Origin of the sequence: Streptomyces sp. NPDC048269 (assembly GCF_040652395.1) — a bacterium.
GTDB lineage: Bacteria > Actinomycetota > Actinomycetes > Streptomycetales > Streptomycetaceae > Streptomyces.
Genome location: NZ_JBEZLW010000004.1, coordinates 3,358 through 232,415, shown reverse-complemented (window position 1 = coordinate 232,415; position 229,058 = coordinate 3,358). Strand labels below are relative to the sequence as shown.

Sequence of the window (229,058 nt, the reverse complement as noted above, 5' to 3'; positions counted from 1 at the left end):
GGCGCCTTCATCTTCGGCATGACCAGCAACGGCATCGTCTACGCCCAGTGGAACCCGGACTGGTTCAAGTTCTTCCTCGGCGCGATGCTGCTGCTCGCGACGCTGCTCAACGCATGGGTCCGCAAGCGGGCGGAGGAGAGCAAGTGACCGTGAAGGACGCGACCGCCCTGGTGAAGCTCACCGGGGTCAGCAAGTACTACGGGAACATCCGTGCTCTCCAAGGGGTCTCCCTGGAGGTCGCGGCGGGCGAGATCACCTGTGTCCTCGGCGACAACGGCGCCGGCAAGTCCACCCTCATCAAGATCATCGCCGGGCTTCACCAGCACGACGCCGGCTCCTTCGAGATCGAGGGGGAGGAGACCGTGCTCGCCAACCCGCGCGCGGCCCTCGACCGCGGCATCGCCACCGTCTACCAGGACCTCGCAGTCGTCCCGCTCATGCCGGTCTGGCGGAACTTCTTCCTCGGCTCCGAGCCGACCAGGGGCCGCGGCCCGCTCCGCCGCCTCGACGTGGACCACATGCGCGCGACCACCCGCGCCGAGCTGCTGCGCATGGGCATCGACCTGCGCGACGTCGACCAGCCCATCGGCACCCTGTCCGGCGGCGAGCGGCAATGCGTGGCCATCGCCCGCGCCGTGCACTTCGGCGCGAAGGTCCTCGTACTCGACGAGCCGACCGCCGCCCTCGGCGTCAAGCAGTCCGGCGTGGTCCTCAAGTACGTCGCCGCCGCCCGCGACGCGGGCCTCGGCGTGGTGCTGATCACCCACAACCCGCACCACGCGCACCTGGTCGGCGACCGGTTCGTGCTCCTCAAGCGCGGCACCATGGCGGGCAGCCACACCCGCGACTCGATCACCCTGGACGAGCTCACCCGGCAGATGGCGGGCGGCTCCGAGCTCGACGAACTGAGCCACGAACTGGAGCGAGTGGCAGAATCAGGCTCAGGCGCCGCATCCGGCGCAGCCGATCCGGATTCCGGTTCCACTTCCTCCGACAGGGGCGAGACGACTCGATGAGCACGTACCGGGACTTCACGCTCGCCCACCGCGGGTCGGCGCGAGGCACCGTCCTGCGGACCGTCGGGACCCGTGAGCGCCGGTCGCACCTGACCGCCCCGCGCGTCCCGACCGTCGGCATCGACATCGGCGGCACCAAGGTGATGGCCGGCGTCGTCGACGCCGACGGCGTCATCCTGGAGAAGATCCGCGCCGAGACGCCGGACAAGTCCAAGAGCGCCAAGGTCGTCGAGGACACCATCGTCGAGCTGGTGCTGGACCTCTCCGACCGGCACGACGTGCACGCGGTGGGCATCGGGGCGGCCGGCTGGGTCGACGCCGACCGCTCCCGCGTCCTCTTCGCACCCCACCTGGCCTGGCGCGACGAGCCGCTGCGCGACGCCCTCCAGTCCCGGCTCGCGGTCCCGGTCATGGTCGACAACGATGCCAACACCGCGGCGTGGGCGGAATGGCGCTTCGGCGCGGGGCGCGGCGAGGACCACCTCGTCATGATCACTCTGGGCACCGGCATCGGCGGGGCCATCCTCGAAGGCGGCCAGGTCAAGCGCGGCCGGTACGGGGTCGCCGGCGAGTTCGGCCACATGCAGGTCGTCCCCGGCGGCCACCGCTGCCCCTGCGGCAACCGCGGCTGCTGGGAGCAGTACAGCTCGGGCAACGCCCTGGTCCGCGAGGCCCGCGAGCTCGCCGCGGCCGACTCCCCGGTCGCGTACAACATCATCGCCAGGGTCGGCGGCAACGTCTCGGAGATCACCGGGCCGCTCATCACCGAGCTGGCCCGCGAGGGCGACGCCATGTGCGTCGAGCTGCTCCAGGACATCGGCCAGTGGCTCGGGGTGGGCATCGCCAACCTCGCCGCCGCCCTCGACCCGTCCTGCTTCGTCATCGGCGGCGGCGTCAGCGCCGCCGACGACCTGCTGATCGGACCCGCCCGGGACGCCTTCCGGCGCCACCTCACGGGCCGCGGCTACCGCCCCGAGGCCCGGATCGCCAAGGCCCAGCTCGGCCCCGAGGCGGGTATGGTCGGAGCCGCCGACCTCGCCCGGCTCGTCGCCCGTCGCTTCCGCCGCGCCACGCGCCGCCGGGTCGAGCGCTACGAGCGCTACGCGCAGCTGGGCCGGCGCCTCGCCACCGGCCCCACGGACTCCAAGGACCAGAACGAGCAGTGACCCCGCCCACCCTGCCCCACCAGGCGCCCGCCCCCGACGAGGGAGGCACGCCGCAGCCCGCCGCGGAGGACCGCGGGCACGTCGTCAAGCGCCGCTGGATCACCGCGATCATCATCCTGCTGCTGGTCGGCGTACCCGCGGGTTACCTCGCCGTCTCCACCCAGCAGAGCCGTGAGAGCGGCCGCGACAAAGCCGCCAAGATCGGCGCGTCCAAGGTGCGTCCCGGCTGGCCCTCGAAGGTGCAGCGCAGCATCTACGAGGTCCCCATCCCGCCCAAGGCCTGGCGGGTCGGGTTCCTGGAGACCAACAACTGGCGCACCAGCCGGCTCTTCACGGCGTTCGCGGTCACCCCCGCCGACCTGGACGCCTTCCTGGCCGACGTGGGCACCAGCCGGGATGCGCTGACTCCCGGGGTCGCGATCTCCCCGCACGACTCCGAGGTCGCGGGCTGGAGCTGGAGCCCGGACTCCACCTGGTACGAGATCACCCTGGAGCAGCCGGACCCGCGTCCCACCCGGGACATCACGGTCGACCTCACGAAGCCCGACCACCCCAAGGTCTACGTGGTGTCGACGACGACCCCGTAGCGGTGGGGACAGCCCTTAGCCTGGGATCATGAAGCTCACCAAGCGGCTGCACTCCTGCGTCCAGCTGGAGAAGGACGGGCGCACGCTCGTCATCGACCCGGGCGCCTTCAGCGAACCGGACGCGGGCCTGGGGGCGGACGCCCTGCTGGTCACGCACGAGCACCCCGACCACTTCGAGGAGGGCCGGTTGCGGGCCGCGCTCGACGCCAACCCGGCGGCGGGCCTGTGGACCCTGCGCAGCGTGGCGCGGCAGCTGGCCCCCGCCTATCCGGGCCGGGTGCACACCGTGGGGCACGGCGACACCTTCACCGCCGCCGGTTTCGAGGTCCAGGTGCACGGCGAGCTGCACGCCGTGATCCACCCGGACATCCCGCAGGTCACCAACGTCGGCTACCTCGTGGACGGTTCGCTGTTCCACCCCGGGGACGCGCTGACCGTGCCCGACGCGGCCGTGGAGACGCTGATGCTCCCGGTGCACGCCCCCTGGAACAAGGTCTCCGAGGTGATCGACTACCTCCGTGAGGTCAAGCCGCGGCGGGCCATCGACATCCACGACGCGTACCTGTCCGACATCGCCCGGCCGATCTACGACAGGGCCCTGGACAGCCTGGGCGGCGCGGACCACGGCCGACTCACCGCCGGGGAAGCCGCCGATCTGTGATGTCGGTGCCGGGCGGTAGGTTGGGACGTATGCGTATCGCCACGTTCAACGTCAACTCCATCACCGCCCGGCTTCCGCGCCTGCTGGCCTGGCTGGAGAGCACCGGCACCGATGTCCTGTGCGTCCAGGAGACCAAGTGCTCCGCGGAGCAGTTCCCGCACGCCGAGCTGCGCGAGCTGGGTTACAAGGCGGCCGTCAACGCAACCGGCCGGTGGAACGGTGTCGCCCTGGTCTCCAAGGTCGGCATGGACGACGTGGTCCTGGGGCTGCCCGACGGGCCCGACTACGAGGGGATCCAGGAGCCCCGCGCGATCTCCGCCACCTGCGGCGGCGTGCGCCTCTGGTCGGTCTACGTGCCCAACGGCCGGGAGGTCGCGCACGACCACTACGGCTACAAGCTGAACTGGTTCCGCTCCCTGACCACGGCCATCGCCGAGGACGCGGCCGGCCCCCGCCCCTTCGCGGTGCTCGGCGACTTCAACGTGGCCCCGACCGACGAGGACGTCTACGACCCGGCCGTCTTCGAGGGCCTCACCCACGTCACCCCCGCCGAGCGCGCCGCCCTGGAGGCGCTGCGGGCCGCCGGGCTCTCCGACGTGCTGCCGCGCCCCCTCAAGTACGACCGCCCCTACACGTACTGGGACTACCGCCAGCTCGCCTTCCCCAAGAACAGGGGCATGCGCATCGACCTCGTGTACGGGAACGAGGCCTTCAGCAAGGCCGTCACCGACGCCTACGTCGACCGCGAGGAACGCAAGGGCAAGGGCGCGTCCGACCACGCGCCGGTCGTCGTGGACCTGGATCTCGACCGGTAGGAATCGGTCCGGATCCGGGCCGACGGATCCAGGCCGTTTCCTGCGGATGGCGCGCCGCGCGCCGGCCATGATCCGCACGAGACGGCCTAGCGCGCCCTGTGGCCAGCGGCGGATCGTGGTGCGACGCTGGTCGGTATGAACATCCGCTTCCTGGCCAACTGGCTGAACCGGCACGAAACGGAACGTGGTGCGGGTCTCGCCGCCGCGCTCGCCGATGATCCCGAGGGCGTCGCCGAGTTGTTCTCGGAGTGCGAGATGCTGCGCGTCCAGGCGAGGGCGGCCGGGCTCGAACTCGACGAGAGCCAGGCCTCGTTGGAGGCTCTCGACCAGCTGATGCCCCGCTGGCGGCGGGATCCCGAGGCCGTCCCGTGGCTCGGCAACGACGCGGGCTTCTACCTCGGGACCGTGATCATCCGTACCATCCCCGGAGCCGGCTGGCAGGTGTGGCCCAACGGGCAGCCGGTGATCCGGCTGGCCTCGGGCCGTGAGCTGAACGTGATCGAGTCGGGGGTGTCCTGGGCGATGACGGGATCCCCCGAGCTCAGCCAGGCGTACGCGGAGGCCTCCGAGGGGTGACCGGAGGCGATCTTTATGTCGCCTTTAGGCGTGTCGAAGGGAAGTGCCCTTCCCGGGCTGGTTAGTTTGCCTGGACTCGACACACCGACAAGTGGGCAGGGCAGCACATGGTCGTCGATCCGTTGATCGAGCTGCGGGACGTCAACAAACACTTCGGGCAGTTACACGTCCTCCGGGACATCAACCTCACCGTCGACCGCGGCGAGGTCGTGGTCGTCATCGGCCCCTCCGGCTCCGGGAAGTCGACCCTGTGCCGGGCGATCAACCGGCTGGAGACCATCGAATCCGGCACCATCCTGCTCGACGGGAAGCCACTGCCCGCGGAGGGAAAGGACCTGGCCCAGCTGCGCGCCGAGGTCGGGATGGTCTTCCAGTCCTTCAACCTCTTCGCGCACAAGACGGTACTCGCCAACGTCTCGCTCGCCCAGATCAAGGTCCGCGGCCGCAGGAAGGACGAGGCGGAGAAACGCTCCCGGGAACTCCTGGAGCGCGTCGGCCTCGCCGACCAGGCCCCCAAGTTCCCCGCCCAGCTCTCCGGCGGCCAGCAGCAGCGCGTGGCCATCGCACGCGCCCTCGCCATGAACCCCAAGGCTCTGCTCTTCGACGAGCCCACCTCCGCACTCGACCCGGAGATGATCAACGAGGTGCTGGAGGTCATGCAGCAGCTCGCCCGTGAGGGCATGACCATGGTCGTGGTCACCCACGAGATGGGCTTCGCCCGATCCGCCGCCAACCGCGTCGTGTTCATGGCCGACGGCAGGATCGTCGAGGACCGGACCCCGGAGGAGTTCTTCACCGCCCCCGAGAGCGACCGCGCCAAGGATTTCCTGTCCAAGATCCTCAAGCACTGAGGGGGTCCCCACCGATCCCTCAGCAGGGCCACCCCGCACGGCAGCAGCCGCGGATCACTGCTCGCGCAGCGGCACCGAGACGTAACTGGGATCGGCGCCCGGCGAGGAGAAGGTCAGCTGCGCGCCGGTGGGGTTGTGCTCGATGTAGAGCGGGTCGACGGTGTCGATGACCAGGGCGAGCCGGTGGCCCGCGGGCACGTCGTAGGCGGTGGAGAACAGCTCCAGGTCCACGCCGAAGGCCTGCCCGGGGGTGCGGCCGTGGAAGGTGTAGGGGGCGTTGCTGACGAGCTTGCCGATGCCGAGCGGGCCGACGTCGTAGAGGTAGGCGACGAAGGTGCCGTCGCCCTTGGTGGAGGTGACGGTGGTGTGCACCTCCACCGTGCCGCGGACCCGGCGCGGCTCGTCGTAGCGCCCGGACTGCCACACGGCGGCGAAGGCGCGGGGGAGGAGCGGGACGGAGGCGACCGGGGGCGCCTTGACGAGCTGGTCGAGGATGCTGGAGAGGAAGATCACGCCGCCGTTGGCGCCGGAGTCCACATTGGCGAAGAGGTGCTCGCTGTCGGACAGCGGGAGCTTCTCGGTGCCGGCGGCGCCGACCGACTTCCAGTCGGCGTAGCCCTCGTACCCGCCGTCGCTGCGGGACTTCAGTCGCACGGGCGCCTCGGTGTCGACGCCGTTGCGCTCGCCCTTGAGGTAGCGGTCGAACCAGCGGTGGGCGTCGGTCCAGGTGTCGCCCGGCAGGCCCAGCAGGCCGGTCGCCTCGGCGGTGGCGTGGTCGCCCGGGCGGAACTCCAGCCGCTTGGGGCCGGTCAGTCTCTCGAAGAACTCCGCGTACTGGTTGGGCGGGAAGATGGTGTCGCCCCAGGCGTTGCCCAGCATGATCGCGGCGCCGTTGGCGTTGATCCGGTCCACCTGCTCGGAGGCCGAGCGCTTCTTGCCCCACTCGATCATCTGCTGCTCGCGGTCCAGCCGGGAGCCGAGGAAGTCGCCGAGGACCGACTGGAGTTCGGGGCCGGGGCGGCCGGTGAGGAAGCCGGCGGCGCCGAGCATCCCGGCGGCCTGGACGTGCTGGGTGCGGCCGGAGTAGATGGACTCGATCAGGTTCGCCCAGCCGCTGAGCGCGACCACGGCCTTGACCCGCGGGTCGTGCGCGGACGCGAGCAGGGCGATGCCCGCGCCGTACGAGACCCCGCCGAGGCCGATGTGGTCCGGATCGGCGGCGGTGTGGGCCAGGGCCCAGTCGATGACGGCCGATACGTCGGCGATGTCCGGCGGGCCGGCCACCTCGATCTGGCCGCCGGAGAGCCAGAAGCCGCGGGAGGTGTAGCTGACCACGACGTAGCCGGAGTCGGCGAGCTGCTCGGCCTGGGCGATGTATTCGATCTGCGGCATGCCCCAGCTGGTGGGGAGCACGATCAGCGGGTACTTCCGGCCGGCCTCGGCGCCCGCCGGCGTGAAGACGTTGCCCTTGAGGGTGATGCCGCCGGATCCGGGGATGTCGTGGAAGCGCAGCTCCGACGAGGCGTCGGCGGTGATCGTCGCGGCGGGTGCGGGAGCCGCCCGGGCCTGGTGGGGGGCCAGGCCCAGGGCGGCTGCCGCCAGGAGGGACGCCACGGCTGCTGCGGTGGTGGTGCGTTGCATCAATCGCTCCTCGCGTACGCCGGGTTGCCAAAGTGACCCGACGGTAACGGGGGCGCTTACCGGAGGTAACCCACGAGTGAGTTACGTGGTGGTAACAATTGAACGAGAGTCAGGCGTGAAAGGCCCCGGTCAGCCGTTCTGCGGGGTGCCGGACAGGGCGCTCTTGGCCTTCCACTGGTCCCAGGACAGGTTCCACTCGCCGTAGCCGTTGCCGAGGTCCGCGTTGCCCTTGGAGCCGGAGCCGACCACCTCGAAGGGGTCGCCGACCTGGGACGCCGCGAAGAGGTCCCTGGCGTCCGCGTCGCTCATCCCCACGCAGCCGGAACTGGCGTTGGCGCGGCCGAAGTTGCCGCTGTTCCACGGTGCGGCGTGCGCGTACATGCCGGACCAGGTGAGCCGCATCGAGTAGTCGACCATCTTGTCGTAGGCGTCGTCCAGGCCCACCGTCTGGGAGTCCATCCGGATGGTGCCCTCCTTGGTCATGATCACCATCTTCCCGGACCACGAAGCCTTCTTGCCGCCCGGAGTGCCCGCCGAAATCGGGATCGCCTTGAGCGCCTGGCCGTCCTCGGTCACCGACATCTTCTTGGTGTCGAGACTGACCTCGATCCGGCGGTCCTTGCCGATCTTGAACTCGGTGTTGTAGTCCTTGGCGAAGAGGCCGCTGCCCTTGCCGGAGTCCACGCCGTTCAGGTTCATCTCGACCTTCACGTCCGTGCCGGACTTCCAGTACTCCTTGGGCCGCCAGTCGATACGGTCGTTGCCGGAGTAGTCCTTGATCCAGCCCCAGGAACCCTCGGTGTTGTTCGAGGTGGTGACCTTGAGCTGCTTCTCCACTTCGGCCTTGTTCGCCACCGGGTTGTCGAAGACGATCGAGACCGGCATCGCCACGCCCACCGCGCTGCCCTTGGGTATGTTGATCGAGACCTTGTTCACCTTGTCGGCGGCGCTGGTCTTGAACTGCGCGGTGGCGCTCTGGCTCTCGGTGTTCTGGGCCTCGACCTTGTACTCCGCGCCGGGGGCGGCGTTGCGCTGCGAGGTCCAGGTCCGGCCGTCGTCGGATATCTTCCCCGGCAGCTCCGCGCCCTTGGCGTCGGCCACCTTCACCTGGGCCAGCTTGCCCTCGGCGATGGTCACCGTGACGGGCTCGCCCGCCTTGACCTGATCGCCCGTCAGGTTCACCGAGACCGCCATGTCGGCCTTCGGCTTCATGTCGGCCTTGGCCGTCCCGCCGTCACCCCCGCCCGAACAGGCGGTCAGCGCGGCGGCCAGAAGTGCGGTGCCCGCCATGGCGGTGCGGCGTGTGCGGCTCAACGAAAGCCCCTTTCGGATATCGACGGTGAGGACCGTTCGCACCTGTAGATGCGCCCCGGACGACTCTAGGTTGCACAATCTGCCGAAAAGACCGTCCTTCCGGTTGTGACGTGGACCGCAGCGAAACGGTCATCGTCCGGTCACATTCGCCGCGCACCTCGGTCACGGGCGGCTGTGAGAGTCCTGTGAGCAACTCGCCAGGACGAACAGGAAGGCCGTCAGCCGTGTGTGCACTGCTCGTGACCCCCTCCCGGCAGGACCAGGACCAGGAACTGCAGGTGCGCGCCCTGACTGTCCCCGAATACCGGGCATTTCTTGCCGGGCACGGTGAGGCGAGTTTTCTCCAGTACCCGTCCTGGGGCTGTGTGAAGGACCTTTGGCGCGCGGAAAGGGTCGGATGGCACTACCCGGGCGGTGAGATCGAAGGCGCCGGGCTCGTTCTCTACCGCCAATTCCCCGGCACCCGCAAATACTTCGCGTACCTCCCCGAGGGGCCCGTGGCCGACTGGTCCGACCCGCGCGTCGACCGCTGGCTGACCCCGCTCATGCGCCATCTGCGCGCCTGTGGCGCCTTCGCCGTCCGCATCGGCCCCACCCCCGCCTACCGCCGCTGGGACGCTGCCACCGTCAAGTCCGCCACCGGGCCCGGCCGGCAGATCTCCGACGTGCTCGCCACCGAGGTCGACGCGGTGGGTGCCGCTCTCGCCGACCGGCTGCGCACCCGCGGCTGGAAGCGGTGCGGCGGCGAGGACGACGGCGACGCCCAGCCCCGCCACGTCTTCCGCGTGCCGCTGGCCGCCCGCTCCCGGGACGACCTGTGGTCGGGGCTGAACCAGGAGTGGCGGCGCAACGTGCGCAAGGCCGCGAAGGCCGGCGTCCAGACGGTCGTCGGCACCGCTGACGACCTGCCCGAGTTCTACCGGCTGCTGCGGATCACCGAGGAGCGCGACGGCTTCCGGCTCGGGCGGTCCCTCGCGTACTACGAGCAGCAGTACCGGGTCCTGAACGAGGAGCAGCCCGGCCGGATGCGGCTCTACCTCGGCGTCCACCAGGGCGAGGTCCTCGCCGCCCACACGATGATCGTCGCCGGGAACCGGGTCTGGTACCAGACCGGCGCCTCCGCCGACCACCGGCGCGACGTGCGGCCCAGCAACGCCCTTCAGTGGCGCATGATGTGCGACGCACATGCCCTCGGAGCCGACGAATACGACATGCGGGGGGTACCCTCCACTCTCGACCCCGACGAACGTTCTTTCGGGTTGCTGCGCTGGAAGCTCGGCACCGGCGGGCAGGTCGTCGAGACGCTCGGAGAGTGGGAGATACCGATGGACGGAGTCGCCAACACGGCGCTCTACAAGGCGTTCCAGGCCTACCTGGCCCGCCGGTGACGGCCACCGCCACCAGGCCGGACACTCCGGACGTCGCCGGGGCGTCACCGCGTAGGACCTCCGTGCTGCGCAGCGGCGCGCTCATGGCGGCCGGATCGATCGTCTCCCGCGCCACCGGCTTCATCCGCTCCGCCGTCGTCGTCGCGGCACTGGGCACCGGACTGCTCGGGGACAGCTACGCCGTCGCCAACACGGTTCCGAACATCCTGTACATGCTGCTCGTCGGCGGCGCGCTCAACGCCGTCTTCGTCCCCGAGCTGATACGCGCCGCCAAGGAGCACGAGGACGGCGGGGCCGCGTACACCGACCGGCTGCTGACCGCCTGCACCGTGGCGCTCGTCGCGCTCACCGCCGTCGCGGTCCTCGCCACCCCGCTCATCGTCGGCGTGTACACCCCCTACAGCGGGGCGCAGCAGAGCACCACCGTCGCCCTGGCCCGGTTCTGCCTCCCGCAGATCCTCTTCTACGGCCTGTTCACCCTGCTCGGGCAGGTGCTCAACGCCCGCGGCAGGTTCGGCGCGATGATGTGGACCCCGGTCCTCAACAACATCGTGATCATCGGTGTCTTCGGGCTCTTCCTGTACGTCTCCCACGGCTCGCCGGACGGCCTCACGGCCGCCGAGACCAGGCTCCTCGGGATCGGCACCACCGCGGGCATCGTCATCCAGGCCCTCGCCCTCGTCCCCTCGCTGCGCGCCGCCCGGTTCCGCTGGCGCCCCCGCTTCGACTGGCGCGGCAGCGGCCTCACCCGCCCGCTGCGCAACGCGGGCTGGCTGGTGATGCTCGTCCTCACCAACCAGATCGCCTACTGGGTGGTGACCCGGCTCTCCACCACCACCGGGGACCTCGCGGTCAGGGCGGGCCTCGCGGAGGGCGTCGGCTACACCGCCTACAGCAACGCCTACCAGCTGTGGATCGTCCCGCAGGGCATCATCACCGTCTCCCTCGTGACCGCCCTGATGCCCAGGATGAGCTCGGCCGCGGCCGACGGCGACCTCACCGCCCTCCGCGCCGACGTCTCCTACGCGCTACGCTCCAGCGCCGCCCTCGTCGTCCCCGCCGCCGCGGTCTTCGCCGCCCTCGCCCCCTGGGTCACCGGCAGCGTCTTCGGGTACGGGCGCACCGGCCCCGACGACATCGAGGTCATGGCGGGCATGCTGATGGCCTTCGCGCCCGGCCTGATCGCCTTCTCCGCGCAGTACGTCCTCTCGCGCGGCTTCTACGCCCTCTCCGACACCCGCACTCCCTTCTTCCTCAACCTCTCCATAGCCGCCCTGAACGCCGGGCTGTCGGGCGCCGCCTACCTCCTGCTGTCGCCGCGCTGGGCGGTCACCGGCATGGCCGCGGCCTCCTCCGTCGCCTTCACCGCGGGCGCCGCCCTCACCGCGTACACGCTCGCCCGCAGGCTCGGGCCGCGCACGGGCACCCGTACGGGACGGCGCGCCACCGCCGTACGGACCCACCTGCGGCTGCTGACCGCCTGCGCGCCGGCGGCCGCCGCCGGGTACGCGGCCGCCCGGGCCGCCGAGCGGTTCGGAGACTTCGCGGCGGCCGGGGCGGGAACCATCGCCCTGCTGCTCGTCGTCGTTCTCCTCGCCGGGCCGCTGCGCCTGACGGAGATCACCGACCAGCTGGACTCCCTGCGGCGCAAGATCGGCCGGTAGCGGGAGGAGAAGCCCCGGAACACCTTGGGATACTGACCGGATGCCACGCGTACTGCTGATCGAGGACGATCCTTCCATCCGGGAGGGCGTGGGCCTCGGCCTGCGCCGCCGCGGCCATGAGGTGAGCTCCGCCGAGACGGGCGAGGAAGGCCTCGCGCTGATGGGGGCCTTCCGTCCCGAGCTCGTCCTGCTCGACCTGATGCTGCCCGGGATCAACGGCGTCCAGGTGTGCCACCGCATCCGCGAGACCAGCGAGGTGCCGATCATCATGCTCACCGCGCGCGGCGACGACTTCGACATCGTCATCGGGCTGGAGGCCGGCGCCGACGACTACATCGTCAAACCCGCCCGCACCGAGGTCATCGAGGCCCGCATCAAGGCCGTGCTGCGCCGGCTCATCGACCCGGTGGGCGCGCGCCCCGAGGTCGGGATACACGGGGAGCTGGCCATCGACCGCGCCGGACTCACGGTCGCCAAGAACGGCCTGCGGATCGCCCTCGCCCCCAGCGAGATCAAGCTCCTGCTTCACCTGTCGGCCTCCCCCGAGCAGGTCTTCTCCCGCCAGCAGCTCCTGGAATACGTCTGGGACCACAGCTACCACGCCGACGCCCGGCTGGTGGACGCCTGCGTGCGCCGCCTGCGCCACAAGATCGAGGACCCCGACGCAAGCCCCCGCTACATACAGACCGTGCGCGGCTTCGGCTACCGCTTCGGTCCCCTGTAGGGGCGCGAAGTGCGACGAATAGCCCCGCTCGGGCTGCGCACCCGTCTGATAGCGGCCTTCCTGCTGGTCGCCGCGATCAGCGCGGTGAGCACGGCCGCGCTCACCTACCAGCAGGCGCGCAACGCCATCCTCAAGCAGACCCAGGACACCGCCGTCAACACCCTGCGGGACCAGGTCGAGCAGCAGGAGCTCCGCCTCCCCCTGAACCAGCAGGAGCTCCAGCGCGTCGTCACCGAACTCGGCAAGCGCGGCAAACCCCACCCGTGGATCATCTTCGGCGAGTACGGCAGTCTGCGCACCTCCACCAACCCCGCCACGCCCACCTCCACCGTGATCACCGACAGCCTGCGCGAGAAGGTCCGCAGCAACCAGTACACCGCCTTCCAGCGCGTCGAGGACCAGCGCGGCAATCCGTGGCTCACGATCGGCGTCCCCGCCCTCTTCGAGCACAACGGTTACACCGAACCCACCGGGGCCGTCTTCTTCGCCAGCGTCCCGCTCGCCACCGAGAAGCAGACCGTCGAGGCCATGGTCGACGCCGCCAAGCAGGGCGCCGTCCCCGGCCTGGCCATCGCCATCATCCCCGCGCTGCTGGCCGCCCGCAGCGTGCTGCGGCCGGTCCGGGACATGCGCCGGGCCGCCCAGCGGCTGGGCCGCGGCCGCCTCGACACCCGCATCGAGGTCCGGGGCGCCGACGAACTCGCCGGACTCGCCCGCACGTTCAACGAGACCGCCCGCGCACTGGAACAGTCCGTGCGCGAGCTGCAGGACGCGGAGACCCGCGCCCGCCGCTTCGCCTCCGACGTCTCCCACGAACTGCGCACCCCCCTCGCCGGAATGCTCGCCGTCACCGAGGTCCTCGACGAGGACGCCGAGCAGCTCGACCCCGACACGGCCAAAGCCCTGCGCCTGGTCAGCTCGGAGACCGGAAAACTCGCCGTCCTCGTCGAGGACCTGATGGAGATATCCCGCTTCGACGCCCGGGCCGCCGAGCTCAACCTCGACGACGTGGACATCGCCGAAGCCGTGCGCAAGACCCTCGAACGACGCCACTGGGTCGACGACCGCGTCATCACCGAGCTGCCCGACCGCGTACGCGCCCGGCTCGACCCGCGCCGCTTCGACGTGGTCCTCGCCAACCTCGTCGGCAACGCCCTGCGGCACGGCGGCGCCCCCGTACGCGTCACCGTACGGACCGCACCCGGCGAGGCCGGCGAACGCCTGCTGATCGACGTCGCCGACAGCGGGCCCGGCATCGCCCCCGAGGTGCTGCCGCACATCTTCGACCGCTTCTTCAAGGCGGACGCAGCCCGCACCCGCTCCGCCGGCAGCGGCCTCGGACTCGCCATCACCCTGGAGAACGTCCGCCTGCACGGCGGCACCCTCCGGGCGGGCAACGGGCCATCCGGGGGAGCCCTCTTCACGATCGACATGCCGCTGGAGGCCCGCACATGACAGGGCGGAGGACGAGGTCCCGGGGCACGGCGGCCACGGCGGTCCTGGCGGGCTGCGCCCTGCTGCTCGCCGGATGCGGCATCAAACGCACCGGGGTGATCGACAGCGGCCATCCCGCCACCGTCAAGAGCCCCGGCGGCAAGACCGTCGTCCTCTACTACCTCTCCAAGGAGGGTGACCGGCTCGTCCCGGTCCCGTTCACGGTCGAGGGCGGCTACACCATCGCACCCGGGGCGCTCGTGCGGCTGCTGCTGGACGGCCCCATGGGTCCGGCCCAGGAAGGCGGGCTCACCACGGGCCTGCCCCGGCTGCCCGCCGGGCAGGCTGACGTGGTGGAGGTGAGCGCGTACTCGCCGGGCGCGGGGGTGAGGGTCCGGGTGCCGTTCGCCGTGGGCGATCTGTCGGCACTGGCGCGCAGCCAGCTGGTGTGCACCGTCGGCGTCTCCGCCGTGCCGGACACCCTCAGCCCGGTCACCCTGCAGGGCACCGACACCGCCCTCCCGTCCGCCGAGTGCGATTCGCGGCGCTGACGTGTCGGCCGGCCGCACCCTTGCGGCCGGGCCGCGCACCCGTCACGGTGGCCCCATGGATCACGCCGCGGACGTCCCCGACGTCTTCGACCCCCGCCTCTACGCCGAGGGCATCCCGCACGAGCGCTACCGGCTGTTGCGCGAGAAGCACCCCGTGGCCTGGCAGGAGGAGCCCGAGATCGGCGGCTGGCCCGCCGGCCCCGGCTTCTGGGCCGTCACCCGGCACGCCGACGTCGTCCGCGTGCTGCGCGACCACCGCACGTACTCCTCCTGGCTGGGCGCCACCCAGATCCGCGACCCCGACCCGGCCGACCTGCCGTTCCTGCGCCGCACCATGCTCAACCAGGACCCGGACAAGGCCGCCGGCGACCACGGCAGGCTGCGGCGGCTCGTCTCCCGGGCCTTCACCCCCGCCCGCGTCGACGCCTTCGCGGGCCGGGTGCGCGAGCGGGCCCGCACGCTCCTGGCCGCCGCCCGCGACGGCGCCGAGGACGGAGCCGCCGACCTCGTGCGCACCGTCACCGACGAGTACGCGCTGCTCAACCTCACCGACCTGCTGGGCGTCCCGCCCGCCGACCGGGCCCTGTTGCTGGAGTGGACCGTACGGATCATCGGCTACCAGGATCCCGAGGACGCGCCCGCGCCCCTGCTCGGTCCGGACGGCAAGCCGCTGAACCCGCGCTCCCCGGCGCTGCTCGGCGAGATGTTCGCGTACGCCCGGGAACTGGCCGCCCACAAGCGCGCGCACCCCGGCGACGACGTGATGACGGCCCTCGCCCAGGCCGGACTGGAGGCGGCCGAGCTGGAGATGTTCTTCTTCCTGCTCACCGTCGCGGGCAACGACACCGTGCGCAGCGCGGCCCCCGGCGGCCTGCTCGCACTGGCCCGCGCCCCGGAGGCCTACCGCCCGCTCGCCGAGGGCCGGGCCCCGATGGACCGGGCCGTCGACGAACTCCTGCGCGTCCACCCGCCGGTGCTCAGCTTCCGCCGCACCGCAGCCGTCGACACCGAGCTGGCCGGCCGGCACATCCGGGCCGGGGACAAGGTGGTGGTCTTCCACGCCTCCGCCAACCACGACGAGCGCGTCTTCACCGACCCCGGACGCCTGGACCTCGGCCGGACCCCCAATCCGCACGTCTCCTTCGGGGACGGCCCGCACGTCTGCCTCGGCGCCCACTTCGCCCGGCTCCAGCTGCGCACCTTCTACGAGGAGTGGTGTGCGGCCATGCCCCCGCCCGAACTCGCGGGCCCGCCCCGGCGACTGGTCTCCAACTTCATCAACGAGATCACCCGGCTGCCGCTGCGGGTGTCCGGGCCGGCCCGGTGACGTCCGCCACCAGCTCGGTCACGTCCGGGCCGTACGCGTCGGAGTTGATGACCTTCAGCAGGAGGCAGAAGGACTCGCGGCCGTACTTGCGGGCCAGCCGCACATGGTGCTTGGCCAGGTAGCGGGCGGCGGCCTGGTTGCTGTTGGCGGTCTGTCCGGAGAGCAGGAACACCGGCCGGGAGCCGTGCCGGGTCGTCAGCCGCGCCAGCAGCACGTACTCGACCATCCCCTTCTCCCAGCGGTACCTCTCCTCCCCGATGCGGATCGCCCCGCGGTCCGGGTGACCCGAGGCGAGGCCGACGTCGACTTGCACGCCCGGGAGCATGGACGTCAGGTGCGCCGTCGTACGGGTGTTGGAGGCAGGCCCGCCGACGCAGAACTCGGCCCGTTCGCCGAACCCCTGGCGGGCGCCGTCGTGGGTGACGATCTGGACGTTCGCCCCGCAGTCCTTGATCAGGGCGGATATCTCCAGCAGCGCGAAGGCGTCGTTGCGGTGCAGCGACGAATCCGTGCCGCCCATCTGCCGGTTGACCACGAAGAGGCAGTCGGATCCGGTCGGCAGGCCGAAGAAGGCCTGCTTGCGGCGGAGCGCGCGGCGCCAGAGGTAGGTCCGGGAGAACCAGCCGAACCCACCGCTGATCGCGGTGGCCATCACCCCGAGCACGATGTTGCGCACGTCGTCGTTCATGCGGCGGATGGTAGCCGTCACAAGGCGTTCCTGACGCGGGGGGTGCCGTGAAGTTAGGCTGCGGCGACATGGTCTGACCGGCCGTCGACTGGAGGTACCGGATGCGTGGTCCCGCCGCACGTCAGCTCGCGCTCGTCGCCCTCGCCGGGGCGTTGGTGTCCACCGGGGCCGCGGCGCCACCCTCCGCCGCCGGCGCCGCGGCCACCCCGGCCAAGGTGCCCGTCGCCGTCGGCTACGGCGGGGCCGTCGCCAGCGTCGACGCCGACGCCTCCGCGGCCGGCATCGCCGTACTGCGCTCCGGCGGCAACGCCGTGGACGCGGCCGTGGCCACCGCCGCCGCGCTCGGGGTCACCGAGCCCTACTCGTCCGGCATCGGCGGAGGCGGCTACTTCGTCTACTACGACGCCCGCTCCCGCCGTGTGCACACCATCGACGGCCGCGAGACCGCCCCCGCGACGGCCACCTCCACGCTGTTCCAGGAGAACGGGGTCCCCATCCCCTTCGCCGAGGGCCAGACCAGCGGCCGCGGGGTCGGCGTCCCCGGCACCCCCGCCACCTGGAAGAGCGCCCTCGACTCCTGGGGCAGCCGCCCGCTGGGACAGCTGCTGAAGCCCGCTGAGAAACTGGCCCGCGACGGCTTCACCGTGGACGCCACCTTCCGCGCCCAGACCGAGCTCAACCAGGACCGGTTCAAGGACTTCCCGGACACCGCGAAGCTCTTCCTGCCGGGCGGCGCCCTGCCCGTGGTCGGCTCCACCTTCAAGAACCCGGACCTGGCCGCCACGTACGCGGAACTCGCCCGCAAGGGGACCGGCGCGCTCTACCGCGGCCCGATCGCGGAGGACATCGTCCAGGCCGTCCGCAAGCCCCCGGTGGACCCCGCGGCCACCCGCAACGTCCGGCCCGGCGACCTGACCGCCGGCGACCTGACCGCGTACGGGACCAAGCGGCAGACCCCGACCCAGGTGAGCTACCGGGGCCTGGACGTCTACGGCATCGCCCCCTCGTCCTCCGGCGGCACCACCGTCGGCGAGGCGCTGAACATCCTCGAGCGCACCGACCTCTCGAAGCTTTCCGAGGCGCAGTACCTGCACCGCTTCATCGAGGCCTCGCGGATCTCCTTCGCCGACCGCGGCCGCTGGGTCGGCGACCCGGCCGCCGAGAACGTGCCGACGCGGGAGCTGCTCTCCCAGCGGTACGCCGACTCGCGCGCCTGCCTGATCAAGCCGGACCAGGCGCTGACCAGCCCGCTGGCCCCCGGAGACCCGCGCGACCCGGTGCCCTGCGCCACCACCGGCCAGACGGCGCCGACCACGTACGAGGGGGAGAACACCACCCACCTGACGGTCGCCGACCGCTGGGGCAACGTGGTGTCCTACACCCTGACCATCGAGTCCACCGGCGGCAGCGCGATCACCGTCCCGGGCCGCGGCTTCCTGCTCAACAACGAACTGACCGACTTCTCCTTCGCCCCGGCCGCGCCGGGTGTCCCCGACCCGAACCTGCCCGGTCCCGGCAAGCGGCCGCGCTCGTCGGTGTCGCCGACCATCGTTCTGGAGCACGGGCGGCCGGTGCTCGCGGTGGGCTCCCCGGGCGGCGCCACCATCATCACCACCGTCCTGCAGACCCTGATCGGCCACCTGGACCGGGGCCTGCCGCTGGTCGACGCGATCGCCGCGCCCAGGGCCAGCCAGCGCAACCAGTCCACCACCGAGCTGGAGCCGGGTCTGTGGAACAGCCCGCTGCGCGCCGAACTGGAGGCGATCGGGCAGGGCTTCCGGCAGAACCCGGAGATCGGCGCCGCGACGGGCGTGCAGCGCCTGCCGGACGGGCGCTGGCTGGCGGCGGCCGAGACGAGCCGCCGCGGCGGCGGCTCGGCCATGGTCGTCCACCCGCAGGGGAAGCCGTAGCACCTACACGGCGGTGAGGATCCTGGGGCCGTCGGCGGTGATCGCGACCGTGTGCTCCGCGTGCGCGGCGCGGCTGCCGTCGGCGGTGCGCAGGGTCCAGCCGTCCCCGTCGCAGGTGTAGTCGTCCGTACCCCCCGCGGTCAGCATCGGCTCGATCGCGAGGACCATGCCGGGGCGCAGCTTCATGCCGCGCCCCGGACGGCCCTCGTTGGGCACGCCCGGGTCCTCGTGCATGTGGCGGCCCACGCCGTGGCCGCCGAAGCCGTCGGGGATGCCGTATCCGGCGGCGCGGCAGACCGTACCGACCGCGTGGGCGATGTCGCCGATCCTGTTGCCGGGCACGGCTGCCGCGATGCCCGCGGCGAGGGCCGCCTCGGCCGTCGCGATGAGCCGCAGGTCGGCGGGGCGGGGCCGGCCCACGGTGAAGCTGACCGCCGCGTCCCCGACCCAGCCGCCGAGGCCGGCCCCGCAGTCGACGCTGACCAGGTCGCCGTCGCGCAGCCGGTACCCGCCGGGGATGCCGTGCACGATGGCGTCGTTGACCGACGTGCAGATCACCGCGGGGAAGGGCACGGGCGCGAACTCCGGCCGGTAGCCCAGGAAGGGCGAGGTCGCGCCCGCCTCGCGGAGCACGCCGCGGGCCACCCGGTCCAGATCCAGCAGGCAGACCCCGACCCGCGCGGCTTCCCGCACGGCCGCCAGGGCATGTGCCACGACGCGGCCGGCGGCGCGCATCTCGTCGATCGACTGTTCCGTCTTCAGTTCCACCATGCCAATAACTATACCGGTATAACTTTAACGGGATAGTTATTGGCGGGCGGGGTAGGATGAGGACATGGTCCGTACCCCCCTGACTCCGGAAGAGCGCGAGCGCGGCGAGCGCCTGGGTGCGCTGCTGCGCGAGGCGCGAGGCGCGCGCAGCATGGTCGAGATCGCGGCCGGTGCCGGGCTCTCGGCGGAGACCCTCCGCAAGATCGAGACCGGCCGGGCGCCCACCCCGGCCTTCTTCACCGTGGCCGCCCTCGCCGAGGTGCTCGGGCTCTCCCTGGACGACGTGATGCGGCGCTGCTCCCTCGTGCCCGTCTGAGGTCCGACCGGCGGCCGTACGGCCCAATCCGCGGTGCAATCGCCGGGCCGTGGGGCAAGCGTGAAGGCGTGTCAGCCACGAACGCACCCCAGCGACTCGGTTTCGGACTCCTCGGCGCGCTCCTCGCGGGCGGCCTGCTCCTCGCCGCCTGCGCCGCCCCCGACGGCGGGGCCCCCGCCGAGGACCCGGGAGGCAGGGCCCTCCGCGAAGACGCGCCCGGCGGCGACGGGCGGGCCGTTCGCGGCCCGAAGGACGGTGGGGGCCGGGCGGGACCGTGATGGCAGCACCGTAGGGTCGCGGTATGGATGTCGAAGAGCTGGGCAGGGCGAAGTACGTCAGTCTCACCACCTTCCGCAAGGACGGCACGCCCGTGGCGACGCCGGTGTGGGCGGTGACCGACGGCGGAGAGCTGTACGTGTGGACGCGCAGCGACTCGTGGAAGGTCAAGCGGATCCGCAACGACGGCCGGGTCACCGTCGCCGCCTGTGACGTGCGCGGGCGCACGGAGGAGGGGGCGCCGGTGCGGGAGGGCGAGGCCCGGCTGCTCGACGAGGCGGGGCTGCGGAGGGTGCGGGGGCTCATGTCACGCAAATACACGTGGCAGTTCTGGGCGGTGGACGTGCCCGCGATGATGGTGCGGCGGGGACGGCGGCCGCACACCGCGATCGCCGTCAAGCTTTGAGGTGTCCGTAGTCCGCCCGTAACACAGGTGGGGTCCAATGCGGTCATGGAGACCGCGACTTCGCCGGCGATCGGTCAACTCACCGCATATTTACGTGGGTTGACCCAGAGGCTGGATCCTGGGGCAGGCTGGTACGGGGAATTCCTACGCCGGGATCCGGACGGGCTGCGGGCCTGTCTCGACGGGGCCGCGATACCTCCGTGGGACGTGGTGGAGTCGCTCCTGCGGGACCTGACGGCGACGCGGGGCGAGCAGATCGGGGCGCGGGAGACCGTGTACGCGGCCCGGCTGCGGGCCGCGGCGGTCACCGCGTGGGACAGGCTCCCGGGCGGGACGGAGGAGCTGCGGACCCAGTACGCGGGGGCGGCCGCGCAGCGGGCGGACGCGCGCGCGGCCCTGCGGAGCCTCACGGCCCGGCTCGGTGGCGCCGGCGACCCGGCGGAGGCGGACGCCCTGGCCCGGGAGCTCTCCTGGGCCCAGGACGACGCGGCCCGCGCCGCGGCCCGCCACGAGGACATCTCGGCCCGCCTGGCGGCCCTGCGAGCCGGCCCCGGCGACTCGGTACGGCCCGCCGGCCCGGACACCCCACGGCCCCTCCCCGCCGTACTCCGCCAACGCCCGGCCGGCCTGGCCCCGCCAACCGCTCCGGCGGACCTGCCGTTGGCCCAGGCTGAGGTGCCGGTCGGGCGGGCGGACCTGCCGTTGGCCCAGGCTGAGGTGCCGGTCGGGCGGGCGGACCTGCCGTTGGCTCAGGCTGAGGTGCCGGTCGGGCGGGCGGGGACGCCGGTTGTTCAAGCCGAGGTTCCGGTCGGGCGGCCCGAGGGGCGCTGGCTGCGCGGCGCGCGGCGGGCCGGGGGCGCCCGCTACGCGGGCTCGGCGGCCGCCGAAGCCCCGGCCTTCACGCCACCGCCGGGCCACCCGGACGGTGACACCGCCCCCGGCGAGGGCCGCGCCCCGCGAGGGGCGCGCTTCGGCCGCCCCGAACCCGAACTCCCGGCTCCCCGGGGCGCCCGATTCGGCCGCCCGGCGGGCGCGATGCCAGAGGACACCCCGGCCGCTCGCGAACCGGGCCACCAGCCCACCCCGACACCCGGCGCTCCCCGGCCGGGCGCGGGGGGCGGGGCGCCCCCGGCAGGGCCCGGCAAACCGGGCCCTGAGGCCTGGATCCACACGGCCACCGGTCATGGACCGGGGGAGACGGCATCCGGGGCCGACGGGTTCGCCGCGCCGGGGTACGGGGAGTCCGGCCCGGGGGTCTGGGGCCAGATGGCCGACGGTCCTGAACTGGGGGAGGCGGTGGCGTCCGGATGCGACGAACTCGGCCCGGGGGTCTGGGCCCACACGGCCATCGGTCATGAACCGGGGGAGACGGTATCCGGGGCCGGCGGGTTCGTCGGCTCCCGGTACGGCGAGCTCGGCCCGGGGAACTGGGCCCAAGCGGTCGCGCCGGGGTACCGGGAGTCCGGCTCGGGGGGCCGGGACCGGATCGCCGACGGTCCTGAGCCGGGGGAGGCGTACCCGGTGGGGGCCTGGGGGGTCGAGGGTCTCCCCGGGCCCGGTGAAGCGGCGGCCCGCTCGGCGCCGTCCGCGAGGAGCACGCGGGCCGTCGTCGGCGAGCTGATCGCGCTGCGCGCGCAAGGGCGTGGCGGCGAGGCGCACGCGCTGCTCTGCGAGGCCGCCGCCTGGCGCGCGGACCGGCTGCCCGGCCTCGCCGACCAACTGGCCCGCGCCGGGCTCGCGGCCGACTGGGCCACCCTGCTGTGGGAGGCGGCATCGCTCCCGCCCGAGCGGCTCGCCGCGGCCGCGGCCGCCCTCGGCGGCGCAGGCCGGGAGGCCGACAGCGACGCGCTGCTGCGCCAGGGCGTGGCCCGCCCCACCGCCGAGATCGCCGAGGCGGCCCTCGCCCTCGGCGCGGCGGACCGGACCCGCGAGGCCGACGCCCTGCTCGACGCCTTCGTCCGGGTCCGCACCGCGGAGGAGGCGGCGGCCCTCGCCCGCCGCGATCCGCAGTGGTTCGCCCCGCGCCTGCTCCAGGCCGCCGCGGCGCTGTCCGGAACCCGCCACCGCGATCTGCTCCACGCCTTCCGCGTAGCAGGGATCACCGCGGCGTAAACCGCCCGTCTCCTGACCGCAATCGACCGCGGGGCGACGTAACCTGATCGACTACTCCAACCGCGCACGGCGGTCTTGCCCCACGCTGTGACGAGGCCTACGTTCTACTCCCTACGCACACCGTCTACGTGCGTAGAACTCGGCGTTCCCGTCGCGAGGAGCAGCTCATGGCCCAAGTCGTCCGCGCCGCGCTGGTCCAGGCCACCTGGACCGGAGACACCGAATCGATGATCGCCAAACACGAGGAGCACGCCCGCCGGGCCGCCGCCCAGGGAGCGAAGATCATCGGCTTCCAGGAGGTGTTCAACGCCCCCTACTTCTGCCAGGTCCAGGAGACCGAGCACTACCGCTGGGCCGAGGCCGTCCCCGACGGCCCGACCGTGCGCCGTATGCAGGACCTCGCCCGCGAGACCGGCATGGTGATCGTCGTACCGGTCTTCGAGCTGGAGTCCGAGGGCTTCTACTACAACACCGCCGCCGTCATCGACGCCGACGGCAGCTACCTCGGCAAGTACCGCAAGCACCACATCCCCCAGGTCAAGGGCTTCTGGGAGAAGTACTACTTCCGCCCGGGCAACCTCGGCTGGCCCGTCTTCGACACCGCCGTCGGCCGTGTCGGGGTCTACATCTGCTACGACCGCCACTTCCCCGAGGGCTGGCGCCAACTGGGCCTGGCCGGAGCCCAGCTCGTCTACAACCCGTCCGCCACCCACCGTGGCCTCTCCGCCTACCTCTGGCAGCTGGAACAGCCCGCCGCCGCCGTCGCCAACGAGTACTTCATCGCCGCGATCAACCGCATCGGGCAGGAGGAGTACGGCGACAACGACTTCTACGGCACCAGCTACTTCGTCGACCCGCGCGGCCAGTTCGTCGGCGACGTCGCCAGCGACAAGGAGGAGGAACTCCTCGTCCGCGACCTCGACTTCGACCTGATCAAGGAGGTCCGCGACCAGTGGGCCTTCTACCGCGACCGCCGCCCCGACGCCTACGGAGGGCTCGTACAGCCGTGACCAACCCGATTCCCCTGCACAGTCGCCACCGCACCGTCCTGCCCGACTGGCTCGCGCTCTACTACGCACACCCCATCGAGCTCACCCACGGCGAGGGCCGCCACGTCTGGGACGCCGACGGCAACCGCTACCTCGACTTCTTCGGCGGCATCCTCACCACGATGACCGCCCACGCCCTGCCCGAGGTCACCAAGGCCGTCTCCGAACAGGCCGGGCGGCTCATCCACTCCTCCACCCTCTACCTCAACCGGCCGATGGTGGAGCTGGCCGAGCGGGTCGCCGCCCTGTCCGGCATTCCCGACGCCCGGGTCTTCTTCACCACCTCCGGCACCGAGGCCAACGACACCGCCCTGCTGCTCGCGACGACGTACCGCCGCTCCAACCAGATCCTGGCGATGCGCAACAGCTACCACGGCCGGTCCTTCTCCACCGTCTCCGTCACCGGCAACAGAGGCTGGTCCCCGACCAGCCTCTCCCCGCTCCAGACGTACTACGTCCACGGCGCCGTCCGCACCCGCGGCCCCTTCGCCCACCTCGACGACACCGCCTTCACCGCCGCCGCCGTCGCCGACCTGGAAGACGTACTCGGCCAGGCCCGCGGCGGAGTGGCCGCGCTCATCGCCGAGCCGATCCAGGGCGTCGGTGGATTCACCTCCCCGCCCGACGGCCTGTACGGGGCCTTCCGCGAGGTCCTGGACCGGCACGGCATCCTGTGGATCAGCGACGAGGTGCAGACCGGCTGGGGCCGTACCGGCGAGCACTTCTGGGGCTGGCAGGCCCACGCCCAGAACGGCCCGCCGGACATCCTCACCTTCGCCAAGGGCATCGGCAACGGCATGTCCGTCGGCGGGGTCGTGGCCCGCGCCGAGGTGATGAACTGCCTGGACTCCAACTCCATCTCCACCTTCGGCGGTTCCCCGGTCACCATGGCGGCCGGCGCCGCCAACCTCGCGTACCTGCTGGAGCACGACCTCCAGGGCAACGCCCGCCGCGTCGGCGGCATGCTGCTGGAGCGGCTGCGTGCGATCGCCGCCCACGTGCCCGCCGTACGGGAGGTACGCGGCCGCGGTCTGATGGCCGGCCTGGAGCTGACCAGGCCCGGAACCGACCAGGCCGACCCGGACGCGGCAGCGGCCGTCCTGGAGGCCGCCCGGGCGGGCGGTCTGCTGATCGGCAAGGGCGGCGGCCACAACACGAGCGTGCTGCGCATCGCGCCGCCGCTCTCCCTGACCGTCGCCGAGGCGGAAGAGGGCGCCGAGATCCTCGAACAGGCGCTCCGCAGCATCCAGTAGGGGGATTCCGATGAGCATCCGCACCCTGATCCGCGGCGGCCTGGTCGTGACCGCCGCCGACGAACTGCACGCGGACGTCCTGATCGAGGACGGCCGCGTGGCGGCCCTGGCCGCGCACGGCTCGGCGGCCGCCGGGGCATGGACGGCCGACCGTACGATCGACGCGAGCGGGAAGTACGTCATCCCGGGCGGGGTCGACGCGCACACCCACATGGAGCTCCCCTTCGGCGGCACCGCGGCCTCGGACACCTTCGAGACCGGAACCCGGGCCGCCGCCTGGGGCGGCACCACCACCATCGTCGACTTCGCCGTGCAGAGCGTGGGCCAGTCCCTGCGCGAGGGACTCGACACCTGGTACGACAAGGCCGACGGCAAGTGCTCCGTCGACTACGCCTTCCACATGATCCTCTCGGACGTCAACGAGGGCACCCTCAAGGAGATGGACCTCCTGGTGAGCGAGGGGGTCACCTCCTTCAAGCTGTTCATGGCCTACCCGGGCGTCTTCTACAGCGACGACGGGCGCATCCTGCGCGCCATGCAGCGCGGCGCCGCCAACGGCGGGCTGATCATGATGCACGCCGAGAACGGCATCGCCATCGACGTCCTGGTCGAACAGGCCCTGGCCCGCGGCGAGACCGACCCCCGCCATCACGGCGAGGTCCGCAGGGTGCTCCTCGAAGCCGAGGCCACCCACCGCGCCATCCAGCTCGCGCGGGTGGCGGGCGCCCCCTTGTACGTCGTCCACGTCTCGGCGGAGGAGGCGGTGGCCGAGCTGGCCGCCGCCCGCGACAAGGGTCTGCCCGTCTTCGGAGAGACCTGCCCGCAGTACCTCTTCCTGTCCACCGACAACCTCGCCGAGCCCGACTTCCAGGGCGCCAAGTACGTCTGCTCCACCCCGCTGCGGCCCCGCGAGCACCAGGAGGCGCTGTGGCGGGGGCTGCGGACCAACGACCTGCAGGTGGTCTCCACCGACCACTGCCCGTTCTGCTTCCGCGGCCAGAAGGAGCTGGGCCGCGGCGACTTCTCCAAGATCCCCAACGGGCTGCCGGGGGTGGAGAACCGCATGGACCTCCTCCACCAGGCCGTCGTGGACGGACACATCAGCCGCCGCCGCTGGATCGAGATCGCCTGCGCGACCCCGGCCCGGATGTTCGGCCTCTACCCGCAGAAGGGCACCATCGCGCCGGGTTCCGACGCCGACATCGTCCTCTACGATCCGCACGCCGAGCAGGTCATCTCCGCCGAGACACACCACATGAACGTGGACTACTCGGCGTACGAGGGCAAGCGGATCACCGGCCGCGTCGACACCGTGCTCTCCCGCGGCGAACTCGTCATCGACCGGCGCGAGTACGCGGGCCGGGCCGGCCACGGGGTCTTCGTCCCCCGCTCCACCTGCCAGTACCTGTAAGGAGTGTCCGTCATGGACTTCGGCCTCGTCCTGCAAACCGATCCGCCCGCCTCGCAGGTCATCAGCCTCATGCGCCGTGCCGAGCGCAACGGGTTCCGCTACGGCTGGACCTTCGACTCCGCCGTGCTGTGGCAGGAGCCGTTCGTCATCTACAGCCAGATCCTGGAGCACACCCGAAAACTGCACGTCGGGCCGATGGTCACCAATCCGGGCACCCGCACCTGGGAGGTCACCGCCTCCACCTTCGCCACCCTCAACGACATGTTCGGCAACCGCACCGTGTGCGGGATCGGGCGCGGGGACTCGGCGATGCGGGTCGCCGGACGCGCGCCGAACACGCTGGCCCGGCTCGGCGAGGCCATCGAGGTGATCCGCGACCTCGCCGAGGGCCGGGAGGCGGTCGTCGACGGCAATCCGATCCGGATCCCCTGGATCCGGGACGGGAAGCTCCCGGTGTGGATGGCCGCGTACGGCCCGAAGGCCCTCGCCCTGGCCGGGCAGAAGGCGGACGGGTTCATCCTCCAGCTCGCCGACCCCTACCTCACCGAGTGGATGGTCAAGTCGGTCCGGGACGCCGCCGCGGCGGCCGGCCGCGACCCTGCGTCGATCACCATCTGCGTGGCGGCCCCCGCGTACGTCGGCGAGGACCTCGCCCACGCCCGTGACCAGTGCCGGTGGTTCGGCGGCATGGTCGGCAACCACGTCGCCGACCTGGTCGGCCGCTACGGCGAACACTCCGGGCTGGTCCCGGACGCCCTGACGGAGTACATCAAGGCCCGACAGGGCTACGACTACAGCCACCACGGCCGCGCCGGCAACCCGTCCGCGGACTTCGTCCCCGACGAGATCGTCGACCGCTTCTGCCTGCTGGGCCCGGCCGAGGCCCACATCGAGAAGCTGCGCGCCCTGCGCGACCTCGGCGTCGACCAGTTCGCCCTCTACGACATGCACGACGCGAAGGAGTCCACGATCGACGCCTACGGGCAGCACATCATCCCGGCACTCAGATCCTGACGCCCGGGCCCGGCCCGGGCCCGGATCGCGACCTGAAGGGACGCGCGCTCATGCTGGACCACACGATCGGCGACGACACCCCGGACCGCGTCGAGCTCGCTCCCGGCGAAGTCCCCTCCGACGGCCGTTTCGCCAACCCCGACCTCCTGCCCGTACCGGTCGGGGCCAGGCGCTGGACCACGTACAACTTCACGGCCCTGTGGGTCGGCATGGCGCACAACATCCCCTCGTGGCTGCTCGCCTCCGGGCTGGTGGCCCTGGGAATGGACTGGAAGCAGGCCGTCTTCACCATCGCCCTGGCCAACCTCATCGTGCTGGTGCCGATGCTGCTCACCGGGCACGCCGGCCCCAAGTACGGGATCCCGTTCCCGGTCCTGGCCCGGGCCTCCTTCGGGGTGCGCGGAGCGAATCTGGCGGCGCTGATCCGGGCGGCCGTGGCCTGCGCCTGGTTCGGGATCCAGACCTGGATCGGCGGGTCCGGGATCTTCGTCCTGCTCGGCAAGATCTTCGGCGGCTGGGCGGACGCCGGGGAGATCGCCGGCCAGCCCTGGACCCTCTGGCTGTGCTTCGTCCTCTTCTGGGTCCTCGAACTCGCCATCATCTACCGGGGGATGGAGACGCTTCGGCGCTTCGAGAACTGGGCGGCACCCTTCGTCATCGTCGGCGCCCTGGCGCTCTTCGTGTGGATCGGGCTGAAGGCGGGCGGCTTCGGCGAACTCCTCGACCAGCCGTCCAAGCTCGGCTGGGGCGCGGACTTCTGGCCGGTCTTCTTCCCTTCGCTCATGGGGATGATCGCCTTCTGGTCCACCCTCTCGCTCAACATCCCGGACTTCACCCGATTCGGCGCCGGCCAGCGCTCCCAGATCCTCGGACAGACGCTGGGGCTGCCGACGACGATGACCCTCTTCGCGCTGCTGTCGGTGTTCGTCACCTCCGGCTCCGAGGCGGTGTACGGCACCCCGATCTGGGACCCGGTGGAGCTGGTCTCCAAGACCGACAACGTCTTCGGGCTGCTCTACGCCCTGGTCACAGTGCTCGTCGCGACGATCTCGGTGAACATCGCGGCGAACGTCGTCTCCCCGGCGTACGACCTGGCCAACCTGGCTCCCCGCCGGATCAACTTCCGCAGGGGGGCGCTGATCACGGGGGTGGTCGGCGTCCTGATCATGCCGTGGAAGCTGACCTCCACCCCCGAGCTCTACATCTTCACCTGGCTCGGCCTGGTCGGCGGCCTGCTCGGAACGGTCGCCGGCATCCTCATCGCGGACTACTGGATCGTGCGGCGCACGAGGCTTTCGCTGCCCGACCTGTACCGGGAGGGCGGGCCGTACTGGTACACCGGCGGCTGGAACGTCCGGGCGCTGGCGGCCTTCCTGGTCGGCGGGGTGCTGGCCATCGGCGGCTCGCACTCGGCCCCCGGCCAGGGCCCCTTCCCCGAGGACGGCCTGATCCCCTTCCTGAAGCCGCTGGCGGATTACGGCTGGGCGGTGGGTCTGGCCTCGTCCATGCTGCTGTACACGGCGCTCATGCGCCGGCAGCGTCCCGACGGCTGACCCACCGGCCCGGGCGTCCACCGCCTCGGCGAACCACGGGTCCGTCACGATCTCCTGCACCGTGCAGCAGCCGGCGGCCTGGAGGGCGACCTCAGCGACCCTTCGGGCGCCCGGCCCCGGATCGTAGGCGAAGGTCCCGCGCGCCAGACGCGGCGGGCAGCTCCGCTCGGCCGGTTCACCCGCGGTCCACCCGGAGTCCAGCCCTTCGCAGGGAACCGTCGGTGGGGTTTGTCAGCCGGGCGTGCTTTGCTGGAGGCATGATCGATGAGTTCCTGGCACGAGGCCTGTCCGATGTGGAAGAGGCCGTCCGCAAGGCGGCGGCGGTCGAGATCATGCCGAGATTCCGCCAGCTCGCCGACCACGAGGTCGACGAGAAGACCGGACCGCACGACCTGGTGACGGTCGCCGACCGCAAGGCCGAGGAGCACCTCACGGCCTCCCTGACGCGGCTGCTGCCCGGTTCGGCCGTGGTCGGCGAGGAAGCCGTGCACGCCGACCCGACCGTGTACGCGGCGCTGCGCGCGGACGCCCCGGTATGGATCGTGGACCCCGTCGACGGCACCCGGCAGTTCGTCTCCGGCGACCCCGCCTTCTGCACCCTGGTGGCGCTGGCCCACCACGGGGAGATCCTCGCCTCCTGGACCTTCGCCCCGGCCCTGGACGAGCTGGCGACCGCCGTGCGCGGGCAGGGCGCGTACGTCAACGGCGAGCGGATCCACAGCGGCTCGCCCGAACGGGGCGCCGAGCTGCGGATCGCCATGGCCCACCCCCTGTACACCTCCGAGGAGGACAAGCGGACCCTGGGCCGGCTGGACGTGCCCGGTGTGGCGGCCAGGCCGTGCGGATCGGCGGGCCTGGAGTACCTGAAGGTGGCCCGCGGCGAGATGGACGGCCTGGCCTTCACCTGGCCCTCGGCCTGGGACCACGCGGCCGGGCTGCTGCTGGTCGCCGAGGCCGGCGGGGCGCAGACCACCGTCGCCGGGGTGCCCTTCCGGGTGGACCGGGACAACGCACTGCCCTTCGCTGTCGGCCGGGACGAGGCCACCGCGGTCCGCATCCGCGACCTGCTGCGGGGTTAGGGAACGCGCGGCCGGAATATCCTGGGGAACGCAGGCGCCGCCGGACGAAGGAGTCGCAAGTGCCGTCGATTCTCGATGCGGTCGTGGTGGGGGCGGGGCCCAACGGGCTGACGGCCGCCGTCGAACTGGCCCGGCGCGGCTTCTCGGTGGCCGTGTTCGAAGCCGCCGACGCGGTCGGCGGCGGCGCCCGGACCGAGGAGCTGACCCTCCCCGGCTTCCGGCACGACCCCTGTTCGGCCGTACACCCGCTCGGCATCGGCTCGCCCGTCTTCGCCACGATGCCGCTGAAGCGGTACGGGCTGGAGTGGCTGCACGCCCCGCTGCCCATGGCGCACCCCTTCGACGACGGCACGGCCGCCGTCCTGTCCCGCTCGGTCGCGGAGACGGCGGCGTCCCTCGGGCCGCGGGACGCGGGTGCGTACCGCCGGCTCGTGGGTCCGTACCTCGGCAAATGGGACACGCTGGCCCGGGACTTCATGTCGCTGCCGGGCACCGCCCTGCCCCGCGACCCCGTCACCCTCGCCCGCTTCGGGCTCACCGGGCTGCCCCCCTCGACCTGGCTCCTGCGCCGCTTCCGCGAGGACCGCGCCCGGGCGTTGTTCGCGGGGCTCGTCGCGCACGTCATCGCCCCGCTCGGCGGGATCGCCACCGGCGCCGTGGGCCTGGTCTTCGCCCTGGCCGCGCACGCGAACGGCTGGCCCATGCCGCGCGGCGGCTCGCAGTCGATCTCCGACGCGCTCGCCGGGTACCTGCGGGACCTCGGCGGTACGATCCACACCGGCTTCGAGGTCAAGCGGCTCGACGACCTCCCGCCGGCCCGCGCGTACGTCTTCGACACCTCGCCGACCGCCCTGGCCCGGATCGCGCGCCTGGGCCGGGCCTACGAGGGCTACAGGTACGGCGCCTCCGTGTTCAAGATCGACTACGCGCTGGACGGCCCCGTCCCGTGGACCGCCGAGGAACCCCGCCGGGCCGGCACCGTCCAGGTCGGCCCGCGCACCCGCGACATCGACGCCGCCCTGCAACTCGCCTCGGGCGGCCGCGCCCCGCGCAACCCCTTCCTCATCACGGCGCAGCCCAGCCTCGCCGACCCCGGCCGGGCACCCGCGGGCAAGCACGTGTTCTGGGCGTACGGGCATGTCCCGGCGGGCTGGGGCGGAGACCTCACCGACGCCGTCGAACGCCAACTGGAGCGCTTCGCACCGGGCTTCCGCGACCTGGTCCTGGCCCGCGCCACCGCCGGCCCGCCCGAGCTCGCCGCCCGCAACGCCAACTACGTCGGCGGGGACATCGCCTGCGGCGCCGCCTCGGGGCTCCAGCTCCTGCTGCGCCCCAAGCTCTCCTTCTCTCCGTACACGACCCCCCATCCGGCCGTCTTCATCTGCTCCTCCGCGACCCCGCCCGGCCCGGGCGTGCACGGCATGTCCGGCCACAACGCCGCCAAGGCGGTCTGGCGCCACCTGCGAAAGGACTTCTGATGCCCCGCATCACCCTGGTCCTCGGCGACATCACCACCGAGAAGGCCGACGTGATCGTCAACGCCGCGAACTCCTCGCTGCTCGGCGGCGGCGGGGTCGACGGCGCCATCCACCGGCGCGGCGGCCCGGAGATCCTCGCCGCCTGCGAGGACCTGCGCCGCTCGCACTACGGCAAGGGCCTGCCCACCGGCCGGGCCGTCGCCACCACCGCGGGCCGGCTCCCGGCCGGGCACGTCGTCCACACCGTCGGCCCGGTCTGGTCGCGGGAGGAGGACCGGTCGGCGATGCTGGCCTCCTGCTACCGCGAATCCCTGCGGGTCGCCGACGAGCTGGGGGCCCGCACGGTCGCCTTCCCGGCCATCTCCACAGGGACCTACGGCTGGCCGATGGACGACGGGGCGCGGATCGCCGTGGAGACGGTACGGGAGGCCCGGACCGAGGTGGACGAGGTCCGGTTCGTGCTCTTCGACGCGTCGGCCTACGCGGTCTTCGAAGCGGCGGTCGGGGCCGCCCGGTAGGCGACGCCGCCGACACCGAGGGGTGACCGGCGGGCTTCAGGGGCGTCGCGCGGACCCGCCGGGGGAGGGGCGGGGGTACGTGCGGGACTGCTTGACGCTGCCGAACGCGAAGCTCGACTCGATCGAGGCGATACCGGGAATGGCGTGGATCCGGTGGCGCACCAGGGCTTCGTACGCCTCCAGGTCCTCGATGACCACGCGCAGCAGGTAGTCGCTGCTCCCCGCCATCAGGTAGCAGTCCTGGATGTGCTCGATGACCGCCACGTGCTCCTCGAAGAGCCGGACCGCCTGAGCGGTGTGGCGTTCCAGCCGGATCCGGACGAAGACGGTGACCGGGAGCCCGAAGGCGACCTGGTCGACCATGGCCGTGTAGCCGCGGATCAGACCGGCCTCCTCCAGGCGCCGGACGCGGCGCAGACAGGGCGACGGGGAGAGCCGGACGCGGTCGGCGAGGTCCTGGTTGGTCAGGCGCCCGTCGGCCTGCAATTCCCGGATGATCTGCAGATCGACTGCGTCCACGGCCACTCCTTGGCAGATCCTGCCCCAAACGTATGTCCGAGAGGCAGAACTGGCAATCGGCTGCCCCGGCCGAAGCCCTAGCGTTGCCCTCGAACGGGCCAGACCGGTCCGCTCTCAGAGGCTGGAGCACATTTTCCGTGGTCGCGACGAACATCACCGGGGTGACCGCGCCTCCTGACACAGCGGTCCCGCCGGCCGGAAACCCCGGCCGGCTCGGGCTCTCCCCGCACGCCCAGGGCGTGCTCGCGCTCCTGGTGACCGTGTCGATCTGGGCCGCCTTCGCGCTCAGCGCCCGGGCCCTGAGCGCGTCCACCCTCCTGCCCGCCGACGCGGCCCTGCTGCGCTTCGGCGTCCCGATCGTCGTCCTGCTCCCCGCGCTGTGGCGGCGCCGCCACCGGATCGCGGCGGTCCGGCCGGGCCCCGCGATCAAGATCGTCTGTGGTGCGGGCGTGCCGTTCTTCCTCGCGGCGATGCACGGCGGCGCCCTGACGTCCGCGGCGTTCGTCGGCTCGATCGTTCCCGGAATGGTCCCGTTGTTCGTCTCCGCGCTCATGGCCGCCCGCGGCCACGGCGCGCCCCGCGGAACCCAGGCCGCCGGGCTCGCGCTGATCGCGGTCGGCGTGATCGCCCTCGTCTGGCGCTACGTCGTCCCCGTGGACACGGACGTACTGGCGGGGGCCGGCACCCTCCTGGTCGCCAGCGGACTGTGGGCCCTGTACACGGTCGGCCTGCGGGACGTCGACCTCGATCCGGTCGGCTCGATCGGACTGCTGTGCCTGCCCTCGTTCGCGGTCATCGGGCTCCTGGTCCTCACCGGGGTGCTCCCGACGGGCCTCGCGCACGCGGCGGGCGGCGACATCGCCCTGTTCCTCGTCGTGCAGGGATTCGGGGTCGGCCTGTGCGCCGGCCTGCTGTACGCCTTCGCCATCCGCCGGCTGGGCGCCGAGCGCAGCTCCGTCGTCGGCAGCCTCAGCCCCGTGGCCGTGGTCCTGCTGGCCATCCCCCTCCTCGACGAATCACCCACCCTCGCCGTGCTCGTCGGCGTACCCCTCATCACCGCCGGCGTCGTGCTCGCCAACCGCCGTCCCGGCATCCGTCACGTACCCGAGGTTCCCGAACATGCTTGAGCTCCTCCCGCCGCCGCCCACCGACCCGCTGTGGGAACTGACCGCGGAGTTCGCCGCCGACGAGCGGCCCGAGCGCCTGAACCTCGTCCTCGGCGTCTACCGCGACCACACGGACCGCACGCCCGTCATGGCCGCCGTACGTGAGGCCGAGATCCGTCTGGCGGAGCGCTCCGAGTCCAAGGAGTACCGGGGACTCTCCGGCAACGCCGCATTCAACCGGGTCCTGCCGGCGCTGGTCCTGGGGTCCCAGGTGCCCGCCGACCGCGCCGTGGCCGTCCAGACCGTCGCCGGCTCCGGCGCGCTGCGGCTGCTGGCCGACCTGATCTGCCGGACCCGCCCGGGCACGACGGTCTGGATCAGCGACCCGGCGTACGTGAACCACCGGCCCATCCTTGAGGCCGCCGGGCTGACGGTCCGTACGTACGGCTGGCGCGACGCCCAGGGCGGCTTCGACGCGGAAGGCGTGCTGCGGGAACTGCGCGGCGCGCGGCGCGACGACGTCGTCCTGCTCCAGGGGTGCTGCCACAACCCGACGGGAGCCGATCCCACGCTGGACGCCTGGGAGGCGCTGGCCGAGCTGGCCGTCCGGGGCGGCTGGATGCCGTTCGTCGATCTCGCCTACCACGGGCTCGGGGACGGGCTGGAGGCCGATCTGCTGCCCACGCGCATCCTGGCCGCCCGCGTGCCCGAGATGCTCATCGCCGTCAGCTGTTCGAAGAACTTCGGCCTCTACAGCGACCGCACCGGTTGCGCCATCGTCCTCGGCGCGTCCGGCCGGGCGCTGCGGCACGCCGAGACGGCCTTGCAGAACGCCGCCCGGACGCTGTACTCGATGCCGCCCGAGCACGGCGCCGCCGTCGTCACGACGATCCTGGAGGACGCCGGGCTGCGGGCCGACTGGCAGGCGGAACTGGAGGTCATGCGCGGCCGGATCGAGGCCAACCGGTCGGACCTGACGACGCACCTGAGCGCCCTGGGCTGCGGCCCGCAGGCGCGGGCCCTCGCGCGGCAGAAGGGGATGTTCTCGATGCTGCCGCTCACCGCGGCGCAGATGCTCCGGCTGCGCCGGGAGTTCGCCGTCTACGGCACCACGTCGGGGCGGATCAACATCGCGGGAATCCCGGGCCACCGCATCCCCCGGCTCGCGCAGTCCGTCGCGTCCGTCCTCGGCGGGGCGCCCGCGCCCAGGCTGCTCGAAGGCGCGCTGGGGAACTAGTGCCGATGCGCGCCGGGGAACCGGTGCGACAGCGGGACCCACGCAGGCGGACGAGCGCACTGGGGAACCGCGCGGAACAAGACAGTCCCCGGCAGTCTCGCCGATGCCATGAGCCATCCGCCGTCGCCGATGGCTCCCGTGGTTCGCAAGAGCTGCCGGGGGCCTGGCCAGAGCCTGGACAAGGGTCACGCGAGCCTCTGGACGTCTCCGGAGGGAGGTGCGGCTCTATCCGGTATTCCGGTGTAATGATGAGTTTCCTCCCTATTTCGCCCGAGTCAAGACCTGTGCCCGCTCGACTTCGCAGGCGCCCTACACCCAGTTGACCTCCGCCCGCTCCAGCAGCGGGTCGTCCGTCAGCTGGAACAGCGGCACGGCGAAGTTGCCCGACCTGAACCGCCCGCCGAAGTGCAGGCCGAGCACCCGGTGGTCGGCCAGGTCGAAGACCGGGGAGCCGCTGTTGCCGCCGAGCGTGGAGCAGTCGTGCGTCATCGTGAACCCGGGCCCGTCCGGGACCAGCGCCGTCGCCGTGCCCGGCTGGAGCCGCTTCACGTTGTAGATGTCCATGAAGATGCGGCTCATGGCCTCCGGCTCGTTGCGGCGGCCGTCCGCCGCCGGGTAGCCCACCACGTACACGGGCCGTCCCGGCAGGTCCGGCGGAGCGTCGGCCGCGACCGGCAGCGGCGTCGGCAGCGGCCCGCCGCCGCCGGCCGTCGGGGACACCCGGAGCAGTGCCATGTCGACGTCCTGGTGGATGCCGATGACCTCGGTGACCTTGAACTCGAACGATCCGTCGGTGGCGGGCGTGCCGAGTTCCTCGGCGGTGTCGATGCGCGCACCCATGCCCTGGCGGAAGGTGAACCCGCCTTCGCCGTCCGCACGGCTGAACTCGGCCGCGACATGGCGGTTGGTCATCACGGCGAACGGCGAGACCAGGAAGCCCGTGCCCAGCCAGTCCAGTTCCGCGTGGCCGGAGACCTCCACCCGGCCGACCCGCTCGATCGACTTCCGGATGCCCGGCCGCTGCCCGTCCAGCAGCGCCCAGTCGCCCGGCTGCGAGGCGAAGTCCTGGCCCTGGACCAGGATCGCCGGGCGGCCTTCGAGCAGGACGATCGCCTCCACCCCGAAGTACTCGTCCGCGTCGACGTCCCCGGTGCGGCCCGCCGCCAGCTTCTCCAGCCCGCGCACCCCGGCTTCCAGCACCCTGGCCCGCTCCTCCCGGGCGGCGCGGCCGATCTGCGCGGCCGCCTCGTCCTCGCGGGGAAGCTCCTCGGCGGACTCGAGTATCTCCGTGTCCTTCTCCGCGTCCAGCCCCTTGCGTACGCGTGCGGCCACCTCCAGCAGGTCCTCTCGGAAGACCTGCTCGGGCCCGGTCGACACCGGTGATCCAGCGCGCATCTCACACCTCCTGTGGTCGTGGCCGCCGCGTCAGCGTGACTGGGCCGCGGCGATCTCGTCGTGGATCTGCGGGCTGTGCTCCCGCAGGTGCCGCATGATGGCGCTCAGTTGCGTGCCGACGTTCACGAAGGCCGTGTTCTTGCCCTGGAAGCTGACGTCCGAGACGCGACGCGTGCCGCGGTGCAGGGCCACCACGGTCCAGTCGTCGGTCAGCACCGGCGAGCCGGAGGAGCCGCCCCGGGTGTCGGTGAAGTAGCGCACGTCCCGGTCGTCCGCCTCGAACGCGAGGTTGTTGCGCAGCGCGATCCGCTTCGGCTCCCCACCCGGGTGCTGGATGATGTTGAGCGCCACCGGCGTGTCCTTGGCCACCGCCAGCGGTGCGGTGGCGACGCGGAGGAAGGGCCGGGGCGGCGCGGCGGCCAGGCGCAGCACGGCGTAGTCGAGTTCCTCGTCCCAGGCGACGAGTTCGCTCGCCTGCGCCTCCTCGGTTTCCGAGTCGTCCTCGCTCAGGTAGTCGAACCGGGAGCGTGATCCCTGAGCCTGGAGCCGGAGGTCCGCCGGGTCCGCCACCTGCTGCTGGCCGTCGGTGCGCTTGCGGGCGTTGACCACGTGGTGGTTCGTGACGAGCAGGTCGGGGGCGATCAGCCAGCCCGTGCCGGTGTGGGGCAGCGCCAGCGGCTGGAGCAGGGCGCCCCCCTGGTACGGCAGCACCTTGATGCGGGCGACCGAGGAGCCCGCCAGCGCTCCGCTGCTCAGGAAGTCGAAGGGCACCGTGTCGTCCCGGAAGATGATCTCTTCCTTGGTCTCCCCGGTGGGGACGTCGGGCGCCACGTCGGGCTCACCGGCAGCGTCGCGCGCCACCCGGTCCAGTGCCTTGAGGACCACGTCGCGGGCAGCGGCGTCGGTGAGCTGGTCGGCGGCGTTCCGGAGCCAGACGGCCAGCGGCACGGTGCCGTCGATCAGCCGCTCCACCCGGTTCATCTCGTTGAGGTCCGAGTGGACCTGCTGGCCGGGCGCCGCGAGGAGCGGCAGCGAGCCGCGGTACTTCGGGAGGATGCCCGTGAACAGCAGGCTCCGCAGTGCCGGGTCCGTCAGACCCGTCTCCACCGCGGTGTCCCGCAGCTGTACGACGTCGTCCTGCGAGAGATACGTGTCGCTCATGGTCGATCAGGCCGCTCTGTGGCCGTTCCCTTCGGCTGGCTCTGCTGAGTGGTCCGCCCAGCCCGGCTCCGACGCGACCGGCGGCGCGTCCGTGGGTACGTCCGTGGGTACGTCCGTGGGTGCGTCCGGCCCGGGGGTGGCGGCACCGGCGCCCATCGCCGCCGCTACGCCCGAGACGAGCTCGCCGCTCCGGTCGTCGAGGGCCAGGAGGCGCCTGGCGAGCCGGTCGAGAGTCCCGAGCCGGCGCGCCTCGCGCAGGGTGCCCCGCACCCCCTGGTGGGTGGCCCCGGTCGTGTCCCCCCGGTCGGGCGGCCCGACGGAGTCCTCCAGCAGGCGGCGCAGCGAGTCCCGCAGCTCGGGCCGGCGGGCCACCACGCGGCCGATCGCCTCGCCGAGGACGTCCAGGACCCCGTCCTCGGCCTCGGGCAGGCCCACGACGTCCAGGACGTGCTCCAGGATCCGCGGGTGGTCGCGCGAGACCTCGGCGACCGCGGCACGCACCAGGGCGGGCTGGCGGACGAGCTCCGCGTCGGGCAGCCGCCGCAGCCGCTCGGCGAGCCTGCCCTCGACCTCCTCGTCGTTTTCCTCGACGCCGGACGCCAGCCGTGCACGGGTCAGCAGGGCGCCCAGCGCCTCGAAGTCCTTGCCCAGGCCCGTGGCGATCTCCTCGGCCTCGGCGAGGTCCTCGTCGGCCTCGCCGAGCTCGCCGTCCGCCTCGGCCAGCCGGGCGGAGAGGAGCAGCAGCTCCAGCTGCAGTCCGGGGAAGCCGTCCTCCTCGGCGCGGGTCACGGCCGCGTCGGCGGCCGCCCGGGCGTCGGCACGACGGCCCAGCCGGTCCAGGGTCTCGACCCACAGGGGGTGCAACGGGCTGCCCGAGGTCCACGGGCGCCGCTCCTCGAGCCGGGCCGCGGCCGCGTCGGTGTACCCCTGCGACAGCAGGTCCTCCACCTCGCGGGCGGTGATGCGCTCCCAGTCCTCCTGGTCCGCCTCCGCGAGCACCTCGTCCGGGGCGTGGCCGCCGAAGCGCCCGGCGAGGTACGCGGCGGACCGTCCCGCCATGTCCTCGTCGGCCCCGGTGAGGAACCGCTCGACACCCGGCAGCCAGCGCAGCTCCACCTCGCGCGGGCTCTCGTTCAACCGCAGCCGGTGGTAAATCTCCTCCGCGCGCGGCTCCAGGCCCTCGCGTGCCGCGTAGTACGCGACGGCCCGCTGCCCGACCGCCCGCATCACGTCCGCACGGGCGCGGTCGGCCAGCCGCAGCATGATGGCCCGCAGGTCGGCCCGGTGGCGTACGGTCCCCGGACCGGCGGATTCCACCAGGTCGAGCCGGGAGAGCAGCTCGAAGAGGCGCTCCGCCTCCAGATCGGAGTCCACCGCCAGTCCGCACGGCTCGGCGAGGACTTCCCGGATCAGTCCGGGGGTGATGGTCCGCAGCGCCATCCCGGCCTGGGCCAGGGCACGGACGTCCTCGTCCCCGATGCGCCTCAGGATCCGCTCGTACAGGGTCCCCTGGATGAGCATCTGGTCGACCTTGCGGAAGAAGTGCCGGCGCCGCCGGGGCAGGCTCTCGATGAGTTCGTTCAGCGACTCGGCCCGGTCGCCCTCCTGTTCGGCTGCCCGCGCCGCCAGCTTCAGGCTCAGGGGATTGCCGCCCACGCGCTCGGCGAGCTTCTCGGCGAGCCGTTCGTCGGTCACCCCGCAAGAGACGAGGAGGGCCACGGAGGACTTCGGTCCGAGGTCGTTCAGCTCGATGGCCAGCGGCTCCACCACCCGGGCCGGATGCTGCTTCAGCAGTCGGCCGGCGACGACGGTGCGCAGCCGCGGGTGCACCTTCTGGAGCGCCGACCAGACACCCCACATGCGGCCGAGCTCGGGGGAACCGCGGTACTGGGCCTCCTCGAAGGAGTCGATCACGAGCACCAGGGGCGGCTGCTCCCGCGCGGGCACCCCCACGGCCTGGACGACGAGTGTCGCGAGCTGGGCCGCCAGCATGCCCTCGCGCGCGGCGGCCAGGGCGTGCACGCCCGACTGGGAGAGCCGCGCCATCGTCGCCCGGGTGGTGGCGAGTTCGTAGAGCTCGTCGACCGTGTCCTCTTCGGTCCGGTGGAGGCCGACGGTCTCCTCGCAGGCATGCGCCAGCGCGTCGAAATCGGCGTGGTGGTCCGGGAACTGGACGCGGAGCTGCCGGGCCATCTCCGCGATCAGGGTGGCCGGTTCGCGGACCGAGAGGGTGGGCCGTTCGAAGTCGACGTACGCGAAGGGGAACGCGGTCGGGAAGTCGCGCAGGCTGTCCCGGAGGAACGTCGCGAGCAGGGCGCTCTTGCCGACGCCGCTCGGCCCGTGGACCAGCACCGGCCGCTTCGTGCCGGTGCCGACCGCCCGGGTGAATTCGTCCTGGAACGGCGTGGGCAGTCCGATGTAGGCGCGCAGCCGGGCGAGTTCCTCGGCGCGCCCCTGGAAAGAGCCGCGTGCGAGGCGGTCGAGGGGCTGCATCAGCCGTGCCCGGTCCAGCAGCTGCTGTACTTCCTCGCACTCCGGGATGCCCGTGATGCCCGGGATCTGCGCGAGCCACAGCACCGCCTGCAGGGTGTGCGGCAGCTCGTCCATCTTCTGGTGGCCGAGGTCCGGGGGCGTGCCGTCGAGGTAGGTCAGCGCGGTGCGTTCCGGGCCCGGGCCGGGCTCGATCTGCTCCAGGTTGGCCAGCAGGGCGAGGCGGGCCCGTTCCGGACCGGCGAAGCCGCGCAGTGCCGTGTCGCGGACCTCCGACTTGAGCACCCAGGTGAAGGTGTTGCGCGCGCCGACGGCCCGGCAGTCGGGCAGCAGCTCCACCCCGGCCGCCCCGGAGGGCTCCTCCTCGCCGGGCAGCTTCAGCCGCGCCGGGTCGAACCGGCTCATCAGGGACGCCGCTTCCCGGTAGGCCTTGCGCAGGTCCGATACGTCTGCGGGGCCGGGGGCGGCCGCCATGGCGGTCAGCCGCTCGCTCAGGCACGCGCCGAAGTCCTCGCCGGGGGTGAGCCCGCCGTAGAGGCGGACCGACGCCGCTGCCGCCGCGCAGACCTTGCGCATGTAGCTGTCCGGGCCGGAGGCCTCTCCCGCCCGGAGGACGGCGGGGACGGTCGTTTCCACGAGGCCGGCGATCCGCTGCGCGTCCGGGGGCGTCGAGGCCTCGGTGAAGAACTGCCGGAAGAACTCCCGAAGATCGTCCGGGCCGAACATCCGGGCGGTGTCCCTGACCTCGTTCTTGCGTATTTCGTACGGGAGCTGGCGCATCGTCGGGGAGTATCCGAGCAGTACCAGCCGCGGCGGTACGTCCGGCGGCGCCGGCCTCTGGTTGTAGATGGTCAGGGCCAGCTTGCCGATGCAGTCCCAGACGTCGGAATTGGCGTCGAGCTTGTCGCAGTCGTCGAGCACCAGCCAGTACTGGCCGGTCGCGGTGGTGGCCTGACTGACGACGCGGTGCACGGCCGCATCGATCTCGGGTAGTGGATCGTTCAATTGTGTCGGATTCAAGGGCGAGAGGGCCGTGTTCGCGAGCCCCGGCGGGGTCGCGTCCGACATCGCGGTCGGGTCCGCGACCGACTCGGTGAGCCTGTGGACCAGCTGCTCGGCGGTCGAAGTCCGGTTCAGTGTCACCCGCACGGGTCGGAAATTGCAGTGCTGGCCTATGTGCCGGATCAGTGTGTAGCTGTAGGAGCGCCCGCTGTCCGGCTCTCCGTCCACCACCAGAACGGTCTTGTCGGGATCCTCGAGGAATTCACGGAGCCGCTTCCTGAAGTCGGCCCGGTCGATGAACACCTCGGCGCCGTTGCTGAGCACGGTGCTGAGGAAGAAGTCCTGGGGTGAGACGTGCAGCCGCGCGGCCTCCTCCAGCTCGCACTTGAGACGCTGGGCCTCTTTTCCCTCCGGGACGGAGGTCAGCGAGTCGATCCGCACGAGAGTGCTGAGCAGCTGGAGTTGCGTTTCGATACCGCTGGTCCGCACCGCCTCCACCAGGGCGACGGAATTGTCGCTGCTCACCCAATTCAGTGGTATTTTGCTCACGAACTCGGGTGAGAATCCGAACTGGATCAGCTTGGGCCGGGGTTCGCCGGTTATGAAGAAGTGGTCCCGCACCATTTCGGTGACGAGTCCCCAGTCGGTGTCCTTGGGAGACATACCGCACCTGCCCAGCCGCCGTAGCGGCGCGGAAAGACGGACTGCCTGATACCTGTCATGGTTTCACTCGGCCCGGTCCGTCGCAACGCGGCCGAACAGCGCGCGGACCGCATGCCGGACGGGCGCGCTGCCCAGGTACTCGGCGATGCCGTGGTGATTGCCGCTGTCGTTCCTGACCAGGTGGTCGGTGACGAGACCGGGAGGACCGTACTCGGGCCGCAACCAGTGGTCGAGCGCCACCAGGTCCCGCAGGTCCGAGACGTTGGACCAGGCCGCCACACCCGCCGGGACCGCCGTCGGGAGCGCGAGCCGGTCCTGGACCTCGGTGATGCCGAGAGGAGATCCCGCGCTGACGAACAGGGTGACGTCCCGTCGCTCCTCGCGGAGCACCTCGTAGGCGATGACCGAGCCGAGGCTGTGCCCCAGCACGACGAGCGGCCCGTCGCGCACGCCGGCCAGTTCGCCGCGGACGACCTCGCGCATCGCCTCGCCGACCCCGCCGAAGAAGTACGCGTACACGTCCTCGAAGGTGAGCTTCACGAGCAGCTCGAAGACGGGCGCGCGCATGAAGAGGGGGAGCGGCAGAGCCTCGGTCAGGTAGGAGGAGGCCGGAGCGGGCACCGCGTCCTCGGCCCGGCCGAGGGTCTCCGCCGAGTACGTCATCTTCGCCAGCCAGTCCGCCAGGTCCTCCTCCCCGGCCTGCGCCGACCGCCTGCCGAGCGCCGGACCCGCCTTCCGGCGCGCCTCGCGGAGCGTGTGCTCGATGAACTCCTCCGGGGTCTGCGGCACCCCCGTGTCCGGGAGTTCCCGGACGGGCGGCGGGCCGCCGGACAACGGGTCGGGCTCGTCGTCGGGCAGGGGAGTGCCGTACCGGATCGGTGCCCAGTAGGCCATTCGCGACGCCGCGCCCATGTCCGTGCCGAACAGCGCCCTGTCCCACTGGGACTTGAGCAGTTCCTTGCGGACCTTGTTGCCGTTGCCGTGGACGTAGAGGACCGTGGCGCCGTCCATCTCAGCTGCCCAGGACCACGTCCCCGTAGCTCTTCAGACGTTTCCAGCGCTCCGCGGGGGCGCGGGTGACGGGCATGAGGTCGGCGGCCGGCAGCGGCCCGAAGCCGAGGCCGGTGAGCTCGACGATGTCGGTGACCGGCACCTGGAACGTGCGGAACGGGCCGAGCGGTGGCGGATCGCCGGGCCTGGCGCCCGCCATCGCCCGCTCCCGGCCCCGGCTGAGGTCCGGGCTCTGGTCGAGGATGTACCCGGTCGAGGCCAGTCGGCCGTCCTGCACGAAGGCGGCCACCTTCCAGAAGCGCAGCGGCACCTGGATGCCCCGGTAGGGCGGGTCGGAGTCGTGCAGGACGGGACCGGTGAAGACGGACAGCTTGCGGTCGAACTTCGCCGCGTGGTCGAGCAGATGGTTCTCCAGGCCCTGCCACAGCTCTTTGCCCTGGTTGAAGGAGTCCTGCTGCGGGGCCGCGTTGGTGAAGTGGAAGGTGTCCGTGTTCGCGCGGTCGGCCTCGGCCGCGGCACCCCAGACCGGGTCCAGGCGGCGGACGAGGTGTCCTCGGTCCAGGGAGTTGTCGCGGTAGATGTCGTTGCCGGCCTGCTGGGCCTCGGGTACGCGGGGGTCGAACCCCCAGGCGTCGTCCCGGGGTACGTCCTCCACGAGCCGCTCGCCGTCGATGCAGACGGCGGTGGAGGCGGCCAGCCTGCGGTCGGGGCGCAGGACGACGGTGAAGTGGGTGTAGGGGAGGACCACGGTCTCGACCCCCGCCGCGTCGGGCAGGGGGAGCGGAACGACGGGACCGAGGAAGGACTCGTCGTAGCCGGTGCGATCGGTGAGGGAGTCCGGCCGCGCCTTGGCGCCCGCCGCCCGATCCGGCGGCGTATCAATTGCGTTCATAAGATGGCAATACCGTGTGCAAGTGATCGTTTACGGTCCGGGGCCACGGGCCACCCGAACAGCGGCCATCCCCCGGGCTCCCCCCGGCAGGCCCGATCGGGCGGCGTCCCCCACGCCCCGGTTCAGGCGGCTGCCACCGCGGAACCCATGCTGTCGACCCCCTTCACCCGCCACGCCCCGAGGAGTACCCGTGCCCACTGGCCTGTCCATCCACGTCGGTCTGAACAAGGTCGATCCCGCCGCGTACGACGGCTGGGACGGCAAGCTCCTGGCCTGCGAGAACGACGCCCGCGACATGGCGGCGGTGGCCCGCGCCGGCGGGTTCGGCGACACCGTGATCCTGACCGGCGACGGCACGGTGGAGAACATCACCGGGGAACTGCGCAAGGCGGCCGGACGGCTCAAGAGCGGGGACATCCTGCTCTTCACCTACTCGGGCCACGGCGGCCAGATGGACAACGTCGTCGGATCGGACGACGAGCCCGACCGGCTGGACGAGACGCTGGTGTTCTTCGACCGCCAGTTCCTCGACGACGAGCTGTACCGGGAGTTCCGGCGGTTCGAGGAGGGGGTCAGGATCGTCGCCCTGCTGGACTGCTGCCACAGCGGCAGCGCCATCGAGTCCCTCCAGGGGCTGCTCACCCCGGAGGCGCTGCAGTCGCAGTTCCAGACGCGTGACCCGGGCCAGGTGGAGGCGGCGTCCCGGCTGATGCCGCTGCTCAAGCAGCAGCAGATCTTCGCCCGGGACCGGTCGTTCTACGAGGGCCTCCAGCGCGAGCTCAAGGACGGCAACGGCGGCCGCCCGGCGCCCGGCGCCCTGCTCATCGCCGCTTGCCAGGACAACCAGGTGGCGTCCGACGGAGACGTCAACGGACTGTTCACCGCGAACCTCCTCGAGGTGTGGGGGAAGGGCGCCTTCCAGGGCGACTACCGCACCTTCCACCGCGACATCCAAAAGCGCATGCCCGCCATCCAGAGCCCGAACTTCTACACGACGGGCAGCCCGGCGGACGGCTTCCTCAAGCAGAAGCCGTTCACCATCTGACACCGGCTGCCGTGCGACCGCCCCCGGTGCCTCCGGACGCAGAGCCCCGTGCCGGTGCCTCGGATAGGGTGAATCGGTAGGAATCAGGCCCCCCGGGGTGAGGTCGGTGCGTTGGACACTTACCAGTCGACGAGCGAGGTGCCGGACCCGCCGGTGGCGGCTGTCGGGTACGCGGGCGTGCTCCGCGAGCTGCTGCCGATCGCCCTGTGGCGGGAGGACGCGGACGGACGTGTCGTCGAGTGGTCGCTGGCGGCCCAGGACCTGCTCGGGTACCGCCCCGAGGACATCCGTGGCCGCCTCGGCTCCGAGGTCCTCGTCCCCGACGCCAACCGCGAGCTCGCCGATCAGCTGACCCGCCGGGTCCAGGCGGGCGAGACCGTCGTCGGCACCCTGCCCGTGCGCCACCGGGACGGCCACCGCGTCGTCATGGAGATGTGGATCGTCCCCGCTCCCGACCCCCAAGGGCGTACGGGGGCCATGCTCATCGCCGTGGAGACCTCCGAGGTGCTCCACATGCGCGACTCGCTCGCCGCGCTGCAGAGCCTCTTCACCCAGTCGCCCATCGGCCTCGGCACCCTCGGCCTCGACCTGCGCTTCCTCCGGGTCAACGACGCCCTGGCCCGGATGAACGGGGTCCCGGCCGCCGACCACCTGGGCAAACGGCTCACCGAGGTCGTGCCCGGGGTCAACGCCGCCGCGCTGGAGGCGACCATGCGCCAGGTCCTCGACCGCGGTGCGGCCGTCGTCGACGTGCGCCGCACGGGACGGACCGCGGCCGACCCCGATCACGACCGGACCTGGTCCTGCTCCTACGCCCCGCTGCTCGACGGCTCCGGACGGCCCCTGGGCCTGATCGCCTCCCTCATCGACATCACCGAGAGCCAGTGGGCCCAGGCCGAAGCCGACCGGGCCAGGCACCGGTTCGCCCTGCTCGCGGAGGCGGGCACCCGCATCGGCACCACCCTGGACCTCCACCAGACGGCCCAGGAGATCGTGGACGTCCTCGTACCGCAGCTCGCGGACTCGGCCGACGTACAGCTGCTCGAAGCGGTCCTGGGCCCCGACGAGGCCCCGGTGGCCGCAGCCTCCACCCGTGGGATCCTGCGCCGGCTGGCGGCCACCTTCCCCGACCCGGACGCCCCGACCGCGAGGCTCGTCGCCGGCCAGACCTTCCAGATCCCCGCGGGCACCGTCTACGAACAGGTCGTCGCCGCGGGCCGACCGATGAACCTGTTCGTGTCCGACATCCCGGCGCTCATCACCGACCCGCGCGCCGATGCCCTGCGCTCCTACCTCGCCACCCTCGGCTCCGCCCGGATGATCCCGCTGGTCGCACGCGGCCAGGTGCTCGGCGCGGTCACCGTGACGCGGCTGCGCAGCCGCGAGCCCTTCGACGAGCAGGACTGCGTGCTCATCGACGAGCTGGTCGCCCGCGCCGCCCTCAACATCGACAACGCCCGGATGTACACCCGTCAGCGGCAGGCCGCCCTCACCCTCCGGCGCAGCCTCACCAACAGCGAGCTGCCCGAGGTCCCCGGCCTCGAACTGACCGGGCGCTACCTGCCCGCCAGCGACCACGACGTGGGCGGCGACTGGTTCGACGTCATCCAGCTGCCCGGCGGACGGACCGGGCTGGTCATCGGGGACGTCATGGGCCACGGGATCCACGCGGCGGCCGTGATGGGCCAGCTGCGCACGGCGGTACGGACCCTGGCGCGCCTCGACGCGCCCCCGGCCCGGATGCTCGGCTCGCTCGACGCCGTGGTGGCCGACCTGGGCGAGGACGAGATGGCCACCTGCGTCTACGCCGTCCACGACCCGGCGTCGGGCGGCTGTGTGATCGCGCGTGCCGGCCACCCGCCGCCCGCGGTCGTCGCCGCCGACGGGACCATCACCTTCCTCCACGGCCCGCCCGGCACCCCGCTGGGCACGGGCGGGCAGGACTTCCGCACCGAAGAAGTACAGCTGCCCCCCGGAAGCCTGCTCGTCCTCTATACCGACGGCCTCATCGAGGCCCGGGACCGGGACCTCGACGAGGGGATGGACCAGCTGGCGCGGGCCCTGCGCGGGGTGGAGCAGCCCCTGGAGGAGCTGTGCGACAGGATCCTGGAGCGGCTGCTGCCGGGCGCTCCACAGGACGACGTGGCCGTCCTGCTGGCCCGTACCCGGACGGTGTGAACCGGCAAGGACGGGTAGCCGGGGAGAACCAGGAAGCTGCGGAGAGCCGGGAAACCAGGAAGCGGCGGAGAGCCGGGAAGCCGGAAGCCAGGCAGGCGAGGAAGCACCCGAAGACCGGCGCTGACCGGCCGGCCCTTCCCCTAACGGCCCGCATCACCGGGCCGTCACCAGGCCAGGTCCTCCAGCGAATCCAGGTCCAGCGGGGCCGGCGCCGACGGCTCCGCGCCCCCGGTCAGCGGCAGCTCCGCCCAGATGACCTTGCCGCGATCCGTGTAGCGGGTGCCCCACCGGTCGGCGTACTGCGCCACGAGGAACAGCCCCCGCCCGCCCTCGTCGGTGGTGGCCGCGTACCGCAGGTGCGGGGAGGTGCTGCTGCCGTCGGAGACCTCGCAGATGAGGCTGCGGTCGCACAGCAGCCGGACCCGGACGGGCGCGCTCCCGTACCGGATGGCATTGGTGACCAGCTCGCTGAGGATGAGCTCGGTGGTGAAGGCGATGTCGTCAAGCCCCCACGCGGAGAGCTGCGCCGAGCCGGCGTTGCGCACCCGCGAGACGGCCGACGGCTCGCCCGGCACTTCCCACTCGGCGATCTTGGCGGGCTCCAGCCGCCGGGTGTCGGCGATCAGCAGGGCGATGTCGTCCGTCGGCGTCGGGAACAGCATCGTGGTGAGTACGTCCGCGCAGGCCTGCTCGGGGCTGCGGCCCGTCCCGGACAGCGTCTCGGCCAGCAGGCGCAGGCCGGAGTCGAAGTCCCGGTGGCGGTCCTCCACCAGACCGTCGGTGAACAGCACGAGCCGGCTGCCCTCGGGCAGCTGCAGCTCGACGGACTCGAAGGGCATGCCCCCGACCCCGAGCGGGAGCCCGGCGGGCAGCACGGGGAACTCCACGTGCCCGGCGCTACGGACCAGGGCGGGTCCGGGGTGTCCGGCGCTGGCGATCACACACCGCCCCGAGACCGGGTCGTAGATCGCGTACAGGCAGGTGGCGCCCGTGATCCCGGCCGGCTCGCCCACCCCGTCCCCGCCGCCCCCGGCGTCGTCGCCGCCCGAGGCCTCGTCCTGGTCGATCCGGTTGATCAGCTCGTCGAGGTGCCCGAGCAGCTCGTCGGGCGGCAGGTCCAGGGTGGAGAAGTTGTGCACGGCGGTCCGCAGCCGGCCCATCGTGGCCGCCGCGTGCACCCCGTGCCCGACGACGTCGCCGACGACGAGCGCCACCCGGGCGCCCGGCAGCGGGATCACGTCGAACCAGTCGCCGCTCACCCCCGCCTGCGCGGGCAGGTAGCGGAAGGCGACGTCCACGGCGGTCTGATCGGGCAGCACCCGGGGGAGCAGGCTGCGCTGCAGGGTCACCGCGGTCGCGTGCTCGCGGGTGAAGCGGCGGGCGTTGTCGATGGAGACGGCCGCGCGCGCAGCCAGCTCCATCGCGAAGGTCCGGTCCTCCTCGTCGAATGCCTCCGGGGTGTCGGCGGCCCGCCAGAAGTTGGCCATGCCGAGGACCACGCCCCGGGCCTGGAGGGGTACGGAGATCAGCGAGTGGAGGCCGTAGTCGAGGGCCACCCGGGTCCCGTCGGCGTCCTGCGCCCGCCATCCCATGGCGGCGTGCAGATCGGCCGCGAGCACCGCGTGCCCCGCGTCCAGGGCCGCGGCCATCGGGGCGGTCGGCACGACGAACCGGATGATGTCACCGACCGGCTGCAGCGGCGTGTCGGTGCGGACCCCGCTCATGGCCGCCCGCCGCATCTCCGTGTACACGCCGGAGGCCGCCGCGGGCTCGTCACCGCGCAGCACCGGCTCCAGGAGCTCCACGGTGACGAAGTCCGCGAAGCGCGGGACGGCCACCTCGGACAGCTCCTCGGCGGTCCGCACCACGTCCAGCGTCGTACCGATCCGCACGCCGGCGTCGTAGAGCAGCTGGAGCCGTTCGCGGGCCACCTCGGCCCGGCCGGAGAGCGCGGCGAGCTCGGTGGAGTCGCGCAGGGTCATGACGGTGCCGGAGGGCCGGCCCGCGTACGGCTTGGTGGGCCGTACGTTGACCGCGAGCAGCCGGTCGCCCGCCAGGTGTACCTCGTCCGTAGCGACCCGGCCCGAAACGATCAGTTCGGTGGTGCGCGCGTCGAGGCCGAGGTCGGCGACGTGCTTCTGCTCGGCGTCGGGAGGCAGGTCGAGCAGCCGTCTGGCCTCGTCGTTGGCGAGCACGAGGCGCCGGTCGGCCCCGATGATGAGCACACCCTCGCGGACGGCGTGCAGGACGGCCTCGTGGTGCTCGTTCATCCGGGACATCTCGGCGGCGCCCAGGCCGCGGGTCTGGCGCCGCAGCCGGCGGCTGACCAGGAAGGCGCCGCCCGTGCCGAGCAGCAGGGCGCCCGCCGCGGCGCCGACCAGGAGCGGGATCTGGTCCTCGACGGCGTCGGACACGTTCGCCACTTCGATGCCGGTGCCGACCAGGCCGACGACCGCGCCGCTCGCGTCCCGTACGGGCGCGACGGCCCGGACCGCGTCGCTGGGCTCGCCCACGTACGTCTCGGTGAAGGACCGCCCGGCGAGGGCGCGGGAGAGGTCGCCCGTGGCGCGCTTGCCGATCAGCTCGGGCCGCGAGTCGGTGAACCGGACTCCGTCGGTGTTCATCACCGCGATGAAGTCGATGCCGGTGGCGAGGCGGGCGCCGTCGGCGAGCGGCTGGAGCACGGCGGTCGGGTTCGCTGCCTTCAGTGCCGCCGGGAGGCCGGGGGCGTGCGCGAAGGCCTCGGCGGCCGCGAGCGCGCGGTTGCGGGCGTCGCGCTCGCTGTCGTACCGGGACTGGACCACCAGCGCTACCGCGGCCGCACTGATCAGGAGCAGCACGATCACCGCCTGGAGGGCGAAGACCTGACCGGCGACACTGTGCCCCCACCGGGACAGGCGCGCGAGCAGGCGCTGGCCCCATCCGGTCGGCTGGCGACCATTGCGTCCGGTCATGAGCCCTTTCTAACACTGTCCAAGGGGTTTGGGGGTGGCTGCGCGGTGGCCGCAGCCGCCCGGTACGCGCGGGGGCTGAGGCCGACGTACGAGGTGAAGTGCTGGCGGAAGGTGACCTCGCTGGCGAAACCGGCGCGGCGGGCCACCTCCGGGACCGGGTGGTCGGTGCGTTCCAGCAGCTTGCGGGCGCTGTCCAGGCGGTGGCGCAGCAGCCACCGGTGGGGGGTCGTGCCGGTGGCCGCGGCGAAGTGCCGGGCGAAGGAACGCGGGGACATGCCGGCCCAGCGGGCCAGGGTGGCCACGTCGAGCGGTTCGTGCAGATGGCGCAGGGCGCGTTCGCGTACGGCAGCCAGGGTTTCGGCGGTCCGGTCGGCCGCCGGTGTCGGCCGGTCCAGGTACTGGGCGTGGTCCCCGGTGCGGAAGGGCCCCGTCACCATGGAGCGTGCGATGGCGGCGGCGGCCTCGGCACCGTGCGCCTCCCTGACGAGGTGCAGGCACAGGTCGATCCCGGAGGCCACCCCGGCGGAGGTCCACAGCCCGCCGTCCTCCATGTAGAGCGGGGCGTCTTCGACCAGGATCCCCGGATACCGGTCGGCGAGCCGGGCGGCCAGCGACCAGTGGGTCACCGCCCGCCGGCCCTCCAGCAGCCCGGCCTGCGCGAGGACGAACGCCCCGGCGCACAGTGCGGCGACCGGCACGCCCCGGGCGTGCGCCTCCCGGAGGGCGGCGAGGGCCGGCCCGGGCGTCGGACCGTCCGGTTCGGCCAGCGCCGGTACGACGACCAGGTCGGCCGAGGTCAGCCACTCGAGCCCACGGTCGGGTGCCAGGGTCAGCCCGCCGGGCAGGGCGATCGGGCCGGGCTCCACCGCGCACCGGCGCAGCTCGAAGGGCGGCACCCCGGCGCGGCTGCGGTCGGGGCCCCAGACCTCGGTGATGACGGCGAGGTCGAAGCTGCGGATGCCTGGCTGGACGAGGATCGCGACGCGGTGCACGAGGCCAGTGTGCCATCCTGCCAGGCTGGCAGGATCCCATCGATCGGCGACGGCGGGGCCCCTGTCGGGCACGCTTCGGGGCGACCAGCATGGAGCCATGACGAAGAACGAGAACGAGAACAAGAACGAGAACAAGAACGCGAACGAGAACGAGAACGTGAACGAGGACGCGGTGAACGAGATCGCGATCGCCGCGGACAGTGCGCTGCTGGTCATCGACGTGCAGCAGGGCTTCGACGACGCGTCCTTCTGGGGGCCGCGCAACAATCCGGCCGCCGAGGACAACATCGCCGCCCTGATGGACGCCTGGCAGGCCACCGGGCGGCCGGTGGTACAGGTCCGGCACGCCTCGCTGCGCCCCGGCTCCGTCCTCGCCGCCGACCACCCCGGTCACGCCTTCAAGGACATCGTGGAGAAGCGCCGGTACGAGTCCCTGCTCATCACCAAGCACGTCAACTCGGCGTTTTACGGCACCCCGGACCTGGCCGCCTGGCTGACCGCCCGGGGCATCGGCCAGGTGGTGGTGGCCGGGATCCAGACCAACATGTGCGTCGAGACCACGGCCCGGATGGCCGGGAACCTGGGCTACGACGTCCTCCTCCCGCTCGACGCCACCCACACCTTCGACCTCGCGGGGCCGGCGGGCCTGAGCCTGACCGCCGACGAACTCGCCACCGCGACCGCGGTCAACCTGCAGGGCGGCGGGTTCGCCCGCGTGGTCACGACGGCTCAGCTGCTCTCGGCGTCCGGCGCCCAGCTCACCGCGTAGTACCGCAGCCGCTCGTCCTCGCCGACGAGCCGCATCCCCGCCGCGGCCATGACCCGCTGGGAGGCGAGGTTCTCCCGGTCGGTGTCGCCGTCCACCGCGGTCGCGCCGTGGCCGCGAGCGTGCTCCAGCAGTGCGCGCAGCGCCTCGGCGGCGTAGCCCCGGCCGCGCACGAACGGGACCAGGCCGTAGCCGATGGTCACCCGCCCCCGGCCGTCGGCCGGTCCGTGGAACCCGGCGCCGCCGATCGTCAGACCGTCCGCCCGGCGCCGGATCTCGTACGCGCCGAACGGCAGCGGGTCACCGTGCGCGGCCAGCACCCGCAGGTACCGCTCGGCCCCGGCCCGGTCCCCGTCGTCCGGATAGCCCGGCCCCCACCGTTCGCCCGCCCCGGGCGTGCCCGAGATGAGCCGCCGGGCCCGCCCGGGATCCAGCGGCCGCAGCAACAGCCGCTCGGTGAGCAGGTTTTGGGAGTCGGAGAGGTCCGTCGCGTCGTCCATGACGCATGCCTATCAGCACGGCTGAGGCCAGTAGCCGGGGGCTGGATTCGGCTGGTGCCTTCCGCCCGGCACAACCGGCCCTCGCCGGCGTGTGAGGCGCGGGTCCGGGGCGGAGCCCAGCAGCGGCGCCGCATCCGCAGCACCCGTGCCGGTGCACGGCAGAGGCCCGGCCACCCCCGCTGGAGGAACCGGGCCTCACCAGCCGGTACGGCTCAGAGAACGTCGGCGGCGATGGTGGCCGCGACCCGCTCCAGCAGCGGCCCGGCGTTCGGGATGGACTTCGCCGGATCCGGCTCCAGGTCCGTCAGCGGGTACGCCCGCTGGATCCCGGCCGCCTGGAGGGCCTCCTGGGTCAGCAGGAGACGGCCGCACACCGCCACCACCGGCTTGCCTGCAGCCCGAGCCGCCGCCGCGACACCGGCAGGCGCCTTGCCGTGCAGCGTCTGCTCGTCCAGCGAGCCCTCGCCGGTGATGACCAGCGTGGCCCGCTCCAGCGCCGGCGCGAAGCCCAGTACCTCCAGCATCAGCTCGATGCCGGGCCGGAACGTCGCACCGAGCAGCAGCGCCCCGTAGCCGATGCCGCCCGCGCCACCGGCACCCGGGAGCAGCGCGCACTCCGCGGCCCTCGCGCCGATCGACTTCTCCAGCACCACCGCGAAGTGGGCCAGCGCCGCGTCGAGCGTCGCCACGTCCTCCGGCGAGGCGCCCTTCTGCGGGCCGTAGACGGCCGCGCAGCCCTTCGGGCCGGTCAGCGGGTTGTCCACGTCGCTGGCCAGCACGAAGTCGACCTCCGCGAAGCGCGGGTCGATCCCGGACAGGTCCGCCGACGCCAGGGACGCCAGCGCGCCGCCACCCGGACCGACCGGTTCGCCGTTCGCAGCCAGGAACACCGCGCCCAGCGCCGCCAGCATGCCGGCGCCGCCGTCGGTGGTGGCGCTGCCGCCCACGCCGAACACGATCGAGCGCGCGCCCGCGTCCAGCGCGGCCTTCAGCAGCTCACCCGAGCCGTACGTGGTGGCCGTCAGCGGCGCGAAGGTGCCCGCCGGCAGCAGCTGCAGGCCGGAGGCCTCCGCCATCTCGACCACAGCGGTGCCCTCGCGCAGCGCGAAGGCCGCCGTGACCTGGTCGCCGAGGGGTCCGGTGACCCGTACCTCACGACGTTCGAAACCGGCCGCCACCGCGGCCGCGACCGTGCCGTCGCCGCCGTCCGCGACGGGGAGGGTCTCGATCTCCACGCCCGGTACGGCCTTGCGAAGGCCCGCCGTCACCCGCTCCGCGACCTGAACGGCCGTGAGCGAGCCCTTGAATTTGTCCGCGGCGATGAGCACGCGCGCGGCCTCAGTTACTGCTCCGTCCGTCACCTTGCTATTCCCTTGCTATCGAACAGTGCAGTCGCGCCGCCATGAGCTTATCCGGAGGATCCTCCTATGCCCATGAGTGGCCTGGGCCACACCCCGCACGCCATACCCCTATATAGGGACATATGTCTGCATAGTGCGGCAGCATGAGTGCGGATTCACCGGAACAGCCACGTCCCCCGTCCCGCACCTGCGGCGCGTCGCCGCGTCCAAGGGCCGGGACCGCGAGGACGGGCCCGGCGCCCCTGGGTAGGGTGGCGCGGTGACCACCACGGATGACTACGCCACCTACATCGCGAGCCTGCCCCGGGTGCTGGCGGGCGCGGCCGCCCTCTACCGGGACGCCGAGGGCCGGGTCCTGCTCGTCGAGCCCAACTACCGTGAGGGCTGGGCCCTGCCCGGCGGCACCATCGAGTCGGACCTCGGCGAGTCGCCCCGTACGGCCGCCCGCCGCGAGAGCGCCGAGGAGATCGGCATCGACGTACCGCTCGGCCGGCTCCTCGCAGTCGACTGGAGCCTGGACGCGACCCGTCCGCCGCTGGTCGCGTACCTCTACGACGGCGGGGTGCTGGACGACGCGCAGCTCGCCTCCGTCACCCTCCAGGAGGAGGAACTGCTCTCCTGGCGGCTGGTCGACCCCGCCGAACTCACCGCGTACCTTCCCGGATCGCTCGGCCGGCGCACCGAAGAGGCCTACCGGGTCCTGCTGTCGGGCGAGGGCGCTGTGGAACTGGAGAACGGCCGCCGCCCACGCTTCTCATGAGACCGGCCAGGTAACACCGGGCTTACTCCGAGCAGGACAGAATCAGCTGATGATCACGATGTACGCCTGGCCCAGCACCGCCGACGGGCCCGACGCCCTCCCCATGGTGCACTTCACCACCGACCAGCAGGCCGGCGGAGAGGTGACCCCGGAGGGGACGCCCGTCTGGCTGTTCGACACCGCGATACGCGAGGGCGGCTGGGCCCAGTTCGCCGACTTCGAGGGCTGGTCCGTGCCCGCCGCCCAGTGGCAGGCCTTCTACCGGCGCGAGGACGACCTCCTCGCCGTCAGCGGCCCCGGCTCCTGCGAGGGCTGGTACCAGGGCAACCTCGGCGCCGACGCCGACTGGGTGGCGGCGGCCGCCGCCCAGCAGAGCGTGGTCCTGCTCGCCGCCCCCGTCCAGCACCCGTCGCTGTACGGCTACGCGGTGGAGGCGGGCGCCGCCTTCGCCCTGCTGGTTCCGCTGCTCGTGGTCTAGAGCTGCCGCGCGCCGGCTTCGAAGCCGAGCAGCTGCACCTTGCGCTCGACCCCGCCGCCGTAGCCCGTCATGCTGCCCGAGGCTCCGATCACCCGGTGGCACGGCACGATGATGCCGATGGGGTTCTTCCCGTTGGCCAGGCCCACGGCACGCGAGGCGTTCGGCTTGCCGAGCTCGGAGGCGAGCCGCCCGTACGACCAGGTCTGGCCGTAGGGGATCCGTACCAGCTGGTCCCACACGCTGCGCTGGAAGTCGGTGCCCTCCAGCCGGAGCGGAAGGTCGAAGGCGGTGAGCTCCCCGGCGAAGTACGCGGCCAGCTGCCGCACCACTTCGGGGAACGGCTCCTCGGAGGCGGCGACCCGCTCCCCGAAGGACTCCTCGGCGGGGCGGTGGCGCTGCCCGGTCATGTACAGGCCGCTGAGGACTCCGTTCGTGGCGACCAGGGTGAGCGGGCCGTAGGGGCTGTCGACGACGGCGTGCTGCTTGCTGCTCATGCTCGTGCTCCTCAGGCGGGCAGGTGGTTGATGGGGTGGGAGTCGGTGGCCCACAGGTACTGCACGGCGTACGCGCGCCAGGGCCGCCAGCCCACCGCCCGGGCGGTCAGCGCCGAGGGCGTGGACGGCAGCCCGAGCCCCCGCGCGGCCCGCCGGACGCCCAGGTCGGACGGCAGGAAGGCGTCCGGGTCGCCGAGCGCCCGCATCGCGATGATCTCGGTGGTCCACGGGCCGAAGCCCGGCAGCGCCGACAGGTGGGCCCGCGCCGCCTCCCAGTCGCTGCCGATGCCGAGCGGCAGCGAACCGTCGGCTAGCGCCGAGACCAGGGTGGTGAACGTGGTGCGCCGGCTGCCCGGCATGGCCAGGGACTCCGGGCTCAGTCCGGCCAGGGCCTGCGGGGAGGGGAAGAGATGGGTCAGCCCGCCCAGGGGGTCCTCCACCGGCTCGCCGTACGCGGTGACCAGCCGGGCCGCGTGCGTGCGCGCCGCCGCGGTGGACACCTGCTGGCCGAGGACCGCGCGTACGGCGAACTCCGCCGCGTCGACCGTACGGGGCACTCGGCGCCCGGGAGCCTTGTCCACGAGCGGAGCCAGCAGCGGGTCGGAGCGCAACTGCTCGTCGACCGCCTCCGGGTCGGCGTCGAGGTCGAGCATCCAGCGGCAGCGGCTGATGGCGATGGTCAGGTCGCGCAGATCGGTCAGGGCGAGGCGGCAGCCGATGTGGTCCGGCTGCGGGGTCAGGGCGACGACCCCGGTGCCGTAGGGCAGGCGCAGGGTGCGGCGGTAGGCGCCGTCGCGCCATTCCTCGACGCCGGGCACGGCGGTCGCGGCGAGGTGTCCGAAGAGGTTGTCCGGGTTGAGAGGGGTGCGGAACGGCAGCCGGAGGCTGATCGTCCCGGGGAGGCGGGGCTGGGCGTTCTTGTGGCGGCCGGCCTTCGCCGCACGCTCCCGCAGCTCGCTCGGCGCGAGGGCGAAGACCTCGCGGACGGTGTCGTTGAAGGTGCGGATGGAGGAGAACCCGGCGGCGAAGGCCACGTCGCCCATGGGGAGTTCGGATGTCTCGATGAGCAGCCGGGCGGTCTGGGCGCGCTGTGCCCGTGCCAGGGCGAGCGGACCGGCGCCCAGTTCGGCGTTGAGCTGGCGCTCGACCTGGCGGGCCGAGTACCCCAGGCGGGTGGCGAGGCCGGGGACGCCCTCGCGGTCGACGACCCCGTCCTGGATCAGCCGCATCGCCCTGGCGACGGCGTCCGCCCGCGCGTTCCACTCGGGAGACCCGGGGCTCGTGTCGGGCCGGCACCGCTTGCAGGCCCGGAAACCGGCCTGCTGGCAGGCGGCGGCGCTGGGCAGGAAGGTCATGTTCTCGACCTTGGGGGGCACTGCGGGGCAGCTGGGCCGGCAGTAGATCCGGGTGGTCAGGACGGCGGTGAAGAACCAGCCGTCGAAGCGGGCGTCCTTCGACTGCACGGCTCTGACGCAGCGCTCGGTGTCGGTGTGCATGGCTCCAGGATCCGGGCTGGAACACCCCACGGCTGGCGGTTTTCCGACATCAAGCCTACCGGCCCCCGTGCCGCAGCCGGGGCCGCGCTCGCCCCCCAGGCCTCCGCCCGCCCCGGGGGATCCGCCCCCCGCCCTCGACTCGACCCGCCCTGACCACCGCCGGACGCTGCTGCCGGCCGGGGGCCGGAGGGTGTCGGGCGGCGCCGCCGGTGCGCGCCGCCCCGAACCCCGCGCCTCAATCGCCGGCGGGGCGGGAGGTGCCCGGCGGGCTTCGCCACCCAGCGCTCCTTGGCTGCCGTCGGGAGGTGCTGCCCGGGCAAACTCCAGCCCGCCCGGCGTGTGAGGGCGTACCCGCGCGGAGGCGCCGGGTACGGGGCGCATCCTCCGCTCCGTGGTCGCGCAATGAAAGCCCGCTTTGGCGTCCGGCGGGGCCGGGGCGATCGAGGCGTGGCGCGTAGCGCCGTACGGGGGCCGGGTCGGGCGCAAGGGGCCGAGGGGGCAAAGCCCCCGGGGGAGCGCGGCCGGGCCCCAGGAGAGCGGAGCCGGCGTGGGGAAGGGGTCCAGGGGCTCGGGGAAAGGCAGAGGGCCCCGGATGCCAGTGGCGTCCGGGGCCCTCTCGGGTATTCAGGTGCGGCTAGCGCAGCGTGGCGCGGGCCTCGCGGCGGTTGTGCCGGAAGGTGTTCGCCCTCCGGGTCGTCGCGAACAGCGGAATGGTCGCGGCCAGAGCGATCTGCAGGGCGCAGCCGGTCTGCAGCAGCAGCTGACCGCCCGGGGCGTCGAACGCCCAGGCCGCCAGCAGCCCCATCGCCCCGACGATCCAGCTGAGCATCGCCACCGCGAGGACACCCCGCGGCTTGGGGTACTCGACCCGGCTCACCATCAGCCAGGCCACGCCGACGATCGCCAGCAGGGTCGGGATGAAGGGGAGCTCCAGAAGGACGATGGACACGACCGTCAGCGCCCCGAAGGGGCTCGGCATGCCCTGGAACATGCCGTCCTTCATCGTCACGCAGCTGAATCTCGCGAGTCTGAGCACCACGGCCAGCAGGACCACGATCGCGGCCAGTGCCGACATCTTCTGGTGAGCGTCGTCGGCGACCATGCCGTACACCAGTACGAAGTACGCCGGGGCCAGACCGAAGCTGATCAGGTCGGACAGGTTGTCCAGCTCGGCGCCCATCGGCGAGCTGCGCAGCTTGCGGGCCACGATGCCGTCGAAGAGGTCGAAGACCGCCGCGAGCAGCATCAGTATCACCGCGGTCGCCGCGCTGTGCCGGGCCATGCCCGACTCGCCGCTGCCGGTGAGGTGCGGGATGAGGATCCCGGTGGTGGTGAAGTACACCGCCATGAATCCGCACGTCGCGTTGCCGAGGGTGAGGGTGTCCGCTATCGACAGCCGCAGCGAGAGCGGCATGTCGTCCTCGGCGGACTCCTCCTCGGCGGCTTCGGGAACCCAGCCTGTGGCGGGAGTCTCAGGGTCAGTCACGGTCAATTCGGGTCACCCCCGCGGTGGTGGCCTGACCGACCTCGACCGCGACCTCGACACCCTCGGGGAGGTAGATGTCGACGCGGGAGCCGAAGCGGATCAGACCGATGCGCTCGCCCTGCTCGACCTTGGTGCCGGCAGGCAGGTACGGGACGATGCGGCGGGCCACGGCGCCGGCGATCTGCACCATCTCGATGTCGCCGAGCTCGGTGTCGAAGTGCCAGACAACGCGCTCGTTGTTCTCGCTCTCCTTGTTGAACGCCGGGACGAATCCGCCGGGGATGTGCTCCACGGACGTCACCGTGCCCGCGAGGGGCGCACGGTTGACGTGGACGTTCAGCGGGCTCATGAAGATCGCGACCCGGGTCCGCCCGTCCTTCCACGGCATGATGCTCTGCACCACACCGTCGGCGGGCGAGATGACACGGCCCTGAGCGATCTCACGCTCGGGGTCGCGGAAGAACCACAGCATGCCCGCCGCGAGCGCGGTGGCGGGCACGGCCGCCGCGGCCCAGCGCCCGGACTTGCGAGCCCGGGTGAGGCTGAGCGCCGCGGTGGCGACGGTCGGCAGAAGCCACGGCGATGCTCCGCGCGCGAGGCGTACGCCAAGGAGGCTGTCGCGAGGTGCAGAGGTTTGGCTGTGGGGCATGGATGACCTTCGTAGCGGGTGATTGCCGCGCCGCAAACGGGGGGACGGGACGGCGGCTTTACTGGAATGCTATCGGTTGCGCGCAACAACTGGGCAAGCCAGAAGCCGAGTCGATGGCCGTCGGCCAGTGACTGCCAGTGACACTTCTGCGACGAATCAGTGGATGATCCGCCGCAAAAGGTACTTTCAGCCCTGGAGTCGGTACTCCTCAAGCAGGCGTCGCCCGATGATCATTTTCTGGATCTCGGCGGTACCTTCACCGATCAGCAGCATCGGAGCCTCCCGGTAGAGACGCTCGATCTCGTACTCCTTCGAGAATCCGTACCCGCCGTGGATACGGAAGGCGTCCTCCACCACCTCTTTGCAGTATTCGGAGGCGAGGTACTTCGCCATCCCTGCTTCGAGGTCGTTTCGTTCCCCGGAGTCCTTTTTGCGTGCTGCGTTCACCATCATCGCATGGGCGGCTTCGACCTTGGTAGCCATCTCGGCCAGCTTGAACTGGATCGCCTGGTGCTCGGCGATGGCTTTGCCGAAAGTATGACGTTGCTGGGCATAAGAGACACCAAGCTCGAACGCACGCTGAGCGACGCCGCAGCCACGGGCCGCCACGTTGACGCGGCCGACCTCGACCCCGTCCATCATTTGGTAAAACCCGCGGCCGGTCTGGCCGCCGAGGACCCGATTGGCCGGAATGCGCAGTCCGTCCATGATGAGCTCGGTCGTGTCGACACCCTTGTAGCCCATCTTGTCGATCTTGCCCGGGATGGTGAGGCCCGGACGGACCTCGCCGAAGCCCGGCTCCTTCTCCACGAGGAAGGTCGTCATCGACTTGTGGGGCGCGGTGCCCTCGGGGTGTCCTTCATCACTTCGGACGAGGACGGCCACCAGGGTGGACGAGCCGCCGTTCGTCAGCCACATCTTCTGGCCGTTCAGGACGTACTCGTCGCCGTCCTTCACCGCCTTGGACGTGATGGCCGACACATCGGAGCCCAGGCCCGGCTCGGACATCGAGAACGCGCCGCGGACCTCGCCCAGCGCCATCCGCGGAAGGAAGTAGTCCTTCTGCTCCTGCGTGCCGTGCTGCTTGAGCATGTACGCCACGATGAAGTGCGTGTTGATGATGCCCGAGACGGACATCCAGCCCCGCGCTATCTCCTCGACGCACAGGGCGTAGGTGAGGAGCGACTCACCCAGGCCGCCGTACTCCTCCGGGATCATCAGCCCGAAGAGGCCGAGCTCCTTGAGACCGTCGACGATCTGCTGCGGGTACTCGTCACGGTGCTCCAGCTCGGTCGCGACCGGGATGATCTCCTTGTCGACGAACTCCCGGACGGTCTTGAGGATCTCCCGCTGGACGTCCGTGAGCCCGGCGGTCTGGGCGAGTCGGGCCATGGCTACTTCCCCTGTTCCTTCAGCTGCGGGCGGCCGGGCTGCTCGCCGCCGCGCTCCTTGATGTACGTCTCGGTCGGGACCATCACCTTGCGCCGGAAGACGCAGACGAGGGTGCCGTCCTGCTTGTAGCCCTTGGTCTCCACGTAGACGATGCCGCGGTCGTTCTTCGACTTCGACGGGGTCTTGTCGAGGACCGTGGTCTCGCCGTAGATGGTGTCGCCGTGGAAGGTCGGCGCCACGTGCCGCAGGGACTCGATCTCCAGGTTGGCGATGGCCTTCCCGGAGACGTCCGGGACGGACATGCCCAGCAGCAGCGAGTAGATGTAGTTGCCCACGACCACGTTCTTGCCGAAATCGGTCGTGTTCTCGGCGTAGTTGCTGTCCATGTGGAGCGGGTGGTGGTTCATGGTCAGCAGACAGAAGAGGTGGTCGTCGTACTCCGTGACCGTCTTCCCGGGCCAGTGCTTGTAGACCGCCCCGACCTCGAACTCTTCGTACGTGCGTCCGAACTGCATGGTCCTAGGCCTCCGGGATCTCGAACTTGCTGGTGCGCTGCATGCCGGCGGCCCGGCCCTTGCCCGCGATGACCAGGGCCATCTTGCGGCTGGCCTCGTCGATCATCTCGTCGCCGAGCATCGCCGAGCCCTTCTTGCCGCCCGCCTCGGAGGTGCACCAGTCGTACGCGTCGAGGATCAGCTCGGCGTGGTCGTAGTCCTCCTGCGAGGGGGAGAAGACCTCGTTGGCCGCGTCGACCTGGCCCGGGTGCAGCACCCACTTGCCGTCGAAGCCCAGCGCCGCCGCCCGGCCGGCCACCTCGCGGTACGCGTCCACGTCGCGGATCTGGAGGAAGGGGCCGTCGATCGCCTGGAGGTTGTGCATGCGGGCCGCCATCAGGATCCGCATCAGGATGTAGTGGTAGGCGTCCGCGCCGTAGCCGGGCGGCTGCATGCCCACGACCAGCGACTTCATGTTGATGGAGGCCATGAAGTCGGCCGGGCCGAAGATGATGGTCTCCAGCCGGGGCGAGGCGGCGGCGATCTCGTCGACGTTCACCAGGCCCTTGGCGTTCTCGATCTGCGCCTCGATGCCGATCTTGCCGACCTCGAAGCCCATCGTCTTCTCGATCTGGGTCAGCAGGAGGTCAAGGGCCACGACCTGCTGGGCGTCCTGGACCTTCGGCAGCATGATGCAGTCGAGGTTCTGACCGGCGCCCTCGACGACCGTGATGACATCGCGGTACGTCCAGTGGGTGGTCCAGTCGTTGACCCGCACGACCCGGGTCTTGCCCGTCCAGTCGCCGTTGTTCAGCGCGTCCACGATCGTGTGGCGGGCGCCTTCCTTGGCGAGCGGCGCGCAGGCGTCCTCCAGGTCCAGGAAGACCTGGTCGGCCGGCAGGCCCTGGGCCTTCTCCAGGAAGCGCGGGTTCGAACCCGGGACCGCGAGGCAGGAGCGACGCGGGCGAAGACGGTTGACCGGGTGGACGGGCGTGGTCATGCGGGGACCTCCGTGCTTGCAAGGTTTGCGGTGTTCTGAAGGGGGTCGAGCTTGTTGGCTTTGCGGATCTCGTCGACGATGCGGCCGATGATCTCCGTGATGCCGAAGTCCTTCGGCGTGAAGACGGCGGCCACACCGGCCGCCTTCAGTGTCACGGCATCCGCGTTCGGAATGATGCCTCCGACGATGACGGGAATGTCACCCGCCCCCGCCACGCGCAGGCGTTCGAGGACGTCCGGGACGAGTGCGCTGTGGGATCCGGACAGGATGGACAGTCCCACGCAGTGCACGTCCTCGGCCAGCGCCGCGGAGGAGATCTCCTCGGGCGTCAGCCGGATGCCCTGGTAGACCACCTCGAAGCCGGCGTCGCGGGCCCGGACGGCTATCTGCTCGGCGCCGTTGGAGTGTCCGTCCAGGCCGGGCTTGCCGACCAGCAGGCGCAGCCGTCCCGAGCCGAGCTCGTCGGCCGTACGGGCCACCTTCTCGCGGACCTCGTGCATCGGCGTACCGGGCTCGGCCGTGACCGCGACCGGGGCCGAGGAGACCCCGGTCGGGGCGCGGAACTCGCCGAACACCTCGCGCAGCGCGCTCGACCACTCGCCGGTGGTGACACCCGCACGGGCGCACTCCAGGGTGGCTTCCATCAGGTTCTCGGTCCCCGCCGCGGCCTCCTTGAGGCGGTCCAGGGCCTGCTGGGTGGTGGGGAAGACGAAGGGATCGCCGTTCCCCTGCCGGTCCGAGGACTCCTGCCGCTCGGCCCGCCAGCGGGCGATGCGCTCGACGGTGAGCGCCTCCACTGCCGGGTCGACCGTCATGATGGCGCCGTCCAGGTCGGCGGTGAGCGGGTTCTCCTCGGTCTGCTGGAAGCAGTTGACGCCGACGATCTTGTCCTCGCCGGCCTCGATCCGGGCCCGCCGCTCGGCGTGCGAGGAGACCAGCTGGGACTTCAGGTACCCGGACTCGACGGCCGCCATCGCACCGCCCATCTCCTGGATCCGGTCGATCTCGGCCAGGCAGTCGGCGACCAGGGAGTCGACTTTGGCTTCGATGACGTGGGATCCGGCGAAGATGTCCTCGTACTCCAGCAGGTCGCTCTCGTGCGCCAGGACCTGCTGGATGCGCAGCGACCACTGCTGGTCCCAGGGCCGGGGCAGACCCAGCGCCTCGTTCCAGGCGGGCAGCTGCACCGCGCGGGCGCGGGCGTCCTTGGAGAGGGTGACCGCGAGCATCTCCAGCACGATGCGCTGGACGTTGTTCTCCGGCTGCGCCTCGGTCAGGCCCAGGGAGTTGACCTGGACGCCGTACCGGAAGCGGCGCTGCTTCTCGTTCTCGATGCCGTAGCGCTCGCGGGTGACCTTGTCCCAGATGCGGCCGAAGGCGCGCATCTTGCACATCTCCTCGATGAAGCGGACGCCCGCGTTCACGAAGAAGGAGATCCGGGCGACCACCTCGCCGAAGCGCTCCGGGGGCACCTGGCCCGAGTCGCGCACCGAGTCCAGGACCGCGATCGCGGTGGACATCGCGTACGAGATCTCCTGGACCGGGGTGGCCCCGGCCTCCTGCAGGTGGTAGCTGCAGATGTTGATCGGGTTCCACTTCGGGATGTGGTTGACCGTGTACGCGATCATGTCCGTCGTCAGGCGGAGGGACGGCCCCGGCGGGAAGACGTGCGTCCCGCGGGAGAGGTACTCCTTGACGATGTCGTTCTGGGTGGTGCCCTGGAGCAGGGAGACGTCCGCTCCCTGCTCCTCGGCGGCCACCTGGTAGAGCGCCAGCAGCCACATGGCGGTGGCGTTGATCGTCATCGAGGTGTTCATCTGCTCCAGGGGGATGTCCTGGAACAGCCGCCGCATGTCGCCCAGATGGGAGACCGGGACCCCGACCCGGCCCACTTCGCCGCGGGCGAGGATGTGGTCGGGGTCGTAGCCGGTCTGCGTGGGAAGGTCGAACGCGACCGACAGGCCGGTCTGGCCCTTGGCGAGGTTGCGGCGGTACAGCTCGTTGGACGCCTCGGCCGTGGAGTGGCCGGCGTACGTCCGCATGAGCCACGGACGGTCCTTCTGGCGCTCTGTCATCTCAGGCTGTCCCTTTGGCCCTTAGATGTTGCGGAAGCGGTTGATGGCGTCGAGGTGCGTGGCGCGCAGCTCGTGGTCGCGGACGCCCAGGCCCTCCTCGGGAGCCAGCGCGAGGACGCCGACCTTGCCCTGGTGGAGGTTGCGGTGGACGTCGTAGGCGGCCTGGCCGGTCTCCTCCAGGGAGTAGACCTTCGACAGGGTGGGGTGGATCTTGCCCTTGGCGATCAGGCGGTTGGCTTCCCACGCCTCGCGGTAGTTGGCGAAGTGCGAGCCGATGATCCGCTTGAGCGACATCCACAGGTAGCGGTTGTCGTACTCGTGCATGTAGCCCGAGGTCGAGGCGCAGGTGGTGATGGTGCCGCCCTTGCGGGTGACGTAGACGCTCGCGCCGAAGGTCTCGCGGCCGGGGTGCTCGAAGACGATGTCGATGTCCTCGCCGCCGGTCAGCTCGCGGATGCGCTTGCCGAAGCGCTTCCACTCCTTGGGGTCCTGGGTGTGCTCGTCCTTCCAGAACTTGTAGCCCTCGGCGTTGCGGTCGATGACCGCCGTCGCGCCCATCGCGCGGCAGATGTCCGCCTTCTCGGGGCTGGAGACCACGCAGATGGGGTTGGCGCCGCCGGCCAGAGCGAACTGGGTGGCGTACGAGCCGAGGCCGCCGCTGGCACCCCAGATCAGGACGTTGTCGCCCTGCTTCATGCCGGCGCCGTTGCGCGAGACGAGCTGGCGGTAGGCGGTGGAGTTCACCAGGCCGGGGGAGGCGGCCTCCTCCCAGCTGAGGTGGCCGGGCTTGGGCATCAGCTGGTTGGACTTGACCAGGGCGATCTCGGCGAGGCCGCCGAAGTTGGTCTCGAAGCCCCAGATGCGCTGCTCGGGGTCGAGCATCGTGTCGTTGTGGCCGTCCGAGGACTCCAGCTCGACGGAGAGGCAGTGCGCGACGACCTCGTCGCCGGGGTTCCAGGCGTTGACGCCGGGGCCGGTGCGCAGCACGACGCCCGCGAGGTCGGAGCCGATGACGTGGTACGGCAGGTCGTGGCGCTTGGTGAGCTCCGACAGGCGCCCGTAGCGCTCCAGGAAGCTGAAGGTGGACACAGGCTCGAAGATCGAGGTCCACACGGAGTTGTAGTTGACCGAGGAGGCCATGACGGCCACCAGGGCTTCGCCCGGGCCGAGCTCCGGCACCGGGACCTGGTCCAGGTGCAGGGACTTGCGCGGGTCCTTCTCGCGGGTGGTGAGCCCGGCGAACATCTCCGCCTCGTCCTTGTGCACGGTGATCGCGCGGTACGAGTCGGGGAGCGGCAGGGCGGCGAAGTCGGCGGCCGTCGCGGCCTGCGACTGGATCGCGTCCAGGATGTCCTTCACGGTAGAGCCTCCGGCTTAGCGCTGATGAGGGTGCGCTGGGGGATACGCGTTGCGTGCGTGGGAGTGTGTGGGGTGGTGCTGTGAGGTGCCGTCGGTCCGGCTGGTGCGGTGGTGCTGGCGACGCCTGTGGTGCGGCGTGCGATGCCTGGTGACGCAGGCAATCCGGGGCGCGTTCCGTGCCGAGTGGGCGTGGGCCGCGGGGACATCCGGACGAGATTCAACGTATGGCACGCGGTGTCACTCAGCAAGGCACCGCGTGCCAAAACTTTCTCTCATTTGCCGATTGACCTGCATGTTTGAGCGATGATCGATCAGAGTTACCGCCGAGTAGGGGCAAGCTGGACAAACGGAAGCGGCCGCCCCCGGAACGGGAGCGGCCGCTGTGACGCATGTCGCGCAGGTGTCGCGTGAGGTGTCGCCTGGTGTCGCTACTTGTTGCGCAGTGCCTCTTCGATGGTCCGCATGACCTCGTCCAGCGGGGCGTCCGTCCGGGCCACCGCCACGAGCACCTCGCCCTGCGTACGGACCTCCGCCGCCGGGGCCGGCGCCGTGCTCAGGGTGCGGCCCGCGCCGATCCCCGTGCCGAAGGTCTTGCGCACGATCGAGAAGGCGTGGTCCAGCTGCGCCTCCACGTCCCCCTGGCCGCCCGCCCGCAGCCAGCGCCGCAGCACGTGGTTGTGGGCGGTCACCACCGCGGACGCGGCCACCTCGGCCAGCAGCGGGTCGTCGTTGCCGTCGTGGTGGTCCTGCTCGTCGAAGTGGGCCAGCAGGTAGCGGGTGAACAGCCGCTCGTACCGGGCCACCGAAGCGATCTCCCGTTCCCGCAGCGCCGGCACCTCGCGGGTCAGCCGGTAGCGCTCCACCGACACCGCGGGCGAGGCGGCGTACATCTTCATGACTTCCTTGATCCCGCGGCACACCGTGTCGAGCGGGTGCTCGTGCGCCGGGGCCACGTCCAGGACGGCTTCGGCGCGGGTCAGGGTGTCGTCGTGGTCCGGGAAGATCGCCTCTTCCTTGGACCGGAAGTGCCGGAAGAAGGTCCTGCGCGCCACCCCGGCGGTCGCGGCGATCTCGTCGACCGTCGTCGCCTCGTACCCCTTGGTCGCGAACAGCTCCATCGCGGCCGCGGCGAGCTCGCGGCGCATCTTGAGCCGCTGCGCGGCCGCCTTGGTGCCGGCCGTGCTCTCTTGGGTGTCGGAGGCCGTGGCGGCGCGGGGCGAGGTCTTGGCGGGCTGGGACATAGAGCGAACGTACTTCATTTGCGCAGAAGAGCGCGCCTGAGGGGGGTGGGACTGGGGTGGATGCGGGGGAGGGCAGGCACTGGGCACACAGTGCTCGCCGGGAGGGTTTGCCCGCCGTGAGGGTCCGGCGGGCCCGAGGAGCCCTCCCCACGCATCCGGCTCGTGGCCCGGCCGAGGGTTACCGGCGGGCGTACTCACGGAATCCGCGGCCGGTCTTCCGGCCCAGACAGCCCGCCGCCACCAGGTGCTCCAGCAGCGGGGACGGGGCCAGGCCCGGGTCGCGGAACTCCTTGTGGAGGACCTTCTCGATCGCCAGCGAGACGTCCAGGCCGACCACGTCGAGGAGCTCGAAGGGCCCCATCGGGTAGCCGCCGCCCAGCTTCATCGCCGCGTCGATCTCGTCGATGCCGGCGTAGTGCTGCTCGACCATCTTGATCGCGTTGTTGAGGTACGGGAACAGCAGCGCGTTCACGATGAAACCGGCCCGGTCCCCGCAGTCCACCGGGTGCTTGCGGACCTTGAGGCAGACCTCGCGGACCGTGGCGTGCACGTCGTCGGCGGTCAGGACCGTGCGGACGACCTCGACCAGCTTCATCGCCGGGGCCGGGTTGAAGAAGTGCATGCCGATCACGTCCTGCGGGCGCGAGGTCACGCGCGCCACCGCGATCACCGGCAGCGAGGAGGTGGTCGTCGCCAGCACGGCACCCGGCTTGCAGACCTTGTCCAGGGCCGCAAACAGCTCCTGCTTGACCGCCAGGTCCTCGGCCACCGCCTCCACGGCCAGGTCCACCTCGGCGAAGGCGTCCAGCGAGCCGGCCGCGGTGATGCGGTCCAGGGTCTGTGTGGCGGCCTCGTCCGTCAGCCGGCCCTTGGCCACCGCGCGGCCCAGGGACTTGCCGATCGCTGCCTTCGCCGCGTCGGCCTTCTGCTGGCTGCGGGCGGCCAGGACCACGTCGTACCCGGCCTGCGCGAAGACCTGCGCGATCCCGCTCGCCATGGTGCCCGAGCCGGCCACGCCGACCGAGGAGACCGGGCGGCCCGTACCGAGCAGGGACCCGTCCGGCGGGGTCTGCAGGTCGCGGACGATCACCGAACTGCCCGGCGCCTCGTACGTGTAGAAGCCGCGCCCGGACTTCTGCCCGGTCAGGCCCGCCTCGGCGAGCTGGCCCAGGATCGGGGCCGGTGCGTGCAGCCGGTCGCCGGAGGAGGTGTACATGGCCTCCAGGACGGTGCGGGCGGTGTCCACGCCGATCAGGTCGAGCAGCGCGAGCGGGCCCATGGGCAGGCCGCAGCCGAGCCGCATCGCCGCGTCGATGTCCTCGCGGGAGGCGTACTTCGCCTCGTACATGGCGGCGGCCTGGTTGAGGTAGCCGAACAGCAGGCCGTCGGCGACGAAACCGGGGCGGTCGCCGACCGGGACGGGCTCCTTGCCGAGCTCGCGGGCCAGCTCGGTGACGGCCTCGACGGCCGGCGGGGCGGTCAGGACGCAGGAGACGATCTCGACCAGCTTCATCGCCGGAGCCGGGTTGAAGAAGTGCAGGCCCAGCACGCGCTCGGGGCGCAGGGACTCGGCGGCCATGCGGGTCACCGACAGGGCGTTGGTGCCCGTGGCCAGGATCGTGTCGGGCCGGACGATGGCGTCGAGCTCGCGGAACACCTGCTGCTTGAGCTCGTACGACTCCGGCACGACCTCGATGACGAGGTCCGCCTCGGCGGCGGCGCCCAGGTCCGAGTAGGTGCGGAACCGGGCGAGCACGTCCGCCCGCTCCTGCTCCGTGAGGAGCTCCCTGCTGACGGAGCGCGCCGTGGCCGCCGCGAGGGCGGCCGCGGCCCGGCGGGCGGCGGCTTCGCTGATGTCGATGCCGATGACCTCGCGGCCGGCGCGGGCGAGGACCTCGGCGATGCCGGTGCCCATCGTGCCGAGGCCGACGACGGCGATGGTCTGGAGGGTGGGGTGACTGGACGGACGGTCCATCGAGGGACTCCAGTGGAAGAGGGTGACGACTGAGGGAGCGCGCGGCGCACGGCGCGCGCGGATGCCGTACGGAGAACCGTGCGGAAGAGAGCCCAGGGGAAGGTGCCCGGAGGGTGGAAGCGGCGGACCCTGTCCCGGGGTCACGCCGTGGGTGGTGCGGTGAGTCGTACAGAACCGACTGGCACGAGGCGGCTGCGTCACCAGGCCGTCCTCGTACGTGTTGATGCGACAGTAACCCGTCGGTAACTGGTCCGCCAGAGCGGGGAGATGTGACCTGTACCGCCCAAATGTACCGATCATCGATCATCGATCATCAATCACTGCGAACGGGCCGTGGCGGCGGCCCCGCCCGCCTAGGGTGGCCGGGTGAACGACGTGCTGGAGCGCCTGCGGGCGGAGGCCGGACAGTCGCCGGAGTACGAGGCGCTCCTCGCGGCCGGCCCCGATGCCCTGGCGGCCTCGCTGACCTCGGCCGGGCTGCCGCTGTGGGCCCGCGAACTCGCCGCCTACCGGCTGGGGCTGGCGGGGGACCGCCGCGCCTTCGAGTCGCTGGTGCTGCTGCTCAACCACCGGGACCCGCCGCGCTGTGCGGCGGCGGCCGAGGCGCTGGCCGTCCTGGGCGACCCGCGCACCGCCCGCGCGGCTGCCGCCCTCGCCACCAACGGCCTGCGCACCGCCTACGCCCTCCAGCCGGTCCGGCTGCTCACCGCCCTGCGCGCCCCGGAGTCGGCCCCCGCCCTGATGGCGACCCTGTCCCGGCTGCTGTCCCCGCACGACCCGTACTGGCGGATCGCCCTGGCCTGCGTCGAAGGCCTCGGCGCTCTCGCCGACCCCCGCGCCCGCGAACTCCTGACCCGCGCCCAGTCCCACCCCCGCCTGGCGGTGGCGGCGACGGCCGCGCTGCGCGGTCTGCCTCCCGGCTAGACCCCGTCGGCCGGGACGATCGCGAAGGCCTCCACCTCCAGCAGGAGTTCGGGCCGGAACAGGGCCGAGACCTGGACCGCCGTGGAAGCGGGCAGGCGGTCCGCGGGGATGACGGCGGCCCGGGCGTCCCGGACCGCCGGGAGGTGGGCCATGTCCGTGACGAAGTACGTCAGCTTCACCACGTCCCCGAAGCCGGCCCCCGCCGCCGCCAGGCACCGGCGCAGGTTCTCGAACACCTGCCGGGCCTGGGCGGCGGCGTCGCCGGTGCCGACCACCTCACCCTTCTCGTCGAGGGAGCACTGCCCCGAGATCGCGATGAACCTCCCGGTACCCCAGACGACGTGGCTGTACTGGGGGCTCGGGCTGATGCCCTCGGGAGCGGGGATACGGGTGAGGTGACTGGAGTCGGTAGTGGTCATGGGCGGAATCCTGCCCGGTGAAGATCAGCCCCGGAAGCCCAGCAGGCCGTGCAGGGCCGCGCCGCCCGCCGAGGGCGGGACCGCGCGGGTCGCCGCGGCCGGCTTCGGAGCCTCCTGGGCGGGGCAGGTGGCGTCCGCGGCCTTGCCCGTCCTCAGGTACGCCGCGACCTTCTCGTCCAGGCACTTGTTGCCGCTCAGCGCGATGCCGTGGTTGCCGCCGCCCTCCTCGACGACCAGGGCCGAGCCCTTCAGCTTCTCGCGCATGCTGAGCGCGCCCCCGAACGGGGTCGCCGCGTCCTCCGTCGCCTGGAGCAGCAGGGCCGGCGGGAGGTCGGCGTTGGTCACGTCCGGGGCCTGGAGCGGCTCCGTCGGCCAGAACGCGCACGGGGCGTTGTACCAGGCGTTGTTCCAGGTCATGAACGGCGCCTCGGCGTGCGTGCGCCACATGTCCGTGCGCCAGTGGTTCCAGTCCTTCGGCCAGGCCGAGTCCCGGCACTGCACCGCCGTGTAGACGCTGTACCCGTTGCCCGCGGACGGCTCCACCGCGCCGAACCGCTCGTACGCCGCCACCAGCGGCTTCGGGTCCTTCTGCACCGCGTACGCCGCGAAGGCCGCGGCCAGGGCCGGCCAGTAGCCGTTGTAGTAGCCGCCCGGCATGAAGGTGTCCTCCAGCTCGGACGGGCCCACCTTGCCGCCCGCCGGCGTCTCGCGCAGCTCCTCGCGCACGGCGTACCAGCGCTCCTCGACCTCCGAGGGGTCGGTGCCGAGCCGGTACGTGGCGTCGTACTTCGCCACCCAGGCCAGGAACGCCTTGTGGCGCGAGTCGAACGCCCTGTCCTGGGCGAGGTTGTCCTCGTACCAGACCCCGCCCGGATCGACCACGGAGTCCAGGACGAGCCGGTCCACCCGGTCCGGGTGGAGCTTGGCGTAGACCGCGCCCAGGTAGGTTCCGTACGAGTAGCCGAAGTAGCTGATCCGCCGTGCGCCCAGGGCCGTGCGCAGCACCTCGATGTCGCGGGCGGCGGAGACCGTGCCGACGTGCGGCAGTACATCCGCGTGCTTGGCCTGGCAGGACTCGGCGAAGGAGCGCACCCGGTCCAGGTTGGCCTGCTCGCCGGACGCGTCGCGCGGTACGGAGTCCGGCCGGACCGGGGCGAAGTGGCCGGTCGCGCAGTCGAGGGCGGGTTCGCTCTTGCCGACGCCCCGCGGGTCGAAGCCGATCACGTCGTACCGGGCGGCCACGTCCTTGGGCAGGGCGGAGGCGACGAAGCCGGCCAGGCCGCGGCCGCTGCCGCCCGGGCCGCCGGGGTTGACCAGCAGCGGGCCGGCGGAGGTGGCGGCGGTGTGGGGGACCCGGGTCAGGGCGAGGGAGATCTGGCGCCCGGTGGGCCGGTCGTGGTCGAGGGGGACGTTGAGGGAGGCGCACTGGAGCGTCGGGTAGCGGGGGGTCACGCAGTCGGTCCAGCGCAGCGGCGCCTGCTTCGGCGCGGGAGCGGCCGGGGCGGCCGTGACCGGGCCCGCGAGGACGGCGGCGACGGTGGAGATCGACAGCAGGACAGCGGCGCGCTTCTTCAAGGGGTGCAGCATGGGGCCTCCCAGCCAAGGGTTCTGGGCGGAATCGTCCCGGAAACCGCGACCGGAAGGCGGGATTGGGCCGCCCATTGGCCCGATGTGATGACCCTTCGGGGGCGCCCGGTTGTCAGAGGAGGGTGAGCTGTGTCGGTTCGGCGGGCGCCGGCCGCTCGGGAACGGTGATCCGGCGGGCCGCTCCGCGATCGTTCGGTCCGATGCCGAATTCCGCCGCCAGCTCGTGGACTTGGCGGGTGATCTGGCGCTGGTACCAGGTGGGCGCGTACGAGCCGCCCGCGTACATCCGCTCGTACCGCTCCACGAGGTGCGGATGGTGCTCGCCCAGCCAGGCCGTGAACCATTCGCGGGCCCCGGGCCGCAGATGGAGTACCAGGGGTGTCACGGAGGTGGCTCCGGACCGGGCGATGGCACGGACGGTGTCCCGCAGCTGCTCCGGGGCGTCGCCGAGGAAGGGGATGACGGGGGCCATCAGCACCCCGCACTCGATGCCGGCGTCGGTCAGGGTCCGTACGGCGTGCAGCCGCGCGGCGGGGGAGGGCGTGCCGGGCTCCACGGTCCGCCACAGGCCGGAGTCGGTGAAGCCGACGGAGACGGAGATTCCGACGTCGGTGACCCGGGCGGCCTCCTGGAGGAGGGGGAGGTCGCGCAGGATCAGCGTGCCCTTGGTGAGGATCGAGAAGGGGTTCGCGTGGTCGCGCAGCGCCTCGATGATCCCGGGCATCAGCCGGTAGCGGCCCTCGGCCCGCTGGTAGCAGTCGACATTGGTGCCCATGGCGATGTGCGCGCCGGTCCAGTGGCGCGCGCCGAGCTCGCGGCGCAGCAGCTCGGGGGCGTTGGTCTTCACGACGATCTGCGAGTCGAAGCCGAGGCCGGTGTCGAGGTCGAGATAGCTGTGGGTCTTGCGGGCGAAGCAGTACACGCACGCGTGGCTGCAGCCGCGGTAGGGGTTGACCGTCCATTCGAACGGCATGCGCGAGGCGCCGGGCACCCGGTTGACGATCGACCGGGCCCGGACCTCGTGGAAGGTGATCCCCCGGAACTCGGGGGTGTCGACGGTCCGGGTGACGACGGCGTCGGCGCCGAAGAGCGCGGCCGGGCCCGTGGGGCCCTCGGTCAGGTTGTCCCAGCGCATGAGCGCCTCCCTCGGTAGCTCTGGCCCGAGAATAGAACAAATGTTCCCATGATCGTGCGGGGTGGACTCTCCCTTCCCGCGGACACGCCTCCGCGTACCTCCTCCGCCGTCATGTCCGACCCGGATTTGGGCGCCCGCCCCGGAGGTGGTTGGCTTCGGCGTGACGAGCGATCACAACTGCTGGAGGAACAGCTATGGCGCAGGTCGAGGCCACCACGGAGCGGATCATCACGGCCGACGCGGAGACCGTGTTCGACGCGCTGGCGGACTACACCGGGACCCGGGGGAAGCTGCTGCCCGAACACTTCAGCGAGTACGAGGTGCGCGAGGGCGGCGACGGCGAGGGCACCCTCGTCCACTGGAAGCTCCAGGCCACCAGCAAGCGCGTACGCGACTGCCTGCTGGAGGTCAGCGAGCCCACCGACGGCCAGCTCGTGGAGAAGGACCGCAACTCCTCCATGGTCACCACCTGGATCGTCACCCCGGCCGGTGAGGGCAAGTCCAAGGCCGTCGTCACCACCGTGTGGAACGGCGCCGGCGGCATCGGCGGCTTCTTCGAGCGCACCTTCGCCCCCAAGGGCCTCGGCCGCATCTACGACACCGTGCTGGCCAACCTGGCCGCCGAAGTCGAGGCCTGAGCCCGGACGTTGCGGGGCTCCGAGCGGCTCACCGGATCGGGTGGATTTCCCGGGCCGAGGTGAGCCGCCGGAAGCGGCGTGGTCCCGGGCCGGCCACAGGCCGGACGGTTAGGCTGGGTCCCTGCGCGTGCCGCCCGCGTCGCGCGTGACCGAGCGCGTGCCACCGCCCGCGCGCGACCGACCGCCCGGGGGCCCGATGAAGATCCTCATCTCCGCCGACATGGAAGGTGCCACCGGCGTCACCTGGCCCGCGGACGTGCTGCCCGGGACCCCGCAGTGGGAACGCTGCCGGTCGATGTTCACCTCCGACGTCAACGCGGCCGTCCTCGGCTTCTACGACGGGGGCGCCGACCAGGTCCTCATCAACGAGGCCCACTGGACCATGCGCAACCTGCTGCTGGAGCGCCTCGACGCCCGCGCCGAGATGCTCACCGGCCGCCACAAGTCGCTCTCCATGGTCGAGGGCGTCCAGCACGGAGACGTCGACGGGATCGCCTTCGTCGGCTACCACACGGGAGCGGGCTCCGAAGGGGTCCTCGCCCACACCTACCTCGCCAACTCCATCACCGGCGTCTGGCTCAACGGGATCCGCGCGAGCGAGGGACTGCTCAACGCCCACGTCGTCGCCGAGTACGGAGTCCCGGTCATCCTGGTCACCGGCGACGACCTGACCTGCGTCGACGCCGCCGGATACGCCCCGGACGCGGTGACCGTCGCGGTGAAGGACCACGTCTCGCGCTACGCCGCCGTGTGCCGGACCCCCGCCCGGACCGCCGCCGACATCCGTGCCGCGGCCAAGGAGGCCACGTCCCTCGCCGCCCGGCGCGATCCCGTACCCGGCGGTCCGTACACCGTGGAGCTGGAGTTCGACGCCGAGCACCTGGCGATGGCCGCCACCGTGGTCCCGGGCGCGCAGCGGTGCGGGGAGCGCAGGATTTCGTACACCAGCGAGACGATGTACGAGGGGATCCGGACCTTCAAGGCGGTCACGACGGTCGTCTCGGCAGCCGTGGAGGAGCAGTATGGCTGACATGCCCGCAATCACCACGCAGGTTCCGGCCCAGGACCAGGACCACGCCCGGGTCGAAGCCGTGGACGAGGCCGCCCTCGACGAGGTGGTCGAGTTCACCTCGGGCCTCATCCGGATCGACACCACCAACCGGGGCGGCGGCGACTGCCGTGAGCGCCCCGCCGCCGAGTACGCCGCCGAGCGGCTCGCCGCCGCCGGACTGGAGCCGGTCCTCCTGGAGCGCACGCCCGGCCGCACCAACGTCGTGGCACGGATCGCGGGCACCGATCGCGGCGCCGAGGCACTCCTGGTCCACGGCCATCTCGACGTGGTCCCGGCGGAGGCCGCCGACTGGAGCGTGGACCCCTTCTCGGGGGAGATCCTCGACGGAGTGGTCTGGGGCCGCGGGGCGGTCGACATGAAGAACATGGACGCGATGGTGCTGGCCGTCGTACGGGCCTGGGCGCGGGCCGGGGTGAAGCCGCGCCGCGACATCGTGATCGCCTTCACCGCCGACGAGGAGGACAGCGCGGTCGACGGCTCCGGCTTCCTCGCCGACCAGCACCCGCACCTCTTCGAGGGCTGTACGGAGGGCATCAGCGAGTCCGGGGCCTTCACCGTCCACCCCGGCCCGGGACAGCCGGCCCTCTACCCGATCGCGGCCGGTGAACGCGGCACCGCCTGGCTGAAGTTGACGGCCACGGGAACAGCCGGGCACGGCTCCAAGCCGAACAGGGCCAACGCGGTGAGCCGTCTCGCCGCCGCCGTCGCCCGGATCGGCGAGTACGACTGGCCGGTCCGCCTCACCGACACCGTCGTCGCCTGCATCACCGAACTCGCCGCCCTGCAGGGCCTGTCGGTGGATCCCAGGGCCCCCGGCTTCGACCTCGACCAGGTCCTCGGCCGTCTCGGCCCGGCCGCCGTCCTGCTGGAGGCGACCGTACGCAACAGCGCCAACCCGACCATGCTCAGCGCCGGTTACAAGCTGAACGTGATTCCGGGCCAGGCCACCGCCTATGTGGACGGCCGGATGGTGCCGGGCGGCGAGGCCGAGTTCATCGCCACCCTCGACGCGCTCACCGGCCCGGACGTCCGCTGGGAGTTCCACCACCGCGAGGTGGCACTCGAAGCCCCCGTGGACGGGCGGACGTACGGGATCCTGCGGGAATCCGTCGAACGGTTCGACCCCGACGGGCACGTGGTGCCGTTCTGCATGGCGGGTGGCACCGACGCCAAACAGTTCTCCCGCCTGGGCATCACCGGCTACGGCTTCTCCCCGCTGAAGCTGCCGCCCGGCTTCGACTACTGGTCCCTCTTCCACGGCGTGGACGAGCGGGTCCCCGTCGAAGCCCTCCACTTCGGGGTCCGTGTCCTCGACCACGCGCTGCGGACTCTGTGAGGGGGACCCTGTGATGGCGGTGGTGCCGACCCGGCCCTACGGAAGCTGGCCCTCACCCATCGACGCGGAACTCGCCGCCTCGCTCGACGGGCGGCCCGAGTACGTGGGCACGGTCGGTTCCGAAGTGTGGTGGACCGAGCCCCGGCCGCAGGAGGACGGCCGCCGCGCCCTCGTCCGCCGCCCCGCTGACGGCGGACCCGCGGTCACGTCGCTGCCCGCGCCGTGGAACGTGCGCAGCAGGGTCACCGAGTACGGCGGCCACCCTTGGGCGGGCGTCGAACGGGCCGAAGGCGGGCCGCTGCTGGTCTTCGCCGATTTCGCCGACCAGCGGCTCCACGCCTACGAGCCGGACGCGCCCGGTGGCGGCGGACCGCGGCCCCTCACCCCCGTCTCCGGCGTCGGCGGCGGGCTGCGCTGGGCCGACCCGGTACTGCGCGGCGCCGAGGTCTGGTGCGTGCTGGAGGAGTTCACCGGTCCCGCGCCGACCGACGTGCGCCGGGTACTGGCCGCCGTACCGCTGGACGGATCGGCGGCGGAAGACCGGTCGGCCGTACGGGAGCTGACGGACGACCGGTACCGGTTCAGCACCGGGCCCAGGCTCTCGCCGGACGGGCGGCACGCGGCCTGGCTGGTGTGGGACCACCCGCGGATGCCCTGGGACGGCACCGAGCTGCGGCTCGCCGAGGTCACCGCGGACGGGACCCTCGCCGGGCCCCGGACCGTGCTCGGCGGCCCCGAGGAGTCCGTCGCCCAGGTCGAGTGGGCGGCCGACGGAACCCTCCTCGCGGTGAGCGACCGCGGCGGCTGGTGGAACCCGTACCGCGTGGACCCGGGGACGGGCTCGGCGGTCAACCTGTGCCCCCGGGAAGAGGAGTTCGGCGGCGCGCTGTGGAAGCCGGGCCTGCGCTGGCTCGCCCCGCTTCCCGACCGGCTCGTCGCCGTCCTGCACGGCCAGGGCGCCCCGGTGCTCGGCGTCCTGGACCCCGAGAGCGGGGACCTGGTGGACGCGGCCGGACCGTGGACGGCCTGGCAGCCGACCCTCGCCGTGAGCGGCACGCGCGTCTACGGGGTCGCCGCGAGTCCGCGCAGCCCGTACGAGGTGGTGGAGCTGGACACCGCCACCGGGCATGCCCGGGTGATCGGCGGTGGAGCCCGGACCGGGCTGGACCGGGTCGACCCGGCCTACTACCCGGAGCCACAGAGCCGGACCTTCCTCGGCCCCGACGACCGGGAGATCCACGCGCACGTCTACCCGCCGCACCACCCGGCCGTGCGCGCCCCGGCCGACGAACTGCCCCCGTACGTGGTGTGGGCGCACGGCGGCCCCACGGACCACGTGCCGCCCGTACTCGACCTGCACATCGCCTACTTCACCTCGCGCGGCATCGGCGTGGTCGAGGTGAATTACGGCGGCTCCACCGGCTACGGGCGCGCCTACCGGGAACGGCTGCGCGAGCAGTGGGGCGTGGTGGACGTGGAGGACTGTGCGGCGGTGGCCCGGGCGCTGGCCGCCGAGGGCACCGCCGACCCGGACCGGCTCGCCGTCCGCGGCGGCAGCGCGGGCGGCTGGACGGCGGCGGCCTCGCTCGCCGCGACCGACGTGTACGCCTGCGCGGCGATCATCTACCCGGTGCTGGACCTGCTGGGCTTCGCCGAGGAGACCCACGATCTGGAGTCCCGCTACATCGACAGCCTGGCCGGACCGCCGCAGACCCTCGCCGTACGGTGCCGCGAGCGCTCGCCGGTGGCCCGCGCCGACCGGATCACGGCCCCGTTCGTCCTGCTCCAGGGCCTGGACGACCCGGTCTGCCCGCCGGCCCAGGCGGAGCGGTTCCTCGCCGCCATGCGGGGGCGGTCGGTGCCGCACGCGTACGTGACGTTCGAGGGCGAGGGGCACGGCTTCCGGCGGGCGGACACGATGGTCCGCGCCCTGGAAGCCGAACTGTCGCTGTACGCACAGGTCTTCGGCATCGACCGGCCCGACATCCCCTTGCTGCGGCTGGAGTCCTAGGGACGCGGCGGTTCCGCTCGCTCAGGCCGTGTGCAGCCAGACGCGGAGCGGGCCGAGCGGGGTGAAGCCGGCGCGCACGGCGGCGGCGAGGTCGTCGCCCGCCTCGTAACCGACGACCGGCAGGCCCGGCCAGCGGGTGGCGATCGCGGTGAGGGCGCCCGCCCAGGCGGCGTCGGTGTCGGAGCCGTCGTGGGCGAAGAGGTTGGACAGGCCCACCACCGGGTCGCCTCCGCGGTTCGCGACGGCCCCCGCCACGATCCGGCCGTCGGCGCGGCCCGCCAGGAAGACGATGCCGTGGCGCAGGAGGGCCGGGTGGAACAGCCCGGTGGACCGCTCGCCGCCCCAGGCGGCCTCCCAGGCCTCCAGTTCGTCGGCGGTGGTCACCTCGGACCACTCCAGCCGGGAGCCTGAGGCCGCCGGGGCTCCGGCCGGGCGGTGGATCCACCGGGCCTCGAACAGCACCTCGAAGCCGTCCCCGGTCAGGTCCAGGTCGGCGAAGCTGTCCTTCACCGAGCAGCCGGGGCCGTCGGTGTCGATCGCGGCGACCAGCCCGGCCGCCGAGGCGCCCGGGGCGAGGGACACGGCATCGGGATAGAGCAGCGGGGTCCGGCGCGCGCTCGTCCAGGCGTCCGGCGTGAACTCGCCGGCCGCCCCGTGGCCGCGTACGACCGCGTCGCACCACTCGGCGTTGTTGCGCGCCGCCGCGAGCAGGAGTTCCCCGGGGTCCCGAATGATGATCACCGGGGGATCCTGCCACACCGCGTAGCCTGGGGCGATGAGCATGTCCCCGTACCTCCGCGAGGGCGACCGGGTGGGCCTGCGGCCCTTCCGGCTCGCCGACGGGCCCGAGTTCACCGATCGCGTGCGCGAGAGCCGGGACCTGCACCGGCCGTGGCTGTTCCCGCCCGCCACCATCGAGGAGTACGAGCCCTACGCGGCCGGGCTGATCGACGGCGAGGGCCGCGCCGGATTCCTCGTCTGCGAGCGGGGGACCGGAGCCGTTGCCGGCTTCGTCAACATCAACAACATCGTGCACGGCGCCTTCCGCTGCGGGGCCCTCGGCTACGGAGCCTTCGCGCACGCCGCCGGCCGCGGCCTGTTCCACGAGGCCCTGCGCCTGGTCCTCGCGCACGCCTTCGCCCCGGCCGGGCAGGGCCTCGGCCTGCACCGCCTGGAGGCCAACATCCAGCCCGGCAACACGGCCTCGATCGCGCTGGTCCGTGGCGCGGGCTTCCGGCTGGAGGGGCTCTCCCCGGACTTCCTCCACGTCGACGGTGCCTGGCGCGACCACGAACGCTGGGCCGTGACCGCCGGAATGCCGCTTCCGTAGGAGTCTTTCCGGCCCGGCATCGCCCAGGATGGGTCCATGCGATCCCTCGTGCTCCTCGATGCCCCGTCCAACCTCGGCCTGCGCCCGCCCGCGCCCGGCGCCGTACCCGGCGTCTACAAACTGGCCGGGGCCCTGCGCGAACAGGGCCTGCTGGCCCGGCTCGGCGCACGCGAGGGCGGGGTGGTGGTCCCGCCGCGCTACGACCGGGGCGACTGGAAGGAGGGCGACGGCGTGTTCCACGCCGACGCCCTCGCCGCGTACACCGTCACCCTTGCCGACCGCATCGAACGGCACCTGCGGGCAGGGGAGTTCCCCGTCGTGCTCGGCGGGGACTGCTCGATCCAGCTCGGCGCCTCGCTCGCCATGCGCAGACTCGGCCGCTACGGCCTGGCCGCGATCGACGGCTCCGCCGACTTCCGTCACCCCGGCAACGAGGCCGTGAACGGGCCGGTCGGCGCGGCGGGCGGGGAGGAGCTCGCCCTCGCCACCGGGCGCGGGCAGGCCGGCCTCGCCGACCTGGAGGGGCGCTCGCCGTACCTGCGGGACGAGGACGTGCGGATCTTCGGGATCCGCGACGGGGACGCGGACCTCCCCGAGCTGCGCGCGGCCGGGATCCGCACCGCCACCGTCGGGGAGATCCGCGACCGCGGCGCCGGACCGGTGGCCCGGGCGGCGCTGGACGGGCTGCACCCGCCGGCCACCGACGGCTTCTGGGTGCACCTGGACGCGGACGTGCTGGACCCGAGCGTCATGCCGGCCGTGGACGGTCCCGACCCGGGCGGCCTGCTCCCCGACGAACTCGCCGAGCTACTGGGTGTATTGGTCAGTTCCCCGCGCTGCGTCGGGATCAACGTCACGATCTACGACCCGGACCTGGATCCGGAGGGCCGTGCCGGTGCGCTGCTCGCCGACCTGGTCGCGGGTGCCTTCGCGTAGACCGTCGCGCGTGTCTTCGCCAGGCCGTCGCGTAGCCCTGTGCACGGTCTTCGCGCAGACGTCGGCGCCGGCCTTCGCGCACGCCCCGGGTACGCCTTTGCGTAATCCTGACCGGTGGTGATCCGCGGAACCCCTGTGCACCGGCCGCCGTGGCGTGTTCCATTTCCTCATGGCCACCACCGTCCGCCGCGCCGTACTGACCCTTCCCGCAGCCCCGTTGGGCTCCGACAACCCACTGCCCGCCCTGCGCGCGCCCGACGGGGTGCACGTACTGGACGAGCGTGCGCGCGACGGGCTGCCGCGCGACATGGCGCGGCAGATCGGGTACGAACCGCTGCGCTCGCTGCTGCCCGTCCGGATCCGGGACGGCTACCGGCGCGAACGCTCGGAGCGGGAGTTCGAGACGATCGTCATCGAGAACGCACACCTGCGGGTGACCGTGCTCCCGGGACTCGGCGGACGCGTCCACTCCCTCGTGCACCTGCCCACCGGACGTGAACTTCTCTACCGTAACCCGGTGTTCCAACCGGCCAACTTCGCCCTCAACGGAGCCTGGTTCTCCGGCGGCATCGAGTGGAACACCGGCGCCACCGGGCACACCACCCTCTCCTGCGAGCCGGTGCACGCCGCGCTCGTCCCGGCCCCGGACGGCGGTGTGATGGTCCGGCTGTGGGAGTGGGAGCGGCTGCGCGACCTGCCCTTCCAGGTGGACCTGTGGCTGCCGGAGGATTCGGAGTTCCTCTACGTCGGCGTGCGCGTGCGCAATCCGCACGAGCGGCCCGCGCCCGTGTACTGGTGGTCCAACATCGCCGTCCCCGAGGAAGCGGGCACCCGCGTCCTCGCCCCCGCCGACGAGGCGTGGCACTTCGGCTACGAGCGCTCGCTGCGCCGTGTCCCGGTGCCCGGGTGGGAGGGCGCGGACCGCACGTACCCGCTCCGCAGCGAGTACCCGGCCGACTTCTTCTACGAGGTCCAGGACGGGGCCCGGCCCTGGATCGCCTCCCTGGACGCCGAAGGACGGGGGCTCGCGCAGACCTCCACCGGGCGGCTCTGCGGGCGCAAGCTCTTCGTGTGGGGCGCGGGCGGCGGCGGCCGCCGCTGGCAGGAATGGCTGACCGAGCCGGGCACCGGCGGCTACGCGGAGATCCAGGCGGGGCTGGCCCGCACCCAGCTGGAGCACGTACGGCTGGAGGGCGGGGCGGAGTTCAGCTGGCTGGAGGCGTACGGGCCGCTGGCCGCGGAGCCGGCCGCGGTGCACGGGACCGACTGGGCGGAGGCCCGCGGGGCGGCCCAGGACGCGCTGGACGCCGTACTGCCCCGGGAGCGGGTGGACGCGGCCTACGAGGCGTGGCGCGGGCGCGCCGACAGCGAGCCGGGGGAGCGGCTGGCGACGGGCTCGGGGTGGGGCGCGCTGGAGGTGCTGTGCGGCGGCTTCAAACTGCCGGGCACTCCCTTCGAGGAGTCCACGCTCGGGGAGGCCCAGGAGCCGTGGCTGGAGCTGTGGCGCACGGGAGTTTTCCCGGCCCCGCGCCGGGTGGCTCCGCCGGGGCCGAGCCTGGTCGCCGCGCACTGGCGGGACATGCTGGAGACGGCCCCGGCGGAGCCGCTGACCGAGTACCACCTGGGCGTGGCGCAGTGGCATGCCGGAGACGTGGCCCAGGCGGTACGGAGCTGGGAGCGCGGGCTGGCGCTGGCGCCGTCGCGGTGGCCTCTGCTGCGCTGCCTGGCGGTGGCGGACGCGCTGGCCGGCGACCGGGCGAGGGCGGCCGACGCGTACGCGGAGGCCTTCGACGACCTGGCCGGGGAGAGCCGGGGCGGCGAGCCGTGGACGGCCGCGGAGGCCGCGCTGGGGCGAGAGGCGATGGGGGCCCTGCTGGCCGCGGGGCGCCTGCCCGAAGCCCGGCGGGTCTGGGACCGGCTGCGGCCCGCCCTGCGTGAGGGGGGCCGCTTCCGGCTGCTCGGCGCGCGGCTCCTGGCGGCGGAGGGCCATGTGGGCGCGGCCCGGCGCGTCTTCGAAGACGGCTTCGAGCTTCCGGACCTCCGGGAGGGTGAGGAAATCCTGTCCGAGGCCTGGTCGGCGCTGACCGACCGGCCGCTGCCGGCCCGCTACGACTTCCGGATGCGGCCACCGGCCGGGGCCTAGGTGCGCTGTCCCCGGGACCCCACACCTAGCGGGGTCCCGCCGGGGATTCGGGCCGGGAACGGATCTCCAGGGCGGGCTCGGGGTCGTCCGCGGAGATTTCGGGCTCCAGGCCCTCGGTGACCGCTGTCCGCCGCAGGCCGGTGTCGGCCCGCCAGGCCTCGAAGACCAGGGTCGTCGCGGTGACCACGGCGATGCCGAGCAGCCAGCCCCCGACGACGTCGCTCACCCAGTGCACGCCCAGGGCGACCCGTGTGTAGCCGACGCCCAGCACGGCCGTCACCGCGAGCGCCCAGGGCAGCGCGCGCCAGCCCCGGGGCACCAGCGGGAGCAGGACCAGGAGGAGGACGGCGCAGGAGGTGGTGGCCGTCATGGCGTGGCCGGACGGGAAGGAGAATCCGGGCGCGTGGGCGACCGGATCCGGCAGGTGCGGACGTACCCGCTCCACGGCGTTCTTGACGAGGAGTCCGATCAGTCCGCCGGCCGTCGCCGTGACGCCGGCCCAAGCCGCCAGCCGCCAGGCCCGCCGCACCATGAGCCAGATCACCAGGGCCGCCACCAGCAGGCGCATGGTCACCGGGTCCCACAGCACGCCGGTGAGGAAGTCCAGGAAGCGCACCCAGGCGGGATGTTCCAGGGCGGTGCGGTGCAGCCGCTGCGCGGTCGTCCGGTCGAGCCGGTGCAGCGGCGGCCACTCGGATTCGACGAGGACGAGGGCGAGGGCGAAGGGCACCGCCACCGTGGCCGTCGCCGTCACCGTCAGCACCAGTCTCCTGCCGAACGCGGCGTCGGGCCCGGAGTGCCGGGAGAGGAGGGCTCGGACGGTGCCGAGTCGGGTTCGGGCGGTGCGCTGTGCCATGGGGGCGCAGCCTCCCTTCAGCGGGTAGCGGTGGCGGACGGCGGGGGAGCCGGAGGATCAGACGCCCGGATCCCGCGTGACGGGTTCCTTCGTTCCGGCGCGTACGGCTTCCAACTGGGCCGCGAAGGACAGGCCGAGGAACAGGGCCAGCGAAGTGAGATAGGACCAGAGCAGCAGCGACATGACCGCGCTGAGGGGGCCGTACACGCTGGTGAAGGAGCTGCTAGCACCGACGTAGAGGCTCAGCGCCCCGGTCGCGCCGATCCACAGCACCAGGTACACGACGGCGCCGAAGGCGAGCCAGGTGTAGCCGGGCTGGTGCCGGCGCGGCGAGAGGCGGAATATCGCGCTGGTGGCCAGCACGGCCAGCAGGATGCCGACCGGCCAGCGCAGGACGTCCCAGGCCCGGGTGGTGGCCGGGCTGAAGTGGTAGACCTCGCCGATCGCGTGGGTCAGGTCGGAGCCGAGGACGGTGAGGATGAAGCTCAGCCCCAGCGGGAGCCCCGCCAGTGCCGCCATGACGAGGCCGCGGGAGTACTTGAGCAGGAAGGGCCGGTCGCGTTCGTTCCCGTAGATGCGGTTGGCGCCCCGCTCGACCTGGCACAGGCTCGTGGTGACGTTGACGAGGGAGAACAGCAGGCCCAGCCAGAGCGCGGCCTGGCCGCCGTCACCCGCGTGCCGGCGGCTCTCGCGCAGCGCCTCGTCGACCATCTCCTGGCTGGGGCCGCTGGTGATCCGGCTGATCGTGAGCTCGGCCACGCGGCCGATGCCCTCGGTGTGCAGCGCGCTGGACAGGCCTATCGCGGCGATGGCCAGCGGCACGATCGACAGGACGGTCTGGAGGGCGAGCGCGCGGGAGTGGCTGAAGCCGTCCGCGTAGCGGAAGCGCACGAAGGAGTCTCGGGCCAGACTCCAGCTCCCGTAGCGGCGCAGGGCGGCCCAGGCCTCGTCGCCGGACAGCTCCTCGCCCCGCACGTCACGTTTCTGCGGTACCCGGGTGGCGGTTCCCATTGTCTTCCTGACTGTGTGTGCTCCGGCGCGCCCTGCGCCGGGGCGGGCTCAGTGCTGCGCGGTGTGAGGGGCGTGGGGGGTGTGGGGGGTATGGGCAATGGCCGGTGCGTCGTCCGGCTCGTCGTGCACGTCCCGCCCGTTGTGTCCCCCGCGGGCGTGCGGGAGCGCGGGAGCGGGGGCTCCCGGAGCCCGGGGCAGCCGGATCCGCAGGGCACCCGGTTCCGTCTCGGCCGTCAGCCGGGAACCTTCGGTCATGGTGTCCCCGTCGACCTCGCGGGGCTGGATCCGCGCGAAGCGGATGTCGATCCGGGCGGCGCTGAAGTACTCCAGCGAACCCCCGGCGACCGGCCCGGCGACCGGCCCGGCGTCCGCCGTGCCGCGCGGTGAGTCCGGGCCGGGGGCGCGGCGCCGTGCGACCCGGGCGGCCAGGTGCACGGCGGCGGCGAGCCAGCCGGCCGCGCCCCGCGGGTCGAACAGCACGACCTCCAGCCGTCCGCTGTCCAGCCGCGCCCGCGGCAGCAGTTCCAGGCCCCCCTGGAGCGCGCCGACGTTGCCGATGACGACCATCCGGGCCCGGCGCCGGAGCCGGCGGCCGCCGTCCAGACGGATGGTCAGCCGCATGCGGGGGTCCCCCAGATGCCGGGCGGCCGAGAGCACGTAGGCGGCCCATCCCAGTCGGGCCTTGAGCGCGGGAGAGGCGTCGCGGACCATGGCCGCGTCGAATCCCGCGCCCGTCATGACCGTGAACCGGGTCGGGGGGAGGTCGTCGCCCGCGACCCGTCCGACGTCGATCCCGAACTCGCCGCCGACCAGGGCCTCGTCGAGGGCCGTCGCCGGATCCGGGGGGAGTTCCAGGTTGCGGGCGAGGAGGTTCCCGGTGCCGCAGGGGACGAGCGCCAACGGGATGCCGGCGCCGGCCACCACGTCGGCGCAGGCGCGTACGGTGCCGTCGCCCCCGCAGGCCACCACCAGGTCGACGCCGCCCGCGGCGCACTCCTCGGCGAGGCCGCCGCAGGGTTGCTCGACGGTGGTCGGCGTCCATCGCTGGTCGGTGTAACCGTGCCGGTGCAGGAGGCTGCGCACCTTGTCGGCCAGTTCGTCGGCGCAGCCGTGGGGGTGACGGACGACGACGACCCGCCGGCCGGGACGCCGGGCGGCGTGCCGGGCGGGCACGACGGTGTCCGGGGTCCGCGCCGCGCCGCGTGCGGCAGGCTGGGTACGGCCGGACGGGGAGGCCGCCGGGGTGCGCCCGGACAGGAACACGGACCCCATGACGAGCAGCGTCGCGGCGCCGTTGAGCAGACCGCCCGCCACATCGGAGGGGTGGTGCATCCCCCGGTACATCCGCGACAGCCCGACCGCCGGCGGAACCAGCAGCAGGGCTGCCGCCGTGACGTACCGCCAGGGACCGCGCGTACGGCTCAGTAGGAGGGTGGCCAGCCCTCCGTACAGGGCGACGGACGCCCCGACATGACCCGACGGGAAACTCGACGTGGGCGGCGCCCCGTCCAGTTGGGCCACGTCGGGGCGGGGCCGCTCCACGAAGACCGTCACGACGAGGAAGACGGCCGACTGGACGGCGACCGAAGCGCCCAGGAACACGGCTTCCGTCCACCGCGGAGCGCGCGGCAGCGCCAGCATTCCGGCGATGCAGAGCAGCGTCACGCCGACGATCGCCTCCGTGCCGGCCATGACGGACAGCCACTCGGAGACTCCGTCGGCGAGGGGGTTGCGATGCGCGGCGAACGCACGGTTGACCTCGTTCTCCAGCGAAAGCAGCCGGTGTCCCGCTGCCACGCGGGTCACCAGCATGCCCAGGAGCACCATCGAGGCAGCCTGGGCCGCCACGAGCCACACGAGCCGGGAGCGTCTCGCGGCCCCACCGTTTTCCGTCGTCATGGAGCCCTTGTTGCCCGTCGCGGGGCTTTGATGCGTCCCCCTCACCCCCGCGGCTTGGCTACGCCCGGCAGAGGATTTCGCCGTTCAGGACCGAGAACCAGGCGTCCGGGGCTGCAGCCCAGACGTGCCAGGCCTCCGCGGCGGCTGCCAGGTCCGCGGCCGTCGCGTGGCCCCCGCGGACGGCGATGTCCGCGTACGAGGAGGCCGTCGTACGGTCCGCCCACAGCGACGACCACCAGGCCGTCTCCTCCGGGGAGGCGAAGCACCAGGCCGTCGCCGAGGACTCCACGTCCGTGAAGCCCGCCTCCCGCGCCCAGGCCCGCAGCCTGCGGCCCGCGTCCGGCTCGCCGCCGTTGGCGCGGGCGACCCGGCGGTACAGGTCCAGCCACTGGTCCAGGCCCGGCGCCGCCGGGTACCAGGTCATCGCGGCGTAGTCGGCGTCCCGCGCGGCGACGATCCCGCCCGGCCGGCACACCCGCCGCATCTCGCGCAGGGCCCGTACCGGGTCGCCGACGTGCTGCAGCACCTGGTGGGCGTGGACGACGTCGAAGGAGCCGTCCGGGAAGTCCAGCGCGTGGACGTCCGCCGTCGCGAACTCCACCCCGCTCACGCCGCGCTCCGCCACGTACGCACGGGCCTGCGCGACCACGTCCCCCGACGCGTCCACGGCGGTCACCCGGCCACCTGGGGCGACCAGCTCCGCCAGGTCGGCGGTGATCGTGCCCGGCCCGCAGCCCACGTCCAGCACCGACATCCCCGGCCGCAGCTCGCCGATCAGGTACGCGGCCGAGTTCCGCGCCGTGCGCCAGCGGTGCGAGCGCAGCACCGACTCGTGGTGGCCGTGCGTGTAGACGGCGGTCTCCTCGTGGGCGTTCATGGCCTGCCCCCTCCTCGTCGAAGCGATGTCCCACCGTAGACGATCAGTTCGTGATGTGAGATCTGCGTTTTGACATGTGGACACCCCCCTTGTGTGCCAAGGGGATTCGGCGTGGCGGTGGCAGGGAAATGCGGGAGCGAGGAGAGTGGGGGCCGAGGGGGACACCTCGTGCCACGGGACGGTGAGAGCCATGCCGGAAACGCTGCTCGAACGGCATGCCGAGGCGCTGCGGCTCTTCGGCGAGCGGCTGCGCGCCATCGGGGACGACCAGTGGGACGCGCCGACCCCGTGTACGGAGTGGAGCGTGCGGGACCTGGTCAACCACGTCACCGGGGAGCAGCTCTGGATCCCGCCGCTGGTCACCGAGGGCCGCGCGGTCGAGGAGATGGGCGACGCGTTCTCCGGCGACGTGCTGGGCGACGACCCGGTCGCCGCGTGGGACAGGGCCGCGTCCGCCGCGCACGACGCCTTCGCCGAGCCCGGGGCGCTCGACCGGACCGTCAAGCTCTCCTACGGGCCCGCGCTCGGCTCCGCGTACTGCTCGGAGCTGACCGCCGATTGCGTCGTGCACACCTGGGACCTCTCGCGGGGCATAGGTGCCGACGACCGGCTGCCGGACGGCCTCGTCGAGTTCTCCATCAAGGAGGTCATGCCGTATGCCGACGGGCTCGCGGCGAGCGGGATGTACGCCGCTCCGCTGGAGGTTCCGGCGGGAGCGGACGCGCAGACCAGGCTGCTGGCGCTGCTGGGGAGGCAGGGCTGAACCGGGGGCGGGCGGCCGTCGAAGCGGGGCTGAACCGGGGCGGGCGGCGCCGAAGCGGGCGTAGGAGCGTAGCGGGGGCGTAGAGCGGGCATACCGCAGCAAATAATCGTATAAAGGACAGGATTGGCGGAGCTGAGCGGTTAGCGCGCGGAAGGCGGAAAAGGGGATGCAGCGCACGACGGCGGAAGGCCGTGGTCCGGTCCGGTACGGACCCCCCGCGCCCCAGCCCGGCCTGCCCGTGCTGCCCGAACTCGTCTCCGTCCTCGCCGCGGCCGCCGGGCGTTCCGCCCCCGAGCCCCCGGGCGGCGGGGACTCCGTCCGCGAGGCCGCCTGCCGGCACTGGGGGCGGCGCGGGCTGCCGACCGCCCCGGAGGACGTGGCCGCCGGGCCCGGGGCTCCGGCGCTGCTGCTCGCGCTGCTCGGCGCGTACGGGGGCGACGTGCTGCTGCCCCGGCCCTGCCCCGCCTGGTGGACCCCGCAGGTCCGGCTGCTGGGACGGCGGGCCTACCACGTGCCGACCCCGGCCGAGTGCGGCGGAATCCCGGACCCCTACGCCCTGCTGGAGACCGTACGGCGGGTACGCGCCGAGGGCGGCGACCCGCGCGTGCTGCTGCTGTCGGTCGCCGACGACCCGACCGCGACCGTGCCGCCGCCGGAGATGCTGCGCGAGGCCTGCGAGGCCGCCGAGTCCGCCGGGCTCTTCGTCGTCAGCGACGAGAGCTGGCGCGACACCGTCCACCGGCCGCACGACACCCTGGTCCTGAGCCCCGCCGAGATGCTCCCGGACGAGGCGGCCGTGCTCGTCGACCTGTCCGGAGCGCTGCTGCCCGCCGGCTGGCCCGCGGCGGTGGTGCGCTTCCCCCACACCCCCAGGGGGACCTGGCTGCGCGCCCGGACCCTCGACGTCCTCACCGCCACCGGCGCACTGGTGGCCGGACCCGTCGCCGGGGCCGCCGCGCACGCCCTCGACGAACCCGCCGCCGTCGGCGGGCGGGCCGCCGCGGCAGCCGCGCTGCACGGCGTGGTCGCCGCCGCCGCGCACCGGGAACTCCTCTCCGTCGGGGCGCTGGCCCGTCCCCCGCAGGCAGGCCGGCACCTCTACGCCGACCTGACCCCGCTGCGCGCCGGCCTCGCCCGGCACGGGGTCGGCGACGCCATGGAGCTGGAGGACTGGCTCGGCGGCCGGCTCGGCGCCCCCACGCCGGGCGGGCAGCGGTTCGCGGACGAACCGGTCGCCCTGCGGGTGAGGCTGTCGACCGGGCCGCTGCTGGGCGCCACCCCGGAGGAACGGCTCGCCGCGCTCACCGCACACGACCCGCTCGCGCTCCCGCACGTGCGGCGCTCCCTGGACCTCCTCGGATCCGTCCTGGCCGGGCTGGTCTGATGCCCGACCCGGCGAACGGAGACTTCCTGATGAGCGACCGGACGGATGCCCCTGCCTCCACGGCCGCCCCTGCCTCCACGGCCGCCGCTGCCTCCACGGACGCCCCTGCCTCCACGGCCGCCGCCGGCTCCACGGACGCCCTCGCCTCCTCGGACGCCGCCGCCACGACGGACGCCACCACAACGGGCGGCGCCGGCGCGGGCGCAGTGCCGACCGCCGGCGCCCGGCAGCCCGCAGCGCCGCCGTCCCTCCCCGCCGCCCCGCGCCCGCTCGGCGAACACCGCCGCTGGCCCCGCTCCTTCGCGGACCGGCTCACCACCCCGCTCCCCGGTGTCCGCGCCTTCGCGCGGCTCGCCCGCGAGGGCGCCTTCCGGCCCGGGCCCGACGGGCTGCGCGGCATCCCCGACCTGCCGTACGAGCCGGCCCCACTGCCCGAGGCCGCTCCGGGCTCGGTCTGCGTCACCTGGGCCGGACACGCCAGCTGGGTTCTGCGGACCGGCGGGCTGACCGTGCTGACCGACCCCGTCTGGTCCCGGCGGATCCTCGGCACCCCCTCCCGGATGACACCCGTAGGGGTGCGCTGGGAGGACCTGCCGCCCGTGGACGCGGTGGTCATCAGCCACAACCACTACGACCACCTGGACGCGCCCACGCTCAAGCGGCTGCCCCGCGACACCGCCCTCTTCGTCCCGGCGGGCCTGGCCGGCTGGTTCCGCCGCCGCGGTTTCACCCGGGTCACCGATCTCGACTGGTGGGAGTCGGCCGAACTGGGCGGCGTGCGCTTCGAGTTCGTACCGGCCCACCACTGGTCGAAACGCTCGCTGATCGACACCTGCCGGTCCCTGTGGGGCGGCTGGATCCTGACCGACACCCTGAGCCCCGCGCCGAAGAAGCTCTACTTCGCCGGCGACACCGGCTACGGCCACTGGTTCGCGGAGATCGGCCGCCGCCACCCCGGCATCGACCTCGCGCTCCTGCCCATCGGCGCGTACGCCCCGCGCTGGTGGCTGGGCGACGTCCACGCAGACCCGGAGGAGGCCGTCCAGGCCTGCCTCGACCTCGGCGCCCGGCGGATGGCTCCCATGCACTGGGCCACCTTCGTCCTCTCCGCCGAGCCGGTCATGGAGCCCCTGCACCGCGCCCGGACCGCCTGGGCCCGCGCGGGCCTGCCCCGCGACCACCTCTGGGACCTCCCGATCGGCGCCTCCCGCACGCTCGGCTGATGCCGTGACGAGCCGAAGCCGCACGAGCAGAGGCCCCGTCAAGTCATGGACGTAGCCGAAGCCCGAGGGGAGCGGACACACCGGCATCCCGCCCGGCCCGCTCCTCCGCCGTCAGCCGGAGGTACTCCCCAACGCCGCTCATGGCCCGATTTCAGTGGTGCCAGGCCCGGCCGCCGGTGTTGTGGATGAACCGCTGCAGCACCTTGAGGGTGATCAGGTACTCCTCGTCCGGGATGCCGGCATGCCGCTCGTCCCGCAAGTCCCGCTGCAGAGCCGCCGCCCGCTCGTAGAACTCCCGGCCCTCCACGGTCATTTCGAGGTTCCCCCCGGCGTCCTGCGTGATCCACCCCCGGGCGACGGCCGTGTCGAGCTCCTCGGCCACGGCCTCCTGGCCCACCGCCAGGTAGCCCTTCAGGGTCTCGGTCACCTCGTCCCGGCTCCTCGGCTTCCCGGCGGCCACGGAGACCTGGTGGAGGATCCACCACTGGGGCTGGGTGGTGCCCAGCTGCGCGAGCGCGCCCCGGGTGCGGTTGACGACCGCCTCGTAGGCGGCCCAGCTCCAGTACCCGATGGGCTGCTGGACCAGTTCGGCGTCGTTGTGCGAGTACTCCACGGCTGTCGCTCCGTTCGCTGCTCAGGACCGTCCGCGGTGCGGGACCGTCCGCTGAGGAAGACCCTAGAACCCGAAGCGCACTTGAGGTCTAGTCCCTCTTCCGGGCCGGTCCCCGCAACCGTCGCCACACCGACGGGCCCGCGCTGATCAGCAGGGTCAGGCCCACCGCGAGGGCCACGCCCTTCCAGGGCTCCGAGAACAGCGAGCCGCCCAGGATGCCGATCAGACCGTACGTCGCCGCCCAGGCGAGGCAGGCCGGGGCGTCGCCGCGGGCGAAGCGCCGCAGGGGCAGCCGCGCCAGCAGACAGGCCAGCATCACCGGGATCCGCCCCGCCGGAACCAGCCGGGACACCACCAGGACCAGCACCCCGTGCTCGTCCAGCGCCCTCTGCGCCTGCTCCAGCCGCTCGGGCGTGGCCCGCCCGCGCAGCGCCTCCAGCCAGCGCGAGCCATTGCGTGACCGCACCCCCCGCTGACCGAGCCAGTACAGCGCGACGTCCCCGGTGAACGCCGCCAGCGCCGACACCCCGAACACCAGAAACACCCCGAACGGCAGCGAGTCCTGATGGAACGCCACCACCGCCGCCGAACTCACCAGCGCCCCCGTAGGGATCACCGGCACCAGTGCGCCGAGCGCCACCAGCACGAACAACGCCGGGTAGCCGACCGCCTGCCGGGTGGTCTCCAGCGGCACCTGCCCGGCCGCCGCCACGATGTCGCGCCAGGTCACGGCAGTCGCACCCGCTCCCCGTGGGCGGGCACCCGTACGGTCACCTTCGGCGCGAGCCGCCCCGCCCGGCGCTCGAACTCCTCGCCCGGCGCGTGGAACTCGTGCGGACGCACCGCGTCCATCCCGATCGGCCAGTACGTTCCGTAGTGCACCGGGACCGCCGCCGCGGGGGCCAGCTCGGCCAGCGCCCGCGCCGCCCGCCCCGCGTCCAGGTGCCCCGGTCCCAGGTACGGGCCCCAGCCGCCCACCGGCAGCAGGGCCACGTCCACCGGGCCGACCTCCCGGGCCATCGTGTCGAACAGCCCGGTGTCCCCGGCGAAGTAGGTACGGGCCGCGCCCTCCACCACGTACCCGAGGGCCGGGGCGAGCTGCGGCCCGAACGGCAGGCGCCGCCCGTCGTGCAGGGCGCTGACCGCCCGAACCCGTACACCGCCCCGCACCGGGACCTCGTCGCCCGGCGCCACCTCCGTCACCGCCAGCCCGCGCATTCCGGCGATCCGTGCCAGCCCCGGAACCGCCCGGCGCGCACCGCGCGGCACCAGCAGCCGGGTACCGGGCGCCAGCCGCTGCAGCGAGGGCAGGTGCAGGTGGTCGGCGTGCAGGTGCGACACCAGCACCACGTCGGCCCGCGCCGCCTCGGGCGGGGGCACCGGTCCGCGCCGCCGCCGTAGATGGGCCAGCCGCCGGGCGAACAGCGGATCCGTCAGCAGCCGGACGCCGGAGTCCTCGACCGTGCACGTGGCATGCCCCCACCAGGTGACCTCCACCGGCATCCGGCTCTCCCTCCCACGCCCGTCCCGTCCCACCCCTCACCGAGCCTAGAGGCTGCCCCAAGGATCCGCCCGGAACCGGAACCTCCCCGCCCTCTCCTCCCCGGCGGCCGATCGGAGTAGGGTCGGGCGGCATGGAAGAGCTGCGCGTGGCCGCGATCGCCAGCCTGGCCCCGCTCGAAGACCTCGACGCCGACCCCTTCGCCGTGGACACCCGGACCCAGCACGCCGTGTGCGCGCGCTGGGCCGCCGACCACGGGTACGTCGTGAGGAGGCAACTGCTCGTCTACGGGCTGCGCGCCGACCACTGCGGGCTCTGGTCCGACATCGACGCCGGGCAGGTCGACCTCTTCGTCGCCGCCAACCACCGCGTGCTGGCCCGCGCGCTGCGCTCCGTCGAGGAGTTCAGCGCCGAGTGCGAGCGGCGCGGGGTCCGCCTGGAGACCGCCGGGCACCAAGAGCCGCCGTACACCTCCGCGATGAAGGCCGAGGTGCACCGCCGGCTGTCCATGCCGACCGCCGGCTACGACGGCACCTGAGCGCCGGCCACGACTTCACCTGACCCGCCGGCCGCAACGGCACTGAGCGCCGTCCACGAAGGCACCTGACCGGCAGGTCCCGCGCACCGGTGCGCCGTCCGTGTCGCCCGGCCGGGTGAGCCCGCCTGTGCGAGCCTGGAAGGCAGGACGGGGCGCGCGGGAGGTGGGGCGTGGTGCGAGGACGGTGGCGGAGCGCGGGCGGGACCCTGGTACGGGTGATCCTCGTCTGGGCGGTGTCCACGCTGACGATGCTCGCGCTGGCCGGGATCCTGCCGGACTTCCGGCTCCGGTCCGGCGACGACGACAGCATCACCCAGATCGGGCTCACCGCCGCCTGGGGCGCCGGGGCCTTCGGTCTGCTGAGCGCGCTCGTCTGGCCCGTGCTCGTCCGGGCCCTGCTGCTGGTGCCCGCCCTGGTGCTCGGGCTGCTCGTCTTCTTCCTCAACGGCTCGCTGCTGCTCATAGCGCTCGACCTGATCCCCGCCGGGCGGGGCGAAGTGGCCCCCGAGACCGCGGTGGTCGTGGCCGCCGTGATGTCCGCCGTGGCCTCGGCGACCTCGACCGCGCTCGCGGTGCGCGACGACGGGGCGTACCGGCGGCGGCTCTACCGCCTCGCCGACCGGCGCCGGCGCAGACTGCGCAGGGCGGGCGCGCCCGGCTCCGGGGAGTCCGCGCCCGGGCTGGTCTTCCTCCAGCTCGACGGGGTCGGGTACGAGGCGCTGCGCCGCGCGGCCGGCGGCGGCCTGATGCCGACCGTCTCCGACTGGCTGGACGGCAGCCACCGCATCGCGTCCTGGCGCACCGACTGGTCGAGCCAGACCGGCGCCAGCCAGCTAGGCATCCTGCACGGCTCGACCTTCGACGTGCCCGCGTTCCGCTGGTACGAGAAGGACACCGGGGAGGTGATGGTCTGCAACCGGCCCACCAGCGCCGCCGAACTCCAGCGGCGGGCGGTGGAGCGGACCGCGGACGGCGGGCTGCTCACCCTCGACGGGGCCAGCCGGGGCAACCTGTTCAGCGGGGGCGCCGACCAACTGGCGCTCGTGCTCTCGGTCTCCGCCCGCCGGGGCCGGGCGAACCGGTCCCGGGCGGGCTACTTCGCGTACTTCTCCGACCCGGCCAACGCCGTCCGCACGGCCGTGTCCTTCGTCGCCGAGGCGGGCCGGGAGATCGGCCAGTCGCTGCGCGCGCGGATCCGCGGGGACCGGCCGCGCGTGGCCCGCGGCGGGCTGTACCCGCTGATCCGGGCCTTCGCGACCGTGGTCGAACGCGACGTGGTCGTGGCGGCGGTGATCGGCGACATGCTCGCCGGGCGCGCCGCGGTCTACGCCGACCTGGTCGCCTACGACGAGGTCGCGCACCATTCCGGCCCGCACGGCCGGGACACCGACCGGGTGCTGGAACGTCTCGACCGGAGCCTCGCGCTGATCGCCCGGGTCGCCGAGCACGCGCCGCGCGCGTACCGGATCGTGCTGCTCTCCGACCACGGCCAGAGCCCGGGGGAGACCTTCCTCAGCCGGTACGGGCTCACCCTCAAGGACCTGGTCCGGGCGGGCTGCGGGCTGCCGGTGCCGCGCCGGGCGGGCCGCACCCGCAGCGGGGCGGAGGCGCGGGCCGCCGTCCTGGCGGCCCTGCACCGGCCGGTCGAGGAGGACGAGGAGGCCCGACCCGGGCCGGGCTCCGACCCGGTGGTCCTCGCCTCCGGCAACCTCGGGCTGATCTCCTTCCCGGACGTCCCCGGCCGTGCCTCGCGCGAGTGCGTCGCGCGCGCGCACCCCGCCCTGCTGCCCACCCTGGCGAACCACCCCGGATTGGGTTTCCTCCTGGTGGACGGCGTGGTGCTGGGCCCGGGCGGGGCGGTGGCACGCCTCGACGTGCCGGGGGAGGCGGAGGAACTGCTGGCTCCCTACGGCCCCGGGGCGGCCGAGGCCGTCCGCCGGACCGACACCTTCCCGCACGTGGCCGACATCATGGTGAATTCGGCGTACGACCCGCAGACGGGCGCGGTCCACGCCTTCGAGGAGCAGATCGGCTCGCACGGCGGCCTGGGCGGGGAACAGGGGCACGCGTTCCTGATGTGGCCGACGGAGCTGTCGGATCCGGGCGGCGACCTGGTGGGCGCGGAGGCGGTGCACGGCGTACTCCGCCGCTGGCTCCGGGAGGCGGACGGGCCGCAGCTGCCGGTGGTTCCACCGGTGCGGAGGGGGAGCTGGGCGGAGGCCCTGGCCGGGGGGCCCGTGCGGACTCCGGCGGAGGATTCCCGGCCGGAAGGTGCCACCGGCGGAATCCTTCCTTCCATGCCGGTGTCCACGCAGGACGAAACCCGCTGATTTGGAGCGGCCTCAGGGGTGGCCGACCATGGGTCGACCTGCCCACCATGTGAGACACCCCCGAGGCGCACCACCGATGACCAGCACAGAAGCCCCAGCGACCGAGGGCAGCGCAGCCCCGCCGACCGAGGCCGCAACCGTCCCCGGACCCCCAGCGCCCGCCGGGGACGAGCCGCGGCGCTTCGGTCTCCCCGTCGCCACCTGCCTGGTCATGGGCAACATCATCGGGGGCGGGATCTTCCTCCTGCCCGCCTCGGTGGCCCCGTTCGGCACCATCAGCCTCGTCGCCTTCGCCGTGCTCACCCTCGGCGCGGTCGCCCTCGCCCTGGTCTTCGGCCGGCTCGCCCAGCGGCACCCCCGGACCGGCGGCCCGTACGTCTACGCCCGCGCCGCGTTCGGCGACTTCGCCGGCTTCCTCGCCGCCTGGAGCTACTGGATCACCACCTGGGTCTCCAACGCGGCCCTCGCGGTGGCGGCCGTCGGCTACCTCTGCGTGCTCTTCCCGGCCGTCGGCGCGCACAAGTGGTCCATGTGCCTGGCCGCCCTCGCCGTGCAGTGGCTGCCGGCGCTCGCCAACCTGGCCGGCACCCGGTACGTCGGCGCCGTCCAAGTGGTCTCCACCGTCCTGAAGTTCGCCCCACTGCTGCTCGTCGCCGTGGGTGGTCTCCTCTTCTTCGACCCGGCCAACCTCGGCCCCTTCCGGGCCACCGACCAGAGCGCGATCGGCGCCGTCTCCGCCTCCGCGGCGATCCTGCTCTTCAGCTACCTGGGCGTCGAATCCGCCGCCGTCAGCGCCGGCGAGGTCCGCGACCCGGCCCGCAACGTCGGCCGGGCCACCATCCTGGGCACCGTCGGCGCGGCCACCGTCTACCTGCTGGGCACCCTCGCCGTCTTCGGCCTGGTCGCCCACGACAGCCTGGTCTCCTCCCAGGCCCCCTTCACGGACGCCGTCGACGCCATGTTCGGCGGAACCTGGGGCGGCACCGTCGTCGCCTGCGCGGCGGTGATCTCGATGGCGGGCGCCCTCAACGGCTGGACCCTGCTCAGCGCGCAGACCCCGTACGCCGCCGCCAGGGACGGCCTCTTCCCGAAGGCCTTCGAGACGAAGAGGCGCGGCGTCCCGGTGGTCGGAGTGGTCGTCACGGCCGTCCTCGCCTCGGCGCTGACCATCTACAACTACACAGCCGGCTCGGAGGGCGTCTTCGAGATCCTGGTTCTGGTCACCACCTTCACCGCGACCGTCCCGTACCTGATCTCCACCGCCGCACAGCTCTACTTCCTGCTCTCGGGCCGCTCCGAGCGCGTCCACCGGGGCCGCCTGGTCCGCGACGCCTCCCTCGCCTCCCTGGCCTTCGCCTTCTCGATGTGGCTGGTGGCCGGCTCCGGCTACGCCGCCGTCTACCAGGGCGTCCTGTTCCTCTTCGCGGGCGTCCTCGTGTACGCCGTGATGTCCGCCCGGAAGGCGCGCGCCACCGTTTCCCCCGCGGGGTAATTTGGAAGGAGAGGACAGTCAGGGGGGCTCGAAGGGGTCGCCATGTCCGCGATCAGCAAGACCATCGACATCGACCGCAGGCCCGAGGACGTCTACAGGTACGTGACGGACCCCACGCACCTGCCGGAGTGGCAGGACAGCGCCGTGTCAGCCGTTCCCATGGGCGACCTCCCCGTCCACGTCGGTTCGAAGGTCGTCGTCACCCGGCAGATCGGCAAGCGCAGGATCCCCACGACCATGGTGTTCACGGAACTCGTCCCGCCGCGGAGCTGGCACATCCACGGCGTCGACGGACCGGTACGGCCGGACGTACGGGGCTACATCGAACCCCTCGACGACGGGACCCGTTCACGCGTCACCCTGTCCATCGACTTCGAGGGCCACGGCATGGGCAGGGCGCTGGTCCCCCTCGTGGTCAAGCCCATGCTCCGCAAGGAGATGCCCCGGGGCGAGGAGAAGCTCAAGCACCTGCTGGAGCACACCGCGAGCTGAATCCGCGAGCTGACTCCTGGGCCCGCTCCGGAGCCCGCTCCGGAGCCACTCAGGGGCACGCTCACGGACCTGCTCCCGGCCCGGGGAAAACCGGGTGCTTCGGGTCGCGTGGTGCGCCCACACTGGGCGGACCACGCACCCGAACTCCCGAGGACATCCACGCCCGTGCAGGCCTCCGTCACCGTCACCCCCGCCCAGATCCCCGAACTGCTCCTCGGCCTCGCCACCGTGCGGCCCGTGTTCCTCTGGGGGGCACCCGGAATCGGCAAGTCCTCGCTGGTACGGAAGTTCGCCGACTCGCTCGGCCTGGAATGCGTCAGCCTCCTCGGCACCCAGCTCGCCCCCGAGGACCTGATCGGGGTACCGCAGATCCAGAACGGCCGCTCCGTCTTCTGCCCGCCCGAGGCCATCGCGCGCGACGAGCCGTACTGCCTCTTCCTCGACGAGCTCAACGCCGCGTCCCCGGACGTCCAGAAGGCCTTCTACTCGCTGATCCTGGACCGCCGCATCGGCTCCTACGAACTCCCCGCGGGCTCCATCGTCATCGGCGCCGGCAACCGCGCCACGGACAACGCCCTGGCCCGGCCCATCGCCTCCGCCCTCGTCAACCGCCTCACCCACGTCCACCTCCAGGCGTCCGCGCGGGACTGGCTGGTCTGGGCCGGAGAGAACGGCATCCACCCCTGGGTCACGGACTACCTCACCGACCGCCCCGACCACCTCTGGTCGCAACCGCCCAAGACCGAGGAGGCCTTCTCCACCCCCCGCTCCTGGCACATGCTCTCCGACGCCCTGCACTCCTTCGGGACCGGCCTGGACGAGCAGACCCTGAAGGTCGTCGCGCACGGCACCCTCACCCCCGCCCACGCCGTCTCCTTCTGCGGCTACGCCAAGATCGTCCGCCACACCTTCGGCATCGAGGCGATCCTGAAGGGCGACGCGAGCTGGCCGCGCCGCACGGAGGACCGGGACCTGCTGTACTACCTGGCCGAGGCCTTCCGGGGACGCCTGATCAAGGAACTCCCCGCGCAGCGCGAACACGTCTCGCCCGCCGCCCGGCAGACCGCCTACCGCGCCAAAGCGCTCCTGGTCCAGCTCGCCGAGATATCCGTCGAGGTCGCCCAGACCGTCATCGCGGACGACGCCGACGGCCTGCCCGTGCTGCCCGCCTGGTTCCTCGTCGACGCCGCCCGCGACATGCCCCGCCTGGTCGAGGCCCGCCGGTGAGCGCAGCGCGCTCCCGCGCGGAGAACCGGCCGGGCCACGACGCCCGACAGGGGGACGCCGCATGAGCCGCGGCGCACAGAAGCCGGGCAGGCCCGACCCCGCCACCGAGGCCTTCGCCGAGGGGCTCGCCCTGGTCAAGCGGCATCCGGCCCTCGCCGCCGTCGACGCCTCCGTCTGCCGCCAGGCCAAGTGCGCGGCCACCCCGGCCGGGGGTTTGGCCGCGGTTGACTCCAACGGCACCGTCCACGTCCACCCCACCAAGCGGGCCGATCCCCGGGAATGGGCGTGGGCCCTCGCCCACGCCCTGCTCCACCTCGGCTTCGGCCACGTCCCCGCCGGCAAGGACGAGGACCGCCCGCAGCCCGACCGCTTCGACCTCGCCGCACGCTGCGCCGTGGTCAACCGTTTCCTGCTGACCGTTGCGGTCGGCCGCGCCCCCGACCACCTCCCCGCCGAGTACCCCGGCGGGGACGAGGAACTGCTCGCCGCCCGCTGGCGCCGTGACGGCATCCCGGCCGCCTACGAAAAGTGCGGCACCGCCGGGGACCACCCCGACCAGGTCCTCGTCACGTTCCGCAGGTGGAACACCCCCGCCCCCGACTGGGAGACCCGCTTCGCGCACGCCCTCACCCGCAGCGTCTCCGCCGCCATGGACGTGGCCGGCGGCCGCCGCGACCGGATCACCGGCGAAACGGCCCGACGGCACCCCTGGGACCGTGCGCTGAACTGGTTCGTCTCCTCGTACCCGCTGCTCGGCGGCCTCGCCGCCGGCTTGAAGATCGTCGCTGACGCCGAGCTGGCCCGCGCCCAGGGCATCGCCATCGCCGCGGTCAGCGCGAGCGCCGGCGAGATATACGTCAACCCGCTGCGCACCTTCACCGACGGCGAATGGCGGTTCATCCTGGCCCACGAGATGCTGCACGCCGCGCTGCGCCACGGCGGGCGTCGCGGCGCCCGCGACCCGTACCTGCACAACGTGGCCGCCGACTACGTGGTCAACGGCTGGCTCGTGGAGATGGGCGTCGGCGAGATGCCCGCAGGACTGCTCCACGACCCTGCGCTACGGGACCTCTCCGTCGAGGAGGTCTACGACCGGATCGCCGCCGACCTGCGCCGGATGCGCCGCCTCGCGACCCTGCGCGGCAAGGGCCTCGGGGACATCCTGGGCGAGCCGCTGCCCCACCCGGCGAGCTGCCCGTACTCGGACCTGGACGACTTCTACCGGCGCGGCCTGACCCGGGGCTTCGACCTGCACCAGTACGGGGAGCGCGGGCTGCTGCCCGCGGGTCTCGTCCAGGAGATCCGGGCACTGGCCCATCCGCCCGTGCCCTGGGACGCGAAGCTGGCCCGCTGGTTCGACGAGTACGTGCCGCGCCCCGTGGCCGTACGCTCCTACGCGCGCCCGGCCCGCCGCCAGGCCTCGACGCCGGACATCCCGCGCGCGGGCCGCTGCTTCCCGCCCGAGGAGGTGGCCCGCTGCACCTTCGGCGTGGTGCTCGACACCTCGGGCTCGATGAACGCCGCCCTGCTCGGGAAGGCGCTGGGCGCCATCGCCTCGTACGCGGAAGCCCGCGACGTACCGGCGGCACGCGTCGTCTTCTGCGACGCGGCGCCGTACGACGCGGGCTATCTGCCCCCGACCGAGATCGCGGGCCGGGTCCGGGTACGCGGCCGGGGCGGGACCGAGCTGCAGCCGGGCATCGACCTGCTGCAGCGGGCGGAGGACTTCCCGCCCGGGGCACCGGTGCTGGTGATCACGGACGGGTGGTGCGACACCCTGCGGATCCGGCGCGAGCACGCCTATCTGGTTCCGCAGGGTGCCTCCCTGCCGTTCACGCCCAAGGGGCCGGTCTTCCGACTGGCCTGAAGGCCCCCGACGGTTTAGTCGAGGTAGTCGCGCAGCACCTGCGAACGCGACGGGTGGCGCAGCTTCGACATCGTCTTGGACTCGATCTGGCGGATGCGCTCACGGGTGACCCCGTACACGCGGCCGATCTCGTCCAGGGTCTTGGGCTGGCCGTCGTTGAGGCCGTAGCGCATGGAGACCACACCCGCCTCGCGCTCGGAGAGCGTGCCCAGGATGGACTGGAGCTGCTCCTGCAGGAAGGTGAAGGAGACCGCGTCGGCCGGCACGACCGCCTCGGAGTCCTCGATGAGGTCACCGAACTCGCTGTCGCCCTCCTCACCCAGCGGGGTGTGCAGGGAGATCGGCTCGCGGCCGTACTTCTGGACCTCGATGACCTTCTCGGGGGTCATGTCGAGTTCCTTGCCCAGCTCCTCCGGGGTGGGCTCGCGGCCCAGGTCCTGGAGCATCTGGCGCTGCACGCGGGCGAGCTTGTTGATGATCTCGACCATGTGCACGGGGATGCGGATGGTGCGCGACTGGTCGGCCATGGCGCGGGTGATCGCCTGCCGGATCCACCACGTCGCGTACGTGGAGAACTTGAAGCCCTTGGTGTAGTCGAACTTCTCCACGGCGCGGATCAGGCCGACGTTGCCCTCCTGGATCAGGTCGAGGAAGAGCATGCCGCGGCCGGTGTAGCGCTTGGCGAGGGAGACCACGAGGCGGAGGTTGGCCTCCAGCAGGTGGTTCTTCGCGCGGCGGCCGTCCTCGACCAGGATCTCCAGCTCGCGCTTGAAGGCGGGCTTGTGGTCCTCCTCCTCTTCGAGCTTGTACTCGGAGAACAGGCCCGCCTCGATGCGCTTGGCGAGCTCGACCTCCTGCTCGGCGTTGAGGAGCGGCACCTTGCCGATGAGCTTGAGGTAGTCCTTGACGGGGTCGGCCGTGGCGCCGGCCACCATGACCGTCTGCGCCGGGGCGTCGTCCTCGTCGTCGTCGGACAGCACGAAGCCCTGGGTGCCGCCGGGCTTGGGGGCCTCCTCCTCGGCCTCGTCGACCAGGTCCTCCGCTGCCCAGTCCTCGCCGACCGCGGGCGTCTCGCCCTCGTCGGCGTCCTTGGCGCTGGTCTTCTTCGCCGCCGTCTTCTTGGTGGCGGTCTTCTTCGCGGCGGTCGCGGTCTTCTTGACCGTCCGCTTCTTCGGATCGGCGGCGGCCTCGGCCGTCGCCCCGTCCTCGGTGGTGGACGTCGACGGAGCGGATATCGCCGCGGCGGCGGCCGTGGCCGCAGTGGTGGCCGGGCCGGCGGCCGAGGCCTTGCGCGCGCCGATGGGGCGCGGCGCGGCGGCCGCCTTCTTGGCGACGGTACGGGCCGGGGCGGCGGCCGCCTTGCGGGGCTTCTTCGCGGCGGCCTTGGTGGCGGGAGCCGCGCTGACGTGGAGGGCGACACCCTCCTCGTCCAGGACCTGGTTCAGGCTGCGCAGGACCCGCTTCCACTGGTCCACCGGGATGCGGCCGGCCTCGAAGGCCTGGCGCACATCGTCACCGTTGATGTGACCCTGCTCGCGGCCGCGCTCGACGAGCGCGACGAGGGCCTCCGATTCGGCGATCTCCGGAGGGAACGTACGGGACGGGCTGAGCGACACAAGGAGCCTCTCGTTGCGAACAGATAAGGGGTGGGCGGGACATCATCGCGCGGACTCGGGAAACAGATCCGAGGGGGTTCTGTATTCCGGGGCCGCGCGAGGACACCTGTCGGTTCATCGCATGCCCGAGTCGATTCGTTACGCGCTGAATTGAGTGACCTGCGCCACGCTGTGGCCGCGCAACCGATTCGGCGTGGATCCGTCCGCCCTCTCCGTCAGCCCGTTTTGCGGGCTTCGATGAGGAACCGGGCGGTGTGCGCGACGAACGGGCCTTCGCGTTCGATCCGTTCGTGCAGCTCGCGCAAGCGGTCCCGGTACTGCCCGACCGTGAGGCCGGGCACCATCCGGATCACCTTCCGGAGAAAGTAGAGCACGGCTCCGATGTCGTGGAACTCCGTACGCGGCCGCTCGGAGCGCAGCGCGACGACTTCTGGGCCGGCCCTGGTGGCGTGCGGCAGCCGGGTCGCCCTCGCGATGCCGGGCGGCCAGGACCCGGTGGCCGCCAGTACGCGTCATGTCTTTACCGTCCCAGGCCGGGCCCCGGTCATCCACCGGATGTGTCGACTACAGTGGACGGCGGGCCGTGACTGGCGTTCGGGTGGATCACCACCGGGGAGCGGCCCGGCGTACCTCCGTACGCCGACTGCCGCGCGCCTGGGCGAACCGCGATCCGCAGCGACGTTCAGGAGACCCCGTGACGACTGCCCAGACTGCCCCCGCGTCCGCCACCGCCCGGCTGATGGACGGCACCGCCCTCGCCCGCCGCATCTCGGAGCAGACCGCCGCCTACGCGGCGAAGATCACCGAGCGCACCGGCACCGCGCCCTGTCTCGCGACCGTGCTGGTGGGTGAGGACCCCGCTTCCGTCACCTACGTGCGCATGAAGCAGAACCGGTGCGCCAAGGCCGGGATCACCTCCCGCCACGTGGAGCTGCCGGCCGAGACCACCACCGAGGAGCTGGTGGCCACCCTCACCGCGCTCTCCGAGGACCCCGAGATCAGCGGCATCCTGCTGCAGCACCCCGTCCCGCACCACATCGACGAGCGCGCGGCCTTCGAGGCCATCGCGCCCGGCAAGGACGTCGACGGCGTCACCATGCACTCCTTCGCCGCCATGGGCTTCGGGCTGCCGGGCTTCGTCTCGTGCACCCCCGGCGGCATCATGCGCCTCCTCGCCGCCTACGACGTGGATCTCACCGGCAAGCACGCCGTCGTCGTCGGCCGCAGCGCGATCCTGGGCAAGCCGGCCGGGATGCTGCTGCTGGAGCAGAACGCCACCGTCACCTACTGCCACTCCCGCACCCAGGACCTCCCCTCGATCGTGCGCCAGGCGGACGTGCTGGTCGCCGCCGTCGGCAAGGCCGAGTTCATCCGGGGCGAGGACATCAAGCCGGGCGCCGTGGTCCTGGACGCCGGCTACAACGAGGGCAACGTCGGCGACGTCCACTTCGAGTCGGCAGCCGCCCGCGCCTCCCTGATCACCCCGGTACCGGGGGGCGTCGGCCCGATGACCATCGCCGTCCTGCTGGAGCAGACCGTCCAGGCCGCCGCCGCCCAGGCCGGCCTGGACCTCGCGGACCTCTGAGCCGCAGCCGAGCCGAACACCAACCACGCCCCGGGCCCTCTCGCCCGGGGCGTGGTGTCTTCCCGGGGCAGGGGCAGGGGCAGGGGCAGAGGCAGAGACAGGGACAGGGGGCCGGCGCAGCGGCCGCGGCCACGGCCCCAGCCGGCGGATCAGGTTCCCGTGGGCGCGGCCGCCTCGCGGGCCGCGGCGACGATGGGGGAACTGCGGAACTCCCGGGCCAGTGCCTCCAGCGGGCCGCTGTCCAGCCGGTACGGGGCGGGGTGCCCACCCTGCGGACCGGCGGCCCCGCGCCGGCAGGCGGCGGCGAGCATGGCCGCGTCCGCGACCACGGCGGCCCGGGCCTCGCTCAGACCCTGCCCGCGCGCAGCCTCGTACGCCGTACCGCGCACGGCGGGGTCGAACCGGGACGCGAGCGCCAGGATGCCGTCGTCGATGACGGACTCACGGTGGATGAGACGGATGCCGACCGGCGACCACCAGGCCAGCGGCACGGTCCGTACCCGGGAGGCCGCGGATCCGCGCAGTGCCTTCCACAGCGGATACAGCCGCCGGTACTGGGTGAAGTCCCGCCAGGCCGCCGACCCGCCGACCAGCGGCACGATGAACCCCGCACCGATCGTCAGGGCCGCCGCGGAGGCCAGCGGCGGTGCCACGTCCGTGGACAGGACCACCCAGTCGTGGCCGGCCCAGCGGGCACCCACCGAGGCCCACTTCGCGGCGAGGTACGCCAGGTCCAGCAGCCCGCCCAGCACGATGAGGGCCAGCCCGGTGCGCAGCGGCCGCAGCGAGGGGTCCGCGCGCCGCAGCCACTTCCAGCACAGCCCGGTCAGTGCCGTGCTGCCCACGGTGTGGGCGAGCAGGAAGCAGACGATCATCTCGCGGATCCAGGGCGTGGTGGCGTAGTACGTGTCCAGGTCCCGGAGCCGTTCCACAGGGGCGTCGCCGATCACGAACAGGACGACGATCAGCACGGTCACCGCCCCGAACACGGCCACCGTCAGCCGGGTGGCCCGCCGGACGGCGGCGGGCGGCCCGCCGGCCCACTGCAGCACCAGGACGACGCAGGTTCCCGAGAAGACCGTGACCAGGCAGAACACCAGCGGCGCGGAGAAGTTGACCACGCCGGTGAGACGGTTGACCGCGGCGATCGTCGGCGGCGACGCCAGGAACGTGAGGGGACAGCCCACGACGAGCAGCGCGCACGCGGCCCGGTTCAGGGGCTGGTCCCAGTCCCGGCGCAGCGTCGGTACCTTGATCAGCAGTGCCAGGAGCATGACGGCTCCCGGCAGGTAGAGCAGGATCCCGTCGTTCACCGGGCCTGTCCGACGGGGTCGGCCGGCCCGACCGGGTTCGCCGGGTTCGCCGGGTCGACCGGGTCAGGATCGACCGGGTCAGGGTCCACCGGTGCCGTCGGTACCGCCGGGCCCAGCCCGGCGACGGCCCGCTCGGCGGCGGTGAGCGGCGGCGCCTCCAGGGCGCCCCGGCCCGAAGCGCGCAGGACGTGCCAGACCACCGACGGGTGGAGCCAGTGGGTGGGCGCACTGCTCATGGTGAGCACCTTGAACAGGGCGGCCGTGAGCGCCTCGTCGGTGGTGGCCCCCGTCATCAGCCGGTTCACGTACGCGTTGAGCGCGCCGGTTCCGGCCCGCGGCTTCACCCCGGTGGCCCCGGGGTACAGGATGTCCTGCGAGGTGGCGAGTTCCCAGGCGGTGCTCACCAGGGGAGCGATCGCGCGCTGCGCCTCGCGGCCGAAGCCGGGATGGTCGAGCCCCTGGCGCCGGAGCAGGGAGCGTACGGCCAGCAGTCCCTGGGCGGCGACCGTCATGCCCTGCCCGTACAGCGGGTTGAAGGTCGCGACCGAGTCGCCCACGGCGATGAAGCCGTCGGGGAGTTCGGCCTTCTCGAAGTAGATCCGGCGGTTGGCGGTGCCCTGGGTGACGGCGACGTCCGTCAGGGGTTTCTTCCCTTCGAGGAGTTCGCCCACGATCGGGTCCCTGATGCCCTTGGCGAACGGGATGAACTGCTCGGGGTCGGCGGTCGGCTGGCCGCCGCGGGTCCCGGAGAGGGTGGCCTGCCACTGGCCGTTCTCGATGGGCACGATCGTGGCCGTCTGGCCGGGTACGGGCACCCGGGGGTCGGACTGCACGTTGACGATGGGGAAGCCCGTCTCGTGGGCTCCGGCCGGGGCTTCGAAGATCCTCGTCGCGTAGACCAGGCCCGAGTCGACCTCGGCCTGCCGTATCCCGGTGACGCCCAGTGCCTGGAGCCAGGTCCGGGCGCGCGAGCCGCGTCCGCTCGCGTCGATCACGAGGTCGGCGGCCAGCAGCCGGTCTTCCTCCTCCGGAGTGTCGACCCGGACGCCGGTGACCCGGGCGGCCGTACCCTCCAGGGCCCGGACCCGGCTCTTCTGGAGGGTGGAGACGCCTTTCAGGGCGGTCACCCGGGAGCGGACCACCGAGTCGAGGAGGTCGCGGCTGCAGGAGATGTTGAACTGCTTCTCCCCGACGCGCGGGATCCAGCCCTGGGCGGTCTTGGTGACCAGGTCGGTGGGCAGGCTGCGGCGGATGGCGCCCGCGCCCGTCCAGTCGTCGGTGATGCCGGGCAGGATCCGCTCGATGGCACGGGCGCCGCCCGACCACAGGAGGTGGGTGTGCCTGGCCTGCGGGAGTCCGCGCCGCGGCGCCGGGCCGTCGGGCAGCGGGTCCGCGTCGATGACGGTGACCGTCACGTGCTCGGCGAGGACGGCGGCCGCGAGCAGGCCGGACAGGCTGCCGCCGATGACGACGGCGTGGCGGGGCGGGGAAGACTGGGTCACGTGTCGTGCTCTCTGTCAGGGCCGTGCTGAGGGCATCGGCGCGAGGGGTGCGGCGGCTGGCTGGGCGCGGGTCACCGGAGTGACGCGGGGCGCCCCCAGCCGAGCGAGGTCTTGATGCGCTCGATCGCCTCGGGGAACTGTTCTTCCCGGGGTGGTGGCAGGTACGGCTTGAGGAGCTTGCCGAGGTGCAGGCCGAACGTCTCGGCGCGGATCTCCGCCGGATCCCCGTGGTCGGCCCGGGCGGCGGCCTGCCGGATCACGGTGCTCAGCCCGGTGTCGGAGCGCAGCAGCCCGGCGAGGTCGCCGTGGTGTCCGGTGAGCCGGGCGGTCACCGCCATGCCCGGGCCGTGGCTGTCGCAGGTGCCCTCGTCCACGTGCCAGAGCTCGTGGGAGGCGATGACGAGCTGGTGCTCGGGCCGGGTCCGCTCCTCGATGACGAGCAGGTCGCGGTCGTCCATCTCCAGCCACAGTCCGCTGGCCGTGTCGGGCGGGAAGGGGACGAAGCGGAGGTCGATCTTCCGGCCGCCGCGGCGGCGGGCGTAGGCGGCGCACAGGGCCCCGATGATCTCGGTGGCGCCGGCCGGCGGTGTCAGGCCCGCGCCGGCGAGCAGCTCGTTGGCGAGTCCGCGCATCGCCCGTGTGGTCCTCATACGGTTCCCCCCTCGGCTGTCCGGCCCCCGGCTGTCCGGCCCCCGCCGGCCGGATCCCCGATGTCGTGGCCGGCGCCGCCCGTGGGGCGGCCGAGCTGCCCTTCCCGGGCGAGCAGGTCGTCCAGGTGGTCGGCGAGCGACTTCCAGCCGCGCGGGGAGAGCCGGCCGGCCCGCGTGACGATGCTCCGTACGTCGTGCGCCCGCATCACGGCCAGCATCGGGTTCTCCTGCTGCCGCTCGGCGGACTCCAGTTCGCGCTCGATCACCGTGAGGGCGGTGGCGAGGGCCTCGGCGTCGTCGGCCAGCAGGAAGCCGCCCTCGACGCCGTAGAAGCGCTGGATCCCGGCGGCCGCGGCGAGGTTCGGCAGCCCCTCGCCCTGGGCGAGCCGGGTCAGTGACTGGCCCGAAGCGTCGAAGGACTTGGCGATGGCGGAGAGGGAGTGGGGCTGCCCGTCCTCCCGTAACCGGGTGCGGCGCAGGTGCTCGAACCGCTGGTGCACCTGCTCCTTCAGCGGAAGCCGGGGCGGCTTGCCGTCGAGGGTGAGCCGGATGGCCTGCGGAGTCATGCCGGTGAGGTGGGAGAGGTGCTCCAGGTCGTCCGCGCCGTCCGAGGCGGTGGCCGCCGACAGGGCGAGGGCCCGTTCCACCGCGCTCTTGCTGTCGGCCAGCAGGAAGCCGGCGTGGACCCCGAAGAAGCGCTGCACGCCGGCCGCGTGGCCCAGACGGGGCAGCCCGGTGCCCGCGTTGAGGGGGCCGAGGGAAGCGCCGGGCGCGTCGAAATCGTCGGCGATGGCCGCGAGCGGCCACTCCCGGCCGTGCTTGTCGCGGCGGGTCGCGCGCAACCGCAGGAAGCGGCGGTGCACGCGCTGTTCGAGGGGCGCCTCGGCCGCCGTGCCGGCAACAACCCCTGGAATGCGGGCGGGTTCGACACCGGAGAGATGGCTCAGCCGCTGGGCGGCCAGTACCTGCGCCGGGTCCTGCCCGCACCGCTCCGACAGCTCCTCCACGCGCCGCCAGAGTGCGGCGAGATCGGGTCGGGGAGCGGCTCGCACCGGCTGATTCTCCGTATGTCGACAAGACGTTCGAGTGGGCGCTGGGTGAAGCCTATCCGGCAGCCCCCTGCCGAACCAGGGGTAACCCAACGTTTCCTGCCGTACCGCTCAAAAAAGGTTGGTATGACGTCAGAGGTAATCGACCCGGCCGGAGGGCGCCCGGCACAGTGGGGCCATCGGGTTCCGGGGCCGCGCACTCGGCTCCGGAACCCGTCTCCCACCAGGCCGTTCGACCTTGATGGAGGCTGATCTCCCATGTCCGCGACCCTGCTCGGCAGCATCGCCCGGACCACCGCGCCGCAGACCGCGCTGCGCCGCTTCCTCGCCCTCGACTCGGTGGTCACCACCGGCAACGGGCTCGCGTACGTCGCCTTCTCCGCCCCGCTGGGACGGCTGCTCGGGGTCGGTCAGGGCCTGCTGCTGGAACTGGGCGTCCTCCTCGCCGCGTTCGGCGCCGCGGTCGGCTGGCTCGCCTCCCGGCGCCGGCCGCCGGTCTTCCCCGTGAAGTTCGTCGTCGAGGCGAACTACGCCTGGGCCGCCCTGAGTCTCGTGTCCCTGCTGGTCTGGTTCCCGCCCACCACCGCCGGCCTGGTGTGGATCCCGGTGCAGGCCGTCACGGTGGCCTCGTTCGCCCTGCTCCAGCAGCTCGCCCTGCGCTCAGTCACCGAGTGAGCGCAGGTACTTCACCGTCGCCGGGTCGGCCGGGAGCATCGTCTCGATGGCCAGCTCGGCGACGGTCACGTCCATCGGCGTGTTGAAGGTCGCGATCGACGACACGAAGGACAGCACGTGACCGTCGTGCTCGATGAGGAGCGGAAGCGCGATGTACGGAACGGGCTCATCCGGTTCGGCGTCGCCCGGGGGCTCGGCGACCGGATAGGCCGACACCTCCTCGTACAGCGCGCGCAGCGGCTCGGACCGGGCCAGCGCGATCTGCCGCTCCATCTGCGCCAGGAGGTGCCCGCGCCACTCCTTGAGGTTGCGGATCCTCGGAGCCAGGCCCTCGGGGTGCAGGGTGATCCGCATGGCGTTCAGGGGCGGGGTCAGCAGGTGCTCCGGCAGCCCGTCCAGCAGCATCGCGATGCCCCGGTTGGCGGCGACGACGTCGTACGTGGCGTCCACGACCAGAGCGGGGTAGGGCTCGTAGCCGGTCAGCAGTCGCTGGATGCCCTCGCGCAGCGTCTCCATCGACGGGTCGTCCAGGGCGGTCTGCGCGTAGTGCGGGGCGTAACCCGCCGCCAGCAGCAGGGCGTTGCGCTCCCGCACCGGCACGTCCAGGCGGTCGGCGAGCCTCAGCACCATCTCCTCGCTCGGCCGGGACCGGCCGGTCTCGATGAAGCTGATGTGCCGCGACGAGGAGTCGGCGCGGCCCGCCAGCTCCAGCTGGCTGATGCCGCGCCGCTCCCGCCAGGTGCGGAGCATGGCGCCGACCGTGGGCATCGTGGTGGTCATGCCCACGACGGTAGCTGAGCGTGCCGGCCCGGGTCAGCCCAGATCGAAGACGTTCCGCAGGCCGAGACGGTGGCGCCACAGGTCGTGCCGTTTGGCGGGCTCGACCTCCGGTGCCCGGTACAGCGGCTGGATCGTGCACCGGTCCGCTTTCGAACCGTCCCGGTCCAGGAGGGAGTTGACGGCGGCCCGGGCGGAGGCGTTCGCGCCCTCCATCGTCGCCAGATCGATGTCGACCGCCACGTAGTCCCCGCTGAGGAAGAAGTTGGGGATGCGGGTGCCCGCGCTCGGCCGGTTGTGGAAGGTGCCGGTCGGGTGGATCAGCAGCTCGTCCTGGTTGGTCGGGTTCGGGGTGCCCAGCCCGTCGACGCCCGGATCCAGGAACCAGGAGTGCAGCGCGGAGTCGCTCAGCAGGGTCTTCCCGCTGTCGTTGAGAGAAGCCTTCAGCTGCGCCCACACCTCGCGCGCCACCTCCTCGCGGGTGCATTGCTTGGCCGTCTTCCCGTACAGGATCCCGGGCTTGTCCCACTCCGAGATGTCCACCGACAGGCAGTCGACGGCGGAGCCGTCGCCGTAGTCGGCGGGGAAGTTCCGGGACGGCCAGTGCTCGGCCTGCTGGATCGCCGTCAACGACCAGGGGGAGTCGATGCAGTTGAGGTGGCCGTGCACCAGCGCGGCCCGCTCGGTGAGGTAGAACTGGATCCCGGTCATCCAGTCGGTCTCCAGCTCGTCGCAGCGCCCCAGCATGGGATCGGCGGCACGCAGCGCCGCGCCCCACGTGCGCCGGGCGTGCTCGACGGGCAGGGCCGAGACGTAGTGGTCGGCGGTGACGGTCTGCCGCGTGCCGGCCGGGTCCAGGACGATGACCCCGCTCACCCGGCCGTTCCCGTACTGCACCTCCCGTACGGTCCATCCGATCCTGAACTCCACCCCGAGCGAGCGCAGATGTGCCTCCCACGGGTCGATCCAGGCCTCGTTGGTGGGCAGGTTGAGGATGCGGTCCGGCGGGCCGTCCGCGCCGCGTCCCAGCAGGTTGAAGACGAAGGCCTCGCCGAGGGTGCCGACCGTACGGGTGGAGGCCTCCTCGGCCTTGGTCGCCACGATGTTGCGGGTGATGCCGACGGCGAGGATCCGCTGGTACTCGCCCGACATCTGCGCGGCGCGTACGAAGTCCCACCAGGGGGTGTGTTCCCAGACCTCGTTGCGCCGTTCGTCGCAGCTGGTGAGGAAGACGAGCACGCGGTCGACGAAGTACGCCGTCTCGTGCGGTGGGAGCCGGACCAGCGACTGCAGGATCCCGGTCAGGGCGCGCCGGAGCTCGTCGGGCGTCAGCTCGGCGGGGGAGTGGTCGGGCCAGGGGATGGGCCCGCGCAGGTCCTCGCGGCCGCCCGCCCGGGCGAACATCATCTCGCGAGGGGCCACGAGGTTGTCCCACACGCCGTTCGCGTTCCCGGGGAAGGGGATGCGGCGCATGGTGTCGGGCAGGTTGTGGTAGATGCCGGGGATGAAGCGGAAGCCGTGCTCGGCGGGCAGCGGCCGACGGGCGCCGCGGGCGCTGCCGGGCACGTCCATGCTGCGGGCCTTGCCGCCGAGCGCCCGGCGCTCGTACACCGTGACGGCGTAGCCGCGCTCGGCGAGTTCGTGGGCCGCGGTCAGCCCGGCCACCCCGCCGCCGAGGACGGCGACGCGTCTGCGGTTCGGCGGGGTCGCGGGGGCTGCCGCCGCCGGGGCCGCCAGGGTGCCGGTCGCCGACAAGGCGCCGGCGGTGGCCGCCGCGCCCGCGCCCGTGATGAACGTACGTCTGGAACTGCCTGTGCTCGCCATGTGATGCCGCCCCTTCGTCCCCTTGTTACCGCTGGTAACGGTCACGTCCGGCGCAGGAGCATATGGGGGGCCGGGCGGGTGCGGAAGGCGCGGAAAGTACCCGCGCGCACTATGGCGCGAAAGGTTCGTTCCGGCGTGCACTGTGGGAACCTTGACTACACGTCACGGGGAGAAGCACGGGGAAAAGGAGCTGGTGCATGCCGAGTGAGCCGCTGTCACAGAAGGAGATCGAGGACCGGTTGCGGGAGCTCCCCGGCTGGGCTTTCGAGGACGACCGGATTTCCCGCACCTACCGGCTGGGCTCGCACTTCGCGGCGAGCGCGCTGGTCGTCCACATCGCCACCGTCCAGGAGGAGTTGAACCACCACTCCGACCTGACGCTCGGCTACAACACGGTGCGCCTGTCGGTGAACAGCCACGACGCGGGCGGCGTGGTGACGGCGAACGACTTCGACCTCGCCGAACGGGTCGAAAACCTGGCCCCGGCGCACGGCGCGAGCTGATGCCGATACCGCGCCCCCTGCTCGACTACGACGCGGAGGCCGAAGCCTACGACGCCACCCGCGGCGGCCCCCCGCGCGCCGAGGCCGCCGCCGCGGCGGTCCTCGGCCTGCTCCCGGCGCACGTGCGGACCCTCCTCGACCTCGGCTGCGGCACGGGCATCGTCACCACCCGGCTCACCCGCCCCGGACTGCGCGTCCTGGGCGCGGACACCTCGCAGGCAATGGCCGCGATGGCATCCCGCCGCGGGATCCCCGCCGTCCTCGCCTCCGCCACCCGGCTGCCGGTGCGTCCGGCTTCGCTGGACGCGGTGAGCGCGGTGTGGCTGTTGCACCTGCTGCGGGACCCGGGCGCGGTCGGAGCCGTCGTCGCCGAGGCCGGCCGGGTGCTGCGGCCCGGCGGGGTGTTCGTCACCACCGTCGACAAGGACTCCGCGCACGACGTCGGCAGCGACATCGACGCCGTGTTCGCACCGCATCTGACGGCCGCCCCCGCGGACTCCTCGGATCGGGTCGAGGCGTACGCGGCGCGGGCCGGCCTGCGGCCGGCCGCCGAGACCCGCTTCACGGGCCACGGGCAGGGCCGCACCCCGCGCGGCTCCGCCGAAGCCCTGCTGGCGGGCCGGTACGCCTCGCGCGTCAGCCCGCGCGGCATCACCCCCCACGAACTGGCCTCCCGCCTGGCCCTGCTGCCCGGCCCGGACATCCCGCGCGCGGAGCCGACGTACCGCGTCCGAAGCTTCGTACGCGCCTGACGGTGGCTCCGCCCGGCCGCTCCGCCCGGCGGAGCCGCCCGGCCGCTCCGCCCGGCGGCTCCGCCCGGCGCGCCGGCGTGACTGCTCCATCCCGCGGCTCCGCCCGGCGGGCGGCACGCTACGGCTGCACGGGCTCCAGGCGCCACCACTGGCCGGGGGAGTCGGTGTCCTCGCCCTGCCGGGCCCGCCCCTCCGCGTCTGCCTCCAGCAGCAGGCCGCTGATGCACGCGACCAGGGACACCACTCCGGGATCGTCGAGGTGCTCCTCGACGATCCACTCCTGCGCGCCGAAGGCGTTGGCCCGCCACACCTGCACCCGGGCGCCGCTGTCCGTCGAGGCGTTCGCGACGTCCAGCCGCCTCTCGTTGTCCTCGCTCACCACATGGAAGATCCCGCCGCCGCTGTGGACGGGCGAGATCCGCCACCGGCGGGCGGCCACCGGCGCCGGCGGCCCGTCGGGGCCGAGCCGCACCCGGGAGGCGCCCTCCAGCTGGAGCACCAGCCCACTGTCGACGTTGCGGATCCGGTAGAGCCCCTCGGCAAGGTTCATGTGGATGCCGCTCACACGTCGAAGACGGCCGGGTCCGGGCCGATGCGGCGGCCCGCCGCGCCCGCGCCCAGGGCGTCCAGCGCGGCGACGTCGGCGGCGTCCAGCTCGAAGCCGAAGACGTCCAGGTTCTCCCGGATCCGCGCGGGGGTCACGGACTTCGGGATCACGATGTTCCCGTGCTGCAGGTGCCAGCGCAGCACCACCTGCGCCGCGCTGCGGCCGTGCTTGGCGGCGATCTCGGCCACCGCCGGGAGCGTCAGCAGCTCCTTGCCCTGGCCCAGTGGGGACCAGGCCTCGGTGGCGATCCCGCGCTCGGCGTGCAGCGCGCGCAGCTCGGCCTGCGGGAACAGCGGGTGCAACTCGATCTGGTTCACGGCGGGGACCAGCGGGCTCGCCCCGGCGAGCCGCTCCAGGTCCGCCGGGCGGAAGTTCGACACTCCGACCGCCTTGGCCCGGCCGCTCGCCGCGATCTCCTCGAACGTCTTCCAGATGGAGACGAAGTCGTCGCGCATCGGGCGCGGCCAGTGGATCAGGTACAGGTCGACGTAGTCGAGACCCAGCTTGCCGAGCGAGTCGTCGAACGCGCGCAGCACCGCGTCCCGGTTCCAGGTCCGCCTCGGGCCGTTCCACAGCTTCGTGGTGACGAACAGTTCCCCGCGTGCCACCCCGGAGGCGGCGACCGCCTTGCCGGTGCCGGCCTCGTTGCCGTAGACGGCCGCCGTGTCGATGCTGCGGTAGCCCGCCTCCAGCGCGGTCGAGACGGTCTGCTCCGCCTCCGCGTCCGGCACCTGCCAGACCCCGAAGCCGAGCTGGGGCATGAGCGTGCCGTTGTTGAGCTTGACGGTGGGGACCTGGTTCACGTCTGGTCGTTTCCCTCGGGTCGGTGGGCGGCCTCGTACGAGGGGCGACAACCGGCCCCCCGTGCGACGTATTCCCGCCGTCCGGGCACGATTCACGCCGTGCCGGGAGCGGTCCCGAGATACGCCTCCCGCACGAGCGGGTCCGCCCGTACCTCGGCCGCCGTGCCCTCGGCGAGGACCGTCCCGAGGTCCAGTACGACCACCCGTGCGCACAGGTCCATCACGAAGGCCACGTTGTGCTCGACCAGCAGCACCGCGCAGCCCTCCTCCCGGGCCAGCCTCCGCACGACCGCCGCGAGCTGCTCGCGCTCGGTGGCCGACATGCCGGACGCCGGCTCGTCCAGCAGCAGCACCCGCGGCGGATCGGCGACCGCGCGGGCCAGTTCCACCATCCGCGCCTGCCCGACGGGCAACCCGCCGGCGTACGAGGCCCCGAGCGGGCCGATCCCGCAGTCGGCCAGGACCCGCTCGCCCCGCTCCCGGCGCGCCCGCTCCCTTGCCCGCCGGGCCGGGAAGGCGAGCAGGTCGGCGGCGAGCCCGCCCCCGCCGCCCCGCCATTCCTGCGCCACCAGCAGGTTGTCCGCCACGCTGAGCTGACCGAACAGCTGCTGCCGCTGGAAGGTCCGGCGCATCCCGTGCCGGGCCCGCCAGACGGGGGAGCGGCGGGTGATGTCCACCCCGTCGAGCACCATCCGCCCCTGGTCGGGCCGCCGGATCCCGGACAGGACGTCGAACAGCGTGGTCTTTCCGGCCCCGTTCGGCCCGATCAGCCCGCACACCTCGCCCGCCCGGATCCCGAGGTCCACCCCGGCCAGTGCCCTGACACCGCCGAACCGCACGCTGACGCCGCTCGCCCGGAGCACGTACCCGCCCGTGTCGCCGCTCGTGCCGCCGTCCGTGACGTCGCCCGCGTCGCCGCTCATGTCGCCATCCCCAGATAGGCCTCGGTGAGCCGGTCCGCCTCCACCTCGGCCCGCGGGCCGCACCAGGAGACCCGGCCCTGCGAGAGGTACGCGACGGTGTCGGCGATCCCGAGGACCTCCGCCGCCTTCTCCTCCACGAGCAGCAGCGCGGTCCCGGCCTCGCGCAACTCCGTGAGCAGCGCGTACACCTCCTCCACCACGCGCGGGGCGAGCCCGAGCGAGGGCTCGTCGGCGATCAGCACCCCCGGCGGCCGCTGCAGCAGCGGCGCCAGGGCCAGCATCTGCTGCTCGCCGCCGGACAGGGCGCCCGCAGCCACTGCGCGGCGCTCGCCGAGCCGCGGGAACCGGTCGTAGACGGCGGCCCGCGCGTCGGCCTCCCGCAGGTACAGCGCCAGATTCTCCTCGATGGTGAGCGCCGGGAAGATCCCCCGGCCTTCGGGGGCGAGCAGCACCCCGGCCCGGGACCGCCGCACGGCCCCGTCCCGCGTGGCGTCCCGCCCGTGTACGCGTACCTCGCCGCCCGTGACGGGGAGCAGCCCGGCGGCGACCCGGCAGGCGGTGCTCTTCCCGGCCCCGTTTGGCCCGAGCACGGCGAGGATCTCCCCCTTGCGCACGGCGAGATCGACCCCGTGCAGCACGAGCCCCCCGTCGTACCCGGCGGTCACGGAGCGCAGCTCCAGCGCGGGCGCGGGCCGCGCGGGCCGCACAGCAGCCCCGCCGGCGTTCGAGGCGCGCAGGTCCGGGGGCGGAGCCGCCGCCGGGTCCGGGGCGGAGCCCCGGGACGGGGGGCCAGGGGCGGAGCCCACGGTTTCGGGAAGGGGCGGGGTGGGGGACGAGCCGCCCGCAGGGCCCGCTGCCCGCCGCCGCGCCAACCGCACCGGGACCGCCGCGCAATACCCGTCAGGGTCATTGGCCAAGGCCAACCCCGCCAGGCCGAACAGGATCACCGGCAGGTGCGCCGACGCCGTCACGTAGTCCGACAGCAGCCGCGGCGCAACGGTGAAGACGAGCCCCGCCACCACCGCGTACACCGGCCGCCGCACACCCGCCGCCACCACCACCGCCAGCCACACCAGACCCGTCATCGCGGTGAAATCAGTCGCCGTGATCCGGGTGTTGAACGACGCGTACATCACGCCCCCGAACCCGGCCAGCCCCGCCGACAGCGTGAACAGGAGCAGCTTCGTCCGCAGCACGGACACACCGGAGGCCATGGCCGCCGCCGGAGCCGACCGTACGGCCAGCATCGCCCGCCCCGACGGGGAGCTGCGCAGCGCGCTCAGCCCGGCGGCCACCACGGCGACCAGGACGACCAGGGCCACCCCCAGCGCCCGGTCGTCGGACAGGTCCACCGGCCCGAACACCGGTCGCGGGACCGCCCACCCCGAATCGCCGTTCCGCAGCCGGCTCAGCTGGAACAGCACTTGGTCGGCCAGGAACGCCAGCGCCAGCGTGGCCAGGGCCAAGGACCGCCCGCCGAGCCGCAGCGCCGGCAGCGCGACCAGCGCCCCCAGCAGGGCGGCCGCGCACGTACCCACCGCCAGCGCCGCCACGAACGGCCAGCCCCGGCTCATCAGCAGCCCGGCCACCAGCGCGGCCCCGGTCACGAACGTGCCCTGGGCCAGCGACACCATCGCCCCCAGCCCGGTCACCACGGTGAAGGACATGAACACCAGCGCGATGGCCAGTCCCTGCGCCAGCAGCCCGCTCCAGAACGGCGTGTTCACGGTGTAGAACGCCACGCACAACAGCCCGGCGCCGCTTGCCCACACCCCCCATCGCCGCCCCCAGGAGGCCCCCGCCAGATGGTCCACCGGCGGTTCGTCCACGGCCGCCACACCCGCCGTCCGCGCCCGCCGGGTCAGTACCAGCAGGCCTCCGAACAGGATCAGGAACGGCACCGCCGTACGGAAGCCCGTGATGCCCTCGGCGAAGGACGCGTACCCCGCCACCAGGTTCTGGAGCACGCCGAGGCCCAGCCCGCCCGCGAAGGCGAGCGGCACGGACGCGAACCGTCCGATGACCGCCGCCGTCGCCGAGACGAACAGGAAGAGGGTGAAATCGTGCGCCGACAGGCCCAGCAGTGGGGTCGCGAGCACTCCCGCCAGCCCGGCCAGCGCCGACGCGATCATCCAGGCCACCGACGACAGCCGGTCCGCGCTGATCCCGCGCAGCTCGGTCAGCGAGCGGTTGTCTACGGCGGCCCGCAGCCGCAGCCCCAGCCGGGTGTGCCGCATCAGCACCCACAGGGCCACCGCCACCACCGCCGTCGCCACCCACGTGATCAGTTGGTCGGAGTCGATGCCGACCCCCTGCGCGAGCTGCCAGGACTTCGCCGGGCTCGGCCCGACCCCCGGCAGCCCGAACTGGTTCTCGGCGGGCTTCACCGGCGCCCCCGCCTCCGCCAGCAGCTCCACGGCCCACAGCCCGGCGGCCGGCAGCGCCACGAGCAGCCCGATCGTCGCGACGATCTGCGCCGTCTCGCCGACCCGCGCGAGCCGCCGGAACATCAGCCGGTCCAGCCCCCACCCGAGCCCGGGCGCCAGTGCGCACACCACCAGCAGCGCCGCCGGGACGGCCGGCCAGCCCAGGCCCGAGTGCAACTCGTAGAAGGCGAGTGCGCACAGGTAGGCGGTGGCCCCGTGCGCGAAGTTGAACAGCCCGGACGCCGAGTACGACAGCACCAGCCCGGTGGCGAGCAGTGCGTACAGGGCGCCGGAGACCAGACCGCTCAGGACGAAGACGAGCAGATCCCCCATGCCTCGACCCCGATCCCTACGTGAAGGGGACGGGTTCGTAGCACTTGAACGGGACGGCGACCTCGTACGTGCCGTTCTTGAGCTGTACGAGCGCCCCGCAGCCGAAGCTGTCCTTCTGCCCCTTGGGCTCCGCCCGGTCGCCGACGAGGGTGCCGGTGTCGGAGAAGTGCTGCGCGGCGTACTGGAAGGACTCGACGGTCATGTCCTCGCCCGCCGTCCGCGCGATCGAGACGAACAGGTCGGCGGCCATGTACCCGGTCAACATGTGCATGCTCAGGGGCACGTCCCGGCCGCCCGACGCGGCCTTGATGTCGGCCTTGAACTGGGCCATCTTCGGGCTGTCCGACTCGAAGGGCTCGAACTGGAGCAGCACGTACACCCCGTCGAGCGCCTGCTTGGTGGCGTCCTTCGCGAGCAGCCCGGGGTCGTAGTCGGTGGGGTCGGACAGCAGCCCCTTGTAGCCGCTGCGCTTGAGCGCGGTGAACAGCCCGATGTTGTTCGGGGTCTGCATGACGGAGACCACGGCGTCCGGTGCCTTGCCGCCGTTGCTCTCCAGGATCTCCTTCACGTACGCGGACCAGTCGCTCGGCACGGCGGTCGCGGGCACGGAGGCCTTGGCGTAGGAGACCGTGAAACCGGCGCTGGTGAAGCCCTGCTGGAAGGTCCGGATGCCGAACTTCCCGGCGTCGCTGTCGTTCGCGATGACGGCGACGGACTTGCCCCGGGCGCCGCCGAGGACCGCGGCGATGCCCTCGGGCCAGGTCTGGTTGAGGGTGCCGCCGGGGGTGGGGACCAGGCAGCCGTTGAAGCCGTAGATGTACTCGGGGCCGCAGAAGGAGGGCAGAGTGCCCCAGCCGAAGGTGGGGACCTTCTCCTGCTCCAGGAAGTCGGCGCCCGAGAAGGTCACCGAGCTCATCGGGGCGACCGCGAAGACCTCGTCCTGCTGGACCAGTTTGCGGGCGGCCGCCATGTTCTTCGCGGGGTCCTGGCCGTCGTCCTCCGCGCCGAGGTAGTCGATCTTGCGGCCGTTGACGCCTCCCTCGGCGTTGGCCCTCAGGTAGCGGGCCTTGGCGCCGAGATCGGTGTCCTTCTTGCTGTATCCGCTCGCGCTGGTCATCGACACGATGCCGCCGACCTTGATCGAGTCGGCGGTCAGCCCGCGGCGGCTCCCGGGGGTGTCCCCGACCCCGCCCTTGCCGTGGCCGTTCGTGGAGGCGGAGTTGCAGGCGGAGACGAGCGCGAGGGCCGCCGCCGCGGCGGCCAGGGTGCGGATCGGTCGCAACATCTGTGGATCCCCTCCGGTCGGAATCCCCGCATTCTGTGCGCGACCTGACGGATCGTCAATATCAACGGCACGTGTAAGTGACGATCCGTCAGATGAACCGGTGCTGTGAGTGGAGGGGACGCGCTCAGGACTGGTAGAGGGCCGCGACCTCCACCGCGTACGCCTTCTCGATCGCCCGGCGCTTGAGCTTCAGGGAGGGGGTCAACAGCCCCTGTTCCTCCGTGAACTGCCCGGCGAGCACCCGGAAGGTGCGGATCGCCTCCGCCTGCGAGACCAGGGTGTTGGCGGCCACTACCGCCCGGCGGACCTCCGCCGTCAGGTCCGCGTCGTGCACCAGGTCGGCCGCCGGCCGCTGCGCCAGGCCGCGCATGGACAGCCAATGGGCGATCCCCTCCGTGTCGAGGGTGATCAGGGCCGCGATGTAGGGACGGTCGTTGCCCACCAGCACGCACTGCGACACCAGCGGATGCGAGCGGACCCGCTCCTCCAGCGCGGCCGGCTGGACGCTCTTGCCGTTGGAGGTCACCAGGATCTCCTTCTTGCGGCCGGTGATGGTGAGGTAGCCGTCCTCGTCCAGCCGCCCCAGGTCCCCGGTCGCCAGCCACCCGCCGCGCAGCACCGCGTCCGTGGCGGGCGGGTCGTTGAGGTACCCGGCGAAGACGTGGCCGCCGTGCAGCCAGACCTCCCCGTCGTCCGCGATGTGCACCGTGGCGCCGGGGATCGGCGGGCCCACCGTGCCGTACTTCGTCGCCCCCGGCGGATTCGCGGTGGCCGCCGCGGACGACTCGGTCAGGCCGTATCCCTCGAAGATCGTGATCCCGGCGCCGTCGAAGAACAGCCCGAGGCGGCGCGACATCGCGGACCCGCCCGACATGGCGTGCCGCACCCGGCCGCCCATGGCCGCGCGGACCTTCCCGTACACGAGCTTCTCGAAGAGCTGGTGCTCCATCCGCAGCCCGGCCGAGGGGCCAGGCCCGATACCGAAGGCCTTCTCCTCGCGCGCCTCCGCGTACCGTACGGCCGTCTCCACCGCCCGGTCGAAGGGGCCCGTGCGCCCCTCCGCCTCGGCCTTGCGGCGCGCGGCCGCGAAGACCTTCTCGAAGACGTAAGGGACCCCGAGCACGAAGGTCGGCCGGAACGCGGCGAGGTCCGGCAGCAGTTCGGCCGCCGCCAGTACGGGCTGGTGGCCGAGCTTGACCCGGGCGCGGATGGCGGCCACCTCCACCATCCGCCCGAAGACGTGCGCCAGCGGCAGGAAGAGCAAGGTGGACGGCTGCTCACCGGGACCGGCCTGGAAGACGGACTCCCAGCGGCTCACCATGGTGTCGGTCTCGAACATGAAATTGGCGTGGGTGAGGACACAGCCCTTGGGGCGGCCGGTGGTACCGGAGGTGTAGATGACGGTGGCGACGGCGTCGGGGGTCACGGCGCCGCGGTGGCGGTGCACGACGTCCTCGGCGACCCCGCGGCCGTCGGCGACGAGGCCGTCCACGGCCCCCTCGTCGAGCTGCCACAGCAGGCGCAGGAGCGGAAGCCGGTCGATGACCGAGCCCACGGTCATGGCCTGGTCCTCGTTCTCGACGACGCAGGCCGTGCACGCGGAGTCGGCCAGGATCCAGTGCACCTGCTCGGCGGAGGACGTCGGGTAGACGGGGACCGGCTGGGCGCCGATCGCCCACAGGGCGAAATCGAAGAGGGTCCACTCGTACCGGGTACGGGACATGATGGCGACCCGGTCGCCGAACCGTACGCCCTGGGCCAGCAGGCCCTTGGCGAGCGCGAGGACTTCGGCGGCCAGTTCGGCGGAGGTCACGTCCTGCCAGACCCCGTCGGTCTTGCGCCCGAGCACCACCCGGCCCGGTTCCTCGCGCGCATGCCGGAAGACGATGTCGGCCAGACCGCCGACGGGCGCGTCGGTGACGACAGGTGGGACGGTGATCTCGCGCAAGGCCCCGCTCCTCTCCGTACGGCGCGGCGACGCTACCCCACGCCGCAGGGCAGTTGATCAGCAAGCGGATACCTGCACAAGACCTCCCCAGCGATGCCCCTTGTCGAGGTCGGGCGCCGGTGGCGCCGGGGCGGCGGCGAAGCCACACCCAGCCCGCCCGGGGCGCCCCCCGGACGGGAGTCGGGGGACTTCGTGGCGCGGGGTCCGGGGCGGAGCCCCTGGTCTTCGAGCCGCGCCCGGGGCACCTCCCAGCGGTGGCCGGGGGAGACGCAGGCGCCGGTCCGGGGGCGGAGCCCGCAGTGTGCGGGAAAGGGCGGGGTGGGCGAACGGCACCGCGCAGTGGGGTGGGCGAACGGCACCGCGCGGCGGGGTCAGGCCGTGCGGCTCAGGCGGTCCGCGCCGGAGAGGACGGCCGCGGCCAAGGCTTCGGCGGGAGCGGACGCACGGGCCCCGCGGAGCAGGGCGAACTCGACCGGCCCCAGCTCCGGCAGGCCCCCGACCCGGACCAGCCCCGGCGGAATCAGCCCCCGGGTGTGGGCCATCACGCCCAGCCCCGCCCGGGCCGCCGCGATCAGACCGCTCAGGCTGCCGCTCGTACAGGCGATCCGCCATGCCCGCCCCTCACGCTCCAGTACCTCCAGCGCCCGCGTCCTGGTGATCCCCGGCGGCGGGAACACGATCAGCGGGACCGGCCGCTCCGGGTCCACCCGCAGTCCCTCCGCCCCGATCCACACCATCCGGTCCCGCCACACCAGGCGCCCCCGCTCGTCCCCCGGCCCCCGCCGCTTCGCCAGCACCAGGTCCAGGCGCCCCGCGTCCAGCCGCTCGTGCAGCGTCCCCGAGAGCTCCACCGACAGCTCCAGGTCCACCTCGGGATGCTCGTGCCGGAACCCCTCCAGGATCTCCGGCAGCCGCGTCAGCACGAAGTCCTCCGAAGCCCCGAAACGCAGCCGCCCCCGCAGCCGGGTCCCCGTGAAGAAGGCCGCCGCCCGTTCGTGCGCCTCCAGGATGGTGCGCGCGAAGCCCAGCAGCGCCTCGCCGTCCTCGGTCAGCTCCACGCTGTGCGTGTCCCGGACGAACAGCGGCCGCCCCGTCGCCTCCTCCAGCCGCCGCACGTGCTGGCTGACGGTGGACTGCCGTACGCCGAGCCGCCCCGCGGCCTGGGTGAAGCTCAGCGTCTGGGCCACCGTGAGGAACGTACGCAGCTGGACGGGGTCGTACATACCGCACAGGGTACGAGGCTTATCGGGAAACGTGATGACAGTGAGTGCGGTGTGCGGGTTTCCCGATCACCGCTCCACCACCGACCATGAACGCGTGAGCACTCCGCACGGGCGCCGCCCGCACATGCCCGCCCGGCTGCCCGTGGACCCGTACATACTGGCCCTCCTCGGCACCGTCGGCCTCGCCGCCCTCCTCCCCGCCCGCGGTCAGGCCGCCACCGTCGCCGACGGGGCCTCCACCGCCGCCGTGGCCCTGCTGTTCTTCCTCTACGGGGCCCGGCTCTCCACCCGCGAGGCCCTCGACGGCCTGCGCCACTGGCGGCTGCACCTCACCGTGCTCGCCTGCACCTTCCTCCTCTTCCCCCTCCTCGGCCTCGCCGCCCGAGGACTCGTCCCCACCCTCCTCACACCCCCGCTCTACAGCGGACTGCTCTTCCTCTGCCTGGTCCCCTCGACCATCCAGTCCTCCATCGCCTTCACTTCGATGGCCCGCGGCAACGTCCCCGCCGCGATCTGCGCCGGCTCCTTCTCCAGCCTCGCCGGCATCGTCCTCACCCCGCTGCTCGCCGCGGCCCTGCTCGGGAACGGCGCGGGCGGCTTCTCCCTCGACTCCCTCCTCGAGATCGTCCTCCAGCTCCTGCTGCCCTTCCTCCTCGGACAGGCCCTGCGCCGCTGGGTCGGCGGCTTCCTCGTACGCAACAAGAAGGTGCTGGGCCACGTCGACCGCGGCTCGATCCTGCTCGTCGTCTACGCCGCCTTCAGCGCGGGCATGGCCGCCGGCATCTGGCACCAGGTCAGCGTCCCGCGCCTCGGCGCCCTGCTGGCGGTGGAGGCCGTACTGCTCGCCGTCATGCTCCTCGTCAGCTGGTACGGGGCGGGGCGGCTCGGCTTCGGCCGCGCGGACCGCGTCGCCATCCAGTTCGCCGGGTCGAAGAAGAGCCTCGCCGCCGGACTCCCCATGGCCAGCGTGCTGTTCGGGGCCCACGCGAGCCTCGCCGTGCTCCCGCTCATGCTGTTCCACCAGATGCAGCTGATGGTCTGCGCGGTCCTCGCACGCCGCCGCGCCCAGGACCCCGAACTCCCCGTCGCCCATGTGGCGGAGGTCTCGCCGGCGGCCCAACACCCCGCCGCACGGGCCCGGTAACGTTCGGCGGTGACCTGGATACGCCCGCTCGCCGCCCACACCGAACGCCCCTGCACCCTGGTGGTCTGCCGCGGCTGCTGCTGCGGCGACCCCCGAAAGAACCCCGGCTCGGACCACGCCGGCCAGCTCGCCCGGCTGCGCGAGGCCGCCGCCGCCTCCGGGGGCCGGCTGGCCGTCCGTACGAGCGACTGCCTCGGCCCCTGCGCCCAGGCCAACGTCATCGTGGTCCAGCCCACGACTGAGGCCCGCCGCCGCGGCGCCCGCGCGACGTGGTTCGGCTGGGCCCTGGACGACACCGCGACCGACGAGATCATCGCCTGGGCGGAATCCGGCGGGCCGGGCACCACTCCGCTCCCGCCCGCCCTGGACCTCCACCGCATCGACCCGCCCGAGCCCGAGCGGGCCCCGAATTCCACCCGCCGCGGCCGCCGGGGCAAGGGTTAGAAGGCAGCGCTGGAAGGCGGCGCTAGAAGGTGATCCGCTCCTCACCCGCGTAGATGTTCATGTCCGGGCCGCGCAGGAAGCCGACCAGGGTCAGCCCCGAGTCCAGCGCCAGGTCCACCGCGAGCGAGGACGGCGCCGAGACCGCCGCCAGCACCGGGATGCCCGCCATCACGGCCTTCTGGGCCAGCTCGAAGGAAGCCCGGCCCGACACCAGCAGGACCGAGCCGGCGAGCGGGAGCCGGCCGGCCTGGAGGGCACGGCCGACGATCTTGTCCACCGCGTTGTGCCGGCCCACGTCCTCCCGTATGTCGACCAGCTCGCCGTCCGCCGTGAACAGCCCGGCCGCGTGCAGCCCGCCCGTCCGGTCGAAGACCTTCTGGGCCGCGCGCAGCCGGTCCGGCAGCTCGCCGAGGAGATCCGCGGAGATCCGTACCGGGTCGGCTGCCGTCCCCGGGAAACGGGTCGCCGTACGGACCGCGTCCAGGCTGGCCTTGCCGCACAGGCCGCAGGAGGAGGTGGTGTAGACGTTCCGCTCCAGCGTGATGTCCGGCACGGGCACCCCTGCGGCCAGCTGCACGTTGACCACGTTGTAGGTGTTCGAGCCGTCCTCCGTCGCCCCCTCGCAGTAGGTCACGGCCTGCACGTCCTCGCTGCGCGCCAGGACGCCCTCGCTCACGAGGAAGCCCACCGCCAGGGCGAAGTCGTCGCCCGGAGTCCGCATCGTGATGGCCAGCGGCTTGCCGTTCAGCCGTATCTCCAGTGGCTCCTCGGCGACCAGAGTGTCCGGACGGACCCCTGCCACGCCGTTCCGGATCCGGACGACGCGACGGCGCTCGGTGACCCGTCCCATGGTGATCAGCCCACCCCTTCAGTTCTCGCCCCGCACCCGACCGAATCCGGCTGCATCCGACAACTTTCATTGTCGCGGTTCCGCTTCGCGCACCGCTCCCGGCAGGTGGATCCTCGGGAATCTCCAAATTCCGGTGTCGGAATCCTGTCGGGTCACACGCACCCGTACCCGTCAGTAGCAGGCAAAGCTGGGTGATCCTGCACTTCCGTACAAAGGGGGACCCCGCCCATGACCGGTTCACGCGTGGTGGCGCTAGGGCACTACCAGCCCGCGAGAGTGCTCACCAACGAGGACCTCTCGGCCATGGTCGACACCACCGACGAGTGGATCCGGTCCCGGGTCGGCATCAGGACGCGCCACATCGCGGGTCCGGACGAGCCGGTCGACGAGCTCGCCTTCCAGGCGGCGGGCAAGGCCCTCGCAGGCGCCGGCCTGTCCCCGGACGAGATCGACCTCGTCCTGGTCGCCACCTCCACCGCGATCGACCGCTCGCCCAACATGGCCGCCCGCGTGGCAGCCAAGCTGGGCATGGGCGCCGGCCCCGCCGTGATGGACCTCAACGTCGTCTGCTCGGGCTTCACGCACGCCCTGGCCACCGCCGACCATGCCATCCGGGCCGGCTCCGCCACCCGCGCCCTGGTCATCGGCGCCGACAAGATGACCGAGATCACCGACTGGAACGACCGCACCACCTGCGTGCTCACCGGCGACGGTGCGGGCGCGGCCGTGGTCGAGGCCGCCGAGGAGCCGGGTATCGGACCGGTGCTGTGGGGCTCCGTCCCGGAGATGGGCAATGCCGTCCGGATCGAGGGCACGCCGCCGGTCTTCGCGCAGGAGGGCCAGTCCGTCTACCGCTGGACCACCAGCCAGCTCCCGCCGCTCGCCCGCAAGGTGTGCGAGAAGGCCGGGGTCCTCCCGGAGGAGCTGGCCGCCGTCGTCCTCCACCAGGCGAACCTGCGGATCATCGAGCCGCTCGCCGCCAAGATCGGCGCCGTCAACGCCGTCGTCGCCCGCGACGTCGTCGACTCCGGCAACACCTCGGCCGCCAGCATCCCGATGGCCCTGTCCAAGCTGGTGCAGCGCGGCGAGATCCCCACCGGCGCCCCCGTCCTGCTCTTCGGCTTCGGCGGCAACCTCTCTTACGCGGGACAGGTCATCCGCTGCCCGTGACCCCGGCGGCACGTGCCCACGGCCACAGCGAGACGCTCCGTCTCGCTGTGGCCGTCGGTGCATGCGTGCAGGTCAGCACGGCGTGGCGGACGGCGGCCGGTCGGATAAGTGGTCGGAGCCCCGCCGATCCTTTGCTATTGTTGTCCATGTCGCCGCGGGAAACCGGGGCCGACCACCTGGTCCGGGTGGCGGAATGGCAGACGCGCTAGCTTGAGGTGCTAGTGCCCTTTATCGGGCGTGGGGGTTCAAGTCCCCCCTCGGACACACATCGGCGAGGGCCGTGACTCCAGGAGTCACGGCCCTCGCTGCTTTGCGTTGCGGCCGAGCGGCCCGGGTCTCGCGACGGAACCGCGGAGGCCGAGTCCGTATCTGCGGCATCATGGGCTGTGAACGGGCCAGGGGGAGCAACGTGTCGCAGGACGTACCACGCAACAGCACGGTGATTGTCGGGCGTTACCGCCTGGAGCGGCGGCTGGGCAGGGGCGGCATGGGAACCGTCTGGCAGGCCTCCGACGAACTGCTCGGACGCTCCGTCGCCGTCAAGGAGCTCCATGTCGGCGACGGCACGCAGTCCGCGGGCGCTCTGCGCGAGGCCCGTACGGTGGCGCAGGTCAAGCACCCGCACGTCGTCGTGGTCCATGACGTCGTGGAGCAGGACGGGCACCCCTACATCGTCATGGAACTCGTCGAAGGCTGCTCGCTCGCCGACCGGCTCGCCGCCGACGGTCCGCTGGATCACGGCGAGGCGGCCCGCACGGGGCTCGCCCTGCTCGGCGCCCTGAGCGCGGCACACGCCCGCGGAGTGCTCCACCGGGACATCAAGCCGGCCAACGTGCTCATGGAGGCGGGAACCGGCCGGGTGGTGCTCACCGACTTCGGCATCGCCCGCCTCGCCGGCTCCACCACCATCAGTGAGACCGGCGCCTTCATCGGGTCACCCGAGTACACCTCGCCCGAGCGCATGCAGGGCGCCGCCGCCGGCCCCGGATCCGACCTGTGGTCCCTCGGCGTTCTGCTGTGCGCCGCGTTGACCGGTGAGTCGCCCTTCCACCGGGATTCGCTCGGCGGAGTCCTGCACGCCGTCGTGTCCGACGAGATCCGGCCGCCCGCGCAGGCGGGGCCGCTGCTGCCGCTGATCCAGGGCCTGCTGCAGCGCGATCCGGAACGGCGGCTGGGGGCGGCGGAGGCCGAACGGCTGCTGTCGGCGTACGTGACCACCGGCACCGTCCCGGTCCTCGACCGCGGCCTCGCCCCGACCCCGTCGGCGGGAACCGCCTCCGACGCCCCGACCACCCCCGCCCCGGCCGGCTACTCGCCGACCGAGCGCGTCGGCCGGCCGGCGGGCCCCGCGCCGGGACCGGCCGGGAAGCTCCGGCCGTCCGTCCGCCTGGGGCTGACCGCGGCCCTCGTCGTGGCGGCCGTCGTCGGCGGCGTGACCGCGACCTCCCTGCTCGCCGACGGTACGGAGGAGCGGGCCGAGGAGCCGGCGCGGAGCGCACCCGCCACCGCCTCGCCCGCCACCGCCTCGCCCAGGGCCGACACGGCCGTTGTGCAGTCCCCGCCGGCGACGCCCACGTCCGAGCACACCCCGTCCGCGCGTCCGCCCGCGCCCGGAAACTCCGCGTCCGCCAAGCCCGTGCCCCCGGGGTACCGGGCCGTCACCGATGCGCGGGGCTTCGCCCTCGCCGTGCCGAACGGTTTCCAGCGCAGCACCGACGACCAGCGGGTCTTCTACGTCTCCGGAGACGGGGCGATCCGGATCGGCATCAAGGTGAACCCGTCGGCGGCCGGCGGTCCGCTCGCCACGATGCGGCTCTCCGACGCGAACGGTCCGGACACCAACCCCGGATTCCGCGACAACTCGGTCGTTTCGACGACGCACAACGGACTGCCCGCCGCCCTGTGGGAGTTCACCTGGGACGGCTTCACGCGCGCCGAAGGTGCCCGGCACACCTACGACGTCTGCTGGGACGAGAACGGCCGCTTGTACGACGTGTGGGTGTCCGCGCCCGTCAGCCGGCTCGCCGAGGCCAGGAGCCACTTCGACGCGGCCCTGGATTCCTTCGTCCCGGGTCAGCCCTGATCACGGGCCCGGACCACGCCCGGCCGTCTCACGTGCCCAGGACCACCAGGCCCCTCGGAGTGGTCAGGGTGCCCGGGGCGACCTGGGTGAAGGTGTGGGGGAGGGACAGGCAGGGCCGGCCGGTGTCCGGGAGGGCGTCGAAGAGGTAGGCGGCCGCGGCCGTGGTGTCGCTGACCAGGTGGGGGCCGCCGGCGGCGGACGTGGTGTCCGTGAGCGGGGTGCGGAAGAGGCGGCGGAGGTGGCGCAGGGTCTCCGGGGTGAGGGGGGCCCGCGTCTGCTCGGGCCGGGGCTGCGGCTCCGGATGCGTGGGCGGGGTCCCGGCGTCGGGCCGCTCCGGCTCCGAGGCGGCCGGGACAGCCGGTGCGTCCGGGGGGAGCGCCCCCGTCAGGAGCAGGGCCAGCAGCACCGGAACGGCCTTGCGGCGCAAGGCCTCGGTCGCCGAACGCAGGCGGTGGGCGTGGGTCGCGGGCAGGGAGAGCGCGAGGCTCCCGGCGGCGTCGCCGGTCGCGATCGGGACCGCCGAGCAGACGACCCCGGGCGAGTACTCCAGCAGGTCGAAGACGGGCGCGCCAAGGGCCACCGCGTCCAGCGCGGTGAACAGGGCCCGGCTGTCGGTGATGGTCTGCGGCGTCAGCCGCGCGGGTCGGTACCGGGCCACGTGGTCGGCCCGCCGGTCGTGGTCGAGCTGGGTCAGCAGGCACTTGCCGACCGCACTGGCGTGCGCGGCGGCCCGGAAGTCCACCCACTCCCGCACCGGCGGGGTCCCGGGCCCGTCCGCCATCTGCGTGATCCGGACCTCGCCCTCCGCGTACCGGCTCAGGTACACCGCCGCACCCGCGCTGTCCCGGGCAAGGGCCAGCGTGCGCTGGAGCTGGCCCGCCAGGCCGCGGCCGCCGGGGACCGCGAGCCGGTCCAGGGCAGGGCCGCGCGCGTACACGCCCGCGCCGGCGCGGTACGCGTACTCCTCCTCGCACAGCATCGACAGCAGCGGGCGGAGTTCCTCCTCGCCGACCCCCGACTTCCGGGCGAGCTGGGCGGCCCGCACCCCCACGGGATGCCGCTCCAGGACCCGTACGACGGCCAGCGCGCGCAGCGCCTCCGCCAGAGCCTCCCCGGTCCCGGCCTGGACGACGGTCCCGCGGGCCGCCGCGGTCAGCGCCGGGTGGCGCAGCGGGCCGGGCGCGAGGCGCGGTACGGGAACGGCCGCCGGCGCTGAATCGGCGGCCGCGGCGCCGGTGACCGCGGCCGCCGACGGCCGGAACGCGGCCAGCACCCCGGACAGTCCGGGTCTGGGCAGCGGCACCGGGCCCAGGTCGGGATCGTCGAGCTGGTCGACGTACCGCAGGACGGCCGCCTGCGCGCACAGCCGCACTTCCCGCAGATCCCGTCGGCCGCCGGGCCGGAAGCCCCGGCGGCCCAGTTCGCGCGCCCAGTGCCGGGCGTCGTGGTATTCACCGCGCCGGGAGTGGTCGAGGAAGAGACAGTACGCGGCCGGGACGGTCCGGGGACCGGCCCCGCCCGCCGCGAACTGCCACCAGAACCGGGCGCCTTCGCGCAGTCCGGCCAGGTGCAGCAGGCAGCCGAAGACGACCGCGCCGGCCAGGTCGGTGTGCCGGGAGGCCAGGAAGGCGGCGAGCTGCGCCTCGGCCTTCGGCGCGCACACGGAGGCCAGGCAGGCGGCCTTCAGGTCACGGCGGGCCCGTTCGGCGTCGAGCGGGCAGTCCCGGGCCGGGTCGCTCCAGCCGGACACGGACCGGCGCCGGGCGCGGTGGCCGGAGGCAGGTGCGTGCGGGGTGGCGCGCAACAGCCGGGCCTCGGCCGCGCCCAGGTCGTAGTGCGGGTAGCGGTCGCGGACGCTCGCCCGGGCGAGGAAGTCGGACAGGGAGCGTGGGGCGTCGTCGCCGTCCTGCGGCTGCTGGCGTTCGTGGTGCCTCATGATCCGTCTGCTTCGGGTGGCTCGTGTGACTCGGCGGATTCGGGGGATCCGGCCGATACGGGTGCGTCGACGGACGTGTCGAGGAGCCGGGCGAGGCGTCGGTGGGCCTGGCCGAGGTACGAGCGGACCGTGGCCTCGTCGACGCCCATCACGGAGGCGGCCTCGCCCGGGGAACACTGGAGCCCGTACCGCAGCAGAACGGCGTCGCGCTGCCGCTCGGCGAGCCGGGACACGGCGGAGTAGAACCGGATGGTGTCGGTCAGCACCTCGTACCGGTCGACGTGGGCGTCCTTGAGGGCGGCTTCGAAGGCGCTGATGTCCATCGGCCGCGGCTGCCGCTGCCAGGGGTGGCGCGGCCGCTCCCGCCGGTCGACCAGGCAGTGCTTGAGCACGGTCCACGCGTAGGCGTCCAGCCGGTCCATGTGGAGCATCCGGAGCCACTCGCCCATGATCGAGTCGAAGGCGGCGTCCACAGCCTGCTCGGCCGCAGCGTCGGACCCCAGCTGCAGGTACGCGAAGCGCATGTACGCGGGCCGGCGATTGGCGTGGAAGGCCCAGTACGACAGGCGTGCCGTCGGATCCCACTGGCTCATCGGCGTCGGCCGCCGGCGCCGGCTCGGCAGTCCCACCGCCCCACCGGACTCCTCCGGTCCGCCATCGCTCACCGTTCCACCTCATCCCCTGTGCGCGCCCCGTACAGGTAAACAGCGCGCGGGCGCATCCGGAGGGCGCATAGAAGAAACCGGGGAACATTACGTCGGCGATGATCGCCTCTTGATCGATGTCGACCGCACGGGGGTCCAGCCGGCACGTATGCATATGCCTGCCGCCGGTGTCGCCCGACCGGCGGCAGGCGCGTGCGGACGGCGGTCGGGTGTGCGGCCGGCGGTCGGGTGCGCGGCCGACCGGCTGTAGCATGGCCCCATCGCGAGGGCCGTGACGGAGAGGTCACTGCCCTCGCTTTTGTGTTGCGTCCACCCATGAACAAATGCGGCGCGTGGCCTTTCGGCGGTTCGATACGATGAACCTCATTCACAGTCCGTCACGCCACGTAGTACCGCACATATGAAATGGAGCATCCGAGGATGGCTCGACACCTGGTCACCAGCGCGCTTCCCTACATCAACGGGATCAAGCACCTGGGCAACATGGTCGGGTCGATGCTTCCGGCGGATGTGTACTCCCGGTACCTCCGCCAGCGCGGCCACGACGTCCTCTACATCTGCGCCACCGACGAGCACGGCACCCCCGCCGAGCTCGCCGCCAAGGAGGCCGGCCTCTCGGTCGCCGAGTTCTGCGCGCAGGCACACGACGCCCAGAAGGCGGTCTACGACGGCTTCGAGCTGTCCTTCGACTACTTCGGCCGCAGCTCCTCCGCGCAGAACCGCGAGATCACCCAGCACTTCGCGCGGAAGCTCCAGGAGAACGGCTTCATCGAGGAGCGCGCGATCCGGCAGGTCTACTCGCCGGTCGACGGACGCTTCCTGCCGGACCGCTACGTCGAGGGCACCTGCCCGCACTGCGGCTACGACAAGGCCCGCGGCGACCAGTGCGAGAACTGCACCCGCGTACTGGACCCCACGGACCTGATCGAGCCCCGCTCGGCCATCTCCGGTTCCACCGAGCTCGAGGTCCGCGAGACCAAGCACCTCTTCCTGCTGCAGTCCAAGCTCCAGCACGAGGTCGAGGCCTGGGTCGCGCGGCACGAGGAGGAGTGGCCGCAGCTGGCGTCCTCCATCGCCCGCAAGTGGCTGACCGAGGGTCTGCACGACCGCGCCATCACCCGCGACCTCGACTGGGGCGTCCCGGTGCCGGCGGACACCTGGCCCGAGCTGGCAGCCGAGGGCAAGGTCTTCTACGTCTGGTTCGACGCGCCGATCGAGTACATCGGCTCGACCAAGGAGTGGTCCGACCTGGACCCGGCGAACCGCGACTACAAGTCGTGGTGGTACGAGGCCGAGGACGTCCGCTACACCCAGTTCATGGCCAAGGACAACGTCCCGTTCCACACGGTGATGTTCCCCGCCACCGAGCTGGCCACCCGCGAGCCGTGGAAGAAGGTCGACTACGTCAAGGCCTTCAACTGGCTGACCTACTACGGCGGAAAGTTCTCCACCTCGCAGAAGCGCGGCGTCTTCACCGACCAGGCGCTGGAGATCCTCCCGGCCGACTACTGGCGCTACTTCCTCATCGCGAACGCGCCCGAGTCCGACGACTCGTCCTTCACGTGGGAGCACTTCACCGCCACGGTCAACAAGGACCTCGGCGGGACCCTCGGCAACTTCGTCAACCGCGTACTGACCTTCTCCCGCAAGAAGTTCGGCGACGAGGTCCCCGCCGGCAGCCCCGCCGGCGAGGCCGAGGCCAAGCTGGGCGAGCAGATCGCCGCGCTGCTGGCCGAGTACGAGGGCCACATGGAGTCCCTCCAGTACCGCAAGGCGGCTGCCGCGCTGCGCGCCCTGTGGTCGGCCGGCAACGCCTACCTGGACGAGAAGGCCCCCTGGCTGGAGGTCAAGACCGACCTGGAGGGCGCGGCGCTCACCCTGCGCACCGCGATGAACCTGATCCACCTCTACTCGGTGGTCTCCGAGCCCTTCATCCCGGCCTCGGCGCGCGCCATGCGCTCCTCCTTCGAGCTCGCCGACGACACGGCCACGTGGGTTTCCCCGGAGCAGGCCAGGTCTCTGGACGCCGTCCCGGCCGGTACGCCGTTCACCGTGCCGCCGGTGCTCTTCGCGCGGGTCACCGAGGAGGACCTGGAGTCCTACCGCGAGCGCTTCGGCGGTTCCCCGGAGGCCTGAGCCCCCAGGTCCGGGGCTCGGAGCCCGGACTGACAACTCCGTGAGGGGCGCGACCCGTTGGGGGTCGCGCCCCTTTCGCGTGCCTGCCGGGGGGTAGGGGAAACCCCACCGTGAAGTGTCCACTTGGGCTTGCAGACCTGGCGGGGGCCGCGCGGCTGGAATGGGCCCATGACCCTTTCCCGTACCGCCCGGTGGACCGCCGGCTGGCTGCTCGCGGCCGCCTGGGCGATGTCCTTCCCGCTCCTGTCCTCGCTGGGGCCGCACCGGCTGTGGGGCTGGTGCGCGGGCGCCGGGTACCTCGGCGCCGCGGGAGCCGCCGCCCTCGGCCGTCGCCGCGCGGCGCTCGCCGCGGCCCTGCTCGGCGCCGTCGTCGTACCGCTCCTGTGGCTGGTCCTGACCGGGCAGGGCCAGTCGGAGGTGACGGTCGTCGAACGGTCCGGGCGGCTCCTGCTGGAGTCCGGCCGGCTCTACGTCGACCAGCCCGCGCGGGTCGAGGAGTACACGCCGTACCTGCCGGGCATGGCGCTGCTCGGCGTCCCGCGCGCGCTGCTCGGCGGCGGGGACGGCTGGGACGCCCGGCTGCTGGGGGACGCCAGGATCTGGTGCGCGGCGGCCCTGTTCGGCGGCTTGTGGGCCGGGCGGCGGCTGCTCGGCGCGGCCCGCTCGCCGCTGCTTCCCGTGCTGGTGGCCACGCCGGTGGTGGCCCTGCCCCTCGTGGTGAGCGGGGTGGACCTACCGCTGGCCGGGCTGTGCTGCGTGGCGCTCGCGGCCGCCGGGGCCGGGCGGCCGGTCCTGGCCGGGGCGGCCCTCGCCGGGGCGTGCGCGCTGAAGTGGACGGCGCTGCCCGCGGTGGCGGTGGCGGTGACCCTGCTCGCGGCCTGCCGGGGCCGGAGGGCCGCCGTGCGCTGCGGGCTGGTCGCGGTCGGCGGCACGGCCCTCCTGGTCCTGCCGGGCGCGCTGCTCCAGCCGGGCGAACTGTGGCGCCAGGTGTTCGCGTTCCCCACCGGGCGTGCGGAGGTCCCGACTCCGGCGAGTAGCCCACTGCCCGGCCACCTGCTGGCCGCACTCGGCTCGTGGGGCTGGTACCTGACGGTCGGTCTGCTCCTGCTGGGTGGCCTGGCGGTGGCCGCGTCGCTGCTGGTCCGGCCGCCGCGCACGGTGGTGGAGGCGGCCGACCGGCTCGCGATCGGCCTCACGACGGCCTTCCTGCTGGCCCCGGCGGGCCGCTTCGGCTACCTGGCGCTGCCGGTGCTGCTCGTGGCCTGGGCCCGCTCCACGGCGCCCCGTCGCGGCGCCTCCCGGATCGTGGCCCGCTCGGAAGTCCCCGGCCGCCGCCCGGCGCAGGCCTTGTAGGTTCGCCGCATGCACACCACCCTGACTGGGCGTATTCGGGCGTTCCGACAACGAAGCGAGGCGCCGTAGCCGGCGTCGTGCGCCCGCCGGGGATTACGGACAGCCCTTAGGTGCTCTCCCGGCCCCGCAGGTGGGCCAGGACCGCCAGGACCCGGCGGTTGCCCTCCGTGGCGTCCAGGTCGAGCTTCGTGAAGATGCTGGACGCGTGCTTGACCACGGCGGCCTCGGAGATGAACAGCCGGCCCGCCAGGGCCTGGTTGTTGAGGCCCTCCGCCATCAGGGTCAGTACCTCCCGCTCGCGCGGGGTGAGGCGGGCCAGCGGATGGTCCTGCGACCGGCTGCCGAGCAGGACCCGGACCACCTCGGGGTCGATGACCGTCTGCCCCTGGGCGACGCGGAGCAGGGCGTCGAGGAACTCGGCGACCTCCCCCACCCGGTCCTTGAGCAGATAGCCGAGCCCGGCCGCCGAGGCACCCGTGAACAGCTGCGTCGCGTACGCCGTGGCCACGTACTGCGAGAGCACGAGCACGGGCAACGAGGCGTCTCGGGAGCGGAGTTCGAGCGCGGCGCGCAGCCCCTCGTCACGGTGGCCGGGCGGCATCCGGACGTCGGTGACCACGGCGTCCGGCCGCTCCGCCGCCACGGCCCGTACGAGTTCCTCCGCGTTGCCGACCGCGGCGAGGACGTGGTGGCCGCCGCGGGTGAGCAGTTCCGCCAGCCCCGCGCGCAGCAGGACGGAATCCTCGGCGAGGATCAGTCGGAGCACGGGACCTCCACGCGGAGTTCGGTCGGCCCGCCCACCGGACTGGACACCACCAGCCTGCCCTTCAACATCGCCACCCTGTCCGCGAGACCCGCCAGGCCCGCTCCCGCGCCGGGATCGGCCCCGCCGCGGCCGTCGTCGGTGACGCAGAGAGTGAGCCGGTCGTCCTCGACCCTACCGGCGACGGCCACGTGCGAGGCGCCGCTGTGCTTGGCGGCGTTGGCCAGCGCCTCCGTGACGGTGAAGTACGCGGTGATCTCCACGGATTCGGCCAGCCGGGGCACGTCGAGGTCCACCGTCACCGGTACGGGATGCCGCAGCGCCACCTCGGCCACGGCGGCCGCGAGCCCGTGGTCCGTGAGCACCTGGGGGTGGATGCCCCGTACGAGGTCGCGCAGTTGCTCCAGTGCCACCTTGGCCTCGGCACGGCCCCGGGCCACGAGTGCGGTGGCTTCGGCGGCCTGCGGGAGTCCGCGCAGTTCCAGTTCGGCCAGGCCCAGGGTCATGCTGAGCGCGACCAGCTGCTGCTGCGCGCCGTCGTGCAGATCCCGTTCGATGCGCCGTCGTTCGGCTTCGAAGGCGTCGACGAGGCGCACCCTGGAGCGGGTGAGCTCCAGTACGCGGGCGTCCTCCTCGCGCGGCCCGAGCAGCAGGCGGGCGGTCTTCACCTGGGCTCCGGCGAGCAGGGCTCCCGCGTACGCCGCCACCACCAGCCCGGCCAGCCCCGCCGCCGTGCCGCCCAGAGCCTCCAGCGGGCCGGAGACGGCCCTGCCGGGTATGAGCATCACCGGCTCGGGGGCGAGGGCCCAGACGACGACCGGGCTGACGACGAGGATCAGGGAGCACGCGAGCAGCGTGACCACTCCGAACCCCGCCGCCCCGAAGACAGGCCCGAGCAGGGCGGCGTACCCGAACTCCCGCCAGGTGGCCCGCTCCCGCAGCCGTGTCCGCAGCCAGGCCGCCGGACCGGCCCCGGCCAGCGAGATGTGCGGATCGCCGACCGGCACCGGATCGACCCACCGCAGCCGCCACCGCTCCAGCGCCCCGAGCGGTACCGCGCCGGAGACGGCGCAGAGCAGGAGCAGCAGCCCGATCCCCACCACGGCCAGCACCACCCCGAGCCCGACGAGCAGCACGAGCGCGACCAGCACCGGGTACCCGAGGGCGAACCCGGCTGCCAGATACCCCCAGCACCGCACGGGCCACCACGACCCGAGGAACCGCAGGGGCCGCCGCATCAGCGCCCAGACGACGACCTGGGACTCATCGGCCGGATCGGCGAGGGCAGCGGAGGCAGACACGCGCCCCAGCTTAGAGAGCGTCCTGTGCCTGAGGCAGGAACGGGTGTCCGTCCGTGCCCCACAGGTGTGCCGGGACCCGGTGCACCGGCAACTGATCCGGCCCGGCGGGGCCTTGGTGGGCACCGACGGCCCCGCGACGGCACCGCCGATACTGCCGTACACCGGGGAGGCCCCGGGGGCGCGGGCCTGCGCGCCTTCGGTGGTCGCCGCCGCGTTCCGCGTCTGCGCCGGGAGCAGCTCGCCCACGTCCGCTTCGACTCCGGACGGCACCGTTCAACGGTAGGTGACGTTCCGCCGCACCAGGCAGTCCTCGAAGAAGCCGAGGCAGCGCAGGTGGTAGGGGCGGGCCGCGTAGCCCAGGCTGATGTTGTGGCCGGCGTCCGGCTGCCGGTCGACGTGCACGCTCGGGGCGGCGGTGAGCCGCGATCTCAGCTCGGCGAGCGCCTCCCGGTCGTACCGCCACCACGGTTCGTGCTCGGCGAAGGTGAACCGTACGGGCACCCGGACGCGGCCCGCGGCATCGCCGAAGACCTCGGGCCAGCGGACGATGTCCGCCTGTTCCCGGGCCGGCACGGGGCCGACGATCGAGGAGCAGGTGGCGAAGGTGTTCGGCGGGTAGAGCCGCAGCGGCCCCCAGCTGCGCCGGCCGCCCCGGGAGGCGCCCTCGCCGGTGAAGGCATCGGGAGCGTAGCGGTGGCCGCAGCCGGAGATCTCCAGGCCGAGCAGGTCGGGCGCGGCGTGGTCGGCGGCGGTGAGCAGCGCGACCTTGCCGCCGAACGAGTGGGCGAGGAGGAAGAGACCGGCCCCGGTCGGCTGCCGGGCGGCGAAGTCGCGCACCGCGGCGGCGAGGGTGGCCGCCTGCTCGGTGACGGTCTGCCCTTCGGGGAGTGCGGCCGCGGACTGCCCGTAGCCGGGCCGGTCGACGGCCAGGACCGTGTACCCGAGCCGGGCCCCGAGGGTCAGCAGGGAGAGCTCGGGAAGGGCCTGGCCGTCGAAGTAGCCGGCGTTCATGCCCGCCCCGTGCACCGCGACCACCGTCGCCCGCGGCGGGCCCTCGGGCGGCTCGCAGAGCAGCGCGGACAGGGGGATGCCGGCGGCGTCCAGGATGATCCGGCGCACGCCCCGCGACAGTTCCGCGGGCGCGGTGCTCATGCCGGGGCCGCCGTGTCGGGGCGGCGGGTGTCGCGACCGGTCGGCCCGGCGCCGACGATGATGACGTGCGTGTCCACGGGGTCATCCTCCGCTCGGATTGTCGTATGCGCGGCGTGACGCGCCGGGAACGCCGACGCGGACCGGGGAACGAGAGCGACTCGCCCGATGTGCGGCCCGCGCGCCGGCCGGAGCTGCCGATGGCTTGAAGTCACCCCTCCGGCAGCGATCTTGACCTGTCTGCCGCGTATCAAAGCCGGGCTCTGATCGTTTCTTCAGCCGTAACCCTCATATGTGCTGCGGAATCGGGAGGACACGCGGTGACCGCTTGGCAGTACCTCGCCGGGGCGGGCCTGGTGGCGGCGCTCTGCCCGCTGCACGGCCATGTGGCGGTCGCGAGTGACGGCAATGGCCGCGGGGCCCGCGTCGACGTGTGCGTGCCGGGAGGGCAGCCGGACCGGCCGGTGTTCAGGCCGCCCTCGGTAAGGGCGGGCGTACCCGGGGCCGACCGGCCCACAGTGCACCACCCGGGGCGGTCCCCAGAGCGGCGTTCCGAACCGCACGCCGTCGCCTCCCCTCCTGACCCGCCGGAGCGGCCGGAACGGTCGCAGCCCCAGGGTCCGCCGGTGGCCGCGGTGGAGGCCGGGGCCGGGGGCGCGGAGCCGCCGGAGGCTGCTGCCGTGTCCGTGCCCGCGCCCGTGCCCGTGTCCGCGCCCGTGCCCGGTCCGGAGCCCGCGGACGCGCCCGCCCCGCCCCGGCACAGGGCCGCCGCCGCGCCCGTGAGCGCCTTCCACGTGCGCCCGTACCGCTCCGTCGCCCTGGAGCGGCGCGGACCGGGCGGGATGTCCACGCTGATGCTCATGGTCGTCGTCACCACGCCGGCCGTACTCGCCGCCGCCGCCCTGCGTCCGCGCTCCAAGAGCCGCGGCTGACCGGCGGGGCGCATCAGTCCACCGCACCACCCGCTGATCCGCCCACCGCTCCGCCCACCGACCCACCCAACGATCCACAAGGGGAGAATCCTCGTGTCCGAATGGCTGGTCCTGGCCATCGCCATGGCGCTCGTCTGCGCCCTCGTCCTCGCCATCACCGCGATCCGGCACCGCCGGGCCGCCGATGACGAGGACACCAGCGAAACCCCCGACGTCATCGAGTACATGACGATGATGGTGGGCGTGGTCTACGCGATCGTGCTGGGCCTGGCCATCGCGGGCGTCTGGGAGGCGCGCGGCGCCGCCGAGGACAGCGTGCGCCGCGAGGCCCAGTCGCTGTACGAGGTCACCCAGCGCGCCGACGTCTACCCCGCCTCCGTCCGCGACCGGATCCGCGGGGAGGTCGATGCGTACGTCTCCCACACGGTCGCGGTGGACTGGCCGCGGCTGACCGCCGGGGAGAACGCGTCGGCCGAGGGTGCCCAGCTGCTCGGCAAGCTGCGCAGCGACGTCACCCACCAGACCCCGGCGAACGAGCTGCAGGCGCAGGCCTACCAGCCGTTGCTGGACCACATCGCCGCCGCCGACGACGCCCGCCACTCGCGGACCCAGAGCTCGGAATCCACGCTGCCGGGTGTGGTGTGGTTCGGGCTGCTCGTGGGCGGCGTGGTCACGGTCGGGCTGATCTTCACCCTGCAGATCCGCCGCTCCGGGCGGGAGCTGCTGCTGGCCGGGCTGTTCAGCGCGCTGATCGTGTTCCTGCTGTTCATGGTGTGGAGCTTCGATGCGCCCTACGGGCGGGACGGCAACGACTCCGCGGGGCCCTTCCAGGACCTCTTCCCGACGACGGCGGTGGCCGCCGCCCGCTAGGGAGTGTCGTCCATGTAGCGTCGGCCGCCCGGAGGGCGGGGCTGGCGGGGCCTGGTGCGTGCGATCGCAAGGCGGAGGAGGGAATCGACACGGAGTGTCGGTGACCGACGACAACGCGGCGAGCGTGCGTGCCAGGCCCCGCCAGCCAGACGGGACTTTGACGACACGACCTAGGCCGCAAGGCCCGGGGACCACCGGGCCGGCTACGCGAGCCCGCACCGGGACGCGGGCGGTGCGGCCCGCTCCCGGACCGCCCGCACGACCGGCGAATGCCGCAGGGCGTGGGAGATCCGCAGCAGGTCGCGCGGCCCGTCGGCGGTGTCGAGCACGGTCTCCTCGCCCGCCCCGATGACCTTGCCCTCGGGGTCCGCCGAGCGGGCCTGCACGGCGGCCGCGACCATGGCGGCGTCGGCGACCGCGCGGGCGGTCCCCTCGTCGGCCCCCTCCGCGACGGCGCGCGCGTACGCGCCGTCGCGCAGGCGCCGGTCGAAGTACGGGCCGAGGTGGAGGAATCCGTCGTGGATGTCCGACTCGCGCTGGATCACGCGCAGCTCGGCGGCGGACCACCAGGCCATCTGTACGGACGGGGTGCCGGGAGGCGCGGAGATCTGCACCTCCTGCCAGAGCGAGCCGAGCTTGCGGTACGTCGTCCAGGTTTCCCAGTTGTCCGACAGCCGCTGGCAGACGAGGGGGAGCACGAAGCCGATCGCGCTGATCAGCGCCCCCACGGAGGCGAGCGGCGGGGCGACGAGGGTACTGAGGTAGTCGAGGTCGTGGCCGGCCCAGCGGGCCACGACTGCGGACATCTTGGTGGCGTCGTAGCTGAGGTTGAACATGTAGCCGGCGACGATGATCATCAGGCCGACCCGCAGCCAGCCGCGCACCTGGAGCGACCAGCGCCAGCACATGGCGACCATCACCACCGCCGCCACGTTGTGTGCCACCAGGTAGAGCGCGATCATCTCGCGGATGTACGGCGTGTTCGCGTAGTAGGTGTCCAGGTCGCGGAGCCGCTCGAGCGGGGCGTCACCCAGGGCGAAGAGCACGATCAGGGCCACGATCACGACGCTGTAGCCGAGTATCCAGCGCTGGGAGACGCGGCGGGTCTCCTCGGCCGGGCCGCCCCGCCAGTTGACGACCAGGACCAGGCAGGAGGCGCTGAACGCGGTGATCAGGCAGTACACCAGCGGGGCCGAGATGTTGGGCACCCCGGTCCAGTGGTTGACCGCCGCGATGGTGGGCGGGGCGGCGAAGGCGAAGACGGCTCCGGCCAGCGTCAGCAGCGCGCAGACCGAACGCAGCAGTGGATCGCGCCAGTTGTTGCGCAAGGCCGGCAGCTTGAAGGCGAGTGAGACCGCCATCGCGGCTGCCGGGATGTAGTAGTCCTGGCCGTTCAACGGTCGTTCCTGTGCCCCCGGTAGCCCAGCGCGGCCTCGATCCGGCCCGCCAAATGGTCGCGCTGTGCCGGGGCCCGGTGACTCGCCGATCCGGCGAGCCAGGTCCGGCAGCGGCTGCCCAGCAGTAAGCCGAAGGTCTCGGCCTCGGTCTCCTCCCGTACGTCGGCACGCGTGCGCGCGGCGACCCGGCGGACGGTCTCGCCGATGTCGGCCTCGTCGGACAGCAGCCGCGCGGCGACGGCGGCGCCGTCGACGTGGTGGCTGCAGTGACCGGCTTTCATGTGCCACAACTCGTGGCCCAGGATCACCAGCTGGTGGTCGGGTGCGGTGCGTTCCTCGATGACCACGAGATCGCGGTCCGCCATGTCGAGCCACAGGCCGCTGGCCGTCCCTGGTGGGAACGAGGCCATCCGGAAGTCCACCCGGCGGCCGCGGTGTCTGCTCATGCCCTCGCAGAGGGCGGCGTAGAGGTCCACGGGTTCCACGGGGGCGGTGAGCCGGATCCCGGCCACCAGCTCCCCGCACAACCGCCGCTGCTCTCTGCCTATGCTCACCGTTCTCCCCGTCGGCGCGGATCCGGATCAGGACTCAAGGATCAGACCCAGACTTTCGACTGGGTCAGGATTCGTTCGGTTTCACGCTCTCGAGAAGCATGTCCAGCCATTCGGTCACCTTGTCCCGGTGCTTGTCGCTGGGCAGTTGGGCGGCTCGCCAGGCGATGCCCCGTACACCGTGGTTCTGGAGGAGTCTTGCCAGCGGATCGCCCGCCGAAGCGGCGGCGGCCGGGACGGTTTCCCGCGCGCGGCCCGCGAAGTCCTGGAGCAGCTGTTGCTCGGTCCGCTGGAGCGCGTCGGTGAGGGCGTCGGCGTCGTGGGCGGTGAGGAATCCGGCATGCACCCCGAAGAAGCGCTGGATCGCGTCGCAGTGCTCCATCGTGGGGCGGCGGTCGCCGTTGATCAGGGCGCCGGCCTGCTGCCGGGACATGCCCGCGCCGTCCGCGATCTCCTGCTGCGTGTAGCGGCGGCCGTTGGGTTTGACCCGTGTGCGCCGGAGCAGATCGAGGCGCTGGAGGAAACGGGTCTGCAGATCGGGTTCGCCGGCGGGTCTGCCGTCGAGCAGGGTCCTGACCACGTCCGTGGGTACGCCGGAGGCCTCGGAGAGGCGTCGCAGGTCGAAGACCTGGTTCAGGTCGCGGCCCATCTTGCCCGCGAGTTCGGCGACACGCGTGACGGTGGCGGCCAGGGGTGCGTGGGCCACCGCGACGGGAGCCGGGAAGCCGTCTGTCACCAGTGGTTCTCCTAGATCGCGCGAAGTCGGTTCGGGCAGCGCCCGGGCACATGGTCGGCTTCTGGAATCTAGCCGTTCCGGCCGCGAAGGGCTAGAACGTGCCACAGCTGTGGCGGGAATGAGCTGTCAAGAGGCTGGAATTGCCACAATAGTTGACACTCGAATGAAGTCGGTAGCAGGATCGCCACACGGAAATGAAGATCCAGACCGTGAGGAGGGGGAGCTCTCGGTGCCACATCTCGCAGCGGTGGGCCCGTCCGATGGCCTCGCCCGAGCCGGTGAGGAGCGCCTGGCGGGCGATGAGTCCGCACGCGGCGCCGTGCGGTCGGAGCGACGCAAGGAGATTTTGCGCCAGCGTCGCGAGGAGCTGGGGCTGAGCCAGGAGGACCTCGCCGCTCGCCTGAGCATCAGCGTGCGTGCGTACGGGAACTGGGAGCGCGGCCTGGTCAAGGAGTGGACCGACCGCAAACTGCTCGCCCTCGCCCAGGCGTTGGAGATGAGCGAGCGGCAGTCCTTCTGGCTGTTCCGCGTCATGGTCGACCGCGACCCGCCGCCCACGTGGCGGGCCGCCGAGGAGAACCGGCTCCCGCAGGACCCCGCCCAGCGCGACTACCTGTGCGACTACGCGGCCCTGATGGAATCCGTCCCCTACCCGAGCTTCCTGGTGGACCACAGGTGGGACGTCGCTCTCACCAACTCGGCCTTCGACCAGCTCTTCCAGAGCGTCCGGCCGCACCCGACGGCCCTGCCGGACGACAACTTCCTGCGCTTCGTGCTGTTCCACCCGGACGCGGCCGGCGTGCTGGAGGACCACGAACCGGCCTGGTGCGTACCGTTGCTGGCCCAGTTCGCCTCCGCGCTCGCCGCGGCCCCGGAGGACGAGGGGCTGCGCAGCATCCGCCAGGAGGTGGCCCGTGACCCGTTCATGGAGGCGGCCTACCGGTACGGAGTGCCGCACTGGCTGAGCACGAGCGGGGCCGAGGCCGCCGAACAGGACGGGGCGGTACGCACCGTGCGCCACCCCGACCCGCGGCGGGGACTGGTGCGCTGCCGGATGGTGGCCGAGACCAGCCGCATGCTGGACGCGATGGGGCTGACCCGGATCACGCTGATCCTCGCCGCCCCGCAGGGCGCGCCCGCGGGTCCCGCCCCGGTCGGCGGCCCCGGCCGGCAGCAGGCCACCAGGCTGCGCGCCGTGCCGCCGCTGAGGGAGTGAGCGGCCGGGGGAGACTGGTGCCCTGACTCCACGGAACCCCACGGACGAAGGGCGGTAAGGGCGTGCGGCTGACGATCCTCGGCGGGGGCGGTTTCCGGGTACCGCTGGTCTACGGAGCCCTGCTCGGCGACCATGCCGAGGGCCGGGTCACCCGCGTGACGCTGTACGACGAGGACGCCGGGCGGCTCTGCGCCATGGCCCGGGTGCTCGCGGACCAGGCGGCTGCCGCCGGAGTCCCGGACGCCCCGGCCGTCACGGCCACCGGGGACCTCGACGAGGCCCTGCGCGGCGCCGATTTCATCTTCTCCGCCATCCGTGTCGGCGGGCTGGAGGGGCGGGCCGCCGACGAGCGGATCGCCCTGGCCGAGGGAGTGCTGGGGCAGGAGACGGTGGGCGCGGGCGGGATCGCGTACGGCCTGCGGACCGTGCCGGTGGCCCGGGGACTCGCGCGCCGGATCGCCCGTAGCGCCCCCGAGGCGTGGGTCATCAACTTCACCAACCCGGCCGGGCTGGTCACGGAGGCGATGGCCGAGGAGCTCGGCGAGCGGGTGATCGGCATCTGCGACTCGCCCGTGGGACTCGGCCGGCGCATCGCCCGGCTGCTGGGGGCCCGGCCGCAGGAGGCGTGGATCGACTACGTCGGCCTCAACCACCTGGGCTGGGTGCGCGGGCTGCGCGTCGGCGGCCGCGACGAACTGCCCCGGCTGCTGGCCGACACCGAGGCACTGGAGTCCTTCGAGGAGGGCCGGCTCTTCGGGGCCGAGTGGCTGCGCTCGCTCGGCGCGATCCCCAACGAGTACCTGCACTACTACTACTTCAACCGTGACACGGTACGGGCCTACCAGGAGGCCGGGCAGACCCGCGGGGCCTTCCTGCGCGACCAGCAGCGCGGGTTCTACGCCGAGGCCGGCCGGCCGGGGCAGCCGACCGGGGCGGCGCTGGCCGCCTGGGACCGGACCCGGGCCGAGCGCGAGGCCACGTACATGGCCGAGAACCGCCAGGCGGCCGGCGCCGGCGAGCGCGAGGAGAGCGACCTGGAGTCCGGGGGCTACGAGCAGGTCGCCCTCGCCCTGATGCGGGCCATCGCGCGGGACGAGCGGGCCACGCTGATCCTCAACGTCCGCAACGGCTCCACGCTGTCCGTCCTCGACGCCGACGCCGTGATCGAGGTGCCCTGCCTGGTCGACGCGAACGGCGCCCACCCGGTGGGCGTCGCCCCGCTGCCGCTGCACGCGGTGGGGCTGGTGACAGCGGTCAAGGCCGTCGAGCGGGAGGTCCTGGCGGCCGCCGCGAGCGGCTCGCGGGCGGCCGCCGTTAAGGCCTTCGCCCTGCATCCGCTGGTGGACTCGGTGGGGGTGGCCCGGCGGCTGCTCGACGGGTACGTGTCGGAGCACCCGGGCCTGGACTACCTGCGCTGACTTCCGGCGCGCGGTTCCCCCGTACGGCCGAGCGCCGTATGCGGTTCCCCCGTACGGATCAGCGCCGCATGCGGTGCGGCGGGGGCGCTGTGACAGTGCGAAGGTGACCACTGCCCCCGTCGTAGCCGCCGCGCCTCCCGTGCTCGACCGGCGGCGGCGCAACGTCATCTTCGGCACGATCATGCTGGGCGTGCTGCTCGCGGCACTCGACCAGACGATCGTCGGAACCGCCCTGCCCACGATCGTGGGGGACCTGGGCGGCGGGGACCACATGTCGTGGGTGGTGACCTCCTACCTGCTCGCCGAGACCGTGGCGACGGTGCTGGTCGGAAAGTTCGGTGACCTCTTCGGCAGGAAGCTGATCTTCCAGACCTCCGCCATCGTCTTCATCAGCGGCTCCTTCCTGTGCGGCCTGTCCGGCAACATGACGTTCCTGATCGTGTGGCGCGGCGTGCAGGGCATCGGAGCCGGCGGCCTCATGGTCACCGCGATGGCGTTGATCGCCGATGTGGTGCCCCTGCGCGAACGCGGCAAGTACCAGGGCATGATCGGCGCCGTCTTCGGTGTCGCCACCGTGATCGGACCGCTGCTCGGCGGGTTCTTCACGGACCAGCTCAGCTGGCGGTGGTGCTTCTACGTCAACGTCCCGATCGCGATCCTCGTCGTCGTCGCGGCCGCCCGGACGATCCCGGCGGTCCGGGCCTCGGGCAAGCCGGTCATCGACTACCTGGGCATCGCCCTGGTCGCGATCGGCGCGAGCGCGCTGATCCTGGCCACCAGCTGGGGCGGGAACGAGTACGCCTGGACCTCGTCCGTGATCATCGGCCTGTTCGCGGGCGGTGCGCTCGCCCTGGCCCTGTTCTGCATGGTCGAGACACGGGCCGCCCAGCCGATGCTGCCGATGCGGCTCTTCCGCAATCCGGTGTTCTCCGTGTGCTCCGTGCTGAGCTTCATCGTCGGGTTCGCGATGCTCGGCGCGATGACGTTCCTGCCGACCTACCTCCAATACGTCGACGGGGACTCGGCCACGATCTCGGGCGTCCGGACCCTGCCCATGGTCTTCGGGCTGCTGCTCGCGTCGGTCTTCAGCGGCAACGTCACCAGCAGGACCGGCCGGTACCGGATCTTCCCGATCGTCGGCAACGCGGTGATGGGCGTCGGCCTGTACCTGCTGTCGCGGATGCAGCCGGGGACCAGCTCGCTGCTGGAGTCGCTGTACATGTTCGTGCTCGGTACGGGCATCGGCCTGTCCATGCAGGTGCTGACGATCGCCGTGCAGAACACCGTCGACTACGCGGACCTCGGCACGGCCACCTCCGGGGTCACCTTCTTCCGTACGCTCGGCAGCGCCTTCGGGACGGCGGTCTTCGGAACGATCTACGCGAACCACCTGGGGCCGAAACTGGAGGCGGCCGTCGCGGAGGCGGCGAGGCTCACCGGACAGGACCCGGCGCAGCTGGCCGAGGCCGCGTCGAGCCCGGAAGGGGTGCACCGGCTCGATCCCGCGGCCGCGGCCCCGGTCATCGACGCGTACGCCCAGGCCCTGCACACCGTCTTCCTGTGGACCGTGCCGGTGGCGGTGGTCGGCTTCGTCGTCGCGCTGTTCCTCAAGCAGGTGCGCCTGCGTGACTCCGCCCGCGCCGGCTCCACGGACATGGGGGACGGTTTCGCCTCGCCGGCCACGGCCTCCGGGGATTCGGCCAAGCTGCTGGAACTGGCGGTCGGCAAACTCGTACGGAACATGGGTCCGGACACGGCGCGCGCGATCGTCGAGAACTCGGACACCCGGCTGGACATCGCGGGCGCGTGGACGGTCATGCAGGTGGACCTGATGACCCGGACGGTGGGCTACGCCAGCCTGGGCCTGATCTCCGGGCGTCGTTCGCTGCCGCCCGAGGTGCTGCTCCCGGTCTTCGACCGGATGACGGACGAGGGCTTCCTCAGCCGCGAGGGCAGCTTCTTCACGCTCACGCACGCCGGGCAGCGGGAGGCCGACGTCATCTCGGCGGCGTGGGCGGACTGGCTCGGCGGCCAGTTGGAGAAGGACCGGGGGCGGCCTCGGAGCGCCGAACTGCGGGTGGCGGCGGACGCGATCGCGAAGCGGCTGCTGGCGGAGGACCTGGGCGAGGGGAACTTCGCGCCGAAGGTGGTGCTGCGCACGTAGGTCGGGCCGCGGCGTGGACCGGCCGACTCAGCCCCGCATGCACGGCGTGGCTCGGCCCGGCTGGCCCCGCATGCGCGGCGTGGCCCGGCCCGGAACTTCCGGTGGCCGGCAGACGTCCTCATGGGAGGAGACGTGCGGACGACGGGGGGACCACGCGTGGGAATCACACTGGCCGAGGAGATCGCACTGCTGTCCTTGGACGACGAGTCCGGGGTGGCGCGACAGCGTCAGGCGGCGGGCTGGGCCGTGGCGGGCGCGATCCTGCTCGAACTCGTCATGGCGGAGCGGGTGTCGGTGTCGGGCACGTACCTGGAGCTGAGGGACGCCACGCCCACCGGGGAGCCACTGCTCGACGGCCGGATCCCGTTGATCGAGGCCTGGCTGCGGGGCCGCGACAAGCGCAAGGTGACGGACTGGCTGACGAAGGACCACCCCAAGGCGTTCGGTGCCGCGCTGGAGAGCCTGGGCGAGCGCGGGCTGGTGGTGGCGCACGTGCATAAGGTGCTCGGGGTGTTCCCGCATCGGCGCTACCCGGAGGCCGACGGCGCCGTCGAGCGCGCACTGCGCGAGCGGCTGCGTGACGTCGTCCTCCAGGACACCGACCCGGACGAGCGCACGGCCGGCCTCATCGCCCTGATCCACTCGGCCAAGCTGCACCGGCTCGCCTTCCCCGACCGGCGGCACGACTCGGTGGCCCCGAGGATGGAGGAGATAGCCGCCGGCCAGTGGGCGGCCGAGAGCGTCCGGGCGGCCATCCGCGACGTGGAGGCCGCGATGGTCGCGGTGACGGCGGTGACGGTCCTGACGGCCACCTCGTAGGCGGGCCGGGCCGCCCTCGGGTGTGCCCTCAGGCGCCCGTGGCCGGGTTCACGGTCGGGTAGTCGTACGACGGGACGTGCGGCAGCGTCGTGAGGTCCGGGCGCCAGGCGCGCAGCACGGCCGCCGACGGGGCGTACAGGGCCGCGGGGATCTCGGCGGGGGCGAACCACTGCCAGCGGGTGATCTTGTGGGGCTCGGTGACCGTGGGGACCCCGCTGGCCGACGTGGTCGCCGCGGCGGCCGTCAGCCGGGTCAGGCCGGACTCCGCTTCGATCTGGACGGAGAGCACCCGGATCGCCTCGGGATCCGCCCGCAGAGCCGTCTCCTCGGCGAGCTCGCGGGCGGCGGCCTGCTCGAAGCCCTCCCCGGGATCGACCTTGCCGCCGGGCAGCTCCCAGCGGCCGTCGTGTGCCTGGCCGAGCAGGATCCGGCCGTCCGGGCCGATCACGACCAGCCCGACGCCGACGACGGCGTGGGGCTGCGGGACGGCCCGCTCCCGGGGCTCGTTGGTGCTCATGTACGTCCTTCCGGTGAGGTGGCGGGTCTGGCGCGGACGTGGATCCGCTCGCCCTGCGGGCCGAAGAGGCTGAGGAACTCCGCCGTCTCCGGCCCCGGGTTGAAGAAGGCGTGCGGGGTTCGCGTGTCGAACTCGGCGGCCTCGCCGGGGCCGAGCACGAGGTCGTGCGCGCCCAGCAGCAGACGGACGCGCCCGGACAGCACGTACAGCCACTCGTAGCCCTCGTGGACCCGGAGTTCCGGCAGTGGCGGCGTGCCTTCGACGGGCGGGAGGATCTGCTTGAAGGCGCGCACCCCGCCGAAATTGCGGGTCAGCGGCACGTAGGTGCTGCCGTGGCGGACGATGGGACGCGGGCGGATCCGGGGATCACCGGTGTCGGGCGCGCCGACCAGCTCGTCGAGCGCCACCCGGTGCGCCTTGGCCAGCGGGAGCAGCAGCTCCAGCGTCGGCCTGCGCTGCCCGGATTCGAGCCGGGAGAGGGTGGAGAGCGAGATTCCGGTGGCCTCGCTGAGCTGGGCCAGCGTGGTGCCGCGCTGCCGGCGCAGGGCGCGCAGTCGCGGGCCCACGGACGTCAGCACGCCCGCGAGTTCCTCGTCCTGCCCCTCGATGGCCATGTCCCCATTTGCCGCTTCGGCAACAACATTTGTCAAGCGGGGGCCGGCGGGCAGACCCTCGCAAGCATGGACAACGTACGGAACGACTCGTTCGACGTGGTGGTCGTGGGCGGTGGGACGGCCGGACTCGCCGGGGCGCTGACCCTGGCCCGGGCCCGGCGCTCGGTGCTGGTGATCGACTCCGGCAGCCCGCGCAACGCACCCGCCGCACACCTGCACGGATACCTCGGCTACGACGGGGCCAGCCCGGCCGGACTGCTGGCCGGCGGGCGCGCGGAGGTCACCGGCTACGGCGGGGAGGTCCGGCCGGGCACGGTCATAGCCGCCGACCGGCTGCCCGACGGCGGTTTCCTGGTCCGCTGCGGGGACGGCTCGACCGTACGGGCGAGGCGGCTGCTGGTCGCCACGGGTCTGGTGGACGAGCTCCCCGCCGTGCCGGGGCTCCGGGCGCGCTGGGGGCGGGACGTGCTGCACTGCCCGTACTGCCACGGGTGGGAGGTCCGGGACTTGCCGCTCGCGGTGCTGGCCGACGGTCCCCTCGCCGTGCACCAGGCCGGGCTGTGGCGGCAGTGGAGCGCGAGGACCACCCTGCTGTCGCACACCTGGCCGCTCACCGCCGCGGATCGGGAACTGCTGGCCGCCCGGGGCGTCGGAGTCGTCGAGGGCGAGGTGACCGGCCTCCTCGTCGACGAGGACCGGCTGACCGGCGTGAGCCTGGCCGACGGAGGCGTGGAGCGGTGCCGGGCGCTCGTGGTGGCGCCCCGGTTCACCGCCCGGTCCGGGGTCCTGACCGGACTCGGCCTGCCCACCGTCGCCCTGGAGCGGGACGGTCACGTCATCGGCAGCTGCGTCGAGTCCGACCCGACGACCGGTGCCACCGCGCTCCCGGGCGTCTGGGTGGCGGGCAACGTCACCTCCCCGACGGAGCAGATCGCGGGCGCGGCCGCGTACGGGGTCCGCGCGGCAGCCGCCGTCAACGCCGACCTGATCGAGGAGGAGACCCGGCGGGCGGTCGAGGCGTACCGGGTGACGGTATGACGGCGTTGCCGAGTGACGGCGCGACGGCGCGACGGCGTGACGGCGCGACGGCGTGATGGAGTTGCCGAGTGACGGCGTGTCCGTGTCACGGCGGGTGGCGGTGGGGCCGGGTGACGTCGGGCGGCGGTGAGCCGCGGTGGGGCGGCGGTGGGGCGGCGCGGTGAACCGCGGCTGGCAGGGCCCGGACCGTCGGGCCTCGGACGCCTGTACGGGTTTCGGCCAGGTTCCGTCCGCGCAGGCTCTGGGCGGTCTGATCGTCGCACCGTTCAGCGGCTCAGGGGGGCGCAATGGCACACGTACTGGTCATCGGCGGAGGTGTCGGAGGGCAGGCCACCGCCCTGCTCGCGGCGCGGCAAGGGCACACGGCGGAACTGTTCGAGCGCGACACGCGAGCCCCGGGTACGGCGCTCGATCGCGATTTCTTCGGCTGGCGGCGGCCGACCGTACCGCAGTCGACCCAGCCGCACGCCCTGCTGGGCGCCGCGCGCAACGTCCTGCGGGACGAACTGCCCGACGTCCACCAGGAGATGCTCCGGCTCGGGGCCCGCGAGCGGCACGAGCTGGACTGGTTCGACGTACGGCCGCCCGCGCGCCCCGGCGACGAGGACCTGGTCATGCTCCAGGCCCGCCGCATCGTCCTGGAGAGCGCACTGGCCACCGCCGTGCGCCGAACCGGGTGTCGTCGCGCGGTACGGGGAACCGGTCACCGGGCTGCTCACGCAGCCCGGGATCCGGGTGACGGGAGTGACCACGGAGACCGGGAGTTACGAGGGGGACCTCGTCGTGGACGCGGGCGGCCGGCGCGGCGGCGCCGAGCGCTGGCTGGCCGCGGCAGGTTGCCGCCCACCAGTCGCGGAACGGCACCGCACGGGGCTCGCGTACTTCTGCCGCTGGTACCGGCTGCCCCAGGGTGTGGACGAGGGGCCGCGCCGGCCCTGGGCGGTGACGGGCGGGTCCTTCGCCGGGTGCGCGGTCTTCCCCGCCGACAACAGGCTCTTCGCCGTGACGCTGTTCGTGCACACCGCGGACACCACGCGCTCGGCGCTGCGCGACACCGCCGTCTTCGAGGCCGCCGCCCGTTCCTTCCCGCCCGGCGCGGCCTGGCTGGCCCTGGGCGCCGAGCCGCTTTCGGAGGTACTGGCCACTGCGAGCCTGGACAACCGGTGGAGCGCGCTGGCCGACGAGCGGGGGCCGGTGGTGAGCGGGCTGGTGCCGGTCGGGGACGCGATCACGCACACCAACCCCACCCTCGGACAGGGCACCTCGCTCGCGCTCTGGGCCGCGCGCAGGGTGGCCCGTACGGCGCACCGGGACCCGGGGTCGGAGCAGTTCGCCGCCGGTTACCACGCCTGGGCGGTGCGCACGCTGAAGCCGTGGTTCGACTTCCAGGTGGTCGCCGACCAGGCCATCGGGGAGCGGTTCGCGACCCGGGCCGGGCGCACGGGGCCGGCCCGCGAGGTGGCCGCGCTGTTCGACTGCGCGCTGGAGGACCCGGAGGTGATGCGGGCGCGCGCCAGGGTCCGGCACCTCGCCGAGCCGCCGGAGCGGGCGTACGCGGATCCGGAGATCCGGGCCCGGGTGGCACGCTGGCTGGCCGCGCGGCCCGATTACGCATCGAACACGGCTGGGCCGGACCGGGCGGAGTGGGAGAAGCTGACTGCGGGGTGAGAGGGACCGCGGGGTGAGAGGGACGGCGGGGTGAGAGGGACGGCGAGGTGAGGGGGGACGGCGGGGTGGGCGGGACGGAGGCGACGGGCAGCTCGGCCGGACCGGCGGCCGCCGGTTGGCCGAGCGGGTCAGTCGGCGGGCGGCGGGCCGAGCACCTCTGCGAGGTCGTAGTGGACCACCTCCTCCAACTGGGCGTAGGTGCAGCTCTCCGGCACCCGGTCGGGCCGCCAGCGGCGGAACTGGGCCGTGTGCCGGAAGCGGTCGCCCTCCATGTGGTCGTACGCCACCTCGATGACCCGCTCGGGGCGCAGCGGCACCCAGGACAGGTCCTTCTTTCCGGTCCAGCGGCTCTGCGCGCCGGGCAGCCGGGCGCTCTCGTGGGCGGACTCCTCGGCCCAGGCGGCCCACGGATGGGCCTCGGGGTCCGGCATGCGCAGCGGTTCGAGTTCCTCGACGAGCTCGGCGCGGCGCTTCATGGGGAAGGCGGCGCACACGCCGACGTGCTGGAGGCCGCCCTGGCCGTCGTACAGGCCGAGCAGCAGCGATCCGACGATCGGACCGCTCTTGTGGAAACGGAAACCCGCGAGGACGACGTCGGCCGTACGCTCGTGCTTGATCTTGAACATGAGGCGGGCATCGGGTCGATAGGGGAGATCGAGGGGTTTGGCGATCACCCCGTCGAGCCCGGCGCCCTCGAACCGCTCGAACCACTCCTGCGCGAGGGCGGGGTCCGTGGTCGCGGGCGCGAGGTGAACGGGGGGCCGAGCGGTGGAGAGGGACCGGGCGAGGGCGCTGCGGCGGTCGGCGAGCGGGGTGTCGAGGAGCGCCTCGTCGCCGAGCGCGAGCAGATCGAAGGCGACGAAGCTGGCGGGGGTCGTCCCGGCGAGGAGTTTCACCCGCGACGCGGCGGGGTGGATCCGCTCGGTCAGCCGGTCGAAGTCGAGGCGCCCGCCATGAACGATCACGATCTCGCCGTCGACGACGCAGCGCGGGGGCAGGTTCTCCTTCAGGGCCGCCACCAGCTCGGGAAAGTATCTGGTCAGGGTCTTGCCCGTGCGGCTGCCGATCTCGATCTCGTCGCCGTCGCGGTGCACGATGGCGCGGAAGCCGTCCCACTTGGCCTCGTACTGCATGCCCGGCGGGATCCTGGCCACGGACTTGGCGAGCATCGGCTTCACGGGCGGCATCACCGGCAGATCCATGTCTTCGATTCTGCGGTGGTACGTCCGGCCCCGCCCGGTGTGCGGGGCCGGCCGGGCCCGCCTACCGTGGCGCACATGGGTGCTGCCGGTAATGCGATCGAGCTCGAGGCGGGCGGGCGGACGGTACGCCTGTCCAGCCCGGACAAGGTGTACTTCCCGGAGCGCGGCCTCACCAAGCGGGATGTGGCCGAGTACTACCTGGCGGTCGCGGACGGCATCACGCGAGCCCTGCGCAACCGGCCGACGACCCTGGAACGGTATCCGGACGGGGTGGAGGGCGAGTCCTTCTTCCAGAAGCGGGCGCCGAAGAACCTTCCCGACTGGATCCCGACCGCCCACATCGCCTTCCCCAGCGGCCGCAGCGCGGACGAGATCTGCCCGACCGAGCCCGCCGCCGTGCTGTGGGCCGCCAACCTGGGCTGCCTCACCTTCCACCCCTGGCCCGTGCGGCGGGAGGACACCGACCGGCCCGACGAACTGCGGATCGACCTCGATCCGCAGCCGGGCACGGACTACCACCACGCGGTGGCCGCTGCCCACGAACTGCGCGCCCTGCTGGATGAGTTGGGTCTACGGGGCTGGCCCAAGACCTCGGGCGGCCGCGGTCTGCACGTCTTCGTCCCGATCGCGCCGCGCTGGACCTTCACCGAGGTGCGCAGGTGCGCCATCGCCCTCGGCCGGGAACTGGAGCGCCGGATGCCGGGCAAGGTCACCACGGCCTGGTGGAAGGAGGAGCGCGGCGAGCGGATCTTCGTCGACTACAACCAGACGGCGCGCGACCGCACGATCGCCTCCGCCTACTCCGTCCGCCCCCGCCCGCACGCGCCCGTGTCGGCGCCGCTGCGCTGGGACGAGGTGGACGATGCGGAGCCGCGCGACTTCGACATCGTGACCATGCCGGCCCGCTTCGCCGAACTGGGCGACCTGCACGCCGACATGGACGACCATGCCTTCACCCTGGATGCCGTACTCGAACTCGCGGCCCGCGACGAACACGAGCACGGCATGGGGGACATGCCCTACCCGCCGGACTACCCGAAGATGCCGGGCGAGCCGAAGCGGGTCCAGCCGAGCCGGGCGAAGCGAGAGGACTGAACCCGGCTCGGCTGGAACGGCACGCAACCCGCCTTGCTGGACCGGGCACGTCAACTGGCCTTGGGGGCCGTCGGCTTGTGTCCGGGGTACACGTGGTCGGGGGTCACGATGCTGGTGATCGCCTCGCCGAAGAGGGTGCTGGGCTCCTGGCCGTCGTGCAGGACGTCGGTGTTGAGGAGGACCACCATGGTGGCCTGTGCCTGTGGCAGGTAGACGGTCAGCGTCTCGTACCCGGGCAGTGATCCGTTGTGGCCGATCCAGCCCTGGACGTCGAAGATGCCGAGCCCGTAGCCGGCGCCGGGAATGCCGATCGGGGTGGTCTTCAGCCGTTCGGCCTGGGTCGCGGGCGTCAGCAGCGTGCCGGTGGCGAGAGTACGCGCCCAACTGCGCAGGTCCTGCAGGTCGGAGATGATCGCTCCCGCGGCCCAGGCCCAGGAGGGGTCCCAGTCGGTCGCGTTCACGATCTTTCCCGAGGCGGACTGGTCGGTGTAGCCCTGCGCGTGAGGTTCGGGGAACTCCGCCCCGGTGGGGAAGAGCGTCCGGTGGAGACCGGCGGGCTTCAGGACGTCCTGTTCGATGACCTCGTGGAGCGGCCGGCCGGTGATCTTCTCCACCACCAGGCCGAGCAGGATCAGGTTGGTGTTGGAGTACTCCCACTTCTCGCCCGGCGCGAACTGCACCGGGTGCTTGAAGGAGTAGCCGAGCAACTGCTGTGGCGTGAAGGGCTTCCTGGGGTGGGCTTCGAGCGCCTTGTCGAAGTCCTCGTCCTCGGAATAGTTGAACAGTCCGCTGCGCATGCCGGCGAGTTGCCGCAGAGTGATGCGGTCCCCGTTCGGAACGCCGGTGATGTATTTGCCGATGGGGTCGTCCAGGCCGATCTTGCCCTGGTCGACCAGTTGCAGCAGCGCGGTCACGGTGAACGTCTTCGTCTCGCTGCCGATGCGTATCCGGAAGTCGCTCCGCATGGGAGCACCCGTCGTCGTGTCCGCGACGCCGAAGTTGCGCACGTAGCTCCCCTTGCCGGGGGCCCACAGCCCGACTGTCACGCCCGGCACCTTCGCCTCGCGCAGGACCTGCTGTACGGCGGCGTCCAGTTGCGCCGCGACGGCCGGGGTGAGCTGTGGGAATTCCGTGTCGCCGTCCGGGGAGGGCGCCGCGGCGGGGACGAACTGCCCTTGGGCGGGCCCTCCGTAGGCGGAGCCCGCGACGGCCGGGGCGATGAGCAGACCCGCGGCGGCGGCAGCCACGCAGGCCCGGCGAAGCCGTATGTACGTCGACCTCACGGCATGCCTCCTGTTGTTCCTGTCGTACGAGGATCAAGGCAATGCGGTGGCACCAGCGTAGGTCCGCGTCATCCGGGGCGCGATCAGGCAATAAAACAACACGAACGATCGTGCTAATATCTCTTTCATCCTGCCAGTGCCATCCGGCGGACTGGCCATCTGAGGAGATCCGGAGAACCGGGCGTGCATCCAATGGCTTCACTCCTGAGCACCACCCTCAACATCGGCGCCCGGCTCGCCCCGGGCCTGACCGGAGCCCGCGCCTTCGCGCTGTTCGTCCGGCCCCTCGGCCGCGCCCGGCTCCGCCCCGACGAGGCGGAGCTGATGGGGAGGGCCGAGACCGCCGGCCTGCTCGTGCGCGGCATACCCGTCACCACGTACCGCTGGGTAGGCGGTGACGGCGGCGGTGGCGGTGGCGGTAACGGCGGTAACGGCGGAGGCGGCGGAGGCGGGGGAGGTGATCGGCCCGTCCTGGTCGTCCACGGCTGGTCCTCGCGCGCCTCGCGGTTCGCCGGCATCATCGAGGCCCTCCGCGCCCAGGGCCGTACGGTGATCGCCTTCGACACCCCCGGCCACGGCGAATCCGGCGGCCGCGCCTCCACGATCCTCGACTACCGGGCCATCATCCGCCGGCTGCACGCGGAACACGGGGACTTCTCGGCGGTCGTGGCCCACTCCTTCGGCGTGCTCGCCACCTTCTTCATGCTGCGCGACGGCGTACGGGCCGACCGCGTCGTCGCCATCGGAGGCGTCGGCGACTTCGACTACCTCCTGGACCGGTTCTGTGCCGGGCTGCGCCTGAACGAGGAGGTCCGGGCGGTGCTACGCGGCCATGTGGAGCGTCGGCTCTTCCCCGGCGAGCCCGACATCTGGCAGCGCCTGGACGCCGGCCGGCGCCAGGCGGACCTGGCGGCTCCGATCCTCCTCGTCCACGACGCGGACGACGACGTGGCCGCCCCCGCGCAGTCCCGCACGATCGCCGCCGCCTACGGTTCCCAGGCCCGGCTGATCGAGACCAGCGGCCTGGGCCACCGGCGCATCCTCGCCCACCCGGAAGTCATCGCGGCGGCCGCCGAGTTCGCGACGTCCCCGGCGGTGTCCCGATGACGCGCACCGGCCTGCGGGTCCCGGCCACCGATCCCGCCCGCACCGGTCCGACGGCGGAGCCCGACCCCCGGCGGATCCTCCTCCTCGCCTGCGCCGTCACCTTCCTCGCCTTTCTCGACGCCACCGTCGTCAACGTGGCCTTTCCCGATCTGCGGCGTGCCTTCCCGGAGGCGTCCCTCGCCCGGCTGACCTGGGTGGTCAGCGGCTACGCCGTGCTGTTCGCCGCGCTGCTGGCAGCCGCCGGACGGCTCGCCGACACCCTGGGCCGACGCTCCCTCTTCCTCGGCTCCGCCCTCGCTTTCACCCTCACCTCGCTCGCCGCGAGCGCGGCCCCCACCGCCGGACTGCTCATCCTCGCCCGAGCCCTCCAGGGGGCGGCCGCGGCCGGGATGATCCCGGCCGCGCTGGGCCTCGTACTGGCGCACACCCCGCCCGAGCGGCGGGCCGCCGCGCTCGGTGCCTGGGGGGCTGCGGGCGGGCTCGCCGCAGCCGTCGGTCCCAGTCTGGGCGGGTTGCTCGTCGAGGCCTGGGACTGGCGCGCGATCTTCCTCGTCAACGTGCCGCTCGGCCTGGCGGTCTGCCGGGCCGCCGCGCGCGCCGTGCCCCGCGAGGGCCGGTTCGTACGCCAACTCCCGGATCCCGTCGGTACGTTCGCCCTCGCGCTCGGCATCGGGGGTGTGGTGACCGGCCTCTCCCAGGGCGAGGAGTGGGGCTGGTCCGACCCCGCGGTACTCGGACTCGTCGTCGGCGGAGCCCTGTTCGCGGCGCTGGCGCTGTACCGTTCGCGCCGTCATCCGGCCCCGGCCGTCGACCGCGACCTGTGGCGCGACCCGGTCTTCGCCCGGGCCACTGCGGGCTCGCTGCTCTTCGGCGCGGCGATGTACGCGTGGCTGCTGACCGGTCCCTCCTACCTCACGGCCCGGTGGAACTACTCGGTCCTGGAAGCCGGTTTCGGCGTCACACCGGGCGCCGTGCTCGCCATGGCCGGCGCCCTGGTCGTCGGGCGCCGGGTACCGGCCCGCTTGCAGTGGGCGGCCGTCGCCGTCGGCTCCCTGCTGTTCGCCGCCAATGCCCTGCTGCTGTGGGGCTGGGCCGGCGCGTCGACCTCGTACGCCCAGGTCTTCCTTCCGGCCGGCCTGCTGGGCGGCCTCGGTATCGGGGTGACGCTGACCGCGCTCTCCACGGCGGCCTCGGCCACCCTGCCCGCGCAGCGGTTCGCGGCCGGCACGGGGCTGTTGATGACGGCCCGCCAATTGGGCGGCGCTCTGGGCATCGCGGCCACGGCGGCCCTGCTGACCGGGGCCGGGGGCGGGGCAGGGGCCGGGGGCCACTGGCGCGGGGTCTTCCTGCTGGCGGCTCTCTTGGCGCTGGGAGCGGCGGCCGTGGGCTGCTCGATGCGCGTGCGGAGAGGGGTCAGGAAGGAGAGCTGAAGACGGGCGGGCGGTCCGGGAGCTCCTCCGGAGCGGCCGCCACCGCCCGCAGCCGGTCGAGGATGCCCCGGCCGGCTCGTTCGTACGCCGCCGGGTCCTCGTGCAGGACGGAATGCGCGTTGGCCAGCTCCATCAGGGCGATCACCTCGAAGGCGAGCTGCGGCACGTCCGCCGGGTCGGTCCCGTCGCGGAAACCGCCGGCCAGGCGGGCCTCTTCCAGGACCCGCTCGATGTAACGCGTCCAGTCGGAGCGCGCCTTGGCGATCTCGTCGCGTACGGGGCCGGGGCGCGCGTCGAACTCCGCGGAAACGCCGTAGAAGAAGCATCCGCCGGGGAAGACGCGGCGCCCGGAGTAGTCGAGCCACAGCTCGCACACCCGCCACGCCTTGGCGAGGCCGGCGGGGTCCTCCCGCATGGGCCGGACGACCTCGTCGACGAAAACGTCCACGGCGGCGCGGACGGTGGCGAGCTGGAGGTCCTCCTTGGAACCGAAGAGGGCGAACACGCCGCTCTTGCTCAAGCCGAGGTCTGCGGCGATCTTTCCCAGGGACAAGCCGTCCAGGCCGTCCACGGAGGCGATGCCCATCGTCCGGTCGAGAACGGTCCGTCGCGTCTGGTTGCCGCGTTCCACGCGTCCGTCTGCCATCTCCCCATCTTACCGAACGCACGGTCGTTCACTCTGTAGGGCGGCGCCGGGCCACTGTCAGTGGCGGGTGCCATGCTCGAAGAGGAGAGGACAGGACGGACGGGACGGACAGGACAGTGGAAGGGGTGCGGACCATGCTCAGCACGGACTACAAGGACGGCTCCCCGAACTGGGTGGACCTCGGCACGCCGGACATCGGCGCCGCCGCCGACTTCTATGAGGGACTGTTCGGCTGGGATTTCCAGGCGGGCGGCGAGGAGGTCGGCGGATACGGGATGTTCCACCTCGGCGACAAGACGGTCGCGGGCGGCATGGCAGTCCCGGCGGACCAGGGCCCGTGTGCCTGGCAGCTGTACTTCCAGACCTCCGACGTGGACGCGACGGCGGCGGCCGTGGCCAAGACGGGCGGCACGGTGACGTTCGAGCCGATGGACGTCATGGACTTCGGCCGGATGGCGATGTTCGCCGACCCGGCGGGTGTGGGCTTCGGAGTGTGGCAGCCGAGGCAGAACAGGGGCCTGGGCGCGGTGACGGAGGTGGGCTCCCTGTGCTGGACGGAGCTCTACACGGGCGATGTGGCCGCGGCGGCCGAGTTCTACCGCGCGGTACTCGGCTGGGAGATCGGCGAGATGCCGTTCGAGGGCGGTACGTACACGATGGCCAAGCCGGCCGGCACGACGGAACAGGCCTCCTTCGGTGGTCTGGTCCCGATCTCGTCGGACCCGGTGGAAGACGCGGAACGGCCCTATTGGACGCCCTACTTCGAGGTCGCCGACTGCGATGCGACGGCGGCGAAGGCGGAGGAGTCGGGCGGCAAGGTCCGCCTCACCCCGGTGTCCATGGAGGGAGTCGGCCGCTTCGCCAAGCTGGCGGATCCCTTCGGGGCGCGATTCGCGGTCATAGCCAGCGTGCCGCCAACGGGGTCATGACAGGGTGTTGATCGCGCGTTGATCGGACGTCCATCGGCGGCGGTCAGTATCACCGGCATGTCGATGAACACCACCACAACTGCCTCTGCCACTGCCCCTGCTTGGTACGACCTCGCCCTGTGCGCCCAGACGGGCCCGGGCTTCTTCTTCCCCGAGCCCGGCTCGTCGCTGCGCGACGCGAAGCGGCTGTGCGGGGCGTGCGAGGGCCGGGCGGCGTGCCTGGAGTACGCCCTGGCCAATGACGAACGCTTCGGTGTCTGGGGCGGCCTCTCCGAGTCCGAACGCCTCGCCCTGCGCCCGCTCCGCCGCTGATCAGGTCCGCGTGCCCTTGCCGCTGCGCCGCACCAGCCCCACCCGCAGCGCGAGCTCGAACCCCTCCCCGCCGGCCTCCTCCCGGCGCGGCGTGTGGGGTACGACCCGCACGGGGTAATGCCCCCCGACGGGAGATACGACCCCACCGAACCGGGGGTCCCCTGCGAACCAGATCCGGTCGGGGCGGTTGTTCTCCAGCTCAGCCACGGGGAACGGGATGGTGCGGAACGTGGCCGCGTCGTCGTCCCCGAAAGTGATGGCGAGGGTGGCTGGGCTTCCCGTTGCCCTCGGCGGCAACCAGCACGGCAGCTCTCGCCATGGGTAGGCGTGAAGGATTGCCCGCACACGGCGGCGTCGGCAGTACGCAATGGCCACCCAGGGTAGGAGGGGTGCCACGAGCATGGTGATGAGGGCGAAGCCGGTCCGAGCATGAGGGATGACGTCGATGCAGGCGAATGCGATCAGGGGAGGGCCGCCGAGGCTGAGCACCCATCCGGCGCGGCGGATGGCCAGACGCCTGTAGCCGAGTGGCGTTGGCGGGTGGTCCCAGGCGACCTTGGTGAGCGCGCTCATTGGAGCAACTCCAGAATGCGTGAGGTCCCGGCGGTCGCTGGCGCACTGGAGGCAGGGTCGGAAAAGCTGATGGTGTGTGCGACCGCTTCGAGGATGTCTGTGTATGCGTTGGCGTGCTGGGTGGATGCGCTGGTCAAATCGAGGACGAGCAGGTGAAGGCCGTCCGGATCGACGGTCGCAACTCTGGCCTGAAATAGGCGTTGCTCGACATCGGGCACGGAAATGTTGCCGGCGACCAGGCAACACGGGAGAGCTGAAGCCAGACCAATGAACCTCCGGACGGAGCTGGTCCACAGTGAGCAACGTGCGATGGCCAGTGCTGCACGCGCCACGGTGAGCCTAGGGTTGGCCTGCTCAGCACGCTTCGTGGTCAGAGAGAACAGCGACGTGGTGACGCTGCCTGGCTCCTCAGGGTGCAGGCCGACAGAGGTGTGCACGATGTCATGCCCTGAGAGCTGCTCAAGTCCATCCACGAGCTGGCTCAGTTCTCGTTGGGCATCTGGACTGCTCAGGGCCTCGGCGAACGAGTTCAGTGGCTCCCTGTCGTCCGGGCGGATGTCGTAGAAGCCCGGAGGCAGGCGAAACCAGACGGGCGGGATACTGCTCTGACGATTCACGGCGCCAGCACCGACCAGACGCGGCTCGACTTCTTGATGGCGGAGGGCGCGTCGTCCAGCACCCCTCGGGCACCGTCCATCGCTGTCGAGCTGTGTTCCAGGGTGTCGTTCTCAGGGGCGTAGTCGACTCCGGCGGTCACGGCGCCTGCCCCTGCCACGGCCACGCCTACCCGATCCCTGGTGACTTGTGTCGATGATCGCAGTGCCCATCCCGTGAGGGGGCTCTCCACCTGCCTCAGGTCTTCGGCGGTAGTCCATGCCGATTGCCTGAACGCGGTGGCTCCCGGGGCGAGCCCCGCCAATGCGCTGCCCTCAGGGGCGGCAGCCATCGCTGCGCGGGCGGCCGCGGTGCCGGCCTTGGCCCCGGATGCGACCGCCGCCAGGCCTGGCACCGTGCCGGCGGCATCGCCGACCAGCGTCACGCTGCTCTTCCAGAAGTCCGCGTCGAACTCGCCTTTCGTGAAGCCGTCCGTCAGGGACTTGCGGAATTTCGGGTCCGCGGTGTGCGTCGCAAGGGCCGCCAGGGACAGCCCGCTCCCGACGAGCATGATCGCGAGCCCGACCGGCGGGCAGGCGAGAGCCACCAAGGCTCCGACGAAACCCAAGATGGCCGACGCGTTCGACAAGGCGTCGCCCGGGTCGTCGACGATCTTGTGCCAGACCGAGGACAGGAGGCTCGGTTCCTTCGGGGCCAGGCGGGCGGACGCCGTGTTCAGCGTGCCGGCCACCCGGCGGGCCTCCGCCGCGTGCTCGGCGGCGAGCTCATGGGCCAGGCGGCGGGCGTCGGCCAGGGCTTCGGGGGTCTTGGCCGCGGCGGCCCGGGACTCGTAACCGGCCGCCAGCGCGCGATGGGCCACCAGCGTCTCGTGCCACCCGGAGAGCCGCCGCGCGGCCTCCGCGAGGGACGTGTGGGCCGAAGCCAGGTAGCGGGGGAGTTCCTGCGAGAGGGAGGCGCGGAAGGCGGTGGCCGCCTCGCCCTGCCAGTCCGAGCTGTGCGAGACCAGCGCCTTCATGACGCGCGAGGCCTCGCCGAGGGAGGTCGCCGAGGCGGAGAGTTTCCGGGTCAGGGCCAGGACCGCAGCCGGATTCCCGGGGGCGGGGTCGAAGCCCAGCGAAGCGTGCTCACTCATGCGTGGCCGCCGCCCGGCGGAAGGCCACGCGGATGGCCTCGTCCAGCTCCGCGAATTCCGCGGCGCTGCGGTCCACGCCTTCCCGTACGGTCTTGACGCGCTTGGTCAGCTCCCGCGTGCCGAAGGCCCATCTCTTCTGGAAGCCGTCACACGCCGCGTCCAGGTCGGCCGTGCCCAGCTCGTCGGCCCGTACGTGGTCCAGCGCGCGCCGGGCGTCCCGCAGGGCGACCAGCGAGGAGTCCAGAGCACGGGTCAAACGGGTCAGCTGGTCGTAATCCACCCGGAGCGAGGTCATGACGCGAAACCCTGGCAGAGCACGGCTCTGCCAGGGCAATCGGCGTCACTCGCGCGAGCGAGCGGGAATCGGTCAGCCCTTGCGGGCCGCGATGCGCGCCGCGCGGGCGGCCAGGCGCTCGTCGAACTTGCGGGCCTCGCCGTCCAGGCCGTTCATGAAGAGACCGAGCTCCTCCTGAGCCTTCTGGCCGTCGGGGCCCAGGCCGTCGATTTCCATGATCTTCAGGAAGCGGATCACCGGGCTCAGTACGTCGTCGTGGTGGATCCGCAGGTTGTAGACCCCGCCGATCGCCATCTGCGCGGCCATCCGCTCGAAGCCGGGCATGCCGTGTCCGGGCATCCGGAAGTTGACCACGACGTCCCGCACGGCCTGCATGGTCAGGTCCGGGGCCAGCTCGAAGGCCGCGCCCAGCAGGTTCCGGTAGAAGACCATGTGCAGGTTCTCGTCCTGCGCGATGCGCGCCAGCATCCGGTCGCAGACCGGGTCACCGGACTGGTGGCCGGTGTTGCGGTGCGAGATGCGGGTGGCGAGCTCCTGGAAGGCGACGTACGCCACCGAGTGGAGCATGGAGTGGCGGTTGTCGGACTCGAAACCCTCCGACATGTGCTGCATCCGGAACGCTTCCAGCTTGTCCGGGTCCACGGCGCGCGAGGCCAGCAGGTAGTCGCGCATCACGATGCCGTGGCGGCCCTCCTCGGCCGTCCAGCGGTGCACCCAGGTGCCCCAGGCGCCGTTGCGGCCGAAGAGCGAGGCGATCTCGTGGTGGTAGCTGGGGAGGTTGTCCTCGGTCAGCAGGTTCACGACCAGCGCGATCTTGCCGATCTCGGTGACCTTGGACTGCTTCGGGTCCCAGGCCTCGCCGTCCTCGAAGAAGCCCGGGAAGTTCCGGCCGTCACTCCACGGGACGTACTCGTGGGGCATCCAGTCCTTGGTGACCTTCAGATGGCGGTTGAGTTCCTTCTCGACCACCTCTTCCAGCGCGAACAGCAGCTTGGCGTCCGTCCACGCCTCCGAGCTGCCGAGGTGGGGAGAGGTGATCGTCACGGGGTACTCCTGGGTGCAAAGCGAATTACCTACGGTTCCGTAGCCTACGGAGTCGTAGGTTAAGCGCGACATTAAGACGCAGCCAAGCCCCAGGCATGCCTATGTCCGGTTACATCCAGTTATCTATGCAGTTTGAGAGGGCCTGAGCGGGAACCGACGAGCCAAAGTCATGCCGACAGGTGGTCCGCGGCTCCCGCCTTGACGGCTGACATCAGCGCGCGGGGGCGTCGATCGAGTCAGCACCGCAGCCGATGGGCCCGCACGCCGTGCTGGCCATGCAGGCCGTACGAGCCGTGCAAGGCCACGCAAAAAGCCGCGCAAGCATGCAAGCCACGCGTGCCGTCAGTGCCACAGCGTCTCCCTGACCTCCTCGGCCGTGGTCGACCGCAGCTCCCCGTCCAGCAGCAGCCACCGCGTGATGCCGATCGACTCCAGGAACGGCACGTCGTGGCTGGCCACCACGAGCGCTCCCTCGTACGACTCCAGCGCGTCCGTCAGCTGCCGCACGCTCGCCAGGTCCAGGTTGTTCGTCGGTTCGTCCAGCATGAGCAGCTGCGGAGCGGGCTCCGCCAGCAGCAGCGCCGCCAGCGCCGCGCGGAAACGCTCCCCGCCGGACAGGGTGCCGGCCGGCCTGTCCGCGCGGCCGCCGCGGAACAGGAAGTGCGCCAGCCGCGCCCGGATCAGGTTGTTCGTGGCCTGCGGGGCGAACCGCGCCACGTTCTCCACCACCGAACGGTTCTCGTCGAGCACGTCCAGCCGCTGCGGCAGGAGCGCGTGGTCACATGGGTGACCGCCGTGCCGGACTCCGGCGCGAGGAGCCCCGCGACCGTGCGGAGCAGCGTGGTCTTGCCCGAGCCGTTGCGGCCCACCAGCGCGATCCGCTCCGGACCGCGCAGCTCCCACTCGCCCGGTACGGCCGCCCCGTGGGCCAGCCGCAGATCGCTCAGGGTCAGGACGCGGCGGCCCGGCGGGACCTGGGTGGCGGGCAGATTGATCCGGATCGCGTCGTCGTCGCGTACCGCCTCCACCGCGTGGTCCAGCCGCTCCTTCGCCTGTGCCAGCTTCTCGGCGTGCATGATGCGGTGCTTGCCCGCCGATTCCTGCGCGGCCCGTTTCCGGGCGTTCATCACGATCTTCGGCTCGCGCTTGGTGTCGTACATCTTCTGGCCGTACCGCTTGCGCCGCGCCAATTTGGCCTGGGCGTCGGACAGTTCGCGCTTCTGTCGCTGTACGTCGGCCTCCGCGACCCGGACCATCCGCTCGGCCGCCTCCTGTTCGGTGGCGAGCATCTCCTCGTAGTCCGTGAAGTTGCCGCCGTACCAGCGGACTTCGCCGTCGCGCAGGTCGGCGATCTGGTCGACCCGCTCCAGCAGCTCCCGGTCGTGGCTGACCAGGACCATCACACCGGTCCACGACTCGACCGCCGCGTACAGGCGGCCCCGGGCGCGCAGGTCCAGGTTGTTGGTGGGTTCGTCCAGCAGCAGTACGTCGGGGCGGGCGAGCAGCAGGGCGGCCAGCCGCAGCAGTACGCACTCACCGCCCGAGAGTTCGCCGACGGTCCGGTCCAGGCCGATCTCGGCGAGACCGAGCTGGTCGAGCGTGGCCAGGGCCCGCTCCTCGACGTCCCAGTCGTCGCCGACGGCGGCGAAGTTCGCCTCCGTGGCCTCGCCCGCCTCGATGGCGTGCAGGGCGACCCGGGCGTTCCGGATGCAGAGGGCCTCGTCCACGCGCAGCGCGGTGTCGAGGGTGATGTTCTGCGGGAGGTAGCCGATGCTGCCGGCGACGGACAACTGGCCTTCGGTGGGGGTCAGTTCACCTGCGATGAGCTTCAGCAGGGTGGACTTCCCGCAGCCGTTGAGTCCGATCAGGCCGGTTCGGCCGGGGCCGACGACGAGTTGGAACCCGTCGAAGACGGGCGTGCCGTCGGGCCAGTCGAAGGAGAGGGCGGAGCAGGTGAGATAGGCAGGGGCGTGACTCATAGAGGCCTCCAGGTTGCGTGAGTGGTGCGTGCAACGCGGGGAGACAGCCGACGGTCAGATGGGCTGGTGTGTCGGTGTCTCGAACCTCAGAAGAGCAATGTCCTGCTCCGTTTCGACGGCGATGTGGGGGCACCTCCCAGCGGTGGCCGGGGGAGCGTCTACGAAGTTACGGGCGGCCGGAGCCGTCCGCAAACGAATTAGGGGATCGGTCCCTCAGCGGGTGTCGCGCATCAGCTCGGCCAGGCTGTGGTCCATGTCGAGGTAGAGGTGCTCCAGACCGGGCGGGACCACGGTCGAGGCCCGCTCCAGGAACCGGTGCAGTTCGGCCGTCACCATCAGCACGATCGCCACGCCCTCGGGCGCGTGGAACTCGATCGTGGTCCGTTCGGCGTCGTACGGCCGCACGCGCACGTCACCGCAGCCCGACGGACGGTCCAGCCCCGAATCCAGCAGCTCGCGCGCGAAGGTCCAGGAGACCTCGACGCCCTCCAGGGTGGCCGGGGCGGGGAAGGCCATGCGCACGGCGAACGGATCCGCCCGGTCGTAGCAGAGGGTGACGGGCACGGTCTCGACCTTCGGCGCGGTGGCGACCAGACGGGCCTGTACGGCCTGCTCGATGACAGTGATCAAGGCTCACTCCCTTGCGGCGGATCTGCTGCCGGGCGTGGGGTGGAACCCGGCAACCCGATAGACGCCGGAATCGGCAAATCCGTGCATGGAAGGTGACGTGAGCTGTGTCACCGATTGGCCGGAACCTGCCTGTGTGATCGCACAGAGTGACGTCGGGAAGGCGTGGCGGCAAGAAGACCAGTCCGAGCGGCAGGTTCCGGAGAGGTCGCAGAAGGGCTGGTTACCGCTCACTCCACAGGCGCAAAGCACGGCCCGGGTCTCCCTGTGCACGGTCCCGAAGGGCAGCGCCTGATCACCTCGGCGACCTGCTCCGGGCCGGCGAGGGCGTGGGCCAATCCAGGAACGCGACGGCCGCGACGCACTCTGGACGGCGAATCGGACGTGCGTTAGCTTCCGGCGCCATGAGACTTCTGGGAGTTGGCATGTGCGCGGCGGTTTTTGCGGTGGGGCTGCTGGCGGCGCCCGCTCAGGCGTCCGCGGCCGGAGAGCCGGCGGACGCGGAACTGCACGGCGCGGGCTGGGCGTTGAAGGACACCGGGAAGGACGTCCGCTTCCGGGGACTGTCGGCGGTCAGCCGGACCACCGCCTGGGTGGCCGGTTCCAAGGGGACCGTGCTGCGCACGGTGGACGGCGGCCGGACCTGGGCCGACGTATAGCCGCCCGGCGCGGCCACGGAGGGACTGGAACTGCGTGACATCGAAGCCTTCGACGCGCGGCGCGCGGTCGCCCTCTCCATCGGGGAGGGCGAGGCGTCCAGAGTGCTGCGCACCGAGGACGGCGGCGCCACCTGGACCGAGACCTTCCGCAACTCCGACCCGGGCGCCTTCTACGACTGCCTCACCTTCTTCGACTCCCGGCACGGGCTGGCGATGAGCGACCCGGTGGACGGGCGCTTCCGCATCCTGTCGACGGACGACGGCGGGCGGAGCTGGCGGGTGCTGCCCGGCGAGGGCATGCCGACGGCGCTGCCGGGCGAGGCGGGCTTCGCGGCGAGCGGCCAGTGCCTGGTCAGCGCCGGTCCGCGCGACGTCTGGCTGGCCACGGGCGGCGGGTCGAGCGCGCGGGTGCTGCACTCCGCGGACCGCGGCCTGACCTGGCGGGCCGCCGAGTCCACGGTCCCGGCCGGCGACCCGGCGCGGGGCGTCTTCGCCCTCGCCTTCCGGGACCGTACGAGGGGCCTCGCGGTGGGTGGCGACTACCGCTCCGGGCAGCCCTCTCCCCAGGCCGCGGCCGTCTCCTCCGACGGGGGCCGTACCTGGCGCCAGGCCGCGGCCCCGCCGCCGGCCTACCGCTCCGGCGCGGCCTGGTACCCGTACAGCGGTGGCACGGTGCTGGCGGTGGGTCCGACGGGCACGGACGTGACGGTGGACGGGGGCCGCACGTGGCGGCCGCTGGACGCGGGTTCGTTCGACACGGTCGACTGCGCCGCGGACACCGGCTGCTGGGCGGCGGGGGAGAAGGGGCGGGTGGCCCGGCTGGAACGCCGCTGATCAGGAGTCGCGGTGAACCGGTCCATGCCCGGGTAGCGGCCGGGGACGAAGCCCGCCGCCCGGTAGACCGGTTCGCCGTCCGCGCTGGCGTGCAGCTGGACGTAGCCGATGCCGATGCTCTCCGGCCGGCCGACCAGTCCGTCGACGACCGTCCGCCCGTGGCCACGTCCCCGGGCGGGCTCGTCGGTGACGATGCCGTCGAGGTAACCGTGCCGGCCGTCGGTACACCGGGGGCTCGGCAGGTGGTAGGTCACCCAAGCCATCCCGGTGCGCCGCCGCCCGCGCGGGACCCACCGACGCACGGGCGGTGGGCGGTGGCTTCCGGGCCTCGGCCTTACGCGGCCGGGTTCTCCCGGACCGTCGCGAGGTCCGCCGACGTCTTCGTCGCGATGAACTCCGTGATGCGGTAGGCGCAGACGCCCGCCACCGTGAAGGGGTCCTCGGACGCGATCTTCTCGATCTCCGCACGGGAGACCCCGCCGGCCAGGATCACGCCCCCGTCGCGCGGGACCTTGCGGCCCGACGCGAGGAAGACGCCCGAGGCGTAGTAGCCGTCCAGCCAGGCGATGTGAGCGTCCATCTCGTCTTCGACGGCTTCGATGGGCGCGATGTAGGTGAGCTCCATGACGAACATGATCGCCAGGCTACTCTCGCTCCATCATGACGAGTACGAAGACCCCCGCCGACGAGGCCGAGGCCCGGGCGATACAGGACGAACTACGCCATCAGGTCGTGCTCACCGAGCCCGGCCCGCCGCCCGGCCGCGGGCTGGTCACGGGAGTGGACGTCGCCTACGACGACGAACGCGACCTCGTCGCGGCCGCGGCCGTGGTGCTCGACGCCGCCACCCTGGAGGTCGTCGAGGAGGCCACCGCCGTCGGGCACGTCAGCTTCCCCTACGTGCCCGGGCTGCTCGCCTTCCGCGAGCTGCCGACCGTACTGGCCGCCCTGGACTCCCTGACCGCCGCGCCCGGCCTCGTCGTCTGCGACGGCTACGGGCTCGCCCACCCCCGTGGCTTCGGCCTCGCCTGCCACCTCGGCGTGGTCACCGGGCTCCCGGCCATCGGGGTCGCCAAGAACCCGTTCACCTTCACGTACGAGGAACCGGGCGACAGGCGCGGTGACTTCGCCCCGCTGGCCGCCGCCGACGGCGCCGAGGTGGGCCGGGCGCTGCGGACACAGGACGGGATCAAGCCGGTCTACGTCTCCGTCGGGCACCGCGTCTCGCTGGACAACGCCTGCGCCCACGTCCTCGCTCTCAGTCCCCGTTTCCGGATCCCGGAGACCACCCGGCACGCCGACTCCCTGTGCCGCCGCGCCCTGCGCGAGGCGACGGGGTGACCGACCGGTGTGTCAGCGGGCGTCCGCCACCCGGAAGGTGATCCCGGCCTTCTGCAGGCGGGTGATCAGAGCGTCGCCCATCGCCACGGCCGTCGTCAGCTGTCCGGCGGTCTTCGGCAGGGCGTCGTGGGCCAGGCAGAGCGCCGACTCCGCCAGCATCTTCGCCGTCTCCCCGTACCCCGGGTCGCCGCCCGACACCTCGGTGAGCACCCGCCGGCCCCCGCCCTCACCCACGAACCGCACCGTGAACCAGCTGCGCGCCCTCCGCTGCGCGTCCGGTCCCCGGCCGGGCTCCCAGCGGTTCATCAGCCACCGCCGGACGGGCGGGACCTGGGCCAGGGCCACCGTCGCGCCCACCGCCGCCGTTCCGCCCACCGCGAGGGGGAGGTGCTTGACCGACGCGTAGTGCCGGTAGCGGAAGTCCGGGCCGTACCGCTCCAGGGCGGCGGCCGAGCGGGCCACGATCGTCGGGTCCAGCGTGGGCAGCGGCAGCGCCCAGGTGCCGGTCTCCCGGCTGAACCGCGGCGGTCCGACCGGCCCCCGCGCCCGCCGCCCCAGCAGCCGGGGCTCGTGCAGCCGGCGGGCGTGCGCGGCCGCCAGGGTCTGCGGACCACGGCTCACCGCGGTCAGGGCGGAGGCCAGGGTCCCGCCCGAGAACAGCGCGTTGGACCGCATGAACCCGTCGACCCGCAGCGGTACGCCCTCGGGCAGTTGACCGACCGTGAAGTACGCCCCGAGGTCGGCCGGGATCGAGTCGAAGCCGCAGGCGTGCACGAGCCGCGCCCCGGACTCCCGGGCCCGCGCGTCGTGCTCGACGTACATCCGGTCCACGAACTCCGGCTCCCCGGTGAGGTCGACGTAGTCCGTGCCCGCCTCGGCGCAGGCAGCGACCAGCTCCGCGCCGTACCAGACGTACGGGCCCACGGTGGTGGCCAGCACCCGGGTGGACGCGGCCAGTTCGCGTACGGCGCCGGTGTCCGAGGCGTCCGCCCGTACCAGGGGCAGCGCCGCGCAGGCCGGATCGATCGCGGCGAGCCGCTCGCGCAGCCGTTCCAGCTTCGCGAGGTCGCGGCCCGCGAGGGCCCACCGGCAGCCGGCGGGCGCGTGCGCGGCGAGGTACTCGGCGGTCAGCGCCCCCACGAACCCGGTCGCGCCGAAGAGCACGACGTCGTAGGTCCGTTCCGGACGGTCCTGCCGAACCTGTGCGTTCATGAAACCGCTCCTCCCAGCTGGTGTCGGTGGCCGAGGCTAGCGCGGCCCCGGACCGGCCGCGCACCCAGGTGCCCCTGCCCGGCGGGGAACGGTCGGCGCCCCGGGAGCGGGACCGCTGGGGTCCGCTCCCGGGGCGCCGTGCCGAACGGGTCCTGCCGGTGCGGCGGGGCGTCAGTTCTTGGCGTAGAAGCCGAAGGTGTCGACAAGCAGGTCCGTGGACTGGTAGCTCATGTTCCAGAAGTCGATCACGTTGTTGACGCCGGAGCTCGCCTGGACCAGGTTCGGGACGGTCTTGCCCGGGGTCCAGTTGAGGTTGGAGGAGTTCGGCGGGGTCGGCCAGCTGTCCCAGCCGCCCTCGTAGGCGCTCCACGAGTTCGGGTCGGGGGAGACCGTGAGGAAGCCGGTGCCGGCCGTGTTGGTGACGGTGGCGTTGGTGATGAGCGCCGTGACGTTCGGGTCGCCGCCGGCGACCCGGCCGTAGATGTAGCCGCGGCCTTCGAGCGGGCCGTCCCACTCGCGGGTGTCGAACCAGCGCTCGGGGAAGGAGCGCACGAGGGCGCTCTCGCTCTCGGGGCTGTAGTAGCCGACGACGTCGACGACCACATGGGCACCGGCCCAGGCGCCGTTGCGGACGCTGATCTTGCCGTCGGGGCCGACCGGGACGATGACCGAGTTGGCTATGGTCTGCCCCGCCGAGAAGTTCAGGTTCGACGAGTTCGGGGCCGAGCCGCCGGAGGGAAACACGGTCAGGTGACCGGCGGTGTTCGGCTCGGTGACGGTCACGTTGAGCGCGACGGCCTTCGCACTGGCCGGGACCCCCGCGCGGCCGGTGACCTGGGTGGTGAAGGTGCCGAGAGCCGGGACCTGGCCCTTGCCCGTGCCGAGGCCCTCGCGGGTGTCGACGATACGGCTCGGGGTGAGCGAGCTGTAGCCGCTGGCCGCGCTCTTGGAGAAGTAGCCGGTGACGTCGGCGATGATGTCGATCGCGCCGTCGCCGTGGTTGTAGATGTCCACGTAGCCGTTCTCGATGACCGACGCGATCACCATGTTCGGGACGGTCTGCCCCGGAACGTAGTTCACGTTCGAGGTGGTCGGTACGTCGCCGCCCTCGGCGTACACGCGGACGTGTCCGGCCTTGGTGGTGTTGGTGACGGTGACGTTCAGGGCCACGGCGGTCACGCCGACCGGGATCTGCGCGGCGCCGGCGACCTTGACGCGAGCGGTGCCGAACGCGGGCACCTTGGCCTTGGCCGCGCCGATGCCCTCGCGGGTGTCCAGCAGGCGGGTCGGGGCGTGCGGGGTGAACTCGTTGCCCGCGGTGCGGACGACGATCTCGTTGGTGCCCACGAGGGTGGTGCCCTCGATCAGGCTGACCTTGACGGTGTAGACACCCGCCTTGGCGTAGGTGTGGTCCAGGGTCTGGACGGTCGGGTAGGCCGGCGTCGACGACTTGCTGCCGTCGCCCCACTCGATGACCGAGCTGATCGAGGCGTTCGGATCGGTGGTGAACGTCATGGTCAGCTGGACCGCGTGGGCGCTGGTGGTCTTGGCCTGAAGACCGACCGTCGGCTCGGCGGAGGCCGCGCCCTCGACCTGCGGAGCGGCCTGCTTGCCGCCCTTGGCGGCCGGGTGGACCGTCTTGGAAGCCGGGCTGGAGGAGGTCTCGGATCCGTAGGCCTTCGCCTTGGCCTCGGTCAGATCGAGATCGGGAACGGCCACCCCCGAACCGCCGGTCCCCTTGCCGCCGTCCTGGCCCGCCGCGCTGGCGATGCCCGGAACGAGACCGACACCGGCCGCGACGACGGCGGCGGTGGAAAGCATGAGTCGGCGATTGCGCACCGGCCCCCCCATTTTGTGTTGACGCTTGAACAGGTTCGAAAGCTCGCTCAGAGTACACAGACGCCGGGCCGTTGATCAGGGGATATTGCCGCCCGATCACGGCACTTTCCCGGCGCGCGCGGCGCTCCGCCCGCCTGGTGCGGTCTTGCCCCGATTGTTCCGCCGGGCTCCGCTAGCGTGAGGTCACGACCGACGGGAGGCGCTGATGAAGTCCGGAGTGCGCAAGTGGGAGGCGGTGCGGGAGTTCGCCCTCGGGCTTCCGGAGTCCGTGGAGGACCATCCGTGGGGTCCCGAGGACTGCGTGATGAAGGTCAACAAGAAGATCTTCGTCTTCCTGGGGAACGCCGACGGGCCGCAGCAGCCCGGCCTGTCCGTCAAGCTCAAGGACGAGGCGCTGCACGGGCACGCGATGGCCGCGCCCGGTGCGGAGCCGACCGGATACGGCCTGGGCCGGTCCGGCTGGGTGTCCGTCCCGCTGGGGGAGAAGGGGGCGCCCTCCGTGCAGGTGCTGTGCGAGTGGGTGGAGGAGAGCTACCGCACCGTGGCCCTCAAGCGGCACGTCAAGGAGCTCGACGCGCGGATCCAGGCAAATGGCTAAGCGCTTGCTCTTGTGCTGAGTGGAACGCGTTCCTAGCATCGCTGGTGTTACATCAGTCGTGTCACACCGTGCGCTTACAGATGCTGGGGGCTCGATGGCAGTGACAGGGAACGGCCCGCTCGCAGGGGTGCGCGTCGTCGAACTGGCGGGCATCGGCCCCGGCCCGTTCGCCGCCATGCTCCTCGCCGACCTGGGGGCGGACGTCGTACGCGTGGACCGGCCCGGCGGTGGCGGACTCGCGGTCAACCCGGTCTACGACCTCACCAACCGCAACAAGCGATCCGTCCTGCTCGACCTCAAGTCCTCCGACGGCCCCGCCCTCGTCCTGGACCTCGTCGAGCGGGCCGACATCCTCATCGAGGGCTTCCGCCCGGGCGTGGCCGAGCGGCTCGGCGTCGGCCCGGCCGACTGCCACGCCCGCAACCCGAAGCTGGTCTACGGCCGGATGACCGGCTGGGGCCAGGAGGGCCCCCTCGCCCACACCGCCGGGCACGACATCGCGTACATCGCGGTCACCGGGGCGCTCGGCATGATCGGCAACCCGGGCGAGCCCCCGGCCGTACCCGCCAACCTGGTCGGCGACTACGCGGGCGGCTCGCTCTACCTCGTGATCGGCGTCCTCGCCGCGCTCCAGCACGCCCGTAACCCCGGCGGCGCGGGCCAGGTCGTCGACGCCGCCATCGTGGACGGCACCGCCCACCTCACCGCCATGATCCACGGCATGATGGCGGCCGGCGGCTGGCAGGACCGGCGCGGCGCCAACCTCCTCGACGGCGGCTGCCCCTTCTACGGCACCTACGAGACCTCCGACAGCCAGTACATGGCGGTGGGGGCCCTGGAGCAGCAGTTCTACGACACGTTCACCGAGCTCCTCGGCATCAAGGAGCAGGCCCCGGCCCGCAAGGACCTCGCCCGCTGGAGCGAGCTGCGCGAGGCCGTCGCCGCACGCTTCAAGTCCCGGACGCGCGAGGAGTGGACGGCGGTCTTCGACGGCACCGACGCCTGCGTGGCGCCCGTGCTCTCGCTGCGCGAGGCCCCGCACCACCCGCACCTCGCGGCCCGCTCCACCTTCACCGACTTCGGCGGGATCACCCAGCCCGCTCCAGCGCCACGCTTCTCGGCGACCCCGGCCGCCGTCACCGGCGGCCCCGCCCAGCCGGGGGCGGACACTGGATCCGTGGCCCGTGACTGGGACGTACCGGGCCTGACCGGGAAGTCCGCCGGAGAGGACGCCTGATGGAACTGTCGATGATGCTCGACTACGCGGGCGATCCGCGCCGGGCCGCCGACGAGGCGGCGGCGCTGGAGCCGGCAGGGCTCGACGCCGTGTGGGTCGCCGAGGCGTGGGGCTTCGACTCCCCGACGATCATGGGCTACCTCGCCGCCCGCACCGAGCGGATGAAGATCGGCTCGGCGATCCTCAACGTCTACTCGCGCACGCCCGGCCTCATCGCCCAGACGGCCGCGGGCCTGGACGCGGTCTCGGACGGCCGGGCACTGCTCGGTCTCGGGGCCTCCGGCCCGCAGGTCGTGGAGGGCTGGCACGGGAAGCCGTACGACAAGCCGCTCGGCCGGACACGCGAGACGGTCGAGCTGTGCCGCCGCATCTGGCGCCGCGAGACGATCGACCACCACGGCATCACCGACATGCCCCTGCCACCCGAGAAGGGCGGCAGGCACGGCAAGCCGCTGAAGATCCTCACCCGGCCGGTGCGCGACGCCGTCCCCGTCTACATCGCCTCGCTCGGCCCGGCCAACGTGCGCCTGACCGCCGAGATCGCCGACGGCTGGCTGCCGACCCTCTTCATCCCGGAGAAGGCCCACGCGGTGTGGGGGAGCGCCCTCGCCGAGGGCGCGGCGAAGCGCGCACCCGGGCTCGGGCCGCTGCAGACCGTCGCGGGCGGGCTGCTCGCCATCGGAGAGGACGCGGCCGCCGTACGGGACCTCGCGCGCCCGCAGATCGCCCTGTACGTGGGCGGCATGGGCGCGGTCGGCAAGAACTTCTACAACGACCTCGCCGTGGCCTACGGCTACGAGGAGGAGGCCCGCACGATCCAGGAGCTGTACCTCTCCGGGCGCAAGCGCGACGCCGCGGCCGCCGTCCCGGACGAGTTCTGCGAGCTGATGACGCTGTGCGGGCCCGAGTCGTACGTACGCGAGCGTGTCGAGGCCTTCCGCGAGGCGGGCGTCACGATGCTCAACGTCACCCCCGTCGGCCCCGAGCCGGCCCGGCTGATCGAAACCGTCAAGAACTGGCTTTAAGGAGCCCCCGATGCAACGCCGGATCTTCGACGCCGACCACGAGGCGTTCCGCGAGACCGTCCGCACCTTCCTCACCAAGGAGGTGCTGCCGCACTACGAACAGTGGGAGAAGGACGGCATCGTCAGCCGCGAGGCCTGGCGGGCCGCCGGCCGGCAGGGGCTGCTGGGCCTGGCCGTCCCGGAGGAGTACGGGGGCGGCGGGAACACCGACTTCCGGTACGCGGCCGTGATCGCCGAGGAGTTCACCCGGGCCGGCGCCCCCGGCCTCGCGATCGGCCTGCACAACGACATCATCGGGCCCTACCTCACCTCGCTGGCCACCGAGGAGCAGAAGCGCCGCTGGCTGCCGGGATTCTGTTCCGGCGAGACCATCACCGCCATCGCGATGACCGAGCCGGGCGCGGGCTCCGACCTCCAGGGGATCCGCACCAGCGCCGAGGACCGCGGCGACCACTGGGTGCTCAACGGTTCCAAGACCTTCATCTCCAACGGCATCCTCGCCGACCTGGTCATCGTGGTCGCCAAGACCACCCCGGAGGGCGGTGCCCGCGGCCTGTCGCTGCTGGTCGTCGAGCGCGGCGCGGAGGGCTTCGAGCGCGGCCGCAACCTCGACAAGATCGGGCAGAAGGCACAGGACACCGCCGAGCTGTTCTTCCACGACGTCCGCGTCCCCAAGGAGAACCTGCTCGGCGAGCTGAACGGCGCATTCGTCCACCTGATGACCAACCTCGCGCAGGAGCGGATGGGCATAGCGATGGCCGGCATCGCCGCCGCCGAGTACCTGCTGGAGATCACCACCCAGTACGTCAAGGAGCGCGAGGCCTTCGGCCGGCCGCTGTCCAAGCTCCAGCACATCCGGTTCGAGATCGCGGAGATGGCCACGGAGTGCGCGGTCACCCGTACGTTCCTCGACCGCTGCATCACCGACCACGCGAACGGCGAACTGGACCACGTACACGCCTCGATGGCCAAATGGTGGGCCACCGAACTGCAGAAGCGCGTCGCCGACCGCTGCCTGCAACTCCACGGCGGATACGGATACATGACCGAATACCGGGTCGCGCGGGCCTTCACCGACGGCCGCATCCAGACCATCTACGGCGGTACGACCGAGATCATGAAAGAGATCATCGGCCGCTCCCTCCTCGGCTAACGCTCAGACCTCCTCGAAAGGCTTGACCAGTGAGCACCGAAGCTTACGTATACGACGCGATCCGCACCCCGCGCGGCCGCGGCAAGGCCAACGGCGCCCTGCACGGCACCAAGCCGATCGACCTGGTCGTCGGCCTCATCCGCGCCCTGCGCGAGCGCAACCCGGGGCTGGACCCCGCCACCATCGACGACATCGTGCTCGGTGTCGTCGGCCCCGTCGGCGACCAGGGCTCCGACATCGCCCGGATCGCGGCCATCGCGGCAGGGCTCCCGGACACCGTCGCCGGCGTGCAGGAGAACCGCTTCTGCGCCTCCGGCCTGGAAGCCGTCAACATGGCCGCCGCCAAGGTCCGCTCCGGCTGGGAGGACCTGGTCCTCGCGGGCGGCGTGGAGTCCATGTCCCGCGTCCCGATGGCCTCCGACGGCGGCGCCTGGTTCGCCGACCCGATGACCAACTGGGACACCGGCTTCGTCCCGCAGGGCATCGGCGCCGACCTGATCGCCACCATCGAGGGATTCTCCCGGCGCGATGTGGACGAGTACGCCGCCCTCTCCCAGGAGCGGGCCGCCGCCGCCGTGAAGGAGGGGCACTTCGCGAAGTCCGTCGTCCCGGTCACCGACCGCAACGGACTGGTCGTCCTGGACCAGGAGGAGTTCATCCGCCCGGGGACCACCGCCGACACCCTGGCCAAGCTGAAGCCCTCCTTCGCGGACATCGGCGAGCTCGGCGGCTTCGACGCCGTCGCGCTGCAGAAGTACCACTGGGTCGAGAAGATCGACCACGTCCACCACGCGGGCAACTCCTCCGGCATCGTCGACGGAGCCTCGCTCGTCGCCATCGGCTCGCGCGAAGCCGGCGAGCGCAGCGGCCTGCGGCCGCGCGCCCGGATCGTCTCGGCGGCCGTCTCCGGCTCCGAGCCCACCATCATGCTCACCGGCCCCGCCCCGGCCACCCGCAAGGCCCTCGCCAAGGCCGGCCTGACCATCGACGACATCGACCTGATCGAGATGAACGAGGCCTTCGCCGGCGTCGTGCTCCGTTTCGTCAAGGACATGGGCGTCTCGCTCGACAAGGTCAACGTCAACGGCGGCGCCATCGCGCTCGGCCACCCGCTCGGCGCCACCGGCGCGATGCTGCTCGGCACCGTCGTCGACGAACTGGAGCGCCAGGACAAGCGCTACGGGCTCGTCACCCTCTGCGTCGGCGGCGGCATGGGCGTCGCCACCATCGTCGAACGCATCTGATCCGTCCTGATCCCTGATCCCACCTCTGACACGGAAGTAGCGAACATGAGCGAGTCCACCACGATCCGCTGGGAACAGGACGAGACCGGCGTCGTCACCCTGGTCCTCGACGACCCCGACCAGTCCGCCAACACGATGAACCAGGCCTTCAAGGACTCCATCGCGGCGATCGCCGACCGCGCCGAGGCCGAGAAGGACTCCATCCGCGGCATCATCTTCACCTCCGCCAAGAAGACCTTCTTCGCGGGCGGCGACCTCAAGGACATGATCCGGCTGCGCCCCGAACACGCGCAGCTGGCCTTCGACACCGGCACCGCGATCAAGAGCTCGCTGCGCCGGATCGAGACCCTCGGCAAGCCCGTCGTCGCCGCCATCAACGGCGCGGCCCTGGGCGGCGGTTACGAGATCTGCCTCGCCTCCCACCACCGGATCGCCCTCGACGCCCCCGGCTCCAAGATCGGCCTGCCCGAGGTCACCCTCGGCCTGCTCCCGGCCGGCGGCGGCGTCACCCGTACCGTGCGCCTCATGGGCATCGCGGACGCGCTGCTCAAGGTGCTGCTCCAGGGCACCCAGTACAGCCCGCAGCGCGCCCTGGAGAACGGCCTGATCCACGAACTGGCCGCCACCCCCGAGGAGATGCTGGCCAAGGCCCGCGCCTTCATCGATGCGAACCCGGAGTCGAAGCAGCCCTGGGACGTACCCGGCTACCGGATTCCCGGCGGCACGCCGTCGAACCCGAAGTTCGCCGCCAACCTCCCGGCCTTCCCGGCCAACTTGAAGAAGCAGTTGAACGGAGCCCCGTACCCGGCCCCGCGCAACATCCTGGCCTGCGCCGTCGAGGGCTCCCAGGTGGACTTCGAGACCGCGCTGACCATCGAGGCCCGCTACTTCACCGAGCTGGTCACCGGGCAGACCGCCAAGAACATGATCCAGGCGTTCTTCTTCGACCTCCAGGCCGTCAACGCCGGCCGCAGCCGCCCGCAGGGCGTCGAGCCCCGCCGGGTCCGCAAGGTCGCCGTCCTCGGCGCCGGCATGATGGGCGCCGGCATCGCCTACTCCTGCGCCCGCGCGGGCATCGAGGTGGTCCTCAAGGACGTCACCGCCGAGGCCGCCGCCAAGGGCAAGGCGTACTCCGAGAAGCTGCTCGACAAGGCCGTGTCCCGCGGCCGGAGCACCGAGGCCCAGCGCGCCGAGCTGCTCGCCCGGATCACCCCGACCGCCGACGCCGCCGACCTCGCGGGCTGCGACGCCGTCATCGAGGCCGTCTTCGAGGACACCTCCCTCAAGCACAAGGTGTTCCAGGAGATCCAGGACGTCATCGAGCCCGACGCGCTGCTGTGCTCCAACACCTCCACGCTGCCCATCACCGGGCTCGCGGAGGGTGTGAAGCGGCCCGCCGACTTCATCGGCCTGCACTTCTTCTCGCCCGTCGACAAGATGCCGCTGGTGGAGATCATCAAGGGCGAGCGGACCGGCGACGAGGCCATCGCCCGCGCCTTCGACCTGGTCCGCCAGATCAACAAGACCCCGATCGTGGTCAACGACTCGCGCGGCTTCTTCACCTCGCGCGTGATCGGCCAGTTCATCAACGAGGGCGTGGCCATGGTCGGCGAGGGCATCGAGCCCGCCTCCATCGAGCAGGCCGCCGCCCAGGCCGGGTACCCGGCCAAGGTGCTCTCGCTGATGGACGAGCTCACCCTCACCCTCCCGCGCAAGATCCGCAACGAGACCCGCAAGGCATTCGAGGCCGAGGGCCGGGCGTGGGCCGAGCACCCCGCCGACACCGTCATCGACCGGATGGTCGACGAGTTCGGCCGCCCCGGACGCAGCGGCGGGGCCGGCTTCTACGAGTACGACGAGGCGGGCAAGCGCGTCCGCATCTGGCCGGGCCTGCGAGAGCACTTCGCCAAGCCGGACGCCGAGATCCCCTTCGAGGACATGAAGGAGCGGATGCTCTTCTCCGAGGCCCTGGACACCGTCCGCTGCCTCGACGAGGGTGTCCTGACCTCCATCGCCGACGCCAACATCGGCTCCGTCATGGGCATCGGCTTCCCGGCCTGGACCGGCGGCGTGATCCAGTACATCAACGGCTACGAGGGCGGCCTGCCGGGCTTCGTCGCCCGGGCCCGCGAGCTCGCCACCGCGTACGGCGAGCGCTTCACCCCGCCGGCCTCGCTCATCGAGAAGGCCGAGCGCGGCGAGACGTACAGCGACCAGCAGTGACCGCGAAGGCCGGCCGGGTTGCTCCCGGCCGGCCTTTCCCCTGCGTCGCGCCGGTCAGGGCAGGGTCCAGAACTGCCGCGTCACGAGGTAGAAGACGACGACCCAGAACACGATCAGCGCGGTGACGGTGCCGAGGCCGACGAGATTGGTCTTCGCCGGCGATTCGTCCGGCCGGGGCCACAGCCATCGCCCCAGCAGCCGGTTCACGTAGTGGGGCATCGTGAAGAAGCTCATGATGAAGCTCGACAGCAGGTTGCCCACGAGCAGTCCGAACCAGAACGGCCACTTCAGCGGAGACAGGGCGAGGGTCAGCAGCACGACCGTCGGGTACAGGCCGACCCAGACCGCGATGGCGGTCTTGGTCTCCGAGGGCGGCGGAGCTTCCTTGCCGTTCTCGTCGAAGGCGAACCAGCTGCCGAACGAGTTGTCGATCGTACGCAGTTTGAAGTCCTCGAACTTCTTGCCCTCGGCGAGGACCTCCCGCCGCTTGTCCGACGTCAGCCAGGCGTCGAGGTGTTCGGCGTTGTCGTAGCGGTACAGGGTGGTCCACTCGTCCTGAAGGCCCTCGATCGGGCGGAATATCTCGGTCCCGCGGAAGCCTTCGAACTTGCTCTCCTCCTCGCTCATGTGGCGTTGCCAGTCGAGGAAGTCGTCGACATGGTTCGGGTGGACGCGGTGGGTCACCACCACGGTCACGAGCGGATCCGTCGGCTGGGCGCCACCGCTGATCACCTGCTGGGTCGCGGGTCCGTCGAAGTACTCCGCACCGGCGTCGAGGAGGCTCTGCCGGGTCGCGCCGTTCATCCACGCCTGCAGATGGGCCACCGAGTCGAACCGGTAGACGACCACCCAGTCGGGTTGCAGGGCGGTCGGCGGAGAGACCTCGACGCCGAGATGTCCGGGGTATTCGGAGGCAGCGGCATTGACCCGATCCTGCCATTTCTCATACTCCCGCTCCATGCCGGGCCGGACCTTCCGGCCGATGATGACCGTTGCCGCGGCTTCCTCATGCTGCTCGGTGGTCATGGTCTCGGCCCCGTCCGCGCCGACTGGCTCGCGACCAGCCGGCTGTAGATCCGTTCCGGGGTCAGGGGCAGCTCGCGGTAGCGGACGCCCGTGGCGTCGCGGAGGGCGTTCGCCAGCGCGGGGGCCACCGGGTTGATGCAGCATTCCGCCATCCCCTTCGACCGCATGGCCCCGACGGAATCGGAGGAGCCGACCAGGAGCACGTCGGTGCGGGGGACGTCGGCGAAGGTGGGGATCCGGTAGTTGCGCAGGTTCGGGTTGCCCATCGCCCCGTCCGCGTCGACCTGGAAGTTCTCGGTCAGTGCGAACCCGATGCCCATGGCCACACCGCCCTCCACCTGTCCGCGGACCTGCTCGGGGTTGATGAGCACTCCGGCGTCGGCCGCCTGGACGCTGTAGAGGATGCGGACCTCGCCCGTCACCGGGTGGACGGCCACGCGGAACCCCTGGGTGTTGGAGGTGACGCTGCGGGGCGAGCCGTAGGCCTTGCGGGCGGCGGTGAACCGGATGCCCCGGGCCCGGGCCAGGGCGACGAGTTCGGCCAGTGGGACGCGCTCGTCCCCGCAGACGACGTGCTCGTCGTCCATCGAGCACATCACGAGGTGGACGCCCGTGTGCGCGGCGGCGAACTCCAGGATGCGGTCGCGCACCGCGCCCGCCGCCCGGAGCACCGCGTTGCCCGCCACGAAGAGCCCGGCACTCGCGAAGGCGCCGGTGTCGAACCCCGTGCGGTCGGTGTCGGACTGCACGAGGCGGATCCGGGACGGCGTCGTCGCCAGCTGGCTGGCCGCGATCTGCACGTGCGCCGTCGACGTGCCCTCGCCGAATTCGACGGTGCCGACGGCGAGTTCGTACACGAGGTCGTCGCCGAGCGTGATCCAGGCCTCCGAGATGTGCTCCGTCGGGGGCGCCGTCTCGTGCAGGGAGCTCGCGGCGCCGACCCCGACGAGCCATCCGGGTCCGGGGGAGGGCTGGTCGGACGTACGGGCCAGTTCGCCGGCCACCAGGTCGATGCACTTGGCGAGGCCGTCCTCGTTGAACATCACGTCGTCGGGGCCGTCGTGCATCGCGACGAGCGGATCGCCGGGGCGCACGATGTTGCGGCGGCGCAGGTCGAGCGGATCCATGTGCAGGGCGAGGGCCAGCTCGTCCATCGCCGACTCCACGGCGAAGGCCGGCTGCGTCATCCCGTAGCCGCGCAGCGCACCGCTGGGGACGGTGTTCGTGTAGACGGAGTAGGCGTCGTACTTCTTGTTGGGGCAGCGGTAGATCATGACGGCGGCGCCGCCCGCGAACAGCGTCTCGCCGCCGTGGTTGCCGTAGGCGCCCGTGTTGGACACGTTGCGCACCTGGAACGCCGTGAGCGTGCCGTCCGACTTCGCGCCGAGCTTGACCGTCAGCTTCATCGGGTGCCTGGGGGAGGCCGTGGTGAACTCCTCCTCGCGCGTGAACTCAAGACAGACGGGCCGCCCGGTGTCCAGAGTGGCGAGCGCGACCAGGTCCTCAGAGATGACCTCCTGCTTGCCGCCGAAACCGCCGCCGACGCGCTTGCAGAACACGCGGAGCTGGTCGGGGCGCAGCGCGAAGAGGTAGGACAGCTTGACCTTCGCGATCGACGGTGACTGGGAACTGGTGCGGACGTTCAGCCGGCCGTCCTCCATCCAGGCGATCGAGCCGTGGGTCTCCAGGTGCGCGTGCTGTACGCGCGGTGAGAAGTAGGTGCCCTCGTGGATCACGTCGGCCGCGGCGAACCCCGCGTCGACGTCGCCGATGTGCGAGTGGATCTCGACCAGGAGGTTGTGGACGGCATCGCGGACGAACGGGTCCTCCCAGCCGTGCAGTTGGGGTGCCCCGTCGGCCATGGCCGCCTCGGGGTCGAAGACCGCCGGCAGCACCTCGTACTCCACGGCCACCTTCCGGCAGCCCTCCTCGGCCGCCCCGACCGTGTCGGCGAGGACGGCGACGACGCGCTGGCCGACGAAGCGGACCGTGTCGTCGAGGATGTAGGTGTCGTCCGGATCGACGAGGTGGTCGGTGTGGATCGCCGTGGTGTAGCGCCTGCGCGGCACGTCCTCCCAGGTGTAGACGCGGTGCACGCCCGGGACGGCGAGCGCGGCGGTCTTGTCGATCGAGACGATCCGGGCGTGGGCATGGGGCGAGTGCAGCACCTTCAGGTGCAGCATGCCCTCCATCCGGGTGTCCATCGTGAACTCGGCCCGGCCGGTCACCACGTCCTCCGCCGCGGGTGCGCCGACGCTCGTTCCGACGGCCTTGCCCGCAGCGGCCGTCTGCACGTTGGCGACGCCCTTCACGGCGTCCTCGATGGCCCGGTAGCCGGTGCACCGGCAGAGATTGCCCTTCAACGCCCTGGGCAGGTCCGCCTTCTGCGCGTCGGTGAACGTCGTCGACGTCATGATCATCCCGGCGGTGCAGAAGCCGCACTGGAACCCGGGGGCGTCCCGGAACCGGCGCTGAACGGGATGGAGGTCGCCCGGCGAGCCGAGGCCCTCGATCGTGGTCACCTCCCGGCCTTCCGCGCGGAAGGCCGGGGTGATGCAGCTGTGCACCGGAGTGCCGTCCAGCCACACCGTGCACGCTCCGCAGTCGCCCGCGTCGCACCCCTTCTTGACGCCGAAGTGCCCGAGTGCGCGCAGGAAGGTGCGCAGGCACTGTCCGGGGGCCGGTTCCTCGTCGAAGTTCTTGCCGTTCACGAGGTAGGTCATGCCGGGCCCCCAGCGATGAGTTCGCCGCGGATCTCTTCGGCGAAGTGCCGTGTCAGGTGGCGACGGTGACCGGGGGTCCCGTTGGGGTCGTCGAACCAGACGTCGGCGGGGATGGCATCGATGCTCTGCCGCAGGGTGCGGGCATCGGGCATGGAGTCGAAAGCGAGGCGGACGGGCCGCGTGGTGCCGGCCGTGACGGTGAGCAGCAGGTTGCTCGTGCCGGGCGTGTGCGTACCGATGAGGAACACGGTGGAGCGGCCGAGGCGGGTCAGGGCGAAACGGCGGTGTGCGGGGCGTTTGCGCAGGGCGTGTGCCGGAATGTCGATGCGGCGCAGTATTTCCCCCGGACCGAGGATGTTGCGGTTGTTCCCGGTCACGAAGTCGAGGGCGTCGACCGTACGCACGGACCCGTCGGCGGCCCACAGCTCGTACCGCGCTTCGAGCGCGACCGTGAGTGTGATCATCGGGCCCGCCGGCAGGGACAGGCAGATGTTTCCGCCTACGGTGGCCGAGTTCCAGACTTTGAACGAGGACAGGAACGCCTCGCAGGCCGTCGTGATGAGGCTGCCGGCGGTCCATTCGCTCGGCGGGACGAAGGCGTACAGGTCGCGGATGGTGCACGTCGCGCCGATCTCCAGACCTGCGTCGCCGGGCACGAGCGGGTCCCAGGGCAGCGCCGTCAGGTCGACCAGCCGGCGCAGATCCGGCTGCTCGGCGGAGAACAGCCAGGTGCCGCCCGCGAGCCAGGCGTCACCTTCGTTCCAGTCCGTGCCCGGCCGGTCGGACGGCCGGCGGACGACTTCGGTGACGGTGTTCAGGTCCATGGCAAAGTCACCTGGCCGATGCGCGCAGGGAGCGACGCCACCTCGCGGGGCCGGAATCGACCCTCGGCCGTCGCGTCCGCGGGGTTCCGACGCGGGAGCGGTGGTGGGCGCGGAGTCCCTTCCAGCGTACGCAGAACTGCCCGGCTCCGCGCGGCCGGAGCCGGCCCGCTGACGCCGACGCCGACGCCGACGCCGACGCCGACGCCGGCCTCGGCGTCGGCGCGCGGAGCACCGCGACGAGCTAGTCGCCCGAGACGAACGCCGCCCGCAGCTCTTCCTTCAGCGACCGCTGGAAGGCCGTCACCAGCGCCTGCACCACCATCGGCTGCATGTGCGCCGACAGCGCCTTCATCGACTCCACCCGCTCCGGATCGTTCTCGCCCTCCGTGAACGGCCCCCACACCTCGTCCCGGAACAGCGCCGTCAGCTCGTGCGCCGCCGACCTGGTGTGCTCCATCAGGACCTTGCGCGCCGCCAGGATCGTCTCGTGCGCGATCGGCACGTCCAGCAGCGCGACACCCAGCCGCAACAGGCCCACGTCCACCCGGAACCCGTCCCCCGACACGGCGAGCACGTTCATCGCCGTCAGCCGCCCCACGTCGGTGTCCGACAGGCTCCGGCCCGCCCGCTTCTCCAGCTCGGCCCGCGAGACCTCCTGCGGCGAGTCCGGGGCCCAACTGGCGACCAGCGCGCGGTGGATCGCCAGGTCGTGCGCGCTCAGATCGTCGGGCAGCGCGTCCAGGTACCGCTCGATGGCCGACAACGTCATGCCCTGGTGCTGCAACTCCTCGATCAGGGCCAGCCGGGAGAGGTGCTCCGGGCCGTAGTGGCCCACCCGACGAGGACCGATCACGGGAGGGGGCAAAAGCCCGCGCGTGCTGTAGAACCGTACGGTACGGACGGTGACGCCCGCCCTGGCCGCCAGCTCGTCGACGGTGAGCATCGGCTCGGGTGCCTGGTCGGCCATCGTCTTTGCCTCGCTCTCTGCTCCACAGCTTGGGTTCAACAGTATTGCTGTCGCACCAACGATGTGAAACGGCCAGGAGCTGCCCATGACCACGAACCTGCGACTGCCCGGACGACCCGAGGAGCTCACCCTCCCCGCCCTGCTGGCCCGCAACGCCGCCGAGTACGGGGACCTGCCCGCCCTGTCCTGGCGCGCCGGCCCCGAAGCCGCCCAGTGGACGACCCTCAGCTGGCGCGAGGTCCGCCGCCAGACCGCCGTCCTCGCCTCCGGCTACGCCGCCCTCGGCGTCGAGCGCGGCGACCACGTCCTGCTCATGATGGGCAACCGCCCCGAGCACTGGCTCAGCGACCTCGCGCTCGTCCATCTCGGCGCCGTCCCCGTCACCGTGTACGGGACCTCCGCGCCCGGCCAGATCGCCCACATCGCCCGCCACAGCCGTGCCAGGGTCGCGGTCGTCGAGGGCGCCCGCGAGCTCGCCCGGTGGGAGCCGCTGCTGACCGACGCCGATGTGCCCCTGGAGCGGCTGGTCGTGGCCAACGCCGCCGAGGCGGGCCCGCACCGCACGTACGGCTCCCTGTACGCGAGCGGCGCCCGGCTGCACCACGCCGACGCCTTCGAGAAGGCCTGGCAGGAAACGCGCCCCGAGGACCCGCTCACCGTCGTCTACACCTCCGGCACCACCGGCGACCCCAAGGGCGTCCGCCTCAGCCACCGCAACCTCATGCTCCAGGCGGTCCGCCTCGACCGGCACGTGGAACTGCCCGAGCACGCCGAGCACATCTGCTACCTGCCCTTCGCGCACATCGCCGAACGGGTCCTCGGCATCTACCTGCCGCTGCTGCGCGCCGCCCACGTACGGCTGTGCGCCGACCCCGCCGCCGTGTCCGGCGCGGTCCGCGAGCTGCGCCCGGTGCAGTTCTTCGGCGTGCCCCGCGTGTGGGAGAAGCTCGCCGCGTCCGTACGGGCCGTCCTCGCCCAGCTGCCCGACGAGCAGCGCGCCGCCATAGAGGCGGCCAACGACCTGGCCCGGGCCCGGGCCGGCCACCGCGAGCGCGGGGAGGCGATACCGGCCGCGCTCGAAGCCTCGTACACCCGGGCGAAGGAGCGGGCGCTGGACCCGCTGCTGGGCCTGGCGGGCCTGGACCGCCTCGTCTGGACGGCGAGTGCCACCGCGCCGATGCCGATCGACGTGGTCCGCTTCTGGGCGGGCTGGGGGATCACCATCATGGACGCCTGGGGGCTCACCGAGACCTCCGGCGTGTGCACGGTCAACAGCCCGGACGCCTTCCGGCTCGGCTCGGTGGGCCGGCCGATCGAGGGGCTGGAGCTGCGGCTCGCGGAGGACGGGGAGATCCTCACCCGCGGCGAGACCGTCTTCGGCGGCTACCTGCGGCCCGACGGCTCGGTGGAGAGCGCCGCGGACGGCGAGGGCTGGTTTCCGACCGGGGACATCGGCCGGCTCGACGAGGACGGGTTCCTCTGGCTGACCGACCGCAAGAAGGAACTGATCATCACGTCCACGGGCAAGAACGTCTCCCCGGCGCTGGTGGAGAACACCGTCAAGGAGCACCCGCTGATCGGCCAGGCACTGGTCCACGGCGATGCCCGGTCCTACCTGGTGGCCCTGCTGGTCCTCGACCCGGAGCTGGCCCCGGCCTGGGCCGCGGCCCGGGGCATCGAGGCCGCCTCCCTCGGCGAGCTCGCCGAACACCCGGCCGTCCGGGAGGAGATCGCCCGGGCCGTCGAGACGGCCAACGCGCGGCTCAACCGGACCGAGCAGATCAAGCGGTACCGGGTGCTGACCGAAGAGTGGGGCCCCGAGTCGGGCGAGCTCACGCCCTCGCTGAAGCTGCGCCGCCGCGTGGTCCGGGAGAAGTACGGCGCGCTGATCGAAGGCCTCTACGAGACCCGCTGACGCGGGCGGCCCGGTCCGGTGGGCGGCACGCCGCCCACCGGACCGCGGGCCTAGCGGCCGATCAGCGGGTAGTGGTCGGAGAGGTTGGTGTACGTGTAGGAGGTGCCCCAGCTGGAGACCGTCCAAGGCGCCGACTGCTCCTTGACGACGTTGTTCTCCCAGCCCGCCGGGCGGGCGTTGCCCTTGCGGTAGAGGACGTAGTCCAGGTCCTCGCGCGGGTCGGTCGGGTAGCGGTAGTTCGCCATCGAGTTCAGCGCGGTGTCGAAGGAGTACGGGTGGCCCGTGCGCGTGTCGGAGCCGGCCAGGTCCGCGTTGGCGAGCATGGCGGCGTGCTCGGGGGTGCGCGAGTCGACGTTCATGTCGCCCGCCACGATCACCTGCTCGTTCGCCGGGATGTTCTTCCCGTCCAGGAAGGCGTCGATCGCGCGGAACTGGCGGGCGCGCATGTCCGCGGCCTCGCCCGCGCCACAGCCCGGGTCGGTGGACTGGGCGTGCGTGCCGACCACGTGCACCTTGACGCCGTTCACGTTCAGCACGACGTAGGCGAAGCCCTTGTTGGACCACCAGTCGGCGCCACAGGCGTCCTTGTAGACCACCTGCTCCTTGCGGACGATCGGCCACTTGCTCAGGACCGTGACGCCCCCGTCCTCCGGGGTGGTGGAGGAGTACGCGCCGCCCGTGGCGTCCCAGCCGCTCTTGCTGCGGCCGACGACCGGGGTCTGGTACGGGTACTGGGCGGCCGAGTTGGCCTTCAGCGCGTCGGAGGCGCCGTTGTCGAAGGCCTCCTGGAGCACGACCACGTCGTGGCCCTGGTAGAAGGCGGCCTTGGGGATCTCCGCCGCCCGGTGGTCCTGACCCCAGTTCGGGTAGAGGCTCTTGCTCATCAGGAAGACGTTGTACGACAGGACGCTCAGCCGCGGGGCGGAGGCGACCGAGGCCGTGGCGGAGGGGGCGGCCGTGGCGGCCGGCGCCGTGGTGGCGGCCAGCGCGCCGGCGGCGACCACGGCGACGGCAGCGGCGGCCCGGTGACGGCGGTGCGAGGTGTGCTGCATGGGGTCTCCATCATTCCTGCGGGGGAAGATCGGCTCCGTCATCCAAGCAGCCACGGTTACCTCTGGGTAACACCCGTGACAAGACTTTCTGTCCGGCCCGGGGACATCTGGCTCTCGCATACTGGTCACATGAGCACAACGGCAGCGAACACATCGGAAGGCCGCCCCGCGCGGGCCCGCACCGACCCCGAGCCGCCCCCGCCCGGCGGGGTGCTGTGGACCACCGCCGGGGACATCAGGTCCCTGCTGACGCTGCCCGCCGCCTTCACCCTCCAGGTCGCCCACCCCGCGGTCGGGGCGGGGGTCGACCAGTACTCGGTCTTCCGCACCGACCCCTGGGGGCGCGGCGAGCGCTCGCTGCGCTCCGTCCAGCTGTGGGTGTACGGCGGGGACGAGGCCGCCGCCGAGGGCCGCAGGGTCCGCCGCCTGCACGGGGAGATCCAGGGCACCGACACCCGGGGGCGCCCCTATCACTCCCTCGACCCGGCCTGCTACGCCTGGGTGCACGCCACGGGGTTCCCCATCGCCCTGTACGCCGGGCGCTACCTCTTCCGCCGCATCAGCCCCGCCAACGAGCGGCAGCTCTACCGGGAGTGGCTCCAGGTCGGCCGGATCCTCGGTCTGCGCGACCGGGACATGCCGCAGACGGTCGAGGAGTTCTGGCCGTACTACCGCCGGATGCTGGCCGAGGAGATCGAGCCGACCGCGGTCGCCCGCGAGCTGCTCGCCACCGATGTGCCGCTGCCCCGCCCCGAGGTCGGCCCGCTGCCGGTGCGGCTGCTGGTGCGGCTCACCTGGCCCGTGCTGCGCGTGGCCTACCTGCGCTTCCGGGCCTTCGTCACCGTCGGCTACATGCCGCCCGACGCGCGCGCGGCCATCGGGCTGGAGTGGAGCCCGGCCCAGGAGCGCAGGCTCCGGCGGTTCAGCACGGCCGCACGGCTCCTCGTACCACTGCTCCCCGAGAAGCTGCGGTACCTGCCCGTCGCGCGGGCGGCGCGGGCCCGATGGCGCGCCGCCGCCCGCTGACGGGGGTCAGCGCCCGTCGCTCCCGGTCCTGTTCCCGTGCCCGTGGTCGTGGTCGTGGATCGTGTTCGTCTCCGCGATCTTCTTCCAGGACTTCGGCTCCGTCTTCGTCACCGGCGCCGAGAAGGAACGGGCCGTGGCGGCCGGCGCCGCGGGGTTCAGCGCCGAGGCGTCCGGCTTGCCCGGGGTGTAGAGCCAGGTGTCGAACAGCTGGGCCAGCGGCCGCCCGGACACCTTCTCCGCATAGGCGACGAAGTCCGCCACCTTGGCGTTGCCGTAGGTGCGCTCGGCCGGCCAGCCCTTGAGGATCTGGAAGAACTTCTCGTCGCCGATGTGGTTGCGCAGCGCCTGGAGGGCGATCCCGCCGCGGTCGTAGACGGCACCGTGGAACTGGTTCTCCGGACCCGGGTCACCGGGCTTGACCTGCCAGAACGGGTCTTCCGCCGGGCGTGTGGAGTAGGCCCAGTCGGCGAGCTCCTGCGCGGTGCCCTCCCCCTCCTTCTCCGACCACAGCCACTGGCTGTAGCGGGCGAAGCCCTCGTTGATCCAGATGTCCTTCCAGCCCTCGACGGAGACGCTGTCTCCGTACCACTGGTGGGCCAGCTCGTGCACTACCACCGAGACGTTCGCGCCGTTCTGGAACTGGCGCGGACCGTAGAACGGCCGCGTCTGGGTCTCCAGCGCGTAGCCGGCGGTCACGTTCGGCACGTAGCCGCCCAGCGCGTTGAAGGGGTACGGACCGAACACCCCCTCCAGCCACTCGGCGACCTCGGCTGTCCGCTCCACGCTCGCGCGCGCCGCGCCCGCGTTGTCGCCTAGGTCCTTGCTGTAGGCGTTGAGGACCGGCAGACCGCTCGCCGTCTTGTCGGTGGTGATGTCGAACCTGCCGACCGCGAGGGTGGCGAGGTACGTGGCCTGCGGCTTGTTGGACCGCCAGTTGTACCGGGTCCAGCCGAGCCGCGAAGTCTGCGACTGGAGCACGCCGTTGCTGATCGCCTGGGTGCCGTCCGGGACGTTGACCGAGACGTCGAACGTGGCCTTGTCGAGCGGGTGGTCGTTGCTCGGGAACCACCAGACCGCAGAGTCGGGCTCCTGCGCCGCCACGCCGCCGTCGGGCGTGCGCTGCCAGGCAGTCCAGCCGTCCACCTTCAGCTCGGAGGGCTTCCCGGCGTACTTGACGACGACGGTCAGCGGGGTGTTGCGCGCCAGGGGCTTCGCCGGGGTGACCTCCAGCTCGTGGGTCCCGGAAGTGGCGAACTTCGCCTTGGCCCCGTTGACCCGGACCTCGCTGACCTGGAGGCCGAAGTCGAGGTTAAAGCGGGACAGGTCCTGCTTGGCGGTGGCGAGGAGGGTGGCGGTGCCTTCGAGCAGGTCCGTCTTCGGCTGGTACTGCAGGCGCAGGTCGTAGTGCGACACGTCGTATCCGCCGTTGCCGCTGGCCGGGTAGTAGGGATCACCGATACCCGGGGCGCCCGGACCGGAACTCGCCGCCGACGCCGGGATCACCAGCAGCAGGGAAGCGGCGAGCACGCTCGGGGCGATGACTTTGCGGTGCACGAATGGCTCCAAGTGGTAGGGGAGACAGAGCGGTTCAAGGCCTTGCCGTTCGACCGTATTCACCCGTGACGGCCCACGTCATGTCCATGGCCCCCGCTGTCACACGATCGCCATCCGGCCGTCACGGGGCGCGGGACGCTGCCGCGAAAGCGCCGGGGACGCAGTGCGCCGGACGCACCCCGCCGGCCACCCGGTGCTGTCGGGCCAGGGCGCGTGGCCTGCGGCGCAGGCGGCGGCCCAGTGCCCCGCCGGCGCACGCGCGCCGAAGCCGGGGAGCGTGCCGAGCACGAGGAAGGCCCCCTCCGAGGAGCCACATCCGGGCCTCCGGATCGGCTGGATCCGGCCGTGCCCCGCCCCGGCCGCGCCTGGTCCGCGTCCCGGGCTCCGGCTGCCGGAACCGCAGCCGGACCTGGCCGACATACCGAACAGTCGGTAACCTGCCGTTCATGACTCTTCCCCCGCTCGCCGCACGGCACTGCTGGCACGCCGCGATCAACCCGCTGCACTCCACCGTCTACTTCTCGCCGGACACCACCAAGGAGTTCGCGGGCCTCGGGATCACCGACCCCGTCGCCGTCAACCTCGCACACCGCTCCGCCGCCATGGGCGCCGTCGGGGCGGGCACGGTGACCGCCACGTTCTACAACTACCGCCACGACCTCGTCGCCCGGCACCTCCCCGCCGTCTGGGACACCGCCACGCCCGAACAGGCCGTCGCCGCCCGGCTGCGCGCCGCCGACGCCACCCTGCGCCGGCTGCTCGGCACCGAGACCATCGAGTCGCCCGAGCTCGCCGAGGCCGCCGACCTGGCGATACGCGCCACCGAGGGCTGTACCCGGCACGCCCGTCCCCTCTACGCGGCCCACGCCGACCTTCCCGTACCCGAGGAACCGCACCTTCGCCTGTGGCACGCGACCACCCTGCTGCGCGAGCACCGCGGCGACGGCCACCTCGCCGCCCTGCTCATCGCCGGCCTGGACCCGCTCGAAGCCCTGGTCAGCCACACCGCCACCGGCAAGGGCATGACCCCGAAGTGGCTCAAGGCCATCCGCGGCTGGGAGCAGTCCGACCTGGACGCCGCTGCCGCACGGCTCCGCGAGCGCGGCGTGCTCGACGCCGACGGCGAGCTGACCGAGGAGGGCGCGGCCCTGCGCGAGCGGCTGGAGACGGAGACCGACCGCCTCGACGCGGCCCCCTACGAGCACCTCGGGGCGGCCGGCCTGGCCCGCCTCGCGGAACTCGGCGGCGGCTTCGTGGCCAAGGCGGTCATGGCCGGAGCCTTCCCGGCGGGCCTGCGCGGCAAGGCCTGACCGGCGGGGCCTGACCGCGCCTGACCGGGCCCGCACCGGCTCCGCACCGGCTCCGCACCGGCTCCGCACCGGTCCCGCACCGGTCCCGCACCGGGCCCCGCGGCCGCGCTCTGGCGGGCTTACCGTCCCCCGTCGCGGCCACCTGCCACAATTGGCAGCCTTCCAGTGCAAACGAAGGCAGGCGGGACCCGATCGTGACGACGTCCATCGAAGGCAGGATCGCCGAGGAACTCGGCGTACGGGAGCGGCAGGTCAAGGCCGCCGTCGAGCTGCTCGACGGCGGCTCCACCGTGCCGTTCATCGCGCGCTACCGCAAGGAAGCGACCGAGATGCTCGACGACGCCCAGCTGCGCACCCTCGAGGAGCGGCTGCGGTATCTGCGCGAGCTGGAGGACCGGCGCTCCGCGATCCTGGACTCCGTACGGGAACAGGGCAAGCTCGACGCCGAGCTGGAGGCGCGGATCAACGCGGCCGACACCAAGGCCCGGCTGGAGGACATCTACCTGCCCTTCAAGCCCAAGCGGCGCACCAAGGCGCAGATCGCCCGGGAGGCCGGTCTGGAGCCGCTCGCCGAGGCCCTCCTCGGCGACCCCTCGGTGGAACCCGCCGCCGCGGCCGCCGCGTTCGTGGACGCCGGCAAGGGCGTCGCCGACGCGGCCGCGGCCCTGGAGGGCGCCCGCGCCATCCTCACCGAGCGGTTCGCCGAGGACGCGGACCTGATCGGCGAACTGCGCGAGCGCATGTGGAGCCGCGGACGGCTCGCCGCGAAGGTCCGCGAGGGCAAGGAGGAGGCGGGCGCCAAGTTCGCCGACTACTTCGACTTCGCCGAGCCGTTCACCGCACTGCCCTCGCACCGCGTCCTCGCCATGCTGCGCGGCGAGAAGGAGGACGTCCTCGACCTCACCCTGGAGCCGGAGGACCGCGAAGACACGGCGACCCCCGGCCCGTCCACGTACGAGGGCATGATCGCCCGCCGCTCCGGCATCGCCGATCGCGGCCGGCCCGGCGACAAGTGGCTGGCCGACACGGTCCGCTGGGCCTGGCGAACGAAGATCCAGGTGCACCTCGGCATCGACCTGCGGACCAGGCTGCGCGCCGCCGCCGAGGACGAGGCCGTACGGGTCTTCGCCGCGAACCTGCGCGACCTGCTGCTCGCCGCCCCCGCCGGCACCCGGGCCACGCTCGGTCTGGACCCGGGCTTCCGTACCGGCGTGAAGGTCGCCGTCGTGGACGCCACCGGCAAGGTCGTGGCCACGGACGTCATCTACCCGCACGTGCCCGCCAACAAGTGGGACGAGTCCCTCGCCAAGCTCGCCCGCCTCGCGAAGGAGCACGCGGTCGAGCTGATCGCGATCGGCAACGGCACGGCCTCCCGCGAGACCGACAAGCTCGCCGGGGACCTCATCACCCGCCACCCCGAGCTGCGGCTCACCAAGGTGATGGTCTCGGAGGCCGGTGCCTCCGTGTACTCGGCGTCCGCCTTCGCCTCGCAGGAACTGCCAGGCATGGACGTGTCGTTGCGCGGCGCGGTCTCCATCGCCCGGCGCCTGCAGGACCCGCTCGCCGAGCTGGTGAAGATCGACCCGAAGTCGATCGGCGTCGGCCAGTACCAGCACGACCTGTCCGAGGTGAAGCTCTCCCGCTCGCTCGACGCGGTCGTCGAGGACTGTGTGAACGGCGTCGGCGTGGACGTCAACACCGCCTCCGCGCCGCTGCTCTCGCGCGTGTCGGGCATCAGCGGCGGACTCGCCGAGAACATCGTCTCCCACCGCGACGCCAACGGCCCCTTCCGCAGCCGCAAGGGGCTCAAGGACGTGGCCCGGCTGGGCCCGAAGGCGTACGAGCAGTGCGCGGGCTTCCTGCGGATCCGCGGCGGGGACGACCCGCTGGACGCCTCCGCGGTGCACCCCGAGGCGTATCCGGTGGTCCGGGCGATGGGCAAGACGGCCGGCGGCGAGGTGGCGGCCCTGATCGGCAACACCGGCGTACTGCGCTCCCTGCGGCCGGAGCAGTTCGTCACCGAGGCCTTCGGTCTGCCCACGGTCACCGACATCCTGCGCGAGCTGGAGAAGCCGGGCCGCGACCCGCGCCCCGCTTTCAAGACGGCGACCTTCAAGGAGGGCGTGGAGAAGATCGGCGACCTGGCCCCCGGGATGATCCTGGAAGGCGTGGTCACCAACGTGGCCGCCTTCGGTGCCTTCATCGACATCGGCGTCCACCAGGACGGACTGGCCCATGTCTCGGCGCTGTCGAAGACCTTCGTCAAGGACCCCCGGGACGTGGTCAAGCCGGGCGACATCGTCCGCGTGAAGGTCATGGACGTGGACATCCCGCGCAAGCGGATCTCACTGACCCTGCGGCTGGAGGACGAGGCGGACCGTTCCGCCGGTGCGCCCGGGCAGCGTGAGGTACGGCAGGAGCGGCGGGGCGGCGGCCGTCCGCCGCAGCAGCGCGGCGGCGCGGGCGCCCGCGAGGGCGGGGGCAGGAACCAGGCCCAGCGCGGCCAGGGCGGCGGCCAGGGCCAGCGACAGGGCGCCGGAGCACCCGCCCCCGCGCCCGCCAACAGCGCGATGGCCGACGCCCTGCGCCGCGCCGGTCTGACCGGACCCGAGGAGCGCCGCCGCAAGCGGTAAGGGTGGCTTGCGGCCACCCCGGCGTGTGAGGTCCGTGTACAGGTTGGCCGAATAGGTCCCCCACCACGGGACTTGCCTTGCCAATTCCCGTACAAGATCTGTAGGCATGGTGGAACGCCCGTTCGTCACCCGGCGGACGGGCATCCGCATTTCCCCTCAGGACCGCATTCCCCGAGGCCGCCTTGAAGGCACAGGACACCATGCCCATGCCCGCACACGCCTACCGACGCTGCCCGAGAAAGGGTCCGAAGAGGGATCACATGCCCCACCGGCAACTCAGCCTGCGTAAACGGTGCGAGAACATTATCGGCCATCTGGAATTGACCCACCCCTTTTCACTCGACGCCCTGTGCGGCCGAATAGCCGAACAGCGTGGCCGCCCCATCCGGCTCCACCCCCTCCCCAAGGAGGCGGCGGAGTCCGGAGTCTGCGGACTGTGGGTCGGCACCGACAGCGTCGACTACGTCTTCTACGAGGCGCAGACCACCCCGCTCCACCGGGAGCACATCGTGCTCCACGAGCTCGGCCACATCCTCTTCGGCCACCACTCCCTGGAGGGCGAGGAGGCCGACGGCGGAGCCCCCACCGTGCTCGGGCGCACCAACTACACCACCCGCCAGGAGCAGGAGGCGGAGATGCTCGCCAGCATGATCCGCATCCGCACGGCGAACGCGGGCCCTCAGTCGGCCCCCCGGCCCCGCGGCACGCTGGCCCGGCTGGAATCCGCGATGGGCTACGAGTGGGGCAACGATGGCTGCTGACCTGACCGCCTTCGGCAACTGGCTGTCGGTTCCCAGCGTGGTGTTCCTGTGGATCGCGGTCCTCCTCCGCGCCCCCGGCGCCCTGCGCTCCCGGCAGCAGCGCGGCCTGTGGCTGGCCGTCGCCACGGCCGCCGCGGCGATGACCCTGAACCTTCCCGACGTCGTCGCCTACGCGATGAGCCGCGAGGCCGCCTACGCCCACACCATCGGACTCGTACGCAACCTCATCGGCGTCCTTTCCGCCGGTGCCGTCCTCTATTTCGTGGCCGCCGCCACCGGCCGCCGCCGGCTCCAGCTCGCCTCCTGGACCGCCACGGCGGGCTGGCTCACCGCGCTCGTCGCGCTGGACCTGGCCGCGCCCGCGCACGGCACGCACACCATGCCGCCGGTGGGCGATCCGGTGCCCTCCCTCGCGTACTGGCTGGTGCTGATCTCCGCCCACCTGGCCGCCAACACCATCTGCGTCTCCCTGTGCTGGCGTTACAGCCGCCGCACCGAGAGCCGGGGACTGGCCGCCGGACTGCGGCTCTTCGGCCTCGGGACCGCGCTCGCCGGCCTGTTCTGGCTCGCGTACCTGCTCAAGGCCCTGTTCGGCAGCACCTGGGCGATGCCCGCCCTGCCGCTGATGATGAACGTGCACGGCCTGCTGCGCGCCGCCGGGATCCTCGTGCCTACCCTCTTCACCTTCCGCCGCACGGCCGCCGACATCGCGACCGCATGGCGGCTGTGGCCGCTGTGGCGCGACCTGGTCCAGGCCGTCCCGCACGTGGCCCTGAACAAGCCGCGGGCCGGGCGGGTGGTCGAGCTGCTGTGGCCGCCGGTCCCGCGCAACCTGCTCGTGTACCGCAAGGTCATCGAGACGCGCGACGCGATCCTGATCCTCGGGGAGTACGTCTCCCCGGGTGCCCTGGAGCTCGCCCGCGGCCAGGTCGCCGGCCGCGGGGTCCCCGAGCAGCGGCGCACCGCGGCCGCGCTGGCCTCCGTACTGAAGGAGGCGCGGCGGACGAAACTCGACGGACTGCCCGGACAGCCGGGCGACGCGGCCGGCCTGGAGCTGACCGCCGCGATCCAGACCTCCGACGAAAGCGGGGACCTGGCGGACGAGGCCCGGTTCCTCGTCGACGTCGCCCAGGAGTACACCGCACGCCGTGACGTGTCCGACCGCCGGGAAGTGAAGCCGTCTTGACCACCGTACTGATCACCGGGGCCAGCGCCGGACTGGGCGCGGCCTTCGCCCGGGGCTTCGCCGCCAAGGGCTGCGACCTGGTCCTCGTCGCCCGCGACAAGGACCGGCTGCAGGCCGTCGCGCGGGAACTCGCCCGGGATTTCGGCACGGCGTCCGAGGTGCTGCCCGCCGACCTGCTGGACGCGGCGGACTGCGCGGCCGTCGCCGAGCGGCTGTCCGACCGGGCCCGGCCGGTGGACATCCTGGTCAACAACGCGGGCTTCGGACTGCCCGCGCCCTTCCCGTACGGCCCGGTCGAGGACGAGGAGCGGATGCTCGACCTGCTGGTGAAGGTCCCGCTCCGGCTCACCCACGCCGTGCTGCCGGGCCTGCGCGAGCGCCGCCGGGGCGCGGTGGTCAACGTCTCCTCGGTGGCCGGGCTGCTGCCGACCGGCACCTACGGGGCCGCCAAGGCCTGGATCACCGCGTTCAGCGAGTCGTTGCGGGTGGACATGGCGCCGTACGGCGTCCGCGTGCTGGCGGTTGTCCCGGGCTTCACGCGCACCGAGTTCCAGGAACGCGCCGGGATGGACGTCAGCGCACTGCGCGAGGCGGTCTGGCTGGAGCCGGGGGCCGTGGTCGACCAGGCCCTGCGCGACCTCGCCCTGCGCCGCCCGCTGAGCATCACGGGCCGCCGCTACCAGGCGTACGCGCTGGCCGCCCGCCACCTCCCGCGCAGCTTCGTGGCGCGCAGGATGGCCCGCACCCGGCGCGCCCCGGCAGACCGGCCGGACGAGCGCTGAGGCTACGGCAGCCCGATGCGCGGCCCGGTGGAACGGGTCCGCGCAGGGCGTGCTGTGAGGGAATCAGTAGCCGTGTCCGTGGCCGTGTCCGTGGCCGCGTCCGTGTCCTCCCCAACCGTAGTCGTCGTCGTCATCGTCGTCCCAGCCGCCGTGACGCCAGCCGCTGTAGTGGCTGCCGTAGTCGTCATCGTCGTCGTCGCAGCCGCCGCCGTTGACGTAGCTGACGGGCTGGGCAGGGGCCGCCGCCGAGGCGGTGCCCGCCGTGCCGAACGCAGCCCCACCGGCCATCAGGAGACCGGCGGCGGAGGCCACGAAGAGGCGCTTCGCTCTCTGTGCATGCATGGGTATTCCCTTTCCTTCCACCCTTCCGCACCTCGACGAGGCACGAAGGGGGCGGAACCGCGGCCGCAGAAACAGAATGCGCAGCGCGGATCGGATACAGGGCCGCGGGAAGTGCGGAAGCAGATGTCCCGGCCACGAGGGGCTCAGGCGCCACATGGGTTCCGAAGCAGGCACGCGTCAGAGGTGCCACCCTGCTGACGCGGCACTTCAGCCATGAAGGCGTGCTCCGCGGTAGCGGCTCTCACTCACAAAGGCTAGTCGCGCCCGAGCCGGTCGGCACCTTGGGACGCCGAGGCGGCTCCCGCAGCCGGCCCCGCCAAACTGCCCGCCCCCCTCGGCTACAGCTCGGTGACCTTGCCGTCGGCGACTCGGAGGCGGCGGGTCACCGCGACGGTGTCCAGCATGCGACGGTCGTGGGTGACCAGCAGGAGCGTGCCCTCGTAGGCCTCCAGGGCCGACTCCAGCTGCTCGATCGCCGGGAGGTCGAGGTGGTTGGTGGGCTCGTCCAGGACCAGCAGGTTCACCCCGCGGCCCTGGAGCAGGGCCAGGGCGGCGCGGGTGCGCTCGCCCGGGGAGAGCGTGGCCGCCGGGCGCAGGACGTGGGCCGCCTTGAGGCCGAACTTGGCCAGCAGCGTGCGGACTTCGGCCGGCTCGGTGTCCGGGACGGCCGCACAGAAGGCCTCCAGCAGCGGTTCGTCACCGAGGAACAGGCCGCGGGCCTGGTCCACCTCGCCGATCAGGACGCCGGAGCCGAGAGTGGCGGAGCCGGAGTCCGGTGTCAGCCGGCCGAGCAGGACGGCGAGCAGGGTGGACTTGCCCGCGCCGTTGGCCCCGGTGATCGCCACCCGGTCCGCCCAGTCGATCTGCAGGCTGGCCGGCCCGAAGGTGAAGTCGCCCCGCTTGACGGCCGCTTCGCGCAGGGTCGCGACCACCGAGCCGGAGCGCGGGGCCGCCGCGATCTCCATGCGCAGCTCCCACTCCTTGCGCGGCTCCTCGACGACTTCCAGCCGCTCGATCGCCCGCTGCGTCTGGCGGGCCTTGGCGGCCTGCTTCTCGCTGGACTCGCCGCGCAGGTTCTTGCCGATCTTGTCGTTGTCGCTCGCCTTGCGGCGGGCGTTGCGCACGCCCTTGTCCATCCAGTTGCGCTGCATCTGGGCCCGGCCCTCGAGGGCGGACTTCTTGCCCGCGTACTCCTCGAACTCCTCGCGGGCGTGGTCGCGGCCTCGCTCGCGCTCCTCCAGGTAGGCGTCGTAGCCGCCGCCGTAGAGGTTGATCTGCTGCTGGGCCAGGTCGAGTTCGAGGACCTTCGTGACGGTCCGCGTCAGGAACTCCCGGTCGTGGCTGATCACGACCGTGCCCGCGCGCAGCCCCTTGACGAACCGCTCCAGCCGCTCCAGACCGTCCAGGTCCAGGTCGTTGGTGGGCTCGTCGAGCAGGAAGACGTCGTAGCGGGACAGCAGCAGGGAGGCGAGGCCCGCGCGGGCCGCCTGGCCACCGGAGAGCGCCGTCATGGGCAGGTCCATACCCACCGTGAGGCCGAGCTCCGCGGCGACCTCCTCCGCCCGCTCGTCGAGGTCGGCGCCACCGAGGTCCAGCCACCTGTCCAGCGCGGTCGCGTACGCGTCGTCCGCGCCCGGCGTCCCGTCCACCAGGCCCTGCGTCGCCGCGTCGAGCTCCGCCTGCGCGGCCGCCACACCCGTGCGCCGCGCCAGGAAGTCCCGTACCGACTCCTCGGGCCGGCGCTCCGGCTCCTGCGGGAGGTGCCCGACGGCGGCGGTGGGCGGGGCGAGCCGCAGCTCACCGGTCTCGGGGGTGTCCAGCCCGGCGAGCAGGCGCAGCAGGGTGGACTTCCCGGCGCCGTTGACGCCTACCAGGCCGATGACGTCGCCGGGCGCGACGACGAGGTCGAGATCGGCGAAGAGCGTGCGCTCACCATGCGCGGCGGTGAGCTTCTTGGCGACGAGGGTTGCAGTCATGATGGGCCGAATCCTATCCGGGCACACGCCGGCCCAGTGCGCACGTCTCAGCCCCATGACCTGGAGCGCGGTCCACAGCGCGGTCACGGCGGCCGCGAGGGCGGGAGGGGTGCTGAGCAGGCCGGGCGGGTGAGTGGGTCCCCCTCGGCGCAGGACCGGGCCAGTGCCGGGGCGAGCGCGCGGCGGGCCCGGAGACGGGGCCGGCCGCCATGGCCGGATAGGTGGGGTGCACGTCATTGCAGCCATCCGGCTGCGCGTCACACCATGAGGGCATGTTGTTGCGAAACGTGCTCGTCGTCCTCTACGACGGGGTGCAGAGCCTTGACGTGACCGGCCCGGTGGAGGTGTTCGCCGCCGTCGGCCGGTTCCCGGGCCGGGCGGGGTACGGGATCCGGACCGTGTCGCCTGGCGGCGCGCCGGTCCGTACGAGCAGCGGGCTGATGCTGATGCCGGACGGGGAGCTGGAGAGCGCCCGGCCGGGGAAGGGGACCACGCTGCTCGTGCCCGGTGGCCGGTACACGGCCGACTTCGAGCCGCGGCTCACCGACTGGCTGCGCGCTCACGGGGGTGGCGCGGAGCGGCTGGTGTCCGTGTGCACGGGCGGCCTGCTGCTGGCGGAGGCGGGGCTGCTGGACGGGCGGCGGGCGACGACGCACTGGTACGTGTGCGAGCAGATGGCGCGTGACTACCCGGCCGTCGCGGTGGAGCCGGATCCCATCTACGTACGGGACGGGCCCGTGGCCACCTCGGCCGGGGTCACGGCGGGCATCGACCTCGCGCTCGCCCTGGTGGAGGAGGACCACGGGCGGGACGTGGCGCTCACGATCGCCCGGCACCTGGTCGTGTTCCTGCGCAGGCCCGGCAACCAAGCCCAGTTCAGCGCGCAGCTGGAGGCCCAGACGGCGCGGCGGGAGCCCCTGCGGGACGTGCAGCAGTTCATCACCGAGCACCCGGGCCAGGACCTGAGCGTCGAGGCACTGGCGGCCCGGGCCAGGCTGTCGCCTCGGCACTTCGCGCGCGCCTTCCAGGCGGAGACGGGCGTGACGCCGGGCCGGTACGTCGAACGGGTGCGGGTGGAGCACGCGCGGCGGCTGCTGGAGGACAGCGCCGAGGGCGTCGCGCAGATATCGCGGGCGTGCGGCTACGGCACGCCGGAGGCGCTGCGCCGCGCCTTCGTGAAGACCCTCGGCCAGTCCCCGGCCGAATACCGGCGCCGCTTCGGCCCCTGCCCCCCTCAGGTCCCGTAGCCGGGCCGGGCGGGGACAGACCTGCCGTCCCCTGCCGGGCCGCGCCCGGACAGACATGCCGCCCCCGGCCGGGGGCCGGTACCACGCAACCGCTCCGGAGGAGCCATGCAGATCGCCGTACTGCTCTACGACCGCTTCACCTCCCTGGACGCCATCGGGCCCTTCGACACGCTCGGCCGCCTCCAGGGCGCCGAGATCGTGTTCGTGTCCGAGCGTCCCGGGCCGGTGCGGACCGACAACGGATCGCTCGCGCTCGTCGCCGACAAGGCGCTCCACGAGGTGACCCGGCCCGACATCGTCCTCGTGCCCGGCGGACCGCACCCCGAGGTGGAGATGAAGAATCCCGCCGTCCTCGAATGGCTGCGGGCGGTCGACGCCACCACCACGTGGACGACCTCGGTCTGCACCGGCTCCCTGCTGCTGGCCGCCGCCGGGCTGCTCGACGGGCGGCGGGCCGCGAGCCACTGGCTGTTCCTGGACCAGCTGCCGAGGTTCGGGGCCGAGCCCACCGAGGAGCGGGTGGTGTTCGACGGGAAGTACGTCACCGCCGCCGGTGTCTCCTCCGGGATCGACATGGGCCTCACCCTGCTCGGCAGGATCGCCGGGGACGAGTACGCCCAGACCGTCCAGCTGATGACCGAGTACGACCCCCAGCCGCCCTACGACGCCGGGTCCCCGGCCAAAGCCCCGGCTGACATCGTCGCGCGGCTGCGGGCGGTCAGTCCTCTGTAGGCCGGTTCTGCGCGGGCCGGTCCTCCGCGAGCCGGCCCTTCGCGGGCCGGTCTTCCGCGGGCCGGTCTTCCGCGGGCCAGCGGAAGACGGGCGCCCGGCGCTCCAGGAACGCGGCGACGCCCTCCGCGGTGTCGCCGCTTCCGGCCGCCTGCTCCGTCCAGTACCCGTCCCGGTCCGCCCTCCCGTCCGCGAACTCCTTGGCCGCGGCCTGGGTGAGCTGCGAGCGCGAGACGAGTACGCGGGTGAACTCGGCCACCCGCTTGTCCAGTTGGCCGGCCGGCAGCAGCTCGTCCAGGAAACCGGTCCGCAGGGCCCGGTCCGCGTCGATCAACTCCGCGGAGAAGAGCAGGTACTTGGCGGTGGCCGGACCGACCAGGGCCGCCAGCCGCCTGGTGGAGGAGGCCGCGTAGACGATGCCCAGCTTCGCCGGGGTCACCCCGTACGACGACCCTTCCTCCGCGAACCGCAGATCGCAGGCGGCGGCCAGCTGGCTGCCGCCGCCCACGCAGAACCCGCGGATCGCCGCCAGCGTCGGCTTCGGGAAGGCTGCCAGGGCCTCCTCCGCCGCGATGGCGAGGGCCTGCGGCTCGTCGTCCCCGGTCAGCGAGGAGATGTCCGCGCCCGCGCAGAAGGTCGGTCCCGCCCCGGTCAGGACGAGCACCCGTACGGCCGCGTCGGCCGCCAGTTCCGCCAGCAGCTCCGGCATGGCCCGCCACATCGCGGCCGTCATGGCGTTGCGCTTGGCGGGGTGGGAGATGACGACGGTGGCGACCCCGTCGGCGACCGTGTGCAGGAGGGCTGCGTCCCGGGCTGCGTCCATGGGCCGGATGCTATCCCGGGCCGCCGGTCCTATGATCAAGGGAGTCCGCCCCTACGTGATCGGTACCTTCTCTCCCTCGCCCTCCTGTTCGACGGCCTGAGTCCTGGTGGCCCTGGGCGTGGGCGCGCGGCCCATCCTGGGGTTGGTCAGCGAAGACGAGCTGCCGACGGAGGCGGGCGCGGCTGACGTGGCGTGCGAGGCAGCCGAGAGACGCCCCACGGAAGATCAGGAACAGTCGAACAACTGACTCTGTCATACGCCAACGGTCAGAATGTGTCCGAATCATGCTGACTTATGGTCAGGGGTTCGGACCGGACCAGCCCGTTCCTCACTCTGGACGCGTGGAGACGATCGAGCGCGAAGACGGGGGACGGAAGATGGATGTCAGCGGGAGCGTCCCGCCAGCCAGGGAGGGGGAGCCGGAGGCTCCGGCCGCCCCCCTCGCGTACGAGGGAGTGTGGCGGTTCACCGCTCCCGCCGTTGAAGAATCCGTTCCGCAGGCTCGCCGCGCGGTCCGGGACCTCCTCGGGCGCCAGGGGGTGCCCGCCCAGCAGGACCTCGTGTACTCCCTGCTGCTGATCGTCTCCGAACTGGTGACGAACTCGGTCCGGCACGCGGCCCTGCTCTCCCCGGAGGTCGCGGTCGAGGTCGCGATCGGCCGGGAGTGGGTACGGGTGGCCGTCGAGGACAACCACCCGTACCGGCCCAAGGCGCTGGAGGCCGATTTCGGTCAGACCGGCGGCCGGGGCCTGCTCCTGGTACGGGAGATCACGCTGGAGGCGGGCGGGGTCTGCGACGTCGAGCACACCTCGACCGGCGGCAAGGTCATCTGGGCTGCCCTGCCCCTCACCGCCCCGGCCGCCGCCACCGCTTCCACGACCCCGGCCGGCTGACCGGAGTCCGGGCGTCGCACGGGCTACCAGCCCGCGGCCTCACCGGTCAGCTCGCGGATCGCCGGCCGCGCCGCGTCCAGCACGGTCATGAACCAGGCCGAGAACGGCACTTCGGCGTGCCGCTTGGCCAACTCCTCGGCGGTGACGAAGGCGGTGTCCCCGACCTCCTCCGGATCCGGCCGCAGGGCCGCCTGCGCGAGTCCCACGAAAAGGTGGTTGAACTCCTGCTCCACCAGGCCCGACGCGGGGTCCGGGTGGTTGTAGCGCACCGTCCCCGCCTCCGCGAGCAGCGAGGGCGACAGCCCCAGCTCCTCGTGGGTCCGCCGGGCCGCCGCCGCGAACGGCGACTCCCCGGGATAGGGGTGACCGCAACAGGTGTTCGACCAGACGCCGGGGGAGTGGTACTTCCCGAGGGCCCGCTGCTGGAGCAGCAGACGGCCCTGCTCGTCGAAGAGGAACACGGAGAACGCCCGGTGCAACTGCCCGGGGGCCTGATGGGCGGAGAGCTTCTCCGCCGTGCCGATGGTGTTCCCGGACTCGTCGACCAGTTCGAGCATGATCGGCTCTTGGGTCCCGGTGCCGTGGGTCGCGCTGTTCGCGGCGGTGGCTGGTGAGGTCGGCATACCCATCCTTCGCTTCGGACTCGGCCTTCAGTCTGCCGTACAAAAGGGGCTTGTCCCCACTTCGGAGATCTGCGCATGTCTCTCCCCGCCGCGTGGTAAGCGGCGGGGAGGGATCACTTCGCGTACGTGCCCACGGGGCTGCCGGCGTCAGACTCCGAACGGGGCCGGATAGCTGATCGTGCCTGCGGGCACCGGCACGGAATCGTCCAGGACCAGCGCCATCAACGCCTCGTCGGGGACCTCGAAGGGGGCCCTGATCCCGAAGCGCGACGCCGGCACGAAACCGAAGCGCGGGTAGTACTCCGGGTGCCCCAGTACCAGGACCAGGGACTCCCCGCGCTCCTTGGCCGCCGCGAGCAGCGCCCGTACGACCGAGCTGCCCGCGCCCGAGCGCTGGAGCGCCGGATCGGTGGCCACCGGGGCGAGCGCGAGGGCCCGTACCCCGTCGACCGCGCACACGGTGAGCAGGGCGTGCGCGGCCACCGAGCCGTCCGGGCCCTCGGCCACGTACGACAGCCCGGGCACCCAGGAGTCGTCGTGGCGCAGCGCGTCCACGAGATCCGCCTCCAGCGGGGTCCCGAACGCCGTCAGGTTGACGTTCCGTACGGCGGCTACGTCGGCCGGGGTCTCCGGCCGGGCCGGCCAGGCTCCGCCGTCCCCGGCGGTCACGGGGCGCAGGGCGTAGCCCGTGTACCCGTACTCGTGCCCGTGCCGGGCCCGCACGCCGAGCTCCTCGCGGGCGGCGGCCAGTGCGGCCGTCGTCGCCGGGTCCTCGCCGCCCGGGTGGGTCCTGACCCGCTCGGCGAGCGGGCCGTAGTACCCGGCCCAGTCGGAGTCGGGCAGCCGGTGCACGCCGAGCACCCGGTACCCGGCGGCCTGGGCTGCCGCGACGTTGCCGGCCGTGGTGCGCAGCGGGCACTGCTCGTCCCAGAAGGCACGGGCGCCGGCGGAGGGCTCCTCGACGGTCCACTCGCACTCGGTCAGCACGATCGTGCCGCCCGGGGCGAGCAGCCGCCGCCACCGCGCGAGCGCGGTGGCGAAGCCGATGACGTAGGCGGAGCCTTCCGCCCAGATGAGGTCGTAGGAGCCGTCCTGGAAGTCCTCGAGGGGGAGCGCGCCCATGTCCGCTCGGACGGTGCGGACGCGATCGGCGAGCCCGCGGGCCGTCGCGGCCCTACGGAGCTCCTCGAGGAACGGCTCGTACAGGTCGACGGCGGTCACCTCGGCGCCACCGGATCCGGGACGCCCCGCCTCGGCCGCGAGGAGCAGGGCGCTGGGGCCCGGCCCGCAGCCCAGGTCGAGGACGCGCGGCCGCTCGGGCAGCGGTTCGCACAGGGACAGCAGGTGCCGGGTGGACGCGTCGGAACCGGGAGCCTGCCGGGGCAGGCCGCGGTGCAGGGTGAAGAAGGCCTGCATGAAGCTGTTGGAGGGGGTGTCGGTCAACGTGAACCCTTGAACGGGGGCTCCGGCCGACGAGGCCGCTCAGCGTGTGGAGCGCGTGATCAGGCCCGGCCGGATGCCCGGAAGAAATGGGGGATGCACCGGAGTTCGCTGCGCATGGCCGCGACCACTGCGACGGTCATCAACCCACCTCTTTCCACTCGACACGATCAGGGGCGTGTCCACCGTAACATCGACGCCGTTTGTGGTACCGCGCCGTGATCGTCAATGATGATCACGCCCCGAACCGGGCCGGGAATATTCGGCTTATCGGGGCGTAAACGGGTGGTGAACCCCTGCTTCCATTCATCCGATAGCCTCTGCCGACGTGTCGTCGCCCCCTGAGGCGCCCGTTCGGAATCCGTCACAAGGAGTGAGTTCGTCTGCCGACCGTCATCCTCACCGGCCTGCCGGTCCCCGGATCACCGCTCGCTGACGAGCTGCGCTCCCTCGGCTTCGACGTCCGTCCCGCCGCCGGTCCCGAGGACACGGCCGCCGCGCTGGCCGCCGTACCCGCCGATCAGCGGGTGGCCGTCGTGGACAGTGCCTTCGTCGGGCACGTGCACGCGCTGCGCCTCGCGCTGACCGACCCGCGCTTCGACGCCTGCGCGGTCACCGGCGCCCTCGCCGTCCAGCCCGGCGCCCGCGGCGCCCTCGACAAGGCCGCGGCCGACGCCCCCGCGGGCGCCGGTCCGTACGCCGACCGGCTCGCCGCCGCGGTCGAGGCCTCCGGGACCGCCGTCCAGCGCCCCGAGCTCGGCACCCTCGTCGCCGCCGTCCCCGCCACCACGGCGGAACGTGACGCGGCGAGCGCCGCCGTCGCCGCCGTCGACGACGAGGCCGTCCGCCTGCGGACCGCCGTGAAGTCCCGCGACGGCTTCTTCACCACCTTCTTCATCAGCCCGTACTCGCGCTACATCGCCCGCTGGTGCGCGCGCCGCGGCCTGACCCCGAACCAGGTCACCACCGCCTCGCTGATCACCGCGCTGATCGCGGCCGGCTGCGCCGCCACCGGCGAGCGCTGGGGCTACGTCGCGGCCGGTGTGCTGCTCCTCGTCTCCTTCGTCCTGGACTGCACCGACGGGCAGCTGGCCCGCTACTCGCTCCAGTACTCGACGATGGGCGCCTGGCTCGACGCGACCTTCGACCGCGCTAAGGAGTACTCCTTCTACGCGGGTCTCGCGCTCGGCGCCGCCAGGAACGGCGACGACGTCTGGGCGCTCGCGCTCGGCGCCATGATCCTCATGACCTGCCGGCACGTCGTCGACTTCGCCTTCAACGAGGCCAACCACGACGCGACCGCCAACACGAGCCCCACGGCGGCCCTGTCCGACAGGCTCGACAGCGTCGGATGGACGGTCTGGGTCCGGCGGATGATCATCCTTCCGATCGGTGAGCGCTGGGCGATGATCGCGGTCCTGACCGCCTTCACCACGCCTCGGATCGTCTTCTACGCGCTGCTCGCCGGCTGCGCCTTCGGCGCGCTCTACACCACCGCCGGCCGGGTCCTGCGCTCGCTGACGCGCAAGGCCACCCGGACCGACCGGGCCGCCCAGGCCCTCGCCGACCTCGCCGACTCCGCCGTGCTCGCCTGGACCGGCCCGGCCCGTCCAACGAAGCGGCGGCCGAACTACGAATCGGTGGGGCTGGCCCTGGCCGGCGCCGTGCTGATGGCAGGCGGGGCCGTGATCCGGGACTTCGGCGACACCTGGCTGATCGGGACCGCCCTGGCCTACGTCTTCTTCGCCGGCGCGGCCGTCGCCGGCCCCCTCAGGGGCCCCCTCGACTGGCTCGTCCCGCCGCTCTTCCGGTTCGCCGAGTACGTGACGATCCTCGCGCTGGCCGCCAAGGCGGACGTGCCCGGAGCCCTTCCCGCCGCATTCGGACTGGTCGCGGCGGTCGCCTACCATCACTACGACACGGTCTACCGCATCCGTGGTGGTTCGGGCGCGCCGCCGCACTGGCTGGTGCGGACGACCGGCGGTCACGAGGGCCGGGTCCTGCTGACCGTGGTCCTGTCCGTCGTCCTCGCCCGTGACGTGTTCCCCGTCGCGCTCACGGCCATGGCCGTGTTCGTGGCACTCGTGGTGCTCGTGGAGAGCATCCGCTTCTGGGTCTCCTCCGGGGCACCCGCCGTACATGACGAAGGAGAACCAGCATGATCGGCCTTGTACTCGCTGCCGGTGCCGGACGCCGTCTGCGTCCCTACACCGACACCCTGCCCAAGGCCCTCGTGCCCGTCGGCCCCGAGGGCCAGGAGGAGAGCCTCACCGTTCTCGACCTGACCCTGGGCAACTTCGCCGAGGTCGGTCTCACCGAGGTCGCCATCGTCGTCGGCTACCGCAAGGAGGCCGTCTACGAGCGCCGCGAGGCGCTGGAGGCCAAGTACGGCGTCAAGATCACGCTGATCGACAACGACAAGGCCGAGGAGTGGAACAACGCCTACTCCCTCTGGTGCGCGCGTGACGTCCTCAAGCAGGGCGTGATCCTCGCCAACGGCGACACCGTCCACCCGGTCTCCGTCGAGAAGACCCTGCTCGCCGCCCGCGGCAACGGCCAGAAGATCATCCTCGCCCTCGACACGGTCAAGAACCTGGCGGACGAGGAGATGAAGGTCGTCACCGCCGACGGCAAGGGCGTGCAGAAGATCACCAAGCTGATGGACCCGGCCGACGCGACGGGCGAGTACATCGGTGTCACCCTCATCGAGCCGGAGGCCGCCGAGCAGCTGGCCGACGCGCTGAAGACCACCTTCGAGCGCGACCCGGACCTCTACTACGAGGACGGCTACCAGCAGCTGGTGAACGACGGCTTCACCATCGACGTGGCCCCCATCGGCGACGTCAAGTGGGTCGAGATCGACAACCACGACGACCTCGCCAAGGGCCGGACGATCGCATGCCAGTACTGACGCGGCTCATCCCCTCGCCCGTCGTCGTCGACATCAGTCGCGGCGCCATGGACGACCTGGCCGGCCTCCTGGCCGACCAGCGGATCTCCGCGTCCGGCAAGCTGGCGATCGCGATCAGCGGCGGCTCCGGCGTCGCGCTGCGCGCCAAGCTGGAGCCCGTACTGCCGCACGCCGACTGGTACGCCGTCGTCGACGGCACCATCGACTCCGCGGTCAAGCTGGCCGACGACATAAAGGGCCGCCGCTACGACGCCGTCGTGGGCCTGGGCGGCGGCAAGATCATCGACGTGGCGAAGTACGCCGCGGCGCGGGTCGGACTGCCCATGGTGGCCGTCGCCACGAACCTCTCGCACGACGGCATCTGCTCGCCGGTGTCCATCCTGGACAACGACAACGGCCGCGGCTCCTACGGCGTGCCCACGCCGATCGCCATGGTGATCGACCTCGATGTGATCAAGGAAGCCCCCGTCCGGTTCATCCGTGCCGGCGTCGGCGACGCGATCTCCAACATCTCGGCCATCGCCGACTGGGAGCTCTCGCACGAGATCACCGGCGAGCCCGTCGACGGCCTGGCCGCCGCCATGGCCCGTACCGCCGGCCAGTCCGTGCTGCGCCACCCCGGCGGATGCGGCGACGACGAGTTCCTCACCGTGCTCTCCGAGGCCCTGGTACTGACCGGCATCGCCATGTCGATCAGCGGGGACACCCGCCCCGCCTCCGGCGCCTGCCACGAGATCAGCCACGCCTTCGACCTGCTCCACCCGGGGCGTTCCGCGCTCCACGGCGAGCAGGTCGGCCTGGGCGCCGCCTTCGCGATGCACCTGCGCGGGGCCGAGGAGCAGTCCGGCCTCTTCGTCGAGGTGCTGCGCCGGCACGGGCTGCCGGTGACCCCGGAGGAGATCGGCTTCACCGTCGACGAGTTCGTCGCGGCCGTCGAGTACGCCCCCCAGACCCGCCCGGGACGCTTCACGATCCTGGAGCACCTCAACCTGTCCGCAGCCGAGATCAGGGACGCTTACGCCGACTATGCCAAGACCATCCGTAGCTGAACTCCGGCCCGTCGTGCACCCGGCGGGCGTCAAGGACCGGGTCAGCGGCGAGCACTGGGGCGGGCGCCTCTACATGCGCGAGATCTCCCTGCGCATCACCCGCCTCCTGGTCACCACCAAGGTCACGCCGAACCAGCTGACCTACGTGATGACCCTCGCCGGCGTCCTCGCCCTCCCGGCCCTTCTGGTGCCGGGCGTCCTGGGCGCCGTCCTCGGCGTGGTCGCGGTCCAGCTGTACCTGCTGCTCGACTGCGTCGACGGAGAGGTCGCGCGCTGGAAGAAGCAGTTCTCGCTCTCCGGGGTCTACCTGGACCGGGTCGGCGCCTACCTGTGCGACGCGGCGGTGCTGGTCGGCTTCGGCCTGCGCGCCGCCGACCTGTGGGGCACCGGGCGCATCGACTGGCTGTGGGCCTTCCTGGGCACCCTCGCGGCGCTCGGCGCGATCCTGATCAAGGCCGAGACCGACCTGGTCGGAGTCGCCCGCCACCAGGCCGGCAAGCCGGTGGTCAAGGACGCGGCGGCCGAGCCGCGCTCGTCCGGCATGGCGCTCGCCCGCCGGGCCGCCGCCGCGCTCAAGTTCCACCGCCTGGTCCTCGGCATCGAGGCCTCGCTGCTCATCCTGGTGCTGGCCGTCCTGGACCAGGTCCGCGGCGACCTGTTCTACTCCCGCGTCGGTGTGGCCGTACTGGCCGGCATCGCGGTGCTGCAGACCGTGCTGCACCTGGTGTCGATCCTGGCCTCCAGCAGGCTCAAGTGACCGCCCCGATGCGGCTGGGCGCCGTGATCATCACCATGGGCAACCGGCCCGACGAGCTCAAGGCGCTCCTCGACTCGGTCGCCAGGCAGGACGGGGCCCCGGTCGAGGTCGTCGTCGTCGGCCAGGGCGTCGAGGTCACCGGCCTGCCCGAGGGCGTGCGCACCGTGACGCTGCCCGAGAACCTGGGCATCCCCGGCGGGCGCAACGTCGGCATCGAGGCCTTCGGCCCCGGCGGCAGCGACGTCGACATCCTGCTCTTCCTGGACGACGACGGCCTGCTGGAGCGCACCGACACCGCCGAGCTGTGCCGCCGGGCCTTCGCCGAGGACCCCCGGCTGGGGATCATCAGCTTCCGGATCGCCGATCCGGAGACCGGTGAGACCCAGCGCCGGCACGTACCGCGGCTGCGCGCCTCGGACCCGATGCGCTCCTCCCGCGTGACCACCTTCCTGGGCGGCGCCAACGCCGTCCGCACGACGGTGTTCGGGCAGGTCGGAGCGCTGCCGGGGGAGTTCTTCTACGCGCACGAGGAGACCGACCTGGCCTGGCGGGCCCTCGACGCAGGGTGGCTGATCGACTACCGGGCGGACATGGTGCTGCTGCACCCGACGACCGCCCCCTCCCGGCACGCGGTCTACCACCGTATGGTGGCCCGTAACCGGGTGTGGCTCGCCCGCCGTAACCTGCCCGCCCCGCTGGTCCCGGTCTACCTGGGCGTCTGGCTCCTGCTGACGCTCCTGCGCAGGCCCTCGGTGCCCGCGCTCAAGGCCTGGTTCGGCGGATTCAGGGAGGGATGGACCACTCCCTGCGGTCCCCGCCGCCCGATGAAATGGCGTACGGTCTGGCGGTTGACCCGGCTGGGCCGACCACCTGTCATCTGACAAGCCCGCGTCTGGGAACATGGCGCGATCACGGGCTTCGCGCCACCAGCCTGATGCCCCTCATGCCGCATCTTGAAGACGAAAGTTTCAACTTGTGAGTGACACAACCCACGACGGCGCCCTCGCCACGAGCAAGCCGCCGTCCGACGACGCGGGGCTCAGCTCCGCGGAGCTCGCCAGGAAGTACGGCCTCTCCGTCAGCGGTGCCCGGCCCGGCCTGGGCGAGTACGTGCGCCAGCTCTGGGGACGGCGCCACTTCATCATGGCCTTCTCCCGGGCCAAGCTGGTCGCGCAGTACAGCCAGGCGAAGCTCGGCCAGGTCTGGCAGGTGGCGACCCCGCTGCTGAACGCGCTGGTCTACTGGATGATCTTCGCGCTGATCCTCGAGGCGGACCGCGGCATGCCGCCGGGGGTGTACATCCCTTTCCTGGTGATCGGGATCTTCGTCTTCACCTTCACCCAGAGCTCGCTGATGGCGGGTGTCCGGGCGATCCCCGGGAACCTCGGCCTGGTCCGCGCGCTGCACTTCCCGCGCGCCTCCCTGCCGATCTCCTTCTCGATGCAGCAGCTCCAGCAGCTGCTGTACTCGATGATCGTCGTGGTCGTGATCGTCATGTGCTTCGGGAACTTCCCGCAGCTGTCCTGGCTGCTGGTCATCCCGGTGCTGGTGCTGCAGTTCGTCTTCAACACCGGCCTCGCCATGGTCTTCGCGCGGATGGGCTCCAAGACCCCCGACCTCGCGCAGCTCATGCCGTTCGTCACGCGTACGTGGATGTACGCCTCCGGCGTCATGTTCTCGATCAACACCATGCTCAAGGACAGGCCCCAGTGGATCGCCGATGCGCTCCAGTGGAACCCGGCGGCGATCTACATGGACCTGATCCGGTTCGCGCTGATCGACGACTACGGCGCGGAGAACCTGCCGCCGCACGTCTGGGCGTTCGCGGTCGGCTGGGCCGTCCTGATCGGCCTCGGGGGATTCGTGTACTTCTGGAAGGCTGAGGAGCGTTACGGCCGTGGCTGAGAACTCCAAGGGGCGCGTCCCCACCGTCATCGCCGACGACGTCCACATCGTCTACCGGGTCAACACCGGCAGTTCCGGGAAAGGCAGCGCCACCGCGGCGCTGAGCAAGATAATCCGCCGGGGCAAGGGCGACGCACCGGGCGTCCGCCGGGTCCACGCCGTGCGCGGGGTCTCCTTCACGGCGTACCGCGGCGAGGCGATCGGCCTGATCGGTTCCAACGGCTCCGGCAAGTCGACCCTGCTGCGCGCCATCGCGGGCCTGCTGCCCTGCGAGGCCGGCAAGGTCTACACCGACGGCCAGCCCTCGCTGCTGGGCGTCAACGCGGCGCTGATGAACGACCTCACCGGCGAGCGCAACATCGTGCTCGGCGGTCTGGCGATGGGCATGAGCCGCGAGCAGATCAAGGAGCGCTACCAGGGCATCGTCGACTTCTCGGGCATCAACGAGAAGGGCGACTTCATCTCCCTGCCGATGCGCACCTACTCGTCCGGTATGGCGGCGCGACTGCGCTTCTCCATCGCGGCGGCCAAGGACCACGACGTCCTGATGATCGACGAGGCGCTGGCCACCGGTGACCGCAGCTTCCAGGTGCGTTCCGAGAACCGCATCCGCGAACTGCGGGAGAAGGCCGGCACGGTCTTCCTGGTGAGCCACAACAACAAGTCCATCCGCGACACCTGCGACCGGGTGCTGTGGCTGGAAAAGGGCGAGCTCCTGATGGACGGACCCACGGAGGAAGTCGTCTCGGCATACGAGAAGGCGTCCAACGGCTGAGCGCGGGATTCCGCACTTCCCGGCCGGACTTCCGAGGCCCCCGCCGCGCTGAGCAGCGGGGGCCTCGGCATGTCCCGGAATTTCCCCTTGCAACATTCAGTGGCGCGACGAATACCCGAGCGGCTCCGGCGGCGTTGTACAGCGTAAGCTGAACCAGTCCTGAATCGCGGCAAGAGGGGACGATTCCCCACAGGTGAACGGCCTGGGGCGACCCGGGCAAAACCCAGGCGGCGTGTCCGAAATGGGATGTATTAGGTCGGCAGTGTAGAACGGGAGATGTGACGGCAATGGCTACGGGAATTCTCCGGCCCCCAGGCACTACGGCCGTCCCCGCCACGGGCGGCGGGCGGTGACCCCGGGGGACGGCATCCGCCCCCTGTCCGACACCGTCCACGCGCGCGCCACCCTCGCCAAGGCCGCGGCGGAGAACTTCCCCGTCGCCCCCGCATTCCTGCCCCGCGCCTGGCGGGACGGCCTGATGGCGGTCTACGGGTACGCCCGCCTCGTCGACGACATCGGCGACGGCGACCTGGCCCCCGGTGGACGCGACGCCGTGCTGCTGGGCCTCGACCCCGCCGCCGTCGACGACCGGCTCGCCATGCTCGACGCCTTCGAGGCCGACCTGCGGCGCGTGTTCGGCGGCCACGACGGCCCGCCGCGCCACCCGCTGATGCTGGCCCTCCAGCCCGTCGTCCGCGCCCACGGGCTCACCCCGGAGCCGTTCCTCGGGCTCATCGAGGCCAACCGGCAGGACCAGCTGGTCGCGCGCTACGAGACGTACGCGGACCTGCTCGGCTACTGCGAGCTCTCCGCCAACCCCGTGGGCCGCCTCGTGCTGTCCCTCACCGGCACCAGCACCCCCGAGCGGGTCCGCCGTTCCGACGCCGTCTGCACCGCCCTGCAGATCGCCGAACACCTCCAGGACGTCACCGAGGACCTCGGCCGGGACCGGATCTACCTCCCTGCCGAGGACATGCGCCGTTTTCACGTCGCCGAGGCGGACCTCAAGGCGCCGTCCGCCGGCGCGTCCGTACGCTCCCTGATCGCATTCGAAACTGAGCGCGCACGGGAGCTGCTGAATGAAGGCACCCCGCTCGTGGGTAGCGTGCACGGCAGACTCCGGCTGCTGCTGGCGGGCTTCGTGGGAGGAGGGCGCGCCGCCCTGAACGCGATCGCGGCCGCCGGTTTCGACGTGGCACCCGGCCCGCCCAAGCCCACCAAGAGCGGCCTGCTCCGCGAGGTGGCCGCCGTCCTGCGCACTGCGCCGAGAAAGGGGTGAGCCCGACCGTGGAGGGCCCCACACACGCGTCCGCACCGGTCCTGGCGGCCTACAGCTACTGCGAGGCCGTCACCGGATCGCAGGCGCGCAACTTCGCGTACGGCATCCGGCTGCTGCCCACCGACAAGCGCCAGGCCATGTCCGCGCTGTACGCCTTCTCCCGGCGGGTCGACGACATCGGCGACGGCACGCTGGCGCCCGCCGCCAAGCTGGCCCGGCTGGAGGAGACCCGCGCACTGCTCGGACGGATCCGGGCCGAGGAGATCGACGAGGACGACACCGACCCGGTCGCCGTCGCCCTGGCGCACGCCGCACACCGCTTCCCGATCCCGCTCGGCGGCCTCGACGAACTCATCGACGGCGTCCTGATGGACGTGCGCGGCGAGACGTACGAGACCTGGGAGGACCTCAAGGCCTACTGCCGCTGCGTGGCCGGAGCCATCGGGCGGCTCTCGCTGGGCGTGTTCGGCACGGCTCCGGGCGCGCCCGAGGCCGCCCGCGCCGCGGAGTACGCCGACACGCTCGGACTCGCCCTCCAACTCACCAACATCCTCCGGGACGTTCGTGAGGACGCCGGCAACGGGCGCACCTACCTGCCGGCCGAGGACCTCGCCAAGTTCGGCTGCTCGGAAGGATTCCACGGTGACCGGGCCCCCGCGGGCTCCGACTTCGCCGGGCTCGTCCACCACGAAGTCCGCCGCGCCCGCGCGATGTTCGCCGAGGGCTACCGGCTGCTGCCCATGCTGGACCGCCGCAGTGGTGCCTGCGTGGCCGCCATGGCCGGCATCTACCGCCGCCTCCTCGACCGCATCGAGCGCGAGCCGGAGGCGGTGTTGCGGGGACGGGTCTCCCTCCCGACCCACGAGAAGGCGTACGTCGCCGTACGCGGCCTCTCGGGCCTCGACGCGCGCACCATCTCCCGCCAGACCACCCGGAGGCGGCCCTGATGCCCCCGACCCCGCCGGCCCGCCCGGCCATGCCGCGGCTCCGCCGCCCTGCCGCACCCGGCGCCGCTGCCTCCGGGCCCCGCCCGGCGGGCGCCCGTGACGCGGGGCACCGCGCCGGCCGGGCAACCCGTCTGTCCGTGGCCGCGTCTCCCGGCGCGGGCTCCGGCCCCGCGCGGGAGCGGCAGGCCGGGCCGGCAGCCATCCGCACCACCGGGGAGGGATCATGAGCGGCAGCGACACCCGCGCCGTCGTCGTCGGCGGGGGACTCGCCGGGGTCACCGCCGCGCTCGAACTCGCCGACGCCGGGCTCAAGGTCACCCTGCTGGAGGGCCGCCCGCGGCTCGGCGGGCTCGCCTTCTCCTTCAAGCGCGGCGAACTCACCGTCGACAACGGCCAGCACGTCTACCTGCGCTGCTGCACCGCCTACCGGTGGTTCCTCGACCGCGTCGACGGCGCGGACCTCGCCCCGCTCCAGGACCGGCTCGACGTACCCGTCCTCGACGTCGCCCACCCCCGCGGCCCGCGCCTGGGGCGGCTGCGCCGCAGCGCGCTGCCCGTACCCCTGCACCTGGCCGCCTCACTGGCCCGCTATCCGCACCTGTCCCTCGCCGAGCGCGCGAGCGTCGGCCGCGCCGCCCTCGCGCTGCGCCGCCTCGACCCCGCCGACCCGGCGCTGGACGGTCTGGACTTCGCGACCTGGCTCGGCCGCTACGGGCAGTCCGCCCGAACCATCGAAGCCCTGTGGGACCTAGTCGGCATCGCCACCCTCAACGCCACCGCCGACCAGTCCTCGCTGGGCCTGGCCGCGATGGTCTTCAAGACCGGTCTGCTCTCCGAGAACGGTGCGGCCGACATCGGCTGGGCCCGCGTACCGCTGGGCGACCTGCACGACACGCTCGCCCGCAAGGCGCTCGACGCGGCCGGCGTACGGACCGAGCTGCGCACCCGGGTCACCTGCGTCTCCCGTACGCCGGAAGGCAATTGGCGGATCGACACCGAGGATGAGTCCCTCGACGCGGGCACCGTCGTCCTCGCCGTCCCGCAGCGCGAGGCCCACGGGCTGCTCCCGCCCGGGGCGCTGGCCGACCCGGACAAGCTCCTCGACATCGGCACCGCGCCGATCCTCAACGTCCACGTCGTCTACGACCGCAAGGTGCTCAAGCAGCCGTTCTTCGCGGCGCTCGGCTCCCCGGTGCAGTGGGTCTTCGACCGCACCGACGCCTCCGGACTCCCCGACGGCGGCCAGTACCTGGCGCTGTCCCAGTCCGTGGCCCAGGATGACATCGACGAGCCCGTAACGGTGCTGCGCGCCAAGTACCTGCCCGAGCTGGACCGGCTGCTGCCCGCCGCGCGCGGCGCCAAGGTACGGGACTTCTTCGTCACCCGGGAGCGGACGGCCACCTTCGCCCCCACACCCGGCGTCGGCCGGCTGCGCCCCGGGGCGCGGACCGACACGCCGGGGCTTTACCTGGCCGGTGCGTGGACTGCCACCGGTTGGCCCGCGACCATGGAGAGCGCCGTCCGGAGCGGCCTGAGTGCGGCACACGCCGCACTCGCCGCGCTCGGCCGCCCCCGCGAACACCCTCTGCAGGAGGCGGCATGACCACCACCAGCATTACCGGCACAGCACGTACAGGAACCAGAGGAGAGCCAGTGAACCCGGGGAATCCGGCTGTCGACAACACGGATGCCAGTGTGGGCACCGCCGGACGGGGCGTGGAGAAGGCGGACACGATCGCCCTCCTCGAGCGCGGCCGCACGCTGTCGACTCCCGTGCTCCGTGCCGCAGTCGACCGGCTCGCGGCGCCCATGGACACCGTCGCCGCCTACCACTTCGGCTGGATCGACGCCCAGGGCAACCCGGCGGACGGCGATGGCGGCAAGGCCGTCCGGCCCGCCCTCGCGCTGCTCTCCGCCGAGGCCGCGGGCGTCCCCGCCGAGGTCGGCATCCCCGGCGCCGTCGCCGTCGAGCTCGTGCACAACTTCTCGCTGCTGCACGACGACCTGATGGACGGCGACGAGCAGCGCCGCCACCGCGACACGGTGTGGAAGGTGCACGGCCCCGCCCAGGCGATCCTCGTCGGGGACGCGCTCTTCGCCCTCGCCAACGAGGTGCTGCTGGAGCTCGGCACCGTCGAGGCGGGCCGCGCGGCCCGCCGGCTCACCACCGCCAGCCGCAAGCTCATCGACGGCCAGGCGCAGGACATCTCCTACGAGCACCGCGAGCGCGTCAGCGTCGAGGAGTGCCTGGAGATGGAGGGCAACAAGACGGGCGCCCTGCTCGCCTGTGCGGTCTCCATCGGCGCCGTCCTCGGCGGCGCGGACGACCGTACGGCCGACAAGCTGGAGGAGTACGGCTACCACCTGGGCCTCGCCTTCCAGGCCGTGGACGACCTGCTCGGCATCTGGGGCGATCCGGAGGCCACCGGCAAGCAGACGTGGAGCGACCTGCGTCAGCGCAAGAAGTCCCTGCCGGTCGTCGCCGCACTCGCAGCGGGCGGACCTGCCTGCGAGGAGCTGGCCGAGCTGCTCGCCGCCGACGCCAAGAGCAACGACTTCGAGAACTTCTCGGAGGAGGAGTTCGCGGCCCGCGCGGCGCTCATCGAGGCGGCCGGCGGCCGTCAGTGGACGGCGGACGAGGCCCGCCGCCAGCACGCGGTGGCGATCAAGGCCCTGGACGACGTCGACATGCCGCAGCGGGTGCGCGACCAGCTCGTGGCCCTCGCTGACTTCGTCGTCGTGCGCAAGCGGTGACCGCAACCCGACAGCGGATATGACTCGCGAGTCGCCGGCCGGCGCAGCATCGCGTCGGCCGACGGCAGACCCCAGCACAGCAGAGGACACTGTTCTAAGGGGAAGCCATGACAGCGACGACCGACGGCAGCGCGCAGAGCGCTGACGCTGGCAGCAGGACCGGAGCCGGCCTCCGGCCGGGGCCGGCCGGGGACGCGGCCGACGTGGAGCTGCCCGAGCCCCGTAACGGCAGGGGGCAGGGCGCGTACGAGGCCGCCGTGCGCGCGACGCGGGAGCTGCTCGACCGCCAGGACCCCGCGGGGTGGTGGAAGGGGACCCTGCAGACCAACGTCACCATGGACGCCGAGGACCTGCTGCTGCGGCAGTTCCTCGGAATCCGGGACGAGGCCACCACCCACGCCGCCGCCCTCTTCATCCGCGGCGAGCAGCGGGACGACGGCACCTGGGCCACCTTTCACGGCGGTCCGCCCGAACTCTCCCCCACCATCGAGGCGTACGTGGCCCTGCGCCTCGCCGGAGACGCGCCCGACGCCCCGCACATGGCCCGCGCGTCGGCCTGGATCCGGGCCCACGGGGGGATCGCCGCCGCCCGCGTCTTCACCCGGATCTGGCTGGCGCTCTTCGGCTGGTGGAAATGGGACCACCTGCCCGAACTCCCGCCCGAGCTGGTGTTCCTGCCGCCCTGGGTGCCGCTGAACATCTACGACTTCGGCTGCTGGGCCCGCCAGACCATCGTTCCGCTCACCGTGGTCTCCGCGCTGCGCCCGGTCCGCCCCGCCCCCTTCGCCCTGGACGAGCTGCACACCGACGCACGAGTGCCGAATCCGGTCAAGCGACTTGCCCCGCTGACCAGTTGGGACGGTGCCTTCCAGCGGATGGACAAGGCCCTGCACGTCTACCGGCGGTTCGCCCCGCGCCGGCTGCGCAAGGCGGCGATGGCCGCCGCCGCCCGCTGGATCATCGAGCGCCAGGAGAACGACGGCTGCTGGGGAGGCATCCAGCCCCCCGCCGTGTACTCCGTCATCGCCCTGCACCTGCTCGGCTACGACCTGGGACACCCGGTGATGCGCGCCGGACTGGACTCCCTGGACCGGTTCGCGGTCTGGCGCGAGGACGGCGCCCGCATGATCGAGGCCTGCCAGTCCCCGGTCTGGGACACCTGCCTCGCCGCGATCGCACTCGCCGACGCGGGCGTGCGCCCCGACCACCCGGCGCTGGTCAGGGCCGCGGACTGGATGCTCGGCGAGGAGGTCGTCCGCAGCGGCGACTGGGCGGTACGGAGACCCGGACTCGCCCCCGGAGGCTGGGCGTTCGAGTTCCACAACGACAACTACCCCGACATCGACGACACCGCCGAGGTCGTCCTCGCATTGCGCCGCATCCAGCACCCCGACCCGGCCCGGGTCGAGGCGGCCATCGCCCGCGGGGTGTCCTGGAACCTCGGCATGCAGTCGAAGAACGGGGCCTGGGGCGCCTTCGACGCCGACAACACCAGCCCCTTCCCGAACAGGCTGCCCTTCTGCGACTTCGGCGAGGTCATCGACCCGCCCTCGGCCGACGTCACCGCGCACGTCGTGGAGATGCTCGCCTTCGAGGGCCGGGCGGGCGACGCGCGGACCCGCCGCGGCATCGCCTGGCTGCTCGCCGAACAGGAGGCCGACGGCGCCTGGTTCGGCCGCTGGGGCACCAACTACATCTACGGGACCGGGTCGGTGGTCCCCGCCCTCACCGCGGCCGGCCTCGCCCCGGCGCATCCCGCGATCCGGCGGGCCGTGCGCTGGCTGGAATCCGTACAGAACGAGGATGGCGGGTGGGGCGAGGACCAGCGTTCCTACAAGGACCGCTCCTGGGCGGGGAAGGGCGCCTCCACCGCCTCGCAGACCGCGTGGGCGCTGATGGCCCTGCTGTCGGCGGGCGAACGGGACGGCAAGGCCGTCGAGCGGGGCATCGCCTACCTGGTCGCGACCCAGCAGGAGGACGGCTCCTGGGACGAGCCGTACTTCACGGGCACCGGCTTCCCCTGGGACTTCTCCATCAACTACCACCTGTATCGGCAGGTGTTCCCGCTCACCGCGCTCGGCCGCTACCTGTACGGGGAACCTTTCGCCCCGGCCGGGCCCGCCTCCGCGGAGAGCCGGTGACCACCCCGCTGCTGGTCGCCTGCGCGCTGCGCATCGAGCAGGCGGCGCTGCGCGGCACGGGCCGCGGCGCCCCAGAGGCATACGCCCTGCTGCGTACCGGCATGGGCCCGCGCGCCGCCGAGCGGGCCGTCGGCCGGGCCCTGGAGCGGCCGGGAACGGATGGGGCCGCCGTCCTCGCGACCGGCTTCTGCGCCGGGCTCGTCCCCGGCATGCACCCCGGCGACCTGGTCGTCGCCGTGGAGACCCGGGACCCGCACGGTACCGTCCCGTGCACCGGGACCACCCTGCTCGCCGAGGCACTGGCCCGGGCCGCCCCCGGCCGGACCGTGCACACCGGCGCACTGACCGGATCCGACCACGTCGTCCGCGGCCAGGAGCGCGCGCACCTGCGCGCCACCGGCGCCATCGCCGTCGACATGGAGTCCGCGGCCACCCTGTGGACCGCCACCCGGGGCGGCGGCCGCCCGGTTGCGGCCGTCCGGGTGATCGTGGACGCTCCGGAGCACGAGCTCGTCCGTATCGGCACCGTCCGCGGTGGAATATCGGCCTTCCGTGTACTGCGTGCCGTACTGCCCGCGTTTTACGAATGGCACCGTTCTTTGCTGCTCCCCAGGAGGTGAGCCAGATGGCCATGCCGCTGCGCCAGACCATCAGGGTCGGGACCTATCTTCTCGAACAGAAGCTGCGCAAGCGTGAGAAGTTCCCGCTGATCGTCGAGCTGGAACCGCTCTACGCCTGCAACCTGGCCTGTGAAGGGTGCGGGAAGATCCAGCACCCGGCCGGGGTTCTCAAGCAGCGCATGCCGGTCGCCCAGGCGGTCGGCGCCGTACTGGAGTCCGGCGCGCCCATGGTGTCCATCGCGGGCGGCGAGCCCTTGATGCACCCGCAGATCCACGAGATCGTGCGCCAATTGGTGGCGCGGCGGAAGTACGTTTTCCTCTGCACCAACGCGCTGCTGCTGCGCAAGAAGATCGAGAAGTTCACCCCTTCTCCGTATTTCGCCTTCGCCGTGCACATCGACGGTCTGCGCGAGCGCCACGACGAATCCGTGGCCAAGGAAGGTGTCTTCGACGAGGCCGTCGCAGCCATCAAGGAGGCGAAGAGGCGCGGGTTCCGGGTGACCACCAACTCCACTTTCTTCAACACGGACACCCCGCAGACGATCATCGAGGTACTCAACTACCTCAATGACGACCTGCAGGTGGACGAGATGATGATCTCGCCTGCCTATGCCTACGAAAAGGCCCCCGACCAGGAACACTTCCTCGGTGTCGAACAGACCCGCGAGCTCTTCAGGAAAGCCTTCGCGGGCGGCAACCGCAGGCGCTGGCGGCTCAACCACTCGCCGCTCTTCCTGGACTTCCTGGAAGGAAAGGCCGATTTCCCCTGCACGGCCTGGGCCATTCCGAATTACTCCCTCTTCGGCTGGCAGCGCCCCTGCTACCTGATGAGCGACGGCTACGTGCCCACGTACCGGGAACTGATCAACGACACCGACTGGAGCAAGTACGGCCGCGGCAAGGACCCGCGCTGCGCGAACTGCATGGCGCACTGCGGCTACGAGCCCACCGCGGTCCTCGCCACCATGGGCTCCCTCAAGGAGTCCCTGCGGGCGGCCCGGGAGACGATCGGCGGGAGCCGGGAGAAGCCGGCATGAGCCCGGCCGGACGGGGCCTGGAGGAACAGGGGAAGCGGGGCCGGGGCAAGGGCTTCGACCTCGGCGCCCTGCTGGCCGAGCGCGGCGGCGAGCGGTACGAGCTGCACGCCCGGCACCTCAACCACCAACTGCCCCGGATGCTGCACACCATCGGCTTCGACAAGGTCTACGAGCGGGCCGAGGGCGCCCACTTCTGGGACGCGGAGGGCAACGACTACCTCGACATGCTGGCCGGGTTCGGCGTGATGGGCCTGGGCCGGCACCACCCGGTGGTCCGCCGCGCCCTGCACGACGTCCTGGACGCCCAGCTCGCCGACCTCACCCGCTTCGACTGCCAGCCGCTGCCCGGGCTGCTCGCGGAGAAGCTGCTCTCGTACAGCCCCCACCTGGACCGGGTCTTCTTCGGCAACAGCGGCACCGAGGCGGTGGAGACGGCCCTGAAGTTCGCCCGGTACGCCACCGGGCGGCCCAGGATCCTCTACTGCGACCACGCCTTCCACGGGCTCACGACGGGGTCGCTCTCGGTCAACGGCGAGGGCGGCTTCCGGGACGGCTTCGCGCCGCTGCTCCCCGACACGAAGATCACGCTGGGGGATCTGGCGGCCCTGGAGCGGGAGCTGAAGCGCGGGGACGTGGCCGCCTTCGTCGTCGAGCCGGTCCAGGGCAAGGGCGTGCTCGCCGCACCGCCCGGATTCCTGCTCGCCGCGCAGGAGCTGCTGCACCGGCACAAGGCGCTGCTGATCGCGGACGAGGTGCAGACCGGCCTCGGACGTACCGGGGACTTCTACGCGTACCAGCACGAGCCGGGCGTGGAGCCGGACCTGGTGTGCGTGGCCAAGGCGCTGTCGGGCGGCTACGTGCCGGTCGGTGCCACCCTGGGCAAGGACTGGATCTTCAAGAAGGTCTACTCGTCCATGGACCGGGTCCTCGTGCACTCCGCGAGCTTCGGCTCCAACGCGCAGGCGATGGCGGCCGGGCTGGCGGTGCTCTCGGTCATGGAGGACGAAGAGGTCGTGGCCAACGCCCGGGCGATGGGCGACCTGCTGCGCGGGCGGCTCGCGGCCCTGGTGGACGAGTACGAGCTGCTGCACGAGGTGCGGGGGCGCGGCCTGATGATCGGCATCGAGTTCGGCCGGCCGTCCTCGCTGGGACTGCGCAGCCGGTGGACCATGCTGCAGGCCGCCCGCAAGGGGCTCTTCGCGCAGATGGTCGTGGTGCCGCTGCTGCAGAAGCACCGCATCCTCACACAGGTGTCCGGGGACCACCTGGAAGTGATCAAGCTCATCCCGCCGCTGATCGTGGACGAGCGGGACGTCGACCGGTTCGTCGGCGCTTTCCGGGACGTCATGGACGAGGCGCACGGCGGGTCGGGGCTGATGTGGGACTTCGGCAGGATCCTGGTGAAGCAGGCCGTCGGCAACCGGTGACGGCAGGCCGTCGGCATCCGTGACGGCCTGCCTCGCCGTCGTCAGTCGAGCAGCCGGTCCCGCAGCCGGCCGAGGGTCTCGGGCGTGAGCCCGAGACCCTCCGCCAGGTAGCGGTCCACGCCGCCCCAGTGCTCGTCGATGGTTTCGAAGGCCGCCTCCAGGTACTCGGCGCGGGCGTCGAAGAGCGGGGCGAGCAGCTCCATCACCTCGGGGGAGCGGGCCTCGGCCGACGCGCCGCTGCGGCGTACCCGGTAGCGGCGGTGCGGGGCGTTCGACTCCAGGTAGTCCGCCACGATCGCCTCCCGCTCGACGCGCAGCGCGAGCAGGGTGACGGCGATCGACAGGCCCGCCCGGTCCTTGCCCGCCGCGCAGTGCAGGAGGGCGGGGACGCTGTCCTCGGCGAGGGCGTGCACCACCCGGCCGTGCTCGGCGGTGCGGTGCTTGATGATCCCGCGGTACGAGTTCGCCATCCGGGCCGCGGCCTTCCCGTCGCCCAGGATCGAGCGGAGCTGGTCGAGGTCGCCGTCGCGGACCATCTTCCAGAACTCCCGGCCGTCGGCCGGATCCGAGAGCGGGATGTTGACGTTCTGCACGCCGGGCAGCTCGACGTCCGGCCCCTCCAGGGCGTGGTCGGCGTTGTTGCGGAAGTCGAAAACGGTGTGGAGACCGAGCGAGGCGAGGAACTCTGCATCGGTTTCCGTGGCATGTGCGAGATGTCCGCTTCGGAATAGTTGTCCCGTCTTGACCCTTCGTCCATCAGAAGTCGGCAATCCACCCACATCGCGGAAATTGCGCACACCGGACAACTCCGGCTCCTGTATCTGCTGGGTCAAGGGAACTCCTCCGCTTCGTCGTGGGGCGCCTGTCCATCTGTCCGAATTACGCCACTTGGCGCCAACTTGCCATAAACAGCGGCGAGATCGGACACGTCCCCGTGAGCCAGATCATACGGTGACCGTGCGTGCCTGATCACAAAAGACGAATGGCCCGGCCGGGGCGGTTGTTGGCGGTGGGGAATGGACGCAGGGTGACCGGAATTCCGTCGGTCCTTCATCCCTGTGATTCCGTCAGGGAATTCACGGCTTGTTGCGTACCGCCTTATGGGATTACCTTCGCGATCGATCCGGGTGGACCGCCGAATCCTGCCACTGCCCGGAAACCGCACCCGACTATTCACGCGCGCGGCAGGAGCGGGGGAACCAGGTAAGCCGCTGCCCCGGATCTTTGTTCCGGGACGGCTCGGGGTGAAGTCGTACATGTTCCGCACATGGACGGCCGGACATCTCCAGTCCGAACCCGACAGCTCACCTCGCAGGCGACGGAGAGGAATTCGCCATGTCTGCAAAGGGCAAGCACCGCCGTCCCAAGTCCCGTTCCATGGCTCGCGGCCTCGCCGTCGCAGGCACCGGTGGTGCGGCGCTCGCGCTGCCCCTGATGGGCGCCGCCGGTGCCCACGCGGCCGGTGCTCCGGCCGCCCTGCCGGTCGCGGGCCCCGCCGTGGCCCCGCAGCTTCCCCTCTCGCTCCAGGCCGCGCCCGCCGCCGTGGAGGCCGCGCCGACCGTCTACACGGTCGTGCCGGGCGACTACCTCTCCAAGATCGCCGCCGAGCGCCACCTCTCCGGCGGATGGGAACGGCTGTACGCCGACAACCGCGAGGCCGTCGGCACCAACCCCTCCCTCATCCACCCCGGCCTGAAGCTGACCCTCGGCGCGAAGGGCGAGGCGGCTCCGGCCGCCGCCCCGGTCGACTCCGCCCCCGCCCCCGCCCCGGCCCGCAAGGCCGCTCCGAAGCCGGCTCCGAAGTCCGCCCCGAAGCCCGCTGAGAAGACTGCCGAGAAGGCCGCGGCGGCGCAGCAGGACTCCGCCGCCGAGGCGCCGGCCGCGCAGCAGTCGGCCTCCGGCTTCGTCGCCCCGGTGAGCGGCGGGATCTCCACCCAGTACAAGGTGGCGGGCAGCATGTGGTCCTCCGGCTACCACACCGGCGTCGACTTCATCGCGAGCTCCGGCACCACCGTCAAGGCCGTCGGCGCGGGCACCGTGGTCTCGGCCGGCTGGGCCGGCGCGTACGGCAACGAGGTCATCATCCAGCACGCGGACGGCACCTACTCGCAGTACGGGCACCTCTCCCAGCTGTCCGTCTCGGCGGGCCAGAGCGTCACCGGCGGCCAGCGCATCGGTCTCTCCGGCTCCACCGGCAACTCGACCGGCCCGCACCTCCACTTCGAGATCCGCACGGGCCCGTCCTACGGCTCGGACATAGACCCGCTCGCCTACCTCCGCTCGAAGGGCGTGAGCATCTGACGGCACCCGCCGTCGGAACGCCGGCACACGTGAGGCCGGGGCCCGAGGGGGGTCCCGGCCTCACGTGTACGTATTCCTTATCCCCCGCGTGGTAAAGATCACGGTCCGTCAACCCCTGCTTACGTTGGCGTAGGTCGTGTACGGGAGTGAAGGATGTCGTCCTGTGGCAGCGACGACGACACTCAAGACCATCGGCTCGTACGCGGCGATCGGGGACAGCTTCACCGAGGGCGTGGGGGACCCGGGACCCGGGGATTCTTTTCTCGGCTGGGCGGACCGGCTCGCCGTGCTCCTGGCCGACCAGCGTGACGAGCACGACTTCCGCTACGCGAACCTGGCCGTGCGCGGCCGGCTCCTCGACCAGATCGTGGCCGAACAGGTCCCGCGGGCCAAGGAGCTCGCGCCGGACCTCGTGACCTTCTGCGCGGGCGGCAACGACATCATCCGGCCCGGCAGCGACCCCGATGACGTGGCGGAACGGTTCGAGGCCGCCGTCGCCGACCTCACCGGGGCCATCGGCCACGTCATGATCACCACCGGCTTCGACACCCGGGGCATGCCGGTCCTCAAGCACCTCCGCGGCAAGGTGGCGACGTACAGCGCGCACGTCCGCGCCATCGCCGACCGCTACGACTGCCCGGTGCTCGACCTCTGGTCGCTCAAGTCCGTACAGGACCGGCGGGCCTGGGACGCCGACCGGCTGCACCTCTCGCCCGAGGGGCACACACGGGTCGCGCTGCGCGCCGCCCAGGTGCTGGGGCTGGAGGTGCCCACCGACCCCGACCAGCCGTGGCCGCTGCAGCGGCCGCGCGGGTCGGTGGACGTGACCCGGGACAACATCCAGTGGGCGCGCGAGCACCTGGTGCCGTGGATCGGCCGGCGGCTGCGCGGGGAGTCCTCCGGGGACCACGTGGAGGCGAAGCGACCCGACCTGCTTCCGCTCTAGGCGGCAGAGGCATAGGGGGGCGGGGAGGCTGAGGCACAGGGGGCTGAGGCAGAGGGGGCGGGGAGGCAGAGGTGGAGGCGGGGGCGCCACCGACGACGGGGGCCACAAGCGGAATCCTTCGGGGTACATGTGCGTTGGGATGGTCGTAGACCGACGACCGTCCTGACCCCACCCTCCCAGGAGGCGCTTTGACCGGCTCCCGTCCCCTGCGTCCCCGGCTGCGCGCCCTGCGGCCCGAAGCCTTCGGCGCGGACCCGTCCGGTGCCCGGCTGGAGCGGATCCACCGCTCGCCGAACTTCGCCGACGGCGTCTTCCAGAATCCGGTCGGGGCCCGGACCAGACCCTCGGGGTCGATGGCGGAGTTCGCCAAGATCTACTTCCACAAGGAGCAGCGGCTCAGGCGCAATCCCGGCGCGCCGATCCCCGTGTACCCGACGACCCTCGCGGAGCTGGCCAAGCCGCCCGTGAGCGGCCTGCGGCTCACCTGGATGGGGCACTCCAGCGTGCTCGCCGAGATCGACGGACGGCGCGTGCTGTTCGATCCGGTGTGGGGTGAGCGGTGCTCCCCTTTCCCCTTCGCCGGCCCCAAGCGTCTGCACCCCGTGCCGGTGCCGCTGGCCTCGCTGGGCACGGCCGACGTGGTGGTCATCTCGCACGACCACTACGACCACCTCGACCTGCCGACGATCAAGGCGCTGGCCGGTACGGACACCGTCTTCGCCGTCCCGCTGGGCGTCGGCGCGCACCTGGAGCGCTGGGGCGTTCCGGCCCACAGGCTCCGCGAGCTGGACTGGAACGAGAGCACCAAGGTCGCCGGGCTGTCGCTGACGGCGACCCCTGCCCGGCACTTCTGCGGACGCGGGCTGCGCAACCAGCAGAACACCCTGTGGGCTTCCTGGGTCGTCGCCGGTGACGAGCACCGCATCTACCACAGCGGTGACACCGGATACTTCCCCGGCTTCGAGGAGATCGGCGCCGAGCACGGGCCGTTCGACGCCACCATGATCCAGATCGGGGCGTACTCGGAGTACTGGCCCGACATCCACATGACGCCCGAGGAAGGCATGCGCGCCCACCTCGACCTCCAGGGCGGCACCCCGCACGGCACGATGCTGCCGATCCACTGGGGCACCTTCAACCTGGCCCTCCACCCGTGGGACGAGCCGGGCGAGGGCACCCTGGCCGCGGCCGGGGCCACGGGATCGGCGATCGCCCTGCCGATCCCGGGCCAGCCCTTCGAGCCCGGCTCCGCCGAGGCGCCGGCGCAGCCCTGGTGGCGGCCGTTCGTGACGGGCGGCCACGTCGCACCGGAGGTTTCCGTCGCCGCGGTTGCCACGGCCCGGGCGACGGGCGTGATCCGCGAGGAGCCCGAGTCGGTCGGCTCCTGACGGACCGCCGCCTGCCGCGGGGTGGGCCCGGACCGGGGGCCGGGCCCACCCCGGGGTATCGGTCCCGGCCCGGGGTGTCGGTACCGGCCCGGGGTGTCGGTCCCGGCCCGGGGTGTCGGTCCCGGCCCGGGGTGTCGGGGGCGCCCCGGGGTATCGGGCCTGCCTGCGCGGGCGGCGTACGCGGCCCTGCGCGGGAGTACGACCGAGGCGGGGCTCTGGCCAGAGGCGGGGGCCATCTTTGGCGTGAGGCGAGGGCGGCCACGGGGGTTGAGGTGGGGCGGCCACGAGGCTGAGGCCGGGGGCGGCGCCCCGGCCCTCGGGGCGTGCGGCCATCGCCGGTCCTCGCCGGCCATCGCCGGTCCTCGCCGGGGGCGACCCGGCGGATTCGGGCGGCTGTACGAGCGCTCCACCGGGAGCGGGAAGCACCCCCGCGAACTTCCCCAACTGGCCGTCCGGGGCGGGACGGTGCGGTCTAGCGTGGGTATCCGGTGATCAACACCGGGCCCCGGGACCGCTGGGGGCCGGGCCCCACGTACCGAGGACGCCGATGTCCGGACCCCGCGCCGCCCGCCACGCCCCGTCGAAACACGCCGTCACCGGTCCCGGCAGGCAGTTACGACCTCAGCTGGTGCGCGCCGCCCTGCTGCCCACGCTCGCCGCCGGGCTCAGCGGTGCCGCCGCGGTCATCTTCACCCTCCAGCTCGGCGGCGGAGCCGGCGAGCGGGACGCCCGCCTCTGGCCGGTCCTCACCGGCTGCGCCCTCCTCGTCCTGGGAGCCCTCGCCGCCGCCCTGCTCGGGGCCCAGCGCGGGGCCAAGGCCGTCCGGGACCGGTGCGAGGCGCTGCGCCGCTCCAGCGTGCGCGGCCGCCAGGAGCTGCGGACGGCCGCCGACCGGCTGGAGCGGGGCGAGACCCCGCCCGGCCCCATGCGCGGCGGCCCGACCGGACCACCGCTCGGCGCCGACCCGGCCGGGGTGGACGAGTTCTGGCTCCTCTCCCAGGAGCTGCGCGGCGCCCGCGAACAGGCCCATACGACCCTCGTACGGCTGGCCGGCCCGGCCACGCCGTCCGACAGCGAACGCAAGGTCGAGGTCTTCGTCAACCTCGCGCGCCGGCTTCAGTCCCTCGTCCACCGCGAGATCTCGCTGCTGGACGAGCTGGAGGACACGGTCGAGGACCCGGACCTGCTCAAGGAGCTCTTCCACGTCGATCACCTCGCCACCCGTATCCGCCGCCACGCCGAGAACCTCGCCGTGCTCGGCGGCGCCGCGTCCCGCCGCCAGTGGACCCGGCCCATCGACCTGAGCGAGGTGCTCCGCTCCTCGGTCGCGGAGGTCGAGCAGTACACCCGGGTCAAGGTCGTGCCCCCGGCGGGCGGCAGCGTACGCGGCCACGCCGTCGCCGACGTGGTGCACCTGCTGGCCGAACTGGTCGAGAACGCCACGGTGTTCTCCGCACCCGACACCGATGTGGTGCTGCGCGCCGAACGGGTCACCGCCGGGATCGCGGTCGAGGTGGAGGACCGCGGGCTGGGCATGCCGGCAGAGGAACAGCACCGGATGAACGCCCTGCTCGCAGACCCCGACCAGATCAGTGTCCGGAACCTCCTCGCCGACGGGCGGATCGGCCTGTTCGTCGTCTCCGCACTGGCCCGCCGGCACGGGATCGCCGTCGAGCTCAAGTCCAACATCTACGGCGGTGTGCTCGCCGTGCTGGTGCTGCCGCAGGAGCTGCTGGGCGCGGAGGCGCCGAGCGCCGCCGACGCGGCGGGCGGCTCCCGGGCCACCTCGTGGGGCACCGGGGCGTCGGCGGCGATGCCGCCGCTGGAGCCGGTACGGGTGACACCGCCGGAGCCGCTGCCGGGGTGGGGGGCGAAGGCGGCCCAGTCCTGGGACGCGACCGGGCCGCGCCCCGGCCCGGCCGCCCCGCCGCCGAGCGTGAACCGGCCCGCGCCCGCGCCCGCGGCTGAGCCGGAGCCCGGGACCGGGGCCGGGCGGCGACTGGGGCCCGCCCCAGCACCGCAGCCCGGGACCCGGACCCGGCCCGGCACCGCGCCCGCGTCGGCGTCGGCGGTCGCGCCCGCGTCGGCGTCGGCGGTCGCGCCCGCGTCGGCGGCAAGGTCCGGGCCCGGACTCGTAGCCGGGGCTCGGCCGGGGACCGCCTCCGAGCCGGACCCTTCGGCCGGGCCGCGACCGGAAACCGCCCCCGAGCGTCGGCGTGGGGCCGCTTCCGTGCCGGAGTCTGCGGCGGGGCGGCGGTCGGCGGCTGCCCCCGCTTCGGATCCCGGTTCCAGGGGCCGGTCCGGGACCGCGCCCGTGGCCGGGCCCGCGCGCGGGTCCACGGCTCCGGGCACTTCCGTGCGCGGGCCCGCGCCGGCAGCGGGTGCGCGGCCCGGGAGCGTGTCCGGGCCGGAGCGTGCGGCGGGGCTGCGGTCGGGGACTGCCCCCGAGCGTGGGCCTGGGACCGACTCCGCGCCGGAGCGTGCGGCCGGGCTGCGGTCGGGGAGTGCCCCCGAGCGTGCACCCGGGACCGACTACGCGCCGGAGCACGGCACCCGGATCCGGCCGGGCGGCGCGCCCGAGCGGGAGTCCGGGCTCGCGCCCCGGACCGGGGCCGACCCGGAGCTCGCGCCCGGGCCCGCACACACGTCCACGCCGGGCGCCACGGCCGTGAACGGGCCTGCGGCTTGGCCGGAAACCGGGATCGAGATGCGGTCGGAGACCGCTCCCGGGCGTGGGCCCGGGTCCGTGTCCGACTTGGCTCCCGAGCCGGAGCCCGGGCGCGCAGCCGGGGCTCGGCGCGGAACCAAGGCCCCACCGCTGCCCGTGCGGCGGGCCAGGGCCCGAGCCATGGAATCCGAGGCCGGGCATCGGCCCGGGACCGCGCCCCTGTCGCTTCCCGCACCCCGAGCCGGGGACGGAGGGATGGCTCCGACCGCCTCGGTGCGCAGGCCAGGGCTCACAGCCGCGGCTGAGCCGGGGGCCGAGCCCGGCCCCGTGGATGGGGCTGGGGTCGGGGGCGAGGCTCAGCCTTCGGCGTCCGGGTTTGCCGGCGCTGCCGGGCCGTGGGGCGAGCCCGGGGCTGGGCTGGTCGCCGTCTCCGGGAACGCTGACGGCGAGGTTGTGTCGGCTGGGCGGGCGACCGCAGGCGTGGCTGAGCCGGGGGCCGAGCCTGGGCCCGTGGGCGGTGCTGGGGCTGGGGTCGGGGGTGAGGCTCAGCCTTCGGCGTCCGGGTTTGCCGGCGCTGCCGGGCCGTGGGGCGAGCCCGGGGCTGGGCTGGTCGCCGTCTCCGGGAACGCTGACGG

General features: G+C 72.5%; 197 protein-coding genes, 1 tRNA gene, 4 pseudogenes and 2 riboswitches (1 of these 204 running past the window's edge). Of the genes and pseudogenes, 112 read left to right on the top strand and 90 right to left on the bottom strand.

The genetic code is table 11. The features are described 5' to 3' along the window. The 8 genes from AB0D48_RS06695 to AB0D48_RS06660 form a co-directional block, all read left to right on the top strand. Nucleotides 1–147, top strand: partial view of an ABC transporter permease gene (locus AB0D48_RS06695; protein WP_362391504.1) — the 3' portion only. 891 nt of this gene lie to the left of the window's left edge; the window shows 147 of its 1,038 coding nt (coding positions 892–1,038); the start codon falls outside the window, past its left edge; its stop codon occupies nt 145–147. Next, complete coding sequence (locus tag AB0D48_RS06690; protein ID WP_362391502.1) at nt 114–1,016, top strand: ATP-binding cassette domain-containing protein; 903 nt, start codon at nt 114–116, stop codon at nt 1,014–1,016. The genes AB0D48_RS06695 and AB0D48_RS06690 overlap by 34 nt, the downstream gene beginning before the upstream one ends. Beyond that, entirely contained in the window at nt 1,013–2,182 is a 1,170-nt protein-coding gene (locus AB0D48_RS06685; RefSeq protein ID WP_362391499.1) for an ROK family glucokinase, read from the top strand. Before AB0D48_RS06690 ends, AB0D48_RS06685 begins: the two co-directional genes overlap by 4 nt. Further along, nucleotides 2,179–2,769, top strand: coding sequence for a hypothetical protein (locus AB0D48_RS06680; protein WP_362391497.1), 591 nt, complete (start codon nt 2,179–2,181; stop codon nt 2,767–2,769). Before AB0D48_RS06685 ends, AB0D48_RS06680 begins: the two co-directional genes overlap by 4 nt. A gap of 28 nt (nt 2,770–2,797) precedes the next feature. Continuing rightward, nucleotides 2,798–3,430: an MBL fold metallo-hydrolase gene (locus tag AB0D48_RS06675; protein ID WP_362391495.1), complete on the top strand. Its 633-nt coding sequence runs from the start codon at nt 2,798–2,800 to the stop codon at nt 3,428–3,430. Between the two features lie 29 nt (nt 3,431–3,459). Then, a complete protein-coding gene (locus AB0D48_RS06670) occupies nt 3,460–4,245 on the top strand; it encodes an exodeoxyribonuclease III (RefSeq protein WP_362391493.1) in 786 nt (261 codons plus the stop codon). 135 nt (nt 4,246–4,380) lie between these two features. Continuing rightward, a complete protein-coding gene (locus tag AB0D48_RS06665) occupies nt 4,381–4,821 on the top strand; it encodes a DUF6278 family protein (protein WP_362391491.1) in 441 nt (146 codons plus the stop codon). A 107-nt stretch (nt 4,822–4,928) separates the two neighbouring features. Next, a complete protein-coding gene (locus tag AB0D48_RS06660) occupies nt 4,929–5,672 on the top strand; it encodes an amino acid ABC transporter ATP-binding protein (RefSeq protein WP_362391489.1) in 744 nt (247 codons plus the stop codon). A 54-nt stretch (nt 5,673–5,726) separates the two neighbouring features. On the opposite strand, the gene AB0D48_RS06655 is transcribed toward AB0D48_RS06660, so the two are convergent. Together AB0D48_RS06655 and AB0D48_RS06650 are read right to left on the bottom strand one after the other, a co-directional pair. Further along, nucleotides 5,727–7,313 (bottom strand): CocE/NonD family hydrolase, encoded by a 1,587-nt coding sequence (locus tag AB0D48_RS06655; RefSeq protein ID WP_362391486.1) that lies wholly within the window; start codon nt 7,311–7,313, stop codon nt 5,727–5,729. 129 nt (nt 7,314–7,442) lie between these two features. After that, nucleotides 7,443–8,603, bottom strand: coding sequence for an Ig-like domain-containing protein (locus AB0D48_RS06650; protein WP_362391717.1), 1,161 nt, complete (start codon nt 8,601–8,603; stop codon nt 7,443–7,445). A 248-nt stretch (nt 8,604–8,851) separates the two neighbouring features. On the opposite strand from AB0D48_RS06650, the gene AB0D48_RS06645 reads away from it, so the two are divergent. The 6 genes from AB0D48_RS06645 (at nt 8,852) to AB0D48_RS06620 (ending at nt 15,715) form a co-directional block, all read left to right on the top strand. Beyond that, the gene (locus tag AB0D48_RS06645; protein ID WP_362391484.1) at nt 8,852–10,015 is read left to right on the top strand and encodes a peptidoglycan bridge formation glycyltransferase FemA/FemB family protein; all 1,164 of its coding nucleotides are present in this window, start codon (nt 8,852–8,854) and stop codon (nt 10,013–10,015) included. Between the two features lie 62 nt (nt 10,016–10,077). After that, nucleotides 10,078–11,679 (top strand): murein biosynthesis integral membrane protein MurJ, encoded by a 1,602-nt coding sequence (gene murJ / locus AB0D48_RS06640; RefSeq protein WP_362391482.1) that lies wholly within the window; start codon nt 10,078–10,080, stop codon nt 11,677–11,679. 40 nt (nt 11,680–11,719) lie between these two features. After that, nucleotides 11,720–12,403 carry a response regulator transcription factor gene (locus tag AB0D48_RS06635; protein ID WP_362391480.1) on the top strand — a complete coding sequence of 228 codons (684 nt, stop codon included), beginning with the start codon at nt 11,720–11,722 and terminating at the stop codon, nt 12,401–12,403. 9 nt (nt 12,404–12,412) lie between these two features. Beyond that, entirely contained in the window at nt 12,413–13,858 is a 1,446-nt protein-coding gene (locus AB0D48_RS06630) for a HAMP domain-containing sensor histidine kinase (protein ID WP_362391478.1), read from the top strand. Beyond that, nucleotides 13,855–14,388 (top strand): hypothetical protein, encoded by a 534-nt coding sequence (locus tag AB0D48_RS06625; protein WP_362391476.1) that lies wholly within the window; start codon nt 13,855–13,857, stop codon nt 14,386–14,388. Before AB0D48_RS06630 ends, AB0D48_RS06625 begins: the two co-directional genes overlap by 4 nt. Before the next feature lie 55 nt (nt 14,389–14,443). Next, complete coding sequence (locus AB0D48_RS06620) at nt 14,444–15,715, top strand: cytochrome P450 (protein ID WP_362391474.1); 1,272 nt, start codon at nt 14,444–14,446, stop codon at nt 15,713–15,715. Here the strand turns inward: AB0D48_RS06620 and AB0D48_RS06615 are convergent. Beyond that, a complete protein-coding gene (locus AB0D48_RS06615) occupies nt 15,675–16,403 on the bottom strand; it encodes a hypothetical protein (RefSeq protein ID WP_362391472.1) in 729 nt (242 codons plus the stop codon). The two genes, AB0D48_RS06620 and AB0D48_RS06615, sit on opposite strands and share 41 nt — an antisense overlap. Before the next feature lie 101 nt (nt 16,404–16,504). Between AB0D48_RS06615 and ggt the strand changes: the two genes are divergently transcribed. Next, on the top strand, nt 16,505–18,313 hold the full coding sequence (gene ggt, locus AB0D48_RS06610) for a gamma-glutamyltransferase (RefSeq protein WP_362391470.1): 1,809 nt from the start codon (nt 16,505–16,507) through the stop codon (nt 18,311–18,313). 3 nt (nt 18,314–18,316) lie between these two features. Here ggt and map read toward each other — a convergent pair whose 3' ends face one another. Beyond that, a complete protein-coding gene (gene map / locus AB0D48_RS06605) occupies nt 18,317–19,084 on the bottom strand; it encodes a type I methionyl aminopeptidase (protein ID WP_362391468.1) in 768 nt (255 codons plus the stop codon). A 64-nt stretch (nt 19,085–19,148) separates the two neighbouring features. Between map and AB0D48_RS06600 the strand changes: the two genes are divergently transcribed. The 12 genes from AB0D48_RS06600 (at nt 19,149) to AB0D48_RS06545 (ending at nt 31,549) form a co-directional block, all read left to right on the top strand. Then, a complete protein-coding gene (locus tag AB0D48_RS06600) occupies nt 19,149–19,400 on the top strand; it encodes a helix-turn-helix transcriptional regulator (protein WP_328928552.1) in 252 nt (83 codons plus the stop codon). 68 nt (nt 19,401–19,468) lie between these two features. Further along, nucleotides 19,469–19,678, top strand: coding sequence for a hypothetical protein (locus AB0D48_RS06595; protein ID WP_362391466.1), 210 nt, complete (start codon nt 19,469–19,471; stop codon nt 19,676–19,678). Between the two features lie 23 nt (nt 19,679–19,701). After that, nucleotides 19,702–20,082: a PPOX class F420-dependent oxidoreductase gene (locus AB0D48_RS06590; RefSeq protein WP_362391464.1), complete on the top strand. Its 381-nt coding sequence runs from the start codon at nt 19,702–19,704 to the stop codon at nt 20,080–20,082. A 99-nt stretch (nt 20,083–20,181) separates the two neighbouring features. Beyond that, the gene (locus tag AB0D48_RS06585; protein WP_362391462.1) at nt 20,182–22,194 is read left to right on the top strand and encodes a hypothetical protein; all 2,013 of its coding nucleotides are present in this window, start codon (nt 20,182–20,184) and stop codon (nt 22,192–22,194) included. A gap of 167 nt (nt 22,195–22,361) precedes the next feature. After that, nucleotides 22,362–23,204, top strand: coding sequence for a nitrilase-related carbon-nitrogen hydrolase (locus AB0D48_RS06580; protein WP_362391460.1), 843 nt, complete (start codon nt 22,362–22,364; stop codon nt 23,202–23,204). Further along, on the top strand, nt 23,201–24,496 hold the full coding sequence (locus AB0D48_RS06575; protein WP_362391458.1) for an aspartate aminotransferase family protein: 1,296 nt from the start codon (nt 23,201–23,203) through the stop codon (nt 24,494–24,496). Before AB0D48_RS06580 ends, AB0D48_RS06575 begins: the two co-directional genes overlap by 4 nt. Nucleotides 24,497–24,506: 10 nt before the next feature. After that, nucleotides 24,507–25,907, top strand: a complete 1,401-nt coding sequence (gene hydA / locus AB0D48_RS06570) for a dihydropyrimidinase (protein ID WP_362391456.1) — start codon at nt 24,507–24,509, stop codon at nt 25,905–25,907. Nucleotides 25,908–25,919: 12 nt separating this feature from the next. Further along, entirely contained in the window at nt 25,920–26,921 is a 1,002-nt protein-coding gene (locus tag AB0D48_RS06565; RefSeq protein ID WP_362391454.1) for a TIGR03842 family LLM class F420-dependent oxidoreductase, read from the top strand. Nucleotides 26,922–26,971: 50 nt separating this feature from the next. Then, entirely contained in the window at nt 26,972–28,474 is a 1,503-nt protein-coding gene (locus AB0D48_RS06560; protein ID WP_362391452.1) for an NCS1 family nucleobase:cation symporter-1, read from the top strand. A 257-nt stretch (nt 28,475–28,731) separates the two neighbouring features. Continuing rightward, nucleotides 28,732–29,553, top strand: a complete 822-nt coding sequence (locus AB0D48_RS06555) for an inositol monophosphatase (protein WP_362391450.1) — start codon at nt 28,732–28,734, stop codon at nt 29,551–29,553. Nucleotides 29,554–29,612: 59 nt separating this feature from the next. After that, nucleotides 29,613–31,031 carry an NAD(P)/FAD-dependent oxidoreductase gene (locus AB0D48_RS06550; RefSeq protein WP_362391448.1) on the top strand — a complete coding sequence of 473 codons (1,419 nt, stop codon included), beginning with the start codon at nt 29,613–29,615 and terminating at the stop codon, nt 31,029–31,031. Beyond that, entirely contained in the window at nt 31,031–31,549 is a 519-nt protein-coding gene (locus AB0D48_RS06545) for an O-acetyl-ADP-ribose deacetylase (protein ID WP_362391446.1), read from the top strand. The genes AB0D48_RS06550 and AB0D48_RS06545 overlap by 1 nt, the downstream gene beginning before the upstream one ends. 36 nt (nt 31,550–31,585) lie before the next feature. On the opposite strand, the gene AB0D48_RS06540 is transcribed toward AB0D48_RS06545, so the two are convergent. Further along, nucleotides 31,586–32,068 (bottom strand): Lrp/AsnC family transcriptional regulator, encoded by a 483-nt coding sequence (locus AB0D48_RS06540; RefSeq protein WP_362391444.1) that lies wholly within the window; start codon nt 32,066–32,068, stop codon nt 31,586–31,588. Nucleotides 32,069–32,205: 137 nt separating this feature from the next. Here AB0D48_RS06540 and AB0D48_RS06535 point away from each other — a divergent pair, with 137 nt between their 5' ends. Together AB0D48_RS06535 and AB0D48_RS06530 are read left to right on the top strand one after the other, a co-directional pair. Beyond that, entirely contained in the window at nt 32,206–33,195 is a 990-nt protein-coding gene (locus AB0D48_RS06535; RefSeq protein WP_362391442.1) for a DMT family transporter, read from the top strand. Next, on the top strand, nt 33,188–34,411 hold the full coding sequence (locus AB0D48_RS06530) for an aromatic amino acid transaminase (protein WP_362391440.1): 1,224 nt from the start codon (nt 33,188–33,190) through the stop codon (nt 34,409–34,411). The genes AB0D48_RS06535 and AB0D48_RS06530 overlap by 8 nt, the downstream gene beginning before the upstream one ends. Nucleotides 34,412–34,720: 309 nt before the next feature. On the opposite strand, the gene AB0D48_RS06525 is transcribed toward AB0D48_RS06530, so the two are convergent. The 5 genes from AB0D48_RS06525 to AB0D48_RS06505 all read right to left on the bottom strand — a co-directional run bounded on the left by AB0D48_RS06525 (nt 34,721) and on the right by AB0D48_RS06505 (nt 43,025). Further along, the gene (locus AB0D48_RS06525; protein WP_362391438.1) at nt 34,721–35,806 is read right to left on the bottom strand and encodes a serine protease; all 1,086 of its coding nucleotides are present in this window, start codon (nt 35,804–35,806) and stop codon (nt 34,721–34,723) included. Between the two features lie 30 nt (nt 35,807–35,836). After that, the gene (locus AB0D48_RS06520) at nt 35,837–36,967 is read right to left on the bottom strand and encodes a trypsin-like peptidase domain-containing protein (protein ID WP_362391436.1); all 1,131 of its coding nucleotides are present in this window, start codon (nt 36,965–36,967) and stop codon (nt 35,837–35,839) included. Nucleotides 36,968–36,973: 6 nt separating this feature from the next. Then, entirely contained in the window at nt 36,974–41,122 is a 4,149-nt protein-coding gene (locus AB0D48_RS06515; protein WP_362391434.1) for an ATP-binding protein, read from the bottom strand. Between the two features lie 63 nt (nt 41,123–41,185). After that, nucleotides 41,186–42,133 (bottom strand): hypothetical protein, encoded by a 948-nt coding sequence (locus tag AB0D48_RS06510; protein WP_362391432.1) that lies wholly within the window; start codon nt 42,131–42,133, stop codon nt 41,186–41,188. 1 nt (nt 42,134) lies between these two features. Beyond that, nucleotides 42,135–43,025: a DNA/RNA non-specific endonuclease gene (locus AB0D48_RS06505; protein WP_362391430.1), complete on the bottom strand. Its 891-nt coding sequence runs from the start codon at nt 43,023–43,025 to the stop codon at nt 42,135–42,137. Between the two features lie 190 nt (nt 43,026–43,215). On the opposite strand from AB0D48_RS06505, the gene AB0D48_RS06500 reads away from it, so the two are divergent. Together AB0D48_RS06500 and AB0D48_RS06495 are read left to right on the top strand one after the other, a co-directional pair. Beyond that, nucleotides 43,216–44,070, top strand: coding sequence for a caspase family protein (locus AB0D48_RS06500; RefSeq protein WP_362391428.1), 855 nt, complete (start codon nt 43,216–43,218; stop codon nt 44,068–44,070). Between the two features lie 111 nt (nt 44,071–44,181). Further along, complete coding sequence (locus AB0D48_RS06495; protein WP_362391426.1) at nt 44,182–46,248, top strand: SpoIIE family protein phosphatase; 2,067 nt, start codon at nt 44,182–44,184, stop codon at nt 46,246–46,248. 164 nt (nt 46,249–46,412) lie between these two features. On the opposite strand, the gene AB0D48_RS06490 is transcribed toward AB0D48_RS06495, so the two are convergent. After that, nucleotides 46,413–49,202: a SpoIIE family protein phosphatase gene (locus AB0D48_RS06490; protein ID WP_362391424.1), complete on the bottom strand. Its 2,790-nt coding sequence runs from the start codon at nt 49,200–49,202 to the stop codon at nt 46,413–46,415. After that, a complete protein-coding gene (locus AB0D48_RS06485; protein WP_362391422.1) occupies nt 49,199–50,194 on the bottom strand; it encodes a helix-turn-helix domain-containing protein in 996 nt (331 codons plus the stop codon). The genes AB0D48_RS06490 and AB0D48_RS06485 overlap by 4 nt, the downstream gene beginning before the upstream one ends. Nucleotides 50,195–50,375: 181 nt before the next feature. Here AB0D48_RS06485 and AB0D48_RS06480 point away from each other — a divergent pair, with 181 nt between their 5' ends. Next, nucleotides 50,376–50,963, top strand: a complete 588-nt coding sequence (locus AB0D48_RS06480) for a cysteine hydrolase family protein (protein ID WP_362391715.1) — start codon at nt 50,376–50,378, stop codon at nt 50,961–50,963. Here AB0D48_RS06480 and AB0D48_RS06475 read toward each other — a convergent pair. Beyond that, the gene (locus AB0D48_RS06475; protein WP_362391420.1) at nt 50,924–51,460 is read right to left on the bottom strand and encodes a GNAT family protein; all 537 of its coding nucleotides are present in this window, start codon (nt 51,458–51,460) and stop codon (nt 50,924–50,926) included. The two genes, AB0D48_RS06480 and AB0D48_RS06475, sit on opposite strands and share 40 nt — an antisense overlap. Nucleotides 51,461–51,672: 212 nt before the next feature. After that, nucleotides 51,673–52,821, bottom strand: coding sequence for a glycerate kinase (locus AB0D48_RS06470; protein ID WP_362391418.1), 1,149 nt, complete (start codon nt 52,819–52,821; stop codon nt 51,673–51,675). A 259-nt stretch (nt 52,822–53,080) separates the two neighbouring features. On the opposite strand from AB0D48_RS06470, the gene AB0D48_RS06465 reads away from it, so the two are divergent. Then, nucleotides 53,081–53,581, top strand: coding sequence for an NUDIX hydrolase (locus AB0D48_RS06465; RefSeq protein ID WP_362391416.1), 501 nt, complete (start codon nt 53,081–53,083; stop codon nt 53,579–53,581). Nucleotides 53,582–53,630: 49 nt separating this feature from the next. Continuing rightward, complete coding sequence (locus AB0D48_RS06460; RefSeq protein ID WP_362391414.1) at nt 53,631–54,059, top strand: hypothetical protein; 429 nt, start codon at nt 53,631–53,633, stop codon at nt 54,057–54,059. On the opposite strand, the gene AB0D48_RS06455 is transcribed toward AB0D48_RS06460, so the two are convergent. From AB0D48_RS06455 to AB0D48_RS06405, 11 genes are all read right to left on the bottom strand, one after another. After that, the gene (locus AB0D48_RS06455; protein WP_362391412.1) at nt 54,056–54,553 is read right to left on the bottom strand and encodes a methylated-DNA--[protein]-cysteine S-methyltransferase; all 498 of its coding nucleotides are present in this window, start codon (nt 54,551–54,553) and stop codon (nt 54,056–54,058) included. The two genes, AB0D48_RS06460 and AB0D48_RS06455, sit on opposite strands and share 4 nt — an antisense overlap. An 11-nt stretch (nt 54,554–54,564) precedes the next feature. Further along, nucleotides 54,565–56,049 (bottom strand): AlkA N-terminal domain-containing protein, encoded by a 1,485-nt coding sequence (locus AB0D48_RS06450; protein WP_362391410.1) that lies wholly within the window; start codon nt 56,047–56,049, stop codon nt 54,565–54,567. 634 nt (nt 56,050–56,683) lie between these two features. Beyond that, complete coding sequence (gene pssA, locus AB0D48_RS06445; RefSeq protein ID WP_362391408.1) at nt 56,684–57,535, bottom strand: CDP-diacylglycerol--serine O-phosphatidyltransferase; 852 nt, start codon at nt 57,533–57,535, stop codon at nt 56,684–56,686. Then, entirely contained in the window at nt 57,528–58,184 is a 657-nt protein-coding gene (locus AB0D48_RS06440) for a phosphatidylserine decarboxylase (RefSeq protein ID WP_030010161.1), read from the bottom strand. The genes pssA and AB0D48_RS06440 overlap by 8 nt, the downstream gene beginning before the upstream one ends. 186 nt (nt 58,185–58,370) lie before the next feature. Beyond that, nucleotides 58,371–59,576, bottom strand: coding sequence for an acyl-CoA dehydrogenase family protein (locus AB0D48_RS06435; protein ID WP_136224423.1), 1,206 nt, complete (start codon nt 59,574–59,576; stop codon nt 58,371–58,373). 2 nt (nt 59,577–59,578) lie between these two features. After that, nucleotides 59,579–60,091: a MaoC family dehydratase gene (locus tag AB0D48_RS06430; protein ID WP_030155134.1), complete on the bottom strand. Its 513-nt coding sequence runs from the start codon at nt 60,089–60,091 to the stop codon at nt 59,579–59,581. Nucleotides 60,092–60,095: 4 nt separating this feature from the next. Next, nucleotides 60,096–61,070, bottom strand: a complete 975-nt coding sequence (locus AB0D48_RS06425) for a CoA ester lyase (protein ID WP_249768874.1) — start codon at nt 61,068–61,070, stop codon at nt 60,096–60,098. Further along, the gene (locus AB0D48_RS06420; RefSeq protein ID WP_362391404.1) at nt 61,067–63,145 is read right to left on the bottom strand and encodes a protein meaA; all 2,079 of its coding nucleotides are present in this window, start codon (nt 63,143–63,145) and stop codon (nt 61,067–61,069) included. Before AB0D48_RS06420 ends, AB0D48_RS06425 begins: the two co-directional genes overlap by 4 nt. A gap of 21 nt (nt 63,146–63,166) precedes the next feature. Beyond that, nucleotides 63,167–64,504 (bottom strand): crotonyl-CoA carboxylase/reductase, encoded by a 1,338-nt coding sequence (gene ccrA, locus AB0D48_RS06415; RefSeq protein ID WP_362391402.1) that lies wholly within the window; start codon nt 64,502–64,504, stop codon nt 63,167–63,169. Between the two features lie 428 nt (nt 64,505–64,932). Then, on the bottom strand, nt 64,933–65,745 hold the full coding sequence (locus AB0D48_RS06410) for a TetR family transcriptional regulator (protein WP_362391400.1): 813 nt from the start codon (nt 65,743–65,745) through the stop codon (nt 64,933–64,935). 178 nt (nt 65,746–65,923) lie between these two features. Beyond that, complete coding sequence (locus tag AB0D48_RS06405; RefSeq protein ID WP_362391398.1) at nt 65,924–67,720, bottom strand: 3-hydroxybutyryl-CoA dehydrogenase; 1,797 nt, start codon at nt 67,718–67,720, stop codon at nt 65,924–65,926. A 366-nt stretch (nt 67,721–68,086) separates the two neighbouring features. On the opposite strand from AB0D48_RS06405, the gene AB0D48_RS06400 reads away from it, so the two are divergent. Then, nucleotides 68,087–68,644: an adenylosuccinate lyase gene (locus tag AB0D48_RS06400; protein ID WP_362391396.1), complete on the top strand. Its 558-nt coding sequence runs from the start codon at nt 68,087–68,089 to the stop codon at nt 68,642–68,644. Here the strand turns inward: AB0D48_RS06400 and AB0D48_RS06395 are convergent. The 3 genes from AB0D48_RS06395 to AB0D48_RS06385 all read right to left on the bottom strand — a co-directional run bounded on the left by AB0D48_RS06395 (nt 68,641) and on the right by AB0D48_RS06385 (nt 71,785). Further along, nucleotides 68,641–69,063 carry a RidA family protein gene (locus tag AB0D48_RS06395; protein ID WP_362391394.1) on the bottom strand — a complete coding sequence of 141 codons (423 nt, stop codon included), beginning with the start codon at nt 69,061–69,063 and terminating at the stop codon, nt 68,641–68,643. The two genes, AB0D48_RS06400 and AB0D48_RS06395, sit on opposite strands and share 4 nt — an antisense overlap. A 24-nt stretch (nt 69,064–69,087) precedes the next feature. Further along, a complete protein-coding gene (locus tag AB0D48_RS06390; protein ID WP_362391392.1) occupies nt 69,088–70,650 on the bottom strand; it encodes an alpha/beta hydrolase in 1,563 nt (520 codons plus the stop codon). A gap of 112 nt (nt 70,651–70,762) precedes the next feature. Continuing rightward, nucleotides 70,763–71,785, bottom strand: a complete 1,023-nt coding sequence (locus tag AB0D48_RS06385) for an Rv2578c family radical SAM protein (protein WP_362391390.1) — start codon at nt 71,783–71,785, stop codon at nt 70,763–70,765. A gap of 194 nt (nt 71,786–71,979) precedes the next feature. On the opposite strand from AB0D48_RS06385, the gene AB0D48_RS06380 reads away from it, so the two are divergent. The 4 genes from AB0D48_RS06380 (at nt 71,980) to AB0D48_RS06365 (ending at nt 76,842) form a co-directional block, all read left to right on the top strand. Further along, nucleotides 71,980–72,423, top strand: a complete 444-nt coding sequence (locus AB0D48_RS06380; RefSeq protein WP_362391388.1) for an SRPBCC family protein — start codon at nt 71,980–71,982, stop codon at nt 72,421–72,423. Between the two features lie 196 nt (nt 72,424–72,619). After that, nucleotides 72,620–73,453, top strand: a complete 834-nt coding sequence (locus tag AB0D48_RS06375; protein WP_362391386.1) for a M55 family metallopeptidase — start codon at nt 72,620–72,622, stop codon at nt 73,451–73,453. A 1-nt stretch (nt 73,454) separates the two neighbouring features. After that, the gene (locus AB0D48_RS06370) at nt 73,455–74,831 is read left to right on the top strand and encodes a M20/M25/M40 family metallo-hydrolase (RefSeq protein WP_362391384.1); all 1,377 of its coding nucleotides are present in this window, start codon (nt 73,455–73,457) and stop codon (nt 74,829–74,831) included. A gap of 13 nt (nt 74,832–74,844) precedes the next feature. Next, nucleotides 74,845–76,842 (top strand): prolyl oligopeptidase family serine peptidase, encoded by a 1,998-nt coding sequence (locus AB0D48_RS06365; protein ID WP_362391382.1) that lies wholly within the window; start codon nt 74,845–74,847, stop codon nt 76,840–76,842. Nucleotides 76,843–76,863: 21 nt separating this feature from the next. On the opposite strand, the gene AB0D48_RS06360 is transcribed toward AB0D48_RS06365, so the two are convergent. Then, on the bottom strand, nt 76,864–77,625 hold the full coding sequence (locus AB0D48_RS06360; protein WP_362391380.1) for a hypothetical protein: 762 nt from the start codon (nt 77,623–77,625) through the stop codon (nt 76,864–76,866). Here AB0D48_RS06360 and AB0D48_RS06355 point away from each other — a divergent pair. The 3 genes from AB0D48_RS06355 to AB0D48_RS06345 all read left to right on the top strand — a co-directional run bounded on the left by AB0D48_RS06355 (nt 77,618) and on the right by AB0D48_RS06345 (nt 81,251). Beyond that, nucleotides 77,618–78,172, top strand: a complete 555-nt coding sequence (locus AB0D48_RS06355) for a GNAT family protein (protein ID WP_362391378.1) — start codon at nt 77,618–77,620, stop codon at nt 78,170–78,172. The two genes, AB0D48_RS06360 and AB0D48_RS06355, sit on opposite strands and share 8 nt — an antisense overlap. A 36-nt stretch (nt 78,173–78,208) precedes the next feature. Continuing rightward, nucleotides 78,209–79,108 carry an arginase family protein gene (locus tag AB0D48_RS06350; RefSeq protein ID WP_362391376.1) on the top strand — a complete coding sequence of 300 codons (900 nt, stop codon included), beginning with the start codon at nt 78,209–78,211 and terminating at the stop codon, nt 79,106–79,108. Nucleotides 79,109–79,277: 169 nt separating this feature from the next. Then, the gene (locus AB0D48_RS06345; protein WP_362391374.1) at nt 79,278–81,251 is read left to right on the top strand and encodes a DUF5107 domain-containing protein; all 1,974 of its coding nucleotides are present in this window, start codon (nt 79,278–79,280) and stop codon (nt 81,249–81,251) included. Nucleotides 81,252–81,276: 25 nt separating this feature from the next. Here the strand turns inward: AB0D48_RS06345 and AB0D48_RS06340 are convergent, their stop codons facing one another. The 4 genes from AB0D48_RS06340 to AB0D48_RS06325 are packed head-to-tail and all read right to left on the bottom strand — an operon-like array spanning nt 81,277 to nt 85,894. Then, nucleotides 81,277–82,107 carry a phosphatase PAP2 family protein gene (locus tag AB0D48_RS06340; RefSeq protein WP_362391372.1) on the bottom strand — a complete coding sequence of 277 codons (831 nt, stop codon included), beginning with the start codon at nt 82,105–82,107 and terminating at the stop codon, nt 81,277–81,279. Between the two features lie 57 nt (nt 82,108–82,164). Then, complete coding sequence (locus AB0D48_RS06335; protein ID WP_362391370.1) at nt 82,165–83,118, bottom strand: YihY/virulence factor BrkB family protein; 954 nt, start codon at nt 83,116–83,118, stop codon at nt 82,165–82,167. A 48-nt stretch (nt 83,119–83,166) separates the two neighbouring features. Beyond that, nucleotides 83,167–85,017 carry a diacylglycerol kinase family protein gene (locus AB0D48_RS06330; protein WP_362391368.1) on the bottom strand — a complete coding sequence of 617 codons (1,851 nt, stop codon included), beginning with the start codon at nt 85,015–85,017 and terminating at the stop codon, nt 83,167–83,169. Nucleotides 85,018–85,075: 58 nt separating this feature from the next. Further along, nucleotides 85,076–85,894, bottom strand: a complete 819-nt coding sequence (locus AB0D48_RS06325; RefSeq protein WP_362391366.1) for a methyltransferase domain-containing protein — start codon at nt 85,892–85,894, stop codon at nt 85,076–85,078. 190 nt (nt 85,895–86,084) lie between these two features. On the opposite strand from AB0D48_RS06325, the gene AB0D48_RS06320 reads away from it, so the two are divergent. The 3 genes from AB0D48_RS06320 to AB0D48_RS06310 all read left to right on the top strand — a co-directional run bounded on the left by AB0D48_RS06320 (nt 86,085) and on the right by AB0D48_RS06310 (nt 89,264). Next, nucleotides 86,085–86,657, top strand: coding sequence for a TIGR03086 family metal-binding protein (locus AB0D48_RS06320; protein ID WP_362391364.1), 573 nt, complete (start codon nt 86,085–86,087; stop codon nt 86,655–86,657). 166 nt (nt 86,658–86,823) lie between these two features. After that, nucleotides 86,824–88,041 (top strand): aminotransferase class I/II-fold pyridoxal phosphate-dependent enzyme, encoded by a 1,218-nt coding sequence (locus AB0D48_RS06315; RefSeq protein WP_362391362.1) that lies wholly within the window; start codon nt 86,824–86,826, stop codon nt 88,039–88,041. A 29-nt stretch (nt 88,042–88,070) separates the two neighbouring features. Beyond that, entirely contained in the window at nt 88,071–89,264 is a 1,194-nt protein-coding gene (locus AB0D48_RS06310; protein WP_362391360.1) for an MBL fold metallo-hydrolase, read from the top strand. Nucleotides 89,265–89,415: 151 nt separating this feature from the next. Here the strand turns inward: AB0D48_RS06310 and AB0D48_RS06305 are convergent, their stop codons facing one another. The 3 genes from AB0D48_RS06305 to AB0D48_RS06295 all read right to left on the bottom strand — a co-directional run bounded on the left by AB0D48_RS06305 (nt 89,416) and on the right by AB0D48_RS06295 (nt 91,380). Continuing rightward, nucleotides 89,416–89,877, bottom strand: coding sequence for a MarR family winged helix-turn-helix transcriptional regulator (locus AB0D48_RS06305; protein WP_362391358.1), 462 nt, complete (start codon nt 89,875–89,877; stop codon nt 89,416–89,418). A gap of 88 nt (nt 89,878–89,965) precedes the next feature. Further along, nucleotides 89,966–90,607 (bottom strand): VTT domain-containing protein, encoded by a 642-nt coding sequence (locus AB0D48_RS06300; RefSeq protein WP_362391356.1) that lies wholly within the window; start codon nt 90,605–90,607, stop codon nt 89,966–89,968. Next, the gene (locus AB0D48_RS06295; protein ID WP_362391355.1) at nt 90,604–91,380 is read right to left on the bottom strand and encodes an MBL fold metallo-hydrolase; all 777 of its coding nucleotides are present in this window, start codon (nt 91,378–91,380) and stop codon (nt 90,604–90,606) included. Before AB0D48_RS06295 ends, AB0D48_RS06300 begins: the two co-directional genes overlap by 4 nt. Before the next feature lie 131 nt (nt 91,381–91,511). On the opposite strand from AB0D48_RS06295, the gene AB0D48_RS06290 reads away from it, so the two are divergent. The 6 genes from AB0D48_RS06290 (at nt 91,512) to AB0D48_RS06265 (ending at nt 99,324) form a co-directional block, all read left to right on the top strand. Continuing rightward, complete coding sequence (locus AB0D48_RS06290) at nt 91,512–91,916, top strand: hypothetical protein (protein ID WP_362391354.1); 405 nt, start codon at nt 91,512–91,514, stop codon at nt 91,914–91,916. 170 nt (nt 91,917–92,086) lie between these two features. Then, complete coding sequence (locus tag AB0D48_RS06285) at nt 92,087–94,246, top strand: phage holin family protein (protein ID WP_362391352.1); 2,160 nt, start codon at nt 92,087–92,089, stop codon at nt 94,244–94,246. A gap of 76 nt (nt 94,247–94,322) precedes the next feature. Next, nucleotides 94,323–95,738, top strand: a complete 1,416-nt coding sequence (locus AB0D48_RS06280) for an amino acid permease (protein WP_362391350.1) — start codon at nt 94,323–94,325, stop codon at nt 95,736–95,738. Nucleotides 95,739–95,780: 42 nt separating this feature from the next. Next, entirely contained in the window at nt 95,781–96,230 is a 450-nt protein-coding gene (locus AB0D48_RS06275; protein WP_362391348.1) for an SRPBCC family protein, read from the top strand. A gap of 165 nt (nt 96,231–96,395) precedes the next feature. Further along, nucleotides 96,396–97,457 carry a MoxR family ATPase gene (locus AB0D48_RS06270; RefSeq protein ID WP_362391346.1) on the top strand — a complete coding sequence of 354 codons (1,062 nt, stop codon included), beginning with the start codon at nt 96,396–96,398 and terminating at the stop codon, nt 97,455–97,457. A gap of 61 nt (nt 97,458–97,518) precedes the next feature. After that, the gene (locus AB0D48_RS06265) at nt 97,519–99,324 is read left to right on the top strand and encodes a hypothetical protein (RefSeq protein WP_362391344.1); all 1,806 of its coding nucleotides are present in this window, start codon (nt 97,519–97,521) and stop codon (nt 99,322–99,324) included. A gap of 14 nt (nt 99,325–99,338) precedes the next feature. Here AB0D48_RS06265 and AB0D48_RS06260 read toward each other — a convergent pair whose 3' ends face one another. Then, nucleotides 99,339–100,940 carry an RNA polymerase sigma factor gene (locus AB0D48_RS06260; RefSeq protein WP_362391342.1) on the bottom strand — a complete coding sequence of 534 codons (1,602 nt, stop codon included), beginning with the start codon at nt 100,938–100,940 and terminating at the stop codon, nt 99,339–99,341. A 215-nt stretch (nt 100,941–101,155) separates the two neighbouring features. Further along, nucleotides 101,156–101,380: pseudogene (locus AB0D48_RS06255) on the bottom strand (SAM-dependent methyltransferase); the annotation flags it as partial. A 133-nt stretch (nt 101,381–101,513) separates the two neighbouring features. Further along, a riboswitch (ZMP/ZTP riboswitch) is annotated at nt 101,514–101,607 on the top strand. Between the two features lie 72 nt (nt 101,608–101,679). On the opposite strand from AB0D48_RS06255, the gene AB0D48_RS06250 reads away from it, so the two are divergent. After that, nucleotides 101,680–102,525: a bifunctional 5,10-methylenetetrahydrofolate dehydrogenase/5,10-methenyltetrahydrofolate cyclohydrolase gene (locus AB0D48_RS06250; RefSeq protein WP_362391713.1), complete on the top strand. Its 846-nt coding sequence runs from the start codon at nt 101,680–101,682 to the stop codon at nt 102,523–102,525. A 149-nt stretch (nt 102,526–102,674) separates the two neighbouring features. On the opposite strand, the gene AB0D48_RS06245 is transcribed toward AB0D48_RS06250, so the two are convergent. The 4 genes from AB0D48_RS06245 to AB0D48_RS06230 form a co-directional block, all read right to left on the bottom strand. Beyond that, the gene (locus AB0D48_RS06245; RefSeq protein WP_362391340.1) at nt 102,675–103,838 is read right to left on the bottom strand and encodes an MAB_1171c family putative transporter; all 1,164 of its coding nucleotides are present in this window, start codon (nt 103,836–103,838) and stop codon (nt 102,675–102,677) included. Further along, nucleotides 103,835–105,340 carry a pyridine nucleotide-disulfide oxidoreductase gene (locus tag AB0D48_RS06240; protein ID WP_362391338.1) on the bottom strand — a complete coding sequence of 502 codons (1,506 nt, stop codon included), beginning with the start codon at nt 105,338–105,340 and terminating at the stop codon, nt 103,835–103,837. The genes AB0D48_RS06245 and AB0D48_RS06240 overlap by 4 nt, the downstream gene beginning before the upstream one ends. Nucleotides 105,341–105,411: 71 nt before the next feature. Then, nucleotides 105,412–105,990, bottom strand: a complete 579-nt coding sequence (locus tag AB0D48_RS06235; protein WP_362391336.1) for a toxin-antitoxin system, toxin component — start codon at nt 105,988–105,990, stop codon at nt 105,412–105,414. Then, nucleotides 105,987–107,042 carry a hypothetical protein gene (locus AB0D48_RS06230; protein ID WP_362391334.1) on the bottom strand — a complete coding sequence of 352 codons (1,056 nt, stop codon included), beginning with the start codon at nt 107,040–107,042 and terminating at the stop codon, nt 105,987–105,989. The genes AB0D48_RS06235 and AB0D48_RS06230 overlap by 4 nt, the downstream gene beginning before the upstream one ends. Before the next feature lie 255 nt (nt 107,043–107,297). Between AB0D48_RS06230 and AB0D48_RS06225 the strand changes: the two genes are divergently transcribed. After that, complete coding sequence (locus AB0D48_RS06225; protein ID WP_362391332.1) at nt 107,298–107,714, top strand: hypothetical protein; 417 nt, start codon at nt 107,298–107,300, stop codon at nt 107,712–107,714. Here AB0D48_RS06225 and AB0D48_RS06220 read toward each other — a convergent pair. Both AB0D48_RS06220 and AB0D48_RS06215 read right to left on the bottom strand, forming a co-directional pair. Then, nucleotides 107,700–108,494, bottom strand: a complete 795-nt coding sequence (locus tag AB0D48_RS06220) for a helix-turn-helix transcriptional regulator (protein ID WP_362391330.1) — start codon at nt 108,492–108,494, stop codon at nt 107,700–107,702. The genes AB0D48_RS06225 and AB0D48_RS06220 overlap by 15 nt on opposite strands. 33 nt (nt 108,495–108,527) lie before the next feature. Beyond that, the gene (locus AB0D48_RS06215; RefSeq protein WP_362391328.1) at nt 108,528–110,315 is read right to left on the bottom strand and encodes an FAD-dependent oxidoreductase; all 1,788 of its coding nucleotides are present in this window, start codon (nt 110,313–110,315) and stop codon (nt 108,528–108,530) included. A 197-nt stretch (nt 110,316–110,512) separates the two neighbouring features. Between AB0D48_RS06215 and AB0D48_RS06210 the strand changes: the two genes are divergently transcribed. Next, nucleotides 110,513–110,818, top strand: coding sequence for a 4a-hydroxytetrahydrobiopterin dehydratase (locus AB0D48_RS06210; protein ID WP_362391326.1), 306 nt, complete (start codon nt 110,513–110,515; stop codon nt 110,816–110,818). Further along, nucleotides 110,818–111,570 carry a class I SAM-dependent methyltransferase gene (locus tag AB0D48_RS06205; RefSeq protein ID WP_362391324.1) on the top strand — a complete coding sequence of 251 codons (753 nt, stop codon included), beginning with the start codon at nt 110,818–110,820 and terminating at the stop codon, nt 111,568–111,570. The genes AB0D48_RS06210 and AB0D48_RS06205 overlap by 1 nt, the downstream gene beginning before the upstream one ends. Nucleotides 111,571–111,688: 118 nt before the next feature. Here the strand turns inward: AB0D48_RS06205 and AB0D48_RS06200 are convergent, their stop codons facing one another. From AB0D48_RS06200 to AB0D48_RS06170, 7 genes are all read right to left on the bottom strand, one after another. After that, nucleotides 111,689–112,120: an RICIN domain-containing protein gene (locus AB0D48_RS06200; protein ID WP_362391711.1), complete on the bottom strand. Its 432-nt coding sequence runs from the start codon at nt 112,118–112,120 to the stop codon at nt 111,689–111,691. 11 nt (nt 112,121–112,131) lie between these two features. Further along, entirely contained in the window at nt 112,132–112,980 is an 849-nt protein-coding gene (locus AB0D48_RS06195) for an aldo/keto reductase (RefSeq protein WP_362391322.1), read from the bottom strand. Nucleotides 112,981–113,072: 92 nt separating this feature from the next. Beyond that, on the bottom strand, nt 113,073–113,903 hold the full coding sequence (locus AB0D48_RS06190) for an ABC transporter ATP-binding protein (protein ID WP_362391320.1): 831 nt from the start codon (nt 113,901–113,903) through the stop codon (nt 113,073–113,075). After that, entirely contained in the window at nt 113,900–116,662 is a 2,763-nt protein-coding gene (locus tag AB0D48_RS06185; RefSeq protein WP_362391318.1) for an ATP-binding cassette domain-containing protein, read from the bottom strand. The genes AB0D48_RS06190 and AB0D48_RS06185 overlap by 4 nt, the downstream gene beginning before the upstream one ends. A 16-nt stretch (nt 116,663–116,678) precedes the next feature. After that, nucleotides 116,679–117,947 carry an ABC transporter substrate-binding protein gene (locus tag AB0D48_RS06180; RefSeq protein WP_362391316.1) on the bottom strand — a complete coding sequence of 423 codons (1,269 nt, stop codon included), beginning with the start codon at nt 117,945–117,947 and terminating at the stop codon, nt 116,679–116,681. 124 nt (nt 117,948–118,071) lie between these two features. Beyond that, nucleotides 118,072–119,895 carry an AMP-dependent synthetase/ligase gene (locus AB0D48_RS06175; protein ID WP_362391314.1) on the bottom strand — a complete coding sequence of 608 codons (1,824 nt, stop codon included), beginning with the start codon at nt 119,893–119,895 and terminating at the stop codon, nt 118,072–118,074. Nucleotides 119,896–120,266: 371 nt separating this feature from the next. Further along, nucleotides 120,267–121,118: a LysR substrate-binding domain-containing protein gene (locus AB0D48_RS06170; RefSeq protein ID WP_362391312.1), complete on the bottom strand. Its 852-nt coding sequence runs from the start codon at nt 121,116–121,118 to the stop codon at nt 120,267–120,269. Nucleotides 121,119–121,242: 124 nt separating this feature from the next. Here AB0D48_RS06170 and AB0D48_RS06165 point away from each other — a divergent pair, with 124 nt between their 5' ends. Then, entirely contained in the window at nt 121,243–122,262 is a 1,020-nt protein-coding gene (locus tag AB0D48_RS06165) for a bile acid:sodium symporter family protein (RefSeq protein ID WP_362391709.1), read from the top strand. A gap of 9 nt (nt 122,263–122,271) precedes the next feature. Further along, nucleotides 122,272–122,706, top strand: a complete 435-nt coding sequence (locus AB0D48_RS06160) for a (2Fe-2S) ferredoxin domain-containing protein (protein ID WP_362391310.1) — start codon at nt 122,272–122,274, stop codon at nt 122,704–122,706. Nucleotides 122,707–122,728: 22 nt separating this feature from the next. Here the strand turns inward: AB0D48_RS06160 and fdhD are convergent, their stop codons facing one another. Continuing rightward, complete coding sequence (gene fdhD, locus AB0D48_RS06155) at nt 122,729–123,556, bottom strand: formate dehydrogenase accessory sulfurtransferase FdhD (RefSeq protein ID WP_362391308.1); 828 nt, start codon at nt 123,554–123,556, stop codon at nt 122,729–122,731. A gap of 228 nt (nt 123,557–123,784) precedes the next feature. Here fdhD and AB0D48_RS06150 point away from each other — a divergent pair, with 228 nt between their 5' ends. From AB0D48_RS06150 to AB0D48_RS06140, 3 genes are all read left to right on the top strand, one after another. Further along, complete coding sequence (locus tag AB0D48_RS06150) at nt 123,785–124,726, top strand: beta-ketoacyl-ACP synthase III (RefSeq protein WP_362391306.1); 942 nt, start codon at nt 123,785–123,787, stop codon at nt 124,724–124,726. 179 nt (nt 124,727–124,905) lie between these two features. After that, nucleotides 124,906–124,990, top strand: a tRNA-Leu gene (locus tag AB0D48_RS06145). A 145-nt stretch (nt 124,991–125,135) separates the two neighbouring features. Next, nucleotides 125,136–126,809, top strand: coding sequence for a serine/threonine-protein kinase (locus AB0D48_RS06140; protein WP_362391304.1), 1,674 nt, complete (start codon nt 125,136–125,138; stop codon nt 126,807–126,809). A 28-nt stretch (nt 126,810–126,837) separates the two neighbouring features. Here AB0D48_RS06140 and AB0D48_RS06135 read toward each other — a convergent pair whose 3' ends face one another. Both AB0D48_RS06135 and AB0D48_RS06130 read right to left on the bottom strand, forming a co-directional pair. Then, the gene (locus AB0D48_RS06135; RefSeq protein WP_362391302.1) at nt 126,838–128,745 is read right to left on the bottom strand and encodes an IclR family transcriptional regulator C-terminal domain-containing protein; all 1,908 of its coding nucleotides are present in this window, start codon (nt 128,743–128,745) and stop codon (nt 126,838–126,840) included. Continuing rightward, complete coding sequence (locus AB0D48_RS06130) at nt 128,742–129,410, bottom strand: sigma-70 family RNA polymerase sigma factor (protein ID WP_362391300.1); 669 nt, start codon at nt 129,408–129,410, stop codon at nt 128,742–128,744. The genes AB0D48_RS06135 and AB0D48_RS06130 overlap by 4 nt, the downstream gene beginning before the upstream one ends. A gap of 420 nt (nt 129,411–129,830) precedes the next feature. On the opposite strand from AB0D48_RS06130, the gene metG reads away from it, so the two are divergent. Together metG and AB0D48_RS06120 are read left to right on the top strand one after the other, a co-directional pair. After that, the gene (metG, locus tag AB0D48_RS06125) at nt 129,831–131,546 is read left to right on the top strand and encodes a methionine--tRNA ligase (RefSeq protein ID WP_362391298.1); all 1,716 of its coding nucleotides are present in this window, start codon (nt 129,831–129,833) and stop codon (nt 131,544–131,546) included. A 168-nt stretch (nt 131,547–131,714) separates the two neighbouring features. Continuing rightward, the gene (locus tag AB0D48_RS06120; RefSeq protein WP_362391296.1) at nt 131,715–132,899 is read left to right on the top strand and encodes a glycosyltransferase 87 family protein; all 1,185 of its coding nucleotides are present in this window, start codon (nt 131,715–131,717) and stop codon (nt 132,897–132,899) included. 106 nt (nt 132,900–133,005) lie between these two features. Here AB0D48_RS06120 and AB0D48_RS06115 read toward each other — a convergent pair whose 3' ends face one another. The 3 genes from AB0D48_RS06115 to AB0D48_RS06105 all read right to left on the bottom strand — a co-directional run bounded on the left by AB0D48_RS06115 (nt 133,006) and on the right by AB0D48_RS06105 (nt 136,115). Further along, on the bottom strand, nt 133,006–133,665 hold the full coding sequence (locus AB0D48_RS06115) for a response regulator transcription factor (RefSeq protein WP_362391294.1): 660 nt from the start codon (nt 133,663–133,665) through the stop codon (nt 133,006–133,008). Next, entirely contained in the window at nt 133,653–134,900 is a 1,248-nt protein-coding gene (locus AB0D48_RS06110) for a sensor domain-containing protein (protein WP_362391707.1), read from the bottom strand. Before AB0D48_RS06110 ends, AB0D48_RS06115 begins: the two co-directional genes overlap by 13 nt. 336 nt (nt 134,901–135,236) lie before the next feature. Next, nucleotides 135,237–136,115, bottom strand: a complete 879-nt coding sequence (locus AB0D48_RS06105) for an alpha/beta fold hydrolase (RefSeq protein WP_362391292.1) — start codon at nt 136,113–136,115, stop codon at nt 135,237–135,239. 317 nt (nt 136,116–136,432) lie between these two features. Between AB0D48_RS06105 and AB0D48_RS06100 the strand changes: the two genes are divergently transcribed. Further along, complete coding sequence (locus AB0D48_RS06100; RefSeq protein WP_362391290.1) at nt 136,433–137,044, top strand: hypothetical protein; 612 nt, start codon at nt 136,433–136,435, stop codon at nt 137,042–137,044. A gap of 93 nt (nt 137,045–137,137) precedes the next feature. After that, nucleotides 137,138–137,914, top strand: coding sequence for a hypothetical protein (locus AB0D48_RS06095; protein ID WP_362391288.1), 777 nt, complete (start codon nt 137,138–137,140; stop codon nt 137,912–137,914). Nucleotides 137,915–138,117: 203 nt separating this feature from the next. Here AB0D48_RS06095 and AB0D48_RS06090 read toward each other — a convergent pair whose 3' ends face one another. From AB0D48_RS06090 to AB0D48_RS06080, 3 genes are all read right to left on the bottom strand, one after another. Further along, entirely contained in the window at nt 138,118–139,311 is a 1,194-nt protein-coding gene (locus tag AB0D48_RS06090; RefSeq protein WP_362391286.1) for an MAB_1171c family putative transporter, read from the bottom strand. Continuing rightward, complete coding sequence (locus AB0D48_RS06085; RefSeq protein ID WP_328928674.1) at nt 139,308–139,865, bottom strand: toxin-antitoxin system, toxin component; 558 nt, start codon at nt 139,863–139,865, stop codon at nt 139,308–139,310. Before AB0D48_RS06085 ends, AB0D48_RS06090 begins: the two co-directional genes overlap by 4 nt. A 64-nt stretch (nt 139,866–139,929) precedes the next feature. Beyond that, a complete protein-coding gene (locus tag AB0D48_RS06080; RefSeq protein ID WP_362391283.1) occupies nt 139,930–140,598 on the bottom strand; it encodes a helix-turn-helix transcriptional regulator in 669 nt (222 codons plus the stop codon). Nucleotides 140,599–140,827: 229 nt separating this feature from the next. Here AB0D48_RS06080 and AB0D48_RS06075 point away from each other — a divergent pair, with 229 nt between their 5' ends. The 4 genes from AB0D48_RS06075 (at nt 140,828) to AB0D48_RS06060 (ending at nt 146,215) form a co-directional block, all read left to right on the top strand. Next, nucleotides 140,828–141,814 (top strand): helix-turn-helix domain-containing protein, encoded by a 987-nt coding sequence (locus AB0D48_RS06075; RefSeq protein WP_362391281.1) that lies wholly within the window; start codon nt 140,828–140,830, stop codon nt 141,812–141,814. Between the two features lie 62 nt (nt 141,815–141,876). Next, a complete protein-coding gene (locus AB0D48_RS06070; protein WP_362391279.1) occupies nt 141,877–143,232 on the top strand; it encodes a 6-phospho-beta-glucosidase in 1,356 nt (451 codons plus the stop codon). 181 nt (nt 143,233–143,413) lie between these two features. Then, nucleotides 143,414–145,396 (top strand): MDR family MFS transporter, encoded by a 1,983-nt coding sequence (locus tag AB0D48_RS06065; RefSeq protein WP_362391705.1) that lies wholly within the window; start codon nt 143,414–143,416, stop codon nt 145,394–145,396. Nucleotides 145,397–145,552: 156 nt separating this feature from the next. After that, a complete protein-coding gene (locus tag AB0D48_RS06060; RefSeq protein WP_362391277.1) occupies nt 145,553–146,215 on the top strand; it encodes a GPP34 family phosphoprotein in 663 nt (220 codons plus the stop codon). A 28-nt stretch (nt 146,216–146,243) separates the two neighbouring features. Here AB0D48_RS06060 and AB0D48_RS06055 read toward each other — a convergent pair whose 3' ends face one another. Both AB0D48_RS06055 and AB0D48_RS06050 read right to left on the bottom strand, forming a co-directional pair. Then, nucleotides 146,244–146,732, bottom strand: coding sequence for an NUDIX hydrolase (locus AB0D48_RS06055; RefSeq protein WP_362391275.1), 489 nt, complete (start codon nt 146,730–146,732; stop codon nt 146,244–146,246). Continuing rightward, the gene (locus AB0D48_RS06050) at nt 146,729–147,346 is read right to left on the bottom strand and encodes an XRE family transcriptional regulator (RefSeq protein WP_362391273.1); all 618 of its coding nucleotides are present in this window, start codon (nt 147,344–147,346) and stop codon (nt 146,729–146,731) included. Before AB0D48_RS06050 ends, AB0D48_RS06055 begins: the two co-directional genes overlap by 4 nt. A 66-nt stretch (nt 147,347–147,412) precedes the next feature. Between AB0D48_RS06050 and AB0D48_RS06045 the strand changes: the two genes are divergently transcribed. Continuing rightward, nucleotides 147,413–148,384: an NAD(P)/FAD-dependent oxidoreductase gene (locus tag AB0D48_RS06045; protein ID WP_362391271.1), complete on the top strand. Its 972-nt coding sequence runs from the start codon at nt 147,413–147,415 to the stop codon at nt 148,382–148,384. A 266-nt stretch (nt 148,385–148,650) separates the two neighbouring features. On the opposite strand, the gene AB0D48_RS06040 is transcribed toward AB0D48_RS06045, so the two are convergent. Further along, nucleotides 148,651–149,103, bottom strand: coding sequence for a hypothetical protein (locus AB0D48_RS06040; RefSeq protein WP_362391269.1), 453 nt, complete (start codon nt 149,101–149,103; stop codon nt 148,651–148,653). Between the two features lie 25 nt (nt 149,104–149,128). On the opposite strand from AB0D48_RS06040, the gene AB0D48_RS06035 reads away from it, so the two are divergent. Further along, a complete protein-coding gene (locus AB0D48_RS06035) occupies nt 149,129–150,052 on the top strand; it encodes a hypothetical protein (protein ID WP_362391267.1) in 924 nt (307 codons plus the stop codon). A 128-nt stretch (nt 150,053–150,180) separates the two neighbouring features. Here AB0D48_RS06035 and AB0D48_RS06030 read toward each other — a convergent pair whose 3' ends face one another. After that, entirely contained in the window at nt 150,181–151,254 is a 1,074-nt protein-coding gene (locus AB0D48_RS06030) for an ATP-dependent DNA ligase (protein ID WP_362391265.1), read from the bottom strand. Between the two features lie 75 nt (nt 151,255–151,329). Here AB0D48_RS06030 and ligD point away from each other — a divergent pair, with 75 nt between their 5' ends. Continuing rightward, a complete protein-coding gene (ligD, locus tag AB0D48_RS06025) occupies nt 151,330–152,349 on the top strand; it encodes a non-homologous end-joining DNA ligase (RefSeq protein ID WP_362391263.1) in 1,020 nt (339 codons plus the stop codon). Between the two features lie 50 nt (nt 152,350–152,399). On the opposite strand, the gene AB0D48_RS06020 is transcribed toward ligD, so the two are convergent. Next, on the bottom strand, nt 152,400–153,632 hold the full coding sequence (locus AB0D48_RS06020; RefSeq protein WP_362391261.1) for a serine hydrolase domain-containing protein: 1,233 nt from the start codon (nt 153,630–153,632) through the stop codon (nt 152,400–152,402). A gap of 192 nt (nt 153,633–153,824) precedes the next feature. On the opposite strand from AB0D48_RS06020, the gene AB0D48_RS06015 reads away from it, so the two are divergent. Both AB0D48_RS06015 and AB0D48_RS06010 read left to right on the top strand, forming a co-directional pair. Next, nucleotides 153,825–154,739, top strand: coding sequence for an alpha/beta hydrolase (locus tag AB0D48_RS06015; protein WP_362391259.1), 915 nt, complete (start codon nt 153,825–153,827; stop codon nt 154,737–154,739). Next, nucleotides 154,736–156,169, top strand: a complete 1,434-nt coding sequence (locus tag AB0D48_RS06010) for a DHA2 family efflux MFS transporter permease subunit (protein ID WP_362391257.1) — start codon at nt 154,736–154,738, stop codon at nt 156,167–156,169. The genes AB0D48_RS06015 and AB0D48_RS06010 overlap by 4 nt, the downstream gene beginning before the upstream one ends. Here AB0D48_RS06010 and AB0D48_RS06005 read toward each other — a convergent pair. After that, a complete protein-coding gene (locus AB0D48_RS06005) occupies nt 156,153–156,815 on the bottom strand; it encodes a TetR/AcrR family transcriptional regulator (protein ID WP_362391255.1) in 663 nt (220 codons plus the stop codon). The two genes, AB0D48_RS06010 and AB0D48_RS06005, sit on opposite strands and share 17 nt — an antisense overlap. A gap of 134 nt (nt 156,816–156,949) precedes the next feature. On the opposite strand from AB0D48_RS06005, the gene AB0D48_RS06000 reads away from it, so the two are divergent. Both AB0D48_RS06000 and AB0D48_RS05995 read left to right on the top strand, forming a co-directional pair. Beyond that, nucleotides 156,950–157,744 carry a VOC family protein gene (locus AB0D48_RS06000; RefSeq protein WP_362391253.1) on the top strand — a complete coding sequence of 265 codons (795 nt, stop codon included), beginning with the start codon at nt 156,950–156,952 and terminating at the stop codon, nt 157,742–157,744. 57 nt (nt 157,745–157,801) lie between these two features. Beyond that, entirely contained in the window at nt 157,802–158,056 is a 255-nt protein-coding gene (locus tag AB0D48_RS05995) for a WhiB family transcriptional regulator (RefSeq protein ID WP_362391251.1), read from the top strand. Here AB0D48_RS05995 and AB0D48_RS05990 read toward each other — a convergent pair whose 3' ends face one another. The 7 genes and pseudogenes from AB0D48_RS05990 to AB0D48_RS05960 form a co-directional block, all read right to left on the bottom strand. After that, nucleotides 158,057–158,263 carry a hypothetical protein gene (locus tag AB0D48_RS05990; protein WP_362391249.1) on the bottom strand — a complete coding sequence of 69 codons (207 nt, stop codon included), beginning with the start codon at nt 158,261–158,263 and terminating at the stop codon, nt 158,057–158,059. Between the two features lie 362 nt (nt 158,264–158,625). After that, nucleotides 158,626–159,246, bottom strand: a complete 621-nt coding sequence (locus tag AB0D48_RS05985; RefSeq protein ID WP_362391247.1) for a hypothetical protein — start codon at nt 159,244–159,246, stop codon at nt 158,626–158,628. Further along, nucleotides 159,243–160,376: a hypothetical protein gene (locus AB0D48_RS05980; RefSeq protein ID WP_362391245.1), complete on the bottom strand. Its 1,134-nt coding sequence runs from the start codon at nt 160,374–160,376 to the stop codon at nt 159,243–159,245. The genes AB0D48_RS05985 and AB0D48_RS05980 overlap by 4 nt, the downstream gene beginning before the upstream one ends. After that, nucleotides 160,369–160,671 (bottom strand): hypothetical protein, encoded by a 303-nt coding sequence (locus AB0D48_RS05975; protein ID WP_362391243.1) that lies wholly within the window; start codon nt 160,669–160,671, stop codon nt 160,369–160,371. The genes AB0D48_RS05980 and AB0D48_RS05975 overlap by 8 nt, the downstream gene beginning before the upstream one ends. Before the next feature lie 72 nt (nt 160,672–160,743). After that, nucleotides 160,744–161,715, bottom strand: coding sequence for an acyl-ACP desaturase (locus AB0D48_RS05970; RefSeq protein WP_362391241.1), 972 nt, complete (start codon nt 161,713–161,715; stop codon nt 160,744–160,746). Nucleotides 161,716–162,057: 342 nt separating this feature from the next. After that, nucleotides 162,058–163,694 (bottom strand): annotated as a pseudogene (locus AB0D48_RS05965) (ABC-F family ATP-binding cassette domain-containing protein). A 213-nt stretch (nt 163,695–163,907) separates the two neighbouring features. Next, a complete protein-coding gene (locus AB0D48_RS05960; RefSeq protein WP_362391239.1) occupies nt 163,908–164,324 on the bottom strand; it encodes an SsgA family sporulation/cell division regulator in 417 nt (138 codons plus the stop codon). A 422-nt stretch (nt 164,325–164,746) separates the two neighbouring features. On the opposite strand from AB0D48_RS05960, the pseudogene AB0D48_RS05955 reads away from it, so the two are divergent. Continuing rightward, nucleotides 164,747–165,814: pseudogene (locus tag AB0D48_RS05955) on the top strand (oxidoreductase). A gap of 74 nt (nt 165,815–165,888) precedes the next feature. Here the strand turns inward: AB0D48_RS05955 and AB0D48_RS05950 are convergent. Both AB0D48_RS05950 and AB0D48_RS05945 read right to left on the bottom strand, forming a co-directional pair. After that, nucleotides 165,889–166,077: pseudogene (locus AB0D48_RS05950) on the bottom strand (GNAT family N-acetyltransferase); the annotation flags it as partial. Nucleotides 166,078–166,148: 71 nt separating this feature from the next. Continuing rightward, nucleotides 166,149–166,448 (bottom strand): YciI family protein, encoded by a 300-nt coding sequence (locus tag AB0D48_RS05945; protein ID WP_362391237.1) that lies wholly within the window; start codon nt 166,446–166,448, stop codon nt 166,149–166,151. A gap of 26 nt (nt 166,449–166,474) precedes the next feature. Between AB0D48_RS05945 and AB0D48_RS05940 the strand changes: the two genes are divergently transcribed. Further along, entirely contained in the window at nt 166,475–167,155 is a 681-nt protein-coding gene (locus AB0D48_RS05940; RefSeq protein ID WP_362391235.1) for an endonuclease V, read from the top strand. 12 nt (nt 167,156–167,167) lie between these two features. Here AB0D48_RS05940 and AB0D48_RS05935 read toward each other — a convergent pair whose 3' ends face one another. Together AB0D48_RS05935 and AB0D48_RS05930 are read right to left on the bottom strand one after the other, a co-directional pair. Further along, nucleotides 167,168–168,367, bottom strand: coding sequence for a saccharopine dehydrogenase NADP-binding domain-containing protein (locus AB0D48_RS05935; RefSeq protein WP_362391233.1), 1,200 nt, complete (start codon nt 168,365–168,367; stop codon nt 167,168–167,170). Nucleotides 168,368–168,538: 171 nt separating this feature from the next. Beyond that, nucleotides 168,539–170,188 (bottom strand): PKD domain-containing protein, encoded by a 1,650-nt coding sequence (locus AB0D48_RS05930; protein ID WP_362391231.1) that lies wholly within the window; start codon nt 170,186–170,188, stop codon nt 168,539–168,541. Between the two features lie 223 nt (nt 170,189–170,411). Between AB0D48_RS05930 and AB0D48_RS05925 the strand changes: the two genes are divergently transcribed. The 6 genes from AB0D48_RS05925 (at nt 170,412) to AB0D48_RS05900 (ending at nt 177,686) form a co-directional block, all read left to right on the top strand. After that, a complete protein-coding gene (locus tag AB0D48_RS05925; protein ID WP_362391229.1) occupies nt 170,412–170,804 on the top strand; it encodes an MmcQ/YjbR family DNA-binding protein in 393 nt (130 codons plus the stop codon). A gap of 94 nt (nt 170,805–170,898) precedes the next feature. Beyond that, nucleotides 170,899–172,041 (top strand): CaiB/BaiF CoA-transferase family protein, encoded by a 1,143-nt coding sequence (locus AB0D48_RS05920; protein WP_362391227.1) that lies wholly within the window; start codon nt 170,899–170,901, stop codon nt 172,039–172,041. After that, nucleotides 172,041–173,066 carry an LLM class F420-dependent oxidoreductase gene (locus tag AB0D48_RS05915; protein WP_362391225.1) on the top strand — a complete coding sequence of 342 codons (1,026 nt, stop codon included), beginning with the start codon at nt 172,041–172,043 and terminating at the stop codon, nt 173,064–173,066. Before AB0D48_RS05920 ends, AB0D48_RS05915 begins: the two co-directional genes overlap by 1 nt. Before the next feature lie 10 nt (nt 173,067–173,076). Beyond that, complete coding sequence (locus AB0D48_RS05910) at nt 173,077–174,219, top strand: acyl-CoA dehydrogenase family protein (RefSeq protein WP_362391223.1); 1,143 nt, start codon at nt 173,077–173,079, stop codon at nt 174,217–174,219. A gap of 29 nt (nt 174,220–174,248) precedes the next feature. After that, a complete protein-coding gene (locus tag AB0D48_RS05905; RefSeq protein WP_362391221.1) occupies nt 174,249–175,463 on the top strand; it encodes an acetyl-CoA C-acetyltransferase in 1,215 nt (404 codons plus the stop codon). Between the two features lie 45 nt (nt 175,464–175,508). Next, a complete protein-coding gene (locus AB0D48_RS05900; RefSeq protein ID WP_362391219.1) occupies nt 175,509–177,686 on the top strand; it encodes a 3-hydroxyacyl-CoA dehydrogenase NAD-binding domain-containing protein in 2,178 nt (725 codons plus the stop codon). Nucleotides 177,687–177,740: 54 nt separating this feature from the next. Here the strand turns inward: AB0D48_RS05900 and AB0D48_RS05895 are convergent, their stop codons facing one another. The 4 genes from AB0D48_RS05895 to AB0D48_RS05880 all read right to left on the bottom strand — a co-directional run bounded on the left by AB0D48_RS05895 (nt 177,741) and on the right by AB0D48_RS05880 (nt 183,226). Then, nucleotides 177,741–178,712 (bottom strand): antibiotic biosynthesis monooxygenase, encoded by a 972-nt coding sequence (locus AB0D48_RS05895; RefSeq protein ID WP_362391217.1) that lies wholly within the window; start codon nt 178,710–178,712, stop codon nt 177,741–177,743. After that, complete coding sequence (locus tag AB0D48_RS05890; RefSeq protein WP_362391215.1) at nt 178,709–181,435, bottom strand: molybdopterin cofactor-binding domain-containing protein; 2,727 nt, start codon at nt 181,433–181,435, stop codon at nt 178,709–178,711. The genes AB0D48_RS05895 and AB0D48_RS05890 overlap by 4 nt, the downstream gene beginning before the upstream one ends. Beyond that, entirely contained in the window at nt 181,432–182,259 is an 828-nt protein-coding gene (locus AB0D48_RS05885; RefSeq protein ID WP_362391213.1) for an FAD binding domain-containing protein, read from the bottom strand. Before AB0D48_RS05885 ends, AB0D48_RS05890 begins: the two co-directional genes overlap by 4 nt. A gap of 241 nt (nt 182,260–182,500) precedes the next feature. After that, on the bottom strand, nt 182,501–183,226 hold the full coding sequence (locus tag AB0D48_RS05880; protein ID WP_362391211.1) for a MerR family transcriptional regulator: 726 nt from the start codon (nt 183,224–183,226) through the stop codon (nt 182,501–182,503). 85 nt (nt 183,227–183,311) lie between these two features. On the opposite strand from AB0D48_RS05880, the gene AB0D48_RS05875 reads away from it, so the two are divergent. Beyond that, a complete protein-coding gene (locus AB0D48_RS05875) occupies nt 183,312–185,141 on the top strand; it encodes an AMP-dependent synthetase/ligase (RefSeq protein WP_362391209.1) in 1,830 nt (609 codons plus the stop codon). A 50-nt stretch (nt 185,142–185,191) separates the two neighbouring features. Here the strand turns inward: AB0D48_RS05875 and sph are convergent, their stop codons facing one another. After that, a complete protein-coding gene (gene sph / locus AB0D48_RS05870; RefSeq protein WP_362391207.1) occupies nt 185,192–186,193 on the bottom strand; it encodes a sphingomyelin phosphodiesterase in 1,002 nt (333 codons plus the stop codon). Nucleotides 186,194–186,322: 129 nt separating this feature from the next. Between sph and AB0D48_RS05865 the strand changes: the two genes are divergently transcribed. Then, nucleotides 186,323–187,219, top strand: a complete 897-nt coding sequence (locus tag AB0D48_RS05865) for an oxygenase MpaB family protein (RefSeq protein WP_362391205.1) — start codon at nt 186,323–186,325, stop codon at nt 187,217–187,219. Between the two features lie 6 nt (nt 187,220–187,225). Here AB0D48_RS05865 and AB0D48_RS05860 read toward each other — a convergent pair whose 3' ends face one another. Next, nucleotides 187,226–188,773, bottom strand: a complete 1,548-nt coding sequence (locus AB0D48_RS05860; RefSeq protein ID WP_362391203.1) for a M1 family metallopeptidase — start codon at nt 188,771–188,773, stop codon at nt 187,226–187,228. A 446-nt stretch (nt 188,774–189,219) separates the two neighbouring features. Here AB0D48_RS05860 and AB0D48_RS05855 point away from each other — a divergent pair, with 446 nt between their 5' ends. The 5 genes from AB0D48_RS05855 (at nt 189,220) to AB0D48_RS05835 (ending at nt 195,445) form a co-directional block, all read left to right on the top strand. After that, the gene (locus tag AB0D48_RS05855; protein WP_362391201.1) at nt 189,220–190,083 is read left to right on the top strand and encodes a hypothetical protein; all 864 of its coding nucleotides are present in this window, start codon (nt 189,220–189,222) and stop codon (nt 190,081–190,083) included. A 194-nt stretch (nt 190,084–190,277) separates the two neighbouring features. After that, the gene (locus AB0D48_RS05850) at nt 190,278–192,716 is read left to right on the top strand and encodes a Tex family protein (RefSeq protein WP_362391199.1); all 2,439 of its coding nucleotides are present in this window, start codon (nt 190,278–190,280) and stop codon (nt 192,714–192,716) included. 320 nt (nt 192,717–193,036) lie between these two features. Then, on the top strand, nt 193,037–193,477 hold the full coding sequence (locus AB0D48_RS05845; RefSeq protein WP_362391197.1) for a hypothetical protein: 441 nt from the start codon (nt 193,037–193,039) through the stop codon (nt 193,475–193,477). Further along, nucleotides 193,467–194,663 (top strand): MAB_1171c family putative transporter, encoded by a 1,197-nt coding sequence (locus AB0D48_RS05840; RefSeq protein ID WP_362391195.1) that lies wholly within the window; start codon nt 193,467–193,469, stop codon nt 194,661–194,663. The genes AB0D48_RS05845 and AB0D48_RS05840 overlap by 11 nt, the downstream gene beginning before the upstream one ends. Further along, on the top strand, nt 194,660–195,445 hold the full coding sequence (locus AB0D48_RS05835; protein WP_362391193.1) for an SDR family NAD(P)-dependent oxidoreductase: 786 nt from the start codon (nt 194,660–194,662) through the stop codon (nt 195,443–195,445). Before AB0D48_RS05840 ends, AB0D48_RS05835 begins: the two co-directional genes overlap by 4 nt. A 63-nt stretch (nt 195,446–195,508) precedes the next feature. Here AB0D48_RS05835 and AB0D48_RS05830 read toward each other — a convergent pair whose 3' ends face one another. Further along, a complete protein-coding gene (locus tag AB0D48_RS05830) occupies nt 195,509–195,787 on the bottom strand; it encodes a hypothetical protein (RefSeq protein ID WP_362391191.1) in 279 nt (92 codons plus the stop codon). A 338-nt stretch (nt 195,788–196,125) separates the two neighbouring features. Then, nucleotides 196,126–197,763: an ABC-F family ATP-binding cassette domain-containing protein gene (locus AB0D48_RS05825; RefSeq protein WP_362391189.1), complete on the bottom strand. Its 1,638-nt coding sequence runs from the start codon at nt 197,761–197,763 to the stop codon at nt 196,126–196,128. A 272-nt stretch (nt 197,764–198,035) separates the two neighbouring features. Here AB0D48_RS05825 and AB0D48_RS05820 point away from each other — a divergent pair, with 272 nt between their 5' ends. Together AB0D48_RS05820 and AB0D48_RS05815 are read left to right on the top strand one after the other, a co-directional pair. Next, nucleotides 198,036–199,010, top strand: a complete 975-nt coding sequence (locus AB0D48_RS05820) for a GlxA family transcriptional regulator (protein WP_362391187.1) — start codon at nt 198,036–198,038, stop codon at nt 199,008–199,010. 105 nt (nt 199,011–199,115) lie between these two features. Next, a complete protein-coding gene (locus AB0D48_RS05815; RefSeq protein WP_362391185.1) occupies nt 199,116–199,742 on the top strand; it encodes a DJ-1/PfpI family protein in 627 nt (208 codons plus the stop codon). Here AB0D48_RS05815 and AB0D48_RS05810 read toward each other — a convergent pair. After that, nucleotides 199,729–200,562: an enoyl-CoA hydratase-related protein gene (locus tag AB0D48_RS05810; protein WP_362391183.1), complete on the bottom strand. Its 834-nt coding sequence runs from the start codon at nt 200,560–200,562 to the stop codon at nt 199,729–199,731. The two genes, AB0D48_RS05815 and AB0D48_RS05810, sit on opposite strands and share 14 nt — an antisense overlap. A 377-nt stretch (nt 200,563–200,939) precedes the next feature. Between AB0D48_RS05810 and AB0D48_RS05805 the strand changes: the two genes are divergently transcribed. Next, a complete protein-coding gene (locus tag AB0D48_RS05805; protein WP_362391703.1) occupies nt 200,940–201,455 on the top strand; it encodes an ATP-binding protein in 516 nt (171 codons plus the stop codon). Between the two features lie 23 nt (nt 201,456–201,478). Here AB0D48_RS05805 and idi read toward each other — a convergent pair whose 3' ends face one another. From idi to AB0D48_RS05790, 3 genes are all read right to left on the bottom strand, one after another. After that, nucleotides 201,479–202,078 (bottom strand): isopentenyl-diphosphate Delta-isomerase, encoded by a 600-nt coding sequence (gene idi, locus AB0D48_RS05800; protein WP_362391181.1) that lies wholly within the window; start codon nt 202,076–202,078, stop codon nt 201,479–201,481. A gap of 147 nt (nt 202,079–202,225) precedes the next feature. Continuing rightward, nucleotides 202,226–203,494, bottom strand: a complete 1,269-nt coding sequence (locus AB0D48_RS05795) for a bifunctional class I SAM-dependent methyltransferase/N-acetyltransferase (protein ID WP_362391701.1) — start codon at nt 203,492–203,494, stop codon at nt 202,226–202,228. A gap of 446 nt (nt 203,495–203,940) precedes the next feature. After that, on the bottom strand, nt 203,941–204,084 hold the full coding sequence (locus AB0D48_RS05790) for a hypothetical protein (RefSeq protein WP_362391179.1): 144 nt from the start codon (nt 204,082–204,084) through the stop codon (nt 203,941–203,943). Here AB0D48_RS05790 and AB0D48_RS05785 point away from each other — a divergent pair. The 15 genes from AB0D48_RS05785 (at nt 204,079) to AB0D48_RS05715 (ending at nt 221,120) form a co-directional block, all read left to right on the top strand. Beyond that, nucleotides 204,079–205,680: a DUF5941 domain-containing protein gene (locus AB0D48_RS05785; protein ID WP_362391177.1), complete on the top strand. Its 1,602-nt coding sequence runs from the start codon at nt 204,079–204,081 to the stop codon at nt 205,678–205,680. The genes AB0D48_RS05790 and AB0D48_RS05785 overlap by 6 nt on opposite strands. Next, entirely contained in the window at nt 205,677–206,429 is a 753-nt protein-coding gene (locus tag AB0D48_RS05780; protein ID WP_362391175.1) for a phosphocholine cytidylyltransferase family protein, read from the top strand. Before AB0D48_RS05785 ends, AB0D48_RS05780 begins: the two co-directional genes overlap by 4 nt. Further along, on the top strand, nt 206,417–207,478 hold the full coding sequence (locus AB0D48_RS05775) for an iron-containing alcohol dehydrogenase family protein (RefSeq protein WP_362391173.1): 1,062 nt from the start codon (nt 206,417–206,419) through the stop codon (nt 207,476–207,478). The genes AB0D48_RS05780 and AB0D48_RS05775 overlap by 13 nt, the downstream gene beginning before the upstream one ends. After that, nucleotides 207,456–208,235, top strand: a complete 780-nt coding sequence (locus AB0D48_RS05770; RefSeq protein WP_362391170.1) for a CDP-alcohol phosphatidyltransferase family protein — start codon at nt 207,456–207,458, stop codon at nt 208,233–208,235. Before AB0D48_RS05775 ends, AB0D48_RS05770 begins: the two co-directional genes overlap by 23 nt. A gap of 8 nt (nt 208,236–208,243) precedes the next feature. After that, complete coding sequence (locus tag AB0D48_RS05765; RefSeq protein WP_362391699.1) at nt 208,244–209,116, top strand: glycosyltransferase; 873 nt, start codon at nt 208,244–208,246, stop codon at nt 209,114–209,116. 94 nt (nt 209,117–209,210) lie between these two features. Beyond that, complete coding sequence (locus AB0D48_RS05760) at nt 209,211–210,140, top strand: ABC transporter permease (protein WP_362391168.1); 930 nt, start codon at nt 209,211–209,213, stop codon at nt 210,138–210,140. Continuing rightward, nucleotides 210,133–210,915, top strand: a complete 783-nt coding sequence (locus tag AB0D48_RS05755; protein WP_030712860.1) for an ABC transporter ATP-binding protein — start codon at nt 210,133–210,135, stop codon at nt 210,913–210,915. Before AB0D48_RS05760 ends, AB0D48_RS05755 begins: the two co-directional genes overlap by 8 nt. Before the next feature lie 349 nt (nt 210,916–211,264). Then, nucleotides 211,265–212,194 carry a squalene synthase HpnC gene (hpnC, locus tag AB0D48_RS05750; protein WP_362391166.1) on the top strand — a complete coding sequence of 310 codons (930 nt, stop codon included), beginning with the start codon at nt 211,265–211,267 and terminating at the stop codon, nt 212,192–212,194. A gap of 8 nt (nt 212,195–212,202) precedes the next feature. Continuing rightward, nucleotides 212,203–213,141 carry a presqualene diphosphate synthase HpnD gene (hpnD, locus tag AB0D48_RS05745; RefSeq protein ID WP_362391164.1) on the top strand — a complete coding sequence of 313 codons (939 nt, stop codon included), beginning with the start codon at nt 212,203–212,205 and terminating at the stop codon, nt 213,139–213,141. A 223-nt stretch (nt 213,142–213,364) separates the two neighbouring features. Then, the gene (gene hpnE / locus AB0D48_RS05740) at nt 213,365–214,744 is read left to right on the top strand and encodes a hydroxysqualene dehydroxylase HpnE (RefSeq protein ID WP_362391161.1); all 1,380 of its coding nucleotides are present in this window, start codon (nt 213,365–213,367) and stop codon (nt 214,742–214,744) included. Continuing rightward, on the top strand, nt 214,741–215,895 hold the full coding sequence (locus AB0D48_RS05735; protein ID WP_362391159.1) for a polyprenyl synthetase family protein: 1,155 nt from the start codon (nt 214,741–214,743) through the stop codon (nt 215,893–215,895). Before hpnE ends, AB0D48_RS05735 begins: the two co-directional genes overlap by 4 nt. Before the next feature lie 107 nt (nt 215,896–216,002). Next, entirely contained in the window at nt 216,003–218,036 is a 2,034-nt protein-coding gene (gene shc / locus AB0D48_RS05730) for a squalene--hopene cyclase (protein WP_362391157.1), read from the top strand. Next, a complete protein-coding gene (locus AB0D48_RS05725) occupies nt 218,033–218,656 on the top strand; it encodes a 1-hydroxy-2-methyl-2-butenyl 4-diphosphate reductase (protein ID WP_362391155.1) in 624 nt (207 codons plus the stop codon). Before shc ends, AB0D48_RS05725 begins: the two co-directional genes overlap by 4 nt. A gap of 5 nt (nt 218,657–218,661) precedes the next feature. Continuing rightward, nucleotides 218,662–219,693: an adenosyl-hopene transferase HpnH gene (gene hpnH / locus AB0D48_RS05720; protein WP_362391153.1), complete on the top strand. Its 1,032-nt coding sequence runs from the start codon at nt 218,662–218,664 to the stop codon at nt 219,691–219,693. Continuing rightward, nucleotides 219,690–221,120 (top strand): aspartate aminotransferase family protein, encoded by a 1,431-nt coding sequence (locus tag AB0D48_RS05715; protein WP_362391151.1) that lies wholly within the window; start codon nt 219,690–219,692, stop codon nt 221,118–221,120. The genes hpnH and AB0D48_RS05715 overlap by 4 nt, the downstream gene beginning before the upstream one ends. Before the next feature lie 41 nt (nt 221,121–221,161). Here the strand turns inward: AB0D48_RS05715 and AB0D48_RS05710 are convergent, their stop codons facing one another. Further along, on the bottom strand, nt 221,162–221,953 hold the full coding sequence (locus AB0D48_RS05710) for a tyrosine-protein phosphatase (protein ID WP_362391149.1): 792 nt from the start codon (nt 221,951–221,953) through the stop codon (nt 221,162–221,164). A 290-nt stretch (nt 221,954–222,243) separates the two neighbouring features. Further along, nucleotides 222,244–222,451, top strand: a riboswitch (cyclic di-AMP (ydaO/yuaA leader). A gap of 4 nt (nt 222,452–222,455) precedes the next feature. Here AB0D48_RS05710 and AB0D48_RS05705 point away from each other — a divergent pair. The 4 genes from AB0D48_RS05705 to AB0D48_RS05690 form a co-directional block, all read left to right on the top strand. Continuing rightward, complete coding sequence (locus AB0D48_RS05705) at nt 222,456–223,421, top strand: LysM peptidoglycan-binding domain-containing M23 family metallopeptidase (protein ID WP_362391147.1); 966 nt, start codon at nt 222,456–222,458, stop codon at nt 223,419–223,421. A 163-nt stretch (nt 223,422–223,584) separates the two neighbouring features. Next, on the top strand, nt 223,585–224,367 hold the full coding sequence (locus AB0D48_RS05700; protein ID WP_362391145.1) for an SGNH/GDSL hydrolase family protein: 783 nt from the start codon (nt 223,585–223,587) through the stop codon (nt 224,365–224,367). Between the two features lie 188 nt (nt 224,368–224,555). Next, nucleotides 224,556–225,755, top strand: coding sequence for an MBL fold metallo-hydrolase (locus AB0D48_RS05695; protein ID WP_362391143.1), 1,200 nt, complete (start codon nt 224,556–224,558; stop codon nt 225,753–225,755). 547 nt (nt 225,756–226,302) lie between these two features. Then, nucleotides 226,303–229,058 (top strand): ATP-binding protein (locus tag AB0D48_RS05690; RefSeq protein ID WP_362391141.1); only part of this gene is annotated, 2,756 nt, incomplete at its 3' end.

Excerpts from the sequence above, each read along its gene's own strand:
- AB0D48_RS06690 (WP_362391502.1), top strand. The coding sequence starts at position 114 with ATGGGTCCGCAAGCGGGCGGAGGAGAGCAAGTGACCGTGAAGGACGCG.
- AB0D48_RS06685 (WP_362391499.1), top strand. The coding sequence starts at position 1,013 with ATGAGCACGTACCGGGACTTCACGCTCGCCCACCGCGGGTCGGCGCGA.
- AB0D48_RS06675 (WP_362391495.1), top strand. The coding sequence starts at position 2,798 with ATGAAGCTCACCAAGCGGCTGCACTCCTGCGTCCAGCTGGAGAAGGAC.
- AB0D48_RS06670 (WP_362391493.1), top strand. The coding sequence starts at position 3,460 with ATGCGTATCGCCACGTTCAACGTCAACTCCATCACCGCCCGGCTTCCG.
- AB0D48_RS06665 (WP_362391491.1), top strand. The coding sequence starts at position 4,381 with ATGAACATCCGCTTCCTGGCCAACTGGCTGAACCGGCACGAAACGGAA.
- AB0D48_RS06660 (WP_362391489.1), top strand. The coding sequence starts at position 4,929 with ATGGTCGTCGATCCGTTGATCGAGCTGCGGGACGTCAACAAACACTTC.
- AB0D48_RS06655 (WP_362391486.1), bottom strand. The coding sequence starts at position 7,313 with ATGCAACGCACCACCACCGCAGCAGCCGTGGCGTCCCTCCTGGCGGCA.
- AB0D48_RS06650 (WP_362391717.1), bottom strand. The coding sequence starts at position 8,603 with ATGGCGGGCACCGCACTTCTGGCCGCCGCGCTGACCGCCTGTTCGGGC.
- AB0D48_RS06635 (WP_362391480.1), top strand. The coding sequence starts at position 11,720 with ATGCCACGCGTACTGCTGATCGAGGACGATCCTTCCATCCGGGAGGGC.
- AB0D48_RS06625 (WP_362391476.1), top strand. The coding sequence starts at position 13,855 with ATGACAGGGCGGAGGACGAGGTCCCGGGGCACGGCGGCCACGGCGGTC.
- AB0D48_RS06620 (WP_362391474.1), top strand. The coding sequence starts at position 14,444 with ATGGATCACGCCGCGGACGTCCCCGACGTCTTCGACCCCCGCCTCTAC.
- AB0D48_RS06615 (WP_362391472.1), bottom strand. The coding sequence starts at position 16,403 with ATGAACGACGACGTGCGCAACATCGTGCTCGGGGTGATGGCCACCGCG.
- ggt (WP_362391470.1), top strand. The coding sequence starts at position 16,505 with ATGCGTGGTCCCGCCGCACGTCAGCTCGCGCTCGTCGCCCTCGCCGGG.
- map (WP_362391468.1), bottom strand. The coding sequence starts at position 19,084 with ATGGTGGAACTGAAGACGGAACAGTCGATCGACGAGATGCGCGCCGCC.
- AB0D48_RS06600 (WP_328928552.1), top strand. The coding sequence starts at position 19,149 with ATGGTCCGTACCCCCCTGACTCCGGAAGAGCGCGAGCGCGGCGAGCGC.
- AB0D48_RS06590 (WP_362391464.1), top strand. The coding sequence starts at position 19,702 with ATGGATGTCGAAGAGCTGGGCAGGGCGAAGTACGTCAGTCTCACCACC.
- AB0D48_RS06580 (WP_362391460.1), top strand. The coding sequence starts at position 22,362 with ATGGCCCAAGTCGTCCGCGCCGCGCTGGTCCAGGCCACCTGGACCGGA.
- hydA (WP_362391456.1), top strand. The coding sequence starts at position 24,507 with ATGAGCATCCGCACCCTGATCCGCGGCGGCCTGGTCGTGACCGCCGCC.
- AB0D48_RS06565 (WP_362391454.1), top strand. The coding sequence starts at position 25,920 with ATGGACTTCGGCCTCGTCCTGCAAACCGATCCGCCCGCCTCGCAGGTC.
- AB0D48_RS06560 (WP_362391452.1), top strand. The coding sequence starts at position 26,972 with ATGCTGGACCACACGATCGGCGACGACACCCCGGACCGCGTCGAGCTC.
- AB0D48_RS06555 (WP_362391450.1), top strand. The coding sequence starts at position 28,732 with ATGATCGATGAGTTCCTGGCACGAGGCCTGTCCGATGTGGAAGAGGCC.
- AB0D48_RS06545 (WP_362391446.1), top strand. The coding sequence starts at position 31,031 with ATGCCCCGCATCACCCTGGTCCTCGGCGACATCACCACCGAGAAGGCC.
- AB0D48_RS06530 (WP_362391440.1), top strand. The coding sequence starts at position 33,188 with ATGCTTGAGCTCCTCCCGCCGCCGCCCACCGACCCGCTGTGGGAACTG.
- AB0D48_RS06525 (WP_362391438.1), bottom strand. The coding sequence starts at position 35,806 with ATGCGCGCTGGATCACCGGTGTCGACCGGGCCCGAGCAGGTCTTCCGA.
- AB0D48_RS06520 (WP_362391436.1), bottom strand. The coding sequence starts at position 36,967 with ATGAGCGACACGTATCTCTCGCAGGACGACGTCGTACAGCTGCGGGAC.
- AB0D48_RS06515 (WP_362391434.1), bottom strand. The coding sequence starts at position 41,122 with ATGTCTCCCAAGGACACCGACTGGGGACTCGTCACCGAAATGGTGCGG.
- AB0D48_RS06510 (WP_362391432.1), bottom strand. The coding sequence starts at position 42,133 with ATGGACGGCGCCACGGTCCTCTACGTCCACGGCAACGGCAACAAGGTC.
- AB0D48_RS06505 (WP_362391430.1), bottom strand. The coding sequence starts at position 43,025 with ATGAACGCAATTGATACGCCGCCGGATCGGGCGGCGGGCGCCAAGGCG.
- AB0D48_RS06490 (WP_362391424.1), bottom strand. The coding sequence starts at position 49,202 with ATGACCGGACGCAATGGTCGCCAGCCGACCGGATGGGGCCAGCGCCTG.
- AB0D48_RS06475 (WP_362391420.1), bottom strand. The coding sequence starts at position 51,460 with ATGGACGACGCGACGGACCTCTCCGACTCCCAAAACCTGCTCACCGAG.
- AB0D48_RS06460 (WP_362391414.1), top strand. The coding sequence starts at position 53,631 with ATGATCACGATGTACGCCTGGCCCAGCACCGCCGACGGGCCCGACGCC.
- AB0D48_RS06455 (WP_362391412.1), bottom strand. The coding sequence starts at position 54,553 with ATGAGCAGCAAGCAGCACGCCGTCGTCGACAGCCCCTACGGCCCGCTC.
- AB0D48_RS06450 (WP_362391410.1), bottom strand. The coding sequence starts at position 56,049 with ATGCACACCGACACCGAGCGCTGCGTCAGAGCCGTGCAGTCGAAGGAC.
- AB0D48_RS06440 (WP_030010161.1), bottom strand. The coding sequence starts at position 58,184 with ATGCCCCACAGCCAAACCTCTGCACCTCGCGACAGCCTCCTTGGCGTA.
- AB0D48_RS06435 (WP_136224423.1), bottom strand. The coding sequence starts at position 59,576 with ATGGCCCGACTCGCCCAGACCGCCGGGCTCACGGACGTCCAGCGGGAG.
- AB0D48_RS06430 (WP_030155134.1), bottom strand. The coding sequence starts at position 60,091 with ATGCAGTTCGGACGCACGTACGAAGAGTTCGAGGTCGGGGCGGTCTAC.
- AB0D48_RS06425 (WP_249768874.1), bottom strand. The coding sequence starts at position 61,070 with ATGACCACGCCCGTCCACCCGGTCAACCGTCTTCGCCCGCGTCGCTCC.
- AB0D48_RS06420 (WP_362391404.1), bottom strand. The coding sequence starts at position 63,145 with ATGACAGAGCGCCAGAAGGACCGTCCGTGGCTCATGCGGACGTACGCC.
- AB0D48_RS06410 (WP_362391400.1), bottom strand. The coding sequence starts at position 65,745 with ATGTCCCAGCCCGCCAAGACCTCGCCCCGCGCCGCCACGGCCTCCGAC.
- AB0D48_RS06405 (WP_362391398.1), bottom strand. The coding sequence starts at position 67,720 with ATGGACCGTCCGTCCAGTCACCCCACCCTCCAGACCATCGCCGTCGTC.
- AB0D48_RS06395 (WP_362391394.1), bottom strand. The coding sequence starts at position 69,063 with ATGACCACTACCGACTCCAGTCACCTCACCCGTATCCCCGCTCCCGAG.
- AB0D48_RS06390 (WP_362391392.1), bottom strand. The coding sequence starts at position 70,650 with ATGCTGCACCCCTTGAAGAAGCGCGCCGCTGTCCTGCTGTCGATCTCC.
- AB0D48_RS06385 (WP_362391390.1), bottom strand. The coding sequence starts at position 71,785 with ATGCGCTGGGACAACCTGACCGAGGGCCCCACGGGCCCGGCCGCGCTC.
- AB0D48_RS06380 (WP_362391388.1), top strand. The coding sequence starts at position 71,980 with ATGGCGCAGGTCGAGGCCACCACGGAGCGGATCATCACGGCCGACGCG.
- AB0D48_RS06375 (WP_362391386.1), top strand. The coding sequence starts at position 72,620 with ATGAAGATCCTCATCTCCGCCGACATGGAAGGTGCCACCGGCGTCACC.
- AB0D48_RS06370 (WP_362391384.1), top strand. The coding sequence starts at position 73,455 with ATGCCCGCAATCACCACGCAGGTTCCGGCCCAGGACCAGGACCACGCC.
- AB0D48_RS06365 (WP_362391382.1), top strand. The coding sequence starts at position 74,845 with ATGGCGGTGGTGCCGACCCGGCCCTACGGAAGCTGGCCCTCACCCATC.
- AB0D48_RS06355 (WP_362391378.1), top strand. The coding sequence starts at position 77,618 with ATGAGCATGTCCCCGTACCTCCGCGAGGGCGACCGGGTGGGCCTGCGG.
- AB0D48_RS06360 (WP_362391380.1), bottom strand. The coding sequence starts at position 77,625 with ATGCTCATCGCCCCAGGCTACGCGGTGTGGCAGGATCCCCCGGTGATC.
- AB0D48_RS06350 (WP_362391376.1), top strand. The coding sequence starts at position 78,209 with ATGCGATCCCTCGTGCTCCTCGATGCCCCGTCCAACCTCGGCCTGCGC.
- AB0D48_RS06345 (WP_362391374.1), top strand. The coding sequence starts at position 79,278 with ATGGCCACCACCGTCCGCCGCGCCGTACTGACCCTTCCCGCAGCCCCG.
- AB0D48_RS06340 (WP_362391372.1), bottom strand. The coding sequence starts at position 82,107 with ATGGCACAGCGCACCGCCCGAACCCGACTCGGCACCGTCCGAGCCCTC.
- AB0D48_RS06335 (WP_362391370.1), bottom strand. The coding sequence starts at position 83,118 with ATGGGAACCGCCACCCGGGTACCGCAGAAACGTGACGTGCGGGGCGAG.
- AB0D48_RS06330 (WP_362391368.1), bottom strand. The coding sequence starts at position 85,017 with ATGACGACGGAAAACGGTGGGGCCGCGAGACGCTCCCGGCTCGTGTGG.
- AB0D48_RS06325 (WP_362391366.1), bottom strand. The coding sequence starts at position 85,894 with ATGAACGCCCACGAGGAGACCGCCGTCTACACGCACGGCCACCACGAG.
- AB0D48_RS06320 (WP_362391364.1), top strand. The coding sequence starts at position 86,085 with ATGCCGGAAACGCTGCTCGAACGGCATGCCGAGGCGCTGCGGCTCTTC.
- AB0D48_RS06315 (WP_362391362.1), top strand. The coding sequence starts at position 86,824 with ATGCAGCGCACGACGGCGGAAGGCCGTGGTCCGGTCCGGTACGGACCC.
- AB0D48_RS06310 (WP_362391360.1), top strand. The coding sequence starts at position 88,071 with ATGAGCGACCGGACGGATGCCCCTGCCTCCACGGCCGCCCCTGCCTCC.
- AB0D48_RS06295 (WP_362391355.1), bottom strand. The coding sequence starts at position 91,380 with ATGCCGGTGGAGGTCACCTGGTGGGGGCATGCCACGTGCACGGTCGAG.
- AB0D48_RS06290 (WP_362391354.1), top strand. The coding sequence starts at position 91,512 with ATGGAAGAGCTGCGCGTGGCCGCGATCGCCAGCCTGGCCCCGCTCGAA.
- AB0D48_RS06280 (WP_362391350.1), top strand. The coding sequence starts at position 94,323 with ATGACCAGCACAGAAGCCCCAGCGACCGAGGGCAGCGCAGCCCCGCCG.
- AB0D48_RS06275 (WP_362391348.1), top strand. The coding sequence starts at position 95,781 with ATGTCCGCGATCAGCAAGACCATCGACATCGACCGCAGGCCCGAGGAC.
- AB0D48_RS06265 (WP_362391344.1), top strand. The coding sequence starts at position 97,519 with ATGAGCCGCGGCGCACAGAAGCCGGGCAGGCCCGACCCCGCCACCGAG.
- AB0D48_RS06250 (WP_362391713.1), top strand. The coding sequence starts at position 101,680 with ATGGACGGCACCGCCCTCGCCCGCCGCATCTCGGAGCAGACCGCCGCC.
- AB0D48_RS06235 (WP_362391336.1), bottom strand. The coding sequence starts at position 105,990 with ATGAGGACCACACGGGCGATGCGCGGACTCGCCAACGAGCTGCTCGCC.
- AB0D48_RS06225 (WP_362391332.1), top strand. The coding sequence starts at position 107,298 with ATGTCCGCGACCCTGCTCGGCAGCATCGCCCGGACCACCGCGCCGCAG.
- AB0D48_RS06220 (WP_362391330.1), bottom strand. The coding sequence starts at position 108,494 with ATGACCACCACGATGCCCACGGTCGGCGCCATGCTCCGCACCTGGCGG.
- AB0D48_RS06215 (WP_362391328.1), bottom strand. The coding sequence starts at position 110,315 with ATGGCGAGCACAGGCAGTTCCAGACGTACGTTCATCACGGGCGCGGGC.
- AB0D48_RS06210 (WP_362391326.1), top strand. The coding sequence starts at position 110,513 with ATGCCGAGTGAGCCGCTGTCACAGAAGGAGATCGAGGACCGGTTGCGG.
- AB0D48_RS06205 (WP_362391324.1), top strand. The coding sequence starts at position 110,818 with ATGCCGATACCGCGCCCCCTGCTCGACTACGACGCGGAGGCCGAAGCC.
- AB0D48_RS06200 (WP_362391711.1), bottom strand. The coding sequence starts at position 112,120 with ATGAACCTTGCCGAGGGGCTCTACCGGATCCGCAACGTCGACAGTGGG.
- AB0D48_RS06190 (WP_362391320.1), bottom strand. The coding sequence starts at position 113,903 with ATGAGCGGCGACGCGGGCGACGTCACGGACGGCGGCACGAGCGGCGAC.
- AB0D48_RS06185 (WP_362391318.1), bottom strand. The coding sequence starts at position 116,662 with ATGGGGGATCTGCTCGTCTTCGTCCTGAGCGGTCTGGTCTCCGGCGCC.
- AB0D48_RS06180 (WP_362391316.1), bottom strand. The coding sequence starts at position 117,947 with ATGTTGCGACCGATCCGCACCCTGGCCGCCGCGGCGGCGGCCCTCGCG.
- AB0D48_RS06170 (WP_362391312.1), bottom strand. The coding sequence starts at position 121,118 with ATGTACGACCCCGTCCAGCTGCGTACGTTCCTCACGGTGGCCCAGACG.
- AB0D48_RS06165 (WP_362391709.1), top strand. The coding sequence starts at position 121,243 with ATGCCCGCCCGGCTGCCCGTGGACCCGTACATACTGGCCCTCCTCGGC.
- fdhD (WP_362391308.1), bottom strand. The coding sequence starts at position 123,556 with ATGGGACGGGTCACCGAGCGCCGTCGCGTCGTCCGGATCCGGAACGGC.
- AB0D48_RS06150 (WP_362391306.1), top strand. The coding sequence starts at position 123,785 with ATGACCGGTTCACGCGTGGTGGCGCTAGGGCACTACCAGCCCGCGAGA.
- AB0D48_RS06135 (WP_362391302.1), bottom strand. The coding sequence starts at position 128,745 with ATGAGGCACCACGAACGCCAGCAGCCGCAGGACGGCGACGACGCCCCA.
- metG (WP_362391298.1), top strand. The coding sequence starts at position 129,831 with ATGGCTCGACACCTGGTCACCAGCGCGCTTCCCTACATCAACGGGATC.
- AB0D48_RS06120 (WP_362391296.1), top strand. The coding sequence starts at position 131,715 with ATGACCCTTTCCCGTACCGCCCGGTGGACCGCCGGCTGGCTGCTCGCG.
- AB0D48_RS06110 (WP_362391707.1), bottom strand. The coding sequence starts at position 134,900 with ATGCGGCGGCCCCTGCGGTTCCTCGGGTCGTGGTGGCCCGTGCGGTGC.
- AB0D48_RS06105 (WP_362391292.1), bottom strand. The coding sequence starts at position 136,115 with ATGAGCACCGCGCCCGCGGAACTGTCGCGGGGCGTGCGCCGGATCATC.
- AB0D48_RS06065 (WP_362391705.1), top strand. The coding sequence starts at position 143,414 with ATGCTGGGCGTGCTGCTCGCGGCACTCGACCAGACGATCGTCGGAACC.
- AB0D48_RS06055 (WP_362391275.1), bottom strand. The coding sequence starts at position 146,732 with ATGAGCACCAACGAGCCCCGGGAGCGGGCCGTCCCGCAGCCCCACGCC.
- AB0D48_RS06050 (WP_362391273.1), bottom strand. The coding sequence starts at position 147,346 with ATGGCCATCGAGGGGCAGGACGAGGAACTCGCGGGCGTGCTGACGTCC.
- AB0D48_RS06045 (WP_362391271.1), top strand. The coding sequence starts at position 147,413 with ATGGACAACGTACGGAACGACTCGTTCGACGTGGTGGTCGTGGGCGGT.
- AB0D48_RS06030 (WP_362391265.1), bottom strand. The coding sequence starts at position 151,254 with ATGGATCTGCCGGTGATGCCGCCCGTGAAGCCGATGCTCGCCAAGTCC.
- ligD (WP_362391263.1), top strand. The coding sequence starts at position 151,330 with ATGGGTGCTGCCGGTAATGCGATCGAGCTCGAGGCGGGCGGGCGGACG.
- AB0D48_RS06015 (WP_362391259.1), top strand. The coding sequence starts at position 153,825 with ATGGCTTCACTCCTGAGCACCACCCTCAACATCGGCGCCCGGCTCGCC.
- AB0D48_RS06010 (WP_362391257.1), top strand. The coding sequence starts at position 154,736 with ATGACGCGCACCGGCCTGCGGGTCCCGGCCACCGATCCCGCCCGCACC.
- AB0D48_RS06005 (WP_362391255.1), bottom strand. The coding sequence starts at position 156,815 with ATGGCAGACGGACGCGTGGAACGCGGCAACCAGACGCGACGGACCGTT.
- AB0D48_RS06000 (WP_362391253.1), top strand. The coding sequence starts at position 156,950 with ATGCTCAGCACGGACTACAAGGACGGCTCCCCGAACTGGGTGGACCTC.
- AB0D48_RS05995 (WP_362391251.1), top strand. The coding sequence starts at position 157,802 with ATGTCGATGAACACCACCACAACTGCCTCTGCCACTGCCCCTGCTTGG.
- AB0D48_RS05980 (WP_362391245.1), bottom strand. The coding sequence starts at position 160,376 with ATGAGTGAGCACGCTTCGCTGGGCTTCGACCCCGCCCCCGGGAATCCG.
- AB0D48_RS05975 (WP_362391243.1), bottom strand. The coding sequence starts at position 160,671 with ATGACCTCGCTCCGGGTGGATTACGACCAGCTGACCCGTTTGACCCGT.
- AB0D48_RS05945 (WP_362391237.1), bottom strand. The coding sequence starts at position 166,448 with ATGTTCGTCATGGAGCTCACCTACATCGCGCCCATCGAAGCCGTCGAA.
- AB0D48_RS05940 (WP_362391235.1), top strand. The coding sequence starts at position 166,475 with ATGACGAGTACGAAGACCCCCGCCGACGAGGCCGAGGCCCGGGCGATA.
- AB0D48_RS05935 (WP_362391233.1), bottom strand. The coding sequence starts at position 168,367 with ATGAACGCACAGGTTCGGCAGGACCGTCCGGAACGGACCTACGACGTC.
- AB0D48_RS05930 (WP_362391231.1), bottom strand. The coding sequence starts at position 170,188 with ATGCTTTCCACCGCCGCCGTCGTCGCGGCCGGTGTCGGTCTCGTTCCG.
- AB0D48_RS05925 (WP_362391229.1), top strand. The coding sequence starts at position 170,412 with ATGAAGTCCGGAGTGCGCAAGTGGGAGGCGGTGCGGGAGTTCGCCCTC.
- AB0D48_RS05920 (WP_362391227.1), top strand. The coding sequence starts at position 170,899 with ATGGCAGTGACAGGGAACGGCCCGCTCGCAGGGGTGCGCGTCGTCGAA.
- AB0D48_RS05915 (WP_362391225.1), top strand. The coding sequence starts at position 172,041 with ATGGAACTGTCGATGATGCTCGACTACGCGGGCGATCCGCGCCGGGCC.
- AB0D48_RS05910 (WP_362391223.1), top strand. The coding sequence starts at position 173,077 with ATGCAACGCCGGATCTTCGACGCCGACCACGAGGCGTTCCGCGAGACC.
- AB0D48_RS05900 (WP_362391219.1), top strand. The coding sequence starts at position 175,509 with ATGAGCGAGTCCACCACGATCCGCTGGGAACAGGACGAGACCGGCGTC.
- AB0D48_RS05895 (WP_362391217.1), bottom strand. The coding sequence starts at position 178,712 with ATGACCACCGAGCAGCATGAGGAAGCCGCGGCAACGGTCATCATCGGC.
- AB0D48_RS05890 (WP_362391215.1), bottom strand. The coding sequence starts at position 181,435 with ATGACCTACCTCGTGAACGGCAAGAACTTCGACGAGGAACCGGCCCCC.
- AB0D48_RS05885 (WP_362391213.1), bottom strand. The coding sequence starts at position 182,259 with ATGGACCTGAACACCGTCACCGAAGTCGTCCGCCGGCCGTCCGACCGG.
- AB0D48_RS05880 (WP_362391211.1), bottom strand. The coding sequence starts at position 183,226 with ATGGCCGACCAGGCACCCGAGCCGATGCTCACCGTCGACGAGCTGGCG.
- AB0D48_RS05875 (WP_362391209.1), top strand. The coding sequence starts at position 183,312 with ATGACCACGAACCTGCGACTGCCCGGACGACCCGAGGAGCTCACCCTC.
- sph (WP_362391207.1), bottom strand. The coding sequence starts at position 186,193 with ATGCAGCACACCTCGCACCGCCGTCACCGGGCCGCCGCTGCCGTCGCC.
- AB0D48_RS05865 (WP_362391205.1), top strand. The coding sequence starts at position 186,323 with ATGAGCACAACGGCAGCGAACACATCGGAAGGCCGCCCCGCGCGGGCC.
- AB0D48_RS05855 (WP_362391201.1), top strand. The coding sequence starts at position 189,220 with ATGACTCTTCCCCCGCTCGCCGCACGGCACTGCTGGCACGCCGCGATC.
- AB0D48_RS05840 (WP_362391195.1), top strand. The coding sequence starts at position 193,467 with ATGGCTGCTGACCTGACCGCCTTCGGCAACTGGCTGTCGGTTCCCAGC.
- AB0D48_RS05830 (WP_362391191.1), bottom strand. The coding sequence starts at position 195,787 with ATGCATGCACAGAGAGCGAAGCGCCTCTTCGTGGCCTCCGCCGCCGGT.
- AB0D48_RS05825 (WP_362391189.1), bottom strand. The coding sequence starts at position 197,763 with ATGACTGCAACCCTCGTCGCCAAGAAGCTCACCGCCGCGCATGGTGAG.
- AB0D48_RS05820 (WP_362391187.1), top strand. The coding sequence starts at position 198,036 with ATGTTGTTGCGAAACGTGCTCGTCGTCCTCTACGACGGGGTGCAGAGC.
- AB0D48_RS05815 (WP_362391185.1), top strand. The coding sequence starts at position 199,116 with ATGCAGATCGCCGTACTGCTCTACGACCGCTTCACCTCCCTGGACGCC.
- AB0D48_RS05810 (WP_362391183.1), bottom strand. The coding sequence starts at position 200,562 with ATGGACGCAGCCCGGGACGCAGCCCTCCTGCACACGGTCGCCGACGGG.
- AB0D48_RS05805 (WP_362391703.1), top strand. The coding sequence starts at position 200,940 with ATGGATGTCAGCGGGAGCGTCCCGCCAGCCAGGGAGGGGGAGCCGGAG.
- idi (WP_362391181.1), bottom strand. The coding sequence starts at position 202,078 with ATGCCGACCTCACCAGCCACCGCCGCGAACAGCGCGACCCACGGCACC.
- AB0D48_RS05795 (WP_362391701.1), bottom strand. The coding sequence starts at position 203,494 with ATGCAGGCCTTCTTCACCCTGCACCGCGGCCTGCCCCGGCAGGCTCCC.
- AB0D48_RS05780 (WP_362391175.1), top strand. The coding sequence starts at position 205,677 with ATGATCGGCCTTGTACTCGCTGCCGGTGCCGGACGCCGTCTGCGTCCC.
- AB0D48_RS05775 (WP_362391173.1), top strand. The coding sequence starts at position 206,417 with ATGCCAGTACTGACGCGGCTCATCCCCTCGCCCGTCGTCGTCGACATC.
- AB0D48_RS05770 (WP_362391170.1), top strand. The coding sequence starts at position 207,456 with ATGCCAAGACCATCCGTAGCTGAACTCCGGCCCGTCGTGCACCCGGCG.
- AB0D48_RS05765 (WP_362391699.1), top strand. The coding sequence starts at position 208,244 with ATGCGGCTGGGCGCCGTGATCATCACCATGGGCAACCGGCCCGACGAG.
- hpnE (WP_362391161.1), top strand. The coding sequence starts at position 213,365 with ATGAGCGGCAGCGACACCCGCGCCGTCGTCGTCGGCGGGGGACTCGCC.
- AB0D48_RS05735 (WP_362391159.1), top strand. The coding sequence starts at position 214,741 with ATGACCACCACCAGCATTACCGGCACAGCACGTACAGGAACCAGAGGA.
- shc (WP_362391157.1), top strand. The coding sequence starts at position 216,003 with ATGACAGCGACGACCGACGGCAGCGCGCAGAGCGCTGACGCTGGCAGC.
- hpnH (WP_362391153.1), top strand. The coding sequence starts at position 218,662 with ATGGCCATGCCGCTGCGCCAGACCATCAGGGTCGGGACCTATCTTCTC.
- AB0D48_RS05715 (WP_362391151.1), top strand. The coding sequence starts at position 219,690 with ATGAGCCCGGCCGGACGGGGCCTGGAGGAACAGGGGAAGCGGGGCCGG.
- AB0D48_RS05705 (WP_362391147.1), top strand. The coding sequence starts at position 222,456 with ATGTCTGCAAAGGGCAAGCACCGCCGTCCCAAGTCCCGTTCCATGGCT.